Below are 230,686 nucleotides of genomic sequence, written 5' to 3'. Positions count from 1 at the left end.
CGCCACCCATGCCGACGTGGAGGCCGCCGCCAGGCGCGCCCGCTGCCACGAGTTCATCATGCAGCTGCCGCAGGGCTACGACACGGTGCTCGAAGAGGGCGGCGCCAGCCTCTCGGGCGGCGAGCGCCAGCGCATCTCCATCGCGCGCGCCATCATGAAGGATGCGCCCATCGTCATCTTGGACGAGGCCACGAGCTCGGTCGATCCTGAGAACGAGCACGAGCTGATCGCCGCCATCGGCGAGCTCACGCGCGGCAAGACCCTCGTGTCCATCGCGCATCGCCTGAACACGGTGGCCGGCGCCGATCAGATCCTCGTGGTGGACGAGGGCCGCATCGTGCAGCGGGGCACGCACGACCAGCTCATGGGCGAGCAGGGGCTCTATCGCGACTTCGTGAACCTGCGTCGCGAAGCCGCCGGCTGGCGCCTGGCAGGGTAGGGCGCGCGCCGTCGCGCGTCGCCTGCGAAATGTCCGATCGGAGTAGGCGCGCGGCTGTTTGGAGCGGAACGGGCGGCCCGTTTCTGCTATACCGGAGGGAAGGGAAACGCACTGCGCGCGCGGCGGCCGCCCGCGCGGAGAGGAGGTGCAGGTGAAGCAGCCTGTTCATGAGTCTGCCGAAGACTATCTGAAAGCCGTGCTGGCGCTGGAGCGCGAGCACGGCTACGTCCGCGCCGTGGACGTAGCCGGCCGGCTGGGCGTGTCGAAGGCGAGCGTGTCGAAGGCGCTGTCCAAGCTGGAGCGCCAGAAGCTCGTGCACGTGGTGGCCCACGACGTGCGGCTCACCGCCGAGGGGCGCGCCGTGGCCGAGCGCGTCAGCGAACGCCATGCGTTCTTCCGCGCTCTGCTGCGCGCTGCGGGCGTGGAGGCCGTCGTCGCCGACGAGGAGGCGTGCCGCCTCGAGCACTGCTGTGCGAGGACTCGTTCCGGAAGCTGGTAACCGCGCTCGACGCGCGCGGCTGAGAGCGCTCGGTTGACGCGCGGCGGGTCGCCCGGTATGATGGCGGCCCGGGCCGCACGGCCCGCAATCCAACGAAAGGCTCTCCTCTCATGACTGTTCCTCCCAACCTCTAAACCACGCGACACATCCGTCCCATCCGCTGCCGCGCCGCGCGCGGCCGCTTCGTGATGGGCGCTGCCCGTCCGCCTGCCGCCGCTGCGCGCGGCTGTTTTGCGATGGGCCGTCCGGTTGAGATGCACAGACAATCAGAGAGGCTCCCTGTATGAAAAAGCTGAATAACGGCGTGGTGCCGCCTGTGCCCACCTTCCATTTCGAACGTATTCGGATTGCGAAGGAAGGCAACAACCATCATGAAAACGAGTATATGGCGCGTGGAGGCGACCGCCGCGCCGGTCGCGCTGCGCCCTTGTGGGACCTGCGGTGCTGATGCGGAGTTCGCGTCCACGGGCCTGTTTCGCGTGAACGCCCAGAAGAAACGTCTGGACGTGTGGCTCATCTACCGGTGCGCCACGTGCGGAAGCGTGTGGAACAGCGCCGTGATCAGCCGTGGGCGCCCGGGAAGCATCGACCGCGAAGAGCTCGAGCGGTTCACGGGCAACGACCCCGCGATGGCGCTGCGGTGCGCGCTCGACGTCGGCTTGCTCAGGCGCAACGGCGCGCGCCGGGGCAAGGTCGCCTTCGTCGTCGAAGGCGACCGGCCCGCCGGCGGCGAGGACTGCCGGGTTGAAATCGACGGCGGCGACCTTGCGGGCCTGCGCCTGGCCGAGGTGCTGCGGGCCAAGCTGGGCGTTTCGCGCAGCGGCTTGGAGCGCCTCGTGGAGGTGGGCGACGTGAGCGCCGCCGACGGAGCCGACGTCCTCGCCGCGAAGCTCCGTCCGCACCAGACGATCCTCGTGCGCGGGCGGCGCGAGCAGTAGGCGGGCAGGCGGCCCGGGACGACGCGCCCGGGCCGCTTCCGCCCCCCCCCCCGCCCGCCACCACGCCCGCCGCCGCGGACGTCCGGCCCCTTCCCGATGTTTCACGTGAAACATTCGTTCTATGCGCACAGGTGGGATGCGACCGTGGGAGTGTGCTATCATGACGGCGAACACAGCGGCCATGCAAAGGAGCCATCATGTACGGATTGAAAACCGAGGCCAGCTTCGACTCGGCCCATTTCCTGACCGATTACTACGGCAAGTGCGAGAACCTGCACGGCCACCGGTGGAGAGCGGTGGTGTACCTCGAGGTCACCGACCTGCAAGCCGATGGCACGATGAAGGACATGGTGGTTGATTTCGGCGTGTTCAAGCGCGCGGTGCGCGACCTGGCCGAAGAGCTGGACCACACCTTCCTCGTGGAAGAGGGCTCGCTGGCCGCGACGACGCTGGCCGCCCTCGAGGCCGAGGGCTTCAGCCTGACCGTCCTGCCCTTCCGCACCACCGCCGAAAACCTGGCGCGCTACGTCTGCGACCGGCTGACGGAGCAGGGTTTCCCCGTGTCCCAGGTGGACCTGTACGAAACCCCCAACAACTGCGCCATCTACCGGAGGACGGCATGAACGTTTCGGTCATCCTGGGGCATCCCTACGACGGCAGCTTCAACGCGGCCATCGCCCGGACCGTGGTGCAAACGCTGGAGGAGGACGGCCATGCGGTGGCGTTCCACGATTTGCACGCGGAGGGCTTCAACCCGGTGATTCCCCCGTCCGAGCTGGTCAGCGATGTGCCGGCCGACGATCTGACGGCCCTGCACCAACGCGAGATCAAGGAGGCCGACGGCATCGTCGTCGTGCATCCCAACTGGTGGGGGCAGCCGCCCGCCATCCTCAAGGGATGGGTCGATCGCGTGCTGCGGGAGGGCGTGGCCTACGGGTTCGCCGAGGGCGATTCCGGCGGCGGCCTGCCCATCGGCCTGCTGAAAGCCCGCGCGGTGCTCGTGTTCAACACGTCGAACACGCCAGAAGCGCGCGAGCTCGAAGCTTTCGGCGATCCGCTGCAGCGACTGTGGCGCGACTGCATCTGCGACTTCTGCGGCGTGACCGCGTTCGATCGGGTTATGTTCCGCGTCGTCGCCGACAGCACGCCGGCCGACCGCCGCACGTGGCTTGAGCAGGTGCGCACCATGACGCGCGAGAGTTTCCCGTCCGAATGGAACAGCGCTGTCCGATCGGACTAGAACCGTCTGCCCCGTTGCCGCATACTGTCTCCGATATAAGTAACCCTTGGCTAACAAGTAAGGAGACCTTCATGGCAAGCAGCGTCGCATCGACGGCGAGCCCGGCACCTTCCCCGAGCGAGGGGAAGGTGCTCAAGGGCCGCGACCTCATCAACATCGGCATCTTCACGGCCATCTACTTCGTCATCCAGTTCGTGTTCATGCTGTGCGGCGGCATCCATCCGGCGCTGTGGGTGTTCATGCCGGCGCTCGACGGCTTGTTCGCGGGCATCCCGTTCATGCTCATGTGCGCGAAGGTACAAAAGCCCGGCGCCGTCGTCATCATGGGGCTCATCGTGGCGCTCATCTACTTCGCGACGGGCATGTTCACGCCGCTCATCCTGGCCATGATGGCGGCATCTTGCGTTGTCGCCGAGGTCATCCGCGCGGTTGCGCGCTATCGCAGCTTCCTCGGCAACGCGGTGGCGTACGCGGTGTTCGGCCTGGGCATGTGCGGAAGCCCCCTGCCGCTGTGGGTGTTCCACGACTCGTTCGTCTCCCAGATCGCCGAGCAGGGCATGGGCGCCGACTACCTGGCGTCGCTCGACGCGCTGTCCACGACGCCGATGCTGATCGCCATGTTCGCCGTCACCATCGTGGCGGGCCTCGCGGGCGCGTACATCGCGCGCTGCCTGTTCAAGAAGCACTTCGAGAAGGCGGGGCTCGTCTAATGCAGGCCGCCTACGCGCTTGAGGATCGTCGCGTGCTGGGCCGGGCGCCGCGCTCCGGCGTGCTCGACCTCGACCCGCGCACCATCATGGGCGTGCTACTGGCGGCGTCGGTGGTGGCCTTCATGTCGAAGAGCCTCACGGTTGAGCTGGGCCTCGTGCTGGGCGTGGCGCTGCTGCAGGCGCTGACGGGGCACGTGAGGATGGCGCTTGGGTTCGCGGGCGGCTACGCGGTGCTGTGGGCGGTGCTCAATCTCGTGTTCCCGCACGTCGGAGGCGTTGCAGCCACCATGTTCACCATCAGCTTCACGTTCTCGCGCAAGATCTTCCTGTGCCTCATGGTGGGCTCGCTGCTGGTGGCCGAATGCTCGGTGCACCGTCTGACGGCCGCGCTCGAGCGCCTGCGCGTGCCGCAGGTGGTGCTCATCCCGCTCACGGTGACCATGCGCTACTTCCCGGCGCTCAAAGACGAGATGGCGCACATCCGCGACGCCATGCGCCTGCGCGACATCCCCGCTTCCGAGCGGCTGGAATGCTTCGTGGTGCCGCTCATCATGTCGGCCACCACCACGGCCGACGAGCTGTCGCGCGCCGCGACCTGCCGGGGCATCGAGAACCCGGTGCGCTCTACCGACACCGAGCGGCTGCGCATGCGCGCCGCCGATTGGGCGGTGCTCGCGGCGTCCGCGGCGGCGGTCGTGGTCGTGGCGCTGTGGGGAGGGGCGTACTGATGGCGGCGGCTCGGCAGTGCGCTGAGGCGCGCGGCGGCGGGCGCGCCGCGGCGCGCGGCGGCGAGGCGCCGGTCGTCGTCCGCCTGCGCGATGCGTCCTGCCGCGGGGCCGGCGACGCGCTCATCCTGGACGGCGTGGACCTCACCGTGCGCCGCGGCGAATGCGTGCTGCTGTGCGGGCGCTCGGGCATGGGAAAGACCACGGTGACGAAGCTGATCAACGGCCTCATCCCGCAATTCGAGCCCGGGGTCGAGCGCATGGGCGAAGTGGAGGTGTGCGGCTTCGATCCGGCGCGCTGCGCCATGCACGAGCTCGCGCGGCACGTGGGCAGCGTGTTCCAGAACCCGAAATCGCAGTTCTTCAACCTCACCTCCAACGACGAGCTGGCGTTCGGCCTGGAGGCGGCGGGGGTCGACGCCGACGCGATCGAGGAGCGCATCCGGGCGACGGTGGGGGCGCTGCACGTCGAGCACCTGCTCGACCGCGGCGTGACGAAGATGTCGGGCGGCGAGAAGCAGAGCCTCGTGTTCGCCTCGGTGGACGTGATGGACCCCGACGTGTACGTGCTGGACGAGCCCACCGCGAACCTCGACGCGCGCGCGATCCGCGTGCTGCACGACCAGATCGCTGCCATCCTCGCGCGCGGCAAGACGGTGATCGTCGCCGAGCACCGGCTGTACTTCGTAGCCGATCTCATCGACCGCGCGGTGCTCATCGAAGGGGGCCGCGTCGCGCGTGAGTTCTCGCCCGAGGACTTGCGCGCGCTGTCGGAGGAGGAGCGCGCCCGCCTGGGCCTGCGCGCCGTCGACCCCGCCGTCGCGATGGCCGTGACGTGCCCGGCGGCCCCCGCGTGCGCGACGGGTGCGCTCGAGCACGGGCTGTCGCTGCGCGGTTTCGCCAGCCTGCGCAAGAAGCGGCGCGTGTTCGCCCCGGTCAGCTTCGACGTCCCGCGCGGCGCGGTGGTGGGCGTGACGGGCGCGAACGGCGTGGGTAAGTCGACGCTCGTGCGCGCAATGGCGGGCCTCGAGCGCGCGACGGAGGGGGAGCTGCGCTTCGACGGCGCGTCGCTCGACGCCCGCGCGCGCCGCCGCCGGTGCTCGCTCGTCATGCAGGACGTGAACCATCAGCTGTTCAGCGACAGCGTGCGCGGGGAGTGCGAGCTGTCGGCGGGCGGCGTCGACGCGGCTCGTGTGGACGAGGTGCTGGCGGCCCTCGACCTGGAGCATCTGGAGGCGTGCCACCCCATGGCGCTGTCCGGCGGCCAGAAGCAGCGGCTGGCCGTGGCCTGCGCCTTGCTCGCCGGGCGGGAGGTGCTGCTGTTGGACGAGCCGACGAGCGGGCTTGACTTCGGGCATATGGTTGAGGTAAGCCGGTTGGTGAAAGGGCTGGCTGAACGGAACATCTGCATCGTCGTGGTCACGCACGACTGCGAATTCCTCAGCCGCAGCTGCGATTTCGCGTACGAATTGGAGGCGGGCTGATCGATGGGCGAGGCGGGCGATGTGCTGTCGTGCGTGATGGCGGGTGGCGAAGGCGTCGTGGAGGAGCGGCCGGGAGGGGCCGTGCTCCGCGTGAAGAACGACACGGGCGAGGGGTCCATGGCCTTCTGCCAGGTGTTCGACGGCGTGGGGCTCTCGTTCAACGACTTCCGGCTGGACGCGTACGATTCGGGGTTCGTGGCCGGCCCGGACATGCTGTGCATCGACCACTGCCGCGAGGGGCGCATCGAGCAGCCCGTCGCGGGCGGCGCCTACTCCTACGTGGCGTCCGGCGACCTCAAGATAGACGACCGCTCCCGCCATACCGGCATGTTCGTCCTGCCGCTGGGTCACTACCGCGGCATCACCGTGTCCTTCGACCTCGCCCGCGCCGAGCGCTCCATCGCCCAAGCGCTCGGCGGGTTCCCGGTTAATCTGCGCGCGCTGCGCGATCGCTTCTGCCGCGGCGGCGACCCCTTCATCATGCGCGACGCACCGGGCGCGGAGCACATCTTCTGCGAGCTGTACTCCGTGCCCGACGAGATCCGCACGACGTACTTCCAGCTCAAAGTGCTGGAGCTGCTGCTGTTCCTGCAGGTGCTCGATCCCGGCCCCGTGCGCGAGCGTCGGCCGTACTTCTATCGCGCGCAGGTGGAGAAGGTGAAGGCGGCGCGCGACTTCATGGTGGCCGACCTCACCGTCGAGCACACCATCGACGAGCTGGCCGACCGCTTCGAGCTGCCGCCCACGGCGTTCAAGACCTGCTTCAAGGGGGTGTACGGCCTGCCGCCGTACGCGTACCTGCGCACCTTCCGGATGGAGCGCGCCGCCGCGCTTCTGCGCGAAACCGACCTGCGCGTGGCCGACATCGGCCTGGCCGTGGGCTACGACAGCCCCTCCAAGTTCACCGCCGCCTTCAAGGCCGTGATCGGCCAAACCCCCACCGTCCACCGCCGCGACCGCGCAAGGTACGTGCGACGTTAGTGAGCTGCGGCGAACTTCCCACCTGATTGGAACAGGGCTGGCTTGATGGAGCGGAACGTGCCTGCTGGGAGCCGTATAGTCGGGAGCGTTCGCATTCCCAACTGAGAAGGTGGTTTTGGTGGCTCCTGTGACAGAAACGCCCGCGAAGGCATCGTGGCTGGCCGTGCTGCTTTCGTACGCCGGCCGCTGCCGGGGGAAGATGGCGGTCTCGCTGCTGTGCTCGGTGGCCAGCGTGGCGGCCGGGCTCGTGCCGTTCTACGCGGTGTACCGCATCATCGACGAGATGATCGCCCCCGCGCCCGACGGCGGTGCCGTGCTGGCTTGGGCGGGCGCGGCCGCGGCGGGCTACGTGGCGTCGAAGGTGCTGTTCGGCGCATCGACGCTGCTCTCGCACGTGTCCGCGTACACCATCCTCGAATCGCTGCGCGACGACGTGGTGGAGAAGCTCATGAAGACCTCCCTCGGCACCGCGGCGTCGAAAAGCATCGGCCAGATCAAAAACGTGTTCGTCGATCGCATCGAGGGCGTGGAAGTGCCGCTGGCGCACATGATCCCCGAGCTTTCGGGCAACGTGCTGCTGGCGGCGGCCATCGCGGTGTGGATGGCGCTCATCGACTGGCGCATCGCGCTTGCGTGCCTGGTCACCGTGCCCATCGGGCTGGTCGTGTTCGCAAGCGGCCTGGGGGCGTACAACAGGATGTACGCCGCCTACATGGCCGAGGGCAACCACGTGAACAGCGTGATGGTGGAGTACGTGGAGGGCATCCAGGTGATCAAGGCGTTCAACCAGGGTTCGAACTCCTACCAGAAGTACGCCAACGCCGTCCGCTCGTTCAAGGACTTCACCCTGGGCTGGTTCAAGGCCACCTGGGTCAGCATGAACCTCGCGTTCTCCATCCTGCCGACCACGCTGCTGGGCGTGCTGCCCGTCGGGCTAGCGCTGTACCTGGCGGGAGACGTCACCCCGGCCGAGCTGGGGTTGGAGTTCGTGCTGGCGCTGGCGGTGGTGGCGCCGCTCATGAAGCTGTCATCGTTCCTCAACGAGGCGAAGGCGATGGAGTACGCGGTGGCCGACGCGAGCGAGTTTCTCGACCTGCCCGAGCTGCCGGAGCCTGCGCAGCGCGCGGCCGTGCGCGACGAGGGCGTGGAGTTGGCGAACGTGTCGTTCTCGTACGAGAGCGGGGAGGAGGTGCTCCACGACGTGAGCCTGCGCGTGCCGCGCGGGTCGTTCTGCGCGCTCGTGGGGCCGTCGGGTTCGGGCAAGTCCACTCTGGCGCGCCTGATCGCGCGGCATTGGGACGTGGGCGCGGGCGCGGTGCGCGTGGGCGGCGTGGACGTGCGCGACATGCCGCTGGATCAGTTGTCGCAGCTCGTGAGCTTCGTGGCGCAGGACAACTACCTGTTCGACTGCTCGCTTCGCGAGAACATCCGCATGGGCAAGCCCGACGCCACCGACGACGAGGTGCTGGCCGCCGCGCGCGCCGCTTGCTGCGACGACTTCATCGGCCGCCTGCCGCACGGCTACGACACGCCGGCCGGCGAGGCGGGGCACGCGCTGTCGGGAGGCGAGCGCCAGCGCATCTCCATCGCCCGCGCCATCCTCAAGGACGCGCCCATCGTGGTGCTCGACGAGGCCACGGCCTTCACCGACCCGGAGAACGAGGAGCGCATCCAGCAATCCATCGCCCGGCTGACGCGCGGCAAGACCCTGCTGGTCATCGCGCACCGCCTGTCCACCGTGGCGGCGGCCGACGACATCGCGGTGGTGGATCGCGGGCGCATCGTCGCGCACGGCACGCACGACCGGCTGCTTGCCGCCTGCCCGCTCTACGCGTCCATGTGGCAGGCTCACGTGTGCGCGAAGGCGTGGTCTGCCGTTTCCCGAAAGGAGGCCCTCGATGCTTAAAGCGCTCAAGCGCATCATCGCGTGGACGGGACCGTACCGGCGCAACCTGTACCTGGGCTGCGTGTGCTCGTTCTTCATGACGTGGGCCACGGCGGCCCCCGTGATGCTGGCCGCGTGGATGCTCGCGCAGGTGGTGGACGACGCGCGCGGCGTCTCGACGCTCGACCCGTCGGCGGTGTGGCTGTCGCTGGCGGCCATCGTCGCGTGCATCGCCGCCCGGTTCGCGTTCTCGTACGGCAAGAACCGTCTGCAGGAGAGCATCGGCTACGAGGTGGCGCCCGAGGTGCGCATCCGCATCGGCACCATCCTCAAGCGCGTGCCGCTGGGCTACTTCTCCCGCATGAAGACGGGCGACATCCTCGCGACCACCACCACCGAGCTGGGCATGCTCGAGCTGAACGGCATGAAGATGATCGACGCCGTGGTGAACGGCTACGTGTCGGTGGCGGCCGTCATCGCGTTTCTGGCCGTGATGGACTGGCGCTGCGCGCTGGCGGCGCTGGCGGGCGTGGGGCTGTCGGCGCTCGCGCTGGCGGGCATCAACCGACGCAGCCGGAAGCTCACGCCGGCCACGCACGAGGCTTCCGAGCGCCTGTCCGGCGCCATCGTGGAGTTCGCGCGCGGGCTGGGCACGGCGAAGTCGTACGGCCGCGGCAGCTCCGCGCTGCAGCCGATGTACGCGGCGTGCGCCCAGGCGAAGAAGGCCCGCGTCGACGTGGAGTTCGGCTTCACGCCGTTCAACGTGGCGCACCTCGTGGCGCTCAAGCTGGCCAGCGTGGCCCTCGTGGGCTTCGCGGCCTGGGCGTGCCTCGGCGGGACGCTGCCGCTGTGGATGTTCTTGGCCATCGCCCTGCTCTCGTTCACCATCTTCGGCGGCGTGGAGGGCGTGGCCGACTCGGCGCACATGCTGGGCGACCTGAACGACGTGCTGGACCGCCTCGACAAGATCGAGCAGGCGCGCTTCATCGACGAGGACGGGCGCGCGCTCGACCTCGACCGCTTCGACATCGCGTTCGAGGACGTGGCGTTCTCCTACGACGAGGGTCCTGAGGCGCGCACGGTGCTGCACGACGTGAGCTTCGCCATACCCGAGGGCACCACGTGCGCCATCGTGGGCCCGTCCGGCTCGGGCAAGACCACCATCGCGAACCTCATGGCGCGCTTCTGGGACGTGAGCGCCGGAAGCGTGCGGGTGGGCGGCCACGACGTGCGCGAGTTCACCTGCGACAGCCTGCTGGCGAACTTCTCGATGGTGTTCCAGAACGTGTACCTGTTCAACGACACGGTGGAGGCGAACATCGCGTTCGGCTGCCCCGGCGCCTCGCACGACGAGGTGGTGGCCGCCGCGAAGCGCGCGTGCTGCCACGACTTCATCGAGGAGCTGCCGCAGGGCTACGACACCGTGGTGGGCGAGGGCGGCAGCAGCCTGTCGGGCGGCCAGAAGCAGCGCATCTCCATCGCGCGGGCGCTGCTGAAGGACGCGCCCATCGTCGTCCTCGACGAGGCCACCGCAAGCGTCGACCCGGAGAACGAGCAGCTCATCCAGCAGGCCATCGGCCAGCTGACGGCGGGCAAGACCGTCGTGGTGATCGCGCACCGCCTGGCCACCATCGAGAACGCCGACCAGATCCTCGTGATCGACGGCGGCACGGTGGCGCAGCGGGGCACGCACGACCAGCTCATGGCCGAGGGCGGCACGTACCGCCGCTTCGTGGAGATCCGCCGGCGCGCCGAGGGCTGGCGGATCGCGAGCGACGACGCGGTCGCTCCTGCGCCCGCGGAGGACGCGCCCATGCCCGCGGCGTCCTAGCGGCTCCGCCCCGGCCGCCGCGCCTCCTACCGCTCCAGTCCCCGGCGGTACTCGCTGGGCAGCAGGCCGGTCTCGCGGCGGAACAGCTCGCTGAAACGGCTGGCGCACGTGTAGCCCACCGCGTGCGCCACCTGCTCGATTGACAGGTCGGGCATCCGCAGCAGCCCCTCGGACTGGCTGATGCGGCGGCTCTGCACGTAGCGCGTGAGCGTGGAGCCGGTCACCGCCTTGAAGCACTCCTTGAACTTCGTGGGGCTCATGCATGCGGCCCGCGCAAGGTCGTCCACCGTGAGCGCGCTCGCGCAGTGGTCGTCGATGTACAGCGCCACGGCCTGGATGCGCTCGCGGTCCTCGGGCGCGACGGCGCGTCCCGACGTGTCCCGGCGCGCTTTCGTGCGCTCGACGATGAGCCCCATGGCCTCGAACACCTTGCCCTCGTAATACAGCTGGCTGCGATGCTCGTCGCCCGGGCGGGGCCACAGCCCGGCCAGCAGGGCGCGCAGCTCGGGGGAGTCGCCGTCGTCGCTCAGCGAGGCGAACGCGTCGCGCACGCGCTCGAACTGCCCGTCGTACTCGCGCTCCAGGTACGCGCGCGACATCTCGGGCCGTACCTCGATGGACACGGCCTTCACGGGCACGCCGCCGTGCACGAGCCCGCGCCAGCCCCCGTCGCCGCTGTAGAATCCCCAGATGCTTTTCGCCCGCAGCCGCCGATACGGCGTGAACTCCTCTCCCGAAATGGACTCGTACCAGGCCACGCTCAGGTATTCGGGCAGCTCGAACTCCATGACGGTGTCGTGGAGCAGCGTGAAGTCGTGGATGGCGATCTGCCAGCGATCGGAGGGCGCGAGGATGTGGAAGCTGCCGGACGTTTCGCCTTCGCCCCGGTACGAGCGCCACAGGGGGCAGAAGCCCTCCGGCGGCTCGTATTCCTCGAAGCCGATCTGCTCGAGCGACGGGGCGTGGATGATGTCGTGCGAGGGCGGGCGGTGCTCCATGGGTTCTGCTCCTTCATGCGGTTGTTCGCGGCGGCGCGGCGGTCGGCCGCAGGGACGTGCGCCGCAGGGGCGCGCCGCGTGCGACGATCGGACGCGGCGGTGCGACGTTCGGACGCGCGGGCGCGCATGCGCGACGTCGTTTCCGCCCCTCCGCGTATGATACACCATTGTTAACCGAGGCTATCTTTTTCCGCATGAAAACGAATCAGAAGGAGGTCTGTCATGCGTTCAGCCATGCAATCCGACAAGAAGGGGCTCACCGCCCGCGACCTGGTGACGTGCGGCGTGTTCATCGCCCTGTACTTCGTGTTCATGATGGTGGGCAGCATGCTGTTCGCCCCGAACCCCGTGCTGACGTTCCTCATGCCGGCGGGTGCGGCCCTGCTCACCGGCCCCATCTACCTGCTGCTGGTGGCGAAGGTGCCCAAGCACGGCCCCATCATCATCCTGGGCGTGGTGGAGGGGCTCATCATGTTCGTGACGGGCATGTACTGGCTGTGGGCGGTGGCGCTCGTCGTGCTGGGCGTGGTGGCCGACCTCATCGCCGGTGCGGGCCGATTCCGCAACAAGAACCTCAACCTCGTGAGCTTCCTCGTGTTCTCGCTCAACCCCATGGGGTCCTACCTCATGCTGTGGATCGACCCGTCGGGCTACACTTCCTACCTGGCCGGGAAGGGCACCGAGCAGGCGTACCTCGACACGATGGTGTCCACGGGCGCGGGCTGGGTGCTGCCGGGCATGATCGCGCTGACGCTGGTGTGCGCCCTGGTGAGCGCGCTGGTGGGACGCCGTCTGCTGAAGAAGCAGTTCGAGAAGGCGGGCGTCACCGCATGATCGATCGCGCGTTCCGGCCCGATCCGCGGGCCAAGCTTGCGCTGCTTCTGCTGTGGGCCGTCGCAGTGTTCCTGTCGCCCGGGCTGTGGTTCGAGGCGCTCCTGATGTTGCTGAGCGTGGCGTTGGGCATCGCGCTGGGAAAGGGGCGGCTCGCGCTGGGCATGCTGGGGCTGTACGCGGTGATGATGGCGTGCATGCTGGCCACGGCGCAGCTGGACGCCGGCGTGCTGAAAACGATGCTGTCGTCGTTCTTCATGCTGGTGCGCAAGGTGTTCCCGTGCGGGCTTCTGGCGGCCGTCATCGTGTCCACGACGCACGTGAACGAGTTCATGAGCGCGTTCTCGCGCATGCGCGTGCCGCGCCAGGTGACCATCCCGCTGGCCGTGATGCTGCGCTACGTGCCGGCCATCCGCGAGGACTGGCGTTTCATCTCGGACGCCATGCGCATGCGCGGCGTGAACGCCAGCCTGGCCGGATTCCTGCGTCGATCGGGCATGACGGTGGAGTGCCTGTACGTGCCGCTCATGATGAGCGCGTCGAACGTGGCCGACGAGCTGTCGATGGCCTCGGTGGCGCGCGGCATCGAGAACCCGGCGCAGCGCACGTGCTACACGCATATCGAGTTCCGCGCGTCCGACGGGCTGCTGGTGGCCGCCGGCGTGGGCGTGGTCGTGGCGGCGCTTGCGTGCAGCCTGTTGGGCGTGGGGAAGTGAGGTCGAGACGATGATCGAGTTTGACGATGTGAGCTTCGCGTACCGCGCGCCTGCGGAAGGCGCGGGCGCGCCCGAGGGGGTGCGCGGTATCGACCTGCGCGTGGAGGCGGGCCGGTGCGTGCTCGTGTGCGGCGCGTCCGGCTGCGGCAAGACCACGGTGACGAGGCTGGCGAACGGGTTGGCGCCCTCGTTCTTCCCGGGGACGCTCGAGGGACGCGTGCTGGTGGACGGGCGCGACGTGGCCGTCCTCGAAAGCTGGGAGGTGGCCGCGTGCGTGGGCTCGGTGTTCCAGAACCCGCGCACGCAGTTCTTCAACGTGGATTCCACGGGCGAGGTGGCGTTTTCGCTGGAGAGCATGGCGTGGCCCGAGGAGCGCATACGCGAGCGCACGCACGATACCATCCGCCAGCTGGGGTTGGAGGAGCTGGCCGACCGCAGCATCTTCTCGCTGTCGGGCGGCGAGAAGCAGCGCATCGCGTACGCCAGCTCGTGGGCGCCCCATCCGGCGAACCTCGTGCTGGACGAGCCGACGTCGAACCTGGACGAGGCGGCCATCGCGGCGCTGCGGCGCTACCTGCTGGACGCGAAGGCGCAGGGCGCGGCCGTGCTCGTGGCCGAGCATCGCCTGTGGTGGCTGGCCGACGTGGCCGACGAGGTGGTGGTCATGGAGGAGGGGCGCATCGCGCGGCGCTTCGACGGCGCGGCGTTTCGGGCGCTGCCGTCGTCGGAGGTGCGCGACCTGGGGCTGCGGGTGCGCGCTTTGGCCGACGAGCGGGCGCGCGAGCGGCGGTCGCCGGGCGATGCGCGCGAGCCGCGGGCGCCCCTCGTGCGCCTGCGCGGCGTGCACGCCTCGTACGGCAAGCGCGAGGTGCTGCACGGCATCGACCTCGACCTGCGCGAGGGCGAAGTGGCGGCGCTCGTGGGCGCCAACGGCGCGGGGAAGTCCACCCTGTGCCGCACCATCGTGGGGCTGCATCGGGAAAGCGCGGGCGCGACGACGATCGACGGTGCGCCCGCAGGGCCCAAGCAACGCCTGCGCGCCTGCTCGATGGTGTTCCAGGACGTGAACTACCAGCTGTTCGCCGACAGCGTGCGCGCCGAAGTGGGCTTCGGGCTGACGGGCGCTGAGGCGCCCGACGCCGCGCGCGTGGACGAGGTGCTCGACGGCCTGGGGCTGGCGGCGTACGCCGAGCGCCACCCCGCCACGCTGTCGGGCGGCCAGAAGCAGCGCCTCGCCGTGGCGGCCTGCATCGCCACCGGCAAGCGCCTCCTCGTGTTCGACGAGCCCACGAGCGGGCTCGACCTGGGCAGCATGCGCACGGTGGCGGCGCTCGTGCGCCGGTTGGCCGACGAGGGCCGCGCCGTGCTCGTGGTCACCCACGACCTGGAGTTCATCGGCCAAGCCTGCGACAAGGCCGTTCGCGTGGAAGCCGGCCGCATAGCCGCCGAAGCCGTCGTGGAGGGCGACCTGCAAGCGGTGAGGGCGCTGCTGGAGAAGGGGTGATACGAGGGTTGCCGAGGGAGCGCGGCGCTTTGCCCCCCGCTTTCCTGTGCTTCTTATGCCGTCCAGCTGCGGGCTTTTTCCTGTTCGGCGATGGCGTGGGCGTACCAGCCGCCCTGCGCGAGCAGCTCGTCGTGGGTGCCCCGCTCGCGTACGCGACCGTCGTCCAGCACCAGTATCTGATCGGCGCGCTCCACGGTGTCCAGGCGGTGGGCGATGACGATGACGGTCTTGTCCGCCATGAGCACGTCGAGCGCCCGGTTGATCTCGTGCTCGTTGTCGGCGTCCAGGCTCGAGGTCGACTCGTCCAACAGCACGATGGGAGCGTTCTTGATGAGCGCTCGCGCGATGGAGATGCGCTGCTTCTCGCCGCCGGAAAGCGTGGAACCGCCTTCGCCCACCAGGGTGTCGTAGCCCTGCGGCAGCGCCTCGATGAAGTCGTGGCAGTGCGCGGCGCGGGCGGCCGCTTCCACTTCCTCCTGCGTCGCATCCGGCTTGCCCACGCGGATGTTGTTCGCCACGGTATCGGCGAGCAGGTACACGTCTTGGAACACGACGGCCACCTGCTCGGCCAGCGCGTCGGGCGCGATGTCGCGCACCTCGTGCCCGCCTACGCGCACGCTGCCGCTGCTCGCATCCCAGAACCGCGAGATCAAGCTGATGACGGTGGTCTTCCCGCTACCCGAAGGCCCGACGAGCGCGGTGCGCGTCCCGGGCTGCGCCGCGAACGTCACCCCGTGCAGCACCTCCTTGCCGTCGGCGTATCCGAACCGCACATCGTCGAACCGCACGTCGAAGCTCGTGAAACGGGGGTTGCCGTCGCGGTACGCAAGGGGGCGTTCGGCCTGTATCCGCTCGATGCTCTCCGCCGCTTTGGCCAGGTAGTTCAGCTCGGGGTAGATCACGCCGAGCGTGGTCATCATGCTGGAGATGGATACGGCGATCATGACCGCCGCGATGAGGCGGGGCGCGTCGAGTTGGCCGTCCATGAACATGAGCGTGCCCGCCACGAGCCCGAGCGGAACGATGAGCGAGGTGGCCACGGAGAACAGCACCGAGAACGGCATGATGGACAGCTCCATGCGAATGGATTCGCGCTTCAAATCGGCGAAGCTGCGGTCGAGCCGCTCGAAGCGCCGGCCGGTGAGATTGTAGAGCCTGAACGTCTTGATGCCGTTGATATACTCGATGATGCGGGATATGACCGCGTGGACGCTTTCGCGATAGCGGACGCCGCCCTTGCTGGCCGCGCGCCCGCCCAGGCGCGCAAGCGGCAGGGAGGCGACGACGATCGCGAGGATGATCAGCCCGTAGAGCCAGTTGATGGCGAAGGCGAACGCGCATGCGAGCACGCTGAAGCAGACGACCTTGAAGAAGCTCGCCAGCGAGGTGGTGATGGTCTGCTCGAAGTCGCTCACGTCGGTGGTGAGAACCGATGCGAGCTGGCCGATGCTGTTCTTGTCGAAGTACCCCAGGTTCAGCCTGCGCAGATGGTTGCCGATGGAGAGTCTCAGGTCGGCGGTGATGTCCGCGCCCCGGAACTGCGTTTGGGCGTAGTTCGTCGCGTACAGCGCGGCACGCACGACGAACAGCACGACGAGCGCGCCGCTGTAGAACGCAAGCAGCTCGGCGTTGAACGCGTCGGCGACGAGGTTGATGATGGCTGCGATCATGACGGCGAACATGCCCATGTGCAAAAGCGAGTCCGCGCAGGAAAGCGCGATGGGCAGCACGAGGGTCTTGGCTTTGTCGCCCGCTACGGTTCGGACGGTTTTGATGAGCGTTATCATGCCAGCGACTCCTTCTTCTCCGTGCGGTGCGTGTAGGCGTCCCACATGCGGGCGTAGGCGCCGTCTTGCTTGATCAGGGAATCGTGCGTTCCTCGTTCTCGCAGGCGGCCGTGGTCGAACACGCATATCTGGTCCGCATGCACGATGGTGTGCAGGCGGTGGGCGATCATGATGCAGGTCTTGTTCGTCAGCAGGTGCGAGAGCGCAAGCTGGATCCGGTGCTCGTTCTCGATGTCGGTGAAGCTGGTGGCTTCGTCGAACACGATGATGGGTGCATCCTTCAAGATGGCGCGAGCGATGCACACGCGCTGCCGCTCGCCGCCGGACAGCTTGACGCCGTTCTCTCCCAGCAGCGTGTCGTAGCCGTTCGGCAGGCCCTCGATCGTGTCGTGGATCTGCGCGGCCCGCGCGGCGGCCTCCACCTGCTCGCGCGTGGCGTTCGGTCGGCCGAGCCTGATGTTCTCGTACAGGGTGTCGTCGAGCATGAAAGCCTCTTGGAACACGAAGGACACCAGATCCATGAGGTTGTCGGTGCGCAGTTCGGACAGGGCGTGGCCGTCGATGCGCACCGCGCCTTGGCGCGTTTCCCAAAACTTGGGGATGAGCTGGGCTGCGGTCGTCTTGCCGGCGCCCGAGGGGCCCACGAACGCGGTCAGGCTGCCGGCGGGCAGATCGAGGCTGACGTCGGTGAGCGCGTTGGTCTCGGCGGCGCCGTAGCCGAACGTGACGTGATCGAACGCCACCGCGTGCGGTTTCGTCGGATCGAGCGCGAGCGTGCCTTCGGAAGCCTCGGGCAGGTCCATGATGTCCTGTATGCGCTCCATGCCGCTCATGATCTGGTTGAACGTCATGGCGAACGTGAGCAGGTTCAGGAGGCTGGACAGGAACACCATGCTCATGATCATGAAGAACAGGTAGTCGGCGGCCGAAAGGGAGCCCTGCAGGTACAGCACGCCGCCCAAAGGCAGCACGAACAGGATGCCGCTTTCCACGATGGCCACGAACACGCCGTAGGAGTAGCCCTGGCTCTTGGTGCACTGCTTCCAGAACTCGTTGTACTCGGTGACGGCATCGGCGTACTCGCGGTAGCCTTTTGCGTCCAGACGGTAGGCCTTCATCACGGGCATACCGTTGATGAACTGCATGATGGCCGCATTGAGCTTGGCGAGCAGCCGGTGGTACGTGGGCATCTGCTTGCCGGTGGCCGCCATAGCGAACAGCTGCACGGCAACGCCCAGCACCACGGGAACCAGCATGCCCAGAGCCATGGGCACGTTCAAGGTGAGCAGGTAGCAGAACATGATGGCGGGCGTGCAGGCGGCGGCGACGATGTCGGGGATCTGGTGGGCGAGGAACTTCTCGATGCGCTCGACGTCCTCGATGATCACCTTTTTGAGAGCGCCCGAGGTCGTTTGATCGAAGAACCCGAGGCTGACCTTCGCGATGTGCCGGCTGATCTGCGCACGCACCTGGTACAGGGTGTTGAAGGCCCCGATGTGCGAGCACGCGCCCGAGGCGATGGCGAACGCGAACTTGCCCACGATGGCCACGGCGGCGATGATGCCGTACTGGAGCGCCGCGCCCGCGTCGGCGTTCCCCTCGATGAGGAACAGCAGCACCTGGTACACCATGACGAACGGCACGAAGGAGCACAGGGCGCTCATCACGCTGAACAGCGCGGACAGCGCCAGATGAAGGCGGTAGCGTCCTGCCAGGTGGAGCAGGTAGGCCATGCCGGAGCGCCGCTGGGCGGGTTGCTCGGCTTCGGGGCGTTTCTGGGTGCGGGCGTTCTCTTCCGGGTGCATGGTTGCACCCCCTTTCTCGGTGGGGTAGGGGCGTTGGGATCGGATGGCGCGGTCACCGCATGGCGGCGAGCAGCTCTTCGGCGTCGCGGAGGGGAAAGTCCTGCGCGACCCGCCCGTCGCGCAGGTGCAGGACGCGGTCGCACGTGGCAACCGCGCACTCCACGTCGTGCGTGATCATGAGGATGACGCGGCCCTCGCGCGCGAGCTTCTCGATCTGCCTGCCGACGGAGCGCATGCTCTTTCCGTCCAAGCCGCTCGTGGGCTCGTCGAGCACGATGACGGAGGCGTCGTGCATGAGCGCGACGCCCAGGGCGAGCCGCTGCTTCTGCCCTCCCGAAAGCGTTGCCGGGTGGCGGTCGGCAAGCGCGCCCAGGCCCAGCGCATCGAGCACCTCGTCGGCGCGGGCCGTCCGCTCGGGCGTTGCCTTCTGCCCGCACAGCAGCTCGTCGCGCACGCTTTCGCCGAACAGCTGGCTGTCCAGATCCTGCATGATGTACCATATGCGCCCGCGGCGCCGTCCGGACGCGAGCTTCTTCCCCTCCACGCGCACGGTGCCGCCGTCCTCTTTCACGAGGCCGGCGAGCAGCTTTCCCAGCGTGCTCTTCCCGGTGGCATTGGGGCCCACCACGGCGACGATCTCGCCGGGGCGGCAGGCGAAGCTCACGTCGTCGGCCACGATCCGCTCGCCGAAGGACTTGCGCAGCCCCTCGACTTCGAGCAGCGGCGGCACGTGCGGGGCCGCGCAGGTCCGTTTCCTGGCGGGTGCGGTCAGGCCCTCGAGGTTCGCGCTGCGCAGCCCGAGGGCCTCGATGCGCGCGGGGTCGAGGGCGACGAGCTCCGCAGGCGTGAACGAGTCGGCGATGCGGCCGTTGGCGAGGTAGACGATGCGGTCGGCGATGCCGCGCAGATAGTACAGGCGATGCTCGGCCAGGAGCACGGTCTTTCCCTGCTGCTTGAGCGCGCGTATCAGGTTGCCGAGCTGCTCGGTGGCCTCGTGGTCGAGGTTGGCGGAGGGCTCGTCCATGACGTAGAGGGGCGGGTCGATGGCCTTCGCGGAGGCGATGGCCACGCGCTGGCGCATGCCGTACGACAGCAGGCGCACCTTCTCCTCGAGCAAGGGGGCGATGTCCAGCTCGCTTGCCGCCCCGTGCACGCGCTCGACGATCAGCTCGTGATCGAGCCCGTAGTTCTCGCACCCGAACGCGATCTCGCCCGCCACCTCGTTCGCGAAGAACTGGCTGCGGGGGTCTTGGAACACGTTGCCCGCCGTGAGCCCGCGTTCCCACGAAGGGATGTCGTCGACCTCGCGCCCGAAGAGGCGCACCGTCCCGGTCAGCTCGCCTTCGTAGAAGGACGGCACCAGGCCGTTGACCACGCGGGTCAGCGTGCTCTTGCCTCCGCCCGAGGGCCCGGTGAGCACCACCACCTCGCCGGGTTGGACGGTCAGGTTCACGTCCTCGAGCTGGGGAGCGGAGCCTTCGTAGGCGAAGGTCAGGTGCGCGAGTTCGATGGCCGGCGCCTGCGGGTCGTGGTTCGGCATCATGTCGCTCACCCCACCACGATCAAGATCGAGGCGATCGCGAATCCCGCCATGAGCACTCCGTCGCCGATCCGCATGCCGTGCGCATAGTAGCTCTGCTTCGCGCAGGGGCTCTCGATGCCGCGCACGATGCAGGATGAAGCCAGCTCGTCGGCGATGGTGAGCGAGCGGAACACCATGGGCACCACGCCGAACTCGAGCGTTGCGAGCGGATGCGCCAAGACGTGCGCCGGCGAGCGGAGGAAGCCGCGGGTGCGCATGGCGTCGCGCACGTCGGCCAGCTCGGACAGCATGGTAGGCATGAAGCGCAGGATGACGATGACGGCGAGCAGCACGGGGGAGGGGATGGGCAGCTGGCGCAAGCTTGCCATCAGCTTTCCCGAGGGAGCTTGCACGAGCAGGTACACCGGCATGAGGAGGGGTAGCATCTCCAGGACGAAGGTGAACGCCATGGGCGAGGGGAACCCGATGTCGAAACGCACGTTGAGGGCGAGCCATGCGTGCGTCACCGCGAACGCGAGCAGAAACCCGGCACCGGCCCTTGCGAAGCCCATCGCGGCCATGAGCACGAAAAGGGCGCAGGTGAACGCGACGTGCAGCATCGTGCTGGTGGACAGGAAGGTCACGGCGCACGTGCACACGATGATCGCGAGCAACGAGAGGACGTTGACCTCGCGGATGCGGGCGTGCTGCCGGGTTGCCCCGTCCCGACGGGTCGGCGCGTTCAGAGCGGCCTCGGCTGGCGCGGCAGGGTGCACGGCGCCGCTCATTTCACGATACCCGCCTTCTTGAAGTGCTTCCTGAGCAGGCGGTTGCCGAACAGGCATCCAAGCACGGCCAGCACGGCGGTGATGGCGCAGGCGCCCAGCAGGTGCAGCGGGTTCGACAGCAGGTCGAGCTGCATGGTCAGAACCGGGGCGGTGAAGCCGTCGGTCGTCGCTTTCGCCACGTAGGCGTCCCACGCAGCCCAGACGGGCACGGCATTGCCGATGACCATGCCGACCGCCCAGATGGTCCAGCCGACGGTGTTGCGCACGGGGCTGCGGTACGCATCCTTGCCGATCATGGCCAGCTCGCAGATCGCCGCGACGCCGGCGAAGTAGGGAAGCAGGAACACGTAGCCTGAAAGCGCGAGCACCGTGCCGTACACGATGCCCCACACGAGGAAGACGCCATGCTTGTTCAGGCGATTCGCCACGACGAGGTAGAACGTCGCGCAGAGGAACATCTGGATGCCGGCGCACAGGTACAGATACACGAACGGGAACGGCATGGTCAGGGGTCCCGTGACCATGCATACGAGGAACGTCAGCACCATCATGGCCGCGACGGTCATGACGTCGCGGGTTGCGATGCTCTTCTTGGAGGCGCGCCCGCGTGCGCCTCGGGTGGTGTCGATGGTTTTCTCGGTGCTCATGCTGCTCTCCTTTCGGGTGGGCCTGTCGGGCCGGGCTGGTGGAAATCGGGCGCACGAAGGAAGGCCCGTCGTGCGCGGGTGTTCGAGCGGACTGCTTTTGTTAGTTTGAGCTAACTAGTGGTCATGGAAAGACGGCATCACCCGCCGAAGAGGTTCTCCCAGCCGGGGCGGAAGAAGTCGACGATGAGTTTGATGCGCGCAACGGCGTCCTCTTTCGAGGTGTCGTGGCGAACGATTTCGAAGAATGCGTAGTATTCCGCGCTCACGAGCGCATGGAGGTCGTCGTGGGACGGGCTCGCGCAGGCAAGGCCGCGCTCGCGCATGGCGTCCAGGTAGGCGAGCGATTGGCTGACTTCTTCCTCTACGAGATCGTCGAGGAAGTGCTCGTAGCCGCTTCCCGCCGCGTGGTTTATCAGCAGGTCGAACGGCTCCTTGTGCTCGAAGATGTAGTCGACGATGCGGGTGATCACGTCTTCGGAGGTGCTCCACATGTCTTCGGGGCGCCCTTCGTCCAGCTGCTCGAACCCCTGGTCGTTGCCCGTGCGGAAGAGCCCGAGCAGGTGCGCGGATACGGGTTCGACCAGCGCGGCGAACAGCGCGCTTTTGTTCGGGAAGCGCACGTACAGCGCGCCGGTGGTCACGCCGGCGTTCTGCGCGATGCTGCGCAGGCTCGCCTTCTCGTATCCCTTGTCCAGAAACTCTCGCTGCGCGCTTTGCAGCACGAGGCCGCGCGTTTCCTCAACCTGCTTCACATCCCGATCCCTTCTCATCAATAACAATGTTATCGATAACGACGTTACGAATAATGTCATACACGGTTAACTCTGTCAAGGAAAAGATGGGCGATCATCCTCGAATCGCGGTGTCTCCGTTGCCGGTGACGGAACGCTTCGGTACGACGATCGGACGGCGGTTGAGTTGCATCGGACGCGCGAAGTTGCAGCGGGCAAACTTCTGTTTCGCGTGTTCTATCCTTGCAGCCGAACGATATCTCACAGGTGCAAGGAGTTTGCATGAACAGTCCGATCAGATTGATATTGAAGTGGGCGGGACCCGACCGGAAGTACTTGATCGCGGCCGTCGTGTTCGCGTTCGTTTCGGGGCTTATGACCATGGTGCCGTACTACGGCGTGTACGAGATCATGAAGGCGGCCTACGAAGGGACCTGCACGTGGGAGGTCGTCACGTCGAACGCGCTCGTCGTGGCGGTGGGCGTGTGCATCCAGTACGCGTGCTTCGGATGCGCGGGCGCGCTGTCGCACAAGGGCGCGTACAACACGCTGTTCCGCGTGCGGTGCCGCGTCGTGGACCATCTGGCGCACGCGCCGCTCGGGCAGCTCGACGAGCGGTCGACCGGCTCCATCAAAACCGTCCTGTCGGACGACATCGAGAAGCTCGAGCTGTTCCTGGCCCACAACATCACCGAGGCGATCATGTACCTGACCGGCCCCGTCGCAGCGTTCATCTTCCTGTGCTCGGTGAACGTGCCGCTGGCGCTGGCGACGCTCGTGCCGTTCGCGGCGGCGTTCGTCGTGATGGGCGTCATCTTCAAGCGCATGGCCGGCGTGATGCCGCGCGCGAGCGCGGCGCTGTCGCGGATGAACGCGGTGATGGTGGAGTACGTGCGCGGCATGCGCGTCATCAAGGCGCTGAACATGGGCTCGAAGTCGTTTCGCCGCTTCCAGTCCGCCGTGGACGAGGAGCACGCCGTGTGGTGCGACATCGCGCGGAAAACGGGTCCGGGCTTCGCGGCGTTCGTCATCATCATCGAGTGCGGCATGCTCGTGATGGTGCCGCTCGGCGGCTTCCTGTTCTCCACGGGGGCCATCTCGGGCAGCACGTTTCTGCTGTTCGCGTTCGTCGGGTCGCTCTACCTGACCGAAATTCGCCTGCTTCAGGAAATCGGCAGCAAGTTCGCCCAGGTGAAAAGCGGGGCGATCAAGGCGCAAGAGCTGCTGGACCTGCCCGCCTTCGCCGGCGGCGCGCCGTTTCCCGCCAAGAGCGACGTGCGGCTTGAGAACGTGCGCTTCAGCTACGACGGCACGCGCGAGGTGCTGCACGGCGTGAACCTCGCCGTACAACAGGGCGAGCGCCTGGCCGTGGTGGGGCCCAGCGGCGCGGGGAAGACCACCATCGTCGAGCTCATGTCCCGCTTCTACGATGCGACCGAGGGCACGGTGCGCATCGGCGGCGTGGACGTGCGCGACCTCGATTACGACGACCTGCTGGCGCACGTGGCCGTGGTGTTCCAGAAGACGTTCCTCACGAGCGGCAGCATCCTCGAGAACATCCGGATGGGCAAGCGCGCCACGCTGGACGAGGTGCGCGAAGCGGCGCGCCAGGCGCGCATCGACGACTTCGTCATGGGGCTCCCCCGCGGCTACGACACCGAGATCGGCACGCTGGGCGAGCGTCTGTCGGGCGGGCAGCGCCAGCGCATCGCTATCGCCCGCGCCATCCTCAAGGACGCGCCCGTGCTCATCCTCGACGAGGCCACCAGCGCGGCCGACCCCGAGAACCAGGTGCAGATCGACGAGGCCATCGCCAACCTCTGCGCGGGCCGCACGGTGGTCATCGTGGCGCATCGCCTGGGCGTGGTGCGCACCTGCGATCGCGTGGCCGTGGTGGAGGACGGCGGCATCTCGGCCGTGGGGACGCACGACGAGGTGCTTGCCGCGTGCCCGTACTACCGCAAGGCATGGGCGGACTACGAGCGGGCGCGCCGCATCACGTTCGGGTTCGGCGCCGCGGCGGCGGAAGCGGAGCCGCGGCAGCGCGCCGCAAGCGATTCCGTCCACCGTGCCGCCGCGCAGCCGCAGGGCGCATCGTCGGCGTCCGCGCAAGCGCCCTCGAGCCCGGCCCCGGCCCCGGCCCTGGCCTCCGCCTCCGCCTCGACCTCGGTGTTCGCGAAGAACCGCGACTTCTCCGTCTCGGTGGCGTGCACCGTCATCGAGGGACTGCTGTCGGGCTGCAACTTCGGCCTCATCTTCCTGGTGATGCAGCAGGTGTTCAGCGGCGCGGCCGACTTCGGCACCCTGCTGGGATTCACCGGCGCCCTCGCGCTCGTGTTCGTGCTGCGGCTCCTCATCTACGGCTACGGCTACGTGCGCGGGCAGATCGGCGGGGCGCAGGTCAGCCGCAACCTGCGCCAGTACCTGGGCGACAAGATCAAGCGCATCCCCCTCGCGCGGTTCACCGAGCGGTCGAGCGGCGACTACCTCAACGCGCTCACCGCGAACGTGAACGATTACGAGCAGATCCTCACCCACCGCACCGGATCCGTCGTCAAAGACATCACGCTGGCCGTGATGCTCACCGGCTTCGTCAGCTGGCTCTACCTGCCGGCGGGCGCGGTCGTGGCGCTCTCGTTCGCGCTCATCGTGCCCGCGATGGCGCTGTCGTGGCACCAGGTGCGACGCTACGGCACCCGCAAAAGCGACATCTGCGCCGCGAACACGAGCCGCACCGTCGAGCACGTGACCGGCATGCAGACGCTGCGCGCCTACGGCATCGGCGGCGTGAAGAACGAGGCCATCGTGGACAGCATGCGGGAGTACTCGGACGTCAGCTTCTGGTACGAGGCGGCCCTCATCCCCCTCGGCGCGGTCATGTCCATCATCGTGGGGCTGTGCCAGCCGCTGCTGTTCCTCATGTGCGGCGCGGCGTACCTCGACGGGGCGCTGGGCGCGGTTCCGTACCTGCTGATCATCATGCTGCCGCTGTTCATGAACAAGGTGTGGAACAGCATCTTCGTGAACCTGACGGCCTACAAGAACCTCATGATCGCGAAGCGCCGCATCCAGGCGGTGGTGGACGAGCCGGAGGAGGCGGGCGGCTTCGACGCGCTGCCGGCGACGGGATCGCGCATCGAGCTGGCCGACGTCGGGTTCGCCTACTGCAAGGGCGAGCCGGTGTTCGAGGGGCTGCGCCTGACGTGCGAAGACGGCAAGCTGACCGCGCTCGTGGGCGACTCGGGGTGCGGGAAGTCCACGGCACTCAACCTCATCGCCCAGTACTACCGGCCCGCGCGCGGCGCGGTGCGCATCGGCGGCGCGGACACCGCGGCCTACGCGCCGGAAAGCGTGCTGGCGGGCGTGTCCATCGTCGATCAGAACGTGTTCCTGTTCGACGATTCGGTGATGGACAACATCCGCTACGCCCGGCCCGACGCCACCGACGACGAGGTGCGGGAGGCGTGCCGTCTCGCGAACGCCGACGGGTTCGTGCGCGCCCTGCCCGAAGGCTACGCCTCGCGCATCGGGGAGAACGGCGGCCGGCTGTCGGGCGGCGAGCGCCAGCGCCTGTCCATCGCACGCGCCATCCTGCGCGACGCGCCCATCGTGCTGCTGGACGAGGCGACGGCCTCGCTCGACATCGAGAACGAGCTGGCCGTGAAGGAGGCCATCGCCAACCTGCTGGCGAAGCGCAAGACCGTGGTGATGGTGGCGCACACGCTGGCCATCGTGCGCGGGGCCGATTCGATCGCGGTCGTCGGCGACGGCCGCGTGCTCGAGCAGGGCACGCACGACGAGCTGGTGGCCGCGGGCGGCAAGTACGCCCGCATGTGGGCGGCCGATCGCGAGCTGGCGTGACGCCGCCCGCTTCCCGCCCCGCGGGAGCCGCGCTGAACGGAACCGCTCACCTGCGGTAACGAGCGGGCAACAGCCCTTGACGCGCGTTCCTCCCCTCTGCAAAGCTTGCCCGACTGGATGGGCGCTCCGGCGCCGTGGACGAGGGCGCAGGCGAGCGCGGACGGAGCAGGCGATGGCGAACGACGGGCAGGCGGAGGAGGGGAGCGTCCCCGGCGGCGGCCGGCAACCCGCCGCGGGCGGCGGCTGTCCGACGGCCCTCCCCGCTTCCGATCCGCCGCTGTCGCGGCGCTCGGTCGCCGCCGTGTTCGCGGGGCTTCTGGTGGCGATGACCGTGGGAACCCTGAACCAGACCATCGTGGCCACCGTCCTGCCCACCATCGTGGGCGAGCTGGGCGGCGTGAACCGCATGCTGTGGGTGACCACGTCCTATGTGCTGGCCGCCACCGTCACCATGCCGCTGTACGGCAAGATGGGCGACCTCATCGGCCGCAAAGGGCTGTTCATCGGCGCGCTGGCCCTGTTCGTGGCGGGCTCGGCCGCGTGCGCGCTGGCCCCGTCGATGGAAGGGCTCGTGATCGGCCGCGCCGTGCAGGGCTTGGGCGGCGGCGGGCTCATGGTGCTCTCGCAGGCCATCGTGGCCGACGTGGTGCCGCCGCGCCGCCGCGCGCTCTACCTCAGCATCATGGGCGTGGCCTACGCCGTGCCCATGCTGGCCGGGCCGTTACTGGGCGGATTCTTCGCCGACGCGGTGGGCTGGCGCTGGGCGTTCTGGTTCGACGTGCCGCTCGCGCTGGCCGCCATCGTCATCGCCGCCGTCTTCCTGCCGAAACCGCGCCGCGCCGCGGAAAGGGCGCCGTTCGACGTCGGCGGCGCCGTGACGCTCGTGGCCGCCGTGACCGCGCTCACGCTGGCAACCTTGTGGGGCGGCAACGAGCACGCGTGGACCTCGCCGACCATCATCGGCCTGCTGGTTGCCACCGCGATTGCGAGCGCGCTGTTCGTGCTGGCGGAGCGCCGCGCACGGGAACCGCTCATGGCGTTGTCGTTGTTCAAGAACAGGAACTTCGACATCTCCATCGTCGCAAGCTCTATCACGATGTTCGTCATGATCGGCGTGCTCACGTACCTGCCCACGTACTTCCAGATCGTCGACGACCTGAACGCCACCGCCGCCGGCTACCTGGTGGCGCCTATGAACGCAGCCTGGTTCGCCGCCTCGCTGCTGTCGGGCTACCTCGTGAACAAGCTGGGCACGTACAAGAAGCTTATGGTGGTCAGCTTCGCCGTGCTCGTGGCAGGCATGGTCGGGTTCGTCGCCGTGGACCAGGACCCGTCGGCGGTCGTCGTCGGCGGCCTGCTGGCCGTCATGGGCTTCGGCGTGGGCCTGAACTTCGAGATCCTCGTGCTGGTGGTGCAGAACGAGTTCCCGGCCTCCGCCGTGGGCATGGCCACGGCGGCGACGGGCTTCTTCCGCAAGGTGGGGTCGGTGCTGGGAACCTCCGTCGTGGGCGCGCTGTTCACGAGCGGCCTCGCGCGCGCCCTGGCCGAGCGCCTCGCGCCGGTCGGCGGCGTCGGGGCGCTCGGCACGGACGCGAACTCGCTCACGCCGGCCATCGTGCACGCGCTGCCCCCGGACGTGCGCCATGCGGTGGGCGCCGCCTACAGCGACGCGCTCGCGCCCGTGCTCTGGCTCGCGTTGCCGCTGGCCGTGGCGGGCCTCGTGCTCATGCTGTTCCTGCGCGAGACGCGGCTGGCCACCACCGTGGACGGATCGGGGCATGGGGCCGACGAGGGCGCGGACGACCCCCGGCGGCGGCAGGGCGCGCGACGCCGCTAGCCCGAGCGGTCGGCGCGGGCGTCAACCTACGCTCACAGGTTAAGGTTGTGGTTGTTGCCTTGGCGGGGGGGGGGGTATACTACTTTTATGGGCGAACTATTTTTTGATACGATTGTCGAATCCGAAATCCCCGCAGGGATGGCCCGCGTGCGATACGAGGCGGGCGCGGTCGAGCCGCTGTACGCCAACGACGAGTTCTTCAGCCTGCTGGGCTACCAGCGTCGATCCCCCGACGATTTCTACCCCCTCGACGTGCGGAACTCGCATGGTTGGTGCGCGTTCTGCGGCCAGCTGCGCGCGCATATCGAGGCGGGCGAGACGGACTTCGAGATCGAGGTGAACCAGGAGACGGCAACCGGCACGTTGCTGTGGACGATGGCGCGGTGCCGTCACGATGCGCGGCGCGGCACGGTCACCTGCCTCGTGCTGGATGCCAGCTCGTGGATGGACACCTCCGAGCGCCTGCGCATGAGCGAGGACGCGTTTCGCATCGCCGCGCAGATGAGCGGCAAGAACATCGCCACGTTCGATCTGGCCGACCGCGCGCTCACCATGCAGGGCGCGGTGGAGGGCTACCTGACGGCGCCCGCGCGCATGGTGAACGTTCCCGAGAGCGCCATCGCCGCCGGCATGATCGCGCCCGAGCACGTTGAGCTGTACCGGTCGCTGTACCGCGATATGGAGGCAGGCGTGCCGCGCGGGGGCGTCATGCTGCGCATGCGGGACTTCGACACGCGGCGGTTCCGCTGGTACCAGGTCGATTACTCGCTCGTGTTCGACGGCGAGAACCGCCCGGTGTACGCCGTCGTCGCGTTCGGCGACACCACCGAGCGGCACGAGCGCGAGCTGGTGCAAAAGGCGCGGGCCGAGCGCGACGCGCTTACGGGCGTGCTGAACCGCGCGACGTTCGAGGACGGTTGCACGCGCATCATCGAGCGGTCCGAAGTCCATCACGGGCACGCGCTCATCATGGCCGACCTCGACCGCTTCAAGACGACGAACGACCGCTACGGCCACGTGGCGGGCGACCGCGTGATCGTGGATTCGGTGGCGGGCGTGGTCAGCGCGGTGCGCGACGACGACCTCGTGGGACGCGTGGGCGGCGACGAGTTCATGGTGTGCCTGCGGGGCATCTCGTCGCACCTCATGGTGGAGGCCGTCGCGCAACGCATGTGTGCGGCGGTGCGCGAGGCCGCCGAGGCCTCCGACGACGACCACGGGCCGGTGTCCATCAGCCTGGGCATCGCCCTGTATCCGCAGGATGGCGTCACGTACGAAGAGCTGTACCGCAAGGCCGACAAGGCCCTGTACTGCGCCAAGCGCGCGGGCGGCGGCACCTACGCGTTCTACCGCGACGAGCCGGCGGCGTCCTAGCGCCCGGCGCTACTCCCAGCCCGGCTTCCCCACGCCGCCCTGCTCGATGGTGTCGAGCAGCCCTTGGCGGTCGAACACGCCCACCTTGCGGTAGATGTTGCTCACGTGGTGCTTCGCGGTGCCCTGCGCGATGGACAGCTCGTCGCAGATATAGCGCACGGTGCGTCCGCGGGCCAGCAGCACGAGCACCTCGGCCTCGCGGTTCGTCAGGCGGCACATCCGCGCGATGGCGGCGCACTTCTGCTCGAGACTGGCGTCGGCGGTTTCCTCGCGCGAGGTGGCGTAGAGCTTCTGCACGTCGGTTTGCGTGAAGAACAGCATGCCCACCAGCACGAGCGCCAGCACGCCCACGAGGAACACCTCGGAGCGCAGCGCCTCCGACCACAGCGCCGCGTTCAGCAGCTGGTCCGCGGCGAACGACCCGATGAGCGTGCCGGTGCGGGCGCAGAGGATGACCAGGCCGAACGACAGCGCCACGGGTATGCGCCCGCGAAACGCCACGTCGGTGGACACCAACATCATGAACATGTCGAGGCAGTACACGCCCATGATGACCAGCCCCGCGCCCAGGAAGCGGTACGGCGCGGGCAGCAGCAGAAGCAGGATGAGCCCCGCCACCATCGCGGGGATGACGGGGCGGTACAGCGCGATGGGCTCGGCGGCCGAGGGCGCCACCACCATCGACAGCGTGATGGCGGCCAGCGCGCAGCCCGCTAGCAGCAGCGCCTTCGCGGTGAACGCGGCATCGCCCTCGGCGAACGTGTTCACCATGCCCTGCGAGGCCCCGTACACGATGCTGATCACGAGGATGCAGGCGAAAATGCGCCCCACGGGGATGGTGCGCACGTCGAGCGGCAGCACCGAGGGCTCGCGGCGCGGCTCGCGCTTGCAGGCCACCAGCACCGCGGCCGACACGATGGGCAGCGCCGCCGTGAACGCCACGGCCGCCGCCTCGGGCAGCGCGTACGCGACGAAGAACAGCACGAACGCGAACGTGTACGACACGTACAGGTGCCGCCCGACGCGCCCGGTGGCCAGCGCGCTCCACAGCTCGCCCCACATGATGAGCAGCAGCGCGTTGCCCAGCGACAGCGACACGGTGCCGGCAAGGAACCAGGCGAACCCCGCGGCTCCTGAGCCCAGCGTCAGCGCGATGGGCAGCGTCACGGTGCCCGCGGCGGTCAGGCCGCCCGCAGCGAGGAAGCTTGCGCGATGCGTGAGGAACGGCGAAAGGCGCCGCGCGAGCGCCACCACCACGAGGTAGCCCACGGTGGTCAGCACGAGCACCCACAGCGTGGTGTTGCCCGCGAACGGGAAGCGGTCGGTGGTGGGCAGCAGCACGTCGGTGCACATGCTGATCATCCACCAGGCTTGCCAGAATCCCAAACCCAGCAAGCGCCAGCCGGAGAAGCCAACGTGGTCGTCATCCTGCGGTTTCGTGCGCATCGCTCCCCATTCCCATCCCTCGTCGCGTCGCTTCAAACCTAGCAAAACAGGCGGGGGAGCGCAAGCGGGAACCCTGGTTGAGGCATGGGCCGCAACGGCCCATGTTGCGGGTTTCGGCGAAAATGGGCCGCTTCGCCAGATGCCCACGCGCGGCCGTTCGGCCAGGATGGGGCTATGCGGAACAAGGGATTCCGCTCATCGAGGGAAGGGGTTTCCAATGACCGACATCATGAAGAACGGGCTGTCCCGCCGTGCGTTCCTGGGCCTGGGCGCCACCGCGGCCGTCGCCGCCGGCGCGGGCCTGGCCGGCTGCTCGCCCGCGGCGAGCGCAGGCGACGCGAAGGCCGGCGGCGACGCGGCCGGAAGCGCGGCGGCCGGCGGCGAGACGCAGTACGCGTGGGAAGTGGTTCCCGATCCCATCACCGACGTCACGTCGACGGTGGACACCGACATCCTCGTCATCGGCGCCGGTTTGGCCGGCTGCGCGTGCGCCGCGGCGGCGGCCGAGAAGGGCGGCAAGGTGACCGTCGTCGAGAAGACGTCCAGCTGGAACGGCCGCGGCGGCGGCTTCGGCGCCATCAACTCGCACTACATGGACGAGCTGGGCATCGAGGTGGACAAGGTGAACGCCAAGCAGCACTGGATCGCCCAGTGCGCGAGCCGCGCGAACGAGGACCTCATCGTGAAGTTCTTCAACAGCTCCGAAGAGGCGTCCAACTGGCTGCTGGCCAAGGCCGAGGCCGTGGGCGGCTCCGCGATGGTGGGCGCGTTCTACAGCCACGACGACGTGTACGCCGAGCAACCGGGTTACCACATGCTCATGATTCCCGAGGAGGCCGGCCTCACCTCGACGGGCTTCGCCGGCGCCGAGCTGTGCTACAACGACGCCGTGAAGGACGGCGCGGAATTCGTGTTCGATTCGCCGGCCGTGCAGCTGGTGAAGGACGGCTCGAAGGTGACCGGCTGCATCTGCGAGGGCAAGGATGGCTACGTGCAGTACAACGCCAGCAAGGGCGTGGTGCTGTGCACGGGCGACATCGGCGGCGACCTCGAGATGTGCAAGGCGTACGCCCCCATCTGCGCCGAGTACGGCCAGCCGCGCAGCCAGTACACGCCCGTGGGCGTGAATACGGGCGACGGCCACAAGATGGGCATGTGGGTTGGCGCGCAGCTGCAGGACCTGCCGCTGCCCACGATGATGCACCCGCAGGCGTTCTGCTGGTTCCACGGCCCGTTCCTGTTCGTGAACGACAACGGCGAGCGCTTCATGTGCGAGGACACCTGGGTGCAGGGCAAGTCGCTGGCCATCAACCGCCAGCCGAACGGCGAGGCGTGGTCCATCTTCGACGCCAACTGGAAGACCGACCTCGTGAACGGCCTGCCCTACGGCGGCGGCATGTTCTGGGACTCGTTCCGCCCCTACGGCAGCGACCTGGAGCTGGCGCCCCAGTACTTCGAGACGCAGATTCCCGAGTACATCAAGGCCGGCAACGCCTATCAGGCCGACACGCTCGATGAGCTGGCGAAGCAGATCGGCTGCGACGCCGCCACGTTCAAGGCCACGGTGGAGCGCTACAACGGCATGTGCGAGGCGGGCGAGGACACCGATTACTACAAGAAGCCCGTGTTCCTGACGCCGGTGAAAGAGGGGCCGTTCTACGCGCTCAAGGTGGGTCCCGCGCTGCTCGCCGTGCCCGGCGGCCTGCGCACGAACAACGACTTCCAGTGCCTCGACGCCGAGGGCGCGCCCATCGAGGGCCTGTACGCGCTCGGCAACGTGATGGGCGACATCTGCGCCGTGGACTATCCCATCAACGTGGCCGGCAACAGCCACGGCCGCTGCATCACCTACGGCTACCTGCTGGGCCACGAGCTGGCCGGCGCGTAAGCGCCCCGCGCCGCGCGGGCCGCGAGACGCCCCCGCGCGCCGTGGCCCCGCGTGCGCCCCGCGCTCGCGGGCGCGCTCAGCCTGCAACCCTCCCCGAGCCCTGCGCCACCTCCCTCCCGGCGCAGGGCTTTTTCGCGCCCGCCCGCCCCAGCGTCCCACCCCAAATGTTTCACGTGAAACATTCGTTCGCTGGCGGGGCTTGGGAGGGCTTGGGGACTTCGGACTCTTTGTGCAGATCGCGCGCAACGTGGAGGATTTCCGTTGACTTCTGGCGAAACACCCGTATACAATGCAAAGGTTCGCTTTCGAAAGCCCCGTGCATGCAGTGAGAAGCGGAAGCGCGAGCGAGGGAGTCCAGACCCAAGATCGTGCGTCGGCGTAGGAACCCGGCATCCGATCGACCTGCACTTTTGAAACCGATCATTCGCCGCATCGCGGTCGGCCCGTTATCGTTCGAGCCGCCAACAGGCGACGGAGACCCGCCCCGCACGGCGGGGTAGGACAGGATTTTTGGAGGAAGATAGTGAAGACGTATTACGCGAAGCCCAACGAAGTTGAGCGCGAATGGGTCTTGATCGACGCTGAGAACCAGGTTCTCGGTCGCGTCGCTGCCAAGGCCGCTCAGATTCTCAAGGGCAAGCACAAGCCGCAGTACACGCCGCACGTCGACACCGGCGACTTCGTGGTCATCATCAACGCGGACAAGATCCGCGTGACGGGCACGAAGGCCCAGTCGAAGAGCTACTACCGCCACAGCGGTTTCCCCGGCGGGCTGAAGTCCGAGACCTTCGAAGAGGCCATGGCCAAGCATCCTGAGCGCGTCATCGAGCATGCCGTGAAGGGCATGCTGCCGAAGAACACGCTCGGTCGCGCCATGGGCAAGAAGCTCAAGGTGTACACCGGTGCGGAGCATCCGCACATGGCTCAGCAGCCTCGCGAGATCAAGATGGAGGGTTAACCCATGGCAGGTGAAGCTTTGTACTACGGCACCGGCCGCCGCAAGAACGCCGTCGCTCGCGTGCGCCTCGTTCCCGGCACCGGCAAGGTTACGATCAACGGCCGCGACGCCCTTGCGTACTTCGGTCGCCAGGCGCTCGTGAACTACGCCTTGACCCCGTTCAAGGTGACGGACACGACGGATCACTTCGACGTCATCGCCACGCTCAACGGCGGCGGCATCTCGGGTCAGGCCGGCGCGCTGCGTCACGGCATCTCCCGTGCGCTGCTGGCTGCTGGCGACTACCGCGGCGAGCTCAAGAAGGCCGGCTACCTCACGCGCGACTCCCGTATGGTGGAGCGCAAGAAGTACGGTCTGAAGAAGGCCCGCAAGCGCCCGCAGTTCTCGAAGCGCTAGGATCGCGTTCGCGAACAGCACGTTTTCTGCAGAGCCCGCTTCCTTTGGAGGCGGGCTCTTTTTGCATAAGGAGCACGGACCCTACGAAGGGAGCTACGCATGGCGACGAAGGCGACGTTGACGATCAGGCAGGCGCGGGTCGACGAGTTCGACCAGGTGATGGACTTCTACACAAAGATGATCGACGAGATGCGCGACACCGACTTCGACGTGTGCTGGGAGCACGGCGTGCACCCGTCGCCGGCGTTCCTGCGCGCCTCGGTGGAGGCGGGCGAGGTGTACGTGGGTCTCGTGGACGCGGGCGCGGACGGCGCGGGCGAGGGCCGCGCGCCGCGCATCGCGTCGGCCATGGTGCTGAACGGCGAAGGCGATGCCGGCTACGAGCGCGCGCCCTGGCGCGTGATGGCCGAACCCGACGAGGTGCTGGTGGTGCACGTGCTGGGCACGCTGCCGGCCTACCACGGCCGCGGGTTCGCGCGCGCCATGGTGGAGGCCTGCATCGACGTCGCGCACGCAGCCGGCAAGAAGGCCGTGCGCCTCGACACGTTCACCACCAACGTGCGCGCTCAGAACCTCTACGAATCGTGCGGCTTCGTGAATTGCGGCATCTACGAGGGGTTCTACAACTTCCTCGGCCTCTCCGCCGTCATGTACGAGCACGCCCTGTAGGCTGCGCGCTTGCGGTGCGGTTCTTCTGAGCCCGTCTCCTCGGAGGCGGGTTTTTCGTATGCGAAGGGGAGAAACCGCCGAGGGAGGTTACTTTCAAGTGCGTTCTTGCATGACTCGTTTTCGCTGTGGATACTAAACTCAGGGGTCGCCTAAAATGGGGTGCTCACAAGGTGCTTTCCGGGGCGAACGCCGTGCGGCGGCAGCCGCGGGATTTTGAGGAGAGAGGACAACGCTTCTGGAACGCGTTCGCGTCATGCCGATGGAATCGCTAGCTTGGCGATCCTCCGTCTTCTCTATAATCAATCACGCTGTCCGTTGAATCGCTAGTTGAGGGAAGTGGGTTGTATGCTTGAGAGAATGGACGATTTAACTTCATGCTCCCTTTCGTATGTCGCTTCGATATTGGGAGGCAAGTGGAAACCCTTTATCGTGTGGTATCTGAGCATGGCTCCCGGCAAGAGGGCGCGTTACAGCGAGTTGAGAAAAAGCATTCCGTACGACATATCGCACAAGATGTTCAGCCAGCACCTCAGCGAGCTCGAGCAGGTGGGGATCATCGAGCGCGTCGTCGTCGAGGTCAAGCCCCTGCGCGTCGACTATCTGCTCACGGAAAAGGGCATCAGCTTCGCGAACGTCCTGTACTTCATCCGCGATTGGGGCGCGGCGTACGGCGGCTTTTCTGCGGAGACGCTGCAGCGCACGAAGGGCACGATGGGCGAGGGCGTGCTGGTGTACGGCAGCGCCGACGACGGCTCCGAGCAGGGGGCTGCGGAGCGTATCACCTGGCAATTCGATCCTTCGACGTTCGACGTGCGCACCGGCTCGCGCGAAGACGACGCACGCGAAGGCGACGCGCCCGAAGCGTAGTCTTCGGGCGCTCAAACGAGGCCCTGCTAGGGCGCTCTCAGGGCTTGCCGACCGCCTTGCGGCCCCTCTCGGCTTTCTTTCGATTACCCGTCTGTCTCACTTTCAGGTAAGAAGCGCACTTATAAGTGCATTATTGCGCCAGTATTCCCGCGTCAACAGAATACGAGGTAAGAACCGCATCTCGAAATGATCTGCGGTGCAAGGACAGGGGTACGTTTCAGAAAGGATGATCGGCATGATTTCAAGAATCAACTTGCTCAAACGGAAAGAGGGACTGACTGCTGAGGAGTTCGCCGCGTATCTGACGCAGGCTCATGGGGAGCTTCTGGCCACGATGCCCTTCCTCAAAGGGTGCGAAACGAACGTGGTGGTGGACAACGAGCAGCGCTCGCCGTTCGACCGCGGCTCGACGGAAATCGACGGGTACACCGAGATGTTCTTCGACAGCTACGGCGACATGGTGCGCGGCATGGCCGCTCTCGAAGAGGCGCTTGCGACCGACTACGCCCAGTTCGCGGCACCCGGCATCCCGGCTCTTGTGGCGGTGAAGAAGGTCGACACGCCGGTTCCCGCCTATCTGGACGACGTGAAGCTGATCAAGCGCATGTCGTTCCTCGGGCGAAAGGACGGCGTGAGCGCGGCGGTGTTCCAGGACGAGTGGTGGCAGATGCATTCCGCGCTGGTCAAGACTATGACGGGCTATGCGGGGTACAACCAGAACCTCGTCATCGACCGCATCGTGGACGGGGAATCGGTGCCGTTCGAAGAGCTGCCCATCGAGGGCGTGGTGGAATTCTGGTTCGAGAACATGAAGGCGTTCGACGAGTGCTACGGATCTCCGGCCTTCAAGCGCACGGGCGCGCACGGCACGGAGTTCATCGACAACATCACGACCTACTTGGTGGAGGCGCAGCCTATCGCGATGGCGTAGGCCGCCGCGCCGGGGGTTTCGAGAGCTGCAACCCGGAATCCCCGGCGCGCACGTTGTCCGGGGAGGGGTGCGAATCGATGTTGGATGGCAGGGGGCATGGGAGGTTCGAGAGCTACCGGCTGAACGTCCGTGAACCCATTGCGAGCAACATGATCGTCTCAGGCTTTTTCGGGAGAGGATGAAACATGGTGGCAGCTACAAAGAAAAAAACTTCGTTAGCCAGGGCGGTGTTCTCGGGGAGCCTTGGGAATATGCTGGAATGGTTCGACTACGGGCTGTACGGGTACTTCGCAGCGATCATTTCCGCAGATTTCTTCGTTGCCGACGACCCGATCGTCGGGCTCTTGCTCAGCTTCCTGGTGTTCGGAACGGGCTTTCTCGTCCGCCCCATCGGCGGTATTCTGATCGGCGCGTACGCCGACAAGCACGGAAGAATCAAGGCTTTGACGTTGACGATCCTGTGCATGGGCATCTGCACCATGCTCATGGGATGCTTGCCAACGTATTCCCAGGTGGGACTTTTGGCACCCATCCTGCTGACGGTGCTGCGCCTGCTGCAGGGCCTGGCAACGGGCGGCGAGTTCGGCTCTTCGCTGACGTTCATCTCGGAGTACGGAACGCCGAACAACAGGGCCTTCCTGTGCAGCTGGCAGCCGTTCAGCGTCGGTTGCGGCCTGCTCCTGGGGTCCACTGCGGGGCTGCTCGTCACCACGCTTCTGCCTGAAGCGGCGCTGTACGAGTGGGGGTGGCGCGTGCCGTTCCTCTGCGGAATCCTGATCGCCTTCTACGGCGTGCACATGCGCAAGAACGTCCCCGATTCCCCTGAGTTCCTGAAGGCGAAGGCGGAAGTGAAGGAAGAGGACCATACGCCGGTCAAAGACCTGTTCCTGCGCTACAAGAAGTCCATTATCACGGTGATCGGGCTGCTCGTCGGCTCCAGCGCGACCTACTACATCCTGATCACCTATATGCCGACGTACATCTCGCAGTTCATGGGGACGTCGTTCTCGAGCGCGTTCGTCGTCAATACGTCGGTCATCGCGATCAACTTGCTGCTCTGTCCCATCGTGGGCCTGCTCATCGACAAGGTGGGAAGGCGGAAATGCCTGATCATCGGCTGTCTCGGGTTCCTTATCCTGTCTTATCCGGTGTTCTACGTGCTGATCCAGCAGACCAACGCTCTCTTGATGATCGGCTTGCTGGGAGTGCTGATCGTGTTCCAGACGATTCTCGCCGTCGCCATCGTGGTGGTTTCGGCCGAGGTGTTCCCCACCAAGCTCCGCAACAGCGGCATCGGCTTCTCCTACAATATCGCGGCGGCGGTCTTCGGCGGCTTGGCGCCCCTTGCGGCAACGGCGCTCATCGCGGCCACGGGCGATCGCCTGTCCATCACCTACTTGATGATAGGGTCCGTCCTCATAACGCTCTTGACCACGATCTTCCTTTTGAAGGGGTATTACGTCAAGGGAAAGAACGCGTCGAGCTAGCAAAGAAGCACGGGGGAGGCGATCCCCCGTGCTCCCTCGCGCGAGGATGGCGGATGGGGAAGAAGGGGGCATGGGCAGCGTAGGGAGACTCGCTCGCACTGCGAGAAGCGCGATCACCTTTTGCTTGGGCATAAGCTATATGGCGAACGTGCTCCTCGGATCGCCGCTGATCGACGATCTCAACCTGGTTTTGATGGCCGTTGTGATCGTCCTGAGCTTCGCGGCATCAACCGGGTCGGCAAGGACGATCGGAGCTCTGCTGTTCTCCTTGAGCATCGCTTTGCTGGTCTACTCGCAGGCGCCGCTCGATATCTGGAAGCAGGCGTTGCGGGAGAACGCGCACCTCATCGTGATGTTCATCATGGTGCCGCTGCTGGGGATTCCCGTGCAACATGGAGGATACAGCGAGTCGTTGCGCGGGATGTTCGCTCGTTACGCGAGCACCGGCAGCCGGTATTATGCGCTGGTGAGCATCATGTCCGCGTTCGTCGGCGTGCTGATCAGCATTGCGGCGGTTCCGCTGACCTACGAGATGTCCCGAGCGAGCCGCCACAGCGACGACAAAAAGCTTCTCAGCTCGGCGCTCAGCCGGGGGTTCGTCACCTGCATGATATGGGCGCCGACCTCGGCGACCATCGCCCTGGTCGTTCAGCTGACGGGCATCGATTGGGTGGACTTCTTTCCCTGCGCCCTTGCGTGCGCGCTCGTGGCGGGCGCCGTCGGCTTCCTGATGACCCTCGCGAGGGAAAAGACGGCCGATGCCCCTTCCGGCAGGGTGGAAGAGCCCGTCGGCGCTTTCGATGCGAGGAAGGTCGTCGAGCTGGGCGCAGGCGCTTTGCTGCTGATCGCCTCCATTGCGACGGTGTCCCAGCTGGGCGGGCTTTCGATCATCATCGTCGTCGCCATGGCGTCGCTGGTTTGCCCCGTCGTGTGGATGGCGATCGTCAAGCGATTGCCGACGTACGTGAAGGAGTTCAAGGGTGACTATTTCAACAACAAGCTTCCGCAGGTCAAGAATCAGATACTGCTGTTCGCTGGAGCCGGGTTTCTCGCGCAGAGCATCGGCTACTCTCACGTGGGCGATGCCATGGCCGAGGTTCTCTTGCAGCTCACCGGGCAAAACGTGCTGTTGCTCACCATAGCGATAATCGCCGTCACCCTGGCGACCTCGGCCGCCGGCATCCACCCCATCGCGGTCGTCGCCGTGGTGGGAGGGGCAATCAGCGCTTCGGAGTGCGGCGTTACGCCCGTCTACCTGGCTCTCGTCTTGTCGATCAGCTGGGCCATGGGAAACGCGCTCAGCCCCGCATCGGCGAACGTCATAGCCGTTTCCGATATGGTCGGGCAGTCGCCAATCAAGGTTGGCTTGCGGTGGAACGGGCCTTACGTGCTGGTGACGACGACCGTGCTGATCTGCGTTCTCACGCTTTCGAGGGCGGTGGGACTGCTGTAGGCGGAGGCCCAAACATCGCCGCCCAACAGGGGTTTACCACTTACTTACAGGTGCCCTTATGACTTTAAAGTGCGTTATTGAGGCCGATTTCGAATCATCATAGTATGCGGGTATGCAGAGGTCGCGAGCCGCCCGAGCTCTTTGGACGGCCCCGGCGCGGCAGCCGCCGCGATGCGGCGATGTTCATGCAGGCGAGGCGCTGGGGGCGCCGAAATTCGTAGCCGTTCGCACGTTCGATTCAGGGAGGATGATCGCATGATCAGCAGATGTGGATTGATGCAGAAAAAAGACGGAATGGGCATGGAGGAGTTCAAGGACTACTGGCTGAACGTTCACGGTCCCATCGCGAGCACCATGGCGAACCTGCGCAAGTACGACCAGCACGTCGTGGTCGACAGCGAGCACCGTCACGCCCTCGGTCGGGGCTCCGTGGTGATCGACGGGTATTCCGAGCTGCAGTTCGACAGCTACGGGGACATGCTCGAGGGCGTGGCGTCGCTGCACGGCGAAGGCGTGGACGACATCCCGAAGTTCGCCAATCCCCATTGCCAGATCCTCGTGCTGGCCAAGCGCGAGGTCATTCGGATTCCCGAGTATCTGCGCGGCAAGAAGCTCATCCAGCGCGTGTCGTTCCTCGGCCGCGCCGAAGGCGTGAGCTCCGAGCGTTTCGTCAAGGAATGGTGGAACGTCCACGACCGCTTGGTGCAGACCGTGCCCGGATGCGTGGGGTACAGCCAGAACCTCGTCGTCGACCGCATCGACGGCGGCGTGTCCGTTCCGTACGAGGAGCTGCCCGTCGAGGGCGTCGTGGAAATGTGGTTCGAGACGAAGGAGGCCTTCGACGAGTTCTACGCATCTCCCGAGTTCGCCCGCGCGTCCGTGCACGGTTCGGAATTCGTCGGGACGATCAACACCTACCTGACCGAAACCTATCCCGTCGCTTTGCCTTCCGCATAGGCAGCCGAGCGGTCTTTCACGCAGCGACAAAAACGTTTTAACGAAGATGAGCGAAAGAGGGAATGAAGATATGAGAGCTTACGAGAAGTTGCTTGAGCCTATTGCCGTCGGCACCCATCAGTGGCGAAACCGCATGGTGAAAGCCCCGTCGTCCGCGATGTCGTGGGACCCTGGCCAGTTCTGCAACGACACGATCATCGGCCTGTATGACACGATGGCGCAGGGTGGCGCTTCGGCCATCATCCTGGGAGGCATGATCTGCGACGATCCCGCAACGCTGATCGACGATGCCGACGGCGGCGTCTACACCGTGGAAACCTATCCGCTGGGCGGCCTGTACGACGACAAGTTCATCCCCGGTCTTTCCCGGCTGGCCGATGCCGTGCACGGCCACGGGTGCGAGCTTATCGCCCAGATCTTCCAGAACGGCGCGGCGATCAAGACCAAGGGAGGGGCCTGGTGCTCGTCGACGTTGACCGCGGAGGAGCTTCCGAGCCCCGAGCCGTACTGCCATCCCACACGTGGGCTGTCCCTCGAGGAGATCGAGGCGTTCAAGGAGCGGTACTTCGCCGCTGCCGAACGCGCGAAGAAGGCCGGGCTCGACGGCATCGAGGTGCACGCGGCGAACGGCTACTTCCTGTTGAGCTTCGTGTCGCGCGTGTGGAACCACCGCGACGACCAGTACGGTTGCCAGTCCCTCGAGAACCGCACGCGCTTGGTGTGCGAGATCATTCGCGGCGTGAAGGAGCGCTGCGGCGAGGACTTCATCGTGGGCGTGCGCACGAACGGCCAGGAATACGGCCATCCGGACGCCATCACCATCGAGGAGGGCGTCGAGATCGCGAAGTTCTACGATGCCGCCGGTGTCGACTACATCAGCGTGACGGGCTACGGCTACGGCCCGGTTCCCATGCAGTTCGCGCTGGACTACTGGATGTACCCCTCGCCTGACGACGACATGAAGCAGTATCTCGATCGGCTGGATGGCGAAGGCCTCTCCATTCCTCCGGCCGCCGCTATCAAGCAGGCCGTGTCCGCGCCCGTGTTCGGCGTCGGCTTCGCCACGCCGGAAAAGGCCGAAGCGGCGCTCGAGAAGGGCGAGGTCGACCTGGCCATGTTCGCGCGCGGTCTCTGGGCCGACCCCGACATGCCCAACAAGATTGCGGAAGGGCGCCCCGAGGACATCCGTCGCTGCAACCACTGCGCGACGTGTGACGAGCTGCGCATGAACGAGACGCCGCACCGCCGCTGCCGCGTGAACCCGGCGTTCCTGCGCGAGCGCGAAATGGCCGTCGTGCCCGCGGAAACGAAGAAGAAGGTGCTCGTGGTGGGCGCTGGCGCAGCGGGGCTCGAGGCCGCCCGCGTCGCCGCCGAACGCGGCCACGAGGTTGTGCTGTGCGAGAAGGAATCCGTCTTGGCCCTCGAGCTGAACCTGGCCACCATGGTGAAGGGTACCGTGTGCGAGAACGTCCCCGCGCTCATCGACTGGCTGACGTCTCAGGCCAAGAAGACGCCGGGGCTGACCATCAAGACCAAGACGACGGTGACGCCCGACTTCGTGCGCGCCATGAAGCCCGATGCGATCATCGTCGCGACGGGAGGCGTGTACGGCACGCCCGACGTCCCGGGCATCGACCTCGGCATCGTCTCCACGGTTCCCCAGCTCACCCGCTTGGCCGAGAAGCCGCTCAAGCTCTTCGGCGCGAACGCCATCAACAAGCTCTCGCAGATCGCCCTGCCGGGCATCGGCAAGAACTGCGTCGTCCTGGGCAGCCAGATCGAGGGCGTGCAAGGCGCCATCTTCCTGCGCAAGCGCGGCAAGAACGTCACGGTGCTCGAGGATCTGGATACGGTGGGCGAGGGCATGCCGCCGCGCTACAAGAGCAGGTCGCTCAAGTGGCTGCAGGAGAACGACGTGAAGATCGTCACCGGTGTGGAGTACCGCTCGATCGACAAGCGCGGCATCGCGTACGCCAAGGACGGCGAGGAGCGCTACCTCAAGGCGGACAGCATCCTCGTGTTCAAGTCTCCCGGCTCCGGCCTGAGCCTGTACGACCAGCTGAAGGACCTTGCCCCCGAGGTGCTTGCCATCGGCGCGTGCCAGGGGCCGGGCTCCACGCTCATGGTCGATGCGGTGAGCCAGGGCCGCGCCGCCGCGCTGAAGCTGTAATCGCAAGGCGAGGGAGGGGAGTGCGCATGAACACCTACGAGAAGCTTTTGTCTCCAATCGAGATAGCGCCGAACTTCGTGTTGAAGAACCGGATGATCAAGGCCCCGCAATCGTCGTGGCGTTGGAACGAAGACTGCACCGCCGACGGCAGCGACGCCATCGTCATGTACGAGAACATGGCGGAAGGGGGAGTGGCGGCCATCGACGTCGCGGCCATACTGTGGGAGCCTGCCGGCGGCATCTACCTCGGCGCCTACGACGACAAGTTCATTCCCGGGATGGTGGAGTTGAACGAGGCCGTTCACCGGCACGGGTGCCTCACCATCGGGCAGCTGCACCACATCGGCCCTTCGGCCGGCCCGACGCCGGATGGGCGTCCGCCGATCTCCTCCTCCACGCTGTCCGAGGACGAGATGCCGGTTCCCCAGCCGTGGTGCCAGGCCCCGCGCGGATTGACGGTCGAGGAGATCCACGAAAAGCAGCGCCTGCAGATCGAAGCTGCCGTGCGCTTGCAGAAAGGCGGGTTCGATGCCGTCGAGGTGCACGTCGCGCACGGGTATTTCCTCGACAGCTTCGTCAGCCCGCTGTGGAACAAGCGCGACGACGAGTACGGCTGCCAGAACGTTGAGAATCGCACGCGCATCGTGCGCGAGATCATCGCGGGAATCCGCGAGGCGTGCGGCCCCGACTTCGTCATCGGCTGCCGTCTGAACGGCCGTGAGTTCCATCCCACGAAGCAGGGCATCACGGCCGAGCAGGCTGCCGAGAACGCCAAGGCGTTCGTGGAGGCCGGTGCCCAATACATCAGCATCGCCGGATACGGATACGGTCCCACGCCGTTTCGCTACTGCCCGGATTACTTCCCCTATCCGGACCCCGATCCGTTCATGGAGCCCTTCATGGACGAGTACCGCGGCGTGGGCCTGTGGACGGCCGTCGCGCGCCAGATCAAAGACGCGGTGGACGTGCCCGTCATCACGGCGGGCCGCATGGACGAGGATTTGGCGGAGCGCGTGCTCGAGGCCGGCGACGCCGACGTCGTTGCGCTGGGACGCACGCTGTGGGCCGATCCTTGGTTCGCTCGAAAGGTGGAAGAGGGGCGCACCGACGAGATCATGCGCTGCACGCGTTGCGCCAGCTGCGAAGACCCGGTGACCCAGCCGCGCATCTGCCGCGTGAACCCCACGTTGGGCCAAGAGCGCCAGCTGGCCGCGCGGCCTGCGGAGAAGAGGAAGCGCGTCATGGTGGTGGGCGGCGGTCCTGCCGGCATGGAGTGCGCGTGCACCCTTGCCGAGCGCGGGCACGACGTGACCCTGTACGAGAAAACGGGCGCTTTGGGCGGCCGCACCAAGCTGGCGGCCATGATCAAAAGCGGCGGTTGCGAGGAAGTCATGCACATCTTCGACCACCTGACCGCCATGGTTGAAAGATCCACCGTCAAGGTGAAGCTCAAGACGGAGGTCGACGAGCGGCTCATCCGCCAAGAGGCTCCCGATGCGGTGGTCGTGGCCATATCGTCGCCCTATTACATCCCCGACATCCCGGGCATCGACCGCAAGAACGTGTTCACCATCCCCCTGATGTCGAAACTTGCGCAGGTGCCGCTCAAGATGTTCGGCCCGGACAAGCTTGCCTCCATGAGCGAGAAGTTCTTCCCCGTGGGCAAGAAGATCGTGATATGGGGAGCCGGTGCCGAAGGCGCCCAATGCGCCGAGTTCATGCGCAAGCGCGGCAAGGACATCGTGCTGGTTGCCGAAGACGGGGATATCGGCGGCTTGATTCCGATCAAGTACAAAGAGCGCATCGTGCCGTGGTTCGACCGCCAGGGCGTTCGCGTCGTGCGCAACGCCACGGTGACCGAATTCGGCAAGCAGGGGGCGCTGCTGAGGTTTGCGCAGGGCGGCGAAGAGCTGGTGACGTGCGATTCCATGATGGTCATGCTGCCCGAGCGGCGCGATGGGGCGTTCTTCGACATGGCGTCTTCGCTCGTCGGCGAGGTGTACGAAATCGGCTCGACGTTGGGCGGCGAGAACGCGTTCTTCAAGCACGCGTTCGCCGATGGTCGGCGCGTGGGCTGTCTTCTGTAGGGCATCATCCCGTGTCCCGTCGTGTCGGCGTACGCGACTCGGCGGGACACGGAGTGCATGAAGGGAAACCGAAGGCGACGCGAACCGAGGGAGGTGACTGGCGGGCGGATTTGGGGTTTCACGCGAGACGAATCGCAGGTTCGTTTCGGAATGCAATTTCGAAGGAAACAAGGAGGAAAGAGTATGTCAGTTAAAACATATCGCCGCGGGGTCATCCTGATCTGCGCGGCCTTGTGCGGTGCGCTGACGGCGTCGCTGAATATCTGGAGCATCTTCCAAAAGCCCCTGATGGAGGCCTATGGCTTCTCGCCTCAGTCGGTGTCGTTCGCCTACACCATCGTGATCGCCATGATCGGCCTGAGCGGCCCCATCGGCGGATGGCTGCAGCGCAAGGCGCCCGCGCACGTCATCATGACCGTTGCCGGCATCGGCTTCGGCCTGGGCTGGTTCCTGACGGGCTTCGCCAGCACCATCCCGGTGCTGTACATAACGTTCGGCCTGTTGGTGGGCGTGTGTGACGGCATTTGCTACAACCTGGCCCTGGCCATCGCCACACGGTGGTATCCCGACAAACGCGGCTTCGCCAACGGCGTGGCCCTGGCCATCATGGCCATCTACCCGCTGTTCACGGCTCCGATGGGCAACATGATCATCGAGAACTTCAATGTGAGCATCGCCTTCAACATCGTGGGCGTGTTCTGCATCGTCGGCTTCATCGTCCTCTCCCGCTTCCTCAAGATGCCCGCGGCCGATTTCAAGCCCGAGGGTTGGACCCCGCCGGCCGAGAGCGACACGAAGCGCGTGAAGAACTACACGTCCGGCCAGATGCTGAAGACCCCGTTCTTCTGGACTCTGCTGCTGTTCTTCGGCACCGTTGCCTGCACCGGATGCGTGATGCTGTCCACCGTGTCGCTGGTGGGGCAGGTCCAAGCCGGCATGGACGCCGCCATGGGCGCGCTCATGGTGGGCATCTTCGCCATCGCCAACGGCACGGGCCGCTTGGGGCTCGGCGCCATCTCCGACAAGTTCGGACGGTTCCAAACCATGTTCGTCGCCGTGGCCGTGACGGCGGTCATCCACCTGTTCCTGTTCGCCAATGCCACCAGCTCCCTGATCTTCATCGCGGAGGCATGCGTGCTGGGCATCTGCTTCGGCGGCATCATGGCCATCATGCCGTCGGTGTGCGCCGATGCCTACGGTCCCGGCAACGCAGGCCAGAACTACGGCTTCATGTTCATCGGCTACACGATGGCTTCGTTCATCGGCCCGGTGATCTCGGCCAACGCCCTGGCCACTACGGGCAGCTACAGCTCCGCATTCCCGATTCTCGGCATGCTGTGCATCGTCGGCCTCGTGCTCTTGGCGCTTGCGTGGATGTTCTACAAGAAGCTGAAGGCCAATGAGGTCGCGGAGGCGTAAACCCGCAGGGTGCCCGGTCGCGCCCGATCGAACCTCACTAACCAAAAAGTGAGTTGCACACTTTCAAGTGCGTTGTTGAAGGTGCCCAACCGCTGCCGGATACTAAAATTCCCGAACGATCTGAGGAAGGGGTAAAACATGATTTCCAGGATTAGCTTGCTGAAGTGCAAAGAAGGAGTTTCTGAAGAGGCGTTCCGCGAGGGAATGATGGGGGAGGTGCGCGACGTCATCGCCGGCATGCCCCAGCTGCGCAAGTGCGAGATCGACTTCGTGACCGATCGTCAGCAGCGTTCTCATCTGGGTCGCGGCGCCATCGACATCGACGGCTTCATCGAGATGTTCTTCGATAGCTACGGCGACATGCAGCAGGCGATCGCCGAGGCCGGCGATGCGCTGCTGACCGCTTTGGAGCCGCTCGTCGAGGAACCCATCTCCACGCTGGTCGCGGTGAAGAAGGTCGACGCGCCCGTTCCGGCGTATCTCGACGGCAAGGCCATCAAGCGCGTTTCCTTCTGCGACCGCAAGGAGGGCGTCGATGCCGCGACGTTCCACGACGAGTGGTGGTACACCCACTCCCTGCTCGTGAAGCTGATGAGCGGGTACTGCGGCTACAACCAGAACCTGGTCATCGACCGCATGATCCAGGGCGCTCCCGTCCATTACGCGGACCTACCCGTGGAGGGCATGGTGGAGTTCTGGTTCGAGGACATGGACGCTTTCGACGAGTGCTACAGCACCCCCGGCTTCAAGGTGCGTGCGAGCGTGCATGCAGCTGAGTTCATCGGCACCGTCACGACGTATTTCGTCGAAGCCGTGCCCGTGGAGCTGAAGAAGTAGACGAGAGCCCGGTCGCATCGTGCTCGCGGCGCGGTGCGACCGCCGTACGTGGAAAGGGAAGGTTGCCATGAAGTCAAAGCGAGCGGAGTTTTTCGACAACGCCGTCGTCTCGGGTCCCGATCAGAAGGCGTTCGAAGAGAAGGTCTACGCCGAGGCGCAGGCCAAGCGCTGGCCGCGCGTTGCCGAGGGGACGGGCACGTTCGAGGGCCAGGTGGCCATCGTGACCGGCGCGGCGGGCGGTCAGGGCGAGATGGAGGCCAAGATGATCGCCCAGCAGGGCGCCAAGGTGTACATGGCCGACATCGAGGAAGAGGGCTTGAAGCGCGTCGCGGCCGCCATCGAGGCCGACGGTGGGGAGGCCGTCGCGTTTCCGATGGACGTTGCCGACGAGGATGCCTGGCAGGCGCTGGTGAAGAAGGTTGTCGACGAAAGCGGTCGGCTCGACGTGCTGGTCAACAATGCCGGGATGTGCCAGAACGGCACCGTGCTCACCGAGACGCGCGAATCCCTGACCCGCATCATGGACGTCGATTGCTGGGGCGTGTACAACGGCATGCACTACTGCGCGCCCGCCATCATCGAAGCGGGCGGCGGCACCATCGTCAACACGTGCTCCTATCAGGGCACGCATTTCGGCCCCGGAAGCTTCATCGGCTACGCCATGGCCAAAGCCGCCGTCATGGGCATGACGCGCGCCGCCGCCACCGATCTGGGAACCTACGGCATCCGCGTCAACGCCGTGAGCCCCGGCCTCGTGCTTTCCGGCATGACCATGCCGCGCGGCCAGAATCGCGCCGGCCTCGTGGAGGCGTCCTCCATGAAGCGCTATGCGCTGCCCGAGGAAATCGCGTCGGTGGTCCTGTTCCTCGCTTCCGATGACTCCAGCTTCATCAACGGCGAGTTCATCGCTGCGGACGGCGGTGCGACGACCTACCTTCATTTGGCGACGGCCGACAAGAAATAACGGCGTGCTCTGCGTCGAGGGGCGCGTGGCGAGCGCCGCATCCCCTCGGCGCTCTCGCGATCACCTGTCAAGGAGAAGGGATGTGCCATGGCTCGGTTTGATAACAAGATCGTATTGGTGACGGGCGCTGCGAACGGCATCGGGCGCTGCATGGTGGAGCGGTTCCTCACGGAGGGCGTCGAGGAGCTCGTCGCGGTCGACATCGAGGTGGACACGCTCGAGGCCGCGTTCGGCGACGAGGGGCGCGTCCATACCATCGCATGCGACATAACCGATTACGATGCCGTCCACCGCATGGTGGACGAGGCCGTCGAGACGTACGGCCGCATCGACATCCTCATGAACAATGCCGGGATATGCTGTAAGGACGGAGAAAAATACGGCATGCTCACCTGCCCGAAGGACGCGTGGGACCGCGTGGTCGCCACCAATCTGAACGGGTCGTTCTACGTGGCGCAGGCCGTGGCGCAGCGCATGGTGGAGAAGAAGACGAAGGGCGTTATCGTGAACACGTCCTCGAACACCTTCCGCTTCATCCCGAAGTACCTCGGGGCCTACCCGGCCACCAAAGCGGCCATCGCCATCTACACCAAGCAGTTCGCCAAGGAGCTTGCCGAGTACGGCATACGCGTCAACGCGTTCGGGCCCGGCACGACGAAGACCCGCATGAGCGAGCCTACCCGTTCGAACCCGAAGATGAATGAGCAGTTCTTGAACGACATCCCCATGCACCGCTACGGCGAGGTGAGGGAGGCCGTGGATGCGGCGCTGTTCCTCGCATCGGAAGAGTCTTCGTTCATGCTGGGGGAGATCATCTTCGAGGACGGCGGCCAGAGCCTCTAGGCGAACGACCGGCGATGCCCCTCGGCGCTTCGCCGCCAACTCGGAGAGGGGCATCGACGTTTTCTGGGATAACGAAGGATAAGCAATAAGGAGAATCATGGAAAAGCAGCGGTTCGTGGACAAGATAGCTTTGGTTACCGGCGGCGCCAACGGCCTTGGGCGCGGCATGGTCGAGCAGTTCGTGAAGGAGGGCGCCCAGGTTGCCATCTTCGATATCGAGGACGACACGATGGAGGAGGTGTTCGGGGACAACGATCGCGTCTATTGCGTGCACTGCGACGTGCGCGACTACGATCGCGTGCAGGAAAGCGTGCAGGAGGTCGTCGATTGCTTCGGGCGCATCGACGTGCTGATGAACAACGCCGGCATCTGCCATCGTCAGCCCTTCTTGGAATGCAGCAGGGAGGGGTGGCTCGACGTGATGGACACGAACCTGAACGGCGTGTTCTACGTCGGCCAAGCCGTCGCGCGCACAATGGTCGAGCTGGGCGTGAAGGGCTACATCGTGAACACGTGCTCGAACAGCTCCCGCAAGACCATCAGCGGCATCGCCCCGTACGGCCCCTCGAAAGCCGGCGTGAAGATGCTCACGCAGGTGATGGCGCTCGAGCTGGCGAAGTACGACATCCATGTGAACGGAATCGCCCCCGGCACGTCGAAGACGCGCATTGCCGCCGGGACGATCAACGATCCCGAGCGCAGTGCTGCGTTCTTGGCGAAGATGCCGTTCGGACGCTACGGCGAAGTGCAGGAGATGGTCAACGTCGCCCTGTTCCTGGCCTCGGAGGACGCCTCGTTCATCACGGGCGAGACGATCTACGAAGAGGGCGGGTTCAGCTTGACCTAGCGGAAGGGAGGCGCAATGGCAACGCTGGAGGAGCTGGAGAAGCGCATCGGGGCCCTGGAGGACATGAGGGCTATCGAGCGGTTGCAGGCGCGGTACTGGGACACCCTCGATGCGAAAGACTGGGACGGCCTGCGGGCTTGCCTCGTCGAGGACTTCGTGTTCGTCAACAACACGACGGGCGGGCGCTACGAAGGGCGCGAGGGGATGCTCGCCACGATGCAGGCCAAATTCACCGACGACGTCACCTCGAGCCATCAGGGGCACCATCATTGGATCGAGCTGACGGGCGAGGACACGGCCATCTCCCATTGGTCGCTGCAAGACGATCTGTACGATGCTCAGCGCGGCGGCGAGTTCGTGGGTCGCGCCCATTACGACAACGCGTACGCGAAGATCGACGGCCGATGGTATTTCACCGAGATGTCCCTGACGTACCTGCGCGGCGAGGCCAACATCAAGAAGCGCTCCGAAGACTGCGCGAACGCGTACCGGGTTTTCATGATGTGAGGGCGGGGCCGGCGCAAAGCCGGCCCGGCGAAGGGAGCGAGCAGTGATTGTTCGATGCGGATTGCTGAAGAAGAACGACGGTTTCACCCGGGAATCCTTCGCGCATCATTGGCTGCATATCCATGGGCCGATTGCCGCGGGGATGAAGAACCTGCGTATCTACAACCAGAACCTCGTGGTCGATAACGAGCATCGCCATCCGATCGGGGGAGGCGGCATCGATATCGACGGCTATTCCGAACTTCATTTCGACACGTACAGCGAGATGCTCGAAGGGGTCCGGTCGTTGGATGCTGAGACCGGCAACGCCCTTCTCGACGACGCCGAGATCCTCTTGCAGAAGCGCTTGTGCGACATCCTGGTGTTTTCCCGCAACGTGGTGCGCGAAGTCCCTCCTCACTTGAGGGGAAAGAGCCTCGTCCATCGCGTGTCGTTCCTGAGCAAGGCGGAGGGCGTGAGCGCTGCGGAGTTCCGGCGCGAGTGGTGCTATGCGCACGCCAAGCTGGTCGAGGCGGTTCCCGGTCACGCGGGCTATAACCAGAACCTCGTGATCGACCGTTTCGTCGACGGAGCGAGCGTCTCGAGCGAGCAGCTTCCCTGCGACGGCATGGCCGAGCTCTATTTCGAGGACAGGGACGCCTTCGAATGCTTCTACGGTTCCAAGGAGTTCCAGCGTTTGGCGGCTCACGGGTCCGAGTTCATCGGCTCCGTCGACACGTACCTCGTCGAGACGCATCCCGTGGTGGACGGATCGGCGCACGGAGGGTATTGCCTGTAGACTGCGTCATTCGATGCCCACCAGGTCGATGAGCTCCTGCTTGCTGTGCACTTCCAGCTTGCGGTAGAGCTGCTTGGAATGCCAGCGCACGGTGTCTTCCGATAGGTACAGCGTCTCGGCGATGTAGCGCTTCGTGCGGCCGCGGCACAGCAGGCGCATCACCTCCGTCTCGCGCTCGGACAGCTGGTAGCGCGCGGCGACGGCGGCGAAGCGCTCGTCGAGCGAGCAATCGTGCAGCGCGGCCTCGGCGGCCGGTGGGGTGCGGCGGATCACCGCCGTGATGCGCGAGAAGCTGTTGAGCAGCAGCAACAGCACGCACGTCATGACGAAGTAGAACGTGGTGATGGGCATCGAGGCGATGAACGACGACACGTCGGTGACGCTGAACAGCAGCAGCCCCACGGTGAGCGCCAGCTCGTACACGCCGCGCCCGATGCCGAACACCACCAGCGGATGCGCCTCGCAATCGCGCACGGTGCGGTACAGCATGAGGTACAGCAGGATGGTCACGAAGTTGCGCGCCGCCAGCGTCAGCGACGAGATGACCACGGTGGGTGAGTCGCCGAAGAAGATGCCCACGGTCACGCAGAACGCGCACGCCAGCAGTGCGCCGCGCAGGATGCGCTCCTTGCGCTCGTCGCTGCGCGGGATGGTGATCCACGCCAGCAGCAGCACCGGCAGCAGGATGCGGAACAGGTGGCCCACGTACAGCGACGTCGAGTCGTTCGACCACTCCGAGATGCCGTTGCGCAGCACCCCGAACACGAGACCGTAGATGACGATTTCCACGAAGAAGCCCATCGTGCCGGAAAAGGGCGGCTTCTCGGAGGCCGGGGCGGTCACGTCGTACGATTTCCGCAGCGCGAGCGGGCCCGGGTCCACGCGCTCGCAGCGGTTCGCCAGGAACAGCGAGCAGAACGGCAGCACGCACAGCACGGCCAGCATCGCCAGCGGCGAGAGTTGCGACAGCGGCACGAGCGCGAAGCGGATGCACGACGACAGCGAGAACGCCATGAGCGTGTAGCTGACGGCCAGCTCCGTGCGGAACCGGCAGTGCAGGCAGAACCAGCGCCCCAGGATCCACGCGGTGCCCGCGCCGCTGAGCAGGCCGCCCGCCACGATGGACGCGACGTTGGCGGAGCCCGGCACGAACAGCGCGAGCGGCACGAGCCCCATGGCGCACGTGGCCAGCAGCGATGCCGTGCACACGACGCGCGCGCTCGCCGCTGTCGGCTGTGGGCGCAGCGACACCGCGAGCGCCAACGCCACCAGCGTGCAGCCGAACCCCAAATGATGGAAGAAATAGAACTGCTCGCCCACGAGCAGCGGCGCGTACACCCAGGCGAAGATGAGGCTGAGCCCCAGCAGCGGCAGCGCCGCCGCCGACCCGAAAACCTGCGCGCGAATATTCGTCATATCGTCGGACCCCCTCCTGCGATACCGGCTTCCCCTGCCGCACCGCCATCATACCCAACGCATCCCCGTCGCACGGCCTGATTCGGGGGTGAAATCCAGAACCACACCTTTCGGGTAGAGCTCCCACCCAGTTCATGGAGTGATTTTGCCGATCGTCCCTGCAAGAATCGAAAGCGTTCCGAGGGCGACGGAGGCGAGGAGACGCCCCGCCTCGGATCACAAGGAAGGGTACGAGATAGGAGCGATACCATGAAAACCGATCTTTCCCGCAGGAGCTTTCTCAAAGGTGCCGGCCTCGCGATGGCCGGAGCGGCCGGCGTGGCCACCGTGGGGCTCGCGGGGTGCTCGAGCGCCTCGGCAAGCGAAGAATGGATGCCGTCGTCGTGGACCGACGAGGCCGATCTCGTCATCGTGGGCTACGGCGGATGCGGCTCCACCGCCGCCATCGCCGCGGCCGACGCGGGCGTGAGCGCCATCGTGCTGGAGAAGTCGGCCGAGCGCGACGGCGGATCGACGGGGTGCTCGGGCGGCCACATCCACACGTGCGCCGAGGTTGACGTCGACGAGTGGTGGAAGACGTTCAACCACGGCGCCTTCGGCACCGTGCGCAACGACGACGACATGAAGGAATTCCTGCAGAAGTCCCAGCAGCTGCCCGCGTGGTGCGAGCAGTACGGCATCAACATCGACTGGGTCGACGAGAGCAACGACGGCCACAAGCGCCCGAAGGAGTACCAGGGCGGCTACGTGTCCGGCCGCGACGGCATCGTGGGCATGTACCTGTTCGAGGAGCTCGACGAGGTGGCCGAGGGCTACGGCGTGGACGTGCGCCTCAGCAACCGCGCCACGCGCCTCATCCAGAACCCGCACACGAAGGAGGTCTGCGGCGTGGTGGCGCAGGGCCCCGACGGCGAAGAGCTCACGTACAAGGCGAACAAGGCCGTGCTGCTGTGCTGCGGCGGTTACGAGAACAACCCGTGGATCCAGTACAACTACAACAACCCCGGCGTGCGCGTGTACGGTTGGGGCACGCCGAACAACGAGGGCGACGGCTTCGCGCTGGCGCAGAGCGTGGGCGCCGACCTGTGGCACATGCACGGCCTCGAGTGGGCGGCGTTGTGCTTCAAGCAGCCCTCCGAGGAGGCGAACTGTTCCATCTCCACCGACGCCACGGACGGCATCAAGCCGTACAACTACCTCATCGTGGACTACAACGGCAAGCGCTTCATGAAGGAGGATCGCACCGGCGCCCACGACATGGAGCACATCACGGGCCTCGACTTCGACGCCAAGGCGTGCGACTACCGCCATCTGCCGTTCTTCCTGGTGTTCGACCAGGCGTTCTTCGACGAGAAGCCGCTGTGGGAAGGCTCCGGCCGTGCCGGGATCATCAACACGTACGCCGGCGTGTACAACTACCACCATCCCGAGGAGCCGTGGTTCGAGTTCGGCACGAACGACGACGCCGTGAGCAAGGGCTGGATCTTCAAGGGCGACACGCTGGAGGAGCTGGCGGCCAACATCAAGGCCGAGCGCCCCTGCCGTTCCGCCGACGAGGCCATCAACGGCATCGACGCGGAAGCGCTCAAGGCCACGGTGGCGCAGTACAACGAGTACGCGGCGGCGGGCGAAGACCCCGAGTTCGCGCGCGACGCCAAGCACATGCTCCCGCTGGGCGACGGTCCCTACTACGCCATCGAGCTGGGCTTCTCCAGCATCAACACGCAGGGCGGCCCCGTGCGCAACCAGAACTGCCAAACGATGTCGCCGGCCTACGAGCCCATCCCGCGCCTGTACAACTGCGGCGAGTTCGGCTCCTTCAACGGCTTCGTGTACTGTCTGGGCAACATCTTCGAAGCGCTGTCGTCGGGCATGATCGCCGCGCAGCACGCCATGACGCTTGAGCCGTGGGACGCAAAGTAGCCCGCTGATCTCGCATTACCCGAACTCCCTTGCCGGCGGCTCCCGCTCCCTCCCTCCCCGGGAGCCCGCTGGCAAGGCGAGCGATTTTGAAAGGATGCTCCGATGACTTTGACGAAGCTCTCATTGTTCCAGAAAACGTGCGCGCTGCTGTGCGCCGCGCTGCTGGCGGTTGCCCTCGCGGGCTGCGCGAGCGACCAGGGCGCCGGATCCACCGATGCCGCGGACGCACCGGGGGCCGCCGCGCAGGACCAGGCGGCTAGCGAGGCCGACAAGCCCGCGAAAACCGAGAAGCAGGACAAGGACGCCGAGGCGCTTGAGCAGGGTATGACCTGCAAGTACATATCCTCGTACTTCAAGACCTTCGGCGAGGCGCTCGAGCAGGCCAACCAGAACGGCGGCGGCACGGTCACGCTGCTGGCCGACGCGCCGCTGTCGGCCGACGGCACCGTGCCCAAGGTGGGCTTCCGCACCACCATCACGGTGAAGAGCGACGGCGACGCCCCGTTCTCCATCGTGCGCGGCGACGCGGACGCGGGCCCCATGCTCCAGATCACCGACGGGTTCGTGACGCTCAAGAACGTCGTGCTCGACGGCACGAGCGCGGCGGCGCTCGAGAGCCCCCTGGTGCTCGTGTCCGACCTGGGCCGCCTGACGCTCGACGAAGGCGCGGTGCTGACCGGCGGCAACGCGGCCAGCGGCGCCAGCGCCGTGCACGTGGTGGGCTCCGACGCGTACCTCACGCTGGAGGCGGGCAGCGAGATATCGCAGTGCACCGCTTCGGGCGACGCGGCGGCCATCGTCAGCGAAGGCGGCGTGGTGGCGAACAACGGCGCCACGTTCTCCGGCAATGCGGGCGGCAGCAACCCGAACTACCTCGAAACCGCGCCCGGCACGTTCGAGGGCACCGAGATCGCGGCCTAGCGACAACGGAAGAAGGAAGGACCCATGAAGAAACGAGTATGCACGGTCGCGGTGCTGGCGATGACCATCAGCCTCGTGGCGGGCGCGAGCGCGCTCGGTATGGCGGGCTGCGCGCCGCAGGAGTCTGCGGGCGATGCGGCGAAAGCCAACGCCAGCGAGCAGGCGGGCCTGTCGTTCACCTGGACGGCCGACGCCGAGTGCGCCACGTGCCACACGGCGGAGGGCGACTCGCTGACGAACGCCGCCTGCGAGATATCCGCGAGTCACGGCGACCTGGCCTGCGCATCCTGCCACACCGACACGTCGGGCTTGGAGAGCGCGCACGCCGAGGTGGACATGAACGACTACCAGGTGCCGAAGAAGCTCAAGAAAACCGACGTGTCGAAGGAGGCGTGCCTGTCGTGCCACGACCAGGCCGAGGTTGCCGCGGCAACCGCCGACCTCACGGTGCTCACCGACGACAACGGCCTGACGGTCAACCCGCACGAGCTTCCCGGCAACAGCGAGCACGACAAACTCGTCTGTTCCAAGTGCCACACCATGCACGAGGAGGCCACGCCGGACGAGAACGCCGCCGACGCCTGCGCAAGCTGCCATCACGCCGGCGTCTACGAATGCCACACCTGCCACAGCTAAAGCGTCCAGCATTCCGCAGCGCGCGAACCCGTTCACGCGCTGCGGTTGATTCAGCCGTGCGTCAAAGAGAAGAAGGGGCATCGTCGCGTCTGGGTCCCTGAGTTATGCACCCCATTGGCAGGCCGAATCGCGTTCGCGCAAGTGCTTCATGATTGGGAGTATGGCGTATCCCCAGGTCGCAAGTTGATCGCATAGCGTGAGAGGCGTGCAGGAGGGTGCATAACTCAGGGACCCGGCGTTTTTGGAGGGTTTTTGATGCCACGAGGGTGCATAACTCGGGAACCCTGTTCGTGCCAAAGGTGTTCGTGCCAAAGGGACGGGGGTGTTGGCACGCTTTCTTGGCACGCCGTCTTTGGCACGCCCCCCCCCTGGGCGTCAATGCGCCATCGAGGCCATTCGGACGTTTCACCTCATGAGGTACGCAAGTGGCGGTGGTATACTCTAGGGCTATGGAAGGGAACAAGGGGAAACATACGCTCGGCAAGGCCGACGTCGTGCCGTTGGCGGGCATGGCGCTGCTGTGGTTCTCGGTGCACGTGTCCCCGTACTACCCGTTCTCCCTGTCGCCCCAGTTCGACGGCGCCAACGTGGGCGCCGTCTCGGCCCAGCACATGGTGTACTCCATCATGCTCGTGCTGTTCCTGGCGATCGCCATCGCCCTGCGCGGGCGCATGGGGAAGCTGGATGCCCATCTGCCCGTCATCCGCGCCGTCGCGGGCGTCGCGGGCCTGGCGGGAAGCGTCATGCTGTTCTGCTCGCCGCTGTTCGGCACCTTCTCCGAAGCTGCGAGCGGCGTGGCTATCTCGCTGGTGGCGCTGTACGTGGCCGTGTTCTCGATCAGCTGGTTCGCGTTCGCCAGCGCGCAGGGCATCGAGCGCTCCGTGATGTACATCTGCCTGTCGTATTGCCTGTTCAGCCTGTTGTGGAGCCTGTTGCTGATCGTCGGGAACGGCGCCCTCGCCCTGTTCTCGTGCGCGTGCCCCGCGCTGTCGGCGATCTGCTTCGCCTTCGGCCCCCGCCGCGCCTACCGCGAGCCCGCATCCCACAGCTTCGCCTCGCTCAAGGTGCTGCCGTGGGGCGTCCTCGCGCTGTGCGCGGTGTTCATCTACTTCGGCGTGGTGGCGGTGCGGGCGTTCACCACCATGGGGACGGGCGTGTCGAGCGCCGGGAGCCTCGGCCTCATGCCGCAGCTGGTGACGGCGCTCGCCGGCCTTGCGGTGACGGGCTTTCTGGCCGGGCTGTTCGCGCGCAAGGGCATGACGTTCTCGAACGTGGTGACGGCCATCGCGGTCCTCACGCTGGTGTACATGGGCGCGCTGCTGATGGTGACGCTTGGCGATCCCGCGGGCGACGGGGTGCTGGTGTGCAAGCGCATCCTCGTGGCCGCCGAGCACGGCGTGGAGGTGCTGCTGGCGGCCACGCTGGCGTACGAGGGGGCGCGGCGCAGGTTGTCGGCGCCGCTGGTGTTCGGGCTGTTCGGCGTGTTCGTGCTGGCGGTGCCGCAGTTCATTGCGCTCGACGTGATGTACCGCAGCGGCGTGCTGGGCCTGCTGGCCGAGTTGCCGCTTGTGACGCCGGTCGCGGCCACGGGCGCGTTCGCCGCGGCGGCGGTGGGCATCGGCGTGCTCGTGTCGTTCTCGCGGCGCATGGCCACGCAGGCCGAGGCCCAGGGCGACAGCTGGCAGGAGAACCTGTGTCGCGAGGCTACGGGCGCGTTCGACGTCACGCAGCGCGAGCTGGACGTGGTGGTGTACACGTATCGCGGCTACTCGGCGAAGAAGATCGCCGAGGCGCTCATCGTGTCCGAGTCGACGGTGAAGGCGCACCTGTCGCACGTGTATCGCAAGCTGGGCATCCATTCCAAGCAGGAGCTCATCGCGCTGATCGACGGGTACCGCGTCCAATGACGGCGCGGCGATCAACGGTCGCCTGCAGGTCCAAACGTCCGACAACTCGCTTCCCATCAGGCCTTTGTACGTTTCGTACAACTCCGCTTTCCCTTTTTCAACCTCGTTTATACGTTTCGTAGGATGCGCGCAGGCCGCGTTCTGCCGGATGCTCGCGGTGCCGAGGCGCATGCGGCGCGGCCGGATCCGACGGTGCGCCCGCGCTTTCCTCGGCGGCAAACACGCCCCCGAGCGGGGTTTGGGAGGAAGCGAGAGGTCTATGAGCGAGAAGAGGATGGGGATCACCCCCGAAGGCATGTCGCGCCGCGCGTTCCTGCGCACCGGAGGCCTGGCCGCGGGCAGCCTGGGCATGATGGCGGCCCTCGGAGGCTGCGCGCCGCAGACGGCAGCCACCGCCAGCGGCAGCGAGGCGAACGCCGCGACCGGCGAGCCGCGCACCACGGTCGAGTTGCCCGTGCCGGAAGCGGCCGCGCCCGACACCACGACGTACGAGTGCGACGTGCTGGTCATCGGCGGCGGGTTCGCGGGGCTCAACGCGGCGATGGCGGCGAAGGAAGCGGGTGCCAACGTGGTGCTCGTCGACAAGGGCTGCCCGGGCTATTCGGGCCTGTCGCCCTGGCCGAGCTCGCATCGGTGGTTCGACCCCGACATGGGCGACGATGCCGACGCGTTCAAGAAAAGCATCATGATCGGCTCGGAATACGTGAGCAACCAAGACTGGTACCAGATGTGGATCGACCATTCCAAGGAGGCGTACGAGCGCCTGGCGGGATGGGGCCTCATGGATCGGTTCGACCGCTGCGTCGACACCGAGTATTGGGACGACCTGGACTTCCAGGGCTATCACGAGGCGTTCGCCGACAAGGATCGCCATGCGCGCTGGCTGCCGCTGCTCGAGCAGAACGGCATCGAGGTGGTCAGCTACACGATGGTGGTCGACGTGGCGCGCGACGGCGACCGGGTGACGGGTGCCGTGGGCTTCCACGTGCCCAGCGGCGCCGTGATGACCTTCCACGCGAAGTCCGTCGTCATGGCGATGGGCGGCGGGTGCTATAAACCCACCGGCTACCCGGTGGGCGGCGACACGTTCGATGGCGAGTACATCGCCTACAACCTGGGCCTTCCCATCGTAGGCAAGGAGTACGACGACTTCCACGTGACCGCGTCGTACGCGTCGGGCGACTCCTTCGTCACCAACTCGTGGGACTGGCTCGAGAACATCTGGCTGTGCGGCGGCGACATCACGGCCGATACGGCGGTCAGCTACGCGCAGACGAAAGAGAAGACCATGGTCATGGGCCGCGTGACCAACACCATCAACGGTCTCGCCGCCAACGACGGCACCAACATCGAAGACCAGGCGGCGGCCGACATCGGGCGACGCGGCGGCAGCCTGAGCGGCAAGGACGACGATATCCGCATCGGGAAGATGATGAGCCCCAAGCCGAAGGGCGACTGCTACGGCGCCGCGGTGGGCATGTGCTCCCACTTCTCGTCAGGCGTGTGGTGCGGCTTCGACGACCTCGAAGGCGCCACGGGCATCCCGGGCCTGTGGGTGGCCGGCGACGGCATCAACGGCTGCGCGGTGACGGGTTCCGCATACCCGGTGGGCGTGGGCTTCACCTCGAACTTCACGTCCATCCAGGGCGACATCGCAGGAAAGGCCGCCGCGGCGTACGCCGCCGGCGCCGTCGAGGCCAAGGTGCCGCAGGAGACGATCGACGCCGTGAAGGCGGAGGTGGAGGCGCCGCTGGCCATGGAGAAGGGCTTCAGCCCCGACTGGGCCCGCGACCAGCTGCACGCCATCATGGCGCCGTGGTGGGTGCTCATCTCGAAATCCGAGGAATCGCTGAACGCCGCGCTCGTGCAGGTGCAACAGATGCGCGACAAGGTGATCCCCAAGCTGCAGGCCACGAACCCGCATCAGCAGCGTTTGTGCCTGGAGATGAAGCACAAGGTGCTGTCCGCCGAGATGAAGCTGCGCGCCAGCTTGGAGCGCAAGGAGAGCCGCGGCACGAACTACCGCTCCGACTATCCCTACCGCGACGACGAGTCGTACCTGTGCTACATCGCCATCACGAAGGGCGACGACGGCTCGATGGCGCTGGACAAGATTCCCGTGAAAGACGAGTGGACCGGCGACCGTTCCGAGGACTACGCCACGCGCTACGGCGTGAGGTTCCCCGGCGAGGCCAAGGCGAAGGGCTTGCCCGAAGAAGAGTCGTCCGGCAGCTGGAAGAAATAAGGAGGGGGTTTGAGATGAGCGTCATTCGCTACGATTTGAACAACTGCATCGGGTGCAAGAACTGCGTCACCGTGTGCCCGATGGACGTGTTCCGCTTCGACGAGAACGAGATGAAGTCGGTGATCGCGTATCCCGAGAACTGTCAAAGCTGCGGCCAGTGCTTCGTCGGCTGCAAGGGGCGTTCGCTGGAGATATCGTTCGTCCAGGCGTCGTACGCCCTGGCCGCTGCCCGCGCCGCGGCATTCGACGCCGCCACGCCGGCGGCGGTGAAGGAGGCGACGCTGGCCCAGCCCGAGAAATCGGCGGAGGAAGCGGCTGCCGCCGCGGCCGAAGGCTCCGGCTCGGGAAGCTGGAGCGGCTCGAAGTAGATCGCTTGTTCGGAGGCTCCCGCCGGCGTGCTGCCGGCGGGAGCCTCGGGGAGGGAGGGAGGCGGATGCTGGTGCGAGGTGGTGCGGCGAGGTTACGCCTTGCCGCCGAGCACCTTGCCCACGGTGTAGCCCATGAGGCAGTTGCGGGTGTGGCTCAGGCAGTTCAGGTTGTGCGGGTACGTGTTGAAGAACATGCCGCCCGACGTGAGGCCGATGGCGAACAGGCCGTCGATGGGCTGGCGATCCTTGGTCAGCACGCGGCACTCGGTGTCCACCAGCAGGCCGCCCGCGGTGCACAGGCCGTCGGCGAACTCCTTCGTGGCGTAGTAGGGCGGCGTGTCGATGGTCATCATCATCTCGCCGGGGAAGTTGAAGTCCTCGTCCTTGCCGGCGGCAGCCATCTCGTTCCAGCGCTCGATGGTGGCCGTGAACTGGTCCTCGGGCACCTCCATGAGCTTCGCCAGCTCTTCCAGCGTGTCGGCCTTGAGGGCCTTCTCGCTCATGGCGGCCGCGGTCCACACTTCCTTCGGGCCGTAGCACGACGAGCTGGGCGTCCAGATCTTGTCGATCTTCTCGCCGATGGCGCTGTCCACCACGTAGAAGTCGTACGTGCCCGGCTGCGCCTGGATGGCCAGCGCCAAGTGGCCGTACGGCTCGTACTCGGGTGTGAAGCGCTTGCCCAGCTTGTTCACGCGCAGATACGGCATGAGCTGCTCGGGGTCCAGCATGATGGCGTGCGGGAACTCGTCCTCGGCAGCGCCCACCGCCAGGCCCATCTGATGGCCGTCGCCCGTGTTGCCGAACGCGCCCGTCAGCCAGCTGCCCGGCACGCCGCGCGGGCGGCAGCGCTCCTTGAGCATCTGCTGGTTGAACTCGTAGCCGCCGGTTGCCAGCACCACGCCCTTCGCGCAGTTGTACTGCTCAAAGCCCTGGTCGCTCTGCACGATGACGCCCGTCACCTTGCCCGAGTCGTCGGTGACCAGCTGGCAGGCGGGGCAGCTGTAGCGGATCTCCACGCCGGCCTGCTCGAGGATGCCGGCGAGGATACCGGCCAGCTCGCCGGCGGGGTAGGGCAGGTTGAGCGACGTGTTCCACGAGCGCGACAGCGACGTGGGATCCCATTCGTCGCGGAAGTCGGGGAAGTCGCCCGCGGCGAACGTCAGCGGGTAGTCGTCGAGGTTCTGGTTGTCGAAGTGGCTGATGTACCAGTCCACGGCTTCGCCGTTCGACTCCAGCCAGTGGCGGTACAGCTCCATGTCGCCTTGGAAGGCGCAATCCACCATGGCGTCGCTGATCCAGGCGTCGGTGTCGTAGGTCATGCCCCAGTGCTCGTGCAGCTTGGAGTTCGTGCCGCCGATGGTGGCGGAGTTGTAGTTGCCGGTGGTCTGCTTCTCCACGGCCACCGTCTTGAGGCCCTGCTCGGCGCAGGCCAGCGCCGCCGCGTCGCCGGCGGGGCCGAGGCCGCACACCACCACGTCCACGTCGTGCGTGGCCACGATGTCGCTTGCGGCGATGGGCTCGGCCACGAAGGCGATTTTGCCCTCGCCGGCGGCGCCCACCTCCACCTCTTCCACCACGGGCCACACGGCCTGGGCGGGGTCGGTGGTCTGCATGGCGCCCACCGGAGCGCTGCCGGACGACGAGGCGCCGGATGCGGTTGCCGCGTTCGCGGCATCGCCTGCGGTGCTCTGCGGCGCGCAGCCGGCGAGCCCCGCGAAGGCGGCGAGGCCGGCCGTGGCAGCCGCTCCCGTCAGAAACGAGCGGCGGCTGAGGCGGTTGATCGTGTTCTTGTCAGGCTGGTTCATGAGATCCTCCCTTGTTCGCTTGAAGCCGCGGCGGCGGCCGACGTGCTCGGCCTCGTGCCCCTTCGTGCCCCTCGGCGCGGCTTCCTTGCATCGCAGCATGGCAAACGGCGGGTCGAACCGCATCTGACGAAACGGTAGATTTTTGCGTTTTCCCAGGTGAGCGTCATTCGTTGTCGCGGCATGACGAGCGCGCATGCGGTAGGATACCCGTAAGCGACCTGATGGGCATGCGCGAGGTTGGGGAGGGGACGCATGATGCGCGCGAACAACGTGAGGGTGGTTTTAGGCTCGGCGCTGCTGTGGGCGTGGGGGTTTCTCTGCTTTCTCAGCCCGGCGCTGTTTCCCGAGCGCGGCGGCCTCGATGCGAGCATCGGCTTGGAGTACGGGTTCTTCGCGTCGCAGGCCTCGGTGCTGGTATGCGCCGGCATCGTGGTGCTCGCGTCGCGCTGGCGGCGCTTCATCGTGAAGCGCGGGGCGTTCTTCGTCGCGGCGCTGCTGGTTGCGCTGACCACGCTCGTGCTGGCGTGGGCGGTGCGCGCGAATGCGCTGGCCGTGATCGTGGCCTGCGGGGCGATTGACGGCGGTGCCGTCATGCTGCTGGGCGTGGCGTGGGGCGCCCGCTACTCGCTGGGCTCTCGGCGCATGCGCTCGCTCGTGGTGCTGTCGTTCCTGGTGGCGTACCTGTTGTACCTTGTGGTGGCGCAGATTCCCGGTCCGGCGAGCATCGCGCTCGTCTGCGCGCTGCCCCTGGCGTCCTGGGCCCTGTGGCGCAGCGACGCGGCCATGCGCCACGAGCTGTCGTCGGAGGTGTTCCCCTCGCGCGCGGCGGCCGGGGAGGCCGCGACGCCCGGCGAGTTGATGGCCGGCTCGTGGGAGGCGCGCGTGCTTCCGTGGCGCGCCGTCAGCGTGCTGATCGCGGCCACGTTCATCGGCAACCTCATGGCGTCGGTGCTGATGGGGCGCTCGTATGCGGGCGTGGACAGCCTGTTCTTCGGCGGCATCGTGGTGTGCGCGAGCATCGCGACCATGGTGCTCGTGCCTCTGACCGCGCGCCGCGCGTCGTTTTCGGTCGACGGCGTGTACCGCATCACCGTCACGTTCACGGCGGTGGGGCTCGTGGCCATCATGGTGTTCGGGACGGCGGCCGTGCCCGTGGGCGGAGCGCTCGTGCAGGGCAGCGCGTTCTTCCTCCAGGCGCTCGTGTTCCTCGTCATCACGCAGAGCACGCAGGAGCTGGGGTTGTCGCCGCTGCTGTCGTTCAGCGTGGGGCAGGGGCTCATCTCGGGCGTGGTGTTCGCCGGCAACGTGGTGGGAAAGCAGGTGTACGCCCTGTTCGGCTCCGGCGATTTCGTGCTGGACGTGATGTGCGGCCTGGGGCTGCTGGCGCTGTTCTTCATGCTGGTGCGCCGCGCGGGCGAAGCGGAATCGGCGAGCGAGCGCTCCTCGGCCGACTCGCCGGCGCCCGTCGAGCCCTCGGGCGACCCGGGCGAGCCCGTGGCCGCCGACCCGGAGTCCGTCGTGCTCGAGCGCGCGGCGCGCTTCGCGCAGAGCCACGGCCTGACGAAGCGCGAGGCCGAGGTGCTGGGCTACCTGGCGCGCGGCCGGACGCTTCCCTACATCGCCGACGCCCTGTTCGTGACCACCGGCACGGTGAAGACCCACACCACCCACATCTACCGCAAGCTCGACGTGAACTCCCGCCAAGAGCTCCTCGACCACCTGGACGCGTTCGGGTAGGGGAGGGCCCTTGCGGGCTGCGGCGCTTCCCTCTATACTGTAGTACGTGTACTACATACTAAGGAGGTGCCATGGAGTCGGTTATGACCGTGCGGTTGAACGGCGATATGAAGGATCGGGCCACCGCGATCATGCGGCGCGAAGGCTACACTCCGTCTTCGGCCGTCAGGCGCCTGTTCGAATACACCGTGAAGCACGACGGCCTTCCGTTCGAGAAAAGCGAGAAGCCCGACAAGGACGAGCTGCGCCGTCGCATCGAGGCGTTCGATCGGGTGCATACGAAGCGTCCCCTGACGATGTCCGACGAAGAGCTACGGGACGCGCGTTTGAAGGATCGCTATGGACTTGATGCTTGATACCAACATCATCCTCGATCATATCGGCCGGCGCGGACCGTTTTACGAGCTGTCTCGCCGCGTGTGCCTGCTGGGCGTGGTGCAGGAAGCGTCCACCTACATCAGCGTGAACATGCTGACCGATATCTACTACCTGTTGCGCAAAGACTACGGCAGCGACGCCGCCCAGGAGATGATCGAGCAAAACCTGTCGTTCCTCCAGGTCGTAGGGGTATCGCCGGAGGATGCAAAACGTGCTCTCGGCTTGCGCTGGGCGGATTTCGAGGATTGCCTCGTCGCCCAGTGCGCGGCGAAAATCAAGGCGGACTACATCGTCACGCGCAACGTCAAGGACTTCAAAGCCTCGCCCGTCGAAGCGATCACCCCCGAAGAGCTGTTCGCCCGCTTCCGCGAGCAAGGCTTCGACTACGAGGAAGTTGACTGGTAGCGGAAGCTTTCCACCCTCGAAAACTGCTCGAAACATTTCGCCGTTAGTTTGATTACAGCAAGTTGATCACGTGGTTTGCCCGGCGGCCGTGCTATCGTATGCGGATGGCCCCACCGCAGGCGCAGCGGACGGGCGCACCGCCTTGAAAGCAACGAGTAAGGAGCGCATCCTCATGGCGAAGGTTTCGGATATTTACGGCTCGATGGTGTTCAACGAGCACACGATGCAGGAGCGTCTGCCCTCCGCAACGTACAAGAGCCTGCTCAAAACCATCAAGGAAGGCGAACCGCTCGAAATCGAGGTGGCGAACGTCGTGGCGCATGCCATGAAGGAATGGGCCATCGAGAAGGGCGCCACGCACTTCACGCACTGGTTCCAGCCTCTGAGCGGCATCACGTCCGAGAAGCACGACAGCTTCCTCGATCCGGTCAGCGACGGCCGTGCCATCATGAGCTTCTCCGGAAAAGAGCTGATCCAGGGCGAACCCGATGCTTCCAGCTTCCCCTCCGGCGGCCTGCGCGCCACGTTCGAGGCCCGCGGCTACACGGCGTGGGACCCCACCAGCTACGCGTTCATCAAGGACGAGGTGCTGTGCATCCCCACCGCCTTCTGCTCCTACACCGGCGAAGCGCTCGACAAGAAGACGCCGCTCTTGCGCTCCATGAGCGCCATCGACGAGCAGGCCAACCGCGTGTTGGCGCTGTTCGGCGAGGCGTACGAGCGCGTGGTGCCCACGGTGGGCTCCGAACAGGAGTACTTCCTCATCTCCGAGAAGGACTACGCGAGGCGCCAGGACCTCATCATGACGGGCCGCACGCTGTTCGGCTACGCTCCCTGCAAGGGCCAGGAGCTGGAGGAGCACTACTTCGGCGCCATCCGCCCCTCGGTCAACGAGTTCATGAAGGAGCTCGACGACGAGCTGTGGGCGCTCGGCGTGTCGGCGCGCACGAAGCACAACGAGGTTGCCCCGGCGCAGCACGAGTTGGCGCCCATCTTCACGAACGCGAACCGCGCCATCGACGAGAACCTCCTCACCATGGAGAAGATGCGCCTGCTGGCGTCGCACTACGGCCTCGTGTGCCTGCAGCACGAGAAGCCGTTCGAGGGCATCAACGGCTCGGGCAAGCACAACAACTGGTCGCTGTCGAAGGGCAGGACGAACCTGCTGGAGCCCGGCGAGAGCCCCATGGACAACCTGCGCTTCCTCGTGTTCCTCACGGGCGTCATCCAGGCGGTGGACGACTACCAGGAGCTGCTGCGCATGTCGGTGGCCTCCGCGGGCAACGACCATCGCCTCGGCGCCGACGAGGCGCCGCCGGCCATCATCTCCATCTTCCTGGGCGACGAGCTCGATGCCATCGTGGACGCGCTCATCGACGATCACGAGTACACGAACGCCGAGAAGGTGGCCATGGACCTGGGCGTGGCCGTGCTGCCGAACTTCCTCAAGGACAACACCGACCGCAACCGCACCTCGCCGTTCGCGTTCACCGGCAACAAGTTCGAGTTCCGCATGCCGGGCTCGGCGGTGAACCTGTCCGATGCGAACATGATCCTGAACACGGCCATGGCGAAGAGCCTCAAGGACTTCGCCGACGCGATGGAGGGCAAGGCCGGCGAGGATTTCGAAGCCGCGGCCATCGCCTACATCCGCGACACGCTGTCGGCGCATCAGCGCATCATCTTCAACGGCAACGGCTACTCCGACGAGTGGACGCAGGAGGCTGCCCGCCGCGGCCTGGCGAACAAGGCCACCACGGCCGAGGCCCTGCCGTGCTTCGTGGAGCCCAAGAGCATCGCGCTGTTCGAGGAGTTCGGCGTGCTTTCCGAGACCGAGGTGCGCAGCCGCTACGAGGTGAAGCTGGAGAAGTACACGAAGCTGCTGAACATCGAGGCGCGCACGATGAAGCGCATGGTGCGCCGCGCGTACCTGCCCGCCATCAACGCCTACGCCGCCGAGGTGGCCGGCAACATCAACGCCATCCGCTCCGCGGCCGCCGGCGCCGACACCGATCAGCAGGAGGCGCTGCTGCACAAGCTGCTGTCGGGCATCAAGGAGATCGACGTGCAGCTGCGCGCGCTCGACGAGGCCCATCACGCGGCGCTCGCCATCGAGTGCCAGCAGGAACGCGCGAACAAGTACGCGGACGAGATCCTGCCCATCATGGACAAGCTGCGCGTCGCCGTGGACGAGATGGAGATCATCGTGGACCGCGACCGCTGGCCCGTCCCCACGTACAACGACATGCTGTTCTACGTGTAAGCTCTGCCCGACGCCGCGCCCATCTCTTTGGTGGGCGCGGCGCGCGTCAGTTGGAGAACGATCGACCTTCTTCCACCTGCGATTGCATCTCCCGCGCGTCCTCCAGCTCTTGCGTGCCCTGGTTCAGCAGCACCACGCCGCCCACGACGAGCGCGATGCCCACGCACGTGATCCAGTTGAAGGGGTCGCCCCAGGCGATGATGCCGATGGCGGCCGTCAGCACCGTGCCCACGCCGCCCCAGATGCCGTACACGAGGCCCAGCGGCAAATGCTTCAGCGTGAACGTGAGCAGGGTGAACGACACGAGGTAGCCCATGAGGGTCAGCACCGTGAACAGCGGAACGGTGAACCCAACCGAGAGCTTCATCATCGTGGTGCCGAACACCTCGAGGACGATGGACACGCTCAACAGCGCATACGGATGAATGCGACCCATGATTACACTCCCATCTTCAAAACGACCACGCCGGCGATGATGGCCACGAGGCCCACGGCCTTTTTCGCGTTGAAGCCCTCGTGCCAGAACGCGGTGCCCACCACGGCGGTCAGCGCGATGCCGAGGCCGGTCCATACCGCGTAGGCGAAACCGAGCGGCAGCTGTTCCAGCGTTTGCGCGATCAGGTAAAACGCGACGATGTATCCGACGACGATGCCGATGATGGGCAGCTTCCGCGTGAAACCGTTCGACAGCTTCATCATGGAGTCGGCGAACACCTCGAAGATGACGGCGATGCCGAGCAGCACGTAGGGTGACATGATTCCTCCTGTTCGCTTGACCCTGATTGATCAAGTTCTGATATCCTAAAGTATCCCCTAAGGGACGAGTCAATCGCCATGTGCAGAATGTGGAGGAGCGCCATGAGAAACGACCTGCTGTCCATCGGCGAGGTTGCCCACCTCAAGGGCGTGGGCGTGAAGGCGCTGCGCTACTACGAGCGCATCGGCATCCTGCGCCCCGCGTACGTGAACCCCGACACCGGCTACCGCTACTACGCGCTGCGCCAGATGAACGAGCTCGACGTGATCGTGTCGTGCGTGCAGCTGGGCGTGCCGCTCAAAGAGCTGGCCGACTACGTGTCCGAGCGCGGCGTGATGGATATATCGTCCCTGTTGGAGCGCGCGCACGCCCTGGCGAAGGAGAAGCTGCGCGCCACGCAGGCCATACTCATGGAGTTGGACGGCTACCGCTCGGAGATCGCCGTGCAGGATGCCCTGCGCACGTCGGCGGCCCCGTACGAGCGCGCGCTGGGGGAGCGCACGTTTCTGGCGATGCCCTGGGCGCGCCCCGCGTTCGATGCGAAGCGCTACACGAAGGCGATGTCCGAGCTGTACGGCGAAACGAAGCGCGCCGGCATCGCGCCGCTGTTCCTGCAGGGCATGATCTGCCTGCCGGGCGGAGATGCGGGCGAGGGCGCGGGCGAGAGCGCTGCGGTGGGGGCGGGGCCGTCCTGGTACGTCGCGCTCGAAGTGCGGGCGCTGCCGGGGGAGCGGCTGGTCGCGCCGCCGCAGAAGCGCGGCATGTGCCTGCTCGATCTGCCCGGCGGCACGTTTCGCGGCCGGCGCGTCGAGCGCGAAACGTTCGAGCTGTGCTATCGCGAGGTCTTCGAGGAAGCGCAGGCCGCGTCCGGCACCGACGTCCCTGAAACCCTGCTGGCGTTCGAAGTCTGGGACGCCGAGCTCCGCACCGACCGCACCATCGTCGAAGTCCTGAGGGGATAGATCCTACCCCTCGTCGTAGGCGGGTTCGGCTTCGCCCTCGGCGCTGGGGGACGCGGGGCGCGTTGCGTCGACGTCTTTGATGCCCTTGAGCGGGATGCGGGAGCGCAGGAGCGCCACCCAGCCGACGAGGGCGACGGCCATCGAGCCCACGATGATCGCGCCGACGCCCACCACGTAGTTCGGCCACGGCAGCACGGCCACCAGCATCCCCAAGCACCCGATGGCGGTGTGCGTGAAGTTGATGAGCGACGATGCGGCGCCGGTGTCGCCCTCCTGCTGCGACAGCAGGATGTTCGTGCTGTAGGGGCGAACGGCGGCTTCCGTCAGCGCGAATACGAGGAACGCGACGCAGAACAGCGTCGGGCCCAGCTCGCCCACGGCCAGCATGGCCGCGCCGGATGCCAGCGCAACTCCCAGCAGGATGCTCGTGAAGCGGCGCGCCGACATGAAGCGCGAAGCCGCCAGCCAGATGAACGGGCCCGCCGCCGTCAGCAGCGCGGCGAACGCGAAGTACATGCTGTACTCCAGCTCGGTCAGCCCGAAGAAGGTGATGTATACGTACGACCCCACGGCGATGTACGCCATGAACGGCAGGTTGTACAGCCCGACGATGCCGAGGAACGCCGAGAACCCCTTGTTGCGCGCCACCACGCCCAGCTGCCTCACGCTGCCCAGCACGGTGCCCTCGTAACGCTTCTCGGCAGGCAGCGTCTCGTCGAACAGCAGGGCCAGCGCGGCGCAGAGCAGCCCGATGCCCGCAAGCACCCAGAACGTCATGCGCCAGTCGGCGACTTGCAGGATGAGCGCGCCCGCCACCGGCGCCAGCACGGGCCCTACCACGAACATCACCTGCACCACGGACAGCAGCGCCTCGCGCCGCTCGGGAACGACGGCGTCCTTCACCACCGCCGTGGACACCGCGCTCACCGCTCCGGCGCCGAGGGCTTGCAGAATGCGCATGGCTATGAGCATGACGATGTCCGCCGACAGCGCACACAACGCACTGGCCAGCGCATACGTGAAGATGCCGGCAAGCAGCACGGGCTTGCGGCCGTAGCGGTCGCTCGTAGGGCCGAACGCCAGCAGGCCCACGGCGAAGAACAGGAAGTACCCCACGAGCGTGAGGTTCACCATGCTCTCCGACGTGTTGAAATGCTCGGTCATGTGCGGGACGGCCGGCGTGTACATGTCCAGCGACAGGGGAGTGACGAGCGACGTGATGACCAGCAGTACGATAAGACCCAGCGGTCCCAACCGCCGTTGCGGTTGCGCCAGCCACGAGTGTAGTGCCATGTGCGAGATCTCCTTGCGAAGCAAATGCGTTCAGGTTGAGCTTCCAGTATAGAAGACTTCGCGCGCGCCGTCAGGTGGACAAGGTGGGCAGCGTGAGGGTGAACGTCGTGCCGTGGGTTTCGTCGCTGGCTGCGGCGAGGGTGCCGCCGTGCTCCTCGGCGATGGCGTGCGCGATGGCCAGCCCCAGGCCGTAGCCGCTGTCGTCGCGCGTGCGCGCCTTGTCGGCGCGGTAGAAGCGGTCGAATACGTGGGGGAGGTCCTCGGGCGCGATGGCGAAGCCGGTGTTGTGCACCGACAGCTCGATGCGGCGCACGCTTTGGCGCAGCACGACGCGTACGCTGCCGCCGTCGTCGGCGTACTTGCACGCGTTGTCCAGCAGCGTGCCCACCAGCTTGCGCAGCCGCATCGCGTTGCCGCGCACCGGCACGCTCTCGTCGAGGCTCGATTGCAGGTCGACGGAGCGCTCGAACGCCACGGACTCGAACTGCAGCAGCTCGCCTTCCACGAGGTCGGTGAGGTCGAGCCGATCCATCGCCGGCTTCGCAGCGCCCTCGTCAACCTGCGCGAGCAGCAGCAGGTCGCCCACGAGGCCCTGCATCTGCTCCGCTTCGTGCTGGGTGCTCTCGATCCACTGGCTTTGGCTGGCGATGCTGCGCTCGGGGTGTTCCAGCAGGATGGACGTGTTCGCGAGGATCACGGTGAGGGGCGTTTTCAGATCGTGCGACGCGTCGGCCACGAACTGGCGCTGCTGATGCCACGCGCGGTCGACGGGGCGCAGCGCCCACCGCGAGAAGAACATGCTGACCACGAAGAACGCCGCCAACGCCGCCACGCCCACGCCCGCCAGCGTGAGGGCCAGGGTCTGCCAGCCGCTGGCGGCGCTCATGTCCACGAACGCGAGGTACGTGGTGCCTCCCACGACGCGCTTCTCGTAGAACAGCCCCAGGCCGTCTAGGTTGCCGGTGCCGTCGGGTTGGTCGGCCAGCGCTTCTGCGGCCTGCGTCCGCACGTCGTCGGCGATGGAGGCCGTCGTGCGCGTGGGGACGGCGGTCAGCGCGCCGTCGTCGCCCACCGAGAACACGGCCACGGGGATGGTGGGGTCCGATCCGCCGCGCTTGCCGCCGATCTCGGGCGGCGTGGAGCCTTCGCGGTCGGCGTCGGCCGGGGCCTGCTCGCCGCCGCTGCCAGGCTGGCCGCCGTCGAGCGGGCCGGCGGACGCGTCGCCCACGTGGGCGACGGCGCTGTCGAGCGTCTCGTGCACGCGCGCGACGCTCTGCTGGTAGTTGATGACGCAGATGGCGGTGAACACCACGGCCAGCACCACGGCCACGGTGGCCATGTTGAGCGCGATGAACTTGATGCGCAGCTGCTTCAGCATGAGGCGCCCGTGCTTTCCGAGGAGCCGGGAGCTTTGACGGCGGCGTCCTCGCCCGCGTCGGTCTCGCCGTCTTCGCTCGCGTCGGCGGCGTCCGCGACGAAGCGGTAGCCCGCGCGCCGCAGCGTCTCGATGCGCGCCGTGGACCCGAGGAACTTCATCTTCTTGCGCAGGAACGACACGTACGCCTCCACGTTGTTGTCCTCGGCGCTCGATTCCACGCCCCACACCTTCGCGATGAGCATGTCCTTCGACACCACCTGCCCGGCATTCGCCATGAGCACCTTCGCCAGGGAGAACTCCTTGTAGCTGAGGTGGATGGACTTCCCGCCGCAGGACAGGTCGTAGCTTTCCAGGTTCAGCACGAGGTCGCCGGCGGCCAGCTTCTCGAACAGCACCTCGCCCTGGCGGCGCGTGAGCGCGCGCAGGTGGGCCAGCAGCTCGGCGGGTGCGAAGGGCTTAGTCATGTAGTCGTCGGCGCCGCTGTCGAGGCCGGTGATCTTGTCGGGCACGGCGTCGCGCGCGGTGAGCAGCAGCACCGGCACGCTGATGTTCTTGCGGCGCAGCTGGGCCACCACGGCGAACCCGTCCATCTTCGGCAGCATCACGTCGAGGATGATCACGTCGTAGGTGCCGCATTCCGCGTAAGCGAGGCCGGAGGCGCCGTCGTGGACGACGTCCGTCTGGTAGCCGTTCTCGGCCAGTATGTGCGCGAGCGCCTGCGCCAGGCGCACGTCGTCTTCAACGATGAGGACCTGCATGCCGACCTGCTTTCCTTCGAGTGCCTCGCTCTCCATTGTAGCGGCAACCCTGAAAAGCGTCTGAAAGAAACGCGTCGAATCCCCTCCGGGGGAGGCGATCCCCTCTGGGGGTTTGACGTTCCTGTGCGGTTGCCTGCGGGCGGCGGGCCTTTCAGGGAACTTTCAGGCTGCGCGACTAGGATGCGGTGTCTGATGGAAAGGACCGGTATCCCATGACAACGTTCACCGACGTATTCGAACGCAAGGAAGTGAAGTATCGCCTGGACGCGCGGCAGCACCGCGCGATGACGGCCGCGCTGCGCGGCCGCATGGCGCCCGACGCGTTCGGCCGGACGCGCATCGTCAGCCGCTACCTCGACACGCCCGAGCGGGCCCTCATCGAGCGGTCGCTGGACAAGCCGCTGTACAAGGAGAAGCTGCGCCTGCGCGGGTACGGCGCGCCGCAGGCCGACGACCGCGTGTTCGTCGAGATCAAGAAGAAGTACGAGGGCATCGTGTACAAGCGCCGGGTGGGGTGCTCGCTGGCCGCCGCCTGCGCCTACCTGGACGGAACGCCGTACGAGGAGGCCTGCGCGCGCTTCCCGCTGCCCGATGCGGTGATGGCCGCCGAGTCGCTGTCGCCGCGCAGCGTGCAGATCGCCCGCGAGATCGACGAGTTCGCGGCGCGCCATCGACCGCTGCGGCCCTCCATGCTCATCACCTGCGAGCGCACGGCGTACGCGTCGCTCGCGTGCTGCAACGGGGCTGCGAGCGCGGGCAACCCCGCGCCCGCCGCACCCGCCGCGCCCGCCGACGTGCCGGACGACCTGCGCATCACTTTCGACGCCGACATCGCCTACCGCGACCTGTTCGCGGCGCGCCCCGACGCCGCGCACGCGCTGCTGAGCGCCGGCGACGCCGTGATGGAGATCAAGTCGTCGGGCCCGTTCCCGCTGTGGCTCGTCCGCGCCCTCGACGCGTGCGAGGCGTACCCGTCGTCGTTCTCGAAGTACGGGGAAGCCTACCGGGCCTGCACGGCCGCCGCGCGTCGGAGCGCGACGGAGCCCTCGACGGCGCGCGCGTCCCAGGCGGCCGCCGAGCAGAAGGCCGAGCGGTTCGCCGCCGCGCTGCGCAGCCGCCGCCCGCGCCACTTCCGCGCGCCTTCGCATGCTTCCACGCGCTGCTGAGTGCGCCGCGGACACGCGAATCGGCTCGAAGTAAGCAATTTTTTCGTTTTGCGAACTTCGGAGCCTGACTCGGGCATTTTTGAAATTCGCGACCTGGCGTTTTGCGAAACCGCTCCCTGCGCGACGGGGGAGTAGGGCGGGAATGGGGCGTGAAAAGGTTCGCAAAACGAAAAAAATGCATGGAATGCGGCGATTCCCGTGTCCTGGCAAGGAAAGCAAAGAACCCTACGAAAGGAACCAATCGTGCTAGATGCGGCTTTAACCTCGATATTCGGATCGGCGGAATCGCTCGTTGCGGGCGTGTCCACCGTCGACTTCCTGCTGTGCTGCCTCGCGTCCATCGTGCTGGGCGCCGCGGTGGCGCTCATCTACATGTTCCGCCACACGTACTCGAAGAACTTCGTCGTGACGCTGGCGCTGCTGCCGCTCATCGTGCAGATGGTCATCACGCTGGTGAACGGCAACCTGGGCGCGGGCATCGCGGTGATGGGCGTGTTCAACCTCGTGCGCTTCCGCTCCATCCCCGGCAGCGCGAAGGACATCGGCAGCGTGTTCCTCGCGATGGCCATCGGCCTGGCCACGGGCATGGGCTTCATCGCGCTGGCCGTGCTGTTCACCATCATCGTGGCCATCGTGAACGTGGGCTACGTGCTGTCGCCCTTCGGCAAGCAGAAGGAGCCGGAGAAGACGCTGAAAATCACCATCCCCGACGACCTGGAGTACGACGGCGTGTTCGACGACGTGCTGAAACGCTACACCGACGAGCACGAGCTGACGCTCGTGCAAACCACGAACATGGGCAGCCTGTTCCTGCTCGAGTACGCCGTGCGCATGAAGCAGCCCGGCCTCGAGAAGCGCATGATCGACGAACTGCGCTGCCGCAACGGCAACCTGAAGATCACCTGCGGCCGCGCCGCCGCGAGTAAGGATGTGTTGTGATGAACGGAAAACTGCAGGTCCTAAGGCCTTTCGTGTGCGGCATCGTGCTGCTGCTGATCCTGTTTTCGGCGCTGCTGATGCACGGGTGCGCGTCGGACGGCGACGCCGAACCCGCCGCCTCCGCCAGCGCTTCCTCCGCCGCCACGTCGTTCGCCGATGTCGCGGCGTCCTTCGACGCGTCGGCGCTCGATCTCGACTACAGCAACCGCGACCAGGATCCCTCCTACGACGACGCCTCCGCCACGCATATCGCGCTCGCGGGCGGCGCGGCTACGGTCGACGGGTCGGGCGCGACGGCGGACGGCTCCACGGTGACCATCACGGCTGCGGGCGTCTACGTGGTGTCGGGCTCGCTCGACGACGGCCAGCTGGTGGTCGAGGCGCCCGAGGACGCGAAGGTGCAGGTGGTGCTTGCGGGCGCGACCATCCACAACGAGGACGGGCCCGCCGTGTACGTGAAGCGGGCCGACAAGTGCTTCGTCACGCTGGCCGACGGGACGCAGAACGCGCTCACCGACGGGGCGGAGTACGTGCTGGAAGACGGCTCCGACGAGCCGTACGCCACGCTGTTCAGCCGCGCCGACCTCACGTTGAACGGTTCGGGCACGCTGACGGTGACCGGAGCGTACCGTCACGCGGTATGCTCGAAGGACGACCTCGTCGTCACGGGCGGCACCTACGCGGTGTCGGCGACGGAGGACGCGCTGCGCGGCCGCGACTGCGTGAAGATCGCGGGCGGCGACTTCACGCTGACGGCCGGCGGCGACGGCATCAGGTCGAACAAGGACACGAACGCCGTGAAGGGCTTCGTCTCCATCGACGGCGGCACGTTCGCCATCGAGGCGGGCGACGACGGCATCCAGGCGCAAACCTATCTGCGCATCGCGGGCGGCGAATTCTCCATCGCCGCGACGGACGATGCGCTGCACTCCGACCTCGAGGGCCTGCTGGCGGGCGGCACGCTCGGCATCGAGGCCGGCGACGACGCATTCCATGCCGAGACGAAGCTCGTCATCGACGACGGCACGGTGAACGTGACCGCGTGCTACGAGGGCTACGAAGCCGAGAAGCTGTACATCAACGGCGGCGACACGCATATCGTGGCCAGCGACGATGCCATCAACGCGGCCCCGGCCGACCTCACCGACGGGGAGGCGGACTCCACCTCGACGGACGCGACCGGCAGCGCTGCTGCTGCGACCGACGCCGCTCCCGCAGCGCCGTCGGGCGACGGCGCCCCCGCGGATGGCGAGGCTCCCACGATGGGCGATGCCCCCGCCGATGGCGAACCGCCCGCCGGCGGCCCGCAGGGCGGCGGGGAATCCCTGAACGAGCGCGACCTCAACGGCGGCGCGCCCGACAACGCGTTCGCCGAAAGCGGCGCGGGCGGCCAAGGCGGCGGCATGGGGATGGGCGACGAGAACTGCCTCATCCAGATCAACGGCGGCTACACCGTGCTCGACGCCGCGGGCGACGGCGTGGACAGCAATGGCTCCGTGGAGGTCACGGGCGGCGTGCTGCTGGTCAACGGACCCACGAGCGGCGGCGACGGCGCGTTCGACTACGACCTCACGGCCACCGTGACGGGCGGCACGGTGCTCATGGTGGGCTCCACGGGCATGGCCCAGAACTTCACGAGCGGCGAGCAGCCCTTCGCGTTCGCCACCGTCAGCGGCAACGCGGGCGACAGCGTCGCGGTGGTCGACGCCGACGGCACGGTGGTGGCCTCGCTCACGGCGGCCAAGCAGTTCGGCATGGTGCTGGTGTCCAGCCCCGCGCTCGCGGAGGGCGGCACGTACTCGCTCGTAACGGGCGGCACCGTGACCGGTGCGAACGCCGACGGCTACACCGATTCCGGCACTGTCAGCGGCGGCTCTGCCACCGAGATCACCGCGTCCACCACCGCCACCGGCGGCATGGGCGGCCTCGGCGCCGGAGGCGGCGGCATGCCCGCCGGCCAAGGCGGCGACGTCCAGCAAGGCAAGCGCAACGGAAGCATGGGCAGCGGCATGGCGGCATAACCCCCTCGCTCCGGGCGGCGCATGCACTATAATCGGAACCTGCGGGGCGGGCGCTGCGGCGCGACGGCCTTGCAGGTTCCGGTTTCCGCGCGTCTCGCAAAGGAGCGTTTCCATGGGCGGCATCGTATGATCGAGTATTTCCGCACGAGCGAGCAGCATGCTCTCCAGAAGATCGACGAGGAAGCGCCCGGATGCTGGATCGCGCTGTTCGAGCCCACGGCCGACGAGCTGGCGTGGCTCGGCGATCGCTTCGGCATCGAGGAGGAGGACGCGCGCGCCGCGCTCGACCTCGAGGAGGTGTCGCGCATCGAGCGCAACGGCGACTACACCATGTTCATCCTCGACACGCCCGTGCGCGATCGGTCGTCGAACGAGCGCAGCTACAAAACCATCCCGTTCGCCCTGTTCGAAACCCCGAGCAACGTGATAACCGTGTGCACAGTGTACAAGATCCCGCTCATCCAGCAGCTCATGGCCTCGAAGGACCTGTCGAGTCCGACCGACGTGCGGGCGTTCGCCGACGACATCCTCACGGCCTCGTCGGCGGCGTATTTCGCAGCGCTGCGCCTGATCAACCGCCGTCGTGTCGACCTCATGGCCGCGGTCAAGCACCCGTCGCGCAAGGAGCTCGAAGACCTCTACAACCTCGACTCGTCCCTCGTCTATTTCAAGACGTCGCTGGCCACGAACGATGCCATATTCGAGAAGCACCTGCGCCGCATGCCCTTCGTCTCCTCCGAGGAGCGCGACCGCTTCGACGACGTGATGATCGAGAACCGCCAGGCCCTCGAGACGACGCGCATCTACTCCGAGATCCTCGACTCCACCATCGAGCACTTCAGCCTGCTCATGAACCACGACCTGAACCGCACCATGCAGGTGGTGGCCACCGTGTCGCTCGTCCTGTGCGTCCCCACCGCGGTGGCGGGGTTCTTCGGCATGAACCTGCTGGGCATCCCCCTGTCCGAGATTCCCTGGGGCTTCGGCATCGTCACCTGCTGCACCGTCCTCGCGTCGGTCGCGCTGCTCCTCGTCCTCAAAAGGCTCAGGTGGTTCTGAGCGGCGGGGCGCTGGGAGTATTGCGCGTGGGCGAGGGGTCCGAGCGAGCGACCCTGCTCGGCTGCTCGTCTTTTTTCACGGTTTTAGAAATTCGATGCAACATTCGGGCGTTGCGCATACTCTTATAAGAAAGACGTCTTGGAGAGGGGTACGGTCGGCAATGGATGCGCGCGTGTTCGCACGACACTACGGTGCGGTGTACCTCGATCTGTATCGGTTCGCGCTCTGCATGATGGGGCGGTCCCATGACGCCGAAGACGCAGTCAGCGAGGCGGTTTTGACCGGGTTCCGGCAGCGTCATCAATTGAGGAGCGACGAGGCGTTCAAGTCGTGGATGTTCGCTATTCTGGCAAACGTATGTCGCAGGAAGCTGAAGGGCGCTCGTCGCGAGGAGCCGTTGGCCGACCCTTCGCGCGGACGTGAAGCGCTGGTGGCTTTGGATGGCGCCGCAATCCCGGGCTCGGCTGGCGACCTCCGAGAGGACGTGCGCTTGGCGTTCTCCGCAGTGAGCGAGGAGGAACGGCTCATCGTGTCGCTCTCGGTGTTCGGCGGCTATACGAGCGCGGAAATAGGCAGCGCGCTCAAGCTGAACGCCAACACGGTACGCTCGAAACGCAAGAGGGCGCTGGAGAAGATGGCCGCCGAGTTGAAGGATGTGGCGCGATGACGACGCGGGACGAGCAGGACGTGATGAAGGCGATCGACGAGGCGACGCGAGACGTCGTCGTGCCCGAGTCTCTTCGGCCGGAAGCGGTTGAGGCGCTGTTGGAGCGCGCGCAAGCGCAGGAAGGCGCGTCGGCTGCGCCTGCGCGCCGCGCGCCGTCGGGCTGGCGCAGGCGGGCTGTTCCCTGGGGCATCGCGGCCTGTCTCGTGCTGGTTGCCGGCGTGGGGTTGGCCGCCGGTCGCGCGTTCTTGGCCGCGCCGAGCGGTGCGGAAAACGACGCATCCTTCTCGGCGTTGTCGGACAAGGGCGCTCCGTCGGACTCCTCGCCCGCCGAGTCCGACGCGCCGGTTGACGGCAGCATAGCCGCAGCGGAAAGCTACGATCAGGTGAAGGAGTGCCTCGAGAAGTATCGGACCGAGCAGGAGAGCCTGTACGGCTCCGCCACCGGCGGCATCCTCGCGTTGAACGACGCCTCCTCTCCCGAAGCGGCGTCGTCCGCCGACTCGGCCGCTTCGGGCGCGCTGTCTGCGAAAAGCGACTCGGCTGCAAGCGCCGCATCGGGCGCAGGTTATTCCGATACCAACGTGCGCACCGAAGGCGTGGACGAGGCCGACATCGTCAAGACGGATGGCGAGCACCTCTTCATCTTGCAGGAAAGCGCTGCCGAGATCGCGGTGGTGGACGCGACGGACGATGCCATGCGCAAGGTGGGAAGCATCGTCCCGAGCGACCAAGGCCAGATATCGGAGTTCTACGTGCGCGACGGCAAGGCGTACGTGCTGACCAACGTGTCGATGACGAGGGAAGACGATCAGGGCGGCGAAATCTTCGACTTCTCCGAAGTGCGTCTCGAAACCTACGACGTGTCGAATCCGGGCGACCCGGTGCTCCTCGGTTCGGTCTCGCAAAGCGGCAGGTACCAGTCGTCGCGGCTCGTGGACGGCTACCTGTACCTGTTCAGCACCTACAACGTGTCCTGTGCCACGATCCCGGACGATCCCGAGTTCTACGTTCCCCGCGTGGCCGGCCAGAATATCGCGAGCCAGGACATCTACCTTCCGCCCTCGGTCGGGGCGAACCAGTACCTAGTCGTCACCTCGATAGCCGTCGACGACCCCACCCAGACGGTCGACCAGAAGGCCGTGCTCACGGATTCCAATTCCCTCTACGTGAGCGCGGAGAACATCTACGTGTACGAGAACAGATGGCCCATCGCGCTCGCCCGCTCCGAGGGAGAGGCCGATCCGGGCCGTATCACGATTCGCAAGATCGCCTACCATGACGGTCAGCTGGAAGGCGTGGCGCAGACGAAGGTGAGTGGAACCCTCAACGACAGTTTCAGCATCGACGAGCACGAGGGCATGGTGCGCCTCGTGACCACGGTGAGCACGTGGGATGCGGAAACCTCGCAGATGACCTCCACCAACGAGGTGCACGTGCTGGACGGGAATCTCGAGGAGGTGGGTTCCATCACGGGCCTGGCCGAAGACGAGCGGGTGTACTCGGCGCGATTCTTCGGCGATACCGCGTACTTCGTCACCTTCCGCGAAACCGATCCGCTGTTCACGGTGGACTTCAGCGACCCGACTAACCCCCAGATAATCGGCAGCCTGAAGATTCCTGGTTTCTCGGAGTACCTGCATCCTTACGGCGAGGGCAAGCTGCTGGGCATCGGCATGGACGTGGACGAGAAGAGCGGTGTCACCAACGGCATGAAGGTGACCATGTTCGACGTGTCCGACCCGACGGACGTGAAAGAGGCCGACACCTTCCTCATCGAAGACGCGTACGGATCCGACGTGTTCCACGACTACCGCGCGGTGCTTATCAGCGCAGATCGCAACATGATTGGCTTCTCGGGCTACGCCGGCCGCGAGACGTACTACGTGTTCGACTACGTCGATGGGGAGGGCTTCGAGCAGCTTATGGCCGAGGACGTGAACGGCGGCGGCTGGACGGGCACGCGCGGGGTGTACATCGACGATACGCTGTACGTGGTGAAGGGCAACGCTGTGGAGAGCTATCGCATCGGCTCCTACGAGAAGGTGGACGACCTGCTGCTATAGCCTTGGCATCGACGAGGCGGCGTTCCCTCCCCCCGTCCTTCGGCGCGTCTTTTTTGTCCCTTTCGTCAAATCGGTGACCCTTCGCCGGAAACCTGCGCGCACTTTAGCCGATTGGAGTACAATGGGCGGACGAATCAGGAACGAACCCGCACGTCAGGCTGGGGACCGAGGCCCATGCGAGAAGGGATGCGAACATGGCAGACATCACTGAAGTGGATTACATCTGGAAGAACGGGGAGATGCTCCCCTGGGCTGAGGCGACCACGCATGTCTTGTCCCACTCGCTGCATTACGGCTCCGGCGTGTTCGAGGGCATCCGCTGCTACCAGAACCCCGAGACGAAGAAGAGCTACGTCTTCCGCCTGCGCGACCACATGGAACGCCTGCATCGCAGCTGCAAGATCGCGCTGATCGACCTGCCGTACACGGTGGACGAGCTGTGCGAGGCAACGCTCGAGGTCATCCGCAAGAACAACCTGCCGTCCTGCTACATCCGGCCCATCGTGTACCGCGGGTACGGCGTGATGGGCGTGGATCCCACCGGCGCATCCACCGACGTGGCCATCGCCGCGTGGCCGTGGGACACCTACCTGGGCGCCGACGCGCTCGAGAGCGGCGTGGCCGTGGGCGTGTCCTCGTGGCGCCAGCGCACGAACAACTCCATCCCTCCTGCGGTGAAGGCCACCGCGTCCTACATGAACTCCATCCTGGCGAAGCTCGAGGCCAAGCAGCACGGGTACGTCGAGGCCATCATGCTGAACGAGGCCGGCCTCGTGTGCGAGGGCACCGGCGAGAACCTGTTCGTGGTGCGCGACGGCATCCTGTCCACGCCGCCGCTGTCCGACGGCCTGCTCGAGGGCATCACGCGCGACACGGTGCTGTGCCTCGCCGACGATCTGGAGATTCCCGCGATTGAGGAAAGCCTCACGCGCAGCGATCTCTACGTGGCCGACGAGGTGTTCATGACCGGCTCCGCCGCCGAGCTCACGCCCATCGGCAGCGTCGACGGCCGCGTGGTGGGCAAGCCGGGCGAGATCACCCGCCTGCTGCAGGACCGCTTCTTCGCCGTGGTGTACGGCAACATCGAAGAGTACGGCGAGTGGTTGACGGAAATCTAGGTCGATAGTCGGTTATGGTGCGAAGCCCCCGTTGCCCGCTCTGTGCGGCCATCGGCGGGCTTCGTTTTTTGAGCGAAGGAGCGCCTCAGGTGAATCGAATCCTCACGTATGACAGCACGCTGCGGGACGGAGAGCAGTGCGAAGGCATCACGTTGTCGCTTGAGGACAAGCTGCGCATCGTCGAGCGTCTGGACGCGTTCGGCGTCGATTTCATCGAAGGCGGGTTCCCGGCGTCGAACCCGAAGGACATCGCGTTCTTCCAGCGCGTGCAGGACTTGCCGCTCAAGCACGCGCGCATCGCGGCGTTCGGCTCCACCTGCAAGAAGGACGTGGCGGCCGAGGACGACCGCGGCTTGGCCGACCTTGTCGCCAGCGGCGCCCCCGTGGTCACCATCGTGGGCAAGACATGGGACGAGCAGGTCACCCGCGCGCTGTTGACCACGCTCGACGAGAACCTGCGCATGATCCGCGACTCCGTGGCGCACCTCAAGGCGCAGGGTCTCATGGTGGTGTTCGACGCCGAGCACTTCTTCGACGGCTACAAGGCGAACGCCGACTACGCGATGGCCTGCGTGCGCGCGGCCAGCGAGGCGGGTGCCGACTCCATCGACCTGTGCGAGACGAACGGCGGCGCGCTGCCGCACGAGGTGGAGGCCATCGTGGCTGCGGTCGCGCAGGCGCTTCCCGAGCAGCAGCTGGGCATCCACTGCCACAACGACTCGGGGTGCGCCGTGGCCAACTCGCTGGCCGCCGTGCGCGCCGGCGCCGTGCAGGTGCAGGGCACGGTCAACGGCTTCGGCGAGCGCGTGGGCAACACCGACCTGCTCACCGTCATTGCCGACCTCGAGCTCAAGATGGGCTGCACCTGCGTGGGCGAGGAGCGGCTGCGCGACCTGACCAGCGTGGCGCAGTTCGTGGCCGAGACGTGCAACCTCTCGGTGCCGAACCACCATCCTTACACGGGCGCTTCGGCGTTCGCCCACAAGGGCGGCCTCCACGCCAGCGCCATCGCGCGCTTCCCCGAGGCCTACGAGCACACGCGTCCCGAGGCGGTGGGCAACACGCAGCGCATGCTGGTCAGCGAGCTGGCCGGAAAGGCGTCGCTCATCGCGAAGGCGAAGAATCTCGGCATCGACCTGGCGCAACACGCCGACAAGACGCAGGAGATCCTCGACGACATCAAGCGGCGCGAAGCGGTGGGCTATTCCTACGAGGTGGCCGACGGCTCGCTCGCGCTGCTGCTGCAGTGGCATCTCGGCGCGTACCGGCCGCACTTCACGCTGGAAAGCTTCCGCGTCATCGTGGACGACCACGAGGACACTGGCGCGCTGGCGAAGGACGCCATGTCGGAGGCAACCATCAAGATCCACGTGGGCGACCAGCGCTTCGTGGCCACGGGCGAGGGCGCAGGCCCCGTCGGCGCGCTCGACAACGCGCTGCGCATGGCCATCGTGGCCTTCTACCCGGAGGTGGCCGACATCGAGCTGGTCGACTACAAGGTGCGCATCCTCGACGAGAACGTGGGCACCGACGCCATCACGCGCGTCGTCATCACCACGCGCGACAAGCACGGCAGCTGGGGCACGGTGGGCGTGTCGGAGAACATCATCGAGGCATCGTGGAACGCCCTCGTGGATTCCATCGAATACGGCCTGATGAGGATTGGGGAGTAACATGAGCGATCTCAGAACGCCCGAAGTCGAAGACCTCCTGCGCGTATTCGCGGCACTCGATGACGAAGACGTGATCTTCTCCCTGTTGGAGGACCTGTTCACCATCCGCGAGATCAAAGAGACGTCCCAGCGCTTGGCCGTGGCGCGCCAGCTGGACGCCGGCAAGTCCTACGCCGCCATCGAGGAAGCAACCGGCGCGTCGGCCACCACCATCGCCCGCGTGTCGAAGTGCCTCTCCTACGGAGCCGGCGGCTACAACGCCGCCTTGAACGCTTTGGACGACGCCGAGAAGAAGCGCCGGTAGCTCGTCCGCATGCAGCCCGGCGCGTTCTTCTCGCAGACGCGAAGACGAAAAGATCCAGCATTCTGGAGGTGGTTGCGATGGAGGCACGATCCGCATTCAAAACCAGTTGGGCAAAATCCGTCGCGATCACGATCGCGATGCTTGTCGCGACAGGCGCCATCGCTGCGTTTGCAGGTGCGGCGGGCAGTCCGTACGCCAGCTACAACGGCGGCGATATAGCTGAGAACGACGCCTTTATGGGGGTTGTCATGTCCAATGGGAAAAAGGGGTACGTGGAAGTCGAGAAATACGATTTCGCCACACGGTCCGAGCCGCTCAAGCGCAAGCCTACCGAAAGAGAGCGAAGGCTCCCCGTATACGACGAGACCGGCCGGGTGATCGGCGAGTTCATCATCTCGGAGTCCTCGTAATCTTTGCCCGCCGCGCCGTCTTTCCTTGGCTCCACAATGCGAATGGGCTCTCCCGATCTCCCGATTTCGGGGCTCCGGATTTCTTTCGGGTTGGGCGCGAAATGGCAGCCATGGCGATCTCGAGGCGCACAATACCGGCTTTGTCGTTCGGGAAGCAAGAGAAACCCCAGGTGACGGAATTTTTCATACCACCTGGGGTTCGTTCGGAGCTCGTTATGGCCTTGAGGATTGTCATGGGTGCGGTTTTGCGCCCATGACAATCTTGCTCGCGCCAATCCGCCGCCTTAGCCGGCCGCTCCCACGGCTTCCTCGTCCTCCGGCGTGCGTCCCTGCGGCGCGACCGCACCCGCATTCCCGGCCGGCAGCGCCACGGGGTCGCCGTACTCGTCGATCGTGCCGTTCGCGCGGCCCTCGATGTAGGCAAGCCGCGCTTTCCCGTGCCGGAACACGATCGGCGCCTTCCCCGAGCTCAGCTGGTAGCAGTACCAGAACACGAACGGGATGCCGATGATGCCGTTCGCCATGCCCCACCAGTACATCACGTCGGGGCTGAACCACGCGGCGCTGTTCATGATGGTGGGGAACAGCAGCGGGAAGCAGCTGCGCAGCAGCAGGTGCGCGCCCAGCGTGTAGATACGCCCCGTGATGTACAGCTCGGGGCGGCGCATGATGATGGGGTACAGCTCGGCCGCCGCCAGGATGCAGCAGGTGGACGCGAAGAACTCGTGCCCCTCGGCGTACACGAAGCAGGCGTTCCAGGTGGTGTACAGGAAGTTCCACATGGGCACGGTGTAGGACAGGATCTCGCCGTGGCTGGACGTGTCGTACTTCCAGTACTTGTCGCCGAACGGCATGGTGATGCACAGGATGAAGCCGGCCAGCGCGTTCATCATGTTGCCCATCTGCACGTCGCGCAGCGTGGCCTCGGCAATGTTGCAGAACACGATGCCGTACAGCACCCAGCGCACCCAGCGCTTGCGCATGAGCCGCCAAAACGGCGTGTCCTTCTGCTGCACGGCGGCGATGCGGCCGAGCCCGGCGAAGATGAGCGGCAGGATGACGGAGAGGTTCTTCGCCCACCGGAACCAGTCGTCGCCGGGGATGTTGATGATCCACAGCGGCACCGTCACGAGCGACACCACCCACACCCACATCGACGCGCGATAGTGCCGTCGCATGAACTCGGTGAGCAGCATGAGCAACACGGTGTACACGACCATCGAGATGGGCGTGATCCAAACGGGCACGGTCATGATAAACCCCTTTCCCCAGGTGACGCTGTTGCCGTCAGTCTAGCATCGTCGGCGCAGCCGCTTCTTTCACAAACACGCCCTCGATGTGAAAGACTTCTCGGGCCGCTCTTCGTATACTCGCCCCAAGGCGGGGCTCGCGTCTGGTCGAGGCCTCCCGAAACGGGAGGGCACGGTGCGCGAACCTCGGAGCAAAGGGGTCGGAAGGGGTTTCATCATGGGCATTCTCTATCAAGCGGCCGATCCGCTGTACTGGGTCATCTGGCTGTTCATCCTGTTCGCGCTCATGGCGTTCAACGAGCTGGGGCGCACGTCGCTGTGGGCGGGCATCACGCTGTTCGCCGTCGTGCCCATCGTGCTGACCGTCTTCGTGTGGCCCACCACGGCGGCGCCGGGCAACGAGTACGGCACGGGCACGTGGTTCAACTGGGTGAAGACGTACTCGGCGCTGGCGGGCTGTTTGGGCTTCATGGCGCTGCGGTTCGTGAAGTGGCGCGGCGCGGACGGGAAGACGCACTACCTGTACGAGAAGCGCTGGGCGCTGTGCTTCCCGCCGCTCATCCTGGCGGTGAACATCGCCGAGGCCGTCATCCGCGACTTCCAGGTGTTCAGCTTCGGGTTGTGGCAGGGCGGTATCGTCGAGAACCTGTGGACCATCTCGGGGCCGTGGAACATCATGAACGGCATCGCCGGCATCCTCAACATCGTCACCATCTGCGGCTGGTTCGGCATCTTCATCTCGAAGGATCCGTCGAAGGACATGATCTGGCCCGACATGATCTGGGCGTGGATCATCGCGTACGACCTGTGGAACTTCGCCTACACCTACAACTGTATCTCCGACCACTCGGCCTACGCCGGCCTGGCGCTGCTGCTGGCCTGCACCATCCCCACGTTCTTCATCAAGAAGGGGGCGTGGCTGCAGCATCGCGCGCAGACGCTCGCGCTGTGGATCATGTTCGTGATGACCATCCCGCAGTTCGCCGACGTGCTGGCACCCATCCCCACCACGCACAATCCCACGGCGTTCTTCGTGGTCAGCCTGCTGGCGCTCGCGTCGAACGCGGCGCTGGCGGTGTACCAGTTCCGCAAGATCCGCCGCCTCAAGCTGAACCCGCTCAAGGATCAGCTGTACGCCGACACGAAGTCGTACCAGGAGCTTGAAGAGGCGAATCGCTGACAAACACCGTATAATGGACGCCAAGCGTAAGCGTTGCGCGCGGCGTCCATGCGCGCCTGAACGCAGGAGGGCGCGATGCGGTTCGACAGAGAGAGCACCACGGGGCGCCCGGCTGGGCGGCAAAGCGGTGCGCCCGAAAGCCGGCGGCTGAACGGCCCGGCCGGCGACATCATGCTGGCGGCTCGCGTGCTGTTCGAGGAGCGCGGCGTGGGGAAGACCACGGTGAAGGACATCGCCGCCGAGGCGAACGTCACGCGCGAGCTGGTGTACTACTACTTCGAGAACAAGCAGGCCGTCATCGACGCGGTCATCGACGACTACGTGGAAGACCTCGTGGAGAGCGTCCTCGTGTGGAACGAGTCGCGCGTGTTCGGCGATACGGCCGGCTCGTTGAAGGCCTGCATCGCCGCGTTCCGCCGCGCGTTGTACGACGCGAACGGTCTGCGGCCCATGATCCGCGTGCTCGAAGAGCTGGGCATGCGCGACTCCTTCGACGTGCGCGCGGTGCGCGAGACGGTGGATTGCCTCAACGATCGGGTGGTGGTCGAGTACGCCGCCTACCATCATGTGGAGATCGAGTTCGTGTACGAGATGTTCTGCGTGGTGATCTTCGGGTTGGTAGGTTTGGTGAAAATCAACCCCGATATCAGCGATGAGGCGCTGATGAAAGTGGTCGAACAAGCGCTGCATCTCGATATGGAACCCCTGGAATTCGATACGTCATCTGCGCCTACGTGCAGGACGTGAAGATTGTGAAACCGTCAAGCCGGCGTGTTATAGTTGTCACGAATTCGTTGCTCGTTGCGGTGCCGAATCGTCCAAAATAAGAGAGTGCAACTCAACGTGGAGGCATACGCAACGAATTCGAGGAGGTTTACATGACTGACTTTGCGCGCGGCATCGATCGCCGCACGTTCTTATTCGGCGCAGCCGCCCTGGGCGCGGCCACGCTGCTGCGGCCGACGTTCGCGTTTGCCGATCCCACGTCCGCCGACAAGTTCGCCGAGGCCGATTCCGTCCGTGCCCGCATCAACGAGATGCAGGAGCAGCTGACCATCGCCGGCGAGAACTACTACAAAGCGCTCGACGAGCACGAGGCGGCCGTGCAGGCCGTGGCCGATGCTCAGGCGCGCATCGACGAGGCGAACGCCCAGATCGCCGATTTGCAGGACAAGCTGAGCAAGCGGGCGCGCAGCATGTACCGCAACGGCCAGTCCACGGCGCTCGACATCATCCTGGGCGCCACCACGTTCGAAGAGTTCGCCACGAGCTGGGACTTGCTGAACGACATCAACGACAACGACGCCGCGATGGTGCAGCAGACGAAAGACCTGCGCGCCGAGGTTGAAGCGGCGAAGCTCGAGCTGGAAGAGCAGGAGCGCATCGCCGCCGAGAAGACCGAGGAAGCGGCGCGCATCAAGGCCGATGCCGAGCTGACCATCACCGAGCTGGAAACCACGCTGCAGCAGCTGGACGCCGAGGCGCAGGCGCTGTTGGTGCAGGAGCAGGAAGCGGCGCGCGCCGCCGAAGCTGCTGCCGTTGCGGCCCAGGTCACGCGCACATACGCGTACAGCACGAACACCGCCTCCATCCCCTCGCAGGGCTCGGTGGTGGACTACGCGCTGTCGCGCATCGGCTGTCCCTACGTGTGGGGCGCGGCCGGACCGGACGAGTTCGACTGCTCGGGCCTCGTGACGTGGGCGTACGCGCAGGTGGGCATCTCGGTGCCGCACCAGACCGAATCCATGTACTACGCCGCGGCCGCGCGCTTGCCGGTTTCCGAGGCGCAGCCGGGCGACGTGCTGTGGATCAGCTACGGCGACGGCTACAACGGACACGCGGGCATCGCTTGCAGCGCGGGCGGCTCGCACTACGTCCATGCCCCCACCTTTGGCGCGCGTGTGCGCGACACCGACCCGCTCAGCTGGGCCGGGTTCACCCACGCGCTTCGATTCGCATAGAAGGAGAACGAATGACCACGCTGTTTGTCAACGCGTGCATGCGCGGCGAGACGTCGCGCACGCTTGCGCTGTGCCGCGAATACCTGGAACGCTTCGACGACGTGGTGGAAGTGGACGTCGCGGCGCTCGACCTCAAGCCGTTCGACGCCGAGCGCGTGGCGTACCGCACGGAGAAGCAGAAGGCGGGGGAGTGGGACGATCCCATCTTCAGCCTGTCGCGCCAGTTCGCCGAGGCGGACGACATCGTCATCGGCGTGCCGTACTGGGACCTCTCGTTCCCGGCCGCGTTCAAGACCTACCTCGAGCACGTCAGCGTGTGCGAGTTGACGTTCCACTACACCGAAGACGCGCGTTGCGAAGGCATCTGCAAAGCCAAGCGCATCACGTACATCACCACGTGTGGCGGCTTCGTGGAAGGGGCGAACTTCGGCTTCGAGTACGTCAGCGGCATCGCCAAGATGTTCGGCATTCCCGAGATACGCTTCGTGGCGGCCGAGGGGCTCGACGTCGTGGGCATCGACGTGCAGGAGCAGCTGGACAAGGCGCGCGCCCAGATGGCGAAGCTCGATTGAGCGGTTTCTCCGCAGGGACGCACGAAGGGGGACTGACGATTTCGCGTCAGCCTCGATTCTCGCACCCTGAGGGCTTCGACGACGATCTTTCCATCGTCGCGGTGTCCGTCATGGTGCAGCGTGCGCTCAACTGCGTGGACCCGCGGCTCGTCGATCACGGGCTGCGGGTCGCGTCGCTGCTCGACGCCATGCTGGAAGCGAACGGCATGATCGACGCGACGCAACGGCGCGCGGCGTACTTCATCGCGTTGCTGCACGACGTGGGGGCGTACCGCACGGAGGAAATCGACCGCATGGTGGCGTTCGAGACCGAGAGCGTGTGGGAGCACTCGTTCTACGGCTACCTGTTCTTCAAGGAGCTGTCGCCGCTCGGCGATTACGCCGAGGTGATCCTGTACCACCACATGCCCTACGACCAGTTCACCGACCAGAACCCGTACGTGAAGTTCCTGGCCACCGCCTTGCACGTGGCCGATCGCGTGGACATCCTGCTGCTCGAGCACCCGCAGGCCGACGCGGCCGAGGTGGAGCGTCTGCTGGCGGCGTCGCGGCCGGGGCTGTTCTCGCCCGAGGCGCTGGCGCTGTTCTCCGAGGCGCAGCGGCGCTTCGACATGATCTCGGTGCTGCGCGACGGGGTGGAAGCGCCCGATCGCTCGCATATCGTGGCCGATCCGTCCGGCACGGGCTCGGCCACGTCGTACCTCGACATGCTCGTGCACGTCATCGACTTCCGCAGCCGCCACACCGTCACCCACACGGTGACCACGGCGTGGGTGGCCTACGAGCTGGCGCTGCGCCTGCTGGGCGATCAGCCGTCCGCCGCGCACGTGTACGCGAGCGCGCTCGTGCACGACGTGGGCAAGATCGGCATCCCGCTGTCCATCCTGGAGAAGCCGGGGCGCCTCGACGACGACGAGATGGCCGTCATGCGCACGCATGTGGCGTTGACCGAGCGCATCCTCGAAGACTGCGTCGAACCCGAGATGATCCTGCCGGCCGTGCGCCATCACGAGAAGCTCGACGGGTCGGGGTACCCGCGCGGCCTGCACGCCGACGAGCTGACGCTGCCCGACCGCATCATCGCGGTGGCCGACATCGTGAGCGCGCTCGTGGGAACGCGCAGCTACAAGCAGGCGTATCCCAAGGAGAAGGTGCTCGCGCTGCTGGCCGACCAGGTTGCCGCCGGCAAGATCGACGCCGCGGTGGTGGAGGCGATGACGCGCGATTACGATGCGATCATGGCCTCGGTCGCCGCCGCGTGCCTGCCGGTGGCGGCGGCGTACGAGCGCGTGCAGGACCAGTACCAGTGGCTGCTGAGCGAGCTGAAGAGAGTACAAGCCGAGAACGAGGAGAGGAACGCATGAAACGCCTGTTGATCGTCGTGGACTATCAGAACGATTTCGTGGACGGGGCGCTGGGCTTTCCGGGGGCCGAGAAGCTGGCGGGGCCCATCGCCGCGAAGATCGAGGCGTACCGCGAGCGCGTCGACGAGATCGTGTGGACGCTCGACACGCACCGCCGCGACTACCTGGAAACGCGCGAGGGCCGCAACCTGCCGGTGGAGCACTGCATCGAGGGCACGCCCGGGCATGCGCTGTACGGCGAGATCGCGTCGCTCGTGCGTCCGATGGACGAGGTGTTCAGCAAGCCGACGTTCGGTTCGGCCGAACTGTTCGAGTGGCTGCGCGTGGCCCAGCTTGCCGCGGCCGAGCTGGGCAAGCCGCCGTTCGAGAGCATCGAGCTGGTGGGCCTCGTGTCCAACATCTGCGTGATCTCGAACGCCGTGCTGGCGCAGGCGGCCTGCCCCGAGGTGCCCATCATCGTGGACGCCGCCTGCACCGCGTCGTTCGACCCGGATCTCAACGAGAAGGCCCTCGACGTGCTGGAGGGTTTGCAGGTCGAGGTGATCAACCGAGGCTAGAACCGCGGCGGCGCAGGGGCCGCCGCGGCAATCCGATGCCGGTTACGCCAGCGCTTCCACGTCGGCTTCCGTGATGGGGGTTTTGGATTCCAGCTTGCCGCCGGTGGCTGCCTGGATGCCGCAGATGCGGCCCGTCATGATGCAGTGCCCGGCCGACATGCCGCCCTGGTACATCGACCAGTCGGGGCTGCCGCACAGCTGGCCGGCGCTGAATCCGGTTACCCAGAGGTTCGGGATGACCTCCCCGTCGGTGCGGAGCGCCTGATAGTTCTCGTTCACGGTGACGCCCGCGCACAGCGCGGACACGCGCACGTGCTTGTGGATGCCCCAGAACGGCGCCTTCTCGATCTTCTTGAGGTACTTCGCCTGCTTGCCGAAGTCCTCGTCGAACCCGGCGTCGACCAGTTCGTTGTAGCGCGCGACGGACTTCTTGAGCGCATCGGCGGGGATTTCCAGCTTCGCCGCAAGCTCGTCCAAGGTGTCGCAGCAGTACGTGCCGATGAGGCTCTCGATGACGTTCGCGCCGCTTTCGGCCGAGCGATCCATCTCGACGTCGGGCATGTACGCCTGGATCTTTTCCTTGTCGGTGGGCTTGCCGCCCCATTCCGTGACCTGCTCCACGTAGTCGTCGTCGAAGATCTGGGAGTACCAACCCGGTTTCGGCTGGTTGCGCAGCACGCAGTTCACTTCCTCGAACACGCAGTCCTCGTTCATGAAGCGCTCGCCGTCCTCGTTCACGAACAGGAACGGCTCGTCGAACATGGGGCCGGAGTCGAAGTCGTGCATCATGTGGGAGTGGCCCACGGGCACGAACCCGGCGCCTACGGCCATGGACATGAGGATGCCGTCGCCGGTCTTGTTGCTCTGCTTGCGGTCGAACTCCTTCACGTCGGGGCAGTAGCGCTCCACGAGGCTCTGGTTGTTCTGGTAGTCGCCGGTGGAGAGGATGACGCCCTTCGTCGCGTTGAACTTGATATAGGAGCTACCGCTTTTGCCGATTACGCCGGTGACGGTTCCGGAGTCGTCGGTGACCAGCTGCACGCCCGGCGTCGAGTAGAAGAACTCCACGCCCTTGCTTGCGGCCAGCTCGGCCAAATGCTCCACCATCGTGCCGTTGTTGTACGGCTTCGGCCCGAACATGATGCTGCGGCGGGCGCACTTCGAGCCGTCCTCGTATTCGGTCACGGCTGTGGGGCGCACTGTGTAGGGCGGGAAGCCCGCTTCGGCCGTGCGCACCTGCGTCCAGCGGATGGCTTCGCCCGAGTACCTGCAGTACGTTTCGGCCAGCTTGCGGTCGGCGCGCCAGCGGCAATCCTCGAGGTAGCCTTGAAGGTAGTTCATCACGCCCTGCTCGTCGCTCTGGTCGAGCAGCACGCCCGAGCAGGTGCCGCCTTGGGCGATGGGCTTCGATTCCTTCTGCAGCACGGCGACGGTCGCGCCTTCCTCAAGCGCGCTCAGCGCGGCGGGGACGCCGCCCGTGCCGGCGCCGACGACCACGACGTCGTACGTCTTCTCCTCGGCGATGTCGGTGATGGGCTCGACGATGACGGGCGATTCCTCGAAGTCGCTCGCCTGAAGCCCTTCGGGATAGCTCGAAGCGGCCTCGTCGGCCTTCGCGTCGGATGCGGCTGGCGCGCAGCCTGCGAGCCCTGCGCCCGTGGCGACGATGCCGGTTGCCAGGGCCCCCTTCAGAAAATCTCGACGGTTCAGTTCCATACCACCCTCTCCTTTCCTTGTTGCATCATGCGTGCCTGGATGCAGGCCTCGTGCCGCATGGGAGGGAGGGCGGTTTGCGGCCGGCATCCAAGCTGGTACGAAGGTACGCGAGAACGGGTGGTGATTTCCTACCACAAACGGTATGAAGTTGCAGGCGGGGGAGCATCTCATCCTGGTTTTCTGATATAACCGTATCTTGGGAGGAGGGGTTTCATGGGTTCGGTTCGTTTGTTCTTCGCGCGAACGCCCGGCGTTGGGTTCGCGGTTGTCGGCTTGGCGTGCGCGCTCATGGCGCTTGAGATCCAGCGCATGCCCGTCGCCCGGTTCGTGAGCTTTTCCATGTTCGCACCGGTTCCCTACGTCGTCGAGGCGGCGGTGATGCTGGCGATCGTCGTCTTGTATCGGGCGCGTCCCGCGTTGCGCGTGAGCGACCGCCGGTCGATACGGGTTCTGGTCGCTCTTCTCTCGATCGGCTCCACCTGGTTGCTTCTGTACGCCGCGCTGGTCGACGACGGTTTGGCCCTGGCGATGCTCATGCTGTATCGGGTGGGGACGGGTTTGCTGCTGGTTCTGTGGGGCGAGCGCCTCGTCTCGCTGGGCGCGCGCCGCGCCGCCTGCGCGTTCGCCGTCGCCTGCTTGCTGTCCGGCCTGCTGACGATGGGGCTCGCGCTGTTCTCGGGGGAGGTGGCACGCGTGCTGCTGGGCGCGTTGCCCGTGGTCGCCGGAGGGCTGTTCGTGCTGTACAACCCCCGGTTCCAGGTAAGCGAGCGTCGAGCGGGCGACGAACTCGACCGCCCCCTTCCTCGCTTCGCCTGCTCGACGCTGAAGGATCGCGTCGTCGCGGTCAGCCTGATCGCGCTGCCCCTCGTGTGCCGCGGGCCCATGGTCTCGTCGCAGTCGTCGTGGATGGGGCTGCAAGGGGACGCTTCGATGGCGGCCCTGATCCAGCTGGCTATCGGCTGCGGCATCGTCGCTGCGGGGTTCATCGCGCTGCTCGTCGTCAAGCGCGTGTGGAATCGCAGTTTCATCCTCGTGTACGAGCTGTTCGTGCTTCCCGTGACGTTCGTGTCGTTCTACACGTCGCAGGCTTCGGAAGACCTGTGGTTCCTGCATATGCTCATCGTGGATTCCACGTACAAGGTGACGCTGTTCTACATCATGATGACGCCGTTTCTCTTTCCCGAAGGCGTGCGCAGGGGGAATGCATCCACGCCCCTGTTGTGCTCGTTCGCGTTCATGATAGCCATCCGGGCCCTGTTCGTGGGGCTGCACGCGTCCATGCCTGCTTGGCTGTACGCGAGCTTGACGGTGGTGGTCGTGCTGGCGACGTTCGCGGCGGGCGGGGCGCTGTCGTTCTTGATCATGCAGCGGCAAGCGACGAGGCGCGAGGCGGGCGAGGTCGCCGCCGCCGAAGCGGCCCGCGCGGGGCTGGAAGAGCGCTGCGCCGCCGTTGCCGCGCGCTTCGACCTGACGCCGCGCGAGCGCGAGATCCTCGTGCTGCTGGCGCAGAACTACCGTGCGCCGTACATCGCCGAGAAGCTGGTGGTGAGCCAGTCCACGGTGAAGACGCACATGCGCAACCTCTACGGCAAGCTGGACGTGCACTCCCAGGCGGAGCTGCTTCTTCGGTTGGACGACGAGGCCGAGAGCATCACCGCCGGCTAGTGGCGGCTAGTGGCGGCGGGCGAAGGCTTCGAGGACGAGCTGGGCGCGGGTGCCGATGGGGGTGGTGTTCTCCGCGAGGAAGCGGGGGACGTCGGCGATGGGCAGCAGGAACGGCTCGATGAACTCGGCCGGCTCCGGTTGCGCGTCGGCTGCCTTTTCAACCTGGGCGAACACGACGTGCACCGTCTCGTCGGTGAGGCCGGTTGACGAGTAGCCCGCCTGCGGAAGCGGCATGAGCGCCGCATCGCCCGCGTCGGTGCGCAGGGCGTAGCCCGTCTCCTCGCGCAGCTCGCGGTCCACGCAGGTTGCGAGGTCTTCGCCCGGCTCCCTGAGGCCGGCTGGGAACGCGATGCACCAGCTGTTCAGCGGGTAGCGGAACTCGCGGATGAGCAGCAGCTCGCCCGTTGCGGTTTGCCCCGCGATGCACACGGCGTCGGCGGGCGATGCTTCGCCGGCTGCGTTGCCTGCCAGCTCGGCGCGGTACGCGTCGAGGCTCTTGCGCGAGGCGCTTTCGTATTCGTATGTGGAGCCGTCGGGCATGGCGTAGACGAGGACGTACTTCTTGATCCAGCCGTCGGATACTTGGCGGATGTCGGAGAGCTGGGGGATGGCAGAAGCGGAGGTGGGCAGGGGGTTGGGCATGGGGTTGGGCTCCTGTTCTCGAAGGCGGTCGCGCGCGGTTTAGAACCCGAATACCTCGCCGACGTTCGCGGCGATGCAGAGGTCGGCTTGGCGGTCGCGCGGGGTGGGGGTGCGGTTGACGATGACGAGGCGGCTGCCGGTGAAGAAGTCGATGAGCCCCGCGGCCGGGTACACGGCCAGGGAGGTGCCTGCCACGACCAGCAGATCGGCCTGCGCGATAGCGTCGACGGCGCCGTGCATCGTGCGCTCGTCGAGGGGCTCCTCGTACAGGACGACGTCGGGCTTGACGATCCCGCCGCAGGCGGGACACCGCGGGACGCCGTCGGCGCTCTGCGCGCGGAGGGCCAGCAGGTCGTCCACGGGATAGGGCGCGCGGCACTGCATGCAGAAATTGCGCAGGACGCTGCCGTGCAGCTCGAACACGCGCGCGCTGCCCGCCTTCTGATGGAGGCCGTCGATGTTCTGCGTCACCACGGCGGCCAGCGTGCCCGCCTGCTCGAGTTCGGCCAGCTTGCGATGCGCGCGGTTCGGTTGGGCATCGAGCGCCAGCATGCGGTCGCAGTAGAAGTCGAAGAACGCGCCGGGGTTCTCGTCGAAGAAGCTGCGGCTGATCATCTGTTCGGGCGGGTAGGGGTACTTCTGCGCGTACAGGCCGTCCGGGCTGCGGAAGTCGGGGATGCCGCTTTCGGTGGACACGCCCGCGCCGCCGAAGAACACCATGCCGCCCGGCGGCGTGTCGGCCACCCAGCTGCGGAACGTCTCGATGTCGCGTGCGGTTTCGTCCATGGATCCTCCAATCGGGTTCGCCTCATGATACCACGCACCTCGAGCCGGATGTTTCACGTGAAACATCCGTACGGGTTCCTGCGCATGTTTTCGAGTGCGGTAGCGCTGACCAACGAAGGAAGGCGACCGTTTGGTCGCCTTCCTGATCGGGGTGCTTCGGTTCGCTTGTGGTTGGGCGGCTAGCCTTCGATGGAGATGGTCTTCTTCTCCTCGAGTTTCGGCTGCTCCTGCTTCTTCGGCACGGCGATTCTCAGCACGCCGTCCTCGAACTTCGCCTTGATGTCGTCTTCCTCGATGTCGTCGCCCACGTAGAACGTGCGGCTGCACTTGCCGCTGAAGCGCTCCTTGCGGACGTACGTGCCCTTTTCGTCCTTGTCTTCGGTCTCGGCTTGCGTCTGGGCGGTGATGGTGAGGTAGCCGTCCTTGAGCTCGGCCTGCACGTCGTCCTTCTTGAACCCGGGCAGGTCGATGGTCAGCTCGTATCCCGCGTCGGTTTCCTTGATGTCGGTGCGCATGAGCGTGGGGGACATCTTCTGCATCGGCGCGGTGGCCGCGTCGAAGAACGCGTCGAACGGATCGGTCATCAGCTCGCTCAGCAGGTTGCGGTTCCTCCGCATCGGTACCATCATGGCCATGGTTCATCAACTCCTCGCATCGTGTGATAGGCGGTGGTTCCGGACGCGCCGGTACGCCGCCTCGCTTGGTATGCCCCTATTCTAGGACGCAAATTAGCACTCGACAACCGAGAGTGCTAATTCGTAACGCGTTCGTCATTTTTGGATTCTAAGCTTCCATAATACGCATACCATCAGCCGAAACGTAAAGATGCCCCCACGGGGGTAATGGTCAAATGCGGCGTGCGATCGCATGATGCGAGCCATGGCAAGCGTGCAAACAAGCGAGCAAGCATGCACGCAAGATGAGAGCGAAAAGGAGGAGAGATGACCGAGAGCGAGAACGGGGGTCGCACGTCCGAGATGCCGCGGCGCCGAAGCGCGAAGCGCGGATGGATCGTCGCCGGCGTGGTGGCCGCGGTGGTCGTGGTGGCCGGCGTCGGCATGTGGGTGTGGCACGAGCAGCCCAGTTTCTGCAGCGCGATCTGCCACACGCCGATGGACGCGTACGTGGAGAGCTACACCGAAGGCGATCCGGGCAAGCTGGTGACGCAGCACGCGGCGGCGGGCGAGTCGTGCCTGGACTGCCACGAAGCGGAGATCACCACGCAGGTGTCCGAGGTGATGGCCTGGGTGTCCGACAGCTATCCCATGGACGAGGAGGGCCAGCTGCTGGCCACGGGCAAGGAGTTCGCGAACGAGGAGTTCTGCGCGCGCAGCGGGTGCCACGACATGAACGACGTGGTGGACGCCACCTGGGGCTTCGAGGGCAACGACGAGAAGTACAACCCGCATTCCAGCCACCAGGACAACGTGCTAGAGTGCAGCGACTGCCACAAGGTGCACGAGACGAGCACGCTGTACTGCGCGAAGTGCCACGACTTGAACCTGCCGGAAGGATGGGAGGCCACCGATGAGTAGCAAGCTTTCCCGCCGCAGCTTCCTCAAGGGAGCGGGCATCACGGCCCTCGGCGCCGCGGCTGCCGGAGCGCTTTCGGGGTGCGGCAACGGCTACGTGAACGCCGCCGAGTTGAAGGACGAGACCACGCAGAAGCCGGGCACGCCCTCTTGGTTGGGCGAGGCGCCCGCCATCGACGAAGCGAGCATCACCGAAACCATCGACGTCGACGTCGTGGTGGTGGGGTGTCGCACCGGCGGCCTGCCCGCCGTCATCTCGGCCGCCGAGAACGGGGCGAAGGTGCTCGGCATCGAGCAGATGAGCGCCATCGCCACGCCGCGCGAGGACCTGGGTGCCATCGATTCCAAGCTGCAACAGGAGTCGTTCGAGGAGTTTCCGCAGTTCAAGATCGACAAGATGGAAGCGATGGAGGATATCGTCCGCTATGCCAACGGCTTCGTGAACTACGACCTCATCAAGCTGTGGGCCGACGAGTCGGGCGCGATGATCGACTGGCTGAGCGAGATCATCGAGCGCGACGGCGCGTTCACGATGCGCTTCGAAGGATCCGTGGGCACCGAGGGCCAGGGCGCGCGCGACAAGGCGTGGGCGACGGGTCACAGTCCGGAGAAGCTGACGGACGACAAGGACGTGACGTTCGGCACGACGCTGCGCGACTACGCCGAGGAGCTGGGCGCGGAGTTCCGCTACGACACCATGCTGGTGAAGTGCGAGCAGAACGCCGACGGCCGGGTGACGGGCGTCATCTGCCGCGACGGCAACGACCGCCACTACCTGCGCGTGAACGCGTCGAAGGGCGTCATCCTGGCCACGGGCGGCTACGTGGCGAACACCGAGATGGTGGAGGCGCGCCAGGCGTGGAACAACCGCCTGAAGATCAACGTGCCGGTGGGCGGCAGCTGCACGGGCGACGGCATCCGCGCTGCTCTGTGGTGCGGCGCCACCATCGACCCGATCGGCGCGGCCGTCACGTTCAACCGCGCGTGCTGCAAGCCGGACGAGGTTGCCGGGTCGGACCTGGTGGGCAAGTGGTTCTGGTTCGGCGAGCAGCCCTTCCTCAAGGTGAATCTCAACGGTAAGCGCTTCTGCAACGAAAGCGGCCCCTACGACTACATGCTGCACTCCGCGTTCATGCAGCCGTACCACACCTACGTGGACATCTGGGATTCGGATTACGTGGAGCAGGTGCGTCAGATCAACGAGGTGGGATGCTGCCGCCTGTACCCCTTCGACAACGGCGCGCCGTCGAACATGCCCATCTCGAAGATGGCGGGCGACTTCGAGGCGCTTATCGAGGCCGGCTACATCCAGCAGGCCGACACGATGGAGGAGCTGGCGCAGAAGCTCAACCTGCCGGTGGACGCCACGGTGGAGACGTGGGAGCGCTACAACCAGTTCGCCGACGCGGGCAAGGACGAGGACTACAACAAGGAGCCGTACCGCCTGTTGAAGCTGGACCATCCGCCGTACTACGGCGTGCGCACGGGCTCGTGGTTCCTCGCCACCATCGACGGCTGTCCGGTGAACACCGACATGCACCCCGTGAACGAGGCGGGCGAGCAGATCGACGGCCTGTACATGGTGGGCAACGACTCGGGCGGCTTCTTCAGCGTGAGCTATCCCAACCTGTTCACGGGCTTGGCAGCCGGGCGTACGATGACGTTCGGCCGCCGTGCGGGCATGCTGGCCGCCACGGGCCAAGCGTAGGCGCTGCCGACCCTCCGCGATGGGCCGGCTCCCTCCCTCGGCCGCCCATGCGCGTATCCTCTTTCGACGGGACCCGCCGCACGGCGGGTCCCGTCGTTCGTAGCGCGCAATAGTTGCTACAATGGCGAACATGACATTGCCCGACGAGCATATCTTCTCGCGCGACTTCGCCAGGACGACGGCGGCGCTCGCGTTCGTGCTGTTGGCGACGTCGCTGATGAACATCGTCGTGTTCCCGCAGTTCGATGCGGTGTTCACGTACGCGCGCGACGTGTCGGTGCTCGCGAGCTCGGTCGCGCTCATCGTCATCGGCCTGGCGGCGGCCTTCCGTCCGTCGCTGTTGCGCGTGCGCGTGCTGCAACGGGGCGCGATCGGCTGTCTTGCGGCGGGTGCGGTGCTGCTGCCGCTTTCCCTGCATGCGAGCAACGCGATAGGGCTTACGGTTGCCGCCAGCCTGGCGGCCGTCGGGCGCAGCTGGATCGTCGTTGCGGTGGGCATGGCGGCCTCGCGGTTCACGCTGCGGCAGACGGGCCTGTGCGTCGCGCTGGCGTTCGTGGCGTACTACCTGATGACGGCGCTGGCATGGGTGGTGCCCGCCGCTGCGGGCATCGCGCTGTTCCTGCTGCTGCCGTTCGCGTCGCTCGCGCTGACCTGGCGCGCCGCGCTGCCGGTGCTCGAGGCGACCGAGGCGGGCGAGGCGCCGGCCGACTTCTCGGTCACGCAGCCGTCGTCGTTCCTGCCGTTGGGGAGCCAGCTGTTCGTGTGCCTGTTCCTGTTCCGCGTGGCGTTCGGCTACTCGCTGCGATTCGGCGAGGTGGGCGGCGTGCCGCTGTCGGACTTCCTGGTCATCGTGCCGGTTGCCGCGGTGGCGCTGGTGGTGCTGCTATCGCGCAAGGCGTTCCCGGCCGACCTGCTGGCGCAGGTGTCGGTGCTGCTGGTGGTGGCGGGCTTCTTCGCGGGCTCCACACTGTACGACCTGGCGCCGGTGGCCAGCGTCACGCTGCTTTCGGCGGGCAATACGCTGTTCGACATGGTGGCGTGGGTGGCGCTCGTGGCCATCGCCGCGCGCAACGAGCGCGGCGCGGTGGCGGCGTTCGCCTGGGGCCGCGGCCTGACCGGCTTGGGCACCATCGTGGGCGCGGCGCTGGGCGTGCTGGCGAACGGCCTGCTGGGAAGCGGTTCGTACGGCGCGGCCGTCATGGGCGGCCTGCTGATCCTCGTGTTCGTGGGGTACGCGCTCATCGGGCTGAAGACGTTCAGCTTCTCGGCGACCATCGCGGGCGTCACGCCGGTGGACGAGGCGGTGGCGAACGCTCCCGAGCGGGACTTCGAGGCCCGCTGCCGCGCGGTGGCGGAGCGGTTCGGCCTGAGCCCGCGCGAGCTCGAGGTGTTCATGATGCTGGCGCGCGGGCGCGATCGCGCCTACATCCAGGAGCAGCTGGTGGTGTCGCGCAACACCGTGAAAGCCCACGTCAAGCACGTGTACGCCAAGCTTGGCATCCACACCCACCAAGAGCTGATCGACCTGGTGGAATAAGACGCGCTCATCGCGTTCGGGCGCTGCGCTCAGTCTTTCCGGGCGTAGAAGCAGCGGCACCAGCTGCGGTCGTCTTCCACGGCAACCCTCCTGCTGGAGGCGTCGCACCGTACGGGCAGGGGCATGCTTTCCAGAGCCTCTTCGATGCTGAGCACCATGCCTTCGTGTTCGGCGCATCGCGCGCATACCATGCCGTCGTGGCCCGAGACGATGCGCACCTTAGTCGCCCCGCTGCGTTGGAGGTGCTTCAGCTGGCATCGCAGCGCTTCGCGTTGGACGGGGAAGAAGTCTTCGCCGACGCTGCAACGATAGCGCGCTTTCTCAAGCAGGAGCTTGCCGAGCGTGTTCCAGTCTTCGCGGCTGCGGGCCGCCGCTTCCTCGTCGTCGAGCACGTTCCAGATCGCTTGCGCTATCGACTGCTCCTTCCGCGCGTCGCCTGAAAGGAATGCGGCGAAGGGGTCGTCGAACAGGTTGAGATAGAGGTTGGCAAGCCTCATGGAATTCAAGCTGCACGCATCCTTCTTGTCGAGCAGGTACGTTTCCCCGGTTGCGGGGTGCCTTCTGATGTGCATGGTCTTCCCGCACGAGGGGCACGCTTCCTCGGTGCTGCTCAGCTTCTCGTCGGAAATGCGCGCGAGAACCTGCTCCTTGGCGGACAGCTGATCGAAGGCGCGCGCTTGAAGCGCAGGAATGCTCGCTTGGCAATAGGGGCACTGCATAGGGCTTCTTCCTCTCTGTTTGCAGGGTGTCAGGAGGGCTGTGCGGGAGGGGGTGGAGGGTTCCCGCGTCCCACACAGCTTGCTCATGCTTCGTCGTCGGCTCGTTCGGTTTCGGCTCGCATCACGAAGATTGCGGAGTCGCGCCCTCCGGGGCTCCTTCCGGGGCGCCCTCGGGGGCTCCCCCCGACGCGTCTTCCGCGCCTGCGGTGGGGCCACCGGGCATCGTGGGCGCGGAAAGCACGCGGCTGGGAATCGCCTCGCCGCCGTCGCTTCCCCCGTCGTCTTCGAGGGCGCATGTTCCCGCGCGCCATCCGTTCAGGCGGTTGTTGGCAAGGGCAAGGCCCGCCGCCAGGCCGGGATAGTACACGTTGAACTTGCGTCCCACCACGTTGCCGGCCAGGTACAGGCCGCGAATCCTGCGACCTTCGGCATCGAGCGCCTGCATGGTTATCGGGTCGGTGACCAGGCCGCCCAGAACCAGCAGCGGATCGCTCACGTAGTTCTTGCCCGCATAGTAGGGCGGGGTGTCGATGGGGAACATGCGCCACGATCCGCGGAAGAAGTCCGTGTCGGCGCCTTTGTACGCCATTTCGTTGTAGCGTTCGACCGTTGCGACGAGGGTGTCGACGGGAACTCCCATAAGCTCGGCAAGCTCCTCGATGGTGTCCGCCTTGTAGCGCACGGTGCCGTTGCTGGACGTGCCGGTGAACCCCTCCTCCTCGACGGGCGTGGTGGAGGCGCTTTCCATTTCGGCGATCAGCTCGTCGTTCACCTCCCACACGCTGTTGTATTCGGGCGTCATCTGGGGCACGTATTGCTGCCAGTTGGAATCGCAGATCTGCCACGCGAATTTGCCCGGATTCTGCTCGACGCACTCGTTCCACAGGGGGTTCGACACGTCTTCGTTGTGGAACCGCTCGCCGTAGGCGTTCACGTGAAGGAACGCCGAGCAGCGAAGCAGGCCGTAGCTGAACGCGTGGCGTAGCGGCGCGTGGGGCGAGCTTTCCATCTGGGCGCCGACCCACATGCCCATGCGGTGGCCGTCTCCCGTGTTCAGCGTCATCGAGAACGCGTCGGGGCTGTACACGCGCGGGCAGTACGCCTGCACCATCTGCTTGTCGGCGCTGTATTCGCCCGTGCACAAGATGATGCCCTTGCTTCCTTCAAACTTCACGTAGTCGCCGTTTTGGTTCTTGGCGATGACGGCTGTGACGCGGCCGTTGTCGTCTTCGCGAACAAGCTGTTCAGCCGAGGTGTTCGTGAAGATTTCTGCGCCGTTTTTCATGGCTTTGTCGCGCACGGCGGTCAAGAAATCAGAGTTCGGCTCAATGGACACGGCGATAGGGTAATGCTTGTAGTTCTCGCGCTCCACATCGTAGCCTTCGGGGTAGGGCCACTCGTGCATTTCCCACGCGAGGCCGTTTTCCTGGGCGATAGCGTCCATCCATTCGGCGAATTCGCCGCCATCGTTCATCCATTGCTGGTAGAAGCGGTAATCGGGGCGCTCGGCACCGCACTTCATGAGCTCCCAGATGGCTTTGCGGCGGTCGTCGTCGGTGAAATCCAGCCCGTGTTCCTTGGTGATGGCGATGTTGCTCATGAAAGCCATTTTGTTGGCGCCGCACCAGCTGCCCGAACCCTTTTCGATGCCGATGACGCTTGCGCCTCCTTCGACGGCCGTGAGCATCGCCATGACGCCCGCGTTGCCCACGCCGACGACGATGATGTCGGCGCTATGCGTTTCGGCGATCTCGCTGTCGTCGATCGCGGCGGGCGGGGTCTCCCACCACCATTGGGCCTGCACGTTGCCGTTCCCGTCGGCGACCGCCGCGCCCTGGCCGTCGGCTGCCGCGGTGGAGCTGCTGGGCGAGCAGCTGGCCAACAGCCCGGCGCCAAGGGCGGCCGTGCCCATGGCCGCGCCTCCCGCAAGAAAGCTGCGCCGCGATATGCCCCCCTGGCGTGCTTGCCCGCCGTTGCGCGTGCGGTTGCTTTTCGATCCCTTACCCATGAGACGTCCTCCTTTGTTAACGGATGCGGTTGAGTTGCTGCAGCGCGCTGCGCTCGCATCTCGGAAGAACACGCTACAAAGGTGGAGAACGTGCGAACATCGCCCCCTGGGGCGAATGCCGAAAACCCCATCCCCTCAAGGGGTGATTCCGGGTTGGCTGCTGAAACGGCCGCTAGGCTTCGGGGTATTCCTGCACGAGATCGAGAAGCTTCTCGCGCGAGTCCACGCCCAGCTTCTTGTATATGTGCTTGCGGTGCGTTTTGACCGTGTTGGGCGAGATGAACAAATGCGAGCCTATGACGTTCTCGCCTCGTCCCTGGACGAGCAGCTGGAAGACCTCGGTTTCCCGGTTCGAGAGGTCGTGCTCCTTCGCGATCTGCAGCGCTCTTGCCTGGATGGCGTCCGGAGCGCTTTCGACCGCGCCGTTTTTGCCGTTGACGCTTGAGAACACGAACGACAGGATGATGAATGCGAGGAAAACGAAGATCAGCGCGGTGAAGATGAGATCCGCCGTTTGGGAGCTCACGAGGCGGCCGAGGACGATGCCTGCCGACATGGCTCCCGACACCAGCATGCGCTCGATTGTGAACAGCTTGTCGGAGAGCGAAGGGTGCATCGAGGCGAGAACGGAAAGCGCCGTCCAGGCGATGGTTTCGAAGATCATGAGGCAAGCGGCCCACGAAATGCCCGAGAGCAGCTCCATCCCCGATTCCATATACGAAAGAAAGGGATCGGCCAAAAGCAAGGCGGCTGCAAGGGGGATCGCTGCTTTGTACACGTTGTTGAACCCGAGGATTTCCTTCTTCGAGCAGGCGATGGCGGCGAATGCGGCTCCGGCGAGCACGGTGACCACGGTTTGGAGGGTCGGGTCGTAGAAGACGGCGAACGAATAATGCTCCCAGTAGAATCCGAGCACCAGCGCGAAGACGGAAAGGCCTGCCAGGGCCGACCATAGGTACGCCGCCGCGCCGTTCGCGCTCTTCTGCGGGGAGGCGCTTTCCCGGCGAGGGGCCGCTTGCGGTTTCGCGGTGGCCAGCAGACGCGCCGCCGCTATCGTTGCGAGCGCCTGGTAGATGATCCAAAGCCACTGCTGGCTCGGATTGCCGAACACGAGCCAGGGAAGCACGCTGAGCGTTATGCCGATCGCGTGCGACAGGCCTGCGTGCAGGAGGATCGTCTTCGGCGCAGCGGCCCGGTACGCCCGGCCCCAGAGGATCGCGAGCAGCGCGTTGGCCATGCCGATGGGCGCGCCGCAGAGAATCGCGTACGGGATGGTGAGCGTTGCGACGACGCCGTGAAGTCCCATGCTGACGATTCCTACCAGGTAGAACACCGAGCTGAAAGCGATCAGGCGATGCCATCTCGGCTGCTTCGCCGTGCGGCAGAACCCCGCATAGTAGGCGAGCGCGCAAACCATGCCTCCCAGCAGAAAAGCCAGAAGCTCCGCTATGTGGAAGAACTCGGAGCCGGGAACCAGCGCGTATTCAAGGCCGTCCGGGATGAACGCGTTCAAGAACATGAGATTGCTGGCTACCAGGAACGATAGGCCCAGGAGCAGCACCTTCGGAGAAGCGGGCTTCGCTTGCTCGGCATCCCGGATCATGTTCTCGATCGGTTTCATGGATCGCGTGCGCTTCCGTTTCTCGCTTTTCGGAGGCCGCCGTTTCCCGGCGGAGAAAAGGCGCGTGTTGCCTGCTGGAACAGGACTACATTTTACCAGAATCGAGATAGACGAACGCTCTCGGGTCCTCGAGGTTGAGGGCGATCCCCTGGTCGGCATCCGCGTCCGCCAAGCGTTAGCGGGAAGCGCCCTCGCCGTCTTCCGCGGCGCCCAGCACGAGATCCATCATCTCTTGGCGGTTGCCGATGCCGAGCTTGGCGTAGATGTGGGCGATGTGCGTCTTCACGGTGTTTTCGGCCAGCACCAGCTCTTCCTGGATGAGGGTGCGCGTGCGGCCTTGCGCGAGGAGGATGAATATCTCCGTTTCGCGGGGCGACAGCTTGTTGGCCGCGGCGATGTCCTTGCAGCGAACCGCGATGGCGCGCGATACGTGCTCGCCGGTCAGGTCGCCGAGCGGCGGGTTCTCGGACGCGGTCGCCGGCTTTTCCGCGGCGTTCTCCCTGTCGCCCGCGTCCAGCCGTCGCGCTCCCATCCACTCGCTCAGAATGGCGGCGATGGTGAGCGAGTAGGCGGCGCCGAGCATCACCATGCTGCTGAACGCCGCGCCGCTTCCCAGCAGCGCGACCCACAGCATGGAGCTGAGCGCGTAAATGGCCGCGGCGATGCCCATCATGCGGTACGAGGGCATGGTGAGCGCGTCGATCGCCGTGACCACGACGATCCAGAACAGCACGTGCGCGCAGGAGTCGTCCAGCCTCATGCACGCGTCGAGCAACGCGGCGGGGATGCCGGGCGCGGGGTTCTGCGACACGACGAGGAACAGGCCGCCGATGACGATGATGAACGCCGGCTGGAACCTCAAATCGAGGCGCCACCGGGTTGTCTTCACGAGCGTGGCGTATGCGAAGAGGGCCAGGATCGCCGTGGAGGCGAGGGACGAGGCGATGCCGGCGGTCATGCCCTGCGCCGCAGCCTCGCTGCCCCACAGCCCGATCGAGCTGAACGATCGCACGGTGGCAAGCAGAAGCGCGGCGGCGGCAACGAGAACCAGCAGGCTCCTTCGGCCTTCGTGCCCTTCCGGCAGCATGGCGCGACGCGGTTGCGCGGCAAGCGTCGTCGATGCTTCGGAGTGGGAAGACCGTCGCGACGCGACGGCCTTGGCGCGGTTGACCGGTGCGGCGGTGCGCGCTGCCTTGAACAGCGCGGCCGAGACGAGCGGCAGCGCGATGGTGATGACGATCTGCCAGGTGGAGGACACGAGCTCGCGCACGATGGGGAGCGCGAGCGTTTCCGCGCCCAATGCCGCGACGATGCACCAAGCGGTGCAGGCGAACGTTTGCGTCCTGGTGAGCAGCAGGTAGAACCGCGACGCGATCCAGAAATAGCCGGCTCCGAATACGATCAAGCCAGCGACCGCCAGCACGATCGGGTCGAAGAGGCTTTGATGGGAGGCGAGCGCGAAGCTCGCGGTGCCCACCGAAGAGGCGAGCGGCAGCACGTAGGAGAAGGGTCGATCGCGCTCGCGCAGCCAGCGGGGCGCGAGGGCGAATGCGATGCCGACGGCAAGTATGCCCAGCAGGAAGAACAGCCGCGGGTTGACGGCGGGGTCCAGGTCGTGCAGCGAGGAGGGGAATCCTCCCGTGTGCCCGGCCAGCGTGCACCAGAGCAGATTCGTGCCCAGCCCCAAGGAGGCGAAGACCGCGCTGCGGTCGATACGCCTGCCGGCGACGTTGTGCATGCCCGATCCCCCCGATTCTTCCCCTGACGCAGATGCAAGGAGGATGCGGGCAGGTGGCCGCGAGCCCTTGCAGAGCGGGGTCATTATAAACGATTTCCACGATAGGCGAAAATGCCTCCTCCCTCCATCAACCAAACCGGGGGATACCCGCTCGGGTCGGACCCCTCATTCACCCGGATGCGTTGATGGCGTTCCCCGCCGCGTGATTCTACCATCGTTCCGACGTGCGGCGAACGCGTGCGTTTCAGGTGGGGAGGAGGGCCGAAAAGCAAGCGCGCACCGCCGCATTTTGACCAGAGAAGACGGAGGAGATCATGAGAAACATGCGACTGAAAGCCGCGCTCGGCATGGCGGGGGTGTTGGCCGTGACGGCAACCTGCTGCGTGGTCGGTCCTGCGCTCGCCGCCGATTCCGCATCGACCGCGGACGAGATCGTGCGTGGCGGGGAGCCGGACGGAGACGTGCAGTATCCAGGCAAGGAGTTCATCGTCGAGAACTACGACAAGTGGGACAAGATCGCCGAGGAGTACGCGCCCGAGATCATCCGATACGCGAACGGGCAGCTGGTCCAGCGCACGCCGACCGAGTACGAGTGCCCCCATTGGATGCAGCAAAGTTGGACCATCTCGTACAACACGTATTATCTCGATGCCGATAATCGCGGCTGCAATTCGTGCCACGCCGACCTGAACGCGATGATCGAGAACATGGAATACAAGCACGCCACCATCGACAACGAGGCGCTGGAAACGTACGGCGACGTGAACCAGTGCATCTCGTGCCACCGCGACAACGGCGACGATTTCGGCCGGTTGATCCATGCCATCCACTTCAACGAGCGAAGCGGCTCCAAGTTCGCCGAGGGCTCGAACGGCACGTGCCAATCGTGCCACGACGCGACGGCGGATGGCAACGGCATGCAGTTGTGGGACAACGTGAAGCACGACGCGCTCCAGGGCATCAACCAGGTTGAAAACGTGCAGGGCGAGTTCTCGGCCACGCAGGACAAGGTGCAATCCCAAAGCGAGCTGTACAGCTACGACTTCGTCCACGGCTATTACGATCACATGCGCTACGCCTGCAGCCCCGCGGGGTTGGACATCGACCTGCCCCAGAGCATGTTCGACGAGTGGGAAATCACCATCGACGGCAACGTGAACGAGCCCTATACGGCGAAGCTGCCCGAGCTGGTGGCCGAGGCCGAGGCCGCGGGCGTCGTGGTGACGAAGCCCTCGAAGATGGTGTGCGAGCTCAATCCGATCGGCGGAGGCGGAATCGGCCAGGCCGAGATAACGGGCATCCCGGTGAGCTGGCTCATCGAGAAGGCAGGGGGCTACACCGAAGGCACCAACAGCGTGCGCGCCATCCGTGCGGACGGGTCTTCGCGCAGCGGGTTCGACCTGTCGGTTTTGGACAAGGGGTACCTGGTGTACAAGATCGGCGGGGAGTATCTGGACGCGCGCCACGGCTTCCCGGTGACGCATTGGCAGGAAACGTACGATGCCCAGATATTCTCGAAGCAGATCAACGGGTACCACGTGACGTCCGACGTTATGGACGAGCGCGAATGCGGCCAGGTCAACCAAGAAGGCGCGCACGTGAACCGCCCCAACGTCACCGTGTGCGGCGTGCCCGAGGGCCTCATCATCCAGAACGGGCAGCCGTTCACCTTCAACGGCTACGCCGACGCGTTCGACCATCCCATGAAGACGGTGGAGTTCTCCATGGACGGGGGCGAGACGTGGACCTCGTTCGACGTGGGAGACGTCGACCCGGCGAAGTGGCTGTGGTGGAGCTTCACGTTCACGCCTGAGAAGGAGGGCGCGTACGTGCTGAGCGTTCGCGGCACGGACGTCGACGGCGAAGTGAGCTATCGCGATCACGAGGTGCTGGTGAATGCCAAGGACGAGATGCCGACCGAAGACGAGATCACCGAGATAGGGAAGATCGTCGATCCGGCTTTGGCCGACGGCGAGACTTCCGGCGATCAGCAGTAAGCGAGGATGATTGATATGACGCAACGAACTACCCGCGTGCTGTCCGGCGTCGCCGGCGCGGCGCTCCTGCTGACCGGCTCGGGCTTGGCGCTGAGCGCCTTGCATCCCGGCAGCGCCGACGCCTCGGACGCATCGAGCGGAACGACGCACGCGTTCAACGAGAACGTGGTGGAAGCCTCGTGGGCGAACATCGACGACGGCTCGTACGTGAAGGTGCCGAACGTGCAAGGGAGCTTCGCGTTCAACCAGGCGGGCACGACGCCGAACGACGAGCTGTTCAACGTGTTCGGCACGGCCTTGACCTCGATGTGCTCCAAGCCTGCAACGGAGTTCGAGGCGCAGGGAAGCGGCCTTGCCAGCTTCTACGTGAACGTGGGAGGGCATATCGAGAAGAACTTCACCGTGGACGTGAGCGAGCTTTCCGAAGACGCGAGCGAAGAAGCGCTCATGGCGTGCTCGTGCGCCACCGGCTCTCCGTTCGGGCAGGCGGCCGTTCTCGGCGTGCCGCTGGCTTCCATCGTGGAAATGGCCGATTTGGAGGAGGGCGTGAACACCGTGACGGCGTACGGCGCCGACGGATTCGGCCAGCCGCTGCCGCTGCGCTATGCGCTGGAGCACGATGCGATGCTCGTCTACCAAGTGAACGGCAAGGAGCTGACGTCGATGACGGAGGGGTCCAGCTTGCAGCTGTGGATGCCCGAGACGGTGGCGCGGTACTTCACTCGCGCTATCACGGATATCGAGCTGACGCGCGAAGATGCCGAACCGGACGTGCAGCAGGTCGATCCGTGCTATCGCAATAAGATCAACATCATGAACTACGCCGACGGGTGCACGTTCGGCGTGGGCGACGAGATCACGTTCGAGGGCGTTGCCGACGATCTGGGAAGCCCGATCGAGGCCATCGAATTCTCGTTCGACGGCGGTGCCACGTGGTTGTCGTGCGCGACGGAGGGCGCCACCGCGGACAAGTGGGTGAACTGGCAGTTTTCCACCTCGTTCGAGGACGCGGGCGACTACCGCATGACGGTGCGCGCCAAGACGGCCGACGGGATGGTGTCGCCGCTTGCGGCAACGCTGCTGTTTGCGGTTGAGTAAGGCTTTCTTTCTCGCGCGCACGAACCCGTGCGGGCTCGTGCGCGCGGGCTCCCCAGCCTCAACGAGACTTTCACGCCTTGTGCCAACGTTGGCTCGATATCCTATACTGGAGCCTCACGCTGATTCTATCTCGAGAGGAGCTCCGGCATGACCGTTATCGGCCTTATATCCGACACGCATGGGCGGTTGCCCGACGAGGCGCTTGCGGCCATGGCCGACGTCGACCACATCATCCATGCGGGCGACATCGGCGGCCCCGAGATCCTCCATGCGCTCGAGGCGCTGGCGCCGACCACGGCGGTGCTCGGCAACAACGACTTCGACGAGTACGGCTCGCGCGTGGGCCGTTTCGCGCATCCCGTCATCGACGGGGTGCGCTTCCTCGTGGCACACTATCCACGCGACGTGCAGATCGGGTTCAACGGCTGCGCGGGCCTGGCGGCGGGCGATCCCATCCCGCAGGTGTGCGTCCACGGGCACACGCATGTTCCCGAGCTGGTGTACGGGCCCGAAGCGCGTCCGGCGTCGTACGTCGTCTGCCCCGGCGCGCCGTTCCGTCCGCGCGGCGGGTTCCCGAAGTGCACGGGCCGCATGAAGGTGGAGGACGGTCGCGTGCTGGGCGTGCGCATCGCGTCGCTCGACGGCCAGACGCTGTTCGAAGTGGGCGAGGGGCTCTCGTGACGCAGAGCGCATCGACGCAGCGCGCGCTGCGCGAGCTGGTGAAAACGCTGAGCGCGACCCGGGCGGGTCGCATCGGGCTGGTCGCGATCGTCGCGGTGGTGCTGGTCGGCGCCGTGTGGATCAACGCGCTGGCGGGGGATGCTCCTTCGCCGGGGGCGTCGTCCTCGTCGTCCGCGTCTGCCGCGCGCGAGGCGTCCGCGGGCGTGAGCGAGGCGGCGTACCGCGCCGCCGACCGGGATGCGTCGCGCGGGACGGAGACACAGCGCGCGCACCTCGATCCCGCCTCGTTCGAATGCGTGACGGTGCGCCATGTGGTGGACGGCGACACGCTCGCCGTTGCGACCGAGAGCGGCGACCACGTGTCGGTGCGCTTGATCGGCATGGACACCCCCGAAAGCGTGGCACCCCAGGAGGAGCGCAACTGCGAAGAGGGCGTGCTGGCGTCCGACCATATGAAAGAGCTGGTGGGCAAAGGCGACGTCCTGTGGTTGCAGTACGACACGAGCGTCACCGACAAGTACGATCGCCCGCTCGCCTACGTGTGGCGCGCCCTGCCCGCCAGCGCCGCGGAGGCCGACGACCCCGCCGTCATCGCGCGCGACATGCTGAACGCCATCCAGGTGATCGACGGCTACGGCCAGGCCAAAACCTACCGGCCCGACATCTACCACGACGGGCTTTTCGCCCAGTGGGGCGACGAGGCCCTCGCCGACGCCCGCGGCGTCACCCACAAGTGGGCCTGACGGGCAGGTTGTTGGGCACGCGTACGGCACAAGAGGCACAAGAGGCACGAGAACGGATGTTTCACGTGAAACATCGGGCGGTGCGGCCGCTTATGCGAACGGGCGGCTCGCGCGAGCCGCCCGTTCAGGGGAGGGAGGGAACGTCGAAGGTGCGTCAGCCGACCGTCGCGGCATGCGGGTCGGGCGCGTGGTGGCGCAGGAGGGCGCGCCGCATGCGCAGCACGACGTAGGCGCCCACCGCCACGGAGTACACCGCCAGGCTGATGGCGGCCGTGTCGCGTCCGGCGAGCGCGGACGGACCCAGCAGCAACGCGAGATGCACGTACGTGAGCAGGTAGAACGGGTATGCCAGGCGCTGCACGCCCTTCCAGCGCGCGGCGCTCATCCGCCGCTTCACCGCCTGGAACGAGGTGACCAGCAAGACGGCCATGAGGGCAGTCAGCAACCCTGCGAGCGCCAGCGAGAACCCGAGGTTCCCGGCGAACGCCGAGCCCAGCCGCGGCACGTAGGAGACGCCGTAAAAGGCCAGGTGCCCCAGCGCGAACACGCATCCCAGGATGGACAGCTGCCGTCGGATGGGCATGAGCCGTGCCCGCAGCGACGACCCCTCGTCGAGCACGCCCACGAACATCACGACGGTGAACAGCGCGAACGCAAGCGCGCATCGCTGCATGAGCGGCATGAAGTACGGCCACAGGCCGCCCGTTGCGTTCGCGCTCGTCCCGAACCAGTACAGGCCCACAAGCGCAAGCGCCGCGAGATAGAACGGGACAGGGTAGCGCTTCAACGGCTTCGCAAGCGGAACAACAAGAACGATGCAGCACGCCAATGCGATCAAGAACCTCATACCAACCCCCTTTGTTGGTCACGATTCTGTCATAGTATCATAGTATAGCTAAAACAACAACTGAGACATCATGCGGGGTAGACCAGGGTTTTATTCAGGATATTATCCTTAAACTAGGCACATCTGAACAGGTTTTTCGCGTTGACTGTCCTACACTATGGTGATAGTATGGCCGCAGTAGCTATCATACTAAGATATGACGGTTATACTCATGCATGGGTCGACGGTGAATTGTTGGGGGACAATCTCGGACGGGCTTGTTTCCCGAACGCGATCTAGAGGGGGTTACACGTGGATACCACATTGACACGGCGAAGTTTCGTAAAGTGGGGAACCGCAACGGCCGGCGCTGCGGCGCTCGTCGGCTTTACCGGGTGCGCGCCCGGCGGTCAGCAAGAATCTTCCGACACGTCGGCGGCTGCCGAGGGAAAAGGCGAATGGAAAACAGGCGCCTGCATGAACAACTGCAACTGCTGTTCATCTCGTTGTCTGCTGAAGGTGTACGTCGAAGATGGCGTACCTATAAAAATTCGCACTGATGAGAAGGATGAAGACACAATCGAGGTTCCGCAGCGCCGTGCCTGCTTGCGCGGACGTGCTCAAATCAGCAATATTATGTCTCCTGCGCGAATCAAATACCCCATGAAGCGCAAGGGCTGGAGCCCCGAGGATCCGAATGGCGAGATGCGCGGCAAAGATGAATGGGAGCGCATCAGCTGGGAAGAAGCTCTTGATTATATTGCAGCCGAGCTTAAAAAAACGTATGAAACGTACGGCCCGCATTCAGTGTTTGGTGCTGCGTACAGCAATGAAAGCGCGACATATTTCGATCCTATTTTGCGCGTGATGAACTCACTTGGCGGCATCGTCCATCATGAGACGGGTACGGTTTCGGTTGGCGCATGGCCTGCCCCTGAGCTTCTGATGACCGGATCGATGTACTCGGCTCCCGATGCCCTTTCAATCCAGGAGAGTCAATTGCATCTCCACTTTGGAAACAATTGGATGGCGAACAAGGCCGGCAACACCGCGCTCCAGCTTGAGGCGGCTCGCGAAGCTGGCGGCAAGGTTATCATCATCGACCCTTGGCTCAATCAGACAGCTCAGGCTATAGCTGACGAGTGGATTCCAGTCCGCCCAGGCACTGATACTGCTTTATGCCTCGGCATGATGTACCACCAGATAGAAAATAATCTTTACGATCAGGACTTCTTGGATACGTACTGCGTTGGTTTCGATGCTGATCATATGCCGGAGGGTGCACCAAAGGAGGAAAACTTCAAAGACTACGTGCTTGGGACGCACGATGGCGAGCCGAAGACCCCGGAATGGGCCGAAGCGATATGCGGCGTGCCCGCAGACGTTATTCGCAACCTTGCCGAAGAGGTTGCGAACACAGAAAAGGTGAACTTCTTCGCCGGTCAATCCACTACTAAAATCCCTGCGGGAGAAATGTTCGCCCAGGTGTTTTATACGCTCGCGTTCATGCATGGAGGACTGGGAACGCCTGGCAACTTTGCCTCTTGGGTTGGCTTGCATGAGAACATCATGTCTACGACCCCATACTGTATGTCCGGAAACTCTGTGAACGCTTTCGGCAAGAACGTGAACAATCCGCTACAGCCGCCCTCATTTTGCAACTCGATGCCCGCATGGGATGAGATTGAAGACGCCCGTTCGTGGGACAGGCTTGAATACTCGGAATGCTGGCAATCGATCTTGGACGGCGAATATGGTCGCGATGTGTGGCCCGGCGGCAAAAGGCCGATCGACATTCACATGATTTATTCCGGCGGTTATGAGAATTCCCTAAACTCTCTTCCGAACGCCAATGTTGCTATCAAGGTGTTTCGGAAAGTCGATTTCGTTTGGGGCGCTAATCCGTTCTTCGATCCCTCTCGTCAATACTGCGACATCGTTCTGCCCGTTGCCACATGGTGGGAAAAGGGCAATGTGGCTTGGACGAACAACTCCGAGACAGTGTACTGGGCTGATCGCATCATGGATCCCCTCTACGAGGCGAAGCCGGAAACGTGGATTTCAGAAGAGCTTGCAAAACGCGTTGGGCTCGACCCTAAAACCATCAACACGATGACCGATGCTGAGCGTACCTATCATTCGCTGGCCGGCGCAACGTACCTAACCGACCATGCGGCTAAGACGTACGAGCCTCTGTTTACCATAACGCAGGAGGATATCGACGAGCTGGGTGTTGAAGGGATTCCGCAGGAAGGCGCGATGACGGTTGCGGATTTCAAAGAACGTGGTCTATGGAAGACACAGCGTAAAAAGGGCGACGCTCTATCATGTCATCCTTGGGATGCGTACTATGCGGATCCAATAGCGAATCCGCTGGCGACAACCTCCGGAAAGTTCGAGATCCATTGTCAGGCCCTTGCTGATGTGATCAACGCTATGGGCTTCACTACGCTGGCACCTATCGGCAAATGGCAGGTGGCAGATCCCGAGCAAGGTCAGGGCACCCAAACCGACGAGTACCCGCTGTTGTTGTGGACGCCTCATTCGCTGCGTCGTGCCCACACGGTGAACGACAATGTCACATCACTGCGCGAGGCGTTCCCGCAGGAATGCTTCATGAGCGAGGTGGACGCCGACGAGCGCGGCATCAAGAACGGCGATCTTGTGCTCATGACCAGCCCGCATGGTCAGGTGCTCCGTCCGGCGAAGGTGCTTCCGACGCTCGTTCCCGGTTCGGTGGCGCTGCAGGACGGCGCGTGGATTCAGATCGACGAGGCGACGGGCATCGATCTGGGCGGCGATCCGAACATCTTGCAAGCGCCGAAGGCGTCGGGGCAGGCGTCTCAATCATGGATTGGCACGCTTGTGCAGGTAGAGAAGTACACCGGCAATCTGACGCTCGATCCCGACAAGAATCGGCCCATCGTCATGCCGGTTGGCGTGGAATAAGGGAGGTGCATCATGGCTCAGTACGCATTCTACTTTGATTCCAACAAGTGCTCCGGCTGCAAAACCTGCCAAGTCGCTTGCAAGGAGACCTACAAGCTTCCGGTGAGCAACTTGTACCGCAGGGTGCTGAACTATCAGGGCGGCACGTGGGAGCGGAACGAGGCGGGCAGCTACGTGCCCAGCGGCGTGTTCGGCTACTTCGTCTCCATGGCCTGCAACCACTGCGTCGATCCGGCGTGCGTGGCGAACTGCCCGACGGGTGCCATGCAGAAGGATGAGGAAACCGGCATCGTGTGGACCGATCACGAGGTGTGCATCGGCTGCAAGACCTGCCAGACCGTATGTCCCTACGACGCCCCGACGTACGGCGAAGAAGAGGGCTACATGATGAAGTGCGATATGTGCAAAGCCGAGGTTGAAGGCGGCGGCAAGCCGATCTGCGTCACCGGCTGTCCCATGCGCGCGCTCGATTTCGGCACGCGCGAGGACATGATCGCGAAGTACGGGGAAGGCGACGTGGAAGTGGAGCCTTTGCCCAAGGATACAACGCATCCGAACCTCATCATGAACCCGCATCGCAACGCCCAGAAGACGGGCAGCGGAACGGGCGCGCTCGTGAACCTGGAAGAAGAGATCTAGCATCCCGCCTGATCCGTGCGACGCACGGATCAGGCGGCACTCGCAAGTTGCATGCCGTCGGTTTCTGACTCACGATGGTGGGCGCAAAACAGGTCCTATGACAAAATTCGGAAGGGGGCGGGTCGGTGTGAGAAAATTGACCTGGTGTTTTGCTGGCCCTTTCGGCAAAATCGCTCCGAATTGCCTCGCTGGATTGTCATAGGTGCCGTTTTGCGCCCAACAGTGCTGGGCCAAAAGGGCGGGCGGCGGGAACGCATGCGACGGAAGCGCGGTCGGATTGCGGGAACAAAGGAGGTTGCACATGGGGGATATCTACGATTGCGGCAAGCTGGAAGCGGCCGGGGTTTGCTTCGTCGCTGCCTCGCGCTTGCTGTATTGCGAACCGGACGATGCTGAAATAGCAAATCAGGTGGAGCAGCGCATGTTCGAAGAGGCGCCGTTCGGCATGGACGATGCCCGGGTGCGCGCGGGCTTGACGGCGATGGATGCCTGGTGCGACGAACCGCTCACCGCAGAGCGCATGGCCGCTCTCAAGCGCGAGTGGTTCAGGCTGTTCGTGGGTGCCGGTACGCCCGATGCGCCCAGCTGGGAGTCGTTCTACGTCGACCCGAACAGCCAACTGTTCAGCAAGCACACGCTTGAGGTGCGCGCGTGGTACCAGCGCTACGGGTTGCAGATCGAGCGGCTGCACGCTGAGCCCGACGATCATCTGGGGCTCATGCTGGGATTCGTCGGCCATCTCGCGGGGCTCGAAGCCGAAGCGCTTTCCGATGGCGACGAGGCTCGAGCGCGCCAGCTGGCGCACGATCAGGAGGCGTTCCTGGTGGAGCATGTACTGCCTTGGCTTGCGGCTTGGCGCTACAGCGTGAACGAGCGCGCGGCATCCAGCTACTTCCGAGGCGCAGCCGACCTCGTATTCGGCCTGTGCGCGTGCTATGCTCGGCGATTCGACGTTGCGTTCGACGAGGACAAGCAGGTGTTCAAGCGCACGAGCGGCTAGCCAGAGGGAGGACGAGGCTCTATCATGGACTGAACGACTTCGGGGGAGAGGAGTTGCAGGTGTTCGGGACCTTGGTGGTGCTGTACCTGTTCCTTGGGGGATGCGGGGCGGGCATCATGTTCGTGACGGCAATCTGGTCGTTCGCATTTCATCGAAGCGTGCGGCGTTCGCAGGCTCAAACGAAGGCGTTCGACGATCTCAAAGCCCGGTGCTTCGGCGCCGGCTTCGTCGTTCTATGTCTTGCGGCGCTGTGCCTGTTGCTCGATCTTGGACGTCCCGAGCGGGTGTTCATGCTGTTCACTCGACCGACGCTTTCCATCCTCTCGTTCGGTTCGTTCACGTTGCTGGCGAACCTTCTTGTGGCGGGGTTTTTGTTGGCCGCGAACGTGCTGTACATCCCATTCGTCCATGCGCCCGCGCGCAAAGTGGGCGAAGCGGTGTGCGCGGTGGCGTCGTTGCTCATGATGGGGTACACGGGCGTATACGTGGGAAGCATCGAGGCCGTTGCGCTGTGGTTCAACGTGGCGGTACCGGTTCTGTTCGTGCTGTCGTCGTTGTCGGCGGGCTTGTCGTCGGTGTTCGTGCTCAGCGCTTTCGGGCGGGACGTGCGGCTGCTCGACGATCGGCTGCTTCTGCTTCATCGGTGTCACCTCGTTGTGCTGGCGCTCGAAGCGGTGGCCCTCGTCGCGTTCGTGGGGTTGGCGTATCTCGACCCGTTCGCCCATGAGTCGCTGGCGATGCTGTTCGATCCGGAGGGGTTGGGCCCGTGGTTCGTCGTGGGGCTGGTCGGCCTGGGCCTGCTCGTTCCGTTGGCGAGCGAGGGGTTTATGATGGCTGCTCGGCGTCTTCTGCGGCTGTTGCCGGTGGACGTGCTGTGCATCGCGGGCGGGCTGCTGCTGCGGTTCTGCGTTGTTTGGTCGGGGATGCATTGAAGATGCGCGGTTGCCGCCGCTGAGCAAGCTGGTTATCTTGTACAATGCGGGACGGATGGTCCCCTGTAGACGGAGTAGGGAAGTGGCATGGCATTATTCGAGATAGACGAGTCGTCGGGGCTGCCCGTGTGGGTGCAGCTGCGCAACCGGTTCGTCTACTTGATCAAGACCGGCCACTACCAGCCCGGGGACCAGCTGCCCAGCGTCCGCACGCTCGCCGCCGAAGCCGCCATCAACTACAACACCGTGAGCAAGGTGTACATCAACCTCGAGCACGACGGGTACGTGGAGTCGGTTCGAGGGCGCGGCGTGTTCGTCCGCGATATCGGGAAGCTGGCTGCCGACGACGTGCAGTCCATCGCCGATACGGAAATCGAGGAGAGCATCAGGCGGTGCCTCGCTTTGGGCATGACGCTTGATGAAATCATGTTGAGGATGATCGACGTCGCCCATCGCGTCCAGCAGGACGTGGAGGGCGGCGCGAGCATGAGACGGGGCTTGTATGAAAAATCGCAAAGGAAAGAATCAAACTGACGCGCCGGCCGCCAAGCCGTTCTCCATCGAGAAGTACAACTCGCGCACCGATCGACGCACGTCGCAGAACGGCTCGCTCATGTTCTCGGCGTTCGTGTTCGTGGTGGCGCTCGTGCTGGCCATCGCCGCGGGCTACCTGATCGCCGGCGCGTTCACCGTGTGGGTGGTGCTCGTCGGCTTCGCGCTGGCATGCTTGGCCGAGATGTCCATCCACATCGCCATGCAGTGGGAGCGCGTGGTCGTGCTGCGCTTCGGCAAGTTCAGCCGCTCGAAGGGCCCCGGCCTGTACTTCACCATCCCCTTCATCGAGCAGACCGCCCTCAAGGCCGACCAGCGCATCATGGTCACCGGGTTCGGCGCCGAGGAGACGCTGACCAGCGACCTCGTGCCCATCAACGTGGATGCCGTGCTGTTCTGGATGGTGTGGGACGCCGAGAAGGCCTGCCTCGAGGTGGAGAACTACTACAACTCCGTGTCGCTCGTGGCGCAGACCGCGCTGCGCGACGCCATCGGCCGCGCGAGCGTGTCGGAGGTGGCCATCCGCCGCAACCAGCTGGATCAGGAGCTGCAGGAAGTCATCGAGGAGCGCACGTCGCTGTGGGGCATCACCGTGCTGTCGGTGGAGATCCGCGACATCGTGATTCCCCAGGAGCTGCAGGAAGTCATGTCCACCGAGGCCCAGGCCGAGCGCGAGAAGAACGCGCGCATGGTGCTGGCCGAGGTGGAGAAGGACATCTCGGCCATGCTCGTGGACGCGGCGCACGTGTACGAGGAGAACGAGGTGGCCCTGCGCCTGCGTACGATGCACCTGCTGTACGAGAGCGTGAAGGGCTCGGGCGGCACCGTGGTCATCCCGAGCGCCTACAGCGAGGGCTTCAGCGACGCCGCCCTCAACAACATGACCGATTCCCTGAGAACCCCGAAGGGGTAGCAGAGGCAGGGACGCTGCTACCCTCAATCGTTTCCCCAGCTTGATACCCCTCTCCCACCTGGGGTGACGCGTCGCGTACTCCAGGCTGGGTGAGAGCTGCGCCGACGATTTCGCGCGGTTTCCCCACTCCTGGAGGATGGCCTGGCCGGCCATGCTCGATAGGCTCCTTCCTGTCGCCGGTCTTGCCGGAGCGAAGGGTCCTTAACTCCCCCTCCCTCCCTTGAGGACCTTTCGCTCCGGCAAGAAGCGCCCCGGCGCAGGCGACGCGAACGGAAGGGCCGCGCGACGGGCGTTGCGCGGCGAACCAAGGAAGGGGAACTGCCATGAAGGCTCCAACATTCGAAATGAACCGCCGCTCGTTCCTGGGCCTCGGCGCGACGGCCGCCGTGGCCGCCGGCTTCGGGCTGGCCGGCTGCTCGCCGCAGGCGTCGTCGTCGGCCGGGGAAGGCTCCACGGCCTCCGCGGCCCAGACGGTGGAGCTGCCCGTCGGCGCTCCGAAGGGCACGCCGAAGACGGCGACCTGGTGCGCCGTGCCGGAGGCCATCGCCGACGTTGTGGAAGAGAAGTCGTTCGACGTCGTGGTGGTGGGCGCCGGCCTGGCCGGCTTGGCCGCGGCGGCGACGGCGGCCGAGAACGGCGCGACGGTGGCCGTGATCGAGACGCTGAGCACCTATCAGACGCGCGGCCAGGACATCGGCACCGTGAACTCCTCGTTCCAGAAGGCGAACGGCCTGGAGGCCAGCGAGTCGGATATCAACGACATGTGCCTGGCGCTGCAGCGCTACGCCGGCAACCGTACCGATCAGCGGCTGTACCGCGTGTGGGGCCAGCGCTCCGGCTCCGACTTCGACTGGTGGTACAACACCATGCTCGAGCCGAAGGGCTACGGCATCGAGATTCCCCGCTGGCCGATGGAGGTGGAGTACGACCCCGTCGACGGCGAGTGGTTCCCGCAGTTCTGCAACCAGCAGGAGTTCACCGTGCCCGAGGGCGAAGAGGCGGGCATGAACGGCGGCTTCCCCGGCGCCGTCGGCGAGCTTGAGGCGTACGCGAAGGAGCACGGCGCGGAGTTCTTCTACGAGCATCGCGGCCGCCAGCTGGTGCGCGGTGGGCAGCCGAACGGGACCGAGGGACGCGTCGAGGGCGTGATCGCCGAGACGTCCGACGGCAGCTACGTCAAGTTCACCGCCACGAAGGGCGTGATCCTGGCCACGGGCGACTATGGGCACAACGAGGACATGATGCAGGCGTGGTGCCCGTCGCAGGCGCAGCTGGCCATCGACACGAACGTGTATCCCAGCACGGGCAACGTGGGCGACGGCCATCTCATGGGCATGTGGATCGGCGGCATGATGCAGGGCATTCCGCATGCGTACATGGCACATGGCACGCCCGGCTCGCTGGGGTCGGACCCGTTCTTGCTGGTGGACATCAACGGACGCCGCTTCACGAACGAGGACATCCCGGGCCAATCGTTCTCCGACCTGGCCGAAGAGCAGCCCCAGACGGTGTTCTGGCAAATCGCGGATGCGAAGTACCCCGAGCAGCTGAAATGGTCGTCGCCGACGCACGGCGCGCAGATGAGCTTCTCGGGCGACATCGACGCCTGGAACGCGGCCATCGAGACGGGCGACAAGGCAACCATCGAGGCCATGCTGACCGAGCAGGGCGTGAACATGCAGTACGCGTGGACCGTCGAGGAGCTGGCCGAGGGCATCCACGTGGATGCGGCGACCCTGCAGGAGACGCTCGATCGCTACAACGGCTTCGCGCATGACGGCTACGATGCCGACTTCGGCAAGCAGGCCAAGCGCCTGTGGCCGGTGGAGACGCCGCCGTACTTCTACAGCTCGAGCGGGCAGTGGGCGTTCATGCTGACCATGGGCGGCCTGAAGGGCACCGAGAAGGCCGAGGCCATCGACGCGTGGGGCAACCCCATCCCCGGCCTGTGGATGGCGGGCAACGTGCAGGGCATGCGCTTCGCGATCGACTATCCCACCATCGTGTGCGGCCTGTCGCATTCGCTGTGCCTGACGTTCGGGCGCGTGGCCGGCGAGCAGGCGGCCGCGGCCGATTCCAGCGAGACGGAGCACGAGTCGGTGTACGCCGTCTGGAAGGAAGCGAATCCCGAAGGCGACGCGGCGGGCGGCGCGGCGCCGGCGGGCGGCGGCGCTCCTGCGGGCGGCGACGCCCCGGCGCAGGGGTAGCATGACGCTGAAAGCACGACTGCGTTCACGCGGGGCCGCCGAGGGGCGGCCCCGTTCGTGCGCCCTCTTCTGCTATACTCACGGGCAGGTGATGAGGGATGAGCTGACCTCGTCGAACGTACGGGCAGCTCGCTGGCGGGGGAGCGTTGTGGACGCGTTGTCGATGATCAAAGAGCGGTGGTTCTTGCGGGCGGCCTTCGGCCTGGCCGCGTGCCTCGTGCTGTTCGGCGAGGGCGCCAGCATCAGCGACCGCGTGTCCGTCGACACGTTCGCCATCATGACGGGCGCCGACCCGCTGACCGGCGGCATTACCATCATGGCGGCGTTCCTGCTGGCTGCCGTGTTCGCCGCGCTCGTGCAACGCTGCATCGAGACGACCGCTTTTCTGGCCGTCGACGCCCTCGTGAACGTGATCGGCTGCGTGCTGCTGTTCTCGGAGGTGCTGAACCTGGGCTTGGGCGCGTTCGCCGCGCGCATCGGCGGCCTCGTGGTGGGCTTCGGGGCGGCGCTCTTGCTGGTGCGGTGGGCCGACCTGCTGATTCCCCGCGGCGCGAAGGCCTCGTCGCTGTGCCTGGCGGCGGCGATGCTGTTCGTGGTGGCGTTCGACCTGCTGTCGAAGGTGCTGGTGGACGTGGGGCTGGTGGGGGCCGTGCTGCTGCTGTGCGCGGCATCGCCGGCGCTGCTGGTGCTCGCCGCGCGCGAGGCGCAGGTCGAGCGCGCGGAGCGGACGATCGAGGAGTATCGCGGCGTGGTGCCCGTGTGGCTGTCGTTCGCAACGATCGCGCTGTACGCCGTGGTCATGGGCGGCATACAGGTGGGCGGGTCGGGCTCGGTGGAGCAGGCGGCCGGCGTGGTGGTGAACGCCGCGTCGTCGAGCCTCGCGGTGGATGCGGGCATGGTCGTCGCGTCGCTCGTCATCGTGCTGGGGGCGCGTTTTCTGCGCGGCAACAACATGGGGTTCTACCGATCCACCATCCTGGCGCTGCTGTCGGTGTCGCTGTACCTGTCGGCGGTGCTCTCGTCTGCGTGGTCATCGATGAACATCGGCCTCATGACGGTGTCGCGCGTGCTCATCTTCGCGTACGTGTGGACGATGTTCTCGACGCCGGCGAAGACCATGTCGCCCGTGCGCCTGTTCTCGGTCGGGTGGCTGCTGTTCCTTGTGCCGAACAACCTCTCGACCCGCCTCGGGCAGGCGGTGGTGGGGACGGACATGCCCCTGCTGGCGTACGACCTCATGCTGGCCGTCATCCTGCTGGCGCTGTTCGTGTTCGAGTTCACGCCCATCCTCACGGGACGCTCGGTGGAGGACGCGTGCGCGGGCGATTCCTCCGACGCGGGCGAGGACGCGTTCGCCGCGCGCATCGCGCAGCTGGTGGAGCGGGGCGGCCTCACGCCGCGCGAGCAGGACGTGCTGGTGGCGCTTGCGCGCGGGCGGTCGGCGCAGCGCATCGCCGACACGTTCGTCGTCAGCAAGGAGACGGCCCGCACCCACATCCGCCACGTGTACCAGAAGCTCGACGTGCATTCGCGCGAAGAGCTCATGGACCTGGTGGAAGAGGGGATGCCCGCCGCCTAGCGCCTCGCGCCTAGCAATCCACCTGGGTGAGGGCGCCGGTGTCGGAGTCCATGATGAAGCCGGCCACGCGCACGTGCGGCGGCATGACGGGGTGGTTCGTCACCATGTCGACGCTCCTGCGCACGGCCTCCTCGGTGTCGCCGAAGCCGGCCAGCCATTTGTCGAAGTCGATGCCGCAGTGCCGCGCGAACTCGATGCGTTCGGCCGACACGCCGAGGCGCTCCATGTTCGCCACCATCTCCTTGCCGCTCATGTGCTGCGCGCCGCAGTTCGTGTGCGCCACGATCATGACGTCTTCCACGCCCAGCTCGCACACGGCGATCAGCAGCGAGCGCATGACGCTGCCGAAGGGGTGCGCCACTTCGGCGCCGGCCACCTTGATGATTTTCGCGTCGCCGTTCTTCAGCCCGAGCGCCGCCAGCAGCAGCGCGGTGAGGCGCGTGTCCATGCACGACACGATGGCCAGCTTCTTGTCGGGGTACTTGTCGGTGGCGTAGCGCTCGAACTCGCGGCGCTCGACGAACCCGCGATTGTGCGCGAGGATGCCGTCGATCGTGGGGGAGATGGGCGCCTGCCGGTCCTGATTCCGTTCCTGTTCCATGTGAGCCTTCTTTCGCGTGAGCCCCCATGATAGCGCAACCCGCCCCCGGGTATCGCACGAACGAAGGGGGGGGCGATCGGGGAATCGTCGGGGGTCATGTGTCGAACGGGCAACCAGTACACATGTTTCACGTGAAACATTCGGAGGGCGTGCGGCCCCGGACGCAGAAACGACCGCCCGAGGGGCGGCCGTTTCCTGATCGAAAAGAGAGGTCTGGCTTAGAACGCGCGGAAGGAGGCCTTCGGGCAGAAGCAGATGGGGCACTTCTCGAAGTTCTCGCCCTTGTGGATGTAGCCGCAGATGGGGCACAGGTAGAACGCGTCGTCGTCCGGAGCGTCGATGTCGTTGTACGCCGCCAGGTAGCGCTCGGCGTGCACGGACTCGGCCAGCTTGGCGCGGGTGAACACCTGCACGGCCTTGGTGTTGCCCTCTTCCTGGGCGACCTTGATGAACGCCGGGTACATGTCGGAGGTCTCGAAGATCTCGCCCTGCGCGCCCATGATGAGGTTCAGGTCGGTCTGCACGCCCTCGGCCTCAGGGGCGGCCGGCTTCTCGAAGCCCGGCTCCATCTCGGCGACGAGCGCGTACTCGAGGCCGATGTGGATCTGCTCGGCGGCCGAAGTGGCCTCGAACAGGCGGGCGATCTGGTCGTAGCCCTGCTCCTTGGCGGCCTTGGCGAACGCGGCGTACTTGGCAGAGGCGCCGGTCTCGCCACCGATGGCGGCCTTCAGGTTGTCGAGCGTGGTGCCGACTTCGCAGGTGCCGAAGCCGTCCATGTTCGTGGTGTTCTCAGCGGTGGGGATCTCGGAACGTACCTTCATGGGACAATCTCCTTCTCGTCTTACGTTTTCGTCTGTGCCCTCTTAATGAGAATCAATCTCAATAAGAATAATACCCCCAACGCGAACGCCGCGCAAGGGGGTAATCGAACCAGTTTCCCGATTCGCACAACGTCCACAATGTGGGCGCTCGATCACCTGGCCGCTTCGATGACGTCGAGGAGTTCTTGGCGGTTCGTGGCGCCGGTCTTCGCGTAGATGTGCTTGATGTGGGTTTGGACGGTGCTCTTGGCGATGAACAGCTCGTCGCAGATGAAAGGGACGTTGCGCCCCTTCGACAGGAGGCGCACCACGTCTTGCTCGCGCTTCGAGATGCCGTAGCGCTGCGCGAACGCTGCGAGCGCGGCCTCGTCCTCGTGGGCGAGCGCGGCGGGCGTCGGCGGTTCGAGCTTGAACACGTTCGCGGCGTCTCCCGGCTCGTTCGCGAACAGGTCGCCCTTCGCGACCGCCCACAGGACGAGCGCGAGCAGGAACAGGCCCAGCACCGCCGTGGTTTGCAGCGGGCTTTCCGTCACGGCGAAGATGCCGCCGGAAAGCAGGCGTCCTGCGGCAAGGCCCGCGAACAGCGGTGCGCACGCCCAAGCCGCCGCTTGCGCGGCGTTCCACGAGAACTTCTGGATGTGGTTGCCGATGATGATCCAGTAGTAGACGAAGAACACGCTGAACCCGGCCGCGACGAGAGCGGCTCCCCACAGGGCAAACGGCTCGGGCGCCCAGGCGATCAGCACCAGGCCGAGCGCCATGAGCGGCGGCACGGGCTTGTACGCCGAGTTGGAGTCTTCCACGAACCCCTTGCGTCCCTTGTGCAGCGACAGCAGCACGATGCCTGCGATCGAGAGCGCGGCGGCGCGGGCGGGCAAGCCGAGCGCGCCGCCGTCCGGCATCTCGATGCCGGCCGCTAACGACGCGAGCACGCTGTAGGTGAGCGCGGTGACCAGGAACGACGGTGCGAAGCGAACCGGATTGGCCTGCGGGCCGGCCGCGTCGGGCCGTTCGGCGTCCTCGCAGCCGGGAAGCTCGGACGGCTCGGGCAGGCAGGCGGTGGCGGCGAGGGGCAGGGCGGCCATGACCGCGAACGCGACCGGCGCGGCGAGCAGCGCGAGCACGAGCAGGCCGCCGAGGGCGCAGATGACCGACGCGGCGCTCATGGCGATCCGCCGGCGAAGCGGCAGCGCGCCGAAGCGCCGGACGAGCGCCGTCAGGCAGAAGGGGAGCGCCGCCCAGGCGACGCACGACGCCGCCGTTTCCGCCAGCGCACCGCCGGCGAGGAACAGGGCGAGTGCGCACAGGGTCATCGCGGCGCTCGCCGCCCACAGCCATGCGCGGCGGGGGAAGCTCGCGTCCCGGTGGCTGGCTGCGAAGCAGAGGGCGAGGCCGACGAGCGCGGCAAGCGGCAGCGCCGAACGCGCGGCGTCTTCGAGCCCGCCCGACGGCGACGGGACGGAAGCGAGCGCCCCCAGCCCGAGCGCGTACGAGCCGAACGATGCCGACGCGCCCAGAAGACGCGCGTCGATGCACTCGCTCATGTCCTTCAAGAACGTGCTGACGCTTGCCATGTGCCGTTGCCCCCTCCCCTCCGCAACTCATGTCTTTGTACCATATCGAACCCCCGGTGAGAGGGGGTGCGAGGGCAAATTCCCCTCTTTTTTAGGATAGCGAACGGACCCTGCGCGGGGCGAAATCCCCCAGCAGCCGCGATGTGCCCGTGCGCGAACGGCCTCATGCTGGTTCCGTTGGTTGACGAAGGCCCCGCAAGAGGGCGTGCGTCGTGGAAGAAGGAGGATGGGTATGAAGTCGAAGGGAACATTGAGCCGACGGAGCTTTCTCGGTTTGGGCGCGCTGGCAACCGCGGGCGTGGCGACGGCGGGGCTTGCAGGGTGCTCGCCGCAGCAGAAGACGGCCGACGCCGATGCGGCCGAGTCGAACGCCGGAGCCGATTGGCTGGGCGCGCCCGAAGAGGTCGCCGCGTCGGATATCGTCGAAACCGTGGAGACGGACGTCGTGGTGATCGGCGGGGGCAACGCCGGGTTGTTCGCCGCCGCCGCGGCCGCCGAAGAGGGCGCGCGGGTGGTGCTGCTGGAGAAAACGCCGCAGGTGGGCGCCAACTGCCGCGAGTGGATCGGCGCGCTGGGCTCGTCGATGCAGCAGGAGAAGGGCGTCGAAATCGACAAGCACGAGGTGATCGAGCAACTGTGCTTCTACGCGTCCCATCGCTGCGACCAGCGGCTCATCCGCCTGTGGGCCGATCATTCCGGCGAGACGGTCGACTGGCTCGACGCGGTGGTGCGCGAGCAGGACCCGAGCGCGTACGTGTTCCTGGAAACGGACGTCGGCGCCGAAGACCACGGCGCGTACCAGACGTTCGCGATGCAGCACAACGTGCAGAACGACGACGAGAAGCTGAAGAGCCTCGACTTCGTGGCGAAGAAGGTCGAAGAGCTGGGCGTGGACGTGCGCGTTTCGACGGCGATGAAGCAGCTGGAGCGCGAGGACGGCGGAACGGGGCGCGTGAGCGGCGTGCTCGCGGAGTCGAAGGAAGGCTATGTGCGCGTCAACGCGTCGAAGGGCGTGATCGTCGCGACGGGCGGATATTGCAGCAACGTCGACATGATGACGGCCAAGAACAAGATGGCGGTGGATCACTGCACCGCGCTCGAGGCGCCGGGCGAGTCGAACAACGGAGACGGCATCCGCGCGGCTCTCTGGGCGGGTGCGGCCATGGACGAGCAGCCGACGGTGATGGTGTTCGACCGCGGCGGCGTTCCGGCGGGCGCGAAGGGCGGTTGCGCCTACACGCAGCCGGGCATCATGACGCACATCGGCAGCCAGCCATTCCTCAAGGTGAACAAGGACGGCGAGCGTTTCTGCAACGAGAGCGTTCCGTACGATTTCATGTACGCCGCAGGCTCGCTGGAGCGCGATGGCGTGTACTGCGAGATTTGGGACGCGAACTGGGTGCAGCAGGTGGAGCAGTTCCACACGCTGGCGTGCTCGCGCATCGTTCCCAGCCCGACGGGCGGCCACGTGCAGATTTTCAACGTGGAGTCCGAAACGGCCATGATGGAGGAGACGCTGATCCCGGCGGGCGTGGTAGTGGAGTCCGACACGCTGGAAGGCCTGGCCGAGAAGCTGCAGATTCCCGCCAAGGCGTTCGTCGAAAGCGTCGAGCGCTACAACGAGCTGTGCGAGAAGGGCGTCGACGAGGACTTCGGCAAAGAGGGCTATCGCATGCTGCCGCTCGACACGCCCCCGTTCCGCGCGGCCACCATCGGCGGCCAGCTGCTGTGCACGCTCGACGGCCTGCGCGTGAACACCGACTTGCAGGTGCTCGATGGGAACCACGACCCCATTCCCGGCCTGTACGCGGCGGGGAACGACTCGGGCGGGTTCTTCGCGAACAACTATCCCGAGCTGCTGCCCGGCATCGCGTGCGGGCGCACGATCACCTTCGGCCGCCTCGCCGGCAAGACGGTGGCCGGCCTCTAGACGACCGACGACGATCCTCCCCCTCCCTTGAAGAAGGGCCCGCGGCTCAGGTGCGAGCTGCGGGCCCTTCGGTGTGCCGGGGCGGCGCGGGTGCGGTCGATGCGGCGATGGCCTACTCGCTGCGGAGGGCCTCCACGGGGTCTTTGCGGCTGGCGGCGCTCGAGGGGATGAGGCCGGCCAGGAACGTGAGGAACACGCTGATGGCGATCAGGATGACGGCCGCCTGCCACGGCAGCGAGGCCACGTTCGCCACGTCGAACAGCGAGTAGACGATGGCGTTGGCGGGTATGCAGGCCAGCGCGGTCAGGCCGATGCCGATGACGCCGGCCGTGAAGCCCACGATGATCGTCTCGGCGTTGAACACGCGGCTGATGTCGCCCTTGCTGGCGCCGATGGAGCGCAGGATGCCGATCTCCTTCTTGCGCTCGAGCACGCTGATGTAGGTGATGACGCCGATCATGATGGACGACACCACGAGCGAGATGGCCACGAACGCCACCAGCACGTAGCTGATCATGTTCACGATATCGGTGACCGAGGACATGAGCGTGCCCACGAAGTCGGTGTACGTGATGACCTTGTCTTCCTGGCCGTCGGCGGTCATGCGGTCGTTGTAGCCGTCGAGGATCTCGATGACCTTTTCCTTGCTCTCGAAGTCGATGGGGTAGATGTCGATGCCGCCCGGCTTGGCGGGGTCGGCGTAGCCCAGCTTCTTGAGGTTGTTGTCGTACGAGGTGTCCTCGGTGTTCATGAGCGACATCATCAGCTCGCCGAGCTCTTCCTCGCTCATGTTCATCTGGAAGGCGTTCTGGAACGCGGACTCGTCGATGCTCATGGCGTTGGACATGTTCGCCGCGATCTGGCTCATGGACTGCTGCATGGCGGCGGATACCTGCGTTTCGATGGCGGCCTGCATCTGCTGCATGTACGCGCCCAGCACGTTTTGCATGTACGAGCTCATGGCCGTCGAGATGGACGCCTGCAGCTGGCCTTGCAGCGCCTGCGCCATGGCGGGGACGGCCTGCTGCATCTTCGCGCCGATCTGCTGTTGCAGCTGGGTTTGCAGGGCCTCGGTGGCCTGGTCCATGTTGATGGAGCCCATGATGGCGTCGGCGATCTTCTGCTGGACCTCTTCGCTTTCGAGGTAGGCTTGAGCGGCCTTCTGCATGTTGTTGGGATCGGAGGGATCCAAGCCTTCCCACTGGGCGTACCAGGGATAGAAGCCCTCCATGATCTCTTTCATGGCCGCCTGCATCTTCGCCGAATCCATGTCCGGCTGCACGTCGCCCAGGTCGAGCTCGATGTCGCTGAAATCAAGGTACTGCCCCATGTCGATGCTCGTGGGATCGATGGCGATGGACGAGCCGTCGAACGCCGGCAGCGAGCCCATGTCGAGCGACAGCCCCGACAGGTCGAGCGACATGCCGGACAACCCGCTGGTCAGCGCGCTTTCGTCGAACTTGAACGCAGCCTGGATGGCGTCGCCGTCGATGGTGAACAGCGATTCCATGCTGAAGCCGTCTTCGTCGCCGTCCTCGTCATCGAAGGACTTGCCCGTGAACACGTTGGTGTCGGGATGGGCGATCTGGTCCTTCACGATGGCGCTGTCGGCGGCTTCCTCGATCACGTAGTCGGTCAGCGTCGCCGGGTAGTTGATGCCCGAGCTCAGCATGGTGGCGGTGGCGTCGTCGCGCGGCTGCACCACGCCTACCACCTCGATGTCCTCGCCGTTCTCCACCAGCTCGCGCATGTACGCTTCGTCGTCGGTCTTGTCCTTCCACACGTTGAACTCGTCGTCGTGCACGTAGTAGTCGGCGGCGTTGACCAGCTTGAACGAGACGCCCAGGATATCCTCGTAGGAGGGGTCCTCCATGTCGGTGGGCGCGGTCACCTCTTCTTCGGCGGCGAACTTCTTCACCATGTCGTCGAGCTCGGCCGAGTCGCGCAGGCCCAGCGTGTACAGCATGAAGTCGCTGATGCCGCCGTTGCCCGTCAGCACGAGCACCACCTCGTTGTGGTTCTCGGGCCACCTGCCGGCCTTCACGTCGTACTGGTACTCGTACAGGTTGGGGTCGCTCGGCATCTCATAGAACGTGTCGGTGCTCATGGACATGGACATGAGGCTGTTCGAGCTGGTGGAGGAGCCCAGGCCCAGCGCGGAGAACGATTTGTCGGGGTTGACCTGGCGCAGCTTCTCGGTGTCGGCGCTGAAGATCTGCGGCGCCACGCTGTAGGTGTACTCGATGGCGCTCGTGTACTGGTCGATGTCGCTCTCGCCGCTGTCGAGGTATTCCTTGAGCGACGCCAGGTCGTTCGAGCCGATGCTCGACACCATGTTCGACACCATCTCCACGACGTGCACGGAGTCTTCGCCCTTGTCCTCGGCGGCGCCCGAGGCTTCCGCGCCTTCGCCCGCCGCGCCGAACATCATGGACGTCATGTCGAAGCCGGTGCTCTGGATTTGCAGCGGGTACTCCGACAGCGTCTCCTCCTCGACGGACTTGATGTAGTTGTTCACGCCGTTGGCCAGCGCCAGGATGGCCGCGATGCCGATGATGCCGATGGAGCCCGCGAACGCCGTCATGAGCGTGCGGCCCTTCTTCGTCATGAGGTTCTTGAACGACAGCGACAGCGCCGTGAGGAACGACATCTTCGTGCGGCGCGCAGGCTTCTCGCTCTCGCGCATGTCCTCGGCGGTGGGGTCGAAGGGGTCGGTGTCGGAGCGGATGACGCCGTCGGTGAGCGTGACGATGCGCGTGGCGTAGTCTTCGGCCAGCTCGGGGTTGTGCGTGACCATGATGACGAGGCGGTCGTTCGCGATCTCGGTGAGCAGGTCCATGATCTGGACGCTCGTCTTGGAGTCGAGGGCGCCGGTGGGCTCGTCGGCCAGCAGGATCTCAGGGTCGTTGATGAGGGCGCGCGCGATGGCCACGCGCTGCATCTGGCCGCCGGACAGCTGGCTGGGCTTCTTGTTGATGTGGTCGCCCAGGCCCACCTGCTCCAGCGCGGCCACGGCGCGGTCGTGCCGCTCGGCGCGCGACACGCCCGACAGCGTCAGCGCCAGCTCCACGTTGGACAGCACCGTCTGGTGGGGGATGAGGTTGTAGCTTTGGAACACGAAGCCGATGCGGTTGTTGCGGTAGGCGTCCCAATCCTTATCTTTATATTGTTCGGTGGAGATGCCGTCGATGATGAGGTTGCCCGAGTCGTAGTGATCGAGGCCGCCCACGATGTTGAGCAGCGTCGTCTTGCCCGAGCCCGAGGGGCCCAGGATGGCCACGAACTCGTTGTCGCGGAACGAAACCGACACGTTGTCGAGCGCGGTTTGCGTGAAGTCGGCCGTCGTGTACGACTTGCATATATTGAGCAGTTGCAGCATGAGGTGCCTTTCGGTGCATCCCCTACGGATGCGCAAGCGTTACGTATTGGTTGATAGTTCGTCAATCATGGTAGATTCTCCCGCTTTACCCCCGTGAGAATCCTCAATCTTCACCGAGTTTACCGAACGGTTACCTTTGAGCCGGCAGTGTTCCATATAACAGCCCAAAGGGGGAAGGAGTTCGGGCTTTGCAGCGTGTTTTGCCCGGATGCACGAAAATGCAGTCGTTTTGCACAAAAAGCAGCGACGTGCGATACGGCCGAACGCCGCCTTTGTCGGCTGCGATGGCATCGCCGGTGTAATCCCAGGTCGCAAATCGTGCCAGCGTGGCGCTGCGTGCACGGTTCTTTCTGCGAGACGGTGCAAGGTGCCTCGAAGCTCGCACGTCGCTGCTTTTTGTGCGCTGAGGCGCGGATTCGAGTGCGGAAATCCTCTCGTTCCCCCTTGCTTACGATTTGCGGGAGATTGCTCTTCCCGGGTTTCGCCAGCGCCAAGCTTGGCGATAATGGTATGGAACAAAATACTTGCGACGAAAGGACGCGTGAACATGGAACGGGACGTAGCTTGGAAGAAGTACGACGACGCCGACCTTGAGGCGCTCGAGCATCTGGCGGCCGAATACATCGACTTCATCTCGGACAACAAGACGGAGCGCGAATGCGCTGCGGCAGCTATCGCGCTGGCGGAGGAGCACGGCTACCTCAGCCTCGACGACGCGGTGCGCGAGGGTCGCGCGCTCAAGACCGGCGACAAGGTGTGGGCGCAGGCGCACGGCAAGGCGCTCATCCTCGTGCAGCTGGGCGAGGAGCCGCTTGCGGCGGGCCTCAACATCCTGGGCGCGCACATCGACAGCCCGCGCCTCGACCTCAAGCAGAACCCGCTGTACGAATCGAACGGGTTCGCGCTGCTCGACACGCATTATTACGGCGGCATCAAGAACTACCAGTGGGTCACGCTGCCGCTGGCCATGCACGGCGTGATCGCCAAGAAGGACGGCACCGTGGTGGACGTCCAGGTGGGCGACGACCCGGACGATCCCGTGTTCTGCGTCACCGACCTGCTGATCCACCTGGCGGGCAAGCAGATGGCGAAGAAGGCCAACGAGGTGGTGGAGGGCGAGGACCTCGACATCCTCATCGGCAATCGCCCGGTTGTCAGCGCCGCGCAGGATGCGGACGCAACCGCCACCCCGGCGGACGACGCCGAGAAGGAGCCCGTCAAGGCGTTCGCGCTCAAGCTGCTGGCCGAGAAGTACGGCATCGACGAAGAGGACTTCCTGTCGGCCGAGATCGAGATCGTTCCCGCCGGTCGCGCGCGCGACCTCGGGTTCGACCGCAGCATGGTGATCGGCTACGGCCAGGACGACCGCGTGTGCGCCTACACCTCGCTGGTCGCGCAGCTGGCCGTGGAGCAGCCGGCGAAGACCGCCGTGTGCGTGCTCGTGGACAAGGAGGAGATCGGCAGCGTGGGCGCCACCGGCATGGCGTCGCAGTTCTTCGAGAACACCATCGCCGAGGTCATGGAGCTGGCGGGCGAGGGCGGCCCGTTGCCGCTGCGCCGCGCGCTGGCGTCCTCCAGCATGCTGTCGTCCGACGTGTCCGCCGGCTTCGATCCCGCTTACGCGAGCGCCTTCGAGGCGAAGAACTCCGCGTTCCTCGGGCGCGGCCTCGTGTTCAACAAGTACACGGGCAGCCGCGGCAAGAGCGGCTCCAACGACGCGAACGCCGAGTACGTCGCGCGCATCCGCCGCGTCATGGACGATGCGGGCGTGTCGTTCCAGACTGCCGAACTGGGCAAAGTGGACGTGGGCGGCGGCGGGACCATCGCCTACATCCCCGCCAAATACGGCATGGACGTCATCGACTCGGGCGTGCCGGTGCTGTCGATGCACTCCCCGTGGGAAGTCACCAGCAAAGCCGACATCTACGAGGCGTTCAAAGGTTACGAAGCGTTCCTGAAGAACGCGTAGGATGCGCTTCGTAGAGTACGAAAGCTGTGAAAAACATCGCTAGGCTGTGAAATACCGTGGTCGCTGATCGGAGGACAAAGAGAGGCGATCACGGTGAAGATCAGCGAAGCAGTGGAAGATTACGTTCTGGAAATCGAGATACGCAAGTATGCGGAAAGAACGGTTGCGACCTACCGGGATAAAATCAGATGTTTCGGACGCTTTTGCGAAGACGAAATAGGCATTCATGAGCTTAGAGAAGTAACCTCTTCGCACGTAAAGCGGTATACCCAATATATGCTCAAAAGAGGATGCAAGGGGAGCTACATCAATAGCTGCCTTAAAAGCATCAAGAGCTGGATGGCTTACAGCTATGAGGAGCATGGCGAAGGTTTTGACGCATCGCGTGGTGGGATAAGATGGGTTAAGGAAGACAGACCGCGCATACCGATCTACACTCCCAAAGACGTTCGAAAGATGCTAGGCAACTGTAAGGGTCGACGCTTCACGGATATCAGGGACGCAGCGATCATAACGATGCTTTTCGAAACCGGTATTCGAAGCAACGAACTCTGCTCTATCAGACCCTCGGACATTCAAGAGAGCTTTATCGTTATCGCCTATGCAAAAGGTGGAAAGCATAGAGCTGTTCCCATAACTCCCATACTCAAAAAAGCTATGCTCCGATTTGAAAGGGCTAGGGAAAGCTATTTCAGCTGTCGCCGGAACGAGCCTTTCTACTTCCTTTCGTTTACGGGAAAACGTCTCACTCATAGCGGAATGCAACACATCCTGAATAAGAGAAGCGAAGGTATTACCGGCGCGCGTTGCAGCCCTCACACGTGTCGGCATTTCTATGCCCAGCAGCAATTGAAGAACAAGATGGACGTGTATTCGCTCTCGCGTTTGCTTGGGCATGAATCGGTGTCTATTACTACGGCATATCTGCGCAGTCTTGGGGATGCGGATATCGTTGAAATGGCAAGGCAAAGCTCCGTGCTTACGAGCCTGTAAAAACAACGCCGTAGGTAGAGGCAATCGAGGGAATAGACGATTTCACGATATAGAGCGTAGTCGATCCTTCCCGATAACGAAACAGCCCTGTCCGTCGTGTTGGGCGACGGTATGCAAAGGAGACGCGAAATGAGCAAGTCCAAGAAACAGAACGCCAAAAGCGAGAAGAACCGTAGCAAAGCAGAAGAGCTGAGCGTCAAAGTCGAGAAGCCACCCATCCCTGTGGGCGTGCTCGATTGCGTTGTGGAGATAGCCGACGAAGCGAGGCAGCTGTACCAGGCTGTGGAATGCGCCAACACGGCGATGCAGACGGAATTCAACGACCCCATGGACTACATGGAGGGCATGATCGCCGTCCTGCTGTCGGCTTCGGACGAGCTTGCTGCGAAGTCCTCGGCGTTGAAGCGCGAGCTGTGCGACATGATGGATCAGGAGTGCGATTGATGTTCGCATAACCCCAATTCACCGACAACAATCAAAAGGAGTGCGATCAGCGCTCCTTTTTCTATTCAGCTGGCTCGTTGTTTAACTGGATAGTGCGATCTCTAAAGCGTTTATCACTTCTTGAGGGGAAAGATCGAGAGCTTGGGAGTAATCGAATAGTTCGTATACCTGTAGGCTTCGTTCTCCCATTTCGATTTTAGACACGTAAGACTGGGGTTTGTGCAGCTCTTTTGCAAGTTGAGCCTGAGTGATGCCAGCATCGATCCGCAGCCGTTGGAGGCACCTGCCTATCGTCTTGTTGGCTTCGATGTTCATTTTGCCAACAATAGGTGATAGTATAAAATATCCCAATTTGGGATATTGCTTTGACAATCGCTTGTTTCTGGGAAGTGGATCGGAAGGGGATTTAATGAGCGACTGTATGGAGATGCTATTCCTGCCTGCTTTAGCGGTTGGCGCGGTCTGCGGTTTCGTATCTGCGAGCATAGGGAAACGAAAAGGCTATAGCTACGGCGCTTTCTTCGCTCTAGGCCTCTTCCTCGGCGTAGTCGGGCTGATAATCTCCCTGGTCGTGCAGGACAAAGGCAATCAAGCCTCTGATGCTGCGGACGCTTTGCTCAAATACAAACAGCTACTCGATCTCGGGGCGATAACCCAAGAGGAGTTCGAAGTAAAGAAAAGCGAGTTCCTCTATCTATCCTCGCGGAATAGCGAGATGCCCCATGTCCCTGTTCTGTACGTCGAAGAGGAGGACAGCTGGAAAGGGTATTGGGTTTGCCCCGACTGCGGCAAGAACTGGTACGTCAAAGGTTACGAATCCGGCGCATGCTGCGGCAACGAAGAATGCGATTGCATGGTTGTGCTGGACAGGTGATCAGGCAAGCACTGTTGAATAGCGAAGAATAAACGATGGAAGGGGAACCATGGCTCTAATCGAATGCCCAGAATGCGGCAAAGAAGTTTCAGGTTTCGATGGGTGGGGGTCGCGGAAACGCGAAGCAGATCGAGTGCAACCGTCCTTATTAAATTGCATCCTATTGAAAGGGGATCGTGTCATGGAATCGAAAAAATTGGCAGCGCTTTGCATAGCAGGAACTCTTGCCTTGGCGTTATCTGGGTGTGGATACAGCGGAAGCACGGAGGTAAACCCCCAGAAGGAAGCGGCTATCGCGGAAGAGGAAATCCTGTCGACTGGCGCTGTGAGCTATGCCTCAATGCATGATAAAGATGAAATCCAATCAATAATCGATAATCATTACGGGTATTTGACTGACGAAGGAAAGACGGGGTGTCTTCTCGCTTTGAGCGTGAAAGAGTCAGAAGAGGAAGTTGTTGGCTGCATCATGCAAAAACATAATGGTTCGGGGGCGTTGTATTCCACCGTGGATCTTACGGGCTATTACCCTAATGACCCCGTGCTCACAAACACCGGCCAGTTCGGGAGCCATTATGACTTTTCCGCAGAGGTATCATATTCGGCTGAGATGGCGCATAGCGGGCACACGGATTCTGAGTCTGAAACTGCGCACGGGGGCATCGTTGTAGATATCGAAGACAAGTTCACTATGGTGTCATTTGATTACCTCTTGTAATCCCTTTGTCGTATTGCCTCGCTAAGAAGAATCCGAACCAGACAAAGGGGATCAAAATGAGCTTAGTTCGTTGCCCGAAATGCGGCAAGGAGATACCAATCGAAGAAGACGAATGCCCTTCATGCGGATATGCGCCGATGTTGAGGAGCATGATGCGGGATTCGCAGAAAAGGTCAGCCGAGCAAGAGGCTTCTAAAGCTACGGAAAGTGATAGTAGGGAAGCGGGAAGCGGCGAGGCAGAGCAAAGCTCAAGCGGTAGCGACAGCCGAGAAGAAAGCGCCGTCAGCCCAAGCGATGGCAAACACCAAAAGGATGATGCCGGGAGCGACCCGAAAGCAAGCGCCAGGAAAAGAAACGTCATTATCGCAGCCGCATCCGGCTTCGGCGCGGTTCTCGTGCTCGTGGTTGTCCTGTTCGCAACGCATGTCATTTGCTTCCATGAATGGTCTGACGCAACCTGCATAGAACCGCAAATCTGTTCTATCTGCCAAAAGACGCGAGGCGAGCCAATCGGACATGATTGGATGGACGCTACTTGCACGGTGCCGAAAACATGTAACAGATGCAGTCAGATCGAAGGATCGGCTCTTGGACACAAGTGGTTTGAAGCAACTTGGGAAAAGCCCAAAACCTGCACCGTATGCAAAGAAATCGAAGGTGAGAGTTTGGAATCCACCTACAAACAAGGTGTGGAGTGTTTCTCCGAAGGGAACTTATCGAGTGCAAAGAATTTGCTTAACCGTGTTGCCGATTTCGAAGAAGCCGTCAACTATCTCACTCTTATCGATAGGGTTGCAGCATTTAATGGAGCATATGCAGCGCCTGTCAATGCATGGGGGAAGGAGGATAAATGGATAGTGCTGGAAGACGGACACGTCTCAGAGTATACCCATTACAAAAAGGCGGGGTATGATGCTGGTTTTGATGCCGACTATGTTCCCGAAGAAGAGGGTGATGTACTCGTCCTTATTAACAAGTACGAATATCAAGGAACCAGCGCTTTCAAAAACGACCGCTATACGCTAACCGAAGAGAATGGGATAAAAACCATAAAACTGGACGCGAGTTTTGGGGATGACGATACCTTCACTCCGTCAGATAAAACCAAGAAGGAATTCGACAGTAATCTCGATAAAACCCCTCCGAAAAAAAGCTCCCTCTATCGGAATGACTGCTGAAGAAGTGAAAAATTCGACTTGGGGTTCCCCTAGCAAGATTAATACCACTAAAACTGGCAACGGGACGCACGAACAGTGGGTCTATTCCACTAGCAGGTACGTATACCTGGATAACGGAGTTGTGACAGCTATTCAGGAGTAACAACCAATAGGTGGTGGGGAAGCGAGAAACCATCTTTTGCGGAAACTGGTCAAATTGATAATGGGCATAGGAGTTTGACTAGTAGCGGAGTATTCGCAATAAGGGTCTTTGCTCGAAAGGGTGAAGACCCTTATTATGCTGATGTAAGTCTATACGCTGAATTAAAAGTAGATGAAAATTAGGCATAATATGGAAGCGAACAATTTGAGGAGCTATGATGGGTCTATTTCAGCCGGATACTTGCTGCGCGATCTGTGAGACGAAACAAGGGGATGACGAGCATTTCGACAAGTGCCGCATCCTCTTTGATGATGGTATCAGGCGCTTGTCTTTCGTTTGTCCGGAGTGCATGGCAGAATATGATTTGCGTGGCGAAAGCGATGCAGATGAAGAGCTAGATTTAGAAATTGGATACGAACCGCCGCACTATGTTCCGAAGGAATCTATGGCCGAACACGCGATAAGCGCCGTCGATGATGAGGATGAGCCAGAACTGGGCAATATTGACAAGGGCGATCGGTGATTCTTGCGGTTTTGATACTATTGGATATGCAAGCCAATCTCATTCCTATCTTGCTGCATCATCTGGCCGAACCCAACCCACGGTGAAATCCATTTGCAACCTATAGAAGAACCTCTTTGATACCCCATTTTCTTTATAGGAACGCACGCTGAAGACCCTAGGAGGCGAGATAGCCACCTCCTAGGGCAAATACCCATATTGGCTGAATCAAGAAATCAGCCCGTTTTAGATGCCGAAAAACCTATAGCATACAGGTAAGGTTTCAAGCCACGGATGCTTATAGAAACTACCCGTTCGAATCTGATATCGAAATGCTTTTTTGGAGGTATGGCAACCGATGTTCTTTTCCCTCTTTGCTTAGGGGAAACGGGAGCCGATCACGCTCTAAGGCACGCAAACCTTCTTTCATGGGCAAATACCCATATCGAACGAAACGAAGGAAACAGCTCTCTCAAAGGTGCCGAAACTCTAAGGCATGGCAGGCGATGTAAACGAGACTAGCCAGGTCTTTCGACAGTATCCAAAAGTCGATTTGAAAGCCGAATATCTATCTCGGATTTGATGTACTCACTCCAAAGAAAAGCATTGATAGCGACCTATGATAACGAGGCTGCGAACACCTCTTTTCTTAGGGAAAACGAGAGTATTCGACGCTCTAAGACGAGGTAAGCAGCTTTGCGGGTGAATACCCCATCTTGCGAGAAGTGAAGGAAACAATCTTTCAGATACCTTGAAAATGCAGAGGAAAAAGAAGTCGCAAATGCATGCAGGAATTGAACAACTGACGATGAAATTACCGGGGGACAAAGCCAATCGGAGTAATTAATCATCCGTATTGGCTTTTATCCTACTTCCTCAACCATTTTGAAAACCTTGCTGCAACGATATACAACCTGTAATCTTACGAAAGGGTCACGCGCCTCGTCCATTCCTCCTCAACGCGCTCGGTCACATGAGCGAGCATCTTGATGTAAGACCAATAGGATTCCCACGTCTCGGCACAGTTCTTTTCATAGTACTCACGAAAAGCCATGAAGTTCTCTCGCTCTTTATCAAAGAGTTCGCCATTACGATAGAAAATCTCTATCTCCGCCCAAAGCAGCCTGTCCAGCTTGTCTGGGTCTATTCCTAGCTCCATCGCATGAGTAAGCCATTCTTCTTTTGGATAACCCGACATATGTGCAACGGTTTCACAGTAGTCTGCATCTGTAGTCAACCGTTCGAGTAGGTTCCGTCCGTTTCTCTGCTCTAAGATATCGTATATCTCCGATTCCGTGTTTTTGTTGGGGCACCCGTATGTAAGATAATATGTCTCACGGATATCGTTATAGGGTACGACTTCTTCAAGCATGTATCTCACGCTTTCTAACTCTTCGGTACTGAGCTTTTCGAGGCTTCGTCTCCCACCTTTCTTGATCTTAGTCAATTCTTTCTCTTTATGTTCGTCGAGTGTTCTAGCGCTGTTCTCCCAAAGCAGTTTTATCTTTTCATCCTCACTTGTTAAAAACGGTTGAACTTCGAACCGGTCGTAGTTTGAAATTGCCTGAGTAAACTTTGACAAAAACGCTTCTCCCCATTTTTCCTGCACCTTCGAATATATCTTTTCGTAGTTCTCAGTTCGAACGAATGGCGCTAGCTGCCGACTCGCTACATTAGTTTTTTCATTATTCATAATTGTCTCCTTATTACATTTTAATTATTTTGCTTGTTCCTAATTTGCGGTCAGTTCCGCACATACTTGTCGATGATGTATTTGCACATGGGCGCATCGTCGGTCTTTTTTGAAACGAACTCCAATACATCATCAGCCACCCGATTATTGAAGGCTTTCTTGCTCTCCTCAATTTCTTTAGGGCTGAACATAGCGAGTTCTAGAGGATTAAAAACAACTCTGCGAACCTTTTCAATCCGGGAATACTTGTGATCTGAAAGCGCTTCAAAATCAAAATCGAAACACAACTCACCTTCGTCATCGCAGTCCATAGAAATGCCTTGATCGTTGGCGACATCGGAATTGATCGCACTGGTCACGTATTCAATCATCTTTTTCCAATTACCGCTTTTTGCTACCGCACTCAGATGGTCAAGTTCATGACTGCCCATGTACGTATTGCTGTACTCATCCCATGTATCGAGCCATTCATCGTGGAACTCGACTTCATCCGGGCAATCTGCCTTATGCGCCACTATTCCGTATCCGAGCGCAAGCCCCTCAGTCCGATTGATTTTGTCGAATATCAGAGTCCTGGTCTTTTCGTTCAGCTTGTCCCTTATCCTCTCCAACGCGGTCTCGAACCTGATGTAAAGATGCAGCTGCTTCGCCCCCTCTTCGATCATCTTCTCAACGCCCTTGATTCTTTCGACAAAGATGTTCCGTTCTTCAAGAACCTCCGAGAATTCACGCGAGGCGGCGAATATTCCTTTTCTGTACAGCCCGAAATGCCGAGCAATTTCCCCGTTGGAGAAATATGCGATATGCATGTCATCGCTGACTTTGTATTGCAATTTGCAATGTCGGAGGAAGTTTCCGATGATGCGGTCAAACTCGAAGCGCAACGATTCGGGTCTACCAGCCCCTTCTCTTGCGCCGCCGTTGCTCGCCCTGCCGTCTATCTTGGGTTTTGGAGGGACATGCAATTTCGTAGGTACGAACTTTTGAGTGGTAGGATTCGTCCACTCAAAAAATCTTCCCCAATTCTTCTTTTGGCTTTCTCTCGCCCCTCCTTTTTTCCTCTCCTCTTCGAAGAGGAGGCGTAATTCGTTGTAGGTATATGTTTCGTGCAGTTCGATAGGCAACCGCCCTTCCCTGTAGTAGACTTCTTCAATGGGCATAATGACCCACCTCCTTTATTGGATTGTTTTGTTTGATCTGAAAATGAACGTGATTTGATTATCCCCTTATAAAAATTGATAAGGGGAATTTCGATTATCGTTCGTTTTTTCGTTAGCGGTGTTCGCGCTTGGCGCTAACCGATCCTTCTTCGAGATTTATTTTTTTTATTTATCCCCCTTTCTCCATTGACAGCCCCTTGTTTCTTGCTAAAATATAGATATTAAATTCATAATAGGTTTATTGTGTCCTATAGTATGATATATGACATCCATTATAAACCATTTTCAGCTTAATCATTCTACAATTTAGCGGAATCATAGAATCTTCATATCGTCATGCTTGAATGCGTATCTTGCGGCAGCTCCGGCTGTTTCGCGACACTGAGGGGCAAGCGGTCGGAATCGTAAATCAAGCGGTGGGTAAACAGATGAACCGCATACAGCCTTTGCGGTCGGAATTCTTTGCTTTGGAAGTTTTAACTGCCCGCCTACAATTCCAAGACTGGATAGCTTGCTCAAATAGCATATGCTTCTTGGCTAGTACACGGAGAAATAAGACCTCGAATATTCTCTGATGGGTGTTTGGTTGTTCTGGGGTGAAGCAGGTGCTTAGAGGGCTGGGAAAGGGCGTTTGGCGCTTATGCGAGGGGTAGAGCGTTCGGCTCGCCCTAGCTCCTCGAAGCCCTGGCCAAACCCTTTTCCTCGGCAAATCTGTAGAGCGTGCTCCGGCCTATGCCCGTCTTGGAGCAGATTTCGGGAACAGATTTGCCCGCGTCCGTCTGATACAAGTGCAGGGCCATGTCCAAGGCGTCCTGATCCACCTTGGGGCGACCGATGGGTTTCCCTTGCGCCCTTGCCGCCGCACGTCCCTCCGCTGCGTTCTCAAGGATGATCTGGCGTTGGAACTCGGCGACACTGGCGAAGATATGGAACACCAACCTTCCTGCGGGGGTGGTGGTGTCTATCGCCTCCTTCTTGCTGTGGATCTCGACCTTCATTTGCTCGAACCTGTCCATCAGCTCCAGCAGGTCGCGGGTGTTCCTCCCGAGCCTCGAAAGCTCTGTGATGTATACTTCGTCGCCCTCGCGCAAACGGGACAGCATGTCCTGCAAGGCGGGGCGGTTGGCGTTCTTGCCGCTCGCCTTGTCTATGAAGATGCAGGAGTCCTCGATCCCCAGCTCCTCCGCGTAAGTTGTCTGCCTCGCCTCGTTCTGGTCTTTGGTGGAGCATCGCGCGTAGAAGAACCTCATCGCCGTTGCCTCGTTTCATATAGTCCCAATAATCTAATTGCTATTATATATTGGGACGTACGATATTGGAACGACTTTCGGGACGGTATTCCGGCCTTTTCGAACGGTTTAGCGTGCGATTGGAGGAGCGTCCCAAAAGTATGATTATTGGGATTCGAATGCCGCTTTTGTCAATTCTGGATCTGTATCTTTCAACCTGTTTTCCACAATATATTGTGGAAAACAAATGTTCTATATACAGTATTGTGAGCTACTTGAACTTCAAGTAAAATGGCATTGTATCTGGATGACAGACGCGCCGAAAGGAGGTGATACCATGGCTACTCACCACGGAGGCAAGGTTGGAAAAGCTGGGAAAACCCTGGCTTCGAAGTCCAGTTCTAAATCAGCCAAGAGCGGTGCTGGTAAGACCCTTGCCAATCATAAAGCTAGCAAACATTAGCTAGCCGCCAGCCCCGGGCGTGGTACGGGGCATTGAACTAATAACGATAGCCTTATTTTCGCTTTGCCAGAGTGATCGTATTGTAGTTTCATGGTGTCGTAAAGATTGGGTAGAATATGGAGATGTCGCTCTCAGAAGAGCTTTTGCATACGACGATAAGGATTGAGTCGAGAACTCCTCGAGGGATTTGCACGGGAACAGGTTTTTTCTTTAGTTTTTGCGTAAAGGAAGACGCCTCGATACCTGCTATCGTTACAAACAAGCACGTCGTTAAGGATGCTATAGAGGGGAATTTGGTTTTTTCTTTAGCCGATGGTAACGGAAATTTGACCGGAGAGGTTCAGTCCGTGCCAATACAAAACTTTCGACAAAGTTGGATTTTTCATCCTGACGATGATGTTGATTTGTGCGTCTGCCCTTTTGCGCCCCTGCATCAATTGTTTGACAATCACGAGCGACGACTCTTCTACAAATCTCTAAATGCTGATAATCTGCCCAAGTCAAAAGACGTTGACGCTTTGAGTTGTATTGATCGCATTACGATGATTGGGTATCCCAATGGCCTTTGGGATGAAGCAAATAATTTGCCTATTGTCAGAAGCGGGATAACGGCAACCCCATTCAGGTATGATTATCTTGGGAAGAAGGAATTCATGATCGATTCTGCCTGTTTCCCGGGGTCGAGCGGATCGCCTGTGTTCATATATGATCAAGGTTCTTATTCCCAAGGCAATGATCTTTTTGTGGGAACACGGCTCTTTTTGTTAGGGATAATGTACGCAGGGCCTCTCGCAACAGTAGACGGAAAAATCGTTATGAGTAATACGCCCCATGTCGAATCAAATATCATGATGAATCTTGGAATGGTAATTAAGTCCGAGCGTCTTTTGGAATTCGAGCCACTCTTGAGAGGCATCTTGGATACGTCCTCCGACTGATCGAGTCAACAAAAGTCTTGCTTAACGGACGCAGGCATGAAGAAAGCTTGCGAGATTTGCACGTAGCTCAGTTTGTTTTGTTGTGGCTGCGTCGTAAGCGCCTGTGATTCTTTGTGCGGTTATCGACGTGGAATAACTTGGTAAATGAGAGATTTTAAGAAAGCATAGCGCATGCTGCTGGTTTGTCATAAGAAAAAAGCTGTAAATGATTCTATGAGGAGTGGTCTATATCGACAAAGACGGAGGAGCTAACCTATCCAATCTCGTTGAGAAGGTTTCGTCCGAAAGGATGAAAAGCTCTGCATTCGACAGGCTGCCGAAGACGGAGGGCTGGCTTGCCGGAGGATTTTTTAGCGGTGTCGATTTTAGGTTGGCAACCAAGAACATCTCTTCACATTTTGAAAAATGTCAGTCCATTACATCGCGAATAAAAGAATTTGCACCAAATATAAACTCTTTTTGGAACGAGCACGCTGACACATTCGAGAAGATACAGTCCGTGGCGCAAGGTTTAAACCAGACGATTGCGTTTGTCGATTGCTGCAAAAAGACAGAATGGCCTATCTATTGGGACGGTAGCAAAGAGTTTGAAGAAGAAATAGCCGGTATCGCTGCATGGAGCGAAGACGAAAGTCAGCTAAAAGCCTCGGTAACAGAAGCTGTCCTTTCGTATTACGCAAATTCAAAACTGGACGAAATCGGTGATCGATGGTCTAAAAGCAGTCTTGTAAACGCAGGTCAGCTGACAATGATGAAGGATGCTTTGAAAAAGCATGAAGCCGGTGACTACCTGGCTTCAACAACTCTTCTAATGTGTCTTTTTGACGGGCTAGTTACCAAATTTTGCACAACTGCGTTAGAGTCAGGGCTTCTTTCAGATGAGGATTTCGATTTCGTTCTAGAACACCACAACTTACGTAAACGATCGAATATGAAGCTTCCTGCTCGCGCCAAAGTTACTTCGCTTGTGTTTTGCACTAGTGGAGGCGTTTTGCATTGGGATGCATCGTCTGAGTATATTACCAATACTATTCTGACTGGTCGTGATGATTGGGAGGGGTTAGCAGCGGCCAATCCTCTTAGGAATAAGATATGCCACGGACTTCAAACAAACCACGGAACGATCGTACACTCTTTGAAAGCCATTTTGGCATCCGATTTGATTCTTCGACTTGGGGTCATTGTTGAAGCGGCGCTACTCGAAGAATCTGAATGACCCTCCCGTCCGGCACAGTGCTTGATTCGGTGTATATTATAACCTGTGACGTACGTGTCACGGAAAGTACAGGTTCCGATATCGGTTGACCTGCGGTAACAGTTTGTTTTTCATGGCTTTGTTCAGTTAGTACGGCATGGACGTGATCGACTCGGGCGTGCCGGTGCTGTCGATGCACTCCCCGTGGGAAGTCACCAGCAAAGCCGACATCTACGAGGCGTTCAAAGGTTACGAAGCGTTCCTGAAGAACGCGTAGGAGCCGAAATCGCGAGGGGCGGGACGCGGCGAAGGCGTCCCGCCCCTCGTCGCGAGTGCGCGGTGCGGCGTTCTTACGAGCGCTTCCGTTCGATGCGGTTGGCGTAGCCGTCGCCTGCTGCCTGGATGATCTGGACCAGCACCACCAGCACCACGATGCACGCGATCATGATTCCCACGTTGTAGCGCTGGTAGCCGTACCGGTACGCGAGGTCGCCCAGGCCCCCGCCTCCCACGAGTCCCGCCATGGCCGAGAATCCCAGCAGCGAGATGGCGGTGATGGTGACGTCCTTCACCAGCGGCACGTGCGCTTCCGGCAGCACGATGCAGAACATCGTTTTCAGCTTGCTGGCTCCGCTGGCGAACGCAGCCTCGATCATGCCCCTATCCACTTCGGCCAGCGATGCCTCGCTCAGCCGCGCGAAGAAGGCAACCGCCGCGACGGCCAGGGGAATCACCACGGCCTCGGTGCCGATTTTCGTGCCCACCACCAATGCCGAGAGCGGCAGCAGGAAGATGAGCAGGATCAGGAACGGAATAGAGCGCACCACGTTCACCGTCACGCCCAGCACCTTGTTGAGCAAGGGGCTGTTTATGAACAGGTGCGTGCTGGAAGCGTAGAGCAGGATGCCCAGCGCGCCGCCCGCCACGATGGCGATGACCAGCGCGATGCTGCACATGAACGCGGTTTCTCCCAGCGTTTTGCCCACTTCGAGAAGAATCTCGCTGATGTTATCCGGCATGCTTCAGCACCTCCAGTTGCTCGACCTGCTCTTTCAGATGCGCGGTCGCTCGGTCGATTTGGTCGTGAGCGCCCTCGGCTCGCACGTACAGAATGCCGAAGGGCTTTTCGTTGATGTACTCGATCTTTCCGTGCAGGATGGAAAGGCGCACGTCGAACAGCTTCCCCGCCTCGAACAGCACGGGTTCGGTGGCGTTTTCCCCTGCATAGGTGAGCTTGATGATGGAGCCGCTTTGCTCGAACACGTCGCTCGGCAGGGCGAAGTTCTGGGAGTGCCGCACCAGGCCTCGCAGCATCTCGGACTGCGGGTTGGAGAACACCTCGTAGGTCTCGCCTTCCTCCACCACGCGTCCGCCGTCCATCACCGCGACGCGATCGCAGATGCTTTTTACCACATCCAGCTCGTGAGTGATGACCACGATGGTCACGCCGAGCTGCTCGTTCACGCGTTTCAGCACGTCGAGCACCGATTTCGTGGTTTCAAGATCGAGCGCGCTGGTGGGTTCGTCGCACAGGAGGATGCGGGTGTTGGCGGCCAGGGCGCGCGCGATGGCCACGCGCTGCTTCTGCCCGCCGCTCAACGTTTGGGGGTAGGAGTCGCGCTTCTCGCTCAGCTTCACGAATTCCAGCAGCTCGGTCACGCGTTCCTCGATGCTCCGCTTCTTCCAGCCGGCGTTCTTCAGGGGGAAGGCCACGTTGTCGTAGACGGTTTTGGCGTTCCACAGGTTGAAGTGCTGGAAGATCATGCCGATGCCGCAGCGCGTTTCGCGCAGGCGGGCTCCGGTTTGGCCCACGATGGACGTGCCGTCGATCACGATATCTCCCGCCGTGGGCGCCTGTAGGAGGTTGATGGTGCGCACGAGCGTCGACTTGCCGGCGCCGCTCGACCCGATGATGCCGAACACCTCGCCTTCCCGGATGGTCAGGCTCACGTCGTCGACGGCTGCGGCGGAAACCCCGTCTCGGGAAAACTCAACCTGGAGGTTTTTCAGCTCTATCATGGAACGCCCTTCCTTTGCGACGGTTTTCTCGTGCGAATCTCGCACGAATCTCGCACGAATCTAGTACGAACTCGGTTTGCCGAAGCCGGCGAAGATGTTGTCGGGGTCGTCGATGACGCTTTTGAACGCGTCGGACTGCACGATGCCTTTCACGGCCTGGGCGAATTCGGCGTCGGCGTCGGCGCCCTGCACGGCGATGACGTTGTAGTATCCCTCGGACAGCTGCTCGACGTACGCCGCGTCGGCAAGGTCGAGGCCTGCGCCGATGGCGTAGTTGCCGTTGATCACCGCAGCGTCGACGCTGTCCAGCACGGTGGGAAGCACTTCGGCGTTGACCTGCTGAAACGAGAGTTCGCGCGGGTTTTCCGCGATGTCGTTCACCCCTGCTTTCGCGGGATCGACGGTGGCGTCCAGCGTGATGAGGCCGGATTGCTGCAGCACGCGCAACGCTCTCGACAGGTTGGTGTCGTCGTTGGGGATGGCGACGGTGGCGTGCGGGGACAGCTGGTCGAGCGAGCCGGCTTTGCCCAGGAACACGCCCATGGCGGCGGTGGGCACTTCGACGACGGATGTGAGGTCGAGGTTGTGCTGGCTGGAGAAGCTCTCCAGGTAGGTGGCATGCTGGAACAGGTTGAGATCGATCTCGCCGTCGGCCAGGGCGTTGTTCGGCTGCACGTAGTCGGAGAATTCGACGTACTTCACCGTGTAGCCCTGCTCGGTCAGGGAGGGCTCGATGGCCTGCTCGAACATGTCCTGATACGGCCCTGCGCACACGCCGACCCGAATGGTTTTGGCGTCGGCGGCGCCGTCGGCCGACGTGCAGCCGGGCAGGATGAGCAGGGCGGCGGCTAGGCAGGCGACAAGGGCTGCGATGACGCGGCGGGTTCGCGGCGGGCGCGATTCGGAAGGGGCTTCAGGGGATTCGTTGCGGGTCATGGGTTCGATCCTTCGTCTCGATGGGTGCGAATACGGTTGGTGGACGGGGTGGCAGGGCATAAAAAAGAAGCCGCGGGGCTTCCTGTTCTCATCTGCCGTGTCGTTCCCGGTGCGCTGAGGGCAGCAGGAAGGCTGGATGCGGGTGAAAGCGGGCGCCGGGATGCGTGAGCTGGGGCGATTGCATTCGCATGAGCACGGGTTCTCCTCTCGTCGGTGGGGTGAAAGCATTATCAACGGACGCCGCGCTGGAGGCAAGGGGTTTGGTCATTCGTAGTTTTGGACAGTAGTTATCTATAAATTAGATAAACAGGTTAGCGATAATTCAGTTTACGTAGGCGGGGGCGCAGAACGGGAGGCGCTTCGAGCTGACGATGCGCCGTACGCTGCCGAACTGTCAATTGGCCGCATCGTCGTTTTCCGCTACACTGCTCGCATTGCATATGCGCGCCCGCGACGCTCGATCCGGGCGCTTTTCGATAAGCGAGGATTCATGGCTCGAGAAAAATTCGGCTCGCGCTTGGGGTTCATCCTGATCAGCGCGGGGTGCGCCATCGGGTTGGGTAACGTGTGGCGCTTTCCCTACATCGTGGGGCAGTACGGCGGCGCGGCCTTCGTGCTGCTCATCATGTTCTTCCTGCTGGTGTTCGCGCTGCCCATCCTCATCATGGAGTTCTCGGTGGGGCGCGCCAGCCAGAAGGGCATCGCGCGCAGCTACGACACGCTCGAACCGGCCGGGTCGAAGTGGCACCGCTTCAAGTGGATCGCGCTGGGCGGGAACTACCTGCTCATGATGTTCTACACCGTGGTGACGGGATGGATGCTGGCGTTCATGGTGCGCAGCGCCATGGGCACGTTCGAGGGGCTCGATGCGTCCGGCGTCTCGGCGGTGTACGACGCGCTGCTGGCGAACCCCGTCGAGTCGGCCGCGTACATGGTCCTCACGGTGGGCATCGGCGTGGCGGTGACGCGCGCGGGCCTGCAAAAGGGCATCGAGCGCGTGACGAAGGTGATGATGGGCGCGCTGTTCGCCGTGCTCGCCATCCTGTGCGTGCGCGCGGTCACGCTGCCGGGCGCGGGGGAGGGCCTCGCGTTCTATCTCATGCCCGACTTCGGGAAGCTGTTCGCGGGGGCCACGCCGCCCGAGCAGTGGGGCACGTTCTTCGAGGCCGTGTTCGCGGCGATGGGCCAGGCGTTCTTCATGGTGTCGGTGGGCGTGGGGTCCATGTCCATCTTCGGCAGCTACATCGGCAAGGATCGGCGGCTCACGGGCGAGGCGCTCAGCATCGCGGGGCTCGACACGCTCGTGGCCATCATGGCGGGCCTCGTCATCTTCCCGGCGTGCTTCGCGTTCGGCGTGGAGCCGGGCGCGGGCCCGGGGCTCGTGTTCGTCACGCTGCCCTCGGTGTTCTCGCACATGCCGTTCGGCCAGCTGTGGGGCGCGCTGTTCTTCCTGTTCATGAGCTTCGCGGCGCTGTCCACGGTCATCGCGGTGTTCGAGAACATCGTGGGCTTCAGCATGGACGAGTGGAACCTGCCACGCACGAAGGCGTGCCTGGTGAACGGCGCGGCGCTGGCGCTGCTGTCACTGCCGTGCGTGCTGGGCTTCAACCTGTGGGCCGGCGTGGAGGTGCCGGGCATCGGGAACATCCTCGACATCGAGGACTTCCTCATCTCGAACACGGTGCTGCCCATCGGCAGCCTCGTGCTGCTGCTGTTCTGCACGTCGAAGCGCGGCTGGGGCTGGAACGCGTTCATCCGCGAGGCCGACACCGGCAAAGGCATCGGCTTTCCGCATTGGACGCGTCTGTACGTGCGCTTCGTGCTGCCGGGCCTGATCACGGTGGTGTTCGTGGCGGGCTACGTGCCCATCGTGCGAACCTGGCTGGGGATGGGATAGGCCCGCAGCGCCGGAGGGAAGGCGCTGCGGGCCTCGAATGCGGCTTAGATCTCGCTCTTCACGGTTTCGGCCATGAGGTAGCCGTAGTTCATGGCGGCGTCGAAGCCCATCGCGTAGGGCCGGCCGTCCTTCTCCTCGATGGATCCGCACACGTCGCCCGCCGCGTACAGGCCGGCGACGGCCTCGCCCGCCTCGTTCAGCACGCGTCCCTCGGTGTCGATGGCCAATCCGCCCGTGGTCAGGTAGAACGTGGGGATGCAAGACACCACCCAAACGCCGTCGTGCGTGTCGAGGTAGGGCAGCTTCTTGCGCCCGAACTCGTCCTCCTCGCCGGCGAGCGCGTGGGCGTTGTGCGTCTCGAGCGTGGCGGCGAGGTCGGTCAGCCCCAGCTCCTCGGCGGCCGCTTCCACGGAATCGTAGTGCACCATGTCGCCGCGGTGCTCAAGGCACTTGTAGGTGTCCATGGCGTACAGCTCGTTCTTGTTCGTGGTGATGCGGCCCGCTTCGTCGGTGATGTAGTAGAACGCGCCGCCGTTGGCTTCGTCGAGCAGCGCGCGTCCGAGCACGCCGTGGTTGTCCGACATGATGTTGCCGAACTGCTTGCCCGACGCGTTCACGAGGATGCCGGGCGTGGTCTGGTACAGGAAGGCGATCTCGAAGTTCGAGCCGGCCTGGTTCGTGGTGGACAGGAACGCGCCCAGGTCGCGGCCCATGCATTCGATGGCGCCGCCCGCTTTCTGACCCAGCTCGATGCCGTCGCCGGTGGAGCCGGGGGCGCAGTTGAACTTGAAGTCGGCGTACTGGGGGTAGTGCTCCTTGATCATGTCCTTGTTCGCCGCGAACCCTCCCGACGTGAGGCACACGGCCTTCGCCGTGACGGTCCAGGTGGAGCCGTCGCGCCCTTCGGCTTTGAGCCCGGTCACGCGACCGTCGGCATCCTGCACGAGCTCGGTCACCTTCGTCGCGTACACGATCTGCCCGCCGAGCGCGCCGATGCGGTCGACCAGGAAGTCCTTCGCGTATCCGCAGCCGCCCATGTAGCAACCGGGGGCCAGGTACGGCGTGACGCCGTACGCCTTGTTCACGCCCAGGCTGTAGAAGCCCACGCCGATGCCGTGCATCCAGTCCACGAGCTGCCCCGAGTTCGAGTACATGGCCGTCTGGTACGGCATGGCGCCATCGAAGCGGTCGTTCTCGGGGACGAGGTACTTCTGCATGACGCCCAGCATGCCCTCCTTGTTGTACATGGGGTTGTCGTCGGCGCGGCCGAGCGCGTAGTTCGTCTGCAGCTGCGATTCGGCGGCGGCGACGCCCGAGTACGTCATGGGCATGGAGCCGCCGGCGAGGTCCTGCTTCTCGAAGAGCACCACCGTCTTGCCGGCTTCCAGCAGGCGCGTCGCCGCAATGAGCCCCGCGGTGCCCGCGCCCATGAACGCCACATCCACGTCGGCGGTCTGCGCGGTGCCGCCGCTGGGGGCCGTGGCACCCAAGCGGAAGTCCTTGGGGTTGCCGCCGGCGTTCGTGATGGCGTCGGCCACGGCGCTTTGCACGGCCATCGAGGTGGTGGTGGCGCCGGTGACCGTGTCGACGTCGAGGTTCTTGGCCTCGAGGATCTTCGCGGCCATCATCGGCGCGGCGGTCGATCCGATGCCGATGGTGTCGTCGCAGCGCAGCACGCTGATGCCCGCGATGTCGCCGCCGGCGACGGTCACCTGTACCAGCAGGTTGTCGTCGTGGCCCATGGCCGTGCCGATCCACTTGCCGTCGGTGAAGCTTTCGGGCACGCTCTTCTTCTCCGGCTCGGCATCCTTCGCCTGGCCGTCGCTCGCCTGCTGCGGCGCGGCGCACCCCGCCAAGCCGCCCAGCGCGGCAACGCCGCCGAACGCGAGCGATCCCTTGAGAAAGTCCCTGCGATTGAGTTCCATGATGAAGCTCCCTCCTCGATCGGTCGACGGGGCGCCGGCGTCGCCGCGCCTCGTCGAAATGAACGAAGCGAGTATCGCCAGAAGGGGTGGTCGGAGTCGACCCCGATAATCGGTACACGTGTCGAAATCGACGGTTTTCGTCTCGCCCATTTTCGGTTATTTTTTGCGTATAGCCTGGTCAATGACATTTGCATGCGGGGAACTGCGGGCGGTTTTCCAGCCGGTGCCCGCGTTGTCCCGCGCAAGACAAGGTACAATGCAACCGGGAGGAAATTGCGTGTCGAACAAGTTTGCAGGCATAGCCCTCGGGGCGCTCGGCTTCGGTCTGTGCAAGACCGCGATTTCCGTTGCCTACATCACGGCGATGGGGTCGGTGTCCTCCACCGTCGGGTTCGTGTCCGAGCTCGACTTCATGTTCGCGATGAACGCCGCTTCGTTCACGACGGCGCTCGTCATCATCGCGCTCGTGCGCGCGGGGCGGCTTCGCCCGGGCGCGCTGTCCCAGGTTCCGGCGGTGATCGCGCTGCTCGTCGGGTTCTTCTTGAGCGCCACCGGCGTGATGACGGGGCTGCCGTTCGCGGTGGCGGCCGTGTTCTACGGCGTGCTGTGCGGCTTCGCGCTCACGGTACTCAACGCCGCGTGGCTCGAGGTGTTCGTGGCGGAGCCCGAGGCCGCGTACGGCGTGTACCAGATCGTGGGCGGGCTCGTCGTGCAATGCGTGTTGGTGTCGGTGCTGCCCCTGCTGGGATCGCTTGCGGCAAGCGTGCTGTCCATCGTGGCGGTGTCCGCTTCGGCGTGCCTGCTCGTGCGGTGCAAGCGGACGCTCGCGTTTGCCGAGCACGCCGCGCTCCTTCCCGCCAGCCGCGGCGATCGCCTCACGCTGCTGCAAGCGTGCCTGTGCCTGTTCGTGCTGGTGGGCGTCGTGGGCATCCTGCATACCACCGTGCTGGGCTCGCAGTCCGAGAGCATCGTGGGCGATGTGAACATGTGGATGCCGCTGGTGGCGGCGACGGCGATCACCGCGCTGGTGGCGGGGCTGACCATGCGCCATCCCGATCCCACCGCCGTCTACAAAGGCTGCCTTCCCGCGATGCTGGCGATCCTCTCGCTGCTGCCGTTCTTCGGCGAGGCGCTCGGCGGGTTGGCAGGCCTCGTCATGATCACGTGCTACGACGTGTGCGGCATGGTGTTCCTGCTGTTCATCGTCGATCGGGCGCGCACGCTGCGCATGTCGAGCTATGTGCTGTCCAGCGTGTACCTGGGCGGCTCGGGCCTGTTCTTGGTGATCGGCCTGTCCATCGGCAGCGCTCTGGGCGCGCTCAGCGCCGACTACGGGCTGTCGCTGCTGACGCTGCTCGCGTTCGCGGCCATCTACCCGCTGGCCATCGTGCTGGTGGTTGCGCTGCGCCGCGCGCACCCGCAGGACGCGTCTCCCGCTGCGGCGGGGGAGGGCGGGGAAGGCGCGCCGAGCGCGGATGCCGTTCCCACCGTCGACGACGCGCTGGGCGCGGGCGTCGACGCGGTGGCGGCGCGGTTCGAGCTGACGCCGCGCGAGCGCGAGATCCTGGGCTACCTGGCGCGCGGCCGTTCGGCCAAGTTCATCGCCGAAACGCTGGTCATTTCCGAGAACACCGCGTGGGCCCACATCAAGCGCGTCTACGCGAAAACCGGCGTCCACTCCAAACAAGAGCTCATGAGCGTCGTCGAGCAGCAAGGAAGAAGCCGCTAGAAACGAAAAGCGCCCTATGGCCGTGCGCCGTGCACCCCGCATGTTTTTCTCCATATTCCCTGGGAATGCTCGCGTGGGCGGGGCTCCCGTGGCTATAATAGCGGGTAACACCTGAGTAACGGTGGACTTGACGACGCGATCGCGCGCCGCCGGGACGCCGGATCACCGCACCGATCGCAGATGGAGGAGTTCATGGCATACTATTTCGACGAGCCGTCCCGTACTTTTAACGAGTATTTGCTTGTCCCCGGCTATTCGTCGGCCCAGTGCATTCCCGCCGACGTCAGCTTGAAGACGCCGCTCGTGAAGTTCAAGCGTGGCGAAGAAGCCCCTATCTCGTTGAATATCCCCATGGTGTCCGCCATCATGCAGGCCGTGTCCGACGACGGCATGGCCATCGCGCTGGCCACCGAAGGCGGCCTGTCGTTCGTCTACGGCTCGCAGACCATCGAGAACCAGGCGGCCATGGTCGCCCGCGTCAAGGACTACAAGGCCGGCTTCGTGACGAGCGACGCGAACCTGTCGCCCGAGATGACGCTCGCCGACGTGGTGGCCCTCAAGGAAGAGCACGGCCACTCCACGATGCCCGTCACCGCCGACGGCACCGCCCACGGCAAGCTGGTGGGCGTGGTCACCGATCGCGACTACCGCCTGTCCCGCATGTCCATGGACGCGAAGGTGGCCGACTTCATGACCCCGCGCGAGAAGATGATCGTGGCCCCGGCCGACACCAGCCTCAAGGTTGCCAACGACATCATCTGGGACAACAAGCTGAACTCGCTGCCCGTGGTGGACGACGACGATTGCCTCATGTACCTGGTGTTCCGCAAGGACTACGACTCGCACAAGTCGAACCCCAACGAGATGCTGGACTCCCACAAGCGCTACATGGTGGGCGCGGGCATCAACACGCGCGACTACGCCGAGCGCGTGCCGGCGCTCGTGGAGGCCGGTGCCGACGTGCTGTGCATCGACAGCTCTGAGGGCTATTCCGACTGGCAGAAGTTCACCATCGAGTGGATTCGCGAGCACTACGGCGACGACGTGAAGGTGGGCGCGGGCAACGTGGTGGACGCCGAGGGCTTCCGCTTCCTGGCCGATGCGGGTGCCGACTTCATCAAGATCGGCATCGGCGGCGGCTCCATCTGCATCACGCGCGAGCAGAAGGGCATCGGCCGCGGCCAGGCCACGGCCACCATCGAGGTGGCGAAGGCCCGCGACGAGTACTTCGAGGAGACGGGCGTCTACATCCCCATCTGCTCCGACGGCGGCATCGTGTACGACCATCACCTGACCCTGGCCCTGGCCATGGGCGCCGACTTCGTCATGCTGGGCCGCTACTTCGCCCGCTTCGACGAGAGCCCCACGAACAAGGTGAACATCAACGGCTCCTACATGAAGGAGTACTGGGGCGAAGGCTCCGCGCGTGCCCGCAACTGGCAGCGCTACGACCTGGGCGGCGACAAGAAGGGCATGTCGTTCGAGGAGGGCGTGGACAGCTACGTGCCCTACGCCGGCACGCTCAAGGACAACGTCGACCTCACGCTGTCGAAGGTGAAGTCCACGATGTGCAACTGCGGCGCGCTCACCATCCCCGAGCTGCAGGACAAGGCGAAGCTCACCGTGGTGTCGTCGACGTCCATCGTCGAGGGCGGTGCCCACGACGTGGTGCTCAAGGACAAAACCCCCTACGTGAGCAGCACCATCCACTAAGCCGCTCGCACTCAGCGCGCCAACGCACCTCGAAGCGCCGTCCGCACCCGCGGGCGGCGCTTTTTTGTCGAAAGAACGCATAGCGCGTGCTACATGAACAACACAAACAAATGTTTCACGTGAAACATTTGCATGGGATGCCTTCGGGCTTGCTACGGCCGCGCTGGCCGCAGGCGCGTTCCTCGCCGTCAGGACGGTAGCGCGGAGACGCTCGGGTTCGCTTCGATGATGGCGTGCAGCTCGTCGATGTAGCGCAGCAGCAGGTCGCTCGGGCGGCGCTCGTTGTGCATGATGTAGCCCACCTGCATGGCCTCGTCCACGTCGAGCGGAATGCTGGCGATGCCCGAGTGCATCTCGGCCGACAGCACGCCGGTTGACAGGGTGTAGCCGTTGTAGCTGGTCAGCAGGTTGGTGAGCGTGCCGCGGTCCGAGATGCGGATGTTGCGCTTGTGCGGCAGGTGGCTGAGCGGCTCTTCGGAGTAGTAGAACGAGTTGGTGGTGCCCTGCTCGAACGAGTAGCGCGGGTAGTCGGCCAGGTCGTCGGGCCGCAGCAGCGCGGCGCCCGCCAGCGGGTGGTGCTCGCCCACGAACACGTGCACGCGCGCGTCGAACAGGGGAGCGTAGGCCACGTCGGCGTCGTCGAACGCTTTCTGCAGCACGCGCCGGTTGAAGTCGTCGGTGTACAGGATGCCCACCTCGCTGCGGAACGTGCGCACGTCGTCGATGATCTCGGCCGTGGTGCTTTCGCGCAGGATGAACTCGTACTCCTCGCCGACGCATTCCTCCACCACGTTCACGAACGCCTGGACGCTGAACGCGTAATGCTGCGTGGACACGGCCAGCCGCAGGTGGGTGGAGCCCTTGTCGGCGTAACGCATCTCCAGCATGTCGGCCTGCTCGATCACCTGGCGCGCGTAGCCCAGCAGCTCGGTGCCGTCGTTCGTCAGCGTCACGCCGCGGTTGCTGCGCGTGAACACGGTGATGCCCAGTTCCTGCTCCAGCTCCTTGATGGCGGTGGACAGGTTCGACTGCGACGCGTACAGGTTCTGCGCCGCCGCGTTGATGGAGCCGTACTCCGCGATGGCGATGAGGTAGCGCAGCTGCTGAAGGGTCATGGGAGGTGCCTTCCGTGCCGGGATGGTTCGTTCGACGTTCTTTCCGTCATTTTACCCAGCTATCTATCTGATAGATAGCAAACCATCAAAACATCGAATGACCCGGGAGGTTGTGTTTCGGCCGCGTTCGTGGTTTCATGCAATACGCTGCATATACGCAAACGAACAAGGAGCAACCATGGCGAAGGACATCCCCTACGATCAGAAGTACTATGATCCGGAGATCGAATGCATGCCGCGGCCGGAGCTTGAGACGCTGCAACTGCAACGCCTGAAAGACATGGTGGCCTACGCATACGACAATACCGTCTACTACCAGCGCGCGTTCGACGAGGCCGGCGTGAAGCCGGGCGACATCCAGACGCTCGAGGATATCGCGAAGCTGCCTTTCTGCGACAAGAAGACCGAGCGCGAGACGCAGCACGTGGGAAGCTTCTTCGGCGAGATGTGCTCCGTGCCCGAAGAGGAGGTCGTCTTCATGGCCACCTCGTCCGGCTCGACGGGCGTCCCCACGGTCAGCCCCTTCACGCAGGAGGACTTCGACCTGTGGCAGGACACCGAGGCGCGCCTGTTCTGGCAGGCGGGCATGCGTCCGAACGACCGGTACGTGCACGGCCTGAACTTCGCCCTGTACGTGGGCGGTCCCGACGTCATCGGCGCGCAGCGCCTGGGCGCGCTGACCATCTGGGTGGGCGCCGTGCCGTCCGACCGCCTGCTGTTCGTGCTCAAGCAGTACCAGCCCACGGTCATCTGGACGTCGCCGTCCTACGCGTGGCATCTCGGCGAGATCGCGAAGGAGAAGGGCTTCGATCCCAAGACCGATTTCAACATCCACACCATCATCGTGGCCGGTGAGGCGGGCGGTTCCATCACGTCCACACGCGAGGCCATCGAGAACCTGTGGGGCGCGAAGGTCGTCGACTTCTACGGCCTGTCCGACATCTACGGCGCGTGCGCAGCGGCCTGCGAGGCGCACGACGGCCTGCACATCGTGGAAGACCAGATCCTCGTGGAGACGGTCGATCCCACCACGGGCGAGGTGCTGGCGCCGGGCGAGACGGGCGAGCTCGTGTACACGACGCTGTGCAAGAAGGCCCGCCCGATGATCCGCTTCCGCACGGGCGACATCGGCTACGTGAGCACCGACACCTGCGAATGCGGCCGCACGCTGGCCCGCATCCACGTGACCGGCCGCAAGGACGAGATGTTCATCGTGGGCGCCGTCAACGTGTTCCCCAGCGACATCGAGTACGTGGTGCGCGGCCTGGACGGCCTGACGGGCGAGTACTCCATCCGCGTGTACGAGAAGAACTTCACCTGCAAGTACGAGGTGTCCGTCGAGCGCTCGCTCGGCAGCGACGAACCCTACGACGAGGTGGCAAGCCGCACCGAGGCCGCGCTCAAGGCGCACACGGGCGTGCGCCCGGCCAAGGTCATCGTGTATGATGCAGGTAAGCTGGGTACGTCGTCCGAACACAAGGCCTCCAGGTTTATTGACGAGCGCGGCTGCGTTACGCGCTAGGGAAGGGATCACCTATGACCACTGAAACCACCTTCGCCGTTTCCGGCCAGCATTATCTGTTCAACGTGCAGACGTTCGCGCACACCGTGCTGGCGCTCGGCGGCGATTCCTACCGCTACGCGCTGCGCGACCGCACCACGCAGGGCGTCATCGACGACGTCGTCGACGGGAAGAGCGAGCTGGGCGTGCTGTTCGAGACGTCGGCCACGGCCGACGAGGTGAACGCGGCGCTCGACGCGGCGGGCCTCGAGTTCGTCGAGCTCATCCAGTCGGCCCCGCGCGTCGCGCTGCCGAAGAGCCACCCGATGGTGAACGCCAGCGTCCTGACGTTGGAGGACATGGAGGACTTCCCGTACCTCTACTTCGAGCAGGACGAGGACTCGCCGGTCGCCTTCGCCGAGGAGGCGCTGGCCAGCGTGCCGCGTGCCAAGAGCATCGCGTGCACCGACCGCGCGTCGCTGTCCGAGCTCATCGTGGCGCTCAACGGCTACACGGTGACCAGCGGCATCCTCGTGGGCATCTCCGACGGCGCGGGCCTCAACACCGTGCCGCTCGACACCGACGTGAAGCTGCACCTCGGCTACGTGGTGCGCAAGGGCCAGCAGCTCAGCGACATCGGCCAGCGCTTCGTCGACACCCTCAAGAAGAACCTCGAGAAGTACGCACGGTTCTAGGAAGCATCTCCCCGCAACGTGAAGCGCCCCTCCAGGGAGGGGCGCTTTTTGCGCCACCGGGGAGGGGCGCCGGTGCGCGACGCCGTGCAACACGTACGAATGTTTCCCGTGAAACATTCGGAAACGGCCTCTTTGTTCATCGTGGGGTTGATCAAGCGCTGCGCGAAGGCGACCGGCGAGTCCTCGTCCTGCTCGAAGCCGACAGGCTACTGAGGTAGCGGGTCGTCGTCCTCGTCGAGGGGGTGGGGCCGGCCGGCCAGGTCGAGGGCGTCGTCGCTGACGGGCGGCGTGCCGTGAGCGCCCCACTTCGCGCGCACCTGCTCGCGACGGGCGCGCTCGGCACGCGCCTCGCTGGGGCGCATCGGCCGGGGCATCTCGGCCGTGGTGGCCTCCTCGTGCGACAGCGCCATGCGGATGCGCATGTACTCCCAGATCAGCAGCACGAACAGGATGCACATCACGATAAGGTAGCCGATCACGGCGCCGGGCAGCCCGGTGAAGTTCACCAGCAGGATGGGCACGAACAGCGCGAACCCGAACGTGATCACGTACAGCTTCGTCACGGCGCGCTGCTGGCGCAGCACGGTGATCACCTGGTACAGGAAGTCGATCGCCGCCGTCACGCCGCCTGCGGCCAGCATGATGTAGCATAGCCCGCGGAACTGCTCGAAGTCCACGCCGTACAGGAAGCTCATCACGGGAATGCCGATCCACGCCATGGCGAGCGCCGTGACGCCGGTGACCGCGACGATGACCGCCATGATCACGACGATGATCAGGTCGAACCGCTTGCGCTTCGCAGGGTCGGCCCACACGTTCGCCATCTTCACGAGCAGCGGCTTGTAGATGAACCCGACGGTCAGCAGGATGCCCTGCGCGGGGAAGTACAGCGCGTTGAAGTACAGCTGGTTGTCGTAGCTCAGCACGCCTTCCATCACGAACTTCGGCATGTTGTCGATGAACGCGTACAGGAACAGCGCGATGAACAGGGGGAAGCACTGCTTGAACAGCTCGACGATGCTGCCGAGGTTCCAACGCTTCGACCTCGGCGTCTCGAACATCGCCAGTGGGAACGTGAACACGACGAAGGTGGCGAACGCCGCGATGGCCATGACCACGCACGACACGGCCAGGTTGCGGGTGATCAGCAGGCACAGCGAGAACGCCACGAGCACCACGACAGAGCGGAACGCCTGCGACACGCCCGACAGGTACAGCTTGTCCACCTGCTGCAGCCGCCCCTCGTACACGTCGGCCAGGCCGTCCACCATCTTGTAGAGGTACACGCCCAGGCTGATGGTGAACATCTGGCTCTCGTAGCCGCGCACCATGCAGTACACCACGCCGACGAGCACCATGAACGCGCAGGTGATCCATCGGTTGATCTGGTAATCCGAGAACGAATGCTCCTCGGTCACGTCGGATATCTGGTAGGTGCGCACGCCGTAGTTGGCGAGGATCATGAGCAGCGTGCCGGTGACGAACGCGAGCGAGAACATGCCCGCCTGCTCCACGCCCACGAGCTGCGTGACCACGACGGTGAGGATGGGGAACACCATGCCCCATGCGCCCACGCCCACCGTGTTCCACACGTAGTCGCGGGTGGTGCGGTGCGCGGCGTACTCCTCCTCCTGGTCGGCCAGCGAGCGCTCGGATACCGCGCCCAGCAGCCGGTTGCACCAGCGGTTGACGCGCCGCGTGATGAAGTTGGGCTTGCGGGGCTTGCTTCCGGCCGCCTCGCGACGCTCGCGCGAGGATGCGCCGAGGAACGGCGTCGTGTCGGACGGCGCGGGCGCGCCGTCGGCGAGGTCGTCGGAGCGCTCGAGGTCGTCCTCCTGCCGAGCGTGCGAACCCTTGGCCTGTTCCTTTTTGAACGTGAAGCGCGCCATGCTGTGCTTCTCAGTCCCTTCTCGAACCGCGTCGTGTTTTGAAAAGTATAGTTCATCGCGAACCGGATGTGCGATATCCACAGGCATCAAATAGAAGTGCAGCTGTCGCCGCGCGCCCGGAGGCGGGCGGGAGAAAGCGCGCGGGAAATCCCGCCAGCACGAAACCGGCGATTCCGTGCTGCTGCCCGCCGTAGAGGAGGGGATGGTGGTGCGTGCGGCTCAAGCAAGATCGAGCTCGTTGTGCAGTTTGGCCGTCAACGTGCGCGCTTTGGCCGGAGCGCGCCGTGCCGCCCCGCGTGCGAGCGCTATACTTGCATGACCAACGTGCGAAGATGCGAAGGGGAGAGTTCATGATTGAGATCCTGTGGCACGGCCGAGGCGGCCAGGGTGCCTTTACGGCGGCGCGGCTGCTGGGCGCGGCGGCGTCGCTGGACGCGGGCGCGCATGCGCTGGCGTTTCCCTCGTTCGGCCCCGAGCGGCGCGGCGCGCCGATGCGGGCGTTCACGAAGCTGTCCGACGAGCCTATCGGCGACCGCAGCGCGGTGTCCCGGGCCGACTACGTCATCTACCTTGACGACACGCTGCTGGGTGCGGGCTGGGAAAACGAGCTGAAGCCGGGCGGCGTCGTGCTGGTGAACAGCACGCGCGCGTTCGATGACGCGCGCATCGTGGCGCTCGACGCCGACGGCATCTCGGCGGCCATCCTGGGTCGGGCGATCCCGAACACGGTGTTCCTCGGCGCGCTGTCGGCGCTGTGCGACCGCGTGAGCGTCGAGAACGTGCAGGAGGCCATCCGCCAGTACATGCCGGCGAAGCTGCACGCGAAGAACATCGCGATCGTGGAGGCGGCTCGGGAGGCGCTGGGGATGGCCCGCACGTCCTCGTCCAGCGCACCAACCCCGTGCGCGACGGGTAAGGCTGCCGGAGCCAGCGAAGCCGCCGCGTCGCGCAAAGAGGCGGGCTGCGAGTCGAGCCCCCTTCGCAACGAAGATACTCACATCCCCACCCTCCGCTCCGCCGCTCTCGACCCCTCCGAGTTCGCGCATTCCACGTGCTTCGAGGCGGGCTACCTCACGGTGAAGAACGCCGGGTGGCGCAACCTGCGCCCCGTGATCGACGCCGCGTCGTGCACCGGGTGCCTCCAGTGCTACCTGTATTGCCCCGATGGCACCGTGTACAAGGTGGCCGACGCTGCGGCTTCCCGTGGCACCCGATCTGCGGCCGCTGACGAAGGCTCGCGTGCGCAAGCACGCCACGCCTCCGCCATCGACCCCGGCTCGGGCACCACGAAAACCCTCGCTGACGTCGCAGGACCTGCGACAACGTGTGCGCCGGTGGCCATCGACCTCGACTTCTGCAAGGGGTGCGGCATCTGCGCGAAGGCGTGCGCGTTCGGTTCCATCACGATGATCCTTGAAAGCGAGGCGGATGCCCGATGAAACGGTTCCTTTCCGGCGACGAAGCGTTCGCCGAGGGCGTGCGCCTGGCGCGTCCGCAGGTGATTTCCGCGTACCCCATCACGCCGCAGACGGTGGTGGTGGAGCGCCTGAGCGAGATGGTGGAAGACGGCTCGCTGGCCGCCGAGTACGTGCATGTGGAAAGCGAGCACTCGGCGCTGTCGTGCGCCATCGGCGCGTCGGCCACGGGCGCGCGCACGTTCACGGCCACGTCGAGCCAGGGCCTGCTGTACATGGCCGAGTGCCTGACCTACGCGTCGGGCGGCCGGTTCCCCATCGTCATGATGAACGCGAACCGCGCCACGGCGCTGCCTTGGAACATCTACGGCGACCAGCGCGACTCGCTGGCGCTGCTCGACCACGGCTGGATCCAGGTGTACGCCGAGGACAACCAGGAGGCGCTCGATCTGGCGCTCATGGCCTACGCCGTGGCCGAGGACCCCGCCGTGGCCACGCCCGTGATGGTGAACCTCGACGGTTTCGCGCTCACGCACACCTACGAGACGGTGGACGTGCCCGAGCCCGAGGAGGCCGACGCGTTCCTGCCGCCCTACAAGCCTGCGGGCAACCGGTTCGACTTCGAGAACCCGGTGAACATCGGCTTCTCGGCCGGTCCTGAGTACAACCGCTACTTCAAGTACTGGGAGCACCGCGACATGCTCGATGCGCCCGCTGTGGTGGGCGAGGTGGAGAAGCGGTTCGCCGAGGTGTTCGGACGCGAGTATCCCGGCATGATCGAAACGCTGAACTGCGACGATTCCGATGTGATCCTCGTCACGCTGGGGTCGGCGGCCGGGCTCGTGCGCTCGGTGGTGCAGCAGCTGCGCGCCCAGGGCGTGCGTGCGGGCATGCTGCGCATCCGCTACCTGCGCCCCATGCCGAGCGCGCTCATCGCCGAGGCGCTGCGCGGTGCGAAGGCCGTGGGCGTGCTGGAGAAGGACGTGTCGTTCGGCGCCGAGGGCACGGTGTTCACGAACGTGAATTCCGCGCTGCAGCAGGCGGCCGTGGGCGTGCCCACCTACAACTTCGTGGGCGGTCTGGGCGGCGACGACATATCCGAGACGCAGGTGGCGGGCATGTACCGCATGCTTGAGCAGGTGGCCGAGGGCGTCGATCACCCGAGGGTCTCGTTCCTCGGCATCGACTCGCCCGCCGACGCGCTGGGCGCTGTCGAGAAGGAGGCGGAGTAACCATGGCCGTGAATGCCAAGACCATTTCCAACGACGAGTTCTTCTTCGGCCACAAGGCGTGCGCCGGCTGCGGCGGGTCGCTCGCCGTGCGCGCGGCGCTCAAGGTGCTCGGGCCGAACGCGGTGTGCGCGCTGCCTGCGGGCTGCATGAGCGCCGTCGGCTTCAACTTCCCGCAGCTCAGCTTCGCCAACAACGCGATGATCACGCCGTTTGCCGCCACGGCCAGCGTGCTGACCGGCATCGAGGCCGGCCTGCGCGCCCAGGGCAAGAAGCCCGACGACTGCACGGTGGTGGGTTTCGCGGGCGACGGCGGCACGGCCGACATCGGCATCCAGGCGCTGTCGGGCGCCATTGATCGCAACGACGACGTGCTGTACATCTGCTACGACAACGAGGCGTACATGAACACGGGCATCCAGAAAAGCTCGCTCACGCCGTTCGGCGCGAAGACCACCACCACGCCGGCCGGCTCGAACATGCGCGGCTGTCTGACGCAGAAGAAGAACATGTTCGAGATCGTGGCCGCGCATGGCATCCCGTATGCGGCCACCGCGTCCATCGGCTACCTCACCGACTTCATCCGCAAGGTGGAGCACGCCGCCACCATCCGCGGCACGAAGTACATCCACGTGATGGCGCCGTGCCCGACCGGGTGGGGCTGCGACGTGGACGAGACGGTGGACATCTCGAAGGACATCGTCGACTGCGGCCTGTGGTACCTGGCCGAGTACGAGGGCGGCGCGTTCAAGCTCAACCGCAACCCTCGCGAATTCGCCAGCGTCGAGGCGTACCTGCGTCGTCAAGGCCGCTTCAAGGCCCTCACCGACGAGGACGTCGCGGAGGTCGAAGCCGCGCGCGATGCGAAATGGGAGGTCATGCGCAGGGATTGGGCGTAGAAGACCGCTCGGAGCGTGCGGATTTGGCGGGGGGTGTCGCGAGGCGGCACCCTCCTTTTTTGTTGGATTGCCCTCGTGTGTAAATCGATCATATGATATAGTAGAGACAATCAAATGATTGAATGGAGGTTGGCATGTCGAAGGATCTGACGGCTCGGGATATCAAGCGTATTCGGGAGCAGTACGGCTTGACGCAGCAGGGTTTCGCGCGCTTGCTGGGGCTCGGCGAGGCGAGCATCGTGCGGTACGAAAACGGGCAGAAGCCCAGCAAGGCGAACGCGAACCTCATACGCGCCGCCAACGATCCTGCGTTCATGCTGGATTGCCTCAAGCGCGACGGGGACCTCCTTTCGCAGGAACAGCGCGGCAAAACCGAGCAGATCATTTACGCCTTAGTGACGTTCGACGAGGACGGGGACATCATGGACATCAACGAGATGTACGAGATCACGCTGCAACAGGAGATATTGATTGAGGAGGTCGCGCATCTCGCGGGGAACGTGTCGCATTTGCTCACTGCTGCAAGGGAGCGAGGAGACGAGATTAGCGAAGCCGTGTACGAAGATGTGCTCAAGCAGCTTGCGCTCGTCCGACCGCGCATTACGTACAAGGAGAATTCGAACGACACGAAGCTGTCCGAAATGAGGGGGCAGGTCGAGTGTTTGAAGAGCATCGCTGCAAGGCGGGAATCCAAGGCGGCTTGATATGGGGAAGCTCGAAGACTACTCGGATGGCGAATTCCGAACAGAGCTCCAGGGGATCGTAAGCATGCTCCTCGTTGACCCGTTGTGTGTGCCGGTTGAGCATCCTGAAGCGGTTTTACTCGGCGGTCAAAGCGGTGCGGGCAAGACCACCCTGCACAGATTGCTTCAAGATCGCCTTGCAGGCAACGCCATCGTCGTCAACGGTGACGAGTATCGCTCTTTCCATCCGCGGTATAAACAACTATGCGCACAATACGGCATCGATGCTCCGGCTCATACGGCTGCATGGGCCGGCCGGATGGTCGAATCCGTCGTTGATGCGCTCTCCATCATGGGGTACAACCTCGTCATCGAGGGGACGCTGCGCACCTCCGACGTTCCCCTCAAAACGGCGGCGCTCCTGCGCGGTCGCGGGTACGGCGTTTCGCTGGCGCTCATGGCGGTGAAGCCCGAAATATCGCTGGTGAGCTGCCAGTTGCGCTACGAGCAGATGCGCATCGCGGGCACGGAGCCGCGAGCGGTCGATCCGGCGCACCACCTCTTGATCGTCGAAGGCATCGTCGACAACCTGGAAGCGCTCGAAGATTCCGGCATGTTCGACAACGTCAGCCTCTACAGCCGCAGCGAGCGCTGCCTGTTCTCCGACGCCGACGGCGAGGGGCGCGCGAGCGAAGCGTTGCGGGACGTCCTGTTCGGCGACTGGACCGGCGAAGAGAGCAGGCACCTCGCATACCTCAAGCAGCGACTCGAAGAAGCGCGGGGGTCTTCTGTTTCTCAGATGTAGCGTAAAAGCTACACACAAAGAAAGAACGGTGTTAGAATGCAGGTGCGAGTTGAAGCGACTGAGGTTTTTTCGTCATGGCTCGGCGGGCTGAAGAATTCCAGTGCGAAACGTCGAATCGTCTCTCGTATCGACCGCATAGCTTACCATGGCGCTCTCATGGGAGACTGCAAAGCAATTGGCGGCGGTCTTGTTGAGATGCGATTCGATACGGGCCCCGGTTATAGGGTGTATGTGTCGCTTGAAAACGGTACGCTTTTGCTTCTTCTTGTCGGGGGCGACAAGTCGTCGCAGGTTGCCGATATCGCTAAGGCGCGGAAGCTCTTGAAGGAATGGAGAACGAGAGATGCCTGAAACGAGACCATGGGATGCCGCGGACCATCTAACTTCACCCGAAGATGTTGCCGCATATCTGAGCGAAGCTCTGCAGGACGGTGACCCTGGATATTTCCAGCACGCTCTCGGGGTTGTCGCGAGGTCAGAAGGAATGTCTGCGCTTGCTGTTTCGACGGGCTTGAACCGAGAGAATCTTTACCGAACTCTTTCGGACGATTCGAATCCTCGCTTTCAAACCATCGTGAGAATTCTTGACGGTCTTGGTCTGGTGCTCGATGTAAAACCAGCGCCGCGATCTGCACAAGCGTCTTCTCGGACACATGCGGCTTATCTTTAGCTCTCCGGTTCAGGGTCGAACGAATCGACGAGGTCGATGAGGTCTTGCTTTTTGTGGATGTCGAGCTTGGCGTAGATGCGCTTCGAGTGCATGCGCACGGTGTTCTCCGAGATCACCAGCTCTTCGGCGATGCGCACCACGGTCTTGCCGCGCACGATATGCTCCATGACCTCGGCTTCGCGCGCGCTCAACCGAAACTCCTGGCGGATGCGGGCCACCTGCTTGGAGATGCGGTCCTGGTAGACGGGCTCGCCTTCGGCATGCCTGTGCGCGGAGCGGGCAGTTCCTTCGCGCTTGACGGCCGTGTCGGGCACCGGCCCCAGCGACACGAGCTCGACGTCCGGAACCGCGCCCTGCGCTCCGCGCAGCGCGCTGTGGAAGCCGCCTTGCCCGAAGAAGTACATGAATCCCAGCAGGTACCCGGCTCCGAGCGCCACCACGGCATGCGACGAGAGGCCCGGGATGGCCACCTGCCCCGCAAGCGTCCCGCCGATGAATCCCGCATCGTGCAGGGCGTACACCACGCCGCCGAAGAACCCGTACACGAACACGGGGTTCGTCCCGTGGTCGCGCGACGACTGGGCGCACTGGATCATCATGAGCATGATGGTGACGCTGTACGCCGCGTACAGGATGGCCGCGAGCCAGCGCGCGTACCCGTCGCCCAAAAACGGCAGCAGCACGAATCCGGTGATGATCACCGGAAACACGATGCGGAACAGCGAAACCACGTTGAGCCGGACGCTCTTGAACTGCCACAGCACCAGAAACGCGACGGCGGTGACCAGCGACGCGCCCATGGAAAGCGCGTTCACGAGCGAGCCGATGGAAGGATCGTCGATGGCGAGCGCGCGGATGAGCCCCGCGCACAGCCCGAGCGACCCCACGCACAACGCCGGGCGCGCTAGGATGGAGATCGCCTGACGGTACACGCCTTTGTTCTTCTTCGGCACGTCCTCGAACATGGGCTGGTCGAAATTGATCTCGCGGCTCTTCAACGATATCGCCAGCGCGAAAAACGGCATGATGACCAGCGGAATAAGGTACACGGTGACGGCGCGGGGGATGAGATGCAGCGCGAAGTACAGCACCGAGGCGTACGCGGTTCCCAAGATGAGGTCGTGGTTGCCCGTGTCGGAGTCCTGGCTGGCGAACAGCCGCTGCCACAGCATGTAGAACCCGGCCGATCCCACGCCGATGAACCCGCCGCCCGCGATGACGAGGGGCATCATCCACGCGTCCAAGTACATCGAGCCGATGAGGCAGAACCATCCCAGCAGATACGGCACGGCCGACAGCCTGACGATGAACAACCGCGTGGGCCCGGGCATGTGGTACGAGCCCACCACGCTCAGGAAGAAGCAGCCGGCGAACACGAGCGACTGCACGAGGAAGAACCAGAACAGCGTTTGCGGCTCCTGCATCTTCATCGGCAGGAACGGGAACACGCCGCCCCATGCGCCGGCGGCGTTCACGGCAAGGAACGACGCGTAGCCGAACAGCGTGGTATTCGGTTTGAAAGCGCGCAGTACGGTCGCCGCGTTCACTATGATCCTCCCCTGGATGATAGCCTTCGACGGGTAGAATACCCCTTGCATCAGTATAGCGGGGGAGCTGGCGCGAAAGCGGGGGAATCCGGCGCTCGTCACGGACATCGTAAGCGCTTGAACAGGCAAAATGCAAAATGTACATATTTCATGTAACACGCGGTCGCGACGTCCGGCCTACAATGCGCGGTGTTTCGTCCATACGAAACGGATGAGCAGACGAGGGAATCAAGGAGGGATCATGACGAAAACGAAAGAGCATGCCGTTTCTCGCCGCGCGTTCGTGAAAGGTTCGGCCCTGGCCGGATTGGGCGCCGCCACGCTGGGCACGGGAACCCTGTTCGCGTGCTCGCCCCAAGCGGAAAGCGCGAAAGACGACGCCGCCAACACGGAAGCGGTGGAGGAGCAGATCGTCTGGACGCACTGCGCGGTCAACTGCGGCAGCACCTGCGCGCTCCAGTGCCACGTGGCGGACGGCGAGATCAAGTACATCGAATCCGACAACACGGGCAGTGCCGAGATGGATCAGCCCCAGCTGCGCGCCTGCTTGCGCGGCCGCTCGCTTCGCCGCTGGCTGCAGAGCCCCGATCGCCTGAACTATCCCATGAAGCGCGTGGGCAAGCGCGGCGAGGACAAGTTCGAGCAGATCAGCTGGGACGAGGCGGTCGACACCATCGCGAGCGAGCTCAAGCGCATCCGCGAAACCTACGGCGACGAGTCCATCACCGTGCACTACTCGTCCGGCGTGTCGTCGGGGCTTATGGGCAGTTCCGTCGTGAATCGCCTGATCAACCTCAACGGCGGATGCCTGAACTACTACGGAACGTACAGCTCGGCCCATATCTCGGCCGCGGGCACGTATACCTACGGTGGCGGCACGTACGGCAGCAGCTTCCTCACCTTGCAGGACAACCAGCTGGTGGTCATGTTCGGCAACAGTCCCGCCGATACCCGCATGGGCGGCGCGGGCCACACGCATGATTTCGCGTGGATGCGCGAGGAGAAGAATCTCGAGGTCATCAACATCGATTGCCGCATGAACGACACGGTGTGCGGGCAGGGCGGCGAATGGATTCCCATCCGTCCCGGAACCGATGGCGCGCTGTGCGCGGCGCTCGCGTACGAGATCATCAACAACGGTTGGGCCGATGAGGAGTTCCTGCACACGTATTGCGTGGGCTACGACGAGGAAACCATGCCCGAAAGCGCGAAGGGGCAGAACAAGTCGTTCAAGGACTACATCCTGGGAACCGGTTACGACCTGACGCCGAAGACTCCCGAATGGGCCGCATCCATCACGCTCATCCCCGCCGCCAAGATCAAGGAGCTGGCCGAGAAGATCGGCACCACCAAGCCCGTCTACATCTGCCAGGGCTACGGTTCGCAGCGCCACGCCAACGGCGAGATCACTTCGCGCGCCATCATGGTGCTTCCTCAGCTGGTTGGCCAGATCGGTCTGCCGGGCACGTCGGACGGGCGTCGCGAAGGGAGGTCGGCGTTCGCGCTTTCCAGCTTCCCCGCAGGTGAGAACCCGGTGAAGACGAACCTTCCAACGTTCATGTGGCCCGAAGCCATCCGTCGCGGCGAGGAGCTGACAGCGCTCAACGCCGGCGTTCAGAAGGCCGAGAAGCTGTCGTCCAGCATCAAGTTCATCTTCAACTACGCGGGCAACACGCTGACGAACCAGCACTCCGACATCAACGGGACGCACGACCTGCTGCAGGACGAGTCGTTGTGCGAGTTCATCGTGACGAGCGAAGTGTTCATGACCGATTCGGCAAAATATTCCGACATCATCATTCCGGACCTCACGTTGCAAGAGCAGTACAGCCTGTCCGCCAACGGCTACGCCGACAACATGGAAGCCATCGTGTACGGCAGCCCGGTGTACGAGCCGAAGTTCGAGCGTCGCGGCATCTACGAGGTGTGCACCGACATCGCCGACAAGCTGGGCATCAAGGACGAATTCACCGACGGGGGCAAAACGCGCGAGGATTGGCTGCGCCAGATTCTCGACGAGTCGCGCGAGAAGTACCCCGAGCTGCCCGACTGGGACACCGGTATGGCGCAGGGCGTGTGGAAGCGCACCCCCGAGCCCTCGATCGGCCTCAAGGCGTTCATCGACGACCCTGCGGGGAACCCGTTGAAGACGCCTTCGGGCAAGATCGAGATCTATTCCGAGACGCTCGCCAGCTTTGCCGACACGTGGGAGCTGGCCGACGACGAGGTGGTCAGCCCCATTCCCGAGTTCGATCCCGGTTTCGAGAGCTACGTGAGCCTGACGGACGAATACCCGCTGCTCATCTGCGGTTTCCATTACAAGGCGCACACGCACTCCTCCTACGCCAACAACGAGATCATCCAAGCTGCCGCGCAGCACGTGGCGTGGGTGAATCCGGTTGACGCCGAGCAGCGCAAGATCAAGGACGGCGACACCATCCGCGTGTTCAACGATCGCGGCGAGATTCGCATCGAAGCCAAGGTGACGCCGCGCGTTATCCCGGGCACGGTGGCCATCCCGCAGGGCATGTGGCACGACGCCGACATGAGCGGCGATCGCGTCGACCACGGCGGCAACATCAACACGTTGACCATCTATCGTCCGTCGCCGCTTGCGAAGGCGAATCCGCAGCACAGCAATATCGGCCAAATCGCGAAGGCCTAGGGGGTAGACCATGACTCAGTACGGTTTCCATTTCGACGGCACGCGGTGCACGGGCTGCAAGACGTGCGTGCTGGCGTGCAAAGATAAGAAGGACCTGTCCACCGATATCTCGTTCCGCAAGGTGTACGAGTACGGCGGTGGATCGTGGACGCAGGACGATGCGGGCGCATGGACGTGCGATACCTACGTGTACCACGTCTCCGTTGCGTGCAATCATTGCGATAGCCCGGCTTGCATGGCGAAGTGCCCGCAGGGGGCTATCTCGAAGGATCCCGACACCGGCATCGTGAACAACGATCCCGAGAAGTGCATCGGATGCGGCACGTGCTCCATCGTGTGCCCGTACAGCGCGCCGAAGGTGGACGAGGAGAAGAAGAAGGCCGTGCGCTGCGACCTGTGCGCCGACCGCGTGACGCAAGGCAAGCAACCCATCTGCGTGGAGGCATGCCCGCTGCGCGCGCTCGACTTCGGCGAGATTTCCGAGTTGCGGAAGAAGTACGGCGAGGTGGCGGCCGTGGCACCGCTGCCCAGCGCGGACGAGACGAAGCCGAACATCGTGATCACCGAACCGGTGAACGCGAAACCGGCTGGAGATACGACGGGATCGGTGCTCAACGAGCGCGAGATCGCGTAGAATCTTCTGAGCAGAACCAAGCGGGTGTCGCGCGGCGAGGTTGGCGCGACACCCGAGGGCCGCCAGGGGACGGGCGGCGCGTCGGCACGACCGACGGATCGGGGGAGGACACGGTGGAGCAAGTCGGTTTCTACTTCAATGCGAAACGATGCACGGGCTGCAAGACGTGCATGCTCGCGTGCAAAGACTACCGCAATCTGGACGCTTCCGTGTCGTTTCGCCAGGTGTACGAGGTGGCAAGTGGCAGCTGGAAGCAGGACGAGCACGGGTGCTGGACGCACGATTGCTTTGCGTTCTACGTGTCTTCGGCGTGCAATCACTGCTCGAACCCCGCGTGCATGGAGGTGTGCCCGACGGGTGCCATGGGCAAGAACGAGCAGGGACTCGTGAGCGTGGACGAGCATCGCTGCATCGGCTGCGGCTACTGCGCGCTGTCGTGCCCGTACCATGCGCCGAAGGTCGATCGCACCGTGGGGCACAGCGTGAAGTGCGACGGGTGCCTCGAACGGGTGCGCGAAGGACGCAGCCCCGTCTGCGTGGAAGCCTGCCCGCTGCGCGCGCTCGATTTCGGGCCGATCGCCGACCTGCGGGCGCGCTACGGCTGGGCGGCCGACATGCCCCCGCTGCCCGACTCGTCGAAAACGGCTCCCAACCTGGTGCTGAGCCTTCCCGTGTGCCTTGAGGAGCAGGCGGATCGGGTGCTTGCGGAAGGCATGGTCCACAACATACGCGAACTAGTGTGAGGGGAACAACCATGGATGCTCGAATCGACGAACGCCAGGCGGAGCTTGAGGCCGTCGCGTTCGCGGGCGATACGCTCGCCCCGTTTTTCCTGCAAGACCCCCGAACCGGCACGGCCGGCCCCGCCTTCGCGGCCATGGCCGCCCTCGACGCCGGGGCGGCCGCCGCCGAATGGCCCTTCGCCGAGGAGGGGGAGGCCCGCGCCGCGCTCGGCCTCATGACGGGCGGCCTTGCCGGAGGCGCCGAGGCCGACGACCTCGTGTGGGAGTACCGCCGCCTGTTCGTCGGCCCCGCGCCGAAGCCGGCCCCTCCCTGGGGCTCGGTCTACACCGACCGCGAGTGCGTCGTGTTCGGCGCCAGCACGCTGGCCCTGCGCGCGTGGATGCGCGGGCGCGGCATCGCGCGCCTCGCGGACGACAAGACCCCCGAGGACCACATCGGCCTCATGCTGTCGCTCATGGCCTACCTTGCGCGCAACCAGCCCGACGATCTGGACGAGTTCCTGCAAGCGCACCTGCTCACCTGGTCGTCGCACTTCCTCGACCAGCTGGCCGAGGCGGCCGCGCACCCGTTCTACGAAGGCCTCGCCCGCCTTGCGAAAGCCACGCTCGAAGGCGTTCAGCAGGTGCGCGGACTCGACGTGACCTACCCGCGCTTCTATCGGTAGGCGCGTGCGATGACCGGGTTCGACACCGCGTTCAACGAGATCACGCTCGTGCTGTTCACGACGCTGGCCCCGTCGGGCGCGGTGGCGTACGCCATCATGGGCGCGGCGGCGCTGCGTGCGCGGGGCGACGAGCGCAAGCGGGTGAGCGGCGCGCTGCTCGTTCCCTTCCTCGTGACGCTCGTGGGGCTCGTGGCGTCGGCCACCCACCTGGGCAATCCCGACAACGCGCTGTACGTGTTCTCGCGCGTGGGCGCAAGCCCGCTGTCCAACGAAGTGTGTGCGGCCGTGCTGTTCCTGGGCGCGTCGGGCTCGCATTGGCTCTACCAGTTCGCCGAACACGCGCGCCCGCGCGTGCAGAACGCGCTGTTGGGAGCGGCTATCGTCGCGTCGTTCGCATTCCTGGCCTCGGTGGCGTTCGCCTACGCCAGCAGGACGGTGGTCACCTGGGACACGCCCTTCGTCCCCGTTGCGCTGTGCCTGAACGCGCTGGTGGGCGGCCCGGTGCTGGCGCTCGCGGGACTGCGGTTCTCGCGGTGGTCGCCGCTTGCGGGGCGCGCGGGCGGGGCGCTGCTCGCGCTCTCGCTGACGGCCCTCGTGGCGAACGTGGGCGTGTACGTCGCCCAGGGCGCGAGCGTGCTGGCCATGCGGAACTACCTCGTGTCGGTCGAGCAGCTCGTGCCCACCTACGGCGCGATGGTGCTCGCCTTCTGCCTGCTGGCGGTGGCGGGCCTCGCGGTGGACGCGGCGGGGATGCTGCGCGGCCGCGGCGTGTCGAAGGCGTCGGCCGCGACGGCGTCGGTGCTGGTGTTCGCCGGCTTGTTCGTGATGCGGTTCGCGTTCTACATGATGCACATGACCTACGGCATCAGCCTCTAGCGTCGCAGGTGTGGTACGCTGCTGGGAAAAGCACCCGGCGAGAAGGAACTCCGATGAGCACGGACCAACCGACCACCACCGAGCGTCTCCGCGCGATGGGCGCCGCGATCGAGTCGGACGTCATCGCGCTGAGGCGGCATTTCCACCGTCATCCCGAGCTGAGCGGCAAGGAGCGGTGGACGTCCGACGAGCTGTGCGCGCAACTCGATGAGCTGGGCATTCCGTACCAGCGCGTGGCGGGTACGGGCGTGGTGGCGTCCATCGCGGGCACCGCATCGGGCGGGCGGCGGCAGTGCGTGGCGCTGCGAGCCGACATCGACGCGCTTCCCGTGACCGAGCAGACGGGCGCGCCCTACGCCTCCGCGTGCCCGGGCGTCATGCACGCCTGCGGCCACGATTGCCACATGGCCATGATGCTGGGCGCCGCACGCCTGCTGAACGACCTGCGCGACGAGCTGCACGGCGAGGTGCGCGTGCTGTTCCAGCCGGCCGAGGAGATTTCCATCGGCTCCACCATGATGATGGACGCCGGCGCGCTCGACGGGGTGGACGCCATCTTCGGCGCGCATATCTGGAGCGAGCTCGACGCGGGCCTCGTCTCGTGCGAGCCGGGCCAGCGCATGGCGCACACCGACTGGTTCCGCATCGACATCGAGGGCGTGAGCGCGCACGGCTCCATGCCGCACAAGGGCGTGGACGCCATCGTGGTGGGCGCCGAGATGGTCACCACGCTGCAGATCCTCGTGAGCCGCGATGTGTCGCCGTTCGAGCCGGTGGTGGTCACGGTGGGCGAGTTCCACGGCGGCGAGGCGCGCAACATCATGGCGGGGTCGGCCTACCTCACGGGCACGGTGCGCACGTGGAGCGACCGGCTGCGCGCCGAGGTGCCCGACCGCCTCGAGCGCATCGTGGGCAAGATCGCCCGCGCGTTCAACGCCGAGGCGCGCTTCACGTTCGAGTCGGGCAACGCGGGTCTGGCGAACGACCCGGCCTGCGCCGAGCTGGCGCGTCGCGCCGTGGTGGAGGTGCTGGGCGAGGAAGCCGTCGGCTCGTACGAGGGCACGCTGTCGGGCGAGGATTTCAGCGAGTACCTGCGTCGGGTGCCGGGCGTGTTCGCGTTCATCGGCTGCCGCAATCCCGAAGTGGGCGCCGAGCATCCGCAGCACAGCTGCTACTACGAAGTGGACGAAAGCGTCCTGGTCAAAGGCAGCATGGTAGCCGCCCAATGGGCGCTGGACGCCCTGGCCGAGGAGTAGGGCGTGGATGCGGTCGATCTTGCGGTGAGCGCTCTGTCTTTCTGCTTGAACGGCGGCGTGCTCGCCATCGGATACTCGAGGTTGCTGCCGACTCGTCATCCGTGGCTGATCGCGTCGGCGGTGTTCTTTCCCCTGCTGTTTCTCAACACGGTGGCGAACCAATTCATCGATGGTGCGGCCGCCTTGATTCTGATGGCCTTATCCCTCGGGGTGGTGCCGTTTCTGCTCTTCGAAGGCAGGACGTCGCTCAAAGTGGTTGCCGTGGCGATCTGCCTTGCATGCGAAGCTGCATCGGACATTGCGAGGGAGGTTCTCTGGGCTCTCTTGACGGGCATCACGATTCCGGAAGATCCGGTAGCCTACAGCTATGCGGCGTGGGGGAGCCTGCCGGAATATGCCGCATCTTGCATGGTGAGCGCCTTGTTGCTTGGGGTGTTGCTCGCATGGTTGCGACGGTTTCTTCTTCGCTTGAGCTCCTATAGCGAAGCGCCGGTGAACTGGTTGTATCTGGCCTTTCCCGCGGTTCAGTGCATGCTGTTCCTGTCGTTGGGCCTTTTGTGCGCGCTCGTCGACTTGGATACCGGGATGGTGGGGATTCTCGGTGCTTTGGTGGCCCTCTGCCTGGCGACCGACTGGTTGCTGCTGGTTTCGATGGAGAAACACGCCCGCAAGCGACGCGAAGATCAGCGCGCCGCATTGCTCCAACGGAACCTCGACGCATGCCTCGTGCGTTGTGACGCGTTCGTCGCGGAAGCTGAGCAGACGGCGAAAATGCGCCACGATGTGCGCAACCAGGCGCATGCGGCCATGGCCCTTGCCGAGCGCGGCGACCATGCGCGTGCCCGCGAGCATATATCATCGTTCGGATCATATTATGTGCCGAAGTGATCAGAAACCTGGCGGGGGGGGGGGGGCTTCATCGTATATAATCTCGTCAGACGAAGCCCGCTTCGCCCTTCCTATCAGCCAAAAAGACGTAAGCCGATGCCATGTACCAGGTCGTTCTAGTTGAAGATGACGCCACTCAAGCGGAGATCCTGCGCCGCATGGTCGGGCGTTCCCCGCGCGGCGGCGAGGTAGTCGTCGAACATATCTCCGATGCCGCGTCTTTGGAGGCGCGCCTTGCGGAAGGCTCGCCCGTCGACATCCTCATGATGGACATCGAGCTGGGGTCGGAAGACGCGAATGGCATCGACCTCGTGAAGCGCCATGTTCCGGCGGGAAGCGGCACGCAGGTGATCTACGTCACCGGCTTCGTCGAGTACTGCACGAGCGTGTACCGTACCGAGCACGTGTACTTCCTGGCCAAGCCCGTTGCGCAGGACGACCTGGACGACGCGCTCGACCGCGCTTTCGCGCGGCTCGCGGCGCGTGCGAGCAAGCCGCTCAGCATTCGCTTCGGCGGCAAGGTGGTGCTCGTCGCGCCGGAGCAGATCAGCTATATCGAAAGCGATCGGCGCAAGGTCCACATCCATGTGGGGGCCGAGGATATCGAGACGTACGCGTCGTTGTCCGATATCGCGGCCGAGCTGCCCGATTCGTTCATCCAGTGCCACAAGAGCTTCCTCGTGAACATGGATTGCATCAGGGAGCTGAAGGGCGACAGCGTGATGCTCGCATCGAACCAGGCCGTCCCCGTCAGCCAGAAACGCCGCAAGCTCGTACGCGAGGCGATCTTCGCGCACATCCAGGGCAAGCTGTAAGGGCTGCGTCGCCGCATGCCCGATAGCCTGATCGACATCCTGGGGGTCATGCCTGCCCAAATCGTCTTCGCCTATGCGCTGTCGAAGATGCTCACCATACGCAATCTTCCCGTCTATTGGGCGTTGTACCTGGGGCTCGTGTTGCTGGTGACGGGCTTGCGGTCGCACATGGACTTCGGGTTCAGGCCGATCGCATCCGTGCTGATGGTGCTCGTCTTCTTGGTCATGTCGAAGGGAAGCCTGGCGCGCAGGATATTGATCATCGTGCTGGCGCATCTGGTCATCTTCTTCGTGGAGTTGCCGGGCGGGGCGCTGTGGATGGCGATGACGGGCGTTCCCATCTCCGATTACGACGCGGTTCGGCAGCACCTGGGCGCGTTCTTCTTCATGCATGCTATTCACCTCGCTCTTCTTGCCGTGCTGCTCGCGCTTCTCTGCGCGATCGTGCGCCGGTTCGACGATAAGGATCAGGAGCGCGGGCGCGTCGCGTGGCTTCCCGCGCTGTTCACGCTGCTGCAGCTCGTGCTGGTGAGCGCCATGTTGTTCTTGACGTTCGGCCTGATCGACGAATCGATGCCGTACTATGTGGCGGGCACGCTGCTGTCCCTGTTGGGCCTTGTGGCCGACTTGCTGCTGATCGTCGCGATGAATCGCTACGATCAGAAACGGCGCGACGACGAGCGCGCGGCGATGCTCGAGGCGCAGTTGGATCGGTACCTGGCGCGGTACGGGGAATTCGTCGAGGGCGTCGAACGCACGGTATGGCTGCGTCACGACCTGGGCAATCACGTGCAGGTGGTTCTGGCGTTGGCGGAGCGCGGAAGGTTTCAAGAAGCGCGCGAGCACCTCGTTTTGGTGCGGCGCCTGTGTTCGGGTTCCGATGAGGGCGAAGGGGTGGGCTCGTGGTCGTGAGGGTTGCCGTTGCGGTGTGCGTGTTGCTGCTGATGTGCTCGATCATGGCGGTGCTTGCCCGTCGGTTGCGCGACGTGCCGCCGGCGCGCCTTTTGATCAACCTGCTGTTCCCCTTCAGCCAGTTGTGCATCGTGGTGTTCCTGTTCTACTACGCCATCGCCTACTCCTTGCCGCTTTGGATGTTCGTGCTGATCGTGGTCGTGGGCACCCTGTGCGGCCCGGTCGACTTGCTGCTGTTCAGGGCGCTGGAAGAATCCGAAAAGCGCGAGCTTTCGCGCGAGCGCGTGCGCCTGCTCGAGGAGCAGCTGCAGGCGCAGGAGGAGTATCTGCAGCGGTTGTCCGCGGATATCGACGAGGCGCGCCGTGTGCGCGAGGACGTCGCTCGCGAGCTTGCCGCGGTGGACGAGCTGCTGGAGCAACGCGAGGCCGAGGCGGCGTCGCAGGGGCTGATGAAGGCGGTGGGCATCATGGACTCCGCGTGCAAGCGCTCGTGCGAGCATCTTGTGGTGGACGCGCTCGTTTCGATGAAGGCCGCCGTGTGCGAGGAGTCGGGCATCCGCCTTTCGCTCGATCTGGCATTGGCCGACGACATCCCGCTGCCCAGCGTGGAGTTGTGCGCGGTGTTCTCGAACCTGCTGGACAATGCGATCAACGCGTGCGCCCAGGTTCCTGCGAGCGCGCGGTTCATCGAATTGAAGGCACGCGTGGACGCCGGCTACCTGGTGGTGCGTATGGAGAACAGCTGCGCGCCGCTGGGGGTGGGCGAGCGCCGGCGTTCGCCGCGCTCGCGAGGCGGGCGTCTGCCCGAGCACGGTTGGGGCCTCAGCATCCTCAAAACCCTCGCCGACCGCCACGACGGCAAACTGGAAACCGCCCAAGAAACCGACGTCTATCGAACCACCATGATTTTGAAGATTGGTGCGAGGTGAAGGAGCGTTATGCGGATCATTGTTTCGCCTGCTAAGAAGATGAATGTGGTGGACGACGCGTTCGGGTGGCGCGAGCTGCCGATGTTCGCGGACGAGGCCGCGCGGCTGGCCGACGCGGTGCGGGCGCTGGCGTATGACGAGGTGAAGGCGCTGTGGCAGTGCAGCGACGCGCTGGCCGAGCTCAACTTCGAGCGCTTCCGCACGCTCGACGTGCGCGGGGGCGCGCTGACGCCGGCGATTTTGGCCTACGAGGGCATCCAGTACCAGCACGTGGCGCCGCAGGTGATGACGGCCGATCAGCTGGACTACCTGCAGCGGCGACTCCGCATCCTCTCCGGCTTCTACGGCGTGCTGCGCCCCCTCGACGGCGTCACGCCCTATCGCCTCGAGATGCAGGCCAAGCTGGCGGTGGACGGTACGCGCACGCTGTACGAGTTCTGGGGCGACCGCCTGTACCGCGCGCTCGCCGCAGAGACCGACGTCATCGTGAACCTCGCATCGGTGGAGTACGCGAAGGCCGTCGCGCCCCACGTCGCGGGCCCGTGCCGCATGGTCACCTGCCTGTTCGGCACCATCGACGCGCGCGGCCGCCTCGTGCAGCGCTCGACCGCCGCCAAGGCCGCTCGCGGCTCCATGGTGCGCTGGTGCGCCGAGCACGGCGTCGAGCGCCCCGATGACCTGCGCGCCTTCGACGTCGCCGGCTACGCGCTTGACGAGGAGCGCTCCACCGACGACTGTTTGGTGTTCGTACAATAGGATTTTCTTTCATACATACTAATAAGTTATTATGATATAATGCTTCAAAAGTATCATGAAGAGAGGATTGCGGGTGCCGATCATTGCAGTGTTCTACGGTATCGTCATTCGCATGTACTTTCAGCAAAGCGAGCACAATCCTCCCCATCCCCTCTGGCGTAACGAAAGGATCGTGAAACAGTGTTCAGGAAGGTGACGGCGGTATATCCCCTGTATCGAATGACCTTACTGGTGTGGTTTCAGGGTGGCGAAGCCAAGTTTTACGACGTGGAGCCCCTGACGAAAACCTGGAAAGTCTTCGAGGCCTTGCGAGATCCTCTGCTGTTCTCTCAAGTAAGGGTCGACGGTGGCGGCTACGGCGTATCGTGGAACGACGATCTCGACCTTTCCGGAAACGAGCTGTATGAGAACGGGAAGGGGGCCGAGATTGAGGAGACCGAACGAAACAGAGTGATAGAGGAGGTTTCATCTGCGCGGAAAGCCAGCGGACTGTCCCAAAACCAGCTTGAGGAGGCGGCGGGGGTGCGGCAGCCCGTTATCGCACGGCTCGAAAAAGGCGATACGGCTCCGCGTCTCGATACGCTGATCAAGGTGCTCGCCCCTCTGGGAAAAACGCTTCGCGTGGTGGATTTGACCGAAACGGCAGGCGAGAGCGGATTGCTGAAGACGGTGCAGGCAGATTCGCGGTAGAGCGTCGATCGCTTCTTCCCGATCGTCCGCAAATTCTTCATCCCGCGCTTCGCGTTTCGACCAATATCACTATAATAGGAACATTCGCGAACAAAAGGCCCTCCGTGCGGACGCGCGCGGGCGGGCGACGGCCTGACGAGGATACGCCCATGACCATGAAACCGTACAACCCGCATGAGATCGAGCCCCGCTGGCAGCAGGAGTGGGCCGACATCGACCTGTATAAAGTCACCGAGGATGCCTCGAAGCCGAAGAAGTACGTGCTCGAGATGTTCCCGTATCCCTCGGGCGACATCCACATGGGCCACGTGCGCAACTACACCATCGGCGACGTCACGGCGCGCTACTACAAGATGCGCGGCTTCGACGTGCTGCACCCCATGGGCTGGGACGCGTTCGGCCTGCCGGCCGAGAACGCGGCCATCAAGCACAACAGCCACCCGGCGAAGTGGACCTACGCCAACATCGACACGCAGAAGGCCAGCTTCAAGCGCATGGGCTTCTCGTACGACTGGGACCGCACCGTGGTGGCGTGCGATCCCGAATACTACCGCTGGGGCCAGTGGATCTTCCTGCAGTTCTGGAAGCGCGGCCTGGTGGAGCGCCGCAACAGCCCGGTGAACTGGTGCCCCAACTGCCAGACCGTGCTGGCGAACGAGCAGGTCACCGAGGGCCAGTGCTGGCGCTGCCACGGCGCGGTGGAGAAGCGCGACCTCACGCAATGGTACTTCAAGATCACCGACTACGCCCAGGAGCTGCTCGACGACCTCGATCAGCTGGACGGCTGGCCCGAGCGCGTCAAGCAGATGCAGGCGAACTGGATCGGCCGCTCCGAAGGCGCCGAGATCGACTTCGTGCTGTGCGGGCCCGACGGCGAAGCTCCGGCCGAGCCTGCCGAGGCCGACACCATCACCGTGTTCACCACGCGTCCCGACACCTTGTTCGGCTGCTCGTTCTTCCTGCTGGCGCCCGAGTACCAGGGCCTCATGGAGCTGGTCGAGGGCACCGAGTACGAGGCCGGCGTGCGCGAGGTGGTGGAGCAGGCCGCCAAGGTGAGCGCCGTCGAGCGCGCCCAGGGCGACCGCGAGAAGCATGGCGCGTTCACCGGCCGTTACATGGTGAACCCCGTCAACGGCGAGAAAGTGCCCGTGTGGGTGGCCGACTACATCGTGAGCGATTACGGCACCGGCGCGGTCATGGCCGTACCGTGCGGCGACCAGCGCGACTTCGAGTTCGCGCGCAAGTACGACCTGCCCATCATCCCCATCATCCTGGGCGAGGACGATCCGCTGTATCCCGAGCTCAACGGCGTGCAGGAGCGCGTGGTGACCACGGTCGACTGGGATCGTGCCTACGACGCCGAGGGCGTGCTCGTGCAGTCCGGGAAGTACACCGGCATGACGGGCGGCAAGCACAGCCCGGCCGTGGACGCCATCATCGACGACCTCGCCGCCGAGGGCAAGGGCAAGAAGACCGTGCAGTTCCGTCTGCGCGACTGGCTGATCAGCCGCCAGCGTTACTGGGGCAACCCCATCCCGGCCGTCCACTGCCCGACGTGCGGGCTCGTGCCCGTGCCCGAAAGCGACCTGCCGGTGCGCCTCCCCGAGGACATCGACCTCGCTGCGGGCGAGACGCTGGCCACGCACGAGGCGTTCGTGAACACGACGTGCCCGACGTGCGGCGGCCCGGCGAAGCGCGAGACGGACACGATGGACACGTTCACGTGCTCGAGCTGGTACTACCTGCGCTACACCGATCCGCACAACGAGGAGCTGCCGTTCGCGCCCGAGAAGGCGAACCGCTGGATGCCCGTCGACCAGTACATCGGCGGCATCGAGCACGCCATCCTGCACCTGCTGTACAGCCGCTTCTACACGAAGGTGCTGCGCGACCTGGGGATGCTCGAGTTCGACGAGCCGTTCGCGAATCTGCTGTGCCAGGGCATGGTGAAGGACGAGCACGGCGAGACGATGTCGAAGTCGAAGGGCAACGTCATCGCTCCCGAGGACATGATCGCCGAGTACGGCGCCGATGCCGTGCGTGCGTACATCCTGTTCATGGCCCCGCCCGACAAGGATCTGCTGTGGGACGAGGGCGGCCTGGCCGGCATCTTCAAGTTCATGAACCGCGCGTGGCGCATCGTGAACGACCTGGTGGGCCACGCGGGCGACGAGTCGCTCTACCAGCCCGGCGCAAGCGAGGCCGAAGGCGTCGAAGCCCTGCAAAAGCTCAACCGCGAGCGTCATCGCGTGGTGGGCAAGGTCATCGACGACTTCGATCGCAACAACTTCAACACGGCCATCGCCGCCGTCATGGAGCTGACGAACGCGGCGAGCGACTACCTGCGCAAATGCTCGCCCGAGGAGCGCGCGGCGTGCGAAGGCTCCCGCGCCATCGACGCCGACGTGGCCGAGGTCATCGTCAAGCTCATGGCCCCCATCGCGCCGCACTGGTCCGAGGAGCTGTGGAGCGCCGTGCTGGGCAAGGACGGCTCCGTGCACACGCAGCCGTGGCCCACGTTCGACCCCGAGCAGGCCAAGGCCGACGAGATCGAGCTGGCGGTGCAGGTGAACGGCAAGGTGAAGGCCAAGATCACCGTTGCAGCCGACGCGCCCGAGGACGACGTGAAGGCCGCCGGCCTCGCCGCCGTCGAGGCGGCGCTTGCGGGCAAGGACGTCAAGAAGGTCGTCGTGGTGCCCGGTCGCCTGGTGAACATCGTCGCGAAGTAGGCGCACGCGAACAACGCACGCAGCGCGAACGCGGGGCGGCTCGGTTTTCCGGGCCGCCCCGCTTTACGTGTTCGAGGGTTTCTTCCCATAAAGAAAGCGTGTTCGTCATATTCAGGGTTGACGAATACGTGTTTCCCCATCATACTTGTCCAAATCATTAGATTTGCTATAAAAACGATAGGAATTCGGGAGGACGGGACATGGCTCAGATATCCGCAGCTCAAGCTGACGCGATGGTCATTCCGTCGGTTCCCGGCAGTTCAAATACGACGGGGGGGGCGTCGTGTCGCACCTCCTCGCTGCCTCGATTTGTAGCCTCTGATTCCTCGACCCCGTCCGGTCGGCAAAATAACGCGAGCGGGGGGGGGGGTGCCTCACCGTACTCTTTGCGGTCTATTGCCGGTGAGCGCGATGCCCTCACCGGACTCGAAACGCGCGCCGGCTTCCTCGCTCATGTAGAGGAGCTTTCCGCAGCGCATCCCCAAACGCGCTATGCTCTCGTATGCGTCGACGTGGATCGCTTCTGCGCATACAACGCGCGCTTCGGATACGGCGCCGGCGATTCCCTCCTCGTCAACCTCGGCAACGCGCTTTCCCGCTTGCTGTCGTCGCAGAGCGCGGCGGCGCGCTTGCACGCGGATCGCTTCGCGCTGTTCGCCCCTCGCTCGCTGCTGAGCGAAATCGCGTTTCTCACGCGCTTCTCGTATTGTCCCGACGGCGTTTTCTGCAGCGTCCGATCGGGCGTGTACGAAGTTGAGCTCGATGCTCGCCATTCTGCCGATCACATGCTCGATTGCGCTCTCCTTGCCCTCCGCGCGGCAAAGCACGACGATGGGGAGAAGCGTACGTGCGTCTATCGGCGCGATTTGCGCGACGAGGCATTCTTCTTTCAGGACATCGTTCGGGAGTTCGCTCCGGCACTGAGAAACGGCCTGATCAGTCCTCGGTTTCAACCGATCGTCTCGTATCCGAGCAACCGGTTGGCCGGGGTGGAGATCCTTGCGCGCTGGAATCGTCCGACGCATGCGCCTCCAAGCCCAGCCCGGTTCGTGCCCGTGCTCGAGGAAGCCGGGTTCATCGCCGAGCTCGACATGCACATGATCGTGCGTGCGCTCGTGCATCTGCGCGACTGGATCGATGCGGGGTTCAAGGTGGTTCCCGTTTCGGTCAACCTGTCCCGCCTCTCCCTTCGCGCGCCCGATTTGCTGCGCAGGCTTGAGTCGCTGCTGAGCGCGTATCGCCTGCCGTCCTGCTTGCTCAGGCTGGAAGTATCCGAAAAGGCGTGGAGCGTCGATGCGACCCAGCTCAAAGCGATGCTTTCGCAGCTGCACGCCGCAGGGTTCTCCCTTGCGGTGGACGACTTCGGCACGGGGTCCACCTCGCTCGATTCCCTGGCGGGTTCTCCGGTGGACGTCGTCAAGCTCGACAAGGCCTTTCTGCGATCGCACCTGACCGACCGCGACGGCATCGTCATCACATCCCTGGTGCGGCTTGCTCACGATCTGGGTTTGATCGTCGTCGTCGAAGGCGTTGAAACCGAGGAGCAGGCCTCGTTCCTCAGGAACGCAGGGGCCGATTGCGCGCAAGGGTATCTGCATGCTCCCCCGCTGGACAGGGCTTCCTTCGAAGCGCGCCTGTCCGCGGGGGGGGCTGAGCGCGAACGCCGTGCCGCGCGCGAAGCGGATTGATCCCGACGTCCGGGAAAAGCCGGACGGGTGCGAGGGGCCGGGATTGTTGGAAGTGCGCGAATGAAAAGGATGCTCAGAGGTTCTTATATGGCGAAAACGCAGGTCAAACAAAGCAATATCCGTCGCGTCGTCAAGCGCGTCAAGCGAAACGTGCAGGCATGCCTGGGCGTCATGTGCGCGACGCTGCTGCTGGTGGCGGCTTTGCCGATGCCTTCCGATGCCGTTGGCGAGGGAGCGCAGGACGGGTCTGCGCAGGCGAACCCGGTTGTCGTCGAGGCGCCTGCGGCAACGCCGAGCGACGGTGATCTCCCCGACGACGCTCTCTCCGACGACGTCGCAGTTTCGGACGGCGCATCGTTGAACGTTCCCGATTCCGACGTCGCTCCCGACGAGTCCGTGCAGGAGGATTCCCCGATGCAGCCCTCGTCGCCGCAGCCCGTCGAGGGCGAGGCGAGCGATCCGCAGCTCGACGAGGGCGACGAGCCCGTGCGGGATGGCTACGAAGCGCCCGACGCCGACACCGCCCTCGATGAATCAGGGTCGCTTGCGACCGGATCCGACGACCTCGAGGCGGAGGACGAGGGCGCGTTGGCCGCTGCGCCTTTGGCCGCCGACCCTGCGGGGTTCTCCTGGAAGTTCGCCGATATCGATGACGATACCTGCAAGATCAACGGCTACAACGGCGGCACGATCACGTCGGGGACGGTGCACGTGCCGGCCGTGAGCCCTGCGGGCAAGAAGGTCGTGTCGATTGTGGGCAAAATCGAAATGTACAAGAATCTGCGTTGCCAGATCGATTTTTCCGCTGCGGTCAATCTGGAGCGTATAGAGCAGTTCGCGTTCTCCTCTTCGGGTCTGCAGGGAGCCATCGATCTTTCGCAATGCGTGAAACTGACGAGCCTGGAGGGATACTCGTTCAAGGATTCGCTCGGTCTGACGGGCTTGGTCCTTCCTCCCAACCTGGTTTCGACGGGCAATTACGCCTTCTACGGATCTTCGGGTCTGACGGGTTCGCTCGTGCTCCCGAAATCGCTGAGAACGATGGGTGCCGAGCTATTCAGGAACTGCAACTTCACGTCTCTCGTCATTCCGAACGATACGGCTCTCACCTCCATCAGCGGCAGCGCATTTAATGGCAATGCCCTATCTGGACCACTGACGCTTCCTGCGAACATAACCACCGTGCAAGGCTCTGCTTTCCGGGGCAACAAGATCACTGCCGTGACGTTCGAGGCGAATGTGATCGAAGTGTTCGATGGTGCCTTTCGAGACAACCTCATTGCGAACAATCCCTTCGAAGGGCAAAAATTCTCGTCGCTCGGCGGCTACTCGTTCGCGAACAACAAGTTGTCGGGGGCGATTTCTTTCGCGGATGATCAAGCGGCTCTTCCTTCGCCGGGCATTATCGCGAATAACCCCGATGTGACAGAAATAACCCTATCCAAAAGTTGGCTCGCTATTCCGGCCGAATCATTTCAGGGGCTGACGAGTTTGATCAAGGTGTCTATTCCGAAAGGCAATGTCCTTCGACGTGTCGGAGATCGTGCGTTTCAGAATTGTATCAGTCTTCAGTCGTTCTATCTCAACGACGCACCTTTGGCGGACAGCATGAACGGCAATGCCATAGGGCAGGCCGCGTTCCAAGGGTGCTCGTCGCTGAAAGAATTCCATGTGGGAACCGGTACCTTCGGACAGCAATCGCAGGTTGTCGTCACGGTGAGCAACTCGGCTTTCAAAGATTGCACGGCACTCTCCTTCATCGACATTCCCTCGCCGTCGAGCGGCTCGACGAAAATCAGCGTCAAGATTGGCGCCCAAGCGTTCATGAATACCAACCTGGGCGATTTTCCGGACCCGCTCAACCCGGGCGCGCCCCTCGGCTACCTGCCCCTTGATCGGCGATCGATCACCTCGATCGGGGCAAGTGCGTTCAAAAACGCTAACCTTCGCGACGTGAAGCTGCCGAATACCTTGGCGTTTGTGGGGGACGAGGCGTTCGCGGGCAACCATATGACCGATCTGGAGCTTCCTGCAAATAGTCATCTCGACGTGCCGGAGAACGTCGGTGCGAACGTTCTTGCAGATCAAACGGTTGACGAGCCTGCTATCTGGGGCGACTCCGACCAGCCCGACAAGGCCGACATCATACTGGAGGCGCTTCACGCACTCGGGTTGGTGCATGACCGGGTGGACGCGGTGGGCCTGAACGTGACGGGCGTTGGCACCAACATCCAGCCCGACAACGCCGATACGTGGAAGGTCGATCACGTGGCGACGTACGACAAGAGCTACATCGAACCGAGCGATACGACGTTCACCTACGGGTACGAAGTGTGGCGAACGGGAGGCTCGGCCGCGCTCTCGCACGGCACCGTGACGCTGTCTTATGTGGAAAAGGGGGTTCCTTTCGGGTTCAGCTACTACGACAATCCGGATTTCACGGGTTCTCCGGAAACGCATATCCAATGGGTTGCTATAGGGCGCTTTCCCGCTGAAGAATCGCATGGTGTCGGGAACTTCGGCGTGAACAAACCGGGCTACCACACCCTGGGCGGCGCGTACGACCCCGTGGCAAACGCAGGATGGAGAACCGGGACCGGGGCTGCAACGGGCGAGCCGATAGACCCCGAGACGGTGCAAGCCGTGGGCAGAACCTCGCCCTCGTTCTACAATCGGTGGATCGCGAATTCCTATGCGGTGTCCTTCGACAACAACTGGAACAGCATGGTGGCGCAGGATCCGAAGCTGGGCACGGAAGACCCGGACGATCCGGACGGCGTCGTGCCCGACGGCGCCTGGGTATCGGGGACGATGGGCGAGCTGGCCGGGCTGACCTACGGCGAGCCCGCGACGCTTCCCGAAAACGGTTTCAAGATGGGTGGCTACGAGTTCGTCGGTTGGGCCACGTCTCCCGACCTGGCCGAGGGCGACCGCGCGGAGGGGACGAACTTCTTCTCGCCCGGCTCTCCCGTTGCGACCCCCGATCCTGCGCCCGTCGACGGGGGAGCCGTGACGCTGTACGCGCAGTGGAAGGCCGTGGACTACGGCGCAGACGACCCCGCGCTGCTCGGATTCCTCTCGATTCCGCAGCACGTCGCTCTGGAACCCTACGGCGGCAAGCTCTACTCGAAGTCGTCCGTCCCGGACGCGCCTGCGGACGACCACGCGGTGGTCGTGGGCGCCGAGCCGGAGATTCCCGGTGCGACGTGGCCCTCCGACCAGGTGTATCAGGTGTCGGTTACGCGACCGGATGCCGACGCGTCCCTGCTTGTGCTTTCGGGCGACGGGGATGCCGGCAAGGTGATCCAGGTGCTGAGGGCCGACGGGAGCGCGTACGACCCCGGCGTCAACGACACTGACAACCCGGATGTCGTCCCCGCGCCGCTCATGACGATCGATCCGCACGACGGCGCGAAGAGGACGGGGTCGTTCATGCTGGCGAGCGTCGACCCGTCCACGGCGTTCAGCGCGAACGCCCGCTATGCGGGGACGATGACGTTCCGCGTCGACATCGTGCAGAAGGGGGCGACCTCATGATGACGCACTCGCTGCCGCGGCGGTTCCGCGTGGCGCTTGCCGCGCTCGCGACGCTCTTGGGGGTCCTCGCGCTGATGACGGCCGCGCCTGCGTCGCGAGCCTGGGCGGACGAGCTCTCGGGCAGCGCCATCGTCGAATACACGCCGCAGAGCTGGCCTTTCTCGATTTCGGCCAGCGGGTGCGGGCAGCTCGAGCTGGTGGAGGTCCTGCCGCCCGCGCAGGATGCCCCGGCAGCTCGGCAAGCGCCTCAGGCGGCGGCGCCGGGAATCGTCGTGCGCGACGGAACGGTCGACCTCGAGGTGTTGCGCGGCCAGGAGCTCGCGTTTCGCGCCGTGCCCGACCCCGGCGCCTCGCTCGTGTCGGTGCGCATCGGCGGCGAAGACGCCTCCGATGCGTTCGCCGAAGACGGGACGATGACGTTGACGGCGGAAGAGGCTCACGTCGACATGGTCGTCGTGTTCGGCGACGCGGCTCCGGGCGGGAACGCCGCCGCGGGCAGCGGAGGCAAGCCGGTGCCCATCGGCTTGACGCGGACGGGCGATTGCCTCTGGATCGGCGCGAGCGCCCTAGTTCTGCTGGCGCTCTGCGCATGGTGCACCACGCGATGCGCCAGCCGCTGTCGAGTCCGCGTCGACGACGCAAGCAAGGTTCAACCGCATGAGAGTGCGTGAACATAGAAGCGAGGAAGCGGCACGATGCCGGTTTCCGAAGCAAGCAGCCGTGCATGCCCGAAAGCATGCGAGTGAAAGGAAAGATAGCATGAACATCAAGATGAACCGCAACATGGGGCGTGTTCTGCTGGCGGGCGCTTGCGCCGCCGCGCTGGTCGTCGGAAGCGCCGTGCCGGCGTTCGCCGCCGATCAGTCGGGTACCACGAACGTGACGTACTCGTCTTCGCAGCAGGTGCCGGGCACCAACGGATGGGGCTTCGAGATTCCCACCTCCATCCCCTTCGGCGCCGACAAGAGCGTGACCGTCGATGCGTCGGTGAACCTGTTCAACACCACGCCCGGCGGCTCGGTCGACCAGATCACGACGCTGCCTGCGGGCGGGGCGAAGCTCCATCTGCAGTCCGCCAACGGCTTCACGCTCATGAAGGGCGCGTCCGATCCCGTCAATTACGAGATCGCCTACACCGGCGGCGGCGTTTCCAAGGCGCTGTTCGATCAATCGGTGACGACGAAAACCGTGATCGGCACGTTCGACAAGACGAACCACACGGCGACGGGCGTGGCCACGCGCACGGGCGATGCCACGGAGGGCGGCGCCCACTCCGACACGCTCACCTTCAGCTACGAGGACCAGACGGGCGCGTAAGCTCGACGTTTCCCGGATCGTGCGCCGCCCCGCCGCATGCGCGACGGGGCGGCGGTTCGCGCTCTGATATCCCAGAAAGGCGGAATCGACGTTGAGCAACGCGTTGACCAATGACCAACAGCATTCCCGGCGAACGGGGCGCATCGTCGTTGCCGTACTCGTCCTCCTCGTGCTCATCGGCGCCGCGGTTGCGGCGACGGTTTTCCTCACGCAGCCGCAGGACGACGGTACGCGCATCGACCCCGCGGCCGCCGACTACAGCATCCCCGGTTACGAGAACCCCGGCGGGGAGCAGGGCAGGATCCGCATACCCACGTATTCCGAGTGGGACATGCCGGCGGGGACCGACACCGTGGACGTGCCCCTCATCAACACCGAGGGCAACCCGTGCTACATGCGGTTCACCGTGAAGCTGAAGGACGGCGGGGAGGTGCTGTATCAATCCGAGTTGGTTCCGCCTGGCCAGGCTATCCCTTCGATGCGCTTGAACAGGGCGCTCGATGCGGGTACGTATCCCGTTGTAGTGACCATCGGCACCTACAGCCTGGACGATCCTTCGCAGCCCCTCAACGGGGCCGAGTTGGGAACCAAGATCGTGGCGTCGTGAGGTGCTGCCACGGGTGAGAAGAAAGGGGGCTCGTTTTGGCGAGAACGTCGAACGCGGTGATGAAGAGGCGGAAGATGCTGGTGCTCTCGCATCTTGAGAGGCTTGCCGAGTCCGGCAGGCTTCCCTGCTTGTCGTACGGCAACCTGGGGCAATCCTTGGAACTGTCGAACGGCCAGGTCCGTCGCATATGCAAGCTGTTGCAGAAGGAGGGCGCGCTCAAAGTGACTCCGCGCTACTTGAAGAACGGCGCGCAGCTGGAGAACGCCTATCGGCTGACTTCTTTCGGCAAGCAAAAGCTCATGGATTGGCGCGTGCGGGAAACGCCTCAGCCGTAGTCGTGCCAGGGCGCTCCTGCGGGCCGCCGACCACGTAGTTTTCTGCCAGAATCGGGGTGCCGACCCGCCTTCGATGGTACAGTGCGATCATGGATATCCTCGTACGTCATAGTTCGGCACCGGAATGCTGGCGCTTGATCGGCGAACTCTTCCTGCGCGACGCCGCAAGGCGCGCTGCGACGAAGGGCGCGCTTCCCGACGCTGCGTCCGTGCATGAGGAGGCGATGTCATGAGCGTCTTGTTCGAGGGGTTGGAGATCGGGTCGTTGCGGGCGAGGAACCGGTTCGTGCGGGCGGCCACCTACGAGGCGCTGGCCACCGACGACGGGTATATGACGCCGGAGCTGCGCGCCGTCTACGAGGAGCTCGCCGACGGCGGGGCGGGAACGATCATCGTGAGCTACGCGCACGTCGTGCGCGACGAGCAGCCGAACCCGCGCATGCTGGGCATCTACGACGACTCGTTCGTTCCCGAGTACCGCGCGCTAGTTGACGACCTGCACGAACGCGGCGCGCGCGTCGTGTCGCAAATCGTGTACGGCGGCTCGGCGACGAAGCTGGATCCGCCGAGCGCGCGCATCCTCGGGCCGTCGGCCGTGGCCAACCCGAAGACCGGCATCGTCCCCGTGGAGGCGACGGCTGCCAACCTGCGGGCGCTCGCCTGCGCGTTCGCCGACGCCGCCGCTCGCGCCCGAGCCGCGGGGTTCGACGGCGTGGAGCTGCACGCGGCGCACGGCTACCTGCTCAGCCAGTTCTTGAGCCCGCTGTTCAACCGGCGCGCGGACGAATACGGCGGCTCCCTCGAGAACCGCGCCCGCTTCCTCGTCGAGGTCGTCGACGCCGTCCGAGCGCGGGTGGGCGCGGCGTTTCCGCTGCTCGTGAAGTTGAACAGTTCCGACGGCGTGGAGGGCGGCTTGACCGAGGGCGACAGCGTCGAGGTGGCGAAACTGCTGGCGTTGCACGGGGTGTCGGCCATCGAGGTGAGCGGGAACTGGCGCGCCTGCCGTGCGAAGGACTACGCCGGCGAGCCGTTCTTCGCGTCCTACGGGCAACGGCTCGCACGCGAGGCGGGCATCCCCGTGATCCTCACGGGCGGCAACCGCCGCTTAGACGCGATGGAGCGCCTCGCGACGGAGGGCGGCATCGCGGGCTTCGGCCTGTGCCGCCCGCTCATCTGCGAGCCCGACCTCCCCCGTCGCTGGCAGGTCGACCCGCACGCAAAACCGCGCTGCGTCTCGTGCAACGGCTGCAGCTCCTCGCCGGGCCACCGCTGCATCCTGCCGTAGCCGCGAAAGCGGCTCGGAAATCCGAGCCGCTTTCGTTGAGGGGAGGGAGGGAGTTGGCGGAGCGCTAGCCCACGTAGTCGGCGGCGTTGTCACCCGCTACGCGGCCGAAGGTGTAAATGTCGGCCATGGACGTGGAGCCCAGGCGGTTCGTGCCCATCTTGTGACCGGCCACCTCGCCTGCGGCGAACAGTCCGGGGATGGGGTTGCCGTCGGTATCGAGCACTTCGGCGTTCGGGTTGATGTGCAGGCCGCCCATGGTGTAGTGCACGGCCGGCTTGTAGGTCATGATGTAGTAGGGCGGCGTATCGACTTTGTGCATGGTGCCGCGATAGGCGAAATCGGGGTCGGAGCCGGCATCGACGTATTCGTTCCACTGCTCGATCGTCTTCGCAAGCGCGGCGGCGTCGATGCCGAAGGGCTCGCACGCCTCTTCGAGCGTGTCCGCCTTCGTGCAGAGCTTGCGTGAGGTGAGGTTCTCGAACTCGTCGGAATGGATGTCGACCACCTTGGTCTCGTCGGCTGCGGCCTGATCCCAGATCTCGTAGGCGCGCTCGTCGGTCTGCGCGAGAATGGCCTTCGACAGCACGTCGCGGCGGCCGAGCTCTTCCACGAAGCGCTTGCCTTCCTTGTTGAACATGACCGTGCGCTCGTCCAAGCGCATGTCGTCCAGGTACAGCAGCGCGCCCGTGTCCACGTCGCAGATGGGATAGGTTTGGATGAGCTCCATGTCCACCAGCTCCGCGCCGATGGCGGATGCCATGGTGAGGCCTTCGCCCTGCGCTCCCACCGAGTCGGTGGAGTTGAACTGCTCGCCGAACTCGGGGTTCGCCTGCGCGCGCATCTCGACGTTCGCGCCGAATCCGCCGCATGCCAGCACGACGGCTTTGCAGTCGAACGTGTACTCGTCGCCGGTGACGGTGTTCGTCGCCTTGATGCCGCTGATGCTTCCGCTTGCATCCTGCACGAGCGCGGTGGCTTTCGTGTTGTCGATGAGCGTGATGTCGTCGATCGACTGGGCGCGGGTGGTCAGCTTCGTCGTCATGGCGTTGCCGATGTGCCCCGAGGGGATGATGGAGCGCTTGACCGAATGGCCGCCGAAGAACAGCAGGTTGTGCTCCCAGGAGATGCCGCCCTCGTACGTGAGCCATTGCGCCGCATCGAACACGCCGTTTGCGATGACGTTCACCAGCTCCGGATCGCCGCGGTGGTCGCCGCCTTCCAGCATGTCGTTCGCCAGCTGCTCGGGGCTGTCGGCCAGGCCCGAGTTCTGCTGAATCCAGTTGCCGGGCACGGCCATCTCGCCGCCGGACAGCGCCGTGGAGCCGCCGAACACGCCCAGCTTCTCCATGAGCAGCACGTTCTGTCCCTTGTTGGCCGCGCTGATGGCGGCGGTGAACCCTGCGCCGCCCGCGCCCACGACCACCACGTCGTAGGCGGTGGGGATGTCGCTCGCCGGTTGCTGCACGGCCTTGTCGCGCTTCTTCCATTCCGACGATTTCTCGCCCGCCTTGTCCAACGCCTCGGCGACGGCGGTGAGGTACGCCATGCTGGACAAGGACGCGCCGGTGACGACGTCGACGTTCAGCGTTTGGTTGTCCACGATAAGCTTGCCCAGCTTCTCCATGCACACATCGCCCAAGCCTGCGGACTCGCGGGAATCCAGCACGTCGATGCGCTCGATGGCGCCGTCTTTCGTGACCACCTCGATCTGGATGGTGCCGTGCTTGCCCATGCCGCTGCCCACGGTGGCGACGCTCGCGTCCTCGGAAAGCTCTTTCGAGGCGCTTCCCGACGGAGCGCACCCGCCCAACGTCAGCGCGCCGCCCGCCGTTGCGAGCGCCGCACCGGTCAGAAACTGCCTGCGTGAAAGTCCTGTCATCGTGCTCATCCTCCTTGTTTCCAGTCCCGCCTCCCATGATGTGCCGACCTTTACGGCCGTTCTGTTCGGGACGACGAAAACATAGCACCGCGGCGGCGCGTCGGCCGCCTGATACGGGGTTCAATAGGTAACCCAACCCTGGTTTAAATCAGTAACCCCAGGCAAAACGCCCCGTGCGTCACGGGATTTCGAGGTAAGATGAAAAACCGGAAGTGCAGGGAGGGGAGGATCTGCATGAAGGATTTTTTCGACCGCTGGAAAGACATGCTGGTGCGCGTCGGCGCTTTGCCCGTTGCGTTTCTCGGCATCGGGCTGTATCGCGCGTGGCTTGCGACGTTCTTTCGCTACGATGCGTTCCCGACCATCGATTTCTTCGATTACGCTCTGTTCGAGGGCGCCATCGGCGTTGCGTCGTTCGCGGTGGTGTTTCTTGCGCGCCGCATCACGCCGCTCTGGTCGAATCGGGTCGCGGTGGGGCTGACCGCCGTCAGCATGGTGGGCGGGTCGATGCTGTGCGTGGTCGCGTGCTTCTGGGTGCAGATCGCGGCGCTCAAGTATGCGGGGCTCGTGTTGGCGGGCGCGGGTCTCGGATTGCTCATCCTCATGTGGGCGGAGTTTTTCGGCTCGCTCAATCCTATGCGCGTGGCCGCGTATTATGCCGGTGCCATCTTCTTGGGGGAAATTCTCAAGTGGCTGTTCAGCGGGCTCGATCCTGCGTACATCGCCGTGTTTTCCGTGGTGCTTCCGCTCGTCTCCCTCGATTGGGTGCGCCGTTCCATGAAGCGGCTGCCAGACATTGACCTGCCCAAACCCATGGGCAAGGCGGGGCTTTCCGAGGTTCCCTGGAAGCCTATTGCCCTCATGGGGATATGCACGTTCGCGACGGGGTTCGGCGTGCTGCCCGATCAGCCCTTGGTGGCGGGGAACATCGTGGGCACGATGCTGGTTGCGGCGTTCGTGTTCTTCGGCGTGCTTTCGTCGTCGAAGTGGTTCAACTTCGACACCATATACCAGCTGGCGTTCCCGCTCATGATCGTGGGGCTCCTGCTCATCGCGCCGCAGTTCTCGCTCGACTCGCAGACGGCGGCGGGTTGCTACGACGCCGGGTACACCATGCTGTCCATCTTCATCATGATCGTCTTGAGCAACATCGCGTATCGGTTCGGCATCTCGGCGGCCTGGCTGAACGGCATCGAGCGCGGCATCCGCTATCTGGTGGAGGCGGGCGGTTGGAGCCTGTTCGCGCTCACCTCGCTCTACCTGCCGCAAGACGCCGTCACGATGGTGCATCTGGGCATCGTGGCGATCGTGGCGCTGGCGTTCGCCGTGCTGTTCTTCACGGAGAAGCGGCTGTCGGCGAAATGGGGCATCAGCTTGAAGCAGAGTTCCGACGGCGACGACGTGTTCTCGCCGGGGCTGCTTGCCATGCGCGTGTCCGACCTGTCGCGCGAGCACAGCTTGAGCCCGCGCGAGGAGGAGGTGCTGCAGCTGCTCGCGCGCAAGGGAACCTCGACCCAGATCGAGGAGAACCTGTTCGTGGCGCGCGGTACGGTGAAGGCCCACACGAGCCGCATCTACCGCAAGCTGGGGGTGCACAGCCGCGACGAACTGTACGAGTTGTTGGGCATCGAGGACTGAAGAGGGATGGGGGCAAGCGCAATTATCGTGTAATCGGCTTTGAATTTCGATGACGAACGGGATAACGTCGGGCAGCGCGCCGTTCGGGTTTGCTATCATCGACCCCTATGACACGACATAAGAAACATGGATGGTTGAAGACGATGCTGGGTTTGGTGCTCGGGTGCATACTCGTGGTCGTTGCCGTGTTCGCGGTGACGAACGTGGTGACGGTCGCCACGACGAAGGACCGCATCGTCGAACCGCAGGCGGCCGAGGGCTTCGACGCCGATGCCGTCGTGGTGCTGGGCGCCTCCGTGTTCGCCGACGGCACGCCGTCGGGCATCTTGCAGGATCGCCTCGACGACGGCATCGCGCTGTACAAGGCGGGCGTGGCGCCGAAGCTCATCATGAGCGGCGACAACAGCACCGTGTCGTACAACGAGGTGCAGGTGATGAAGGACTACGCCATCTCCCAAGGCGTGCCCAGCCAGGACATCTTCTGCGACCACGCGGGCTTCTCCACGTACGAGAGCATGTACCGTGCGAAGAACGTGTTCGGGGCGCAGCGCATCGTGGTGGCCACCCAGACCTACCACCTGTACCGCGCGCTGTACGCCGCGCAGGGCCTCGGCCTCGAGGCCATCGGCGTGGCCAGCGACTACCACGACTATTCCAAGCAGTTCCAGTACGACCTGCGCGAGGTGCCCGCGCGCACCAAGGACTTCTTCAAGACGCTGTTCCAGGTGCCCTCGACGTTCGTGGGCGACCCCATCAGCCTCGACCAGTCCGGCGACGTCACCGAAGGCTGAGCGCGCGCAGCAGCGCCTGCGCTTCGCACGTTACCGGGTCGATGACGGGGATGCCGACCGCCTCTTCGAGCTGCGGCGCCAATCCGATGGTCGAGAATCCCGTGCACGCGAGCGCGATGACCGCCGCACCCTCGTCGCGCAGCTGCCGCGCGGTCGCGATCGCGGCCCGTCGACCTGCGGGCGTGTTCAGGTCGCGCGTGTCGCGCACGCCGTCGGGCACGAGGTCCGCCAGCAGGCGTTTCCCCAGGATGCGCGGGAACGCGGGCGGCGCGTCCGGCGTGATGCCGATGACGCCCACGGGCCCCTCGAAGCGCGCCGCGGCGGCGGCCACGCTCTCGCCGGCGCCCACCACCGGCACGCCCACGATGGCGCGCGCCTCGGCCACGCCGGGGTCGTCGGCGCAGCTCACGATGATGCCGTCGGCGCCCTGCTCGACCAGCTGGCAGGCGAGCGCCACCACCTTCGGCTCGGCCGCGCGCTTCGTGGCGGCGTCGTGCACGCCCTCGGGTTGGTCGGGAATGCACCGCGATACGGTGCGCACCTGCGGAAACGCGCGCTCGATGAGCTGTCCGTGCGCGTCCGTTCGTTCCCGGTCTTCCGTGATGACGCGGATGACGCCGACGGTGCAGGCGACGGTGCAGGGGGTATGCGGGGCAGGGTTCATGGCGCTCACTCGTACCTCTCGATGAGATCGATGAGGTCCTGCTTCGAATGCAGGGCCGTCTTTTCCAGAATGCGCCGCGTGTGCGTGCGCACGGTGCTCTCCGACACGAACAGCGCCTCGGCGATCACCTTGGCCGAGCGTCCGCGCGCCAGGTAGGGCAGCACCTCGGCCTCGCGCCGCGTCAGCCCGTAGTAGGCCGCTATCTGGTCGAACACGTCGCCGCCGGGCTCGTTGCCGGGCGCGTCGCCGGACGCGTTGCTGGATGCGTCCGCGGGCCCCTCGACGGGTTCGGCGGCAGACCTGGAAGCGGGTTGTGCGGCGGGGGCCTCGCCTTCCTGCTGCAGCGGGCACGCCGCTCCGCACGCCGCCGCGCAGCTGGGAGCCGCTTCGATTTCCGCCTCCCTCGCCTTCGCGGCGCCGAAGCTCAGAAACGAGAACCGGTTGCTGGTGTGCTGGAACAGCGCGAGCATGGCCAGCACGTAGATCGCGCCCACCGACACGCCGATGACCAGCATGGACGGGCTTTCGGGGATGAGCATCACCACGTAGCCGATGCCGATGCCCACGAGCCGCGCGATGATGGACACGCCGCGCACGATGCCGCCCACCACGAAGCCCGACACGCTGAAATCGTAGGCCGTGGACACCACCATGTACCAGATGATCACGTCGAACACGCCGTAGCAGGCGCTCATCACCATGTTGAGCTCCACGGGGTTCGTGCTCCAGAACACCGGCATGAGCGCGAACAGCACCACGAGGATGGGCACGATCACCTTGAACGTGAGCGCCAGGTCGGTGCGGCGGCGTGCGAACAGCACGAGCCCGATGAGCGCGACGGCGGCCACGATGTTGGCGATGAGCGGCAGCCGGTGCGCCTCGTAGGCGGAGTCCACCGACACCACGGTCATCTGCCACACGTAGCCGAACAGGCACGACAGCACGAGGCTGGCCACGATGAGGCTCACGAGCGAGCCGAGCGCCGTGCGGTACCGGCCCGAATCGGCGGCGAGGACGGCGCGCTCGTCAGGAACCTCGCGGTTGCAGCGCGTCAGGCACAGCTGCGACAGCACGGGCAGCGGCAGCATGAGCAGCAGCGCGGGCACGCCCAACTCCTCCGAGCAGAACGAGAACGCCACGAACAGCAGCGCGGTCAGCAGCAGCACCACGGGCAGGTAGAACGACGTGCGCGCGGGGTGCATGCGCCCGAGGCATTCGGCCCAGCTTCCCCAGAAGTAGCCGTACCCCACGCCGGCCAGCACCGCGCCCGCCACGAGCGGCAGGATGGCCAGCGACGCGGGCAGCAGCCCGACGCTCCCGGCGACGCCCGAGCCGGCCATTAGCCCGAGGCCCGCCACGATGCTCGCGGTGAACGCCGAAGGCGGCAGCTTGTCGTAGAAGGACGGGTCGCGCTCCATGCGCGACGCCACGACGAACAGCGTGGTCATGTTCGCCACGAAGGAGATGATCACGACGAGCGTCTGATATCCGGTGGAATGCACGGGTCCCGACAGCAGGATGGAGCTGCGGAACGTGAGCATGCTGCACGCCCAGAAGAACGCGAGACCGAGATGGCGGAGCCGCAGCGTCTTCCATACCATGCGCATGCTGCGTCGTTCGTTCGCTTCGGGCGGACACTCGGGCATGGGTCAGCAAACTCCCCTCGTTCGACGATACCGGGCTTGATTCGACGGGGGTCGCACGACCCCTGCTGCGGATAGCGCCTCCCTCGAAGCGCGCTGACGATACTATACCTCATCAGCCTAAACACCATTATCATCAATTATTGATGATAAGCAAGCGATTCACTGGGGTTAGGGTGTAGCGCCGACGAGAAAGGACGCCCGTGAACCCCGATGCGAACGCCGCAAACGCCCCTGCAACCCCTTTGGCTCCGCCCGCAGCCCTGCTGCGGAACGCCTGCGTGGACGCTGCGCCGCTGTTCGCGCCGCCGGGTTTCGAGGGCCCCGACGAGGCGGGCGAGCGCGGCTCGTGGGAAGCCATGGCGCATCTTGCCGGCGAGGCGGTGACGACGCCGCGTGCTGCAGCGCGGCGCGCGTTCGAGCGCGAGCTGTTGGTTGCGGGCTTGCCGCTGGCGGCGCTTCCGGTGGAGTCGCTTCACAAGCCGTGGTGCACGCCCGACGGCGTCATGCGCGCCTCGCGCGGCATGTACGGCGGCGAGTCGGCGCAGCACGTGCGGGCGCTGTGCGACGCATGCGGGCTGAGCGTGCCCCCGGCGTTCGCGGCGATGCCCGATCATCTGACGCTGCTGTTGGAGCTGCTCGCGTTCTTTCTCGAAGCCGGCGCGGAGCCTTCGGCCCGCATGCTGGTGCACGACCACTTCGATTGGCTGGGGGCCTACGACGCGACGCTTGCTGCACGAGCGGAGCAGGCTGTAGGCGCCCCGGCCTTCGACGAGGAGAAGCGCCGCGACCTTGCGGAGGGCATCGCTTTCATGCGCGGTGTCGTTCGCTCGATCGACGGGGCCGTGCACGGATGGGCCGAAGGCGCGGCGTGAGGGCAACGCGCCGGCAGGGAGGGCGCTGCGGCTCGGCCGCAGCGTATGAAGACGAGAAGCAAGGAGGAGGAATGTTCGAATCTCAGGTTTCGCGCAGAACGTTTCTGAAGGGATCGGCGGCAGCGGCGGGCACGCTCGCGGCAGTCGGATCGCTTTCGTTGGGCGCGTGGCGCACCGACCGCGCCCATGCGGCCGGCGGCGATCGCGCCGTCACGCCGTCGCTGTGCAACGGCTGTTCCAGCAAGTGCGGCCTCATGGCCACCACGCTGGGAGGCTCGCTGTTCACGTTGAACGGCATCGAGCAGCATCCGTATTCCAAGGGCAAGCTGTGCGCCCGCGGACACGGGTTCGCCCAGATGGCGTACAGCGAGGACCGCGTCACGCAGCCGCTGCGCCGCACGGAGAGCGGCGAGTTCGAGCCCATCGACTGGGACACCGCGTATCGGGAGATCGGCGAGAAGGTGCAGGCCATCATCGCCGCGAACGGCTCCGAGTCGCTGGCGCTCATCCACGACCCGCGCCCGTCGGGCAAGTACTACACGAAGCGCTTCATGAACGCGCTGGGCTCGGCCAACATCTACACGCACGCAGCCGCGTGCAACCTGTCGAAGGAAGCCGGCCTCACCGAGACCATCGGCGCGTCGAACTACTCGGTTGATTTCGGTTCGTGCAAGATGGTCGTGTTCATCGGCCGCAGCTACGGCGACGGCATCCGCCCGTCCCACGCCATGAGCCTGGCCGATGTCGCCGAGGCCGGCACCCGCGTCGTCATCGTGGACCCGCGCCTCAACAACGCGGGCATCTTCGCCACCGACTGGGTGCCCGTCAACCCCGGCACCGACCTGGCGCTGCTCATGGGCATCTGCAACGTGCTCATCGAGGAGGACCTCTACGATCACGGGTTCGTCGAGCAGCACACGGTGGGCTTCGAGGAATTCGCCGCCCAGGCGAAGGACTGCACGCCCGAGTGGGCAGAGAAGATCTGCGACGTGCCCGCCGACACCATCCGCGAGCTGGCGCAGGCGCTGGCCAAGGCCGCCCCGGCCGCAGCCGTCGAGCCCAGCTGGCGCGCCGCGTTCGGCTGCGCGTACAAGAACTCGTTCGACACCGCGCGCGCCGTGACGGCCGTCAACACCCTGCTGGGCTCGTGGGGCCAGAAGGGCGGCGCGCTCATCACCGGCTCGCCCAAAGCCGGCAAGATCGACGACGAGCGCTTCGTCGATCCGCCGAAGCCCGAAGGCAAGCGCATCGGCGACAAGGAGTACGGCGCGGTGAGCAGCTCCGGCTCGAACATCGCCGCCCTCGAAGCCGCCCTCGACGGCCGCATCAAGGGCATGTTCTTCTACAACTCCAACGCGGCGAAGGGCTACGCCCAGCCGAAGGTGTGGTCCGAGGCGTTCGAGAAGCTCGACCTCATGGTGGCCATCGACGTGCAGCTGTCCGAGACGGCCATGCAGGCCGACTACGTGCTGCCCGAGTGCACCTACCTCGAGCGCATGGAGGCGCCCGACTACATCGGCGGCAAGAAGCAGTTCGTGGCGCTGCGCGCGCAGGCGCTCGACCGCGTGCACCCCGACACGAAGCCGTGCGACGAGATCTTCACCGGCCTCGCGCAGGCGTGCGGCGTGGGCCAGTACTTCGACTTCACCGTGGAGGACCTGGCGAAGGCCGAGATGGACACGCTGGGCGTGAGCATGGACGAGCTCAAGGAGAAGGGCATCGTCGAAGTGACGTCCAAGGCGTTCGAATACGGCGTGCCCACGTTCAAGACTCCCACCGAGAAGTACCAGTTCACCAGCGAGAAGGCGGGCGCCGCGGGTCTGAACCCGGTCATCGGCTACGTGGAGCGCCTCGTCATGCCCCAGGGCGACGAGCTGCACTTCATCGGCGGCAAGCAGTCCATCCACTCCCACACCATGACGCAGAACGTCGAGGCCCTCAACGCCATCTCGCGCGAGTACAACCTCGAGCGCGTGTGGATGAGCGCGAAGGACGCCGCCGAGCGCGGCATCGCCGACGGCGACCTCGTGGAGGTGGCGTCGAGTGAGTACGCCGACCAGGTGCGGTGCAAGGTGACCGAGCGCCTCAAGCCGGGCGTGCTGTACCTGCCCACGCACTACGGCGGATCGTCGCCGTACCAGTCGCGCGCGTACGAGTACGGCATCAGCATGACGGAGTTCGTGCCGTTCCACGGCGGCGAGCCGGGCGTCGGTTCGACCATGAGCCAGGAAGTGGCGGTCACGGTGAAGAAGGTGGAGGCATAACATGGCACGGTACGGAATGCTCATCAACACGAAGAAGTGTGTGGGATGCTACGCCTGCCGCGTGGCCTGCCAGATGATCAACGGCCTGGACTCCGACAAGGCGTTCATCCACTACGAGGAGCTGGAGACGGGGTCGTACCCCAGCGTGTACGCCGAGAACGTTCCCGTGCAGTGCATGCACTGCGAGGACGCCCCCTGCGCGTCGGTGTGCCCGACGCACGCGACGTACACCACCGACTCGGGCGTGGTGCTCGTGGAGGAAGAGAAGTGCATCGGCTGCAAGTACTGCATGGCGGCGTGCCCCTACGGCGTGCGCGTCCAGCTGCACTCCGGCGTGGTCGAGAAGTGTCGTTTCTGCTGGTACGAGGGCGAGCCGGGCAACCCGCCGGCGTGCGTGGGCACCTGCATCACGAACGCCCGCATCTTCGGCGACCTCGACGACCCCGAGAGCGAGATCTCGAAGGCCATCGCGAAGTACAACGCGCAGCCGCTCGCGAGCAACCTGACCGAATCCAAGATCTACTACGTGAGGTGATGAACAATGGTATGGGGACCCCTTATCGCTTGGTACCTGTTTCTGGCCGGCGCGTCGGCCGGCGCGTTCCTGACGTCCGCGTTCGTCGAGGCCAAGTATCCTGACAGCGTGAAGATGCGCGTGGCCGGCCGCATCATCGCTCCCGTGTTTCTGGCCATCGGCCTGGTCATGCTGATCTTCGACGCGGAAGCCGGCCTGTACAACCCGCTGCGCTTCTTCTGGCTCATCGCGAACCCCGGTTCCGTGATGACGCTGGGCGTGTACTTCATCTGCGTGTTCATGCCCGTGGCGTTGGTTTCGGCGCTGCTGGAGATCCTCAAGAAGCCCGTGCCGAAGTGGCTCACGTGGATCGGCGTGGTTGCCGCGTTCTCGGTGGCCGCCTACACCGGCTTCCTGCTGGGCGTGGTGAAGGCGTACCCGCTGTGGAACAACGCGGTGCTGCCCATCCTGTTCGTGGTGTCGGCGCTGTCGGCGGGCCTCGCGGCCACGTCGCTCGTGGGCCCGCTGGTGGATCGCGAGCGCTTCGAGCAGATGTGGCTCATCAAGAAGTCGCACGTCATCCTGTCGGCCATCGAGATGGTGGTGCTCGCCACGATGCTCATCATCGTGAGCGCAGGCAGCGTCGAGGGCGCGGCGTCGGTGCAGTCGCTGATCATGGGGCAGTACGCCCCGGCGTTCTGGGGCGGCATCGTGCTGCTGGGCCTCGTGGCGCCGTTCCTCATCGAGGGCTACCCGGTGTTCGTCACGAAGCGCGTCGAGACGTCCATGACCTCGATGGCCGTGAGCGTCATCGGCGAGGCCGGCGTGCTGGTGGGCGGCTTCCTGCTGCGCCTGCTGGTCATTCTGGCCGCGCTGCCGGTGCTGTACCTGTAAGTCGCACGATCCGCAGGGTGCCGCAACCCCCTCCGCGGCGCCCTCATGAGGCCCCCTCGCCGAGAACCGGCGAGGGGGCCGCTTTCGCGTTATGCGAGCCGAATCGCGCCGCCGTGGGGGAGGGTCGTCCCCGTCCGAGGGCCCGAAATGGCAGAAATCGCCTCAAATGTATAGATTCTCGCTGCTTGCGGCTGTCTGCTGCCTGCAAAACCCCAGGTCGCCTCTTTCCCCCTCAGCCTCGCGGCTCGAAAATCCATACATTTGGCGCGTTCTCTGCCAGTTTGCCGCGCTAGCGGTACTTCTCGATGAGGTCGATGACCTGTTGCTTGGAGTGCAGGTCGGTTTTCTCGAGGATGCGGCGGGTGTGGGTGCGGATGGTGTTCTCGGACACGAACAGCGCATCGGCGATGACGCGCGCCGACCGCCCGCGCGCGATGAAGGGCAGCAACTCGGCCTCGCGGCGCGTCAGGCTGAAGTCCTCGGCGATCATCTCGAACGCCGCCTCCTCGCTGAGGGGGGCCGGCGCGGCGGGCTCGTCGCCCGCCTCCGCGTCGGCCAGCGGCTTGGGTGCTGCCGCGGTCGCAGGCGCGGGCACGGCAGCGGCCGCGGGCTCGGCCGGGGTCGCCGCGGCGGCTGCCGTCGGCGCGGCCGTCTCGGACTCCGGCTCCTCCGCGGCAACGATCGGCGCGCCCCGGCGCCGCGTGCGGTAGAACAGCCCCAGCATGGCCAGCACGTACACCGCGCCCACCGACACGCCCACGATCAGCAGCGACGGGCTTCCGGGGATAAGCATGAGCAGGTAGCCGATGCCGATGCCCAGCAGCCGCGCCAGGATGGACAGCGCGCGCACGAGGCCGCCGATGACGAAGCCCGACACGGCGAAGTCGTAGGCGGTCGATGCCACCATGTACCAGATGATCACGTCGAACACCCCGTAGCTCGCGCTCATGATGACGTTGAGCGCCACGGGGTTCGTCTCCCAGAAAAACGGCAGCACGGCGAACAGGATGACGATCACCGGCACGATGACGCTGAAGGCCAGCGCCAGATCCAACCGCTTGTGCGCGTACAGCACGAGGCCGATCAGGCACACGGCCACCACGAGGTTCGCCACGAGCGGCGCCTGGTGCGCCTCGTTCACCGACCCCACCGACAGCACGGTCATCTCCCATACGAGGCCGAACAGCAGCGACAGCACGAGGCTGGCCACGATGAGCGAGACGAGCGACGCGAGCGCCGTCAGGTAGCGCTTCGAGTTCACCGTGCGCGCGTAGCGCCCGTCGGGCACCTCCGCATGGCAGCGCTTCAGGCACACGAGCGACAGGATGGGCAGGGGCAGCATGAGCGCGAGCGGCGGCACGCTCTCGTACTCGGCCGCCAGCGAGACGAGCAGGAACAGGGCCGCCGTCAGCAGGAACGACATCGGCACGTAGAACGACGTGCGCGAGGGGTGCATCCGCCCGAGGTACTCCGCCCAGCTTCCCCAGAAGTAGCCGTAGCCGACGCCGGTCAGCACCGAGCCACCCACGAGCAGCGCCATCATCGCGCCGCCCGAGCCGGTGTGCCCTGCCACGTCGATGACCACGAGGCCCGCGACGATGAATGCGCAGAACAGCCAGCCGGGCAGCCGGTCGAAGGTGCGGGGGTCGCGCTCCATGAACGCGGCGATGGCGAACAGGGTGGTCATGTTCGCGATGAACGAGATGAGCACGACGAGCGTCTCGAGCTCCGGCGTGTTGGCGGGCCCTTGCAGCAGGATGGAGCTGCGGAAGGTGAGCATGCTGCACGCCCAGAAAAAGGCGAGGCCGACATGGCGGAACCGCAACGTCTTCCACACCATGCGCATGCTGCGTCGGTCGCGCGCAACCGCCAGCCGAGTGCTCAAACCAAGCCCCCTATCAGGCAAAACATTCAAATCACCAGAAACTGATTACCCGGCCCGCTCGCATCGCGCCTAGGATGGGCCACGTCGAGAAAGGACGAACCGTGCCCGTTACGAAGAACACAGCCTCCCTATTATCGCTCATCGCGCCGCTGTTTTCCTACCTGAAGGATGAGGATTACGGTCATGTGCTGCAAAACGCGGCTTGGCAGGATGTGCGCGTTGCGGCGGGCCCCTCGTTGGGTGAAGCGCTCGCGCTCCCGGCGTGGGAGGCGCGTTCATCGTTCCAGAACGAGCTGCTGGTGTCGGGCATGCCGCTGGCCGCGATGCCGGTGGAGTCGCTGTACAAGGCGTGGTCCGCGCAGGAGGGCAACGCGTTCGACGCCACCCGGGGGCTGTACCTGGGCGATCCGGCTCGGCATCTCGGCGCGGTGTACGAGCAGCTGGCCATCCGCGTGCCCGAGGCGTTCGCCTCGATGCCCGACCACCTGACGCTCGAGCTGGAGCTGCTGGCGCTGCTGCTGGAGGCGGGAAACGACGCCGCCGCCCGCCAGCTGGTAACCGACCACTTCGACTGGCTGGGCGACTACGACGCCGCGCTGGCCGATCGCGCCGACATGGTGGCGCACAACGGGGCGCTCGTGCCCGCACGCCGCCGGAACCTGCTGGACGGCATCGCGTTCTTGCGGGCGCTCACGGCGCTGGCGAACAGGATAACCCTCTCCGTCCTGGACGGGCGCGACGCATCGCTTCGCGCCTGCGCTCAGGGCGACAGGCGATAGACAAGACGAGTGAACGGCAAGAAAGGGAGGAAAGGAATGAGGGAGACAACGGTATCGCGTAGAACGTTTCTCAAGGGTTCGGCCGCAACGGCCGCGCTCGCCTGCGCGGCGGGTTCCATCTCGCTCGGCTCATGGCAGGCGGAGCGCGCCGTAGCGGCCGAACCGGGCGCGACCAAAACGGCTCCGTCGCTGTGCAACGGCTGCTCCAGCAAGTGCGGGCTCGTGGCCACCACGGTGGACGGCCAGCTGTGGACGCTCAAGGGCAACGAGGCGCACCCGTACGCGAAGGGGCGCATCTGCGGTCGCGGCCACGGCCTGGCCCAGATGGCGTACTCCGACGAGCGCGTGACGCAGCCCCTGCGCCGCAAGGACGACGGCTCGTTCGAGCCCATCGACTGGGACACCGCGTTTCAGGAGATCGGCGAGAAGACGAAGGCCCTCATCGCGCAGAGCGGCCCCGAGTCGCTGGCCATCATCCAGGACCCGCGCCCCTCGGGCAAGCAGTACTCCGCCCGCTTCATGAACGCGCTGGGCTCGGCGAACGTGTACGCGCACTCCTCGTCGTGCAACCTGTCGAAGGAGAGCGCCTACCAGCTGACCATCGGCGCCACGGGCTACTCGAACGACTTCGCCAACGCCAAGATGGTCATGTTCATCGGCCGCAGCTACGGCGACGGCATCCGTCCCTCGTCGGTGCAGAGCCTGGCCGACGCGGCCGAGAACGGCACGCGCGTGGTCATCGTCGACCCGCGCCTCAACAACTCCGGCATCTTCGCCAGCGATTGGGTGCCCATCAATCCCGGCACCGACCTGGCGCTGCTCATGGCCATGGCGAACGTGCTCATCGAGGAGGACCTGTACGACCACGATTTCGTGGAGCAGTACACCTCCGGCTTCGACGAGTTCGCCGCGCAGGCCAAGGAGTACACGCCGGCCTGGGCCGAGAAGATCACCGACATCCCGGCGGCCACCATCGAAGAGCTTGCCCGTGCCATGGCGAAGGCGGCCCCGGCGGCCTCCATCGAGTCGGGCTGGCGCGCCGTCATCGGCTGCTCGTACAACAACTCGTTCGACACGGCGCGCGCCGCGACGGCCATCAACGCGCTGCTGGGCAGCTGGGGCGCGAAGGGCGGCGCGCTGCTGACGTCCTCGCCGAAGGCCGGCACCATCGAGGACGCCCGCTTCAAGGCGCCCGCGAAGCCCGAGGCCAAGCGCGTGGGCGATCAGGAGTACCCGCTGGCCCTCGCCAGCGCCGGCACGAACATCGCCGCGCTGCAGGCCATGCTCGACGGTACGATGAAGGGCGTGTTCTTCTACAACTCGAACGCCGCGAAGGGCTATGCGCAGCCGAAGAAGTGGGCCGAGGCCCTCGAGAAGGCCGAGCTCGTGGTGACCATCGACGTGCAGATGTCCGAGACCGCGCTGCAGTCCGATTACGTGCTGCCCGAGGTGACCTACCTCGAGCGCCTCGAGCTTCCCGAGTTCGTGGGCGGCAAGAAGCACTACGTGGGCATGCGCACGGTGGTGCTGGACAAGATCCACCCCGACACGAAGACGTGCGACGAGATATTCAACGGCCTGGCCGAAGCCTGCGGCGTGGGCGAGTACTTCCAGTTCACCGCCGAGGACTGGGCCGAAGCCCAGCTGGCAACCGTGGGCGTGACGCTCGACCAGATCAAGCAGGACGGCGTGGTGGAGCTGCCCGACCCGGGCTTCAAGTACGGCGTGCCCGCGTTCAAGACGGCGTCGGGCACGTTCGAGTTCAAAACCGACAAGGTGGGCGAGGCCGGCCTCAACCCGGTGATCGGCTGGGTGCCGCGCAAGGTGACGCCGAAGGACGGCGAGTTCTCCATCATCGGCGGCAAGCAGGGCATCCACTCCCACACCATGACGCAGAACATCGCCGCGCTCAACGCCATCTCGCGCGAGTACCACATGGAGCGCCTGTGGATGGCCGCGCGCGACGCTCGGGATCTGGGCATCGAGACGGGCGACACGGTGGAGGTGTCGTCGAGCGAGCATACCGGCCAGGTGGAGGTGCGCGTGACGCAGCGCCTCAAGCCCGGCGTGGTGTTCCTGCCCACGCACTACGGCGGAGACTCGCCGCAGCAGACGCGCGCGTATCAGTACGGCATCAGCCTGAACGACTTCATCCCCCTCGACGCCGAGCCGGGCGTGGGCTCCATGATGAGCCAGGAAGTAGCCGTCACGGTGAAGAAGGTGGAGGCATAACATGGCACGCTACGGAATGCTCATCAACACGAAGAAGTGCGTCGGCTGCTCGGCCTGCCGCATCGCCTGCCAGATGAAGAACCATCTGGAACCCGAGGAATCGTTCATCACGTATCACGAGATCGAGACGGGGGAGTACCCCAACGTCTACAACGAGATCGTCCCCACCCAGTGCATGCACTGCGAGGACGCTCCCTGCGCTGCCGTCTGCCCGACGCACGCCACCTATATCACCGATTCCGGCGTGGTACTGGTGGACGAGAACAAGTGCATCGGCTGCAAGTACTGCATGGCCGCGTGCCCCTACCAGGCACGCATCGTGCAGGAGAAGACCGGCGTGGTGGAGAAGTGCCGCTTCTGCTGGGACGGCGAGAACCCGGGCAACCCGCCCGCGTGCGTGGGAACCTGCATCTCGGGCGCGCGCATCTTCGGCGACCTGGACGATCCCGAGAGCGAGATCAACCAGGCCATCGCGCAGTACCATGCGCAACCGCTCGGCAGCAATCTGACCGTATCCAAGATCTACTACGTGAGGTGATGAACCATGGTTTGGGGACCTATGATCGCTTGGTACCTGTTTTTGGCCGGCGCGTCGGCGGGAGCGTTCCTGACGTCCGCGTTCGTCGAAGCCAAGTACCCTGAGAGCGTGAAGATGCGCGTCGCTGGCCGCATCATCGCTCCCGTGTTCGTCGGCATCGGCCTGCTGATGCTCATGCTGGACGCCGAAGCCGGGCTCATGAACCCGCTGCGCTTCTTCTGGCTCGTCTCGAACCCCGGTTCGGTGATGACGCTGGGCGTGTACTTCATCTGCGTGTACATGCCGGTGGCCCTCGTGGTGGCGCTGCTTGAGATCCTCAAGAAGCGCGTGCCGAAGTGGCTCACGTGGATCGGCATCGTGGCGGCGTTCGCCGTGGCGGCCTACACCGGCTTCCTGCTGGGCGTCGTGAAGGCGTACCCGCTGTGGAACAACGCCGTCCTGCCTATCCTGTTCGTGGTGTCGGCATTGTCGGCGGGCCTCGCGGCCACGTCGCTCGTGGGCCTCATCGTGGATCGCGAGCGTTTCGAGCAGATGTGGCTCATCAAGAAGTCGCACGTCATCCTGTCGGCCATCGAGATGGTGGTGCTCGCCACGATGCTCATCATCGTCGCGGCGGGCAGCTTCGAGGGCGCGGCGTCCGTGCAGTCGCTCGTGGCCGGGCAGTACGCGCCGGCGTTCTGGGGCGGCATCGTGCTGCTGGGTCTCGTGGCGCCGTTCCTCATCGAGGGCTACCCGGTGTTCATCGCGAAGCGCGTCGAGACGTCGACCACCTCGCTCGTGGTGAGCGTCATCGGCGAGGCCGGCGTGCTGGTGGGCGGCTTCATGCTGCGCCTGCTGGTCATCCTGGCCGCGCTGCCGGTGCTGTTCCTGTAGTTCGCTTACGCTGCTTATCCGCGCGTCCCGCCACCCCCCCCGGCGGGACGCGGGCGGCCCGATCCCCTTCGGAGCCGCCGTTCCCCCTCCCCAGGGCGTCGCGCATCCCCCTCCGCGTGGCGCCCGCCTGTTTTCAGACGAATCGAGGTGCCATCCATGGAAGACTCCCACGTTCCGCATTGGGGCATGGTCATCGACCTTGCGAAGTGCGTCGGGTGCGACTCGTGCACCGTCGCATGCAAGGCCGAGAACCGCACGCCTCCCGGCATCACGTACAACGTGGTGCTCGAGCAGGAGACGGGCACGTACCCCAACGTGCGCATCGAGACGGTGCCGCGTCCCTGCATGCAGTGCGAGAACCCGGCGTGCGTGTCGGTGTGCCCGGTGCGCGCCACGTACCGCGGCGAAGACGGCATCGTCGTGATCGACGCCGACCGGTGCATCGGCTGCAAGTACTGCATCGCCGCCTGCCCCTACGGCGCGCGCTCGGCCGACGAGGGCTCGTCGTACGCGCTTGAGATGCAGGCCGCCGACCAGGTGACCGCGCCCGAGTACGGCGTGGATCGCGGCGCGCGCGGCGCGTACGGCACGGTGCGCAAGTGCACGTTCTGCGCGCACCGCATCGCCGAGGGCGAGGCGCCCGCGTGCTGCGAGACGTGTATCGGCGATGCGCGGTACTTCGGCGACTTGAACGACCCATCCTCGAAGGTGGCGCGGCTGGCGGCCTCGCCGCGGGCGTTCCGCCTGCGCGAGGAGCTGGGCACGAACCCGTCTGTCTACTACTTGAAATGAGCGAGGTGAAGAGCTATGGCATCGACAACTGAGAATCGGGAGGCGCGGAAGGCTCCCGGGTCGCGCGAGCCGCGGCTGCGGGCCTACGCGCTGCCGGCGCCGTTCTCGCGCCGCGCCACCGCGGCCTGGGCCGTTATCGTGGGCGTGCTGCTGGCAGCGGGCGCGTTCTTCATGTTCGACCGGCTGGCGAACGGCCTGGGCATGGCCGGGGCCACGAACGCCGTGCCCTGGGGCTTGTGGGTGGTGGTGTACATCTGGTTCTCGGGGCTGGCGGGTGGCTTGTACCTCCTATCGGCGCTCGTGTACCTGCTGAGGCTGCCGCGCTTCGCGCCCATCGCGCGTTTGTCGCTGGGCTTGAGCATCGTGTCGCTTGCGGTGTCGATGATCTTCATCGGCATCGACCTGGGCGCCATCCGGCATTCGCTGGGCACGCTGCTGTTCTTCCACTGGTCGTCGCCGCTGGCCTGGGAGATCAAGGCGTACGTGGTCTTCATGGCAATCGCCGTCGTGCAGTTCGCCCTCGTGCTGCTGAACGACAAGCGCGCGGCAGAGGCTGCGGCGGACGGCGATGGCGACGGGGCTGCGGGCGCGGGGAGCGCCGACGCGCTCAGGCGGCGCGGCAACGTGAACCTGGCCATCCGCGTGCTGGCCGGCGTGGGCGTGGCCACGTCGTTCGTGGGGCCTCCGGGCGGCACGGGCATGTTCTTCGCCGCGGTGAAAACCCGCGGGCTGTGGGAGGGCGGCATCACGTCGGTGCTGTTCTACGTCATGGCCATCGTGACGGCCGCCGCGTTTCTGATCGTGGCGTATCGGCTGTTCGCGCGCGTGCGCGGCGCGCAGCCGGACGCGGGCGTGCTCGTGGGGCTGAACCGCGTGCTGGCGGCGTCGCTGTTCGCGCTGGCGTTCTGCGTGTTCTTCCAGGTGGCGCCCGCGCTGCTGTCGGGCGACCCGGCGGTGGCCGCGGCCGTGCAGGTGATGGTGGCGGGCCCCTTGGCGCCGCTGTTCTGGCTGGGCGAGATCGGGTTGGGCCTCGTGGCGCCCGCGGCACTGCTGACGGTGGGCGCGCTGCGTTCGCGCGGCGGCCGCGGAGCCGCGATCGCGGGAGGCGCGTGGGCGGTGGCCGCCGCGCTTGCGGCCATGGTGGGCGTGCTGGCGCTGCGCTACGTGCTGGTGGTGGCCGGGTTCTCGGTGCCGCTCTTGGCCGGCATGCCCACGCCGGCGTACGTGCCCAGCGTGGGCGAGGTGATGGTGGCCCTGTTCGTGCTGGGCTTGGCCGTGGGCTGCTACGGCCTGGCCGTGCGGCTGCTGCCGCTCGAGCGCGTGGGTGCGAGCGAGGGCGAGGAGCGGTTGGAAAGCGCGTATGCGGAAACGGTGCCCGACGCGGGTGCGTCGTCGAGCGGCGAGGGATCGTGGACCAAGGAGGTGCGCGATGGAAGCGCAGCGTAGAGACGAAGAGCGGCGGGACGCGGCAGGCGAGCCGCAGCGCGCGAGCGTGTTCGGCACGCCGTCGCGCCGCGCGGTGGTGGGCGCCGGGTGCGCGGTTGCCGCCGGCGCCGTGCTGGCCGGCGGCGGCCTGGGCGCCTATATGGCAACCGACGACCCGCTGACCGACGAGCCGCACGGACGCGGTTCCGCCACCGGCGCGTACGCGGCCGACGACGTGATCCTGTCGATGTGCAACAACTGCAACACGTACTGCACCATCAAGGTGCGCGTGGCCGACGCGGCCGACGGCGCGGGCGCGAACGAGGGCGCCACGGCGCTCGTGCGCAAGATCGCCGGCAACCCGTACTCGCCGCTCAACTCGCAGCCCTACGCGCCCGTTCCCTATGCGACGCGTCCCGAGGAGGCGCTTGCTCCCGGCGACGATATGGCGGTTGCGGGGCGTGCAACCAACGGCGGCATGATCTGCCTCAAGGGCCAGGCGGGCATCCAGCTGGCGCACGACCGCTTCCGCATCACGCGCCCCCTGCGGCGCGTCGGCGCGCGCGGAAGCGACGAATGGGAGACGGTGGATTGGGACACGGCCCTCGACGAGATCGTGCACGGATCGCCCGCCCTCGGCACGCCCGGCATCGCCGAATGGTACGCGTACGCGCCGAAGAAGCAGGTGGAGGCCGACGTCGCGCTCGTGGAATCCGGCGAGATGACCCAAGACGCGTTCGCGGCGAAGTGGGCCGACACGCTCATCGACGTGAACCATCCCGACCTGGGACCGAAGTCCAACCTGTTCTGCTCGGCCGGCGGCGACCGCATGTTCCTCATCGGCGACCGTCTCACCCAGCAGGGGTTCGGCTCGGTCAACAACTTCAACCACGGCGGCGTGTGCGGCATGACCGGCGTCATGGCCAACGTGCGCACGCATCCCACGACGAACCACAAGCGCATGTACGCCGACATCGACCACTGCGAATGCCTCATCATCTGGGGTACCGAGCCGATGACGGCGAACAAGGGGCCGTCGTGGCTGGCGCCGCGCCTGTCGGCGGCGCGCGAGCGCGGCATGAAGCTCTATGTGGTGGACCCGCGTCAGGGGCGCAGCGCGTCGAAGGCCGACAGGTGGCTGCCCGTGGTGCCCGGCAAGGACGCCGAGCTGGCCTTCGCTATGATGTCGTGGATCGTCGCCAACGAACGCTACGATGCCCGTTATTTGGCGGCGCCCGGCAAGAGGGCGGCCGCGGCGCTCGGCGAGCCCACGTGGTCGGACGCGACGCACCTCGTGGCGGTCGATCTGCCGAACCGGCCCGTCGTCACCGCGAAGCTGCTCGGGCGCACGGACGATGGATTGCCCGACGATGCGCGGTTCGTGCTCGTCGACGGCGAGCTGACCGCCGCCGACGCCGTGGAGGGCGCGGCCGATCTGCTGGCGGACGCCCAGGTGGAGGTCAAGGGTGCGCCGACGCGCGTGAAAAGCGTGTTCCGGCTTTTGAAGGAGCGCATCGAGGAGCGGACGCTCGAGGAGTACGCCGCCGACGCGGGCATCGAGCCCGCCCTGGTGGAGGAGGTCGCGCGCGAGTTCACGTCGCACGGCAAGCGCGCCTGCGTCATGAGCTACCGCGGCCCGGCCATGCATGCCAACGGATTCGACGCGGTGCGCGCGGTGGGCTACCTCAACTTCCTCATCGGCAACCACGATTGGAAGGGCGGGCACATCGCCGCCGGTGCCAAGTTCGCCCCGTTCACGGGTCGCTACGACCTGCAAACCGTGCCGGACGCCCACGCGGGCTGGGGCATTCCCATCACGCGCCAGAAGACGGAGTACGAGAAGACGAGCTACTTCAAGCAGGACGGCTACCCTGCGCCGCGCCCGTGGTACCCGCTGCCGGGCAACCTGTCGCACGAGATCGTCCCGACGCTGCGCGCCGGCTACGTGTACGACCACCTGGGCGCGCTGTTCATCCACCGCCACTCGCTCGTGGACTCCACGCCGGGCGGCCAGCGCCTCGGCGACGTGCTGGGCGATCCCGCCAAGATCAACCTGCTCGTGTCGTTCGACGTGGAAATCGGTGACACGTCGCGCTTCGCCGACTTCGTGCTGCCCGACAAGACCTACCTCGAGCGGTTCAGCCAGGAGTCCCTCTACCCCAACCAGCAGTACCAGCTCATCCAGCTGGGCCAGCCGGCCGTCCGCGCCTACGAGGGTCCGCGCTCGGTGGAGGACGTCTACCTCGACATCATGCAGCGCCTCGAGCTGCCGGGCGTGGGCGAGCATGCCGTGCCGGTGGGCAAGGACGGCGCAGGCCCCGCGGTGGCGCTGGCAACCGAGTACGACTACTGGTTGAAGATGGCCGCGAACATCGCGTACGCCGGCGAGCAGCCGGTGCCCGATGCCGATGCCGACGAGCTGGCCCTGTTCGAGCGCGCTCGCACCCGCGCGCTGGGCGATGCCTTCGACCTCGCGACGTGGAAGGCCGCCGTCACGGAAGAGGAGTGGCCGAAGGTGGTGTACGTGCTCAACCGCGGCGGGCGCTTCGCGTCGGCCGACCCCGCGAAGGACGACGGCTACGAAGGCGACCTCATCAAGACGAGGTACGCCGGCCTGTGCGCGTTCTACGACCCGAAAACCGCGTCGTTGAAGGATGCGCTGACCGGCGAGAACTTCGACGGCCTGGCCCATGCGGCACCCGTCGCCTTCGCCGACGGCACGCCGATGGAGCGTCCCTCCGAACGCCCGCTCGCGTTCATCAACTGGAAGGCCCGCACGAACGGCACGCATCGCACCATCGCCTCGTCGTGGCTGCGCGAGCTGACCACCGAGAACTTCGTGTGGATGGCGCCGGCCGACGCCGAGGCGCGCGGCTTGGCGAACGGCGACGCCGTGGAGATCGTGGGGCCGGAGGGCGCGTTGGCCGGCCACGTGTGCGTGACGGAAGGCATCCGTCCCGGCGTGGTGGGCGCGAACTACTCGTTCGGGCATGCGGGTTACGCCGCGCGCCCAGTCACCATCGACGGCGCGTCGGTGGGCCCGGCACCCGACTACCTGGAAGAAGAGGGCGTCCTCGACGGCGACGAGCCCGGCAAGCAGAAGACCGGCTTCGCCGGAGGGCGCGGCCGCGGCTTCTGCATGAACGAGCTGCTGCCCGAGGAAACGCTCGCCGGCGGAGGCGGCGTCACCGACCCCATCGGCGGCGGCGCGGCCCAGTTCGACCTCTGGGTGGACGTGCGGAAGGCGTAACGGCGCCCGCCCGTTCGGCGCCCGCCTGTTCTGCGGCGCGGGGAGGACGTGCTATCCAGCGCTCTCCCCGCGCCGTCTTGCCATGTTTGCCGTAACTGTGGAAATCGCTTGAAGCGGGACACTTTCTCGAAGATACGGGGGTTTCGGCTTCCGGTATACTTGCCCGCTGTGAAATCGCTTTTGCAAACATACCGGCGCTACGCCAGCCAGCGCCAGCTTTCAAGGCGTCGCTCGCGCACGGCCCTGTTCCGTTCGGCGGGCGAGGTCGGTCCCGGCGTGTGGCAAGGCTACCGCTGAACGCGCTCGCCCGGGTGACGCGCCCGCGCTGACGCGTCCCGCAACCCTCATCCCCATCTCAATCCCATAGTCGACGACCGGTCGCCGTCGCCGTGCGCTGCCATGCGCCCGACGTCGGGCATCGGCTTGGTCCTCGACGCGTCCGAAAGGAAGTCGATGCGCTCTTGAACGAGCAACAACTGGTAGCCCAGCAGCACAAGGTAACCCGCAAGGAGATCACCGTCATCGGCATCGTGCTGGCCGGCGCGTTTCTCGCCATCCTGAACCAAACCGTCCTGTCGCCCGCGCTGCCGAAGCTGATGGACGCGTTCTCCATCTCGGCCGGCACCGCCCAGTGGGTGACGTCCATCTACATGCTGGTCAACGGCATCATGGTGCCCATCACCGGGTTCCTCATCGACCGCTTCTCCACGCGCAAGCTGTTCTTCGTCTCGCTCGTCTCGTTCATCGTGGGCACGGCGCTGTGCGCGGCGGCCCCCTCGTTCGAGCTCCTCATCGTGGGACGCGTGCTGCAGGCGGCCGGCGCGGGCGTGCAGCTGCCGCTCGTGGGCGTGGTGCCCATGCTCATCTTCCCGCCCGAGAAGCGCGGCACGGCCATGGGCATGGCCGGCATCGTGATGAGCTGCGCGCCGGCGGCCGGTCCCGTGCTGGCCGGCGGCATCATCGACGCGTGGGGCTGGCGCATGATGTTCTGGGCGATGATCCCGCTGGCCATCCTCGTGCTGGTGGTGAGCTTCTTCCTGCTCACGAACGTGGGCGAGCTCAAGCGCCCGCACCTCGACGTGCCGTCCATCGTGCTGTCCACGTTCGCGTTCGGCGGCCTGCTGTACGGCTTCTCCAGCGCCAGCACGCTGGGCTGGGGCAGCATCGTGGTCATTGGCAGCATCGTGGTGGGCGTGGTCGCGCTCGTGTGGTTCATCCATCGCCAGCTGCACATCGACGAGCCGCTGCTGCAGCTGCGCGCCCTCAAGACGCCCACGTTCGCGTACTCGGCCATCATCGTGACGGTGGTCAACTCGGCACTGGCCGTGGGCAGCGTCATCCTGCCCATCTACCTGCAGAACGTCCTGGGGCTGACGGCGTTCGAAACCGGCATCCTCATGACGCCCGGCGCCGTGGCGACCATCTTCCTGAGCCCCATCAGCGGCATGCTGTTCGACAAGTTCGGCCCGCGCGTCATCGCCATCGTGGGCCTGACCGGGCTCACCGCCTCGCTGGCGGCGCTGTCCTTCGTCGACGACAAGACGGTGGTCGCGTACCTCGTGGTGTTCTACGTCATCCAATCCTCGGGCCTGACGCTGGCGAACATGCCGGTGACCACCTGGGGCATCAACGCGCTGTCGAACGACATGATCGCTCACGGCAACGCCATCAGCAACACGGGTCGCCAGGTGGGCGGCGCGGTGAGCACGGCGCTCATCGTGACGGTGATGACCATGGTGACCGCGGCGAACGCCGAGGCTGGTCCCGTGCTGTCCACGGCGGCGGGCATCGACGTGGCGTACGGCATCTCTGCGGCGGTGGCGGCGATCGCGCTGATCATCGCCATCTTGAAGGTGCGCAACGTGAAGAACCGCGCGATCGCGACGCCCGCACCGCAGGTCGAGGCATCGCGCGCGGTTGATCTGGAAGAGGCTCGGGAAGGGGCTGGACGATGAACCAGACGATTGGCGCCATCATGGAGCGGGACGTATTCACGTGCCGCTACGATCAGGATCTCGGCGAGGTGGTGGCCCTGTTCAACGAGCTGGGCACGAGCGGCCTCGCCGTGGTGGACGAAGAGCTCCACGTGGTGGGGTTCATCAGCGACGGCGACATCATGAAGGCGGTGGCCGCGCAGAAGACGCGCTCCATCTTCGGCGGCGGTTACGCCAACATGGTGCTGTACGACAACGAGTCCTTCGAGGAGAAGGCCCGCGCGCTCAAGCACCGCAACGTCATGGAGTTGGCCGTGCAGAAGGTGCTGTGCGCCACGGCCGACCAGACCGTGGGCGAGATCGCCGACGTGCTGGCGAAGAAGAAGTTCAAGAAGGTGCCGGTCATCGACGAGAACGGCAAGCTCATCGGCGTGGTGCGCCGCGCCACCATCACGCGCTACCTGTTCGACGTGCTGTTCGGCGGAGAGGACGCGGGGGAGTAGCGCGCGGGGCGGTGAGGCGGCGGGGCGTTCGCGGCGCGGAGCGATTCGCGCCGCGCGCCGCCCGAACGCCGCCGACGCGGCCGTGCGCTATCGCTCGCCGGGCGCACCCTTTATACTGACGGCAACGAACAGCGCGCCGCAGGCGACGCTGCCATACGGTGGGGAGGGAGCGCGGCATGAAGGTGATCGTCGTCGGATGTCATGGGCAGATGGGGCAGCCCATCAGCCGGTTCGTGGATGAGCGCGAGGGCATGGAGCTGGTGGGCGGCGTGGGCCCCGCGGGGCGCGACTACATCGGCCGCGACCTCGGGCAGGTGGTGGGCCTCGGGCGCTATCTGGGCATCCCCGTGGTGGACGACCTCGCATCCGTCATCGACCGGTGCGATGCGCTCATCGACGTGTCCAGCGTGGATCAGTGCCTCGAAACGCTCGACCTGGCCGTTGAGCACGGGAAGGCCCTCGTCACCGCCAGCACCGGGTTCACGCCCGAGCAGTTCGAGCGCTTCGAGGCGGCGGGCGCGGAGATCCCCGTCATCTTCAAATGCAACACGTCGAAGATGGTGAACGTGATGCTCAAGCTGGTGGAGATCGCCGCGCGGGCCCTCGTGGACGAGACGGATATCGAGATCATCGACCAACACGACCGTTATAAGCTGGACGCGCCCAGCGGCACCGCCGTCATCATCGGCAACATGATCGCCGAGCTCAAGGGCACCACGCTGGACGAGCTGGCCGAATACGGCCGCGGCGGCCACGGCGCGCGCAAGCCCGGCGGCGTGGGCTTCCATTCGCTGCGCGCCGGCGACATCACGAGCGACCACAAGGTGTACTTCGGCGGCCTCGGCGAGCGCTTGGAGATCACCCATTACTCCTACAGCGACGAATGCTTCGCCCGCGGCGCCGTCGACTGCGCCGCCTACCTGTGCGGCAAGCCCGCCGGCGTCTACCGCATCGCAGACGTGTTCGACCTGGGCTGACGTTGACCTCCGCGCCGCCTACGGGCGGCGCGCTTGGCGGGCCGCCATTACGAACAGGGCGAACGCGAAGAGGGCCAGCGCGATTGCGGGGGCCGGCGGCATCGCGGCGGCTGCGACGAGCGCGATCGTGCAGGCGAACAGGGTTCCGGCCAGCGCGGCGGCCACCGCCCAGCTCCTTTGAATACGGGTCATCGCAGGCCCTCCTTTCGTGGAACACCTTACGGTACCAGCTTGCGCCCCGTCGGTGGGGGCGGCACTCTGACAACCGAGCCACGGGTGGGCAACGCCTCTCCAAACGTCATATCGAGTCAGCTGGCGCGGCGGCTGACGCTCCTACGATGGGGGCGCATTCGATATGACAGCTAGAGGATTCGTCGTGAATCCTGAGGAGGTGAAAGCGTATGGACCTCGCACTGCTTCAACTGCCGATGGTTCTGTTCACCACGCTCGTGCCGATGGCATCGGGCGCATTCATCGGCTTGGCGGTGGCGTTTCTGACCACGCGCTTCAGCAAGGAGCACCTCGCCCGCATCGACCGCTGGACGCTCCTGCCGCTCGCTATTCTGGCGGTGGGCTACATCGCGTCGTTCGTGGCCCTCTCGTCGCCGCAGTATGCGATGAGCCTGTTCCAAGGCATCGACATCGCACCGCTGTCCTTCGTGGGCATCGCCGGCATGTTGTTCGTGGCGTTGGCGGTGGTGTACTGGATCATCGCGATGACGGGCAACCTGGACGAGCGTCCGCGCAAGGTGTTCGCCACCGTGGTGGGTGCGGCGTCGCTGCTGCTGTCGCTCAGCATCGGCGTGATGTACATGGGTTCCGCGGTGCTCACCTGGGACTCGCCGCTCGTGCCGCTCGGCATCGTCGGCTTCTGCGTAGCCGGCGGCGTGCCGCTCGGCGCGCTCGTCGTGGCCGTTGCGGGCGGGATGCCCGAGGCACGCCGGACGCAGTTCCCCGCGGCGGCGCTCGTCACGGCGTTCATCGGCGTGGTGGCGGCCATCGTCGCCGTGAGCGCCCAGCTGCTGTTCGCCCAGTCCACGTTCAGCGCGTTCTTCCCGGGAGCCGACGTGCTCCCCGGTTCGTGGGTGTACCTGGTGATCTCCATCGTGGGATTCGTCGCCATGCTGGCGACGCTGCGCGCCACGCTCATGCCCGGCGGCCGCAACGCAGCGGCGATGGGCCGGACGGCGGGCGCTGCGGCGGCCATCCCACTGCGCGATCGCGAGGACGTGGACGCTGACGCGCCCGTGGGCATCCGCTCGGCGATCCCGCTGCTCGTAGCCGGCAACGCCGCCGTGCTCATCGGCATCTTCGTCGCGCGCCTCATGTTCTACGCCCTGCAGGTGTAACAGCATCGCACGCACCCCGGAGGCACTCGAGCCGCCGGCACCCATCGGGTGCCGGCGGCTTTTTCATGCGCGCTTCGAGATGCTGGGATGGCATCGAGCTCGTTCTGGTGATAAAAGACGCGCTCCTAACCCGCAGGGGAAAGGAGCGCCACCAATAACCCAAACCGCCGAAGCGATCCGAGAGCCGTGGGGAGTAAGCGCTCCCTGCGGCTCGCCTGTAGTATATACGTTACATAGGGGGGCTTCAACCGATCGCCGTGCGAGAATGGAGATCGCGCATTACGACCTCGAACGGGTTGAGGGCTGACTAGGGGAGGGCGCTCGCCCGCGTTTCGCGTGGCTCCTACTCTTGCAGATCGTTTGGGTCGAACGACTCGATGAGGTCGAGCAGCTCCTGCTTCTTGTGGATGTCGAGCTTCGCGTAGATGCGCTTCGAGTGCGTGCGGATGGTGTTCTCGGTCACCACGAGATCCTCGGCGATGCGCGCCACGGTGTTGCCGCGGGCGATGAGCTCCATGACCTCCGTCTCGCGCTCGCTCAGGCGGTAGTGCTGCTGCAGCAGCGCGGCCTGCTTCGAGATGCGGTCGAGGTACACGCGCTCCTTCTCCTCGCGACGGGGCCGCGCGGTGCGCTCGCCGCGTTTGCTGCCCGCCTTCTTGGCCGGCACCGCATCGGCCTCGGCAACCGCGGGCTTCTTCTCCACCGCATGCGCCCGCAGCGCCACAAGCTCGATGCTGGCCGCCGCATCGGTGCCGTCGCCGTGCTTGAAGATGCGCCGGAACCCGCCCTGGCCGATGAAGTACATGAGTCCCAGCAAGTACACCGCCACGAGCGCCACCACGGCCAGCGGCGCGATGCCGATCACGAGGATCTGCTCGGCGAACGTTCCGCCGATGAAGCCCACGTCGTGCAACGCGTACACGATGCCGCCGAAGAACCCGTAGATGAACACGGGATTGATGCCGCGGTCGCGCGAAGCCTGCGCGCATTGGATCATCATGAGCATGATGGCCACGCTGTACACGGCGTACAGGCCGCCGGCCAGCCAGCGCGCGTACTCCTCGGGCAGAAACGGCAGCAGCAGAAACGACGTGATGACGAACGGGAAGAAGATGCGGTACGCGCCCACCACGTTCACGCTGAGGTTCTTGAACTGCCACAGCACCAGCAGCGCCACGGCGGCGGTCAGCGAGCCGCCCATCGACAGCACGTTGACGAGCGACCCCACCGCCGGCTCGCCGATGGCCAGCGAGCGCATGATGCCGGTGCAGAATCCCAGCGCGCCCACGCACAGGGCGCTGCGCCAGTAATCGTTCGCGAGCCGCTGGTACACGCGGGGGTGGTCGCGCGGCACGTCCTGGAACATGGCTTGGTCGAGGTCGATCTCGCGGCTTTTCAGCACGATGGTCAACCCGAACAGCGGCAGGAACACGAGCGGGATGAGGAACGCCGTCACCGCCTGCGGAATAAGGTACAGCGAGAAGTACAGCACCGCCGCGTATACGGTACCCTGGATGAGGTCGCGGTTGCCGGTGTCGGAATCCTGGCTGGCGAACAGCCGCTGCCACAGCATGTAGAAGCCGGCCGACCCCAGCCCCAGCAGCGCCCCGCCGGCGATCACGAGCGACAGCGCCCACGCGTCGAGGTAGATGGCCGCGATGAGGCAGCACCATCCCAGAAGGTAGGGCATGGTGGCCAGCCGCACGATGAACGTGCGCGTGGGCCCGGGGAAGAAGTACGACCCCAGGGCGCTGGCGAAGTAGCTGAACGAGAACACGAGCGATTGCGCGAGGAAGAACCAGAACACGATCTCGGTGGTTTGGAACTCCAGCGGCAGGAACGGGAACACGCCGCCCCACACGCCCGCGGCGTTGATGGCCAGGAACAGGCCGTAGCCGAGCGAGGTGATGTTCGGCTTCAAGATGCTGGCGATGGTGGCTGCGTTCAAAGATCCTCCCCCGAGACCGCGCCCGCGCGCGGCTTGTCACGTTGCCCGCTCATAGTTCCCGTCGCACCAGTATAACGGTATTGTCAGATAGAACGGGTGACACGTTACCAAAGCGCTGTCCTGTGATCAGGCAAAACTCCAAGTTCGCATATTTTATGTGACACGGTGGAGGGGCGCGAGTGCCACAATGCGAAGCGTTCCGCCTGGGAAGCGGAGCACAGGACGAGAGAGTGAAAGAGGGAGGGACCATGACGAACATGTTGGAGAATGCTCAGGTGTCTCGCCGCACGTTCATGAAGGGCTCGGCGCTGGCCGGCCTGGGTGCGGCTGCGATGGGCACGGGTGCCGTGTCGCTGTTCGGCTGCTCGCCGAGCGCCGACGGCGCGAAGGGCGGCGACGCCGCTGCGACGCAGGCCGTCGAGGAGACCACGACGTGGGGCCACTGCGCCATCAACTGCCCCGGCCGTTGCAGCCTGAAGTTCCACGTGCAGGACGACGAGGTCGCCTGGGTGGAAACCTACACGAGCAAGGACGCCGGCTTCGACGAGGTGCAGCCTCGCGCCTGCCTGCGCGGTCGCACGTACCGCCGCTGGCTCGCGAACCCCGACCGCATCAACTACCCCATGAAGCGCGTCGGCAAGCGCGGCGAAGGCAAGTTCGAGCAAATCTCGTGGGACGAGGCGATCGACACGATCGCCAGCGAGCTCAAGCGCATCATCGACGAGTACGGCAACGAGTCCGTGTACATCCCCTACGCGACGGGCGTGAGCTCCACGACGGCGCGCTCGCTGCCGCGCTTCATGAACTGCATCGGCGGTTGCCTGGGATCGTACGGCGACTACAGCGCCATGCAGATGGAAATGATCGTGCCTCACACCTACGGCGCATCGGGCTTCAGCGGCAGCACGCTCAACGCCGCCGAGGACGCCGCGCTCATCCTCGCGTTCGGCACGAGCCCGACCGAGACGCGCCAGGGCGGCGCCGTGTCGCACTACGACTGGGTGCACCTGCGCGAAACCACGAAGGGCAAGATGATCTACATCGACCCCCGCATGAACGATTCCGTCATGGGCCGTTCCGCCGAGTGGCAGCCCATCAACCCCGGCACCGACGCCGCGCTCTGCTCCGCCATCGCGCACGAGCTGATCGCGAACGACCTGGTGGACAAGGAGTTCCTGGACACCTACTGCGTCGGCTACGACGAGGACACCATGCCCGAGAGCGCCAAGGGCCAGAACAAGTCCTACAAGGACTACATCATGGGCACCGGCTACGACATGGTGGAGAAGACCCCCGAGTGGGCCGCCCCCATCTGCGGCATCTCCGCCGACCGCATCAAGGAGCTGGCGGCCGAGATCGGCGCTGCCAAGCCGCTGTACGTCGTGCAGGGCTGGGGCCCGCAGCGCCGCAGCAACGGCGAGCTGAACTGCTGGTCCATCATGATGCTGCCGCTGCTGACCGGCCAAGTCGGTCTGCCGGGCACGAGCAACGGCTGCCGCGAGGGTTCGTACTCCATCAGCCTGCAGTCCCTGCCGGCCGGTGACAATCCCATCAAGGCGAAGATCCCCGTGTTCCTGTTCACCGAGGCCATCGACCATGGCACCGAGATGACGGCGCTCAATTCCGCCGTGACGGGCGCCGACAAGCTCAACCAGAACATCAAGTGCATGTTGAACTACGCCGGCAACTGCCTGACGAACCAGCATGGCGACATCAACTACGCGCACGACATCCTTGCCGACGAGAGCAAGTGCGAGTTCATCGTGGTGTGGGAGACGGCCATGACGGACTCCGCCAAATACGCCGACATCCTGCTGCCCGACCTGTTCCGCTTCGAGCAGGTGTCGCAGATCGGCACCGGCGGCGACAACGCGTACATGATCAGCGGCCAGCCGTGCACCACGCCGAAGTTCGAGCGCAAGACCCTCTACGATGCCCTGACCCTCATCGCCGACAAGATGGGCGTGAAGGAGCAGTTCACCGAGGGCAAGACGCAGGAAGAGTGGATCAAGGAGCTCTACGAGAAGACGCGCGAGAAGGACACCGAGCTGCCGACGTACGACGAGGCCATGAAGATGGGCGTCTACACGCGCAAGAACCCGAAGGGCGCGACCATCGCGTTCGAGGCGTTCCGCAACGATCCGGCGGCCAACCCGCTGGACACCCCTACCGGCAAGATCGAGATCTACTCCGAGACGCTGGCCGGCATCGCCGCCACCTGGGAGCTTGGCGAGGAAGATCTCATTTCGCCCATCCCGGTGTACACGCACGGCTTCACCGAGACCGACGTGCCCACCGACGAGTTCCCCTTGCGTTGCAGCGGCTTCCACTATCGCGGTCGCACGCACTCCTCCTGGGGCGGCATCGAGCTGCTCAAGGAAGTCAACCCGCAGGAGGCGTGGATCAACCCCGCCGACGCGAAGGAGCGCAGCATCAAGCAGGGCGACAAGATCCGCGTGAAGAACGCGTTCGGTGAAATCGAGCTGCTGGCGAAGGTCACGCCGCGCGTGGTTCCCGGCACGGTGTGCATCTCGCAGGGCGCATGGCACGATGCCGACATGTACGGCGATCGCGTCGACAAGGGCGGCTGCATCAACACGCTGACGACCCATCGCCCGTCTCCGCTGGCGAAGGGCAACCCTCAGCACAGCAACATCTGCCAGGTTACCAAGGCGTAGGGCGACGAGCCGCAGAAAGGGTGATATACCATGTCTCAACAGGCATTCTACTTTGACGGCACGCGCTGCACCGGGTGCAAGACCTGCCAGATGGCGTGCAAGGATTACAAGAACATCGATCTGGGCATCTCGTTCCGCCACGTGTACGAGGTGACCATCGGCGACACCGTGAAGGACGCCGACGGCATCCTGACCACCACGTGCGTCAGCTATCCGCTGTCCATGTCGTGCAACCACTGCGATTCGCCGATCTGCTTCGAGAAGTGCCCGCAGAGCGCCATCATCAAGGACGCCGACACGGGCCTCATGTCCATCGACGAGGAGAAGTGCATCGGCTGCGGCACGTGCGCCATCGTGTGCCCGTACAACGCGCCGAAGGTGGACGAGGAGAAGAAGAAGGCCGTGCGCTGCAACGGCTGCGCCGAGCGCGTGGCCGCGGGCGAGAAGCCGGTGTGCGTGGAGGCCTGCCCGGCCCGCGCCCTGGACTTCGGCACGGCCGAGGAGATGGCGAAGCTGGGCGAGCGCGGCAACATCGCTCCGCTGCCCGACCCCTCCGAGACGAGCCCGAACATCTACATCAAGGCATCCGCCGACGCTCAGCCGGTCGGCGCAGCCGAGATCGTGAACCCGCTCGAGGTCGCGTAAGGAAGCATCGGGGGGCCGCGCGAGCGGCCCCTTGCTCCATAAGGCCCGCCTTTCCTTCTTGGCTTTTCATGGTGCGGCGAAGAATTCGGGATGTGGGCGTCCTGCGCCGCGCCGATCGTATGCCGCGTCCGTCGCGAACCGGCGCGGCGTGCGTTTCTTCGCTCGCAACCCCGCCTCTGCGCCACGAGGGAAAGCCGGCGGTTCGCATGTGTGGGCGGGGTACGCTAGAATGGGCGTGCCCCGCTTTTCTGGACGTGGGGGAGTGCTTGCGGTTCCGTGTTGACGAGAGGAGGTCGCCACATGTCTCAGCAGGCTTTTTTCTTCGATGGAACGCGTTGCTCAGGATGCAAGACGTGCATGTTCGCCTGCAAAGACGCCTACGACCTCGATGTCGGCACCGCGTATCGTCGCGTGTACGAGTACACGGGCGGCGACACCGTGCGCACGGACGACGGCACGTTCAGCTCCACCTGCTTTTCGTACAACGTGACGGTGGCGTGCAACCACTGCGACGACCCGGTGTGCGTGCGCGTGTGCCCCACCGAGGCCATGCACAAGGACGACGAGACCGGGCTGGTCAGCGTCAACGAGCGACGCTGCATCGGCTGCGGGTACTGCCACCTGTCGTGTCCCTACAGCGCGCCGCGCGTCGACCGCGACAAGGGTCACAGCGTGAAGTGCGACGGCTGCGCCCCGCGCGTGGCCGCGGGCGAGAAGCCGGTGTGCGTGGAGGCCTGCCCGGCCCGCGCCCTGGACTTCGGCCCTGCCGAGGAGATGGCGAAGCGGGGCGAGCGCGCCGCCGTCGCGCCGCTGCCCGACCCCGCGGCGACGGTGCCGAACCTGTTCATCAAGCCGCCCGCCGACGCCCGCCCGGCGGAATCGAAGGACGGCGCGGTGGCGAACCTGTTGGAAGTTGGATTTCGGGCAACCGATAAGGAGATCATGGAATGAGCGAAGAAGCAACCGTGCCCCTGTCCGAGGACGTGCGCGAGGCCATCGCCTTCGTCGGCGAGACGCTGGGGCCGTTCTACCTGCAAGACCCGGTGAAGGGCGACGCCGACCCCGCCTTCGCGGCCATGGCCGCCCTCGACGCCGGGGCGGCCGCCGCCGAATGGCCCTTCGCCGAGGAGGGGGAGGCCCGCGCCGCGCTCGGCCTCATGACGGGCGGCCTGGCCGGAGGCGCCGAGGCCGACGACCTCGTGTGGGAGTACCGCCGCCTGTTCGTCGGCCCCGCGCCGAAGCCGGCCCCTCCCTGGGGCTCGGTGTACACCGACCGCGAGTGCGTCGTGTTCGGCGCCAGCACGCTGGCCCTGCGCGCGTGGATGCGCGGGCGCGGCATCGCGCGCCTCGCGGACGACAAGACCCCCGAGGACCACATCGGCCTCATGCTGTCGCTCATGGCCTACCTTGCGCGCAACCAGCCCGACGACCTGGACGAGTTCCTGCAGGCGCACCTGCTCACCTGGTCGTCGCACTTCCTCGACCAGCTGGCCGAGGCGGCCGACCAGCCCTTCTACGAGGGGCTTGCGCGCCTCACGAAAGCATCGCTCGAAGGCATCCAGGCCGAGCTGGCCCTGGACGTCGTCTACCCGAGGTTCTACCGCTAGGATCGCCTGCATGATTTCAGGATTCGACACCGCGCTCGGCGAGATCACGCTCGTGCTGTTCACGACGCTGGCACCGTCGGGCGTGGTCGCGTTCATCTGCATGGGGCTTCCCGCGCTGGCGGGCGGCGCGTCCGACGCCCTGCGCCAGCGGCTCAACGTCTTTCTGGGGCTGCCCCTCGTCGTGGCCATGGTGGGGCTCGTGGCGTCGGCCACCCACCTGGGCAACCCCGCCAACGCGCTGTACGTGTTCATCGGCGTGGGGCGCAGCCCGCTGTCCACCGAGGTGTTCTTCGCCGTGGTGTTCCTCGCGCTGGCGGGCCTGTACTGGCTGTACAACTTCGTCGAGCATCCCAAACGGCAGCTGCAGCGGGTGTGGCTCGCGCTGGCCATGCTGGCGGGCGTCGTGTTCGTGGTGGCGGTGGGCTTCGCCTACGCCGCCGACACCATCGTGTCGTGGTACACCGCGTACGTGCCGCTCAACCTCGTGCTCAACGCGCTGGCGGGCGGCCCCGTCCTCGCCATCGCGGGGCTGCGCATCGCGGGCTACGAGCCCGTCGAGGGGCGCATGGGGCGCGTGCTGGCCGTCGTGGCCGCTCTCGCGCTGGCGGCCAACGTGGTGACGTTCGGCCTGCAGAGCGCCGACCTGGGCACCATCGAGAACTCGTATCTGACGGCCGCGCAGCTGGTTCCCTCCTACGGCCTGATGATCGGCGCGTTCGGCGTGCTGGGCATGGCGGGCATCGGCCTGGACGTCGCGGCGCTGTGGGGTCGCGCCCGGCTGTCCGTCGCGCGCACGGTGGGAGCCGCCGTGCTCATGCTCGGCGGCATCTTCATCATGCGGTTCGCGTTCTACATGATGCACATGACGGTGGGCCTCGGCGTGTGACGGGGGCGTTTAGGCGTCCGAGCCCGTCTCGAAGAAGCAGAAGTGCGCCTTGCCCTTCGATTTCGCCTGGTAGAGAGCGCGGTCGGCCCGCTCGTACACCGTCTTGAACGCGGTGCCGTCCTGCGGCACCATCGCGATGCCGGTCGACACCGACAGCTCGATCACCTGGTCGCCTTGCACCGTCGCGTTCCAGGGGCCCGCGCTCAGGTCGGCGATGCGCTTCGTCATGTCCTCGCGCTCCATGTCCTCGCAGTATACGACGAACTCGTCGCCGCCCCAGCGGCAGATGAGGTCGCCCTTCCTGAACGCCGTGCGCAGGTGCTGCGCCACGCCGGCCAGCACCGTATCGCCTGACAGGTGGCCGTACGTGTCGTTCACCTGCTTGAAGTCGTCGAGGTCGATGATGGCGAACGCGCCGCGGTAGCCGTGCTCCACGGTGCGCTCCAGCGCGTCCGTCATGCGCAGCGAGGCGCTCTGCCGGTTCAGCAGGCCGGTCAGCGCGTCGTGCTCGGCCTTGTTCTCCAGGTCGAGCTCGCGACGCTTGCGCTCGTCGATGTCGGTGACCGACAGGTAGGCGTACACGTTGCCGCCCTCCTCGAGCTGCACCATGCGGTAGCTGAGCTCCATCCACCGCTCGCCCGCCTCGTCGGTTTGGCGGTACTCGAGCGAGGCGTAGCGCTCCTCTTCGGCGAACCGCCGCAGCATGTCGTCGAAGTCGAGGAAGCGCTCGATGGCCTCGGCGTCCTCGCTCGATTTGAGGTAGGGCCCGATGCGGTCCTCGAGCGTGACGTTCGACCAGTCTTCCAGCGACAGCCCGGCCCAGTAGCGCCACGCGCGGCGGTCGGCCGAGTTCAGGAAGTTCTTCGTGTTGACGTTGACGTACCAATGATCCACCGCGGTGCCCTTGAGGATGTCGAGCAGGCGGTTGTCGTTCGCGCGGGTGAGCTTGGCTTGCGAATCCTGCGTGGGATCCTCCAGGTAGCCGATGACGCGCGCGGGATCGCCGCTGGCATCGGGCACGATCTCGCGCTCGATGTGCAGCGTCAGCGGATCGCCCGTGTTCGACCACACCTTGATCGTGCGCGCGGCGGGGCGGCCCCACATGGCCTCGCGCGACAGACGGCGCAGCACGTTGCTCACGTCGTCGCCCAGGCTGGCGGTGTCCTCGTCGTCCGCCGAGGCGGCCAGCAGCGAGGCGATGCCGCTCGACGAGAGGTTCTGGAACGCCAGGCGGTCGGTTGCGATGTCGTACACCCACACGTTCAGGTCCGACTGCTGGATGATGCGGTGCAGGATCTCGTCCTCCAGCTCGAGTTCCTGCTGCATGCTCACCATGTGGTCGGTGTCGATGCACAAGCTGGCGATGGCCAGGCGGTTCGTCTTCGTGCGCACCACGCGGCCGTGATCGCTCACCCAGAAGTACGACCCATCCTTGCGCAGCATGCGGTACTGGGTGGAATACTCGAGCCCCTCGTAGAACTCGGGTCCGATGTCCTCCATCACCTGGGCCATGTCGTCGGGGTGGATGGAGTTGCTTACCAGCCCGTCGAGCGCTTCGATGAGCTCGGCCGACGAGTCGTAGCCGGCCATGTGGGCGATCTCCTCGTTGGCGAACAGGAAGGGGAAGCCCTCTTCGCAGTACCCACCGATGAGGCCGCCGGGCGCGTTCTGCATGAAGATCTGCGCGGCCAGCTGGCGGTTGTCGGCCGTGAGGTCGCCGAACGACTTCTGCGAGGAGGAGATGTTCAGCGCGCTGCTCAGCACTTCCTGCGACGCGCGCAGCTCCTCCTCCTGCTCTTTCTGCTCGGTCACGTCGGACAGCGAGGCGAAGAAGATGGTGCGATCCTGCTCGCGCCGCAGGAAGAACGCGCGCATGCGCATCCACATGAGGTCGCCGTTGAGGCGGTAGCGGCGGAACGTGGCGTCGGCGCCCGTGACGGGGTGCTCGTACGCCTCGTCGAACATGGCGTTGACGAGCGCCAGGTCGTCGGGGTGCACCTGGCGCGAGATGAGGCGCTGCCGCTCGCGCAGGTCCACGGAATTGCAGCCGGTGACGTGGTAGTACTCGTTGTTCACCTGCTGCAGCTCGAAGTGGTCGGCGTACACCGCGTAGATCGCCAGGCCACCGATCAGGTTGTCCACGGTGACGCGGCTGATCATGTCGTCGTGCAGCAGCGCGTTCACGTCGATGAGCTCCATGCTGGGGCTCAGCACGCCGCGATGGTCCACGATATCGTCCTGGGCCAGCAGCTCCTCGAGCGCCTCGGTGGGCATGGGGCGGTGGAAGTAGTAGCCCTGCGCGTAGTCGCAGCCGATGTCTTGCAGGAAGTCCACCTGCTCCTTCGTCTCGGCGCCCTCGGCGATGATGCGCAGGTCCATAAAGCGCGCCATCGACACGACGGCCTCGAGGATGCTCTCGCTACGCTGCGACTCGTTCTGCCTCGTGAGGAACCCCATGTCGATTTTCAGGATGTCGACGGTGATGTCCTTCAGCATGTTGAGCGAGGAGTAGCCGCTGCCGAAGTCGTCCATGAGGATGGTGAAGCCGAGATCCTTGAGGCGGGCCACCGCGTCGGCCATCTTCTCGTCTTCGGCGTACGCGCTCTCGGTGATCTCCAGCTCCAGCAGCTTGTGGTCCAGCCCGTACTTCTCGATGAGCCCCTCGAGCGATTCGACGACGTCGATGGCGTACAGGTCGGCCCGCGAGATGTTCACCGACACGGGGACGGGCGCGCCGCCGCGGTCGATCCATGAGCGGATGTGCCGGCAGGCCTCGTCCCACACGTACAGGTCGAGGCTCGCGATGAAGTTGTTGCGCTCGAGCACGGGGATGAACGAGCCCGGCATCACGAGCCCCTGCGAGGGGTGCTGCCAGCGCACGAGGGCCTCGAGGCCCACGATGCGCTCCGTGCGCGTGCTGCACTGCGGCTGCCAGTACAGCACGAACTCGTGGTTCGTCAGCGCGCGCTTCACCTCGAGGAGGATCTTCGCCTCGTTTTCCATCTCCTCGGTCATCCCGGGCTCGTACCAGGCGATGCGCTTGGTGTAGGTGCCCTTGACCGAGTTCATCGCGATCATCGCGTGGTCGCAGGCGGTGACCACCGACACGTCGGGGCGGTCGATGGCGCACACGCCGAAGGCCGGCTGGAACCCGATGGTGTCCTCGGAGTCGAACGGCTCCTGCTTCAGCTCGTGCTCCACCCGCTCCTCGGTGATCAGGCCGTGGGGGATGATCAGCGTGAAATCGTCGCCGCCCAGGTAGCCGGCGATGCCGCCGCGGCGCTGCGCGATGGCCTCGATGCGCTCGGCGATGGCGCACAGGATGGCGTCGCCGGCTTCGCGGCCGTGCCATTCGTTGTAGATCTTGAAGTGCTCGATGTCGATGTACGCGGCGTCGTAGGCGGTTTCGGGCGTGCCGGCCACGAGGCGCTCGGCCTTGTCGTAGAACGTGGCCGCATTGTACAGGCCGGTCAGCTGGTCGCGCTCGCGCAGCAGCTGGATTTGGGAGCGCTCGGCCTGCGACGTGCGCTGCCGCACCTCGTCCTCGGCGTCGGCGATGAAGCACATCACCACGCGCTCGCCGCCGCCTCCGCGCTTCACGGACACCACGGTCAGCGCCGCCCAGTTCCAGCCGCCCGACACGAGGCGCTTGCGGAATTCCCCGCGCAGCGCGCCGCCCGCGTCCTCGATGCGGCCGAGCAGCGTGCCGAAATCCCAGAACGCCGCGAAGCGATCGCGGTCTTCGGGGTGGATCAGGCGGTCGCGCACGTCGGGGAACATGACGCTGAGGCGTCCCTCGATGGCCGGGACCACGAACTTGTCGGGCTCGTGGTAGAGCACCTTGTACGCGTCGTCGGTGAGGTTGAGCTCGAACAGCTCGTCGTAGGAGGATGGCTCGCTCAGCGAGCTGAACAGCCCGCGGCTGTGCTCGTCGATGGGGTGGCCCGAGAACAGCACGCAGGGCCCCTCGTCGAACCAGTCCAGCTCGAGGCAGGTGAGCTCGTACCAGCGCCCCACGCGCGCGCTGTAGATGACGCTTTGCGTGGCGTGCTCGCTGGAATCGGGGTTCCAGGGGCAGTCCTTGCAGGGCTCGGTCTGTCCGCGAAAGCATTCGTAGCACAGCTCGCCAACGCGGCCGCCAGGGAATACGCGCCGCGCCGCGCGGTCGAGGTACACGACGCGGTACGAGCGATCGATGACGTAGGTGTGGCCTTGCGTTGAGACGCTCTTTTGTCGGCTGCCCGGCATCGGATCTCCTGTCCTCAAGCCCTTTGATCCATTGTAGGACTTCGGCAGCGAGTTGGGCCCGGCAAACCGCAAAATGATGCTGCGGCCTCCGGTTACGCGTCCGCGCGCGGATGCTCGCGCTCGAGCATCGCCAGCAGATCCTGCTTCGAGTGCACGCCCACCTTGCGGTAGATGCTCGTCATCTGGGATTTGATGGTGTTGAGCGACACGAAGCGCTCCCCGGCGATGCGCTTGATGGTAAGCCCCTTCACCACGTAGAACAGCGTGTCGCATTCGGCCTCGGTAAGGTCGTGGCGCGCGCCGAACGTCCGGCACTGGGCGCGGATGACCTCGTTGATGTCCTCGATGTCGGCGGGCTGGGTCTCCGCGCGGTTCGCGCGGGCGCGCGTGCGGGTGCCGAACAGGAAGATGAACGCCAGCAGCAGCGCAACCGCCACCGTGGTGGGCGTTTCGATCGAGGGCGCGGCAACGCTCATGGCGCGCCCGGTGGCCAGGCCGAGCGCGATGCAGACGTCGAAGAGGGCCAGGGCGACGACCAGCTGCGTACCGTCGGGGCGGTCGCTTGCGCCCCCGCCGTTCCTGCCCAGCAGGAACACGCACAGCGACAGCATGGAATAGCCCACCCACACCGCGCCCATGAACACGGCGTGCCAGTCGGGGACGACGGCGTTCAGCAGGATGGCGATGCCCAGCATGGCGAACACGAGGCGGATGAGCGCCTCGGGGTTCGCCTCGCGCTTGCGGGCGAGCGACACCGCGAAGAACGTGGCGCATACCGCCACGGCGACGAACACCCACAGCGTGTAATCGCGCAGCGACGGCGACGAGCCCCACAGGATGCCCACGCCCAGCGCGGACGCGGCGATGCCGATGACGAGCGGGTCGCGCAGCGGGCGCGTCTTCTCGGGCGTCACGAGCGGCGATCCGTCGTCGGCGTCGTCCTCGCGCGCGGCCAGGGCGTGCACCGTGACGAAGAGGATGGCGCACGAGGCGATGAGGAAGCTGGCCTGCACCTCCGTCCCGGCCTGCTTGAGAGCCAGGAGCGAGAGCGAGGTGACCAGCTGCCCCACGGTGAGGGCGACGAGGACGGTCAGCAGGCTGGAGCGCAGCGCCAGCACGGCCCATACGAAGTGCAGCAGGGCGTATCCCACCGACATGATGCCGGCTGCGAGCATGACCAGCAGCATCGACGAGCCGGAGAACACGAGCGAGAGGAACGCGAGCGCCTCGCCCAGCGCCAGCGCGAACGCGGGCGCCAGCAACCGCGAGGCGCTCGGCCATCCCAGCCCCCTGCGCG

General features: G+C 64.9%; 190 protein-coding genes and 1 pseudogene (2 of these 191 running past the window's edge). 143 read left to right on the top strand and 48 right to left on the bottom strand.

The features are described from left to right. From H8S61_RS06470 to H8S61_RS06420, 11 genes are all read left to right on the top strand, one after another. Positions 1-439: the final stretch of an ABC transporter ATP-binding protein gene (locus H8S61_RS06470; RefSeq protein WP_186938386.1), read on the top strand. 1,307 nt of this gene lie to the left of the window's left edge; 439 of the gene's 1,746 nt are visible here — the last part of the coding sequence; the start codon falls outside the window, past its left edge; its stop codon occupies positions 437-439. A 151-nt stretch (positions 440-590) separates the two neighbouring features. Then, positions 591-938, top strand: a complete 348-nt coding sequence (locus H8S61_RS06465) for a metal-dependent transcriptional regulator (protein WP_366457960.1) — start codon at positions 591-593, stop codon at positions 936-938. Between the two features lie 371 nt (positions 939-1,309). After that, positions 1,310-1,876 (top strand): DUF1062 domain-containing protein, encoded by a 567-nt coding sequence (locus tag H8S61_RS06460; protein WP_186938385.1) that lies wholly within the window; start codon positions 1,310-1,312, stop codon positions 1,874-1,876. 197 nt (positions 1,877-2,073) lie between these two features. Then, on the top strand, positions 2,074-2,499 hold the full coding sequence (locus H8S61_RS06455; RefSeq protein WP_186938384.1) for a 6-pyruvoyl trahydropterin synthase family protein: 426 nt from the start codon (positions 2,074-2,076) through the stop codon (positions 2,497-2,499). Continuing rightward, on the top strand, positions 2,496-3,116 hold the full coding sequence (locus H8S61_RS06450) for an NAD(P)H-dependent oxidoreductase (RefSeq protein ID WP_186938383.1): 621 nt from the start codon (positions 2,496-2,498) through the stop codon (positions 3,114-3,116). The genes H8S61_RS06455 and H8S61_RS06450 overlap by 4 nt, the downstream gene beginning before the upstream one ends. Positions 3,117-3,187: 71 nt before the next feature. After that, complete coding sequence (locus H8S61_RS06445) at positions 3,188-3,826, top strand: MptD family putative ECF transporter S component (protein WP_009608046.1); 639 nt, start codon at positions 3,188-3,190, stop codon at positions 3,824-3,826. Further along, positions 3,826-4,554, top strand: a complete 729-nt coding sequence (locus tag H8S61_RS06440; protein WP_186938382.1) for an energy-coupling factor transporter transmembrane component T — start codon at positions 3,826-3,828, stop codon at positions 4,552-4,554. The genes H8S61_RS06445 and H8S61_RS06440 overlap by 1 nt, the downstream gene beginning before the upstream one ends. Next, entirely contained in the window at positions 4,554-6,035 is a 1,482-nt protein-coding gene (locus H8S61_RS06435) for an ABC transporter ATP-binding protein (RefSeq protein ID WP_186938381.1), read from the top strand. The genes H8S61_RS06440 and H8S61_RS06435 overlap by 1 nt, the downstream gene beginning before the upstream one ends. A 3-nt stretch (positions 6,036-6,038) precedes the next feature. After that, positions 6,039-7,016 (top strand): helix-turn-helix domain-containing protein, encoded by a 978-nt coding sequence (locus H8S61_RS06430; protein WP_186938380.1) that lies wholly within the window; start codon positions 6,039-6,041, stop codon positions 7,014-7,016. Between the two features lie 118 nt (positions 7,017-7,134). After that, positions 7,135-8,922 (top strand): ABC transporter ATP-binding protein, encoded by a 1,788-nt coding sequence (locus H8S61_RS06425; RefSeq protein ID WP_186938379.1) that lies wholly within the window; start codon positions 7,135-7,137, stop codon positions 8,920-8,922. Continuing rightward, entirely contained in the window at positions 8,915-10,732 is a 1,818-nt protein-coding gene (locus H8S61_RS06420; protein WP_186938378.1) for an ABC transporter ATP-binding protein, read from the top strand. The genes H8S61_RS06425 and H8S61_RS06420 overlap by 8 nt, the downstream gene beginning before the upstream one ends. A gap of 26 nt (positions 10,733-10,758) precedes the next feature. Here H8S61_RS06420 and H8S61_RS06415 read toward each other — a convergent pair whose 3' ends face one another. Then, entirely contained in the window at positions 10,759-11,730 is a 972-nt protein-coding gene (locus tag H8S61_RS06415; protein ID WP_009305923.1) for a helix-turn-helix domain-containing protein, read from the bottom strand. Positions 11,731-11,952: 222 nt separating this feature from the next. Here H8S61_RS06415 and H8S61_RS06410 point away from each other — a divergent pair, with 222 nt between their 5' ends. The 3 genes from H8S61_RS06410 to H8S61_RS06400 are packed head-to-tail and all read left to right on the top strand — an operon-like array spanning position 11,953 to position 14,781. Next, a complete protein-coding gene (locus H8S61_RS06410; RefSeq protein WP_009305925.1) occupies positions 11,953-12,564 on the top strand; it encodes an MptD family putative ECF transporter S component in 612 nt (203 codons plus the stop codon). Then, positions 12,561-13,277, top strand: a complete 717-nt coding sequence (locus H8S61_RS06405; RefSeq protein ID WP_186938377.1) for an energy-coupling factor transporter transmembrane component T — start codon at positions 12,561-12,563, stop codon at positions 13,275-13,277. Before H8S61_RS06410 ends, H8S61_RS06405 begins: the two co-directional genes overlap by 4 nt. 10 nt (positions 13,278-13,287) lie before the next feature. Further along, the gene (locus H8S61_RS06400; RefSeq protein ID WP_186938376.1) at positions 13,288-14,781 is read left to right on the top strand and encodes an ABC transporter ATP-binding protein; all 1,494 of its coding nucleotides are present in this window, start codon (positions 13,288-13,290) and stop codon (positions 14,779-14,781) included. 53 nt (positions 14,782-14,834) lie between these two features. On the opposite strand, the gene H8S61_RS06395 is transcribed toward H8S61_RS06400, so the two are convergent. The 6 genes from H8S61_RS06395 to H8S61_RS06370 form a co-directional block, all read right to left on the bottom strand. Then, complete coding sequence (locus H8S61_RS06395) at positions 14,835-16,568, bottom strand: ABC transporter ATP-binding protein (protein ID WP_186938375.1); 1,734 nt, start codon at positions 16,566-16,568, stop codon at positions 14,835-14,837. Continuing rightward, the gene (locus tag H8S61_RS06390; protein ID WP_186938374.1) at positions 16,565-18,373 is read right to left on the bottom strand and encodes an ABC transporter ATP-binding protein; all 1,809 of its coding nucleotides are present in this window, start codon (positions 18,371-18,373) and stop codon (positions 16,565-16,567) included. Before H8S61_RS06390 ends, H8S61_RS06395 begins: the two co-directional genes overlap by 4 nt. 52 nt (positions 18,374-18,425) lie before the next feature. Beyond that, positions 18,426-19,916 carry an ABC transporter ATP-binding protein gene (locus tag H8S61_RS06385; protein WP_186938373.1) on the bottom strand — a complete coding sequence of 497 codons (1,491 nt, stop codon included), beginning with the start codon at positions 19,914-19,916 and terminating at the stop codon, positions 18,426-18,428. A 5-nt stretch (positions 19,917-19,921) separates the two neighbouring features. Further along, complete coding sequence (locus H8S61_RS06380; RefSeq protein ID WP_186938372.1) at positions 19,922-20,683, bottom strand: energy-coupling factor transporter transmembrane component T; 762 nt, start codon at positions 20,681-20,683, stop codon at positions 19,922-19,924. After that, positions 20,680-21,330 carry an MptD family putative ECF transporter S component gene (locus tag H8S61_RS06375; protein WP_009305933.1) on the bottom strand — a complete coding sequence of 217 codons (651 nt, stop codon included), beginning with the start codon at positions 21,328-21,330 and terminating at the stop codon, positions 20,680-20,682. Before H8S61_RS06375 ends, H8S61_RS06380 begins: the two co-directional genes overlap by 4 nt. Before the next feature lie 137 nt (positions 21,331-21,467). Then, positions 21,468-22,082 carry a TetR/AcrR family transcriptional regulator gene (locus H8S61_RS06370; protein WP_009305934.1) on the bottom strand — a complete coding sequence of 205 codons (615 nt, stop codon included), beginning with the start codon at positions 22,080-22,082 and terminating at the stop codon, positions 21,468-21,470. Positions 22,083-22,343: 261 nt separating this feature from the next. On the opposite strand from H8S61_RS06370, the gene H8S61_RS06365 reads away from it, so the two are divergent. From H8S61_RS06365 to H8S61_RS06355, 3 genes are all read left to right on the top strand, one after another. Beyond that, a complete protein-coding gene (locus H8S61_RS06365; RefSeq protein ID WP_186938371.1) occupies positions 22,344-25,922 on the top strand; it encodes an ABC transporter ATP-binding protein in 3,579 nt (1,192 codons plus the stop codon). A gap of 172 nt (positions 25,923-26,094) precedes the next feature. Continuing rightward, complete coding sequence (locus H8S61_RS06360) at positions 26,095-27,759, top strand: MDR family MFS transporter (RefSeq protein WP_186938370.1); 1,665 nt, start codon at positions 26,095-26,097, stop codon at positions 27,757-27,759. 138 nt (positions 27,760-27,897) lie between these two features. Then, a complete protein-coding gene (locus H8S61_RS06355) occupies positions 27,898-29,133 on the top strand; it encodes a sensor domain-containing diguanylate cyclase (protein ID WP_255466495.1) in 1,236 nt (411 codons plus the stop codon). 9 nt (positions 29,134-29,142) lie between these two features. On the opposite strand, the gene H8S61_RS06350 is transcribed toward H8S61_RS06355, so the two are convergent. Then, entirely contained in the window at positions 29,143-30,579 is a 1,437-nt protein-coding gene (locus tag H8S61_RS06350) for a response regulator transcription factor (protein ID WP_009608082.1), read from the bottom strand. A 217-nt stretch (positions 30,580-30,796) separates the two neighbouring features. Here H8S61_RS06350 and H8S61_RS06345 point away from each other — a divergent pair, with 217 nt between their 5' ends. The 18 genes from H8S61_RS06345 to H8S61_RS06260 all read left to right on the top strand — a co-directional run bounded on the left by H8S61_RS06345 (position 30,797) and on the right by H8S61_RS06260 (position 50,637). Next, positions 30,797-32,467, top strand: a complete 1,671-nt coding sequence (locus H8S61_RS06345; RefSeq protein WP_114518370.1) for an FAD-dependent oxidoreductase — start codon at positions 30,797-30,799, stop codon at positions 32,465-32,467. A 523-nt stretch (positions 32,468-32,990) separates the two neighbouring features. Beyond that, positions 32,991-33,425 carry a 50S ribosomal protein L13 gene (rplM, locus tag H8S61_RS06340; RefSeq protein ID WP_015759926.1) on the top strand — a complete coding sequence of 145 codons (435 nt, stop codon included), beginning with the start codon at positions 32,991-32,993 and terminating at the stop codon, positions 33,423-33,425. Between the two features lie 3 nt (positions 33,426-33,428). Beyond that, positions 33,429-33,821 carry a 30S ribosomal protein S9 gene (rpsI, locus tag H8S61_RS06335; protein WP_015759927.1) on the top strand — a complete coding sequence of 131 codons (393 nt, stop codon included), beginning with the start codon at positions 33,429-33,431 and terminating at the stop codon, positions 33,819-33,821. Positions 33,822-33,920: 99 nt separating this feature from the next. After that, on the top strand, positions 33,921-34,490 hold the full coding sequence (locus H8S61_RS06330; protein WP_186938368.1) for a GNAT family N-acetyltransferase: 570 nt from the start codon (positions 33,921-33,923) through the stop codon (positions 34,488-34,490). 345 nt (positions 34,491-34,835) lie between these two features. Continuing rightward, positions 34,836-35,357, top strand: coding sequence for a winged helix-turn-helix transcriptional regulator (locus tag H8S61_RS06325; protein WP_186938367.1), 522 nt, complete (start codon positions 34,836-34,838; stop codon positions 35,355-35,357). A 235-nt stretch (positions 35,358-35,592) separates the two neighbouring features. Continuing rightward, a complete protein-coding gene (locus H8S61_RS06320; RefSeq protein WP_015759930.1) occupies positions 35,593-36,288 on the top strand; it encodes an EthD domain-containing protein in 696 nt (231 codons plus the stop codon). Positions 36,289-36,473: 185 nt separating this feature from the next. After that, positions 36,474-37,775 carry an MFS transporter gene (locus H8S61_RS06315; protein WP_015759931.1) on the top strand — a complete coding sequence of 434 codons (1,302 nt, stop codon included), beginning with the start codon at positions 36,474-36,476 and terminating at the stop codon, positions 37,773-37,775. A 139-nt stretch (positions 37,776-37,914) separates the two neighbouring features. Next, the gene (locus tag H8S61_RS06310; RefSeq protein WP_255466494.1) at positions 37,915-39,228 is read left to right on the top strand and encodes a C4-dicarboxylate ABC transporter; all 1,314 of its coding nucleotides are present in this window, start codon (positions 37,915-37,917) and stop codon (positions 39,226-39,228) included. A gap of 255 nt (positions 39,229-39,483) precedes the next feature. Further along, positions 39,484-40,185, top strand: a complete 702-nt coding sequence (locus H8S61_RS06305) for an EthD domain-containing protein (protein ID WP_186938365.1) — start codon at positions 39,484-39,486, stop codon at positions 40,183-40,185. Between the two features lie 70 nt (positions 40,186-40,255). Beyond that, entirely contained in the window at positions 40,256-42,355 is a 2,100-nt protein-coding gene (locus H8S61_RS06300; protein ID WP_186938364.1) for an oxidoreductase, read from the top strand. Between the two features lie 26 nt (positions 42,356-42,381). After that, positions 42,382-44,442, top strand: coding sequence for an oxidoreductase (locus tag H8S61_RS06295; RefSeq protein WP_186938363.1), 2,061 nt, complete (start codon positions 42,382-42,384; stop codon positions 44,440-44,442). Between the two features lie 183 nt (positions 44,443-44,625). Then, entirely contained in the window at positions 44,626-45,861 is a 1,236-nt protein-coding gene (locus H8S61_RS06290; RefSeq protein ID WP_186938362.1) for an L-lactate MFS transporter, read from the top strand. Between the two features lie 138 nt (positions 45,862-45,999). Continuing rightward, entirely contained in the window at positions 46,000-46,698 is a 699-nt protein-coding gene (locus H8S61_RS06285; RefSeq protein ID WP_186938361.1) for an EthD domain-containing protein, read from the top strand. 67 nt (positions 46,699-46,765) lie between these two features. Then, positions 46,766-47,662: an SDR family NAD(P)-dependent oxidoreductase gene (locus tag H8S61_RS06280; RefSeq protein ID WP_186938360.1), complete on the top strand. Its 897-nt coding sequence runs from the start codon at positions 46,766-46,768 to the stop codon at positions 47,660-47,662. A gap of 87 nt (positions 47,663-47,749) precedes the next feature. After that, positions 47,750-48,505 carry an SDR family NAD(P)-dependent oxidoreductase gene (locus H8S61_RS06275; protein WP_186938359.1) on the top strand — a complete coding sequence of 252 codons (756 nt, stop codon included), beginning with the start codon at positions 47,750-47,752 and terminating at the stop codon, positions 48,503-48,505. Between the two features lie 97 nt (positions 48,506-48,602). Beyond that, a complete protein-coding gene (locus tag H8S61_RS06270) occupies positions 48,603-49,352 on the top strand; it encodes an SDR family NAD(P)-dependent oxidoreductase (RefSeq protein ID WP_186938358.1) in 750 nt (249 codons plus the stop codon). A gap of 15 nt (positions 49,353-49,367) precedes the next feature. Further along, positions 49,368-49,859: a nuclear transport factor 2 family protein gene (locus H8S61_RS06265; protein WP_186938357.1), complete on the top strand. Its 492-nt coding sequence runs from the start codon at positions 49,368-49,370 to the stop codon at positions 49,857-49,859. A 43-nt stretch (positions 49,860-49,902) separates the two neighbouring features. Then, positions 49,903-50,637 (top strand): EthD domain-containing protein, encoded by a 735-nt coding sequence (locus H8S61_RS06260; RefSeq protein WP_186938356.1) that lies wholly within the window; start codon positions 49,903-49,905, stop codon positions 50,635-50,637. Between the two features lie 6 nt (positions 50,638-50,643). On the opposite strand, the gene H8S61_RS06255 is transcribed toward H8S61_RS06260, so the two are convergent. Then, positions 50,644-52,053: a response regulator transcription factor gene (locus H8S61_RS06255; RefSeq protein ID WP_186938355.1), complete on the bottom strand. Its 1,410-nt coding sequence runs from the start codon at positions 52,051-52,053 to the stop codon at positions 50,644-50,646. A 249-nt stretch (positions 52,054-52,302) separates the two neighbouring features. Here H8S61_RS06255 and H8S61_RS06250 point away from each other — a divergent pair, with 249 nt between their 5' ends. From H8S61_RS06250 to H8S61_RS06225, 6 genes are all read left to right on the top strand, one after another. Further along, positions 52,303-53,976 (top strand): FAD-dependent oxidoreductase, encoded by a 1,674-nt coding sequence (locus tag H8S61_RS06250; RefSeq protein WP_186938354.1) that lies wholly within the window; start codon positions 52,303-52,305, stop codon positions 53,974-53,976. Positions 53,977-54,078: 102 nt separating this feature from the next. Beyond that, the gene (locus H8S61_RS06245) at positions 54,079-54,897 is read left to right on the top strand and encodes a hypothetical protein (protein WP_186938353.1); all 819 of its coding nucleotides are present in this window, start codon (positions 54,079-54,081) and stop codon (positions 54,895-54,897) included. Positions 54,898-54,921: 24 nt separating this feature from the next. After that, the gene (locus H8S61_RS06240; RefSeq protein ID WP_186938352.1) at positions 54,922-55,533 is read left to right on the top strand and encodes a cytochrome c3 family protein; all 612 of its coding nucleotides are present in this window, start codon (positions 54,922-54,924) and stop codon (positions 55,531-55,533) included. Positions 55,534-55,982: 449 nt separating this feature from the next. Then, positions 55,983-57,440: a helix-turn-helix transcriptional regulator gene (locus H8S61_RS06235; protein WP_186938351.1), complete on the top strand. Its 1,458-nt coding sequence runs from the start codon at positions 55,983-55,985 to the stop codon at positions 57,438-57,440. A 259-nt stretch (positions 57,441-57,699) separates the two neighbouring features. Next, positions 57,700-59,685: an FAD-dependent oxidoreductase gene (locus tag H8S61_RS06230; RefSeq protein WP_186938350.1), complete on the top strand. Its 1,986-nt coding sequence runs from the start codon at positions 57,700-57,702 to the stop codon at positions 59,683-59,685. A gap of 14 nt (positions 59,686-59,699) precedes the next feature. After that, on the top strand, positions 59,700-60,053 hold the full coding sequence (locus tag H8S61_RS06225) for a 4Fe-4S dicluster domain-containing protein (RefSeq protein WP_160941982.1): 354 nt from the start codon (positions 59,700-59,702) through the stop codon (positions 60,051-60,053). 92 nt (positions 60,054-60,145) lie between these two features. Here the strand turns inward: H8S61_RS06225 and H8S61_RS06220 are convergent, their stop codons facing one another. Continuing rightward, positions 60,146-61,858: an FAD-dependent oxidoreductase gene (locus tag H8S61_RS06220; RefSeq protein ID WP_186938349.1), complete on the bottom strand. Its 1,713-nt coding sequence runs from the start codon at positions 61,856-61,858 to the stop codon at positions 60,146-60,148. Positions 61,859-62,110: 252 nt separating this feature from the next. On the opposite strand from H8S61_RS06220, the gene H8S61_RS06215 reads away from it, so the two are divergent. From H8S61_RS06215 to H8S61_RS06200, 4 genes are all read left to right on the top strand, one after another. Beyond that, entirely contained in the window at positions 62,111-63,595 is a 1,485-nt protein-coding gene (locus H8S61_RS06215; protein ID WP_186938348.1) for a helix-turn-helix transcriptional regulator, read from the top strand. Positions 63,596-63,678: 83 nt separating this feature from the next. Continuing rightward, positions 63,679-63,951 (top strand): type II toxin-antitoxin system RelB/DinJ family antitoxin, encoded by a 273-nt coding sequence (locus H8S61_RS06210; RefSeq protein ID WP_255466493.1) that lies wholly within the window; start codon positions 63,679-63,681, stop codon positions 63,949-63,951. Next, entirely contained in the window at positions 63,935-64,378 is a 444-nt protein-coding gene (locus H8S61_RS06205; protein ID WP_186938346.1) for a type II toxin-antitoxin system VapC family toxin, read from the top strand. The genes H8S61_RS06210 and H8S61_RS06205 overlap by 17 nt, the downstream gene beginning before the upstream one ends. 172 nt (positions 64,379-64,550) lie before the next feature. Then, the gene (locus tag H8S61_RS06200; RefSeq protein ID WP_160941976.1) at positions 64,551-66,641 is read left to right on the top strand and encodes a glutamine synthetase III family protein; all 2,091 of its coding nucleotides are present in this window, start codon (positions 64,551-64,553) and stop codon (positions 66,639-66,641) included. A 46-nt stretch (positions 66,642-66,687) separates the two neighbouring features. Here H8S61_RS06200 and H8S61_RS06195 read toward each other — a convergent pair whose 3' ends face one another. Both H8S61_RS06195 and H8S61_RS06190 read right to left on the bottom strand, forming a co-directional pair. After that, positions 66,688-67,077 (bottom strand): DMT family transporter, encoded by a 390-nt coding sequence (locus tag H8S61_RS06195; RefSeq protein ID WP_160941975.1) that lies wholly within the window; start codon positions 67,075-67,077, stop codon positions 66,688-66,690. Positions 67,078-67,079: 2 nt separating this feature from the next. Then, a complete protein-coding gene (locus H8S61_RS06190) occupies positions 67,080-67,397 on the bottom strand; it encodes a DMT family transporter (protein ID WP_154333448.1) in 318 nt (105 codons plus the stop codon). A gap of 102 nt (positions 67,398-67,499) precedes the next feature. Between H8S61_RS06190 and H8S61_RS06185 the strand changes: the two genes are divergently transcribed. Beyond that, on the top strand, positions 67,500-68,360 hold the full coding sequence (locus H8S61_RS06185; RefSeq protein WP_186938345.1) for a MerR family transcriptional regulator: 861 nt from the start codon (positions 67,500-67,502) through the stop codon (positions 68,358-68,360). Positions 68,361-68,363: 3 nt separating this feature from the next. On the opposite strand, the gene H8S61_RS06180 is transcribed toward H8S61_RS06185, so the two are convergent. The 3 genes from H8S61_RS06180 to H8S61_RS06170 all read right to left on the bottom strand — a co-directional run bounded on the left by H8S61_RS06180 (position 68,364) and on the right by H8S61_RS06170 (position 71,789). Further along, positions 68,364-69,653, bottom strand: a complete 1,290-nt coding sequence (locus tag H8S61_RS06180) for an MFS transporter (RefSeq protein ID WP_255466492.1) — start codon at positions 69,651-69,653, stop codon at positions 68,364-68,366. Between the two features lie 70 nt (positions 69,654-69,723). Then, a complete protein-coding gene (locus H8S61_RS06175) occupies positions 69,724-71,031 on the bottom strand; it encodes a sensor histidine kinase (protein WP_160941972.1) in 1,308 nt (435 codons plus the stop codon). Continuing rightward, the gene (locus H8S61_RS06170; protein ID WP_244977641.1) at positions 71,025-71,789 is read right to left on the bottom strand and encodes a response regulator transcription factor; all 765 of its coding nucleotides are present in this window, start codon (positions 71,787-71,789) and stop codon (positions 71,025-71,027) included. The genes H8S61_RS06175 and H8S61_RS06170 overlap by 7 nt, the downstream gene beginning before the upstream one ends. 212 nt (positions 71,790-72,001) lie before the next feature. Between H8S61_RS06170 and H8S61_RS06165 the strand changes: the two genes are divergently transcribed. From H8S61_RS06165 to H8S61_RS06120, 10 genes are all read left to right on the top strand, one after another. Then, positions 72,002-72,955, top strand: coding sequence for a polyphosphate polymerase domain-containing protein (locus tag H8S61_RS06165; protein WP_186938344.1), 954 nt, complete (start codon positions 72,002-72,004; stop codon positions 72,953-72,955). A gap of 243 nt (positions 72,956-73,198) precedes the next feature. Continuing rightward, on the top strand, positions 73,199-73,894 hold the full coding sequence (locus tag H8S61_RS06160; RefSeq protein ID WP_160941970.1) for a DUF4956 domain-containing protein: 696 nt from the start codon (positions 73,199-73,201) through the stop codon (positions 73,892-73,894). After that, a complete protein-coding gene (locus H8S61_RS06155; protein ID WP_186938343.1) occupies positions 73,894-75,915 on the top strand; it encodes a carbohydrate-binding domain-containing protein in 2,022 nt (673 codons plus the stop codon). The genes H8S61_RS06160 and H8S61_RS06155 overlap by 1 nt, the downstream gene beginning before the upstream one ends. Before the next feature lie 126 nt (positions 75,916-76,041). Beyond that, positions 76,042-76,974 (top strand): magnesium transporter CorA family protein, encoded by a 933-nt coding sequence (locus H8S61_RS06150; RefSeq protein WP_186938342.1) that lies wholly within the window; start codon positions 76,042-76,044, stop codon positions 76,972-76,974. Positions 76,975-77,134: 160 nt separating this feature from the next. Further along, the gene (locus tag H8S61_RS06145; protein WP_186938341.1) at positions 77,135-77,641 is read left to right on the top strand and encodes an RNA polymerase sigma factor; all 507 of its coding nucleotides are present in this window, start codon (positions 77,135-77,137) and stop codon (positions 77,639-77,641) included. Next, positions 77,638-79,704 carry a beta-propeller domain-containing protein gene (locus H8S61_RS06140; RefSeq protein ID WP_186938340.1) on the top strand — a complete coding sequence of 689 codons (2,067 nt, stop codon included), beginning with the start codon at positions 77,638-77,640 and terminating at the stop codon, positions 79,702-79,704. Before H8S61_RS06145 ends, H8S61_RS06140 begins: the two co-directional genes overlap by 4 nt. 194 nt (positions 79,705-79,898) lie before the next feature. After that, positions 79,899-80,822, top strand: a complete 924-nt coding sequence (locus tag H8S61_RS06135) for a branched-chain amino acid transaminase (RefSeq protein ID WP_186938339.1) — start codon at positions 79,899-79,901, stop codon at positions 80,820-80,822. An 89-nt stretch (positions 80,823-80,911) separates the two neighbouring features. Next, positions 80,912-82,495: a citramalate synthase gene (gene cimA, locus H8S61_RS06130; protein ID WP_186938338.1), complete on the top strand. Its 1,584-nt coding sequence runs from the start codon at positions 80,912-80,914 to the stop codon at positions 82,493-82,495. Between the two features lies 1 nt (position 82,496). Next, positions 82,497-82,799: a YerC/YecD family TrpR-related protein gene (locus H8S61_RS06125; RefSeq protein ID WP_101721432.1), complete on the top strand. Its 303-nt coding sequence runs from the start codon at positions 82,497-82,499 to the stop codon at positions 82,797-82,799. 77 nt (positions 82,800-82,876) lie between these two features. Continuing rightward, the gene (locus H8S61_RS06120) at positions 82,877-83,209 is read left to right on the top strand and encodes a hypothetical protein (protein ID WP_186938337.1); all 333 of its coding nucleotides are present in this window, start codon (positions 82,877-82,879) and stop codon (positions 83,207-83,209) included. 284 nt (positions 83,210-83,493) lie between these two features. On the opposite strand, the gene H8S61_RS06115 is transcribed toward H8S61_RS06120, so the two are convergent. Further along, a complete protein-coding gene (locus H8S61_RS06115; protein WP_255466488.1) occupies positions 83,494-84,462 on the bottom strand; it encodes a hypothetical protein in 969 nt (322 codons plus the stop codon). A gap of 214 nt (positions 84,463-84,676) precedes the next feature. Between H8S61_RS06115 and H8S61_RS06110 the strand changes: the two genes are divergently transcribed. From H8S61_RS06110 to H8S61_RS06085, 6 genes are all read left to right on the top strand, one after another. Continuing rightward, on the top strand, positions 84,677-85,639 hold the full coding sequence (locus H8S61_RS06110) for a DUF5692 family protein (protein ID WP_160941960.1): 963 nt from the start codon (positions 84,677-84,679) through the stop codon (positions 85,637-85,639). Positions 85,640-85,714: 75 nt separating this feature from the next. After that, the gene (locus H8S61_RS06105) at positions 85,715-86,386 is read left to right on the top strand and encodes a TetR/AcrR family transcriptional regulator (protein ID WP_160941959.1); all 672 of its coding nucleotides are present in this window, start codon (positions 85,715-85,717) and stop codon (positions 86,384-86,386) included. A gap of 131 nt (positions 86,387-86,517) precedes the next feature. Next, positions 86,518-87,600: a C40 family peptidase gene (locus H8S61_RS06100; protein WP_186938336.1), complete on the top strand. Its 1,083-nt coding sequence runs from the start codon at positions 86,518-86,520 to the stop codon at positions 87,598-87,600. A gap of 11 nt (positions 87,601-87,611) precedes the next feature. Next, entirely contained in the window at positions 87,612-88,172 is a 561-nt protein-coding gene (locus tag H8S61_RS06095; RefSeq protein ID WP_154333466.1) for an NAD(P)H-dependent oxidoreductase, read from the top strand. A 110-nt stretch (positions 88,173-88,282) separates the two neighbouring features. Continuing rightward, complete coding sequence (locus H8S61_RS06090) at positions 88,283-89,536, top strand: HD-GYP domain-containing protein (RefSeq protein ID WP_160941956.1); 1,254 nt, start codon at positions 88,283-88,285, stop codon at positions 89,534-89,536. Further along, entirely contained in the window at positions 89,533-90,093 is a 561-nt protein-coding gene (locus tag H8S61_RS06085) for a cysteine hydrolase family protein (protein ID WP_160941955.1), read from the top strand. The genes H8S61_RS06090 and H8S61_RS06085 overlap by 4 nt, the downstream gene beginning before the upstream one ends. A gap of 42 nt (positions 90,094-90,135) precedes the next feature. On the opposite strand, the gene H8S61_RS06080 is transcribed toward H8S61_RS06085, so the two are convergent. Further along, positions 90,136-91,809: an FAD-dependent oxidoreductase gene (locus tag H8S61_RS06080; RefSeq protein ID WP_186938335.1), complete on the bottom strand. Its 1,674-nt coding sequence runs from the start codon at positions 91,807-91,809 to the stop codon at positions 90,136-90,138. A gap of 213 nt (positions 91,810-92,022) precedes the next feature. On the opposite strand from H8S61_RS06080, the gene H8S61_RS06075 reads away from it, so the two are divergent. Further along, positions 92,023-93,474, top strand: coding sequence for a LuxR C-terminal-related transcriptional regulator (locus H8S61_RS06075; RefSeq protein ID WP_186938334.1), 1,452 nt, complete (start codon positions 92,023-92,025; stop codon positions 93,472-93,474). 6 nt (positions 93,475-93,480) lie between these two features. On the opposite strand, the gene H8S61_RS06070 is transcribed toward H8S61_RS06075, so the two are convergent. From H8S61_RS06070 to H8S61_RS06060, 3 genes are all read right to left on the bottom strand, one after another. Then, positions 93,481-94,116, bottom strand: coding sequence for an NUDIX hydrolase (locus H8S61_RS06070; RefSeq protein ID WP_186938333.1), 636 nt, complete (start codon positions 94,114-94,116; stop codon positions 93,481-93,483). A gap of 39 nt (positions 94,117-94,155) precedes the next feature. Next, complete coding sequence (locus H8S61_RS06065) at positions 94,156-94,902, bottom strand: NAD-dependent protein deacylase (protein ID WP_186938332.1); 747 nt, start codon at positions 94,900-94,902, stop codon at positions 94,156-94,158. A gap of 179 nt (positions 94,903-95,081) precedes the next feature. Continuing rightward, positions 95,082-95,537, bottom strand: a complete 456-nt coding sequence (locus tag H8S61_RS06060; RefSeq protein ID WP_154333473.1) for an Hsp20/alpha crystallin family protein — start codon at positions 95,535-95,537, stop codon at positions 95,082-95,084. Between the two features lie 306 nt (positions 95,538-95,843). On the opposite strand from H8S61_RS06060, the gene H8S61_RS06055 reads away from it, so the two are divergent. From H8S61_RS06055 to H8S61_RS06045, 3 genes are all read left to right on the top strand, one after another. After that, positions 95,844-96,437: a cytochrome c3 family protein gene (locus H8S61_RS06055; RefSeq protein ID WP_186938331.1), complete on the top strand. Its 594-nt coding sequence runs from the start codon at positions 95,844-95,846 to the stop codon at positions 96,435-96,437. Next, entirely contained in the window at positions 96,430-98,142 is a 1,713-nt protein-coding gene (locus H8S61_RS06050; RefSeq protein ID WP_186938330.1) for an FAD-dependent oxidoreductase, read from the top strand. Before H8S61_RS06055 ends, H8S61_RS06050 begins: the two co-directional genes overlap by 8 nt. Positions 98,143-98,272: 130 nt before the next feature. Further along, positions 98,273-99,679, top strand: coding sequence for a helix-turn-helix transcriptional regulator (locus H8S61_RS06045; RefSeq protein WP_186938329.1), 1,407 nt, complete (start codon positions 98,273-98,275; stop codon positions 99,677-99,679). 29 nt (positions 99,680-99,708) lie between these two features. Here the strand turns inward: H8S61_RS06045 and H8S61_RS06040 are convergent, their stop codons facing one another. From H8S61_RS06040 to H8S61_RS06025, 4 genes are all read right to left on the bottom strand, one after another. Further along, positions 99,709-100,398 (bottom strand): hypothetical protein, encoded by a 690-nt coding sequence (locus H8S61_RS06040; protein WP_186938328.1) that lies wholly within the window; start codon positions 100,396-100,398, stop codon positions 99,709-99,711. A gap of 121 nt (positions 100,399-100,519) precedes the next feature. Next, on the bottom strand, positions 100,520-102,406 hold the full coding sequence (locus tag H8S61_RS06035) for an FAD-dependent oxidoreductase (RefSeq protein ID WP_186938327.1): 1,887 nt from the start codon (positions 102,404-102,406) through the stop codon (positions 100,520-100,522). Between the two features lie 172 nt (positions 102,407-102,578). Continuing rightward, positions 102,579-104,027, bottom strand: a complete 1,449-nt coding sequence (locus H8S61_RS06030) for a helix-turn-helix transcriptional regulator (RefSeq protein ID WP_186938326.1) — start codon at positions 104,025-104,027, stop codon at positions 102,579-102,581. A gap of 175 nt (positions 104,028-104,202) precedes the next feature. After that, complete coding sequence (locus H8S61_RS06025; RefSeq protein WP_160941944.1) at positions 104,203-105,765, bottom strand: helix-turn-helix transcriptional regulator; 1,563 nt, start codon at positions 105,763-105,765, stop codon at positions 104,203-104,205. A gap of 314 nt (positions 105,766-106,079) precedes the next feature. Here H8S61_RS06025 and H8S61_RS06020 point away from each other — a divergent pair, with 314 nt between their 5' ends. From H8S61_RS06020 to H8S61_RS17705, 4 genes are all read left to right on the top strand, one after another. Next, positions 106,080-107,762, top strand: a complete 1,683-nt coding sequence (locus H8S61_RS06020) for a molybdopterin-dependent oxidoreductase (protein WP_186938325.1) — start codon at positions 106,080-106,082, stop codon at positions 107,760-107,762. A gap of 15 nt (positions 107,763-107,777) precedes the next feature. Next, positions 107,778-108,860, top strand: coding sequence for a molybdopterin-dependent oxidoreductase (locus H8S61_RS06015; RefSeq protein WP_186938324.1), 1,083 nt, complete (start codon positions 107,778-107,780; stop codon positions 108,858-108,860). Between the two features lie 147 nt (positions 108,861-109,007). Beyond that, entirely contained in the window at positions 109,008-109,541 is a 534-nt protein-coding gene (locus H8S61_RS06010; protein WP_186938323.1) for a metallophosphoesterase family protein, read from the top strand. Next, positions 109,538-110,284 carry a thermonuclease family protein gene (locus H8S61_RS17705; RefSeq protein ID WP_186938322.1) on the top strand — a complete coding sequence of 249 codons (747 nt, stop codon included), beginning with the start codon at positions 109,538-109,540 and terminating at the stop codon, positions 110,282-110,284. Before H8S61_RS06010 ends, H8S61_RS17705 begins: the two co-directional genes overlap by 4 nt. 154 nt (positions 110,285-110,438) lie before the next feature. Here the strand turns inward: H8S61_RS17705 and H8S61_RS06000 are convergent, their stop codons facing one another. Beyond that, positions 110,439-111,131, bottom strand: coding sequence for a ferric reductase-like transmembrane domain-containing protein (locus H8S61_RS06000; RefSeq protein ID WP_160941939.1), 693 nt, complete (start codon positions 111,129-111,131; stop codon positions 110,439-110,441). A 291-nt stretch (positions 111,132-111,422) separates the two neighbouring features. Between H8S61_RS06000 and H8S61_RS05995 the strand changes: the two genes are divergently transcribed. From H8S61_RS05995 to H8S61_RS05960, 8 genes are all read left to right on the top strand, one after another. Next, complete coding sequence (locus tag H8S61_RS05995; protein WP_186938321.1) at positions 111,423-114,059, top strand: molybdopterin-dependent oxidoreductase; 2,637 nt, start codon at positions 111,423-111,425, stop codon at positions 114,057-114,059. Positions 114,060-114,071: 12 nt separating this feature from the next. Then, a complete protein-coding gene (locus tag H8S61_RS05990; protein WP_186938320.1) occupies positions 114,072-114,698 on the top strand; it encodes a 4Fe-4S dicluster domain-containing protein in 627 nt (208 codons plus the stop codon). Positions 114,699-114,999: 301 nt separating this feature from the next. Then, the gene (locus H8S61_RS05985) at positions 115,000-115,698 is read left to right on the top strand and encodes a TorD/DmsD family molecular chaperone (RefSeq protein ID WP_186938319.1); all 699 of its coding nucleotides are present in this window, start codon (positions 115,000-115,002) and stop codon (positions 115,696-115,698) included. A gap of 59 nt (positions 115,699-115,757) precedes the next feature. After that, a complete protein-coding gene (nrfD, locus tag H8S61_RS05980) occupies positions 115,758-116,630 on the top strand; it encodes an NrfD/PsrC family molybdoenzyme membrane anchor subunit (protein WP_186938318.1) in 873 nt (290 codons plus the stop codon). Between the two features lie 87 nt (positions 116,631-116,717). Then, positions 116,718-117,164, top strand: a complete 447-nt coding sequence (locus H8S61_RS05975; protein WP_114534098.1) for a GntR family transcriptional regulator — start codon at positions 116,718-116,720, stop codon at positions 117,162-117,164. Further along, positions 117,133-118,095, top strand: a complete 963-nt coding sequence (locus H8S61_RS05970; RefSeq protein WP_160941934.1) for a slipin family protein — start codon at positions 117,133-117,135, stop codon at positions 118,093-118,095. The genes H8S61_RS05975 and H8S61_RS05970 overlap by 32 nt, the downstream gene beginning before the upstream one ends. Positions 118,096-118,418: 323 nt before the next feature. After that, positions 118,419-120,302 carry an FAD-binding protein gene (locus tag H8S61_RS05965; protein WP_186938317.1) on the top strand — a complete coding sequence of 628 codons (1,884 nt, stop codon included), beginning with the start codon at positions 118,419-118,421 and terminating at the stop codon, positions 120,300-120,302. A gap of 148 nt (positions 120,303-120,450) precedes the next feature. After that, positions 120,451-121,881 carry a response regulator transcription factor gene (locus tag H8S61_RS05960; RefSeq protein ID WP_186938316.1) on the top strand — a complete coding sequence of 477 codons (1,431 nt, stop codon included), beginning with the start codon at positions 120,451-120,453 and terminating at the stop codon, positions 121,879-121,881. 10 nt (positions 121,882-121,891) lie between these two features. On the opposite strand, the gene H8S61_RS05955 is transcribed toward H8S61_RS05960, so the two are convergent. The 3 genes from H8S61_RS05955 to H8S61_RS05945 all read right to left on the bottom strand — a co-directional run bounded on the left by H8S61_RS05955 (position 121,892) and on the right by H8S61_RS05945 (position 124,877). Next, positions 121,892-122,482, bottom strand: coding sequence for a beta-class carbonic anhydrase (locus H8S61_RS05955; protein ID WP_160941931.1), 591 nt, complete (start codon positions 122,480-122,482; stop codon positions 121,892-121,894). A 218-nt stretch (positions 122,483-122,700) separates the two neighbouring features. Continuing rightward, entirely contained in the window at positions 122,701-123,303 is a 603-nt protein-coding gene (ngr, locus tag H8S61_RS05950) for a nigerythrin (RefSeq protein WP_160941930.1), read from the bottom strand. 152 nt (positions 123,304-123,455) lie between these two features. Further along, positions 123,456-124,877 (bottom strand): response regulator transcription factor, encoded by a 1,422-nt coding sequence (locus H8S61_RS05945; protein WP_186938315.1) that lies wholly within the window; start codon positions 124,875-124,877, stop codon positions 123,456-123,458. Positions 124,878-125,109: 232 nt separating this feature from the next. Between H8S61_RS05945 and H8S61_RS05940 the strand changes: the two genes are divergently transcribed. Beyond that, positions 125,110-126,807, top strand: a complete 1,698-nt coding sequence (locus tag H8S61_RS05940) for an FAD-dependent oxidoreductase (RefSeq protein ID WP_186938314.1) — start codon at positions 125,110-125,112, stop codon at positions 126,805-126,807. Between the two features lie 112 nt (positions 126,808-126,919). Here H8S61_RS05940 and H8S61_RS05935 read toward each other — a convergent pair whose 3' ends face one another. Further along, on the bottom strand, positions 126,920-130,186 hold the full coding sequence (locus H8S61_RS05935; protein WP_186938313.1) for an ABC transporter ATP-binding protein/permease: 3,267 nt from the start codon (positions 130,184-130,186) through the stop codon (positions 126,920-126,922). Between the two features lie 547 nt (positions 130,187-130,733). On the opposite strand from H8S61_RS05935, the gene H8S61_RS05930 reads away from it, so the two are divergent. From H8S61_RS05930 to H8S61_RS05920, 3 genes are all read left to right on the top strand, one after another. Beyond that, complete coding sequence (locus tag H8S61_RS05930) at positions 130,734-132,155, top strand: aminopeptidase (RefSeq protein ID WP_186938312.1); 1,422 nt, start codon at positions 130,734-130,736, stop codon at positions 132,153-132,155. A gap of 93 nt (positions 132,156-132,248) precedes the next feature. Continuing rightward, positions 132,249-133,148 carry a tyrosine-type recombinase/integrase gene (locus tag H8S61_RS05925; RefSeq protein WP_186938311.1) on the top strand — a complete coding sequence of 300 codons (900 nt, stop codon included), beginning with the start codon at positions 132,249-132,251 and terminating at the stop codon, positions 133,146-133,148. 129 nt (positions 133,149-133,277) lie between these two features. Then, positions 133,278-133,592 carry a hypothetical protein gene (locus H8S61_RS05920; protein ID WP_186938310.1) on the top strand — a complete coding sequence of 105 codons (315 nt, stop codon included), beginning with the start codon at positions 133,278-133,280 and terminating at the stop codon, positions 133,590-133,592. 81 nt (positions 133,593-133,673) lie between these two features. Here the strand turns inward: H8S61_RS05920 and H8S61_RS17700 are convergent, their stop codons facing one another. Further along, entirely contained in the window at positions 133,674-133,907 is a 234-nt protein-coding gene (locus H8S61_RS17700) for a helix-turn-helix domain-containing protein (RefSeq protein WP_186938309.1), read from the bottom strand. Positions 133,908-134,013: 106 nt separating this feature from the next. Between H8S61_RS17700 and H8S61_RS05910 the strand changes: the two genes are divergently transcribed. The 4 genes from H8S61_RS05910 (at position 134,014) to H8S61_RS05895 (ending at position 137,027) form a co-directional block, all read left to right on the top strand. Continuing rightward, the gene (locus H8S61_RS05910) at positions 134,014-134,466 is read left to right on the top strand and encodes an SHOCT domain-containing protein (protein WP_222617616.1); all 453 of its coding nucleotides are present in this window, start codon (positions 134,014-134,016) and stop codon (positions 134,464-134,466) included. A gap of 49 nt (positions 134,467-134,515) precedes the next feature. Next, entirely contained in the window at positions 134,516-135,184 is a 669-nt protein-coding gene (locus H8S61_RS05905) for a hypothetical protein (protein WP_186938307.1), read from the top strand. 56 nt (positions 135,185-135,240) lie between these two features. Further along, positions 135,241-136,362, top strand: a complete 1,122-nt coding sequence (locus H8S61_RS05900; protein WP_186938306.1) for a TFIIB-type zinc ribbon-containing protein — start codon at positions 135,241-135,243, stop codon at positions 136,360-136,362. Positions 136,363-136,718: 356 nt separating this feature from the next. After that, a complete protein-coding gene (locus tag H8S61_RS05895; RefSeq protein WP_186938305.1) occupies positions 136,719-137,027 on the top strand; it encodes a hypothetical protein in 309 nt (102 codons plus the stop codon). A 901-nt stretch (positions 137,028-137,928) separates the two neighbouring features. Here H8S61_RS05895 and H8S61_RS05890 read toward each other — a convergent pair. The 3 genes from H8S61_RS05890 to H8S61_RS05880 form a co-directional block, all read right to left on the bottom strand. Further along, positions 137,929-138,699: a hypothetical protein gene (locus tag H8S61_RS05890; protein ID WP_186938304.1), complete on the bottom strand. Its 771-nt coding sequence runs from the start codon at positions 138,697-138,699 to the stop codon at positions 137,929-137,931. 50 nt (positions 138,700-138,749) lie between these two features. Further along, entirely contained in the window at positions 138,750-139,859 is a 1,110-nt protein-coding gene (locus H8S61_RS05885) for a hypothetical protein (protein WP_186938303.1), read from the bottom strand. Between the two features lie 668 nt (positions 139,860-140,527). Then, positions 140,528-141,109, bottom strand: coding sequence for a recombinase family protein (locus H8S61_RS05880; protein ID WP_186938302.1), 582 nt, complete (start codon positions 141,107-141,109; stop codon positions 140,528-140,530). A gap of 558 nt (positions 141,110-141,667) precedes the next feature. On the opposite strand from H8S61_RS05880, the gene H8S61_RS05875 reads away from it, so the two are divergent. The 3 genes and pseudogenes from H8S61_RS05875 to H8S61_RS05865 form a co-directional block, all read left to right on the top strand. Continuing rightward, a complete protein-coding gene (locus H8S61_RS05875) occupies positions 141,668-142,489 on the top strand; it encodes a S1 family peptidase (protein WP_186938301.1) in 822 nt (273 codons plus the stop codon). A gap of 220 nt (positions 142,490-142,709) precedes the next feature. Then, positions 142,710-143,705, top strand: a complete 996-nt coding sequence (locus H8S61_RS05870) for a hypothetical protein (RefSeq protein ID WP_186938300.1) — start codon at positions 142,710-142,712, stop codon at positions 143,703-143,705. Positions 143,706-143,835: 130 nt separating this feature from the next. After that, positions 143,836-143,961 (top strand): annotated as a pseudogene (locus tag H8S61_RS05865) (hypothetical protein); the annotation flags it as partial. A 73-nt stretch (positions 143,962-144,034) separates the two neighbouring features. Here H8S61_RS05865 and H8S61_RS05860 read toward each other — a convergent pair. The 3 genes from H8S61_RS05860 to H8S61_RS05850 are packed head-to-tail and all read right to left on the bottom strand — an operon-like array spanning position 144,035 to position 146,639. Beyond that, entirely contained in the window at positions 144,035-144,703 is a 669-nt protein-coding gene (locus H8S61_RS05860; protein WP_160941925.1) for an ABC transporter permease subunit, read from the bottom strand. Further along, positions 144,693-145,703, bottom strand: a complete 1,011-nt coding sequence (locus tag H8S61_RS05855; RefSeq protein ID WP_186938299.1) for a methionine ABC transporter ATP-binding protein — start codon at positions 145,701-145,703, stop codon at positions 144,693-144,695. Before H8S61_RS05855 ends, H8S61_RS05860 begins: the two co-directional genes overlap by 11 nt. A gap of 60 nt (positions 145,704-145,763) precedes the next feature. After that, positions 145,764-146,639, bottom strand: coding sequence for a MetQ/NlpA family ABC transporter substrate-binding protein (locus tag H8S61_RS05850; protein ID WP_186938298.1), 876 nt, complete (start codon positions 146,637-146,639; stop codon positions 145,764-145,766). 490 nt (positions 146,640-147,129) lie between these two features. On the opposite strand from H8S61_RS05850, the gene H8S61_RS05845 reads away from it, so the two are divergent. Then, positions 147,130-148,536 (top strand): sodium-dependent transporter, encoded by a 1,407-nt coding sequence (locus tag H8S61_RS05845; RefSeq protein ID WP_186938297.1) that lies wholly within the window; start codon positions 147,130-147,132, stop codon positions 148,534-148,536. Between the two features lie 44 nt (positions 148,537-148,580). Here H8S61_RS05845 and H8S61_RS05840 read toward each other — a convergent pair whose 3' ends face one another. Further along, on the bottom strand, positions 148,581-150,461 hold the full coding sequence (locus H8S61_RS05840) for an FAD-binding protein (protein WP_186938296.1): 1,881 nt from the start codon (positions 150,459-150,461) through the stop codon (positions 148,581-148,583). Between the two features lie 277 nt (positions 150,462-150,738). Between H8S61_RS05840 and H8S61_RS05835 the strand changes: the two genes are divergently transcribed. Together H8S61_RS05835 and H8S61_RS05830 are read left to right on the top strand one after the other, a co-directional pair. Continuing rightward, positions 150,739-152,190, top strand: coding sequence for a helix-turn-helix transcriptional regulator (locus tag H8S61_RS05835; protein ID WP_186938295.1), 1,452 nt, complete (start codon positions 150,739-150,741; stop codon positions 152,188-152,190). A 192-nt stretch (positions 152,191-152,382) separates the two neighbouring features. Beyond that, the gene (locus tag H8S61_RS05830; protein ID WP_160941919.1) at positions 152,383-153,903 is read left to right on the top strand and encodes an IMP dehydrogenase; all 1,521 of its coding nucleotides are present in this window, start codon (positions 152,383-152,385) and stop codon (positions 153,901-153,903) included. Between the two features lie 188 nt (positions 153,904-154,091). Here the strand turns inward: H8S61_RS05830 and H8S61_RS05825 are convergent, their stop codons facing one another. Beyond that, the gene (locus tag H8S61_RS05825) at positions 154,092-155,018 is read right to left on the bottom strand and encodes a LysR family transcriptional regulator (protein ID WP_160941918.1); all 927 of its coding nucleotides are present in this window, start codon (positions 155,016-155,018) and stop codon (positions 154,092-154,094) included. A 178-nt stretch (positions 155,019-155,196) separates the two neighbouring features. Here H8S61_RS05825 and H8S61_RS05820 point away from each other — a divergent pair, with 178 nt between their 5' ends. Next, positions 155,197-156,540, top strand: coding sequence for a phenylacetate--CoA ligase family protein (locus H8S61_RS05820; protein ID WP_186938294.1), 1,344 nt, complete (start codon positions 155,197-155,199; stop codon positions 156,538-156,540). Between the two features lie 14 nt (positions 156,541-156,554). After that, the gene (locus tag H8S61_RS05815) at positions 156,555-157,214 is read left to right on the top strand and encodes a LysR family transcriptional regulator substrate-binding protein (protein ID WP_160941916.1); all 660 of its coding nucleotides are present in this window, start codon (positions 156,555-156,557) and stop codon (positions 157,212-157,214) included. A 206-nt stretch (positions 157,215-157,420) separates the two neighbouring features. On the opposite strand, the gene H8S61_RS05810 is transcribed toward H8S61_RS05815, so the two are convergent. After that, positions 157,421-159,103, bottom strand: coding sequence for a lipopolysaccharide biosynthesis protein (locus tag H8S61_RS05810; protein WP_160941915.1), 1,683 nt, complete (start codon positions 159,101-159,103; stop codon positions 157,421-157,423). 350 nt (positions 159,104-159,453) lie between these two features. On the opposite strand from H8S61_RS05810, the gene H8S61_RS05805 reads away from it, so the two are divergent. The 7 genes from H8S61_RS05805 to H8S61_RS05775 all read left to right on the top strand — a co-directional run bounded on the left by H8S61_RS05805 (position 159,454) and on the right by H8S61_RS05775 (position 164,804). Next, positions 159,454-160,542 (top strand): 2-oxoacid:acceptor oxidoreductase family protein, encoded by a 1,089-nt coding sequence (locus H8S61_RS05805; RefSeq protein WP_186938293.1) that lies wholly within the window; start codon positions 159,454-159,456, stop codon positions 160,540-160,542. Then, positions 160,539-161,750 (top strand): transketolase C-terminal domain-containing protein, encoded by a 1,212-nt coding sequence (locus H8S61_RS05800; protein ID WP_186938292.1) that lies wholly within the window; start codon positions 160,539-160,541, stop codon positions 161,748-161,750. Before H8S61_RS05805 ends, H8S61_RS05800 begins: the two co-directional genes overlap by 4 nt. Before the next feature lie 2 nt (positions 161,751-161,752). Next, positions 161,753-162,646: a thiamine pyrophosphate-dependent enzyme gene (locus tag H8S61_RS05795; RefSeq protein WP_186938291.1), complete on the top strand. Its 894-nt coding sequence runs from the start codon at positions 161,753-161,755 to the stop codon at positions 162,644-162,646. A gap of 134 nt (positions 162,647-162,780) precedes the next feature. Then, positions 162,781-163,350, top strand: coding sequence for a helix-turn-helix domain-containing protein (locus tag H8S61_RS05790; protein WP_186938290.1), 570 nt, complete (start codon positions 162,781-162,783; stop codon positions 163,348-163,350). A gap of 1 nt (position 163,351) precedes the next feature. After that, positions 163,352-164,134, top strand: coding sequence for a zeta toxin family protein (locus H8S61_RS05785; protein WP_186938289.1), 783 nt, complete (start codon positions 163,352-163,354; stop codon positions 164,132-164,134). 36 nt (positions 164,135-164,170) lie between these two features. Next, positions 164,171-164,485 (top strand): type II toxin-antitoxin system RelE/ParE family toxin, encoded by a 315-nt coding sequence (locus tag H8S61_RS17695; RefSeq protein WP_186938288.1) that lies wholly within the window; start codon positions 164,171-164,173, stop codon positions 164,483-164,485. Further along, positions 164,478-164,804, top strand: a complete 327-nt coding sequence (locus H8S61_RS05775; RefSeq protein ID WP_186938287.1) for an addiction module antidote protein — start codon at positions 164,478-164,480, stop codon at positions 164,802-164,804. Before H8S61_RS17695 ends, H8S61_RS05775 begins: the two co-directional genes overlap by 8 nt. On the opposite strand, the gene H8S61_RS05770 is transcribed toward H8S61_RS05775, so the two are convergent. Beyond that, positions 164,801-166,351 carry a helix-turn-helix transcriptional regulator gene (locus tag H8S61_RS05770; RefSeq protein ID WP_186938286.1) on the bottom strand — a complete coding sequence of 517 codons (1,551 nt, stop codon included), beginning with the start codon at positions 166,349-166,351 and terminating at the stop codon, positions 164,801-164,803. The two genes, H8S61_RS05775 and H8S61_RS05770, sit on opposite strands and share 4 nt — an antisense overlap. A 241-nt stretch (positions 166,352-166,592) precedes the next feature. Here H8S61_RS05770 and H8S61_RS05765 point away from each other — a divergent pair, with 241 nt between their 5' ends. The 20 genes from H8S61_RS05765 to H8S61_RS05665 all read left to right on the top strand — a co-directional run bounded on the left by H8S61_RS05765 (position 166,593) and on the right by H8S61_RS05665 (position 189,678). Beyond that, on the top strand, positions 166,593-169,016 hold the full coding sequence (locus H8S61_RS05765) for a DMSO/selenate family reductase complex A subunit (RefSeq protein ID WP_186938285.1): 2,424 nt from the start codon (positions 166,593-166,595) through the stop codon (positions 169,014-169,016). A gap of 10 nt (positions 169,017-169,026) precedes the next feature. Then, entirely contained in the window at positions 169,027-169,650 is a 624-nt protein-coding gene (locus H8S61_RS05760) for a DMSO/selenate family reductase complex B subunit (RefSeq protein ID WP_160941907.1), read from the top strand. 113 nt (positions 169,651-169,763) lie between these two features. Further along, positions 169,764-170,393 (top strand): DMSO/selenate family reductase complex B subunit, encoded by a 630-nt coding sequence (locus H8S61_RS05755; protein WP_186938284.1) that lies wholly within the window; start codon positions 169,764-169,766, stop codon positions 170,391-170,393. Positions 170,394-170,404: 11 nt separating this feature from the next. Continuing rightward, positions 170,405-171,058, top strand: a complete 654-nt coding sequence (gene dmsD / locus H8S61_RS05750) for a Tat proofreading chaperone DmsD (RefSeq protein ID WP_186938283.1) — start codon at positions 170,405-170,407, stop codon at positions 171,056-171,058. Positions 171,059-171,067: 9 nt separating this feature from the next. Further along, positions 171,068-171,934, top strand: a complete 867-nt coding sequence (locus H8S61_RS05745; RefSeq protein WP_186938282.1) for a dimethyl sulfoxide reductase anchor subunit family protein — start codon at positions 171,068-171,070, stop codon at positions 171,932-171,934. A 53-nt stretch (positions 171,935-171,987) separates the two neighbouring features. After that, entirely contained in the window at positions 171,988-173,190 is a 1,203-nt protein-coding gene (locus H8S61_RS05740; protein ID WP_186938281.1) for an amidohydrolase, read from the top strand. 3 nt (positions 173,191-173,193) lie between these two features. Further along, positions 173,194-174,078, top strand: coding sequence for a hypothetical protein (locus H8S61_RS05735; RefSeq protein ID WP_186938280.1), 885 nt, complete (start codon positions 173,194-173,196; stop codon positions 174,076-174,078). A 101-nt stretch (positions 174,079-174,179) separates the two neighbouring features. Then, the gene (locus H8S61_RS05730) at positions 174,180-174,893 is read left to right on the top strand and encodes a LytR/AlgR family response regulator transcription factor (protein WP_186938279.1); all 714 of its coding nucleotides are present in this window, start codon (positions 174,180-174,182) and stop codon (positions 174,891-174,893) included. Between the two features lie 15 nt (positions 174,894-174,908). Continuing rightward, complete coding sequence (locus H8S61_RS05725) at positions 174,909-175,805, top strand: hypothetical protein (protein WP_255466483.1); 897 nt, start codon at positions 174,909-174,911, stop codon at positions 175,803-175,805. Further along, complete coding sequence (locus H8S61_RS05720) at positions 175,796-176,734, top strand: sensor histidine kinase (RefSeq protein ID WP_186938278.1); 939 nt, start codon at positions 175,796-175,798, stop codon at positions 176,732-176,734. Before H8S61_RS05725 ends, H8S61_RS05720 begins: the two co-directional genes overlap by 10 nt. A gap of 9 nt (positions 176,735-176,743) precedes the next feature. Further along, positions 176,744-177,490 (top strand): peroxide stress protein YaaA, encoded by a 747-nt coding sequence (gene yaaA, locus H8S61_RS05715; RefSeq protein WP_186938277.1) that lies wholly within the window; start codon positions 176,744-176,746, stop codon positions 177,488-177,490. Between the two features lie 180 nt (positions 177,491-177,670). Next, entirely contained in the window at positions 177,671-178,180 is a 510-nt protein-coding gene (locus H8S61_RS17690; RefSeq protein WP_222617612.1) for a helix-turn-helix domain-containing protein, read from the top strand. A 155-nt stretch (positions 178,181-178,335) separates the two neighbouring features. Further along, positions 178,336-180,909, top strand: coding sequence for a leucine--tRNA ligase (gene leuS, locus H8S61_RS05700; protein ID WP_186938538.1), 2,574 nt, complete (start codon positions 178,336-178,338; stop codon positions 180,907-180,909). A gap of 200 nt (positions 180,910-181,109) precedes the next feature. Next, a complete protein-coding gene (locus H8S61_RS05695) occupies positions 181,110-182,597 on the top strand; it encodes a bifunctional diguanylate cyclase/phosphodiesterase (RefSeq protein WP_186938276.1) in 1,488 nt (495 codons plus the stop codon). An 87-nt stretch (positions 182,598-182,684) separates the two neighbouring features. Then, entirely contained in the window at positions 182,685-186,134 is a 3,450-nt protein-coding gene (locus tag H8S61_RS05690) for a leucine-rich repeat protein (protein ID WP_186938275.1), read from the top strand. Further along, complete coding sequence (locus H8S61_RS05685) at positions 186,131-186,805, top strand: hypothetical protein (RefSeq protein ID WP_186938274.1); 675 nt, start codon at positions 186,131-186,133, stop codon at positions 186,803-186,805. The genes H8S61_RS05690 and H8S61_RS05685 overlap by 4 nt, the downstream gene beginning before the upstream one ends. A gap of 88 nt (positions 186,806-186,893) precedes the next feature. Beyond that, positions 186,894-187,451, top strand: a complete 558-nt coding sequence (locus tag H8S61_RS05680; RefSeq protein WP_160941894.1) for a hypothetical protein — start codon at positions 186,894-186,896, stop codon at positions 187,449-187,451. Between the two features lie 103 nt (positions 187,452-187,554). Continuing rightward, on the top strand, positions 187,555-188,058 hold the full coding sequence (locus tag H8S61_RS05675) for a hypothetical protein (RefSeq protein WP_186938273.1): 504 nt from the start codon (positions 187,555-187,557) through the stop codon (positions 188,056-188,058). 74 nt (positions 188,059-188,132) lie between these two features. Next, positions 188,133-188,393, top strand: a complete 261-nt coding sequence (locus tag H8S61_RS05670; protein WP_186938272.1) for a hypothetical protein — start codon at positions 188,133-188,135, stop codon at positions 188,391-188,393. Between the two features lie 229 nt (positions 188,394-188,622). After that, a complete protein-coding gene (locus H8S61_RS05665) occupies positions 188,623-189,678 on the top strand; it encodes an NADH:flavin oxidoreductase (protein WP_186938271.1) in 1,056 nt (351 codons plus the stop codon). A gap of 64 nt (positions 189,679-189,742) precedes the next feature. Here the strand turns inward: H8S61_RS05665 and H8S61_RS05660 are convergent, their stop codons facing one another. Then, entirely contained in the window at positions 189,743-191,557 is a 1,815-nt protein-coding gene (locus H8S61_RS05660; protein ID WP_186938270.1) for a flavocytochrome c, read from the bottom strand. 234 nt (positions 191,558-191,791) lie between these two features. Here H8S61_RS05660 and H8S61_RS05655 point away from each other — a divergent pair, with 234 nt between their 5' ends. Next, complete coding sequence (locus H8S61_RS05655; RefSeq protein WP_186938269.1) at positions 191,792-193,195, top strand: helix-turn-helix domain-containing protein; 1,404 nt, start codon at positions 191,792-191,794, stop codon at positions 193,193-193,195. Between the two features lie 143 nt (positions 193,196-193,338). Continuing rightward, positions 193,339-193,986, top strand: coding sequence for a SanA/YdcF family protein (locus H8S61_RS05650; protein WP_186938537.1), 648 nt, complete (start codon positions 193,339-193,341; stop codon positions 193,984-193,986). Here H8S61_RS05650 and H8S61_RS05645 read toward each other — a convergent pair. Both H8S61_RS05645 and H8S61_RS17620 read right to left on the bottom strand, forming a co-directional pair. Beyond that, positions 193,973-194,650, bottom strand: a complete 678-nt coding sequence (locus H8S61_RS05645; protein WP_186938536.1) for an aspartate/glutamate racemase family protein — start codon at positions 194,648-194,650, stop codon at positions 193,973-193,975. The genes H8S61_RS05650 and H8S61_RS05645 overlap by 14 nt on opposite strands. Before the next feature lie 5 nt (positions 194,651-194,655). Further along, positions 194,656-196,257, bottom strand: a complete 1,602-nt coding sequence (locus tag H8S61_RS17620) for a helix-turn-helix transcriptional regulator (RefSeq protein ID WP_186938268.1) — start codon at positions 196,255-196,257, stop codon at positions 194,656-194,658. A gap of 317 nt (positions 196,258-196,574) precedes the next feature. Here H8S61_RS17620 and H8S61_RS05635 point away from each other — a divergent pair, with 317 nt between their 5' ends. The 4 genes from H8S61_RS05635 (at position 196,575) to nrfD (H8S61_RS05620) (ending at position 200,840) form a co-directional block, all read left to right on the top strand. Further along, positions 196,575-197,168: a molecular chaperone TorD family protein gene (locus H8S61_RS05635; protein WP_186938267.1), complete on the top strand. Its 594-nt coding sequence runs from the start codon at positions 196,575-196,577 to the stop codon at positions 197,166-197,168. A gap of 71 nt (positions 197,169-197,239) precedes the next feature. Further along, positions 197,240-199,432 (top strand): molybdopterin-containing oxidoreductase family protein, encoded by a 2,193-nt coding sequence (locus H8S61_RS05630; protein ID WP_186938266.1) that lies wholly within the window; start codon positions 197,240-197,242, stop codon positions 199,430-199,432. Between the two features lies 1 nt (position 199,433). Then, positions 199,434-199,967 carry a 4Fe-4S dicluster domain-containing protein gene (locus tag H8S61_RS05625; RefSeq protein WP_160941886.1) on the top strand — a complete coding sequence of 178 codons (534 nt, stop codon included), beginning with the start codon at positions 199,434-199,436 and terminating at the stop codon, positions 199,965-199,967. 6 nt (positions 199,968-199,973) lie between these two features. Further along, entirely contained in the window at positions 199,974-200,840 is an 867-nt protein-coding gene (gene nrfD, locus H8S61_RS05620) for an NrfD/PsrC family molybdoenzyme membrane anchor subunit (RefSeq protein ID WP_186938265.1), read from the top strand. Between the two features lie 289 nt (positions 200,841-201,129). On the opposite strand, the gene H8S61_RS05615 is transcribed toward nrfD (H8S61_RS05620), so the two are convergent. Further along, the gene (locus tag H8S61_RS05615) at positions 201,130-202,725 is read right to left on the bottom strand and encodes a helix-turn-helix domain-containing protein (RefSeq protein WP_186938264.1); all 1,596 of its coding nucleotides are present in this window, start codon (positions 202,723-202,725) and stop codon (positions 201,130-201,132) included. Between the two features lie 101 nt (positions 202,726-202,826). On the opposite strand from H8S61_RS05615, the gene H8S61_RS05610 reads away from it, so the two are divergent. From H8S61_RS05610 to dapB, 10 genes are all read left to right on the top strand, one after another. Further along, positions 202,827-203,504 carry a molecular chaperone TorD family protein gene (locus H8S61_RS05610; protein WP_186938263.1) on the top strand — a complete coding sequence of 226 codons (678 nt, stop codon included), beginning with the start codon at positions 202,827-202,829 and terminating at the stop codon, positions 203,502-203,504. A 36-nt stretch (positions 203,505-203,540) separates the two neighbouring features. Next, complete coding sequence (locus H8S61_RS05605) at positions 203,541-205,736, top strand: molybdopterin-containing oxidoreductase family protein (RefSeq protein ID WP_186938262.1); 2,196 nt, start codon at positions 203,541-203,543, stop codon at positions 205,734-205,736. 1 nt (position 205,737) lies between these two features. Next, complete coding sequence (locus H8S61_RS05600; protein ID WP_154333541.1) at positions 205,738-206,274, top strand: 4Fe-4S dicluster domain-containing protein; 537 nt, start codon at positions 205,738-205,740, stop codon at positions 206,272-206,274. 6 nt (positions 206,275-206,280) lie between these two features. Continuing rightward, a complete protein-coding gene (gene nrfD / locus H8S61_RS05595) occupies positions 206,281-207,147 on the top strand; it encodes an NrfD/PsrC family molybdoenzyme membrane anchor subunit (protein WP_160941881.1) in 867 nt (288 codons plus the stop codon). A gap of 156 nt (positions 207,148-207,303) precedes the next feature. Continuing rightward, entirely contained in the window at positions 207,304-207,939 is a 636-nt protein-coding gene (locus H8S61_RS05590) for a 4Fe-4S dicluster domain-containing protein (RefSeq protein ID WP_186938261.1), read from the top strand. 15 nt (positions 207,940-207,954) lie between these two features. Continuing rightward, positions 207,955-209,385 carry an NrfD/PsrC family molybdoenzyme membrane anchor subunit gene (nrfD, locus tag H8S61_RS05585; protein ID WP_186938260.1) on the top strand — a complete coding sequence of 477 codons (1,431 nt, stop codon included), beginning with the start codon at positions 207,955-207,957 and terminating at the stop codon, positions 209,383-209,385. Continuing rightward, a complete protein-coding gene (locus tag H8S61_RS05580) occupies positions 209,369-212,614 on the top strand; it encodes a molybdopterin-dependent oxidoreductase (RefSeq protein ID WP_186938259.1) in 3,246 nt (1,081 codons plus the stop codon). The genes nrfD (H8S61_RS05585) and H8S61_RS05580 overlap by 17 nt, the downstream gene beginning before the upstream one ends. A 461-nt stretch (positions 212,615-213,075) precedes the next feature. Beyond that, complete coding sequence (locus H8S61_RS05575; RefSeq protein WP_255466482.1) at positions 213,076-214,569, top strand: MDR family MFS transporter; 1,494 nt, start codon at positions 213,076-213,078, stop codon at positions 214,567-214,569. Further along, the gene (locus H8S61_RS05570) at positions 214,566-215,051 is read left to right on the top strand and encodes a CBS domain-containing protein (RefSeq protein WP_186938258.1); all 486 of its coding nucleotides are present in this window, start codon (positions 214,566-214,568) and stop codon (positions 215,049-215,051) included. The genes H8S61_RS05575 and H8S61_RS05570 overlap by 4 nt, the downstream gene beginning before the upstream one ends. 176 nt (positions 215,052-215,227) lie before the next feature. Then, a complete protein-coding gene (dapB, locus tag H8S61_RS05565; protein ID WP_186938257.1) occupies positions 215,228-216,028 on the top strand; it encodes a 4-hydroxy-tetrahydrodipicolinate reductase in 801 nt (266 codons plus the stop codon). Between the two features lie 18 nt (positions 216,029-216,046). Here the strand turns inward: dapB and H8S61_RS05560 are convergent, their stop codons facing one another. Further along, positions 216,047-216,220 carry a hypothetical protein gene (locus H8S61_RS05560; protein ID WP_186938256.1) on the bottom strand — a complete coding sequence of 58 codons (174 nt, stop codon included), beginning with the start codon at positions 216,218-216,220 and terminating at the stop codon, positions 216,047-216,049. Between the two features lie 209 nt (positions 216,221-216,429). Between H8S61_RS05560 and H8S61_RS05555 the strand changes: the two genes are divergently transcribed. Next, on the top strand, positions 216,430-217,377 hold the full coding sequence (locus tag H8S61_RS05555) for a dimethyl sulfoxide reductase anchor subunit family protein (protein ID WP_160941876.1): 948 nt from the start codon (positions 216,430-216,432) through the stop codon (positions 217,375-217,377). Between the two features lie 343 nt (positions 217,378-217,720). On the opposite strand, the gene H8S61_RS05550 is transcribed toward H8S61_RS05555, so the two are convergent. Further along, on the bottom strand, positions 217,721-219,325 hold the full coding sequence (locus tag H8S61_RS05550) for a helix-turn-helix transcriptional regulator (RefSeq protein ID WP_186938255.1): 1,605 nt from the start codon (positions 219,323-219,325) through the stop codon (positions 217,721-217,723). Between the two features lie 248 nt (positions 219,326-219,573). On the opposite strand from H8S61_RS05550, the gene H8S61_RS05545 reads away from it, so the two are divergent. From H8S61_RS05545 to H8S61_RS05525, 5 genes are all read left to right on the top strand, one after another. Continuing rightward, positions 219,574-222,003, top strand: coding sequence for a DMSO/selenate family reductase complex A subunit (locus tag H8S61_RS05545; RefSeq protein WP_186938254.1), 2,430 nt, complete (start codon positions 219,574-219,576; stop codon positions 222,001-222,003). A 30-nt stretch (positions 222,004-222,033) separates the two neighbouring features. Continuing rightward, entirely contained in the window at positions 222,034-222,648 is a 615-nt protein-coding gene (locus tag H8S61_RS05540) for a 4Fe-4S dicluster domain-containing protein (protein ID WP_186938253.1), read from the top strand. A 300-nt stretch (positions 222,649-222,948) separates the two neighbouring features. Continuing rightward, a complete protein-coding gene (locus tag H8S61_RS05535) occupies positions 222,949-223,599 on the top strand; it encodes a 4Fe-4S dicluster domain-containing protein (RefSeq protein ID WP_186938252.1) in 651 nt (216 codons plus the stop codon). Next, a complete protein-coding gene (dmsD, locus tag H8S61_RS05530; RefSeq protein WP_186938251.1) occupies positions 223,596-224,255 on the top strand; it encodes a Tat proofreading chaperone DmsD in 660 nt (219 codons plus the stop codon). Before H8S61_RS05535 ends, dmsD (H8S61_RS05530) begins: the two co-directional genes overlap by 4 nt. Positions 224,256-224,265: 10 nt before the next feature. Then, the gene (locus H8S61_RS05525) at positions 224,266-225,141 is read left to right on the top strand and encodes a dimethyl sulfoxide reductase anchor subunit family protein (RefSeq protein WP_186938250.1); all 876 of its coding nucleotides are present in this window, start codon (positions 224,266-224,268) and stop codon (positions 225,139-225,141) included. A gap of 9 nt (positions 225,142-225,150) precedes the next feature. On the opposite strand, the gene H8S61_RS17390 is transcribed toward H8S61_RS05525, so the two are convergent. Continuing rightward, positions 225,151-229,389: an EAL domain-containing protein gene (locus H8S61_RS17390; RefSeq protein WP_255466481.1), complete on the bottom strand. Its 4,239-nt coding sequence runs from the start codon at positions 229,387-229,389 to the stop codon at positions 225,151-225,153. 92 nt (positions 229,390-229,481) lie between these two features. Further along, positions 229,482-230,686: the 3' portion of a helix-turn-helix transcriptional regulator gene (locus H8S61_RS05515; protein ID WP_186938249.1), read on the bottom strand. It continues 202 nt past the right edge of the window; 1,205 of the gene's 1,407 nt are visible here — the last part of the coding sequence; its start codon lies beyond the right edge, outside the window; it ends in the stop codon at positions 229,482-229,484.

The sequence above is a fragment of the Eggerthella hominis genome (assembly GCF_014287365.1).
In the GTDB taxonomy this organism is placed as follows: domain Bacteria; phylum Actinomycetota; class Coriobacteriia; order Coriobacteriales; family Eggerthellaceae; genus Eggerthella; species Eggerthella guodeyinii.
This window is presented reverse-complemented; position numbering and strand designations above follow the sequence as displayed.

What these genes read in the sequence shown, in the direction of transcription:
- H8S61_RS06460 (WP_186938385.1), top strand. Translation starts at nt 1,310, where the DNA reads ATGAAAACGAGTATATGGCGCGTGGAGGCGACCGCCGCGCCGGTCGCG.
- H8S61_RS06455 (WP_186938384.1), top strand. Translation starts at nt 2,074, where the DNA reads ATGTACGGATTGAAAACCGAGGCCAGCTTCGACTCGGCCCATTTCCTG.
- H8S61_RS06450 (WP_186938383.1), top strand. Translation starts at nt 2,496, where the DNA reads ATGAACGTTTCGGTCATCCTGGGGCATCCCTACGACGGCAGCTTCAAC.
- H8S61_RS06445 (WP_009608046.1), top strand. Translation starts at nt 3,188, where the DNA reads ATGGCAAGCAGCGTCGCATCGACGGCGAGCCCGGCACCTTCCCCGAGC.
- H8S61_RS06440 (WP_186938382.1), top strand. Translation starts at nt 3,826, where the DNA reads ATGCAGGCCGCCTACGCGCTTGAGGATCGTCGCGTGCTGGGCCGGGCG.
- H8S61_RS06435 (WP_186938381.1), top strand. Translation starts at nt 4,554, where the DNA reads ATGGCGGCGGCTCGGCAGTGCGCTGAGGCGCGCGGCGGCGGGCGCGCC.
- H8S61_RS06430 (WP_186938380.1), top strand. Translation starts at nt 6,039, where the DNA reads ATGGGCGAGGCGGGCGATGTGCTGTCGTGCGTGATGGCGGGTGGCGAA.
- H8S61_RS06420 (WP_186938378.1), top strand. Translation starts at nt 8,915, where the DNA reads ATGCTTAAAGCGCTCAAGCGCATCATCGCGTGGACGGGACCGTACCGG.
- H8S61_RS06415 (WP_009305923.1), bottom strand. Translation starts at nt 11,730, where the DNA reads ATGGAGCACCGCCCGCCCTCGCACGACATCATCCACGCCCCGTCGCTC.
- H8S61_RS06410 (WP_009305925.1), top strand. Translation starts at nt 11,953, where the DNA reads ATGCGTTCAGCCATGCAATCCGACAAGAAGGGGCTCACCGCCCGCGAC.
- H8S61_RS06405 (WP_186938377.1), top strand. Translation starts at nt 12,561, where the DNA reads ATGATCGATCGCGCGTTCCGGCCCGATCCGCGGGCCAAGCTTGCGCTG.
- H8S61_RS06400 (WP_186938376.1), top strand. Translation starts at nt 13,288, where the DNA reads ATGATCGAGTTTGACGATGTGAGCTTCGCGTACCGCGCGCCTGCGGAA.
- H8S61_RS06395 (WP_186938375.1), bottom strand. Translation starts at nt 16,568, where the DNA reads ATGATAACGCTCATCAAAACCGTCCGAACCGTAGCGGGCGACAAAGCC.
- H8S61_RS06390 (WP_186938374.1), bottom strand. Translation starts at nt 18,373, where the DNA reads ATGCACCCGGAAGAGAACGCCCGCACCCAGAAACGCCCCGAAGCCGAG.
- H8S61_RS06385 (WP_186938373.1), bottom strand. Translation starts at nt 19,916, where the DNA reads ATGATGCCGAACCACGACCCGCAGGCGCCGGCCATCGAACTCGCGCAC.
- H8S61_RS06380 (WP_186938372.1), bottom strand. Translation starts at nt 20,683, where the DNA reads ATGAGCGGCGCCGTGCACCCTGCCGCGCCAGCCGAGGCCGCTCTGAAC.
- H8S61_RS06375 (WP_009305933.1), bottom strand. Translation starts at nt 21,330, where the DNA reads ATGAGCACCGAGAAAACCATCGACACCACCCGAGGCGCACGCGGGCGC.
- H8S61_RS06365 (WP_186938371.1), top strand. Translation starts at nt 22,344, where the DNA reads ATGAACAGTCCGATCAGATTGATATTGAAGTGGGCGGGACCCGACCGG.
- H8S61_RS06360 (WP_186938370.1), top strand. Translation starts at nt 26,095, where the DNA reads ATGGCGAACGACGGGCAGGCGGAGGAGGGGAGCGTCCCCGGCGGCGGC.
- H8S61_RS06355 (WP_255466495.1), top strand. Translation starts at nt 27,898, where the DNA reads ATGGCCCGCGTGCGATACGAGGCGGGCGCGGTCGAGCCGCTGTACGCC.
- H8S61_RS06350 (WP_009608082.1), bottom strand. Translation starts at nt 30,579, where the DNA reads ATGCGCACGAAACCGCAGGATGACGACCACGTTGGCTTCTCCGGCTGG.
- H8S61_RS06345 (WP_114518370.1), top strand. Translation starts at nt 30,797, where the DNA reads ATGACCGACATCATGAAGAACGGGCTGTCCCGCCGTGCGTTCCTGGGC.
- rpsI (WP_015759927.1), top strand. Translation starts at nt 33,429, where the DNA reads ATGGCAGGTGAAGCTTTGTACTACGGCACCGGCCGCCGCAAGAACGCC.
- H8S61_RS06330 (WP_186938368.1), top strand. Translation starts at nt 33,921, where the DNA reads ATGGCGACGAAGGCGACGTTGACGATCAGGCAGGCGCGGGTCGACGAG.
- H8S61_RS06325 (WP_186938367.1), top strand. Translation starts at nt 34,836, where the DNA reads ATGCTTGAGAGAATGGACGATTTAACTTCATGCTCCCTTTCGTATGTC.
- H8S61_RS06320 (WP_015759930.1), top strand. Translation starts at nt 35,593, where the DNA reads ATGATTTCAAGAATCAACTTGCTCAAACGGAAAGAGGGACTGACTGCT.
- H8S61_RS06315 (WP_015759931.1), top strand. Translation starts at nt 36,474, where the DNA reads ATGGTGGCAGCTACAAAGAAAAAAACTTCGTTAGCCAGGGCGGTGTTC.
- H8S61_RS06310 (WP_255466494.1), top strand. Translation starts at nt 37,915, where the DNA reads ATGGCGAACGTGCTCCTCGGATCGCCGCTGATCGACGATCTCAACCTG.
- H8S61_RS06305 (WP_186938365.1), top strand. Translation starts at nt 39,484, where the DNA reads ATGATCAGCAGATGTGGATTGATGCAGAAAAAAGACGGAATGGGCATG.
- H8S61_RS06300 (WP_186938364.1), top strand. Translation starts at nt 40,256, where the DNA reads ATGAGAGCTTACGAGAAGTTGCTTGAGCCTATTGCCGTCGGCACCCAT.
- H8S61_RS06295 (WP_186938363.1), top strand. Translation starts at nt 42,382, where the DNA reads ATGAACACCTACGAGAAGCTTTTGTCTCCAATCGAGATAGCGCCGAAC.
- H8S61_RS06290 (WP_186938362.1), top strand. Translation starts at nt 44,626, where the DNA reads ATGTCAGTTAAAACATATCGCCGCGGGGTCATCCTGATCTGCGCGGCC.
- H8S61_RS06285 (WP_186938361.1), top strand. Translation starts at nt 46,000, where the DNA reads ATGATTTCCAGGATTAGCTTGCTGAAGTGCAAAGAAGGAGTTTCTGAA.
- H8S61_RS06280 (WP_186938360.1), top strand. Translation starts at nt 46,766, where the DNA reads ATGAAGTCAAAGCGAGCGGAGTTTTTCGACAACGCCGTCGTCTCGGGT.
- H8S61_RS06275 (WP_186938359.1), top strand. Translation starts at nt 47,750, where the DNA reads ATGGCTCGGTTTGATAACAAGATCGTATTGGTGACGGGCGCTGCGAAC.
- H8S61_RS06270 (WP_186938358.1), top strand. Translation starts at nt 48,603, where the DNA reads ATGGAAAAGCAGCGGTTCGTGGACAAGATAGCTTTGGTTACCGGCGGC.
- H8S61_RS06265 (WP_186938357.1), top strand. Translation starts at nt 49,368, where the DNA reads ATGGCAACGCTGGAGGAGCTGGAGAAGCGCATCGGGGCCCTGGAGGAC.
- H8S61_RS06255 (WP_186938355.1), bottom strand. Translation starts at nt 52,053, where the DNA reads ATGACGAATATTCGCGCGCAGGTTTTCGGGTCGGCGGCGGCGCTGCCG.
- H8S61_RS06250 (WP_186938354.1), top strand. Translation starts at nt 52,303, where the DNA reads ATGAAAACCGATCTTTCCCGCAGGAGCTTTCTCAAAGGTGCCGGCCTC.
- H8S61_RS06245 (WP_186938353.1), top strand. Translation starts at nt 54,079, where the DNA reads ATGACTTTGACGAAGCTCTCATTGTTCCAGAAAACGTGCGCGCTGCTG.
- H8S61_RS06240 (WP_186938352.1), top strand. Translation starts at nt 54,922, where the DNA reads ATGAAGAAACGAGTATGCACGGTCGCGGTGCTGGCGATGACCATCAGC.
- H8S61_RS06235 (WP_186938351.1), top strand. Translation starts at nt 55,983, where the DNA reads ATGGAAGGGAACAAGGGGAAACATACGCTCGGCAAGGCCGACGTCGTG.
- H8S61_RS06230 (WP_186938350.1), top strand. Translation starts at nt 57,700, where the DNA reads ATGAGCGAGAAGAGGATGGGGATCACCCCCGAAGGCATGTCGCGCCGC.
- H8S61_RS06225 (WP_160941982.1), top strand. Translation starts at nt 59,700, where the DNA reads ATGAGCGTCATTCGCTACGATTTGAACAACTGCATCGGGTGCAAGAAC.
- H8S61_RS06220 (WP_186938349.1), bottom strand. Translation starts at nt 61,858, where the DNA reads ATGAACCAGCCTGACAAGAACACGATCAACCGCCTCAGCCGCCGCTCG.
- H8S61_RS06215 (WP_186938348.1), top strand. Translation starts at nt 62,111, where the DNA reads ATGATGCGCGCGAACAACGTGAGGGTGGTTTTAGGCTCGGCGCTGCTG.
- H8S61_RS06210 (WP_255466493.1), top strand. Translation starts at nt 63,679, where the DNA reads ATGACCGTGCGGTTGAACGGCGATATGAAGGATCGGGCCACCGCGATC.
- H8S61_RS06205 (WP_186938346.1), top strand. Translation starts at nt 63,935, where the DNA reads ATGGACTTGATGCTTGATACCAACATCATCCTCGATCATATCGGCCGG.
- H8S61_RS06200 (WP_160941976.1), top strand. Translation starts at nt 64,551, where the DNA reads ATGGCGAAGGTTTCGGATATTTACGGCTCGATGGTGTTCAACGAGCAC.
- H8S61_RS06195 (WP_160941975.1), bottom strand. Translation starts at nt 67,077, where the DNA reads ATGGGTCGCATTCATCCGTATGCGCTGTTGAGCGTGTCCATCGTCCTC.
- H8S61_RS06190 (WP_154333448.1), bottom strand. Translation starts at nt 67,397, where the DNA reads ATGTCACCCTACGTGCTGCTCGGCATCGCCGTCATCTTCGAGGTGTTC.
- H8S61_RS06185 (WP_186938345.1), top strand. Translation starts at nt 67,500, where the DNA reads ATGAGAAACGACCTGCTGTCCATCGGCGAGGTTGCCCACCTCAAGGGC.
- H8S61_RS06180 (WP_255466492.1), bottom strand. Translation starts at nt 69,653, where the DNA reads ATGGCACTACACTCGTGGCTGGCGCAACCGCAACGGCGGTTGGGACCG.
- H8S61_RS06175 (WP_160941972.1), bottom strand. Translation starts at nt 71,031, where the DNA reads ATGCTGAAGCAGCTGCGCATCAAGTTCATCGCGCTCAACATGGCCACC.
- H8S61_RS06170 (WP_244977641.1), bottom strand. Translation starts at nt 71,789, where the DNA reads ATGCAGGTCCTCATCGTTGAAGACGACGTGCGCCTGGCGCAGGCGCTC.
- H8S61_RS06165 (WP_186938344.1), top strand. Translation starts at nt 72,002, where the DNA reads ATGACAACGTTCACCGACGTATTCGAACGCAAGGAAGTGAAGTATCGC.
- H8S61_RS06155 (WP_186938343.1), top strand. Translation starts at nt 73,894, where the DNA reads ATGAACGGAAAACTGCAGGTCCTAAGGCCTTTCGTGTGCGGCATCGTG.
- H8S61_RS06150 (WP_186938342.1), top strand. Translation starts at nt 76,042, where the DNA reads ATGATCGAGTATTTCCGCACGAGCGAGCAGCATGCTCTCCAGAAGATC.
- H8S61_RS06145 (WP_186938341.1), top strand. Translation starts at nt 77,135, where the DNA reads ATGGATGCGCGCGTGTTCGCACGACACTACGGTGCGGTGTACCTCGAT.
- H8S61_RS06140 (WP_186938340.1), top strand. Translation starts at nt 77,638, where the DNA reads ATGACGACGCGGGACGAGCAGGACGTGATGAAGGCGATCGACGAGGCG.
- H8S61_RS06135 (WP_186938339.1), top strand. Translation starts at nt 79,899, where the DNA reads ATGGCAGACATCACTGAAGTGGATTACATCTGGAAGAACGGGGAGATG.
- H8S61_RS06125 (WP_101721432.1), top strand. Translation starts at nt 82,497, where the DNA reads ATGAGCGATCTCAGAACGCCCGAAGTCGAAGACCTCCTGCGCGTATTC.
- H8S61_RS06120 (WP_186938337.1), top strand. Translation starts at nt 82,877, where the DNA reads ATGGAGGCACGATCCGCATTCAAAACCAGTTGGGCAAAATCCGTCGCG.
- H8S61_RS06115 (WP_255466488.1), bottom strand. Translation starts at nt 84,462, where the DNA reads ATGACCGTGCCCGTTTGGATCACGCCCATCTCGATGGTCGTGTACACC.
- H8S61_RS06110 (WP_160941960.1), top strand. Translation starts at nt 84,677, where the DNA reads ATGGGCATTCTCTATCAAGCGGCCGATCCGCTGTACTGGGTCATCTGG.
- H8S61_RS06105 (WP_160941959.1), top strand. Translation starts at nt 85,715, where the DNA reads ATGCGGTTCGACAGAGAGAGCACCACGGGGCGCCCGGCTGGGCGGCAA.
- H8S61_RS06100 (WP_186938336.1), top strand. Translation starts at nt 86,518, where the DNA reads ATGACTGACTTTGCGCGCGGCATCGATCGCCGCACGTTCTTATTCGGC.
- H8S61_RS06095 (WP_154333466.1), top strand. Translation starts at nt 87,612, where the DNA reads ATGACCACGCTGTTTGTCAACGCGTGCATGCGCGGCGAGACGTCGCGC.
- H8S61_RS06090 (WP_160941956.1), top strand. Translation starts at nt 88,283, where the DNA reads ATGGTGCAGCGTGCGCTCAACTGCGTGGACCCGCGGCTCGTCGATCAC.
- H8S61_RS06085 (WP_160941955.1), top strand. Translation starts at nt 89,533, where the DNA reads ATGAAACGCCTGTTGATCGTCGTGGACTATCAGAACGATTTCGTGGAC.
- H8S61_RS06080 (WP_186938335.1), bottom strand. Translation starts at nt 91,809, where the DNA reads ATGGAACTGAACCGTCGAGATTTTCTGAAGGGGGCCCTGGCAACCGGC.
- H8S61_RS06075 (WP_186938334.1), top strand. Translation starts at nt 92,023, where the DNA reads ATGGGTTCGGTTCGTTTGTTCTTCGCGCGAACGCCCGGCGTTGGGTTC.
- H8S61_RS06070 (WP_186938333.1), bottom strand. Translation starts at nt 94,116, where the DNA reads ATGCCCAACCCCCTGCCCACCTCCGCTTCTGCCATCCCCCAGCTCTCC.
- H8S61_RS06065 (WP_186938332.1), bottom strand. Translation starts at nt 94,902, where the DNA reads ATGGACGAAACCGCACGCGACATCGAGACGTTCCGCAGCTGGGTGGCC.
- H8S61_RS06060 (WP_154333473.1), bottom strand. Translation starts at nt 95,537, where the DNA reads ATGGCCATGATGGTACCGATGCGGAGGAACCGCAACCTGCTGAGCGAG.
- H8S61_RS06055 (WP_186938331.1), top strand. Translation starts at nt 95,844, where the DNA reads ATGACCGAGAGCGAGAACGGGGGTCGCACGTCCGAGATGCCGCGGCGC.
- H8S61_RS06050 (WP_186938330.1), top strand. Translation starts at nt 96,430, where the DNA reads ATGAGTAGCAAGCTTTCCCGCCGCAGCTTCCTCAAGGGAGCGGGCATC.
- H8S61_RS06045 (WP_186938329.1), top strand. Translation starts at nt 98,273, where the DNA reads ATGACATTGCCCGACGAGCATATCTTCTCGCGCGACTTCGCCAGGACG.
- H8S61_RS06040 (WP_186938328.1), bottom strand. Translation starts at nt 100,398, where the DNA reads ATGCAGTGCCCCTATTGCCAAGCGAGCATTCCTGCGCTTCAAGCGCGC.
- H8S61_RS06035 (WP_186938327.1), bottom strand. Translation starts at nt 102,406, where the DNA reads ATGGGTAAGGGATCGAAAAGCAACCGCACGCGCAACGGCGGGCAAGCA.
- H8S61_RS06030 (WP_186938326.1), bottom strand. Translation starts at nt 104,027, where the DNA reads ATGAAACCGATCGAGAACATGATCCGGGATGCCGAGCAAGCGAAGCCC.
- H8S61_RS06025 (WP_160941944.1), bottom strand. Translation starts at nt 105,765, where the DNA reads ATGCACAACGTCGCCGGCAGGCGTATCGACCGCAGCGCGGTCTTCGCC.
- H8S61_RS06020 (WP_186938325.1), top strand. Translation starts at nt 106,080, where the DNA reads ATGAGAAACATGCGACTGAAAGCCGCGCTCGGCATGGCGGGGGTGTTG.
- H8S61_RS06015 (WP_186938324.1), top strand. Translation starts at nt 107,778, where the DNA reads ATGACGCAACGAACTACCCGCGTGCTGTCCGGCGTCGCCGGCGCGGCG.
- H8S61_RS06010 (WP_186938323.1), top strand. Translation starts at nt 109,008, where the DNA reads ATGACCGTTATCGGCCTTATATCCGACACGCATGGGCGGTTGCCCGAC.
- H8S61_RS06000 (WP_160941939.1), bottom strand. Translation starts at nt 111,131, where the DNA reads ATGAGGTTCTTGATCGCATTGGCGTGCTGCATCGTTCTTGTTGTTCCG.
- H8S61_RS05990 (WP_186938320.1), top strand. Translation starts at nt 114,072, where the DNA reads ATGGCTCAGTACGCATTCTACTTTGATTCCAACAAGTGCTCCGGCTGC.
- H8S61_RS05985 (WP_186938319.1), top strand. Translation starts at nt 115,000, where the DNA reads ATGGGGGATATCTACGATTGCGGCAAGCTGGAAGCGGCCGGGGTTTGC.
- H8S61_RS05975 (WP_114534098.1), top strand. Translation starts at nt 116,718, where the DNA reads ATGGCATTATTCGAGATAGACGAGTCGTCGGGGCTGCCCGTGTGGGTG.
- H8S61_RS05970 (WP_160941934.1), top strand. Translation starts at nt 117,133, where the DNA reads ATGAAAAATCGCAAAGGAAAGAATCAAACTGACGCGCCGGCCGCCAAG.
- H8S61_RS05965 (WP_186938317.1), top strand. Translation starts at nt 118,419, where the DNA reads ATGAAGGCTCCAACATTCGAAATGAACCGCCGCTCGTTCCTGGGCCTC.
- H8S61_RS05955 (WP_160941931.1), bottom strand. Translation starts at nt 122,482, where the DNA reads ATGGAACAGGAACGGAATCAGGACCGGCAGGCGCCCATCTCCCCCACG.
- ngr (WP_160941930.1), bottom strand. Translation starts at nt 123,303, where the DNA reads ATGAAGGTACGTTCCGAGATCCCCACCGCTGAGAACACCACGAACATG.
- H8S61_RS05945 (WP_186938315.1), bottom strand. Translation starts at nt 124,877, where the DNA reads ATGGCAAGCGTCAGCACGTTCTTGAAGGACATGAGCGAGTGCATCGAC.
- H8S61_RS05940 (WP_186938314.1), top strand. Translation starts at nt 125,110, where the DNA reads ATGAAGTCGAAGGGAACATTGAGCCGACGGAGCTTTCTCGGTTTGGGC.
- H8S61_RS05935 (WP_186938313.1), bottom strand. Translation starts at nt 130,186, where the DNA reads ATGCTGCAACTGCTCAATATATGCAAGTCGTACACGACGGCCGACTTC.
- H8S61_RS05930 (WP_186938312.1), top strand. Translation starts at nt 130,734, where the DNA reads ATGGAACGGGACGTAGCTTGGAAGAAGTACGACGACGCCGACCTTGAG.
- H8S61_RS05920 (WP_186938310.1), top strand. Translation starts at nt 133,278, where the DNA reads ATGAGCAAGTCCAAGAAACAGAACGCCAAAAGCGAGAAGAACCGTAGC.
- H8S61_RS17700 (WP_186938309.1), bottom strand. Translation starts at nt 133,907, where the DNA reads ATGAACATCGAAGCCAACAAGACGATAGGCAGGTGCCTCCAACGGCTG.
- H8S61_RS05910 (WP_222617616.1), top strand. Translation starts at nt 134,014, where the DNA reads ATGGAGATGCTATTCCTGCCTGCTTTAGCGGTTGGCGCGGTCTGCGGT.
- H8S61_RS05905 (WP_186938307.1), top strand. Translation starts at nt 134,516, where the DNA reads ATGGCTCTAATCGAATGCCCAGAATGCGGCAAAGAAGTTTCAGGTTTC.
- H8S61_RS05900 (WP_186938306.1), top strand. Translation starts at nt 135,241, where the DNA reads ATGAGCTTAGTTCGTTGCCCGAAATGCGGCAAGGAGATACCAATCGAA.
- H8S61_RS05895 (WP_186938305.1), top strand. Translation starts at nt 136,719, where the DNA reads ATGATGGGTCTATTTCAGCCGGATACTTGCTGCGCGATCTGTGAGACG.
- H8S61_RS05890 (WP_186938304.1), bottom strand. Translation starts at nt 138,699, where the DNA reads ATGAATAATGAAAAAACTAATGTAGCGAGTCGGCAGCTAGCGCCATTC.
- H8S61_RS05885 (WP_186938303.1), bottom strand. Translation starts at nt 139,859, where the DNA reads ATGCCCATTGAAGAAGTCTACTACAGGGAAGGGCGGTTGCCTATCGAA.
- H8S61_RS05880 (WP_186938302.1), bottom strand. Translation starts at nt 141,109, where the DNA reads ATGAGGTTCTTCTACGCGCGATGCTCCACCAAAGACCAGAACGAGGCG.
- H8S61_RS05875 (WP_186938301.1), top strand. Translation starts at nt 141,668, where the DNA reads ATGGAGATGTCGCTCTCAGAAGAGCTTTTGCATACGACGATAAGGATT.
- H8S61_RS05860 (WP_160941925.1), bottom strand. Translation starts at nt 144,703, where the DNA reads ATGCCGGATAACATCAGCGAGATTCTTCTCGAAGTGGGCAAAACGCTG.
- H8S61_RS05855 (WP_186938299.1), bottom strand. Translation starts at nt 145,703, where the DNA reads ATGATAGAGCTGAAAAACCTCCAGGTTGAGTTTTCCCGAGACGGGGTT.
- H8S61_RS05850 (WP_186938298.1), bottom strand. Translation starts at nt 146,639, where the DNA reads ATGACCCGCAACGAATCCCCTGAAGCCCCTTCCGAATCGCGCCCGCCG.
- H8S61_RS05845 (WP_186938297.1), top strand. Translation starts at nt 147,130, where the DNA reads ATGGCTCGAGAAAAATTCGGCTCGCGCTTGGGGTTCATCCTGATCAGC.
- H8S61_RS05840 (WP_186938296.1), bottom strand. Translation starts at nt 150,461, where the DNA reads ATGGAACTCAATCGCAGGGACTTTCTCAAGGGATCGCTCGCGTTCGGC.
- H8S61_RS05830 (WP_160941919.1), top strand. Translation starts at nt 152,383, where the DNA reads ATGGCATACTATTTCGACGAGCCGTCCCGTACTTTTAACGAGTATTTG.
- H8S61_RS05825 (WP_160941918.1), bottom strand. Translation starts at nt 155,018, where the DNA reads ATGACCCTTCAGCAGCTGCGCTACCTCATCGCCATCGCGGAGTACGGC.
- H8S61_RS05820 (WP_186938294.1), top strand. Translation starts at nt 155,197, where the DNA reads ATGGCGAAGGACATCCCCTACGATCAGAAGTACTATGATCCGGAGATC.
- H8S61_RS05815 (WP_160941916.1), top strand. Translation starts at nt 156,555, where the DNA reads ATGACCACTGAAACCACCTTCGCCGTTTCCGGCCAGCATTATCTGTTC.
- H8S61_RS05810 (WP_160941915.1), bottom strand. Translation starts at nt 159,103, where the DNA reads ATGGCGCGCTTCACGTTCAAAAAGGAACAGGCCAAGGGTTCGCACGCT.
- H8S61_RS05805 (WP_186938293.1), top strand. Translation starts at nt 159,454, where the DNA reads ATGATTGAGATCCTGTGGCACGGCCGAGGCGGCCAGGGTGCCTTTACG.
- H8S61_RS05800 (WP_186938292.1), top strand. Translation starts at nt 160,539, where the DNA reads ATGAAACGGTTCCTTTCCGGCGACGAAGCGTTCGCCGAGGGCGTGCGC.
- H8S61_RS05795 (WP_186938291.1), top strand. Translation starts at nt 161,753, where the DNA reads ATGGCCGTGAATGCCAAGACCATTTCCAACGACGAGTTCTTCTTCGGC.
- H8S61_RS05790 (WP_186938290.1), top strand. Translation starts at nt 162,781, where the DNA reads ATGTCGAAGGATCTGACGGCTCGGGATATCAAGCGTATTCGGGAGCAG.
- H8S61_RS05785 (WP_186938289.1), top strand. Translation starts at nt 163,352, where the DNA reads ATGGGGAAGCTCGAAGACTACTCGGATGGCGAATTCCGAACAGAGCTC.
- H8S61_RS17695 (WP_186938288.1), top strand. Translation starts at nt 164,171, where the DNA reads ATGCAGGTGCGAGTTGAAGCGACTGAGGTTTTTTCGTCATGGCTCGGC.
- H8S61_RS05775 (WP_186938287.1), top strand. Translation starts at nt 164,478, where the DNA reads ATGCCTGAAACGAGACCATGGGATGCCGCGGACCATCTAACTTCACCC.
- H8S61_RS05765 (WP_186938285.1), top strand. Translation starts at nt 166,593, where the DNA reads ATGACGAAAACGAAAGAGCATGCCGTTTCTCGCCGCGCGTTCGTGAAA.
- H8S61_RS05760 (WP_160941907.1), top strand. Translation starts at nt 169,027, where the DNA reads ATGACTCAGTACGGTTTCCATTTCGACGGCACGCGGTGCACGGGCTGC.
- dmsD (WP_186938283.1), top strand. Translation starts at nt 170,405, where the DNA reads ATGGATGCTCGAATCGACGAACGCCAGGCGGAGCTTGAGGCCGTCGCG.
- H8S61_RS05745 (WP_186938282.1), top strand. Translation starts at nt 171,068, where the DNA reads ATGACCGGGTTCGACACCGCGTTCAACGAGATCACGCTCGTGCTGTTC.
- H8S61_RS05740 (WP_186938281.1), top strand. Translation starts at nt 171,988, where the DNA reads ATGAGCACGGACCAACCGACCACCACCGAGCGTCTCCGCGCGATGGGC.
- H8S61_RS05730 (WP_186938279.1), top strand. Translation starts at nt 174,180, where the DNA reads ATGTACCAGGTCGTTCTAGTTGAAGATGACGCCACTCAAGCGGAGATC.
- H8S61_RS05725 (WP_255466483.1), top strand. Translation starts at nt 174,909, where the DNA reads ATGCCCGATAGCCTGATCGACATCCTGGGGGTCATGCCTGCCCAAATC.
- yaaA (WP_186938277.1), top strand. Translation starts at nt 176,744, where the DNA reads ATGCGGATCATTGTTTCGCCTGCTAAGAAGATGAATGTGGTGGACGAC.
- leuS (WP_186938538.1), top strand. Translation starts at nt 178,336, where the DNA reads ATGAAACCGTACAACCCGCATGAGATCGAGCCCCGCTGGCAGCAGGAG.
- H8S61_RS05695 (WP_186938276.1), top strand. Translation starts at nt 181,110, where the DNA reads ATGGCTCAGATATCCGCAGCTCAAGCTGACGCGATGGTCATTCCGTCG.
- H8S61_RS05690 (WP_186938275.1), top strand. Translation starts at nt 182,685, where the DNA reads ATGGCGAAAACGCAGGTCAAACAAAGCAATATCCGTCGCGTCGTCAAG.
- H8S61_RS05685 (WP_186938274.1), top strand. Translation starts at nt 186,131, where the DNA reads ATGATGACGCACTCGCTGCCGCGGCGGTTCCGCGTGGCGCTTGCCGCG.
- H8S61_RS05680 (WP_160941894.1), top strand. Translation starts at nt 186,894, where the DNA reads ATGAACATCAAGATGAACCGCAACATGGGGCGTGTTCTGCTGGCGGGC.
- H8S61_RS05670 (WP_186938272.1), top strand. Translation starts at nt 188,133, where the DNA reads ATGCTGGTGCTCTCGCATCTTGAGAGGCTTGCCGAGTCCGGCAGGCTT.
- H8S61_RS05665 (WP_186938271.1), top strand. Translation starts at nt 188,623, where the DNA reads ATGAGCGTCTTGTTCGAGGGGTTGGAGATCGGGTCGTTGCGGGCGAGG.
- H8S61_RS05660 (WP_186938270.1), bottom strand. Translation starts at nt 191,557, where the DNA reads ATGACAGGACTTTCACGCAGGCAGTTTCTGACCGGTGCGGCGCTCGCA.
- H8S61_RS05655 (WP_186938269.1), top strand. Translation starts at nt 191,792, where the DNA reads ATGAAGGATTTTTTCGACCGCTGGAAAGACATGCTGGTGCGCGTCGGC.
- H8S61_RS05650 (WP_186938537.1), top strand. Translation starts at nt 193,339, where the DNA reads ATGCTGGGTTTGGTGCTCGGGTGCATACTCGTGGTCGTTGCCGTGTTC.
- H8S61_RS05645 (WP_186938536.1), bottom strand. Translation starts at nt 194,650, where the DNA reads ATGAACCCTGCCCCGCATACCCCCTGCACCGTCGCCTGCACCGTCGGC.
- H8S61_RS17620 (WP_186938268.1), bottom strand. Translation starts at nt 196,257, where the DNA reads ATGCGCATGGTATGGAAGACGCTGCGGCTCCGCCATCTCGGTCTCGCG.
- H8S61_RS05630 (WP_186938266.1), top strand. Translation starts at nt 197,240, where the DNA reads ATGTTCGAATCTCAGGTTTCGCGCAGAACGTTTCTGAAGGGATCGGCG.
- H8S61_RS05625 (WP_160941886.1), top strand. Translation starts at nt 199,434, where the DNA reads ATGGCACGGTACGGAATGCTCATCAACACGAAGAAGTGTGTGGGATGC.
- nrfD (WP_186938265.1), top strand. Translation starts at nt 199,974, where the DNA reads ATGGTATGGGGACCCCTTATCGCTTGGTACCTGTTTCTGGCCGGCGCG.
- H8S61_RS05605 (WP_186938262.1), top strand. Translation starts at nt 203,541, where the DNA reads ATGAGGGAGACAACGGTATCGCGTAGAACGTTTCTCAAGGGTTCGGCC.
- H8S61_RS05600 (WP_154333541.1), top strand. Translation starts at nt 205,738, where the DNA reads ATGGCACGCTACGGAATGCTCATCAACACGAAGAAGTGCGTCGGCTGC.
- nrfD (WP_160941881.1), top strand. Translation starts at nt 206,281, where the DNA reads ATGGTTTGGGGACCTATGATCGCTTGGTACCTGTTTTTGGCCGGCGCG.
- H8S61_RS05590 (WP_186938261.1), top strand. Translation starts at nt 207,304, where the DNA reads ATGGAAGACTCCCACGTTCCGCATTGGGGCATGGTCATCGACCTTGCG.
- nrfD (WP_186938260.1), top strand. Translation starts at nt 207,955, where the DNA reads ATGGCATCGACAACTGAGAATCGGGAGGCGCGGAAGGCTCCCGGGTCG.
- H8S61_RS05580 (WP_186938259.1), top strand. Translation starts at nt 209,369, where the DNA reads ATGGAAGCGCAGCGTAGAGACGAAGAGCGGCGGGACGCGGCAGGCGAG.
- H8S61_RS05570 (WP_186938258.1), top strand. Translation starts at nt 214,566, where the DNA reads ATGAACCAGACGATTGGCGCCATCATGGAGCGGGACGTATTCACGTGC.
- dapB (WP_186938257.1), top strand. Translation starts at nt 215,228, where the DNA reads ATGAAGGTGATCGTCGTCGGATGTCATGGGCAGATGGGGCAGCCCATC.
- H8S61_RS05560 (WP_186938256.1), bottom strand. Translation starts at nt 216,220, where the DNA reads ATGACCCGTATTCAAAGGAGCTGGGCGGTGGCCGCCGCGCTGGCCGGA.
- H8S61_RS05555 (WP_160941876.1), top strand. Translation starts at nt 216,430, where the DNA reads ATGGACCTCGCACTGCTTCAACTGCCGATGGTTCTGTTCACCACGCTC.
- H8S61_RS05545 (WP_186938254.1), top strand. Translation starts at nt 219,574, where the DNA reads ATGACGAACATGTTGGAGAATGCTCAGGTGTCTCGCCGCACGTTCATG.
- H8S61_RS05540 (WP_186938253.1), top strand. Translation starts at nt 222,034, where the DNA reads ATGTCTCAACAGGCATTCTACTTTGACGGCACGCGCTGCACCGGGTGC.
- H8S61_RS05535 (WP_186938252.1), top strand. Translation starts at nt 222,949, where the DNA reads ATGTCTCAGCAGGCTTTTTTCTTCGATGGAACGCGTTGCTCAGGATGC.
- dmsD (WP_186938251.1), top strand. Translation starts at nt 223,596, where the DNA reads ATGAGCGAAGAAGCAACCGTGCCCCTGTCCGAGGACGTGCGCGAGGCC.
- H8S61_RS05525 (WP_186938250.1), top strand. Translation starts at nt 224,266, where the DNA reads ATGATTTCAGGATTCGACACCGCGCTCGGCGAGATCACGCTCGTGCTG.
- H8S61_RS17390 (WP_255466481.1), bottom strand. Translation starts at nt 229,389, where the DNA reads ATGCCGGGCAGCCGACAAAAGAGCGTCTCAACGCAAGGCCACACCTAC.